The sequence below is a fragment of the Rhodanobacteraceae bacterium genome (genome assembly GCA_024234055.1).
Classification (GTDB): domain Bacteria; phylum Pseudomonadota; class Gammaproteobacteria; order Xanthomonadales; family SZUA-5; genus JADKFD01.
In genome coordinates this window covers 1-230,686 of record JACKOW010000004.1, presented here as the reverse complement: position 1 = coordinate 230,686, position 230,686 = coordinate 1, and the positions used below count along the sequence as shown (strand labels likewise).

Annotated in this window: 185 protein-coding genes, 1 tRNA gene and 1 pseudogene (1 of these 187 cut by a window edge); 98 read left to right on the top strand and 89 right to left on the bottom strand. The window is 63.4% G+C overall.

The features are described 5' to 3' along the window. The 13 genes from gspG to H7A19_10200 form a co-directional block, all read left to right on the top strand. Positions 1-133 carry the end of a type II secretion system major pseudopilin GspG gene (gene gspG, locus H7A19_10260; GenBank protein ID MCP5475206.1) on the top strand. Its footprint begins 311 nt before the window's first position, so only the last 133 of its 444 coding nucleotides appear in the window; its start codon lies beyond the left edge, outside the window; the stop codon is at positions 131-133. Further along, positions 134-625, top strand: coding sequence for a prepilin-type N-terminal cleavage/methylation domain-containing protein (locus H7A19_10255; protein MCP5475205.1), 492 nt, complete (start codon positions 134-136; stop codon positions 623-625). It begins immediately after the preceding gene. Next, on the top strand, positions 622-1,005 hold the full coding sequence (gene gspI, locus H7A19_10250; protein ID MCP5475204.1) for a type II secretion system minor pseudopilin GspI: 384 nt from the start codon (positions 622-624) through the stop codon (positions 1,003-1,005). Before H7A19_10255 ends, gspI begins: the two co-directional genes overlap by 4 nt. Continuing rightward, positions 1,002-1,610: a type II secretion system minor pseudopilin GspJ gene (gene gspJ, locus H7A19_10245; GenBank protein MCP5475203.1), complete on the top strand. Its 609-nt coding sequence runs from the start codon at positions 1,002-1,004 to the stop codon at positions 1,608-1,610. Before gspI ends, gspJ begins: the two co-directional genes overlap by 4 nt. Continuing rightward, a complete protein-coding gene (gspK, locus tag H7A19_10240; GenBank protein ID MCP5475202.1) occupies positions 1,607-2,539 on the top strand; it encodes a type II secretion system minor pseudopilin GspK in 933 nt (310 codons plus the stop codon). The genes gspJ and gspK overlap by 4 nt, the downstream gene beginning before the upstream one ends. A 60-nt stretch (positions 2,540-2,599) precedes the next feature. Continuing rightward, positions 2,600-3,763, top strand: a complete 1,164-nt coding sequence (locus H7A19_10235) for a hypothetical protein (protein ID MCP5475201.1) — start codon at positions 2,600-2,602, stop codon at positions 3,761-3,763. Then, the gene (locus tag H7A19_10230; protein ID MCP5475200.1) at positions 3,760-4,236 is read left to right on the top strand and encodes a type II secretion system protein M; all 477 of its coding nucleotides are present in this window, start codon (positions 3,760-3,762) and stop codon (positions 4,234-4,236) included. Before H7A19_10235 ends, H7A19_10230 begins: the two co-directional genes overlap by 4 nt. A gap of 28 nt (positions 4,237-4,264) precedes the next feature. Then, positions 4,265-5,041 carry a type II secretion system protein N gene (gene gspN / locus H7A19_10225; GenBank protein ID MCP5475199.1) on the top strand — a complete coding sequence of 259 codons (777 nt, stop codon included), beginning with the start codon at positions 4,265-4,267 and terminating at the stop codon, positions 5,039-5,041. Continuing rightward, positions 4,960-5,811: an inositol-phosphate phosphatase gene (locus H7A19_10220; GenBank protein MCP5475198.1), complete on the top strand. Its 852-nt coding sequence runs from the start codon at positions 4,960-4,962 to the stop codon at positions 5,809-5,811. The genes gspN and H7A19_10220 overlap by 82 nt, the downstream gene beginning before the upstream one ends. A 77-nt stretch (positions 5,812-5,888) precedes the next feature. After that, complete coding sequence (gene nudE, locus H7A19_10215) at positions 5,889-6,440, top strand: ADP compounds hydrolase NudE (GenBank protein ID MCP5475197.1); 552 nt, start codon at positions 5,889-5,891, stop codon at positions 6,438-6,440. Continuing rightward, positions 6,437-7,270 (top strand): 3'(2'),5'-bisphosphate nucleotidase CysQ, encoded by an 834-nt coding sequence (locus H7A19_10210; protein ID MCP5475196.1) that lies wholly within the window; start codon positions 6,437-6,439, stop codon positions 7,268-7,270. Before nudE ends, H7A19_10210 begins: the two co-directional genes overlap by 4 nt. After that, positions 7,248-8,048: a nucleoside triphosphate pyrophosphohydrolase gene (mazG, locus tag H7A19_10205; protein ID MCP5475195.1), complete on the top strand. Its 801-nt coding sequence runs from the start codon at positions 7,248-7,250 to the stop codon at positions 8,046-8,048. Before H7A19_10210 ends, mazG begins: the two co-directional genes overlap by 23 nt. 407 nt (positions 8,049-8,455) lie before the next feature. Next, positions 8,456-8,776: a DUF962 domain-containing protein gene (locus tag H7A19_10200; GenBank protein ID MCP5475194.1), complete on the top strand. Its 321-nt coding sequence runs from the start codon at positions 8,456-8,458 to the stop codon at positions 8,774-8,776. 151 nt (positions 8,777-8,927) lie between these two features. On the opposite strand, the gene H7A19_10195 is transcribed toward H7A19_10200, so the two are convergent. The 5 genes from H7A19_10195 to H7A19_10175 form a co-directional block, all read right to left on the bottom strand. Then, a complete protein-coding gene (locus H7A19_10195; GenBank protein ID MCP5475193.1) occupies positions 8,928-9,677 on the bottom strand; it encodes a hypothetical protein in 750 nt (249 codons plus the stop codon). Between the two features lie 23 nt (positions 9,678-9,700). Next, complete coding sequence (locus tag H7A19_10190) at positions 9,701-11,308, bottom strand: methylcrotonoyl-CoA carboxylase (GenBank protein ID MCP5475192.1); 1,608 nt, start codon at positions 11,306-11,308, stop codon at positions 9,701-9,703. A gap of 242 nt (positions 11,309-11,550) precedes the next feature. Then, positions 11,551-11,940, bottom strand: a complete 390-nt coding sequence (locus tag H7A19_10185; protein MCP5475191.1) for a hypothetical protein — start codon at positions 11,938-11,940, stop codon at positions 11,551-11,553. A gap of 92 nt (positions 11,941-12,032) precedes the next feature. Next, the gene (locus tag H7A19_10180) at positions 12,033-12,389 is read right to left on the bottom strand and encodes a hypothetical protein (GenBank protein ID MCP5475190.1); all 357 of its coding nucleotides are present in this window, start codon (positions 12,387-12,389) and stop codon (positions 12,033-12,035) included. Between the two features lie 201 nt (positions 12,390-12,590). After that, positions 12,591-13,772, bottom strand: a complete 1,182-nt coding sequence (locus tag H7A19_10175; protein MCP5475189.1) for a thiolase family protein — start codon at positions 13,770-13,772, stop codon at positions 12,591-12,593. A gap of 203 nt (positions 13,773-13,975) precedes the next feature. Here H7A19_10175 and H7A19_10170 point away from each other — a divergent pair, with 203 nt between their 5' ends. Continuing rightward, complete coding sequence (locus tag H7A19_10170) at positions 13,976-18,211, top strand: PAS domain-containing protein (protein MCP5475188.1); 4,236 nt, start codon at positions 13,976-13,978, stop codon at positions 18,209-18,211. Beyond that, positions 18,208-21,993: a PAS domain-containing protein gene (locus H7A19_10165; protein MCP5475187.1), complete on the top strand. Its 3,786-nt coding sequence runs from the start codon at positions 18,208-18,210 to the stop codon at positions 21,991-21,993. Before H7A19_10170 ends, H7A19_10165 begins: the two co-directional genes overlap by 4 nt. Here H7A19_10165 and H7A19_10160 read toward each other — a convergent pair. After that, positions 21,969-22,862 carry a DMT family transporter gene (locus tag H7A19_10160; GenBank protein ID MCP5475186.1) on the bottom strand — a complete coding sequence of 298 codons (894 nt, stop codon included), beginning with the start codon at positions 22,860-22,862 and terminating at the stop codon, positions 21,969-21,971. The genes H7A19_10165 and H7A19_10160 overlap by 25 nt on opposite strands. 193 nt (positions 22,863-23,055) lie before the next feature. Here H7A19_10160 and H7A19_10155 point away from each other — a divergent pair, with 193 nt between their 5' ends. From H7A19_10155 to H7A19_10115, 9 genes are all read left to right on the top strand, one after another. Next, complete coding sequence (locus H7A19_10155) at positions 23,056-25,218, top strand: glycoside hydrolase family 44 protein (protein MCP5475185.1); 2,163 nt, start codon at positions 23,056-23,058, stop codon at positions 25,216-25,218. Between the two features lie 321 nt (positions 25,219-25,539). Next, on the top strand, positions 25,540-27,111 hold the full coding sequence (locus H7A19_10150) for an inorganic phosphate transporter (GenBank protein MCP5475184.1): 1,572 nt from the start codon (positions 25,540-25,542) through the stop codon (positions 27,109-27,111). 210 nt (positions 27,112-27,321) lie between these two features. Continuing rightward, the gene (locus H7A19_10145) at positions 27,322-28,422 is read left to right on the top strand and encodes a phytase (GenBank protein MCP5475183.1); all 1,101 of its coding nucleotides are present in this window, start codon (positions 27,322-27,324) and stop codon (positions 28,420-28,422) included. Positions 28,423-28,629: 207 nt separating this feature from the next. Further along, positions 28,630-29,136 carry a DUF1566 domain-containing protein gene (locus H7A19_10140; GenBank protein ID MCP5475182.1) on the top strand — a complete coding sequence of 169 codons (507 nt, stop codon included), beginning with the start codon at positions 28,630-28,632 and terminating at the stop codon, positions 29,134-29,136. Positions 29,137-29,202: 66 nt separating this feature from the next. Further along, complete coding sequence (locus H7A19_10135; protein MCP5475181.1) at positions 29,203-30,321, top strand: hypothetical protein; 1,119 nt, start codon at positions 29,203-29,205, stop codon at positions 30,319-30,321. A 144-nt stretch (positions 30,322-30,465) separates the two neighbouring features. Beyond that, positions 30,466-31,863 (top strand): SLC13/DASS family transporter, encoded by a 1,398-nt coding sequence (locus H7A19_10130; GenBank protein ID MCP5475180.1) that lies wholly within the window; start codon positions 30,466-30,468, stop codon positions 31,861-31,863. Between the two features lie 145 nt (positions 31,864-32,008). After that, on the top strand, positions 32,009-34,594 hold the full coding sequence (locus H7A19_10125; protein MCP5475179.1) for a serine/threonine protein kinase: 2,586 nt from the start codon (positions 32,009-32,011) through the stop codon (positions 34,592-34,594). Positions 34,595-34,833: 239 nt separating this feature from the next. After that, complete coding sequence (locus tag H7A19_10120) at positions 34,834-36,858, top strand: AAA family ATPase (GenBank protein MCP5475178.1); 2,025 nt, start codon at positions 34,834-34,836, stop codon at positions 36,856-36,858. Positions 36,859-37,057: 199 nt separating this feature from the next. After that, the gene (locus H7A19_10115) at positions 37,058-38,620 is read left to right on the top strand and encodes a M20/M25/M40 family metallo-hydrolase (GenBank protein MCP5475177.1); all 1,563 of its coding nucleotides are present in this window, start codon (positions 37,058-37,060) and stop codon (positions 38,618-38,620) included. Between the two features lie 170 nt (positions 38,621-38,790). On the opposite strand, the gene H7A19_10110 is transcribed toward H7A19_10115, so the two are convergent. The 6 genes from H7A19_10110 to H7A19_10085 all read right to left on the bottom strand — a co-directional run bounded on the left by H7A19_10110 (position 38,791) and on the right by H7A19_10085 (position 46,310). Continuing rightward, positions 38,791-41,883, bottom strand: coding sequence for a hypothetical protein (locus H7A19_10110; protein MCP5475176.1), 3,093 nt, complete (start codon positions 41,881-41,883; stop codon positions 38,791-38,793). Positions 41,884-42,305: 422 nt separating this feature from the next. Then, positions 42,306-43,370 carry a uroporphyrinogen decarboxylase gene (locus tag H7A19_10105; protein MCP5475175.1) on the bottom strand — a complete coding sequence of 355 codons (1,065 nt, stop codon included), beginning with the start codon at positions 43,368-43,370 and terminating at the stop codon, positions 42,306-42,308. A 36-nt stretch (positions 43,371-43,406) separates the two neighbouring features. Further along, positions 43,407-44,309 (bottom strand): hypothetical protein, encoded by a 903-nt coding sequence (locus tag H7A19_10100; GenBank protein ID MCP5475174.1) that lies wholly within the window; start codon positions 44,307-44,309, stop codon positions 43,407-43,409. 22 nt (positions 44,310-44,331) lie between these two features. Further along, positions 44,332-44,607 carry a WGR domain-containing protein gene (locus tag H7A19_10095; protein ID MCP5475173.1) on the bottom strand — a complete coding sequence of 92 codons (276 nt, stop codon included), beginning with the start codon at positions 44,605-44,607 and terminating at the stop codon, positions 44,332-44,334. Positions 44,608-44,676: 69 nt separating this feature from the next. Further along, a complete protein-coding gene (gene aroB / locus H7A19_10090; protein MCP5475172.1) occupies positions 44,677-45,759 on the bottom strand; it encodes a 3-dehydroquinate synthase in 1,083 nt (360 codons plus the stop codon). After that, positions 45,756-46,310 carry a shikimate kinase gene (locus tag H7A19_10085; protein MCP5475171.1) on the bottom strand — a complete coding sequence of 185 codons (555 nt, stop codon included), beginning with the start codon at positions 46,308-46,310 and terminating at the stop codon, positions 45,756-45,758. The genes aroB and H7A19_10085 overlap by 4 nt, the downstream gene beginning before the upstream one ends. Before the next feature lie 182 nt (positions 46,311-46,492). On the opposite strand from H7A19_10085, the gene xrtH reads away from it, so the two are divergent. The 5 genes from xrtH (at position 46,493) to H7A19_10060 (ending at position 50,824) form a co-directional block, all read left to right on the top strand. Then, the gene (xrtH, locus tag H7A19_10080; protein MCP5475170.1) at positions 46,493-47,008 is read left to right on the top strand and encodes an exosortase H; all 516 of its coding nucleotides are present in this window, start codon (positions 46,493-46,495) and stop codon (positions 47,006-47,008) included. Positions 47,009-47,015: 7 nt separating this feature from the next. After that, on the top strand, positions 47,016-47,864 hold the full coding sequence (locus tag H7A19_10075; protein ID MCP5475169.1) for a sugar nucleotide-binding protein: 849 nt from the start codon (positions 47,016-47,018) through the stop codon (positions 47,862-47,864). Continuing rightward, a complete protein-coding gene (gene pdxH / locus H7A19_10070) occupies positions 47,861-48,451 on the top strand; it encodes a pyridoxamine 5'-phosphate oxidase (GenBank protein MCP5475168.1) in 591 nt (196 codons plus the stop codon). The genes H7A19_10075 and pdxH overlap by 4 nt, the downstream gene beginning before the upstream one ends. 472 nt (positions 48,452-48,923) lie before the next feature. Then, positions 48,924-49,727, top strand: a complete 804-nt coding sequence (locus H7A19_10065; protein ID MCP5475167.1) for a cobalamin-binding protein — start codon at positions 48,924-48,926, stop codon at positions 49,725-49,727. A 245-nt stretch (positions 49,728-49,972) separates the two neighbouring features. Continuing rightward, positions 49,973-50,824 carry a hypothetical protein gene (locus H7A19_10060; GenBank protein MCP5475166.1) on the top strand — a complete coding sequence of 284 codons (852 nt, stop codon included), beginning with the start codon at positions 49,973-49,975 and terminating at the stop codon, positions 50,822-50,824. Positions 50,825-51,628: 804 nt separating this feature from the next. Here H7A19_10060 and H7A19_10055 read toward each other — a convergent pair. The 3 genes from H7A19_10055 to H7A19_10045 form a co-directional block, all read right to left on the bottom strand. Then, complete coding sequence (locus tag H7A19_10055; GenBank protein MCP5475165.1) at positions 51,629-52,438, bottom strand: enoyl-CoA hydratase/isomerase family protein; 810 nt, start codon at positions 52,436-52,438, stop codon at positions 51,629-51,631. A gap of 257 nt (positions 52,439-52,695) precedes the next feature. Next, positions 52,696-53,007: a hypothetical protein gene (locus tag H7A19_10050; protein ID MCP5475164.1), complete on the bottom strand. Its 312-nt coding sequence runs from the start codon at positions 53,005-53,007 to the stop codon at positions 52,696-52,698. A 39-nt stretch (positions 53,008-53,046) separates the two neighbouring features. Next, complete coding sequence (locus H7A19_10045) at positions 53,047-54,375, bottom strand: ferric reductase-like transmembrane domain-containing protein (GenBank protein ID MCP5475163.1); 1,329 nt, start codon at positions 54,373-54,375, stop codon at positions 53,047-53,049. Positions 54,376-54,658: 283 nt separating this feature from the next. Between H7A19_10045 and H7A19_10040 the strand changes: the two genes are divergently transcribed. The 3 genes from H7A19_10040 (at position 54,659) to H7A19_10030 (ending at position 56,047) form a co-directional block, all read left to right on the top strand. Next, positions 54,659-54,868 carry a cold-shock protein gene (locus H7A19_10040; protein MCP5475162.1) on the top strand — a complete coding sequence of 70 codons (210 nt, stop codon included), beginning with the start codon at positions 54,659-54,661 and terminating at the stop codon, positions 54,866-54,868. A gap of 137 nt (positions 54,869-55,005) precedes the next feature. Then, entirely contained in the window at positions 55,006-55,263 is a 258-nt protein-coding gene (locus H7A19_10035; GenBank protein MCP5475161.1) for an RNA-binding protein, read from the top strand. A gap of 103 nt (positions 55,264-55,366) precedes the next feature. Beyond that, entirely contained in the window at positions 55,367-56,047 is a 681-nt protein-coding gene (locus tag H7A19_10030) for an META domain-containing protein (GenBank protein ID MCP5475160.1), read from the top strand. A gap of 14 nt (positions 56,048-56,061) precedes the next feature. Here H7A19_10030 and H7A19_10025 read toward each other — a convergent pair whose 3' ends face one another. The 3 genes from H7A19_10025 to H7A19_10015 all read right to left on the bottom strand — a co-directional run bounded on the left by H7A19_10025 (position 56,062) and on the right by H7A19_10015 (position 57,761). Continuing rightward, entirely contained in the window at positions 56,062-56,640 is a 579-nt protein-coding gene (locus H7A19_10025; protein ID MCP5475159.1) for a HutD family protein, read from the bottom strand. A 2-nt stretch (positions 56,641-56,642) separates the two neighbouring features. Further along, positions 56,643-57,188, bottom strand: a complete 546-nt coding sequence (locus H7A19_10020; GenBank protein MCP5475158.1) for a hypothetical protein — start codon at positions 57,186-57,188, stop codon at positions 56,643-56,645. A gap of 276 nt (positions 57,189-57,464) precedes the next feature. Beyond that, on the bottom strand, positions 57,465-57,761 hold the full coding sequence (locus tag H7A19_10015) for a helix-hairpin-helix domain-containing protein (protein ID MCP5475157.1): 297 nt from the start codon (positions 57,759-57,761) through the stop codon (positions 57,465-57,467). A 231-nt stretch (positions 57,762-57,992) separates the two neighbouring features. On the opposite strand from H7A19_10015, the gene H7A19_10010 reads away from it, so the two are divergent. Both H7A19_10010 and H7A19_10005 read left to right on the top strand, forming a co-directional pair. Then, positions 57,993-59,420, top strand: coding sequence for a M20 family metallopeptidase (locus H7A19_10010; GenBank protein ID MCP5475156.1), 1,428 nt, complete (start codon positions 57,993-57,995; stop codon positions 59,418-59,420). Between the two features lie 93 nt (positions 59,421-59,513). Continuing rightward, positions 59,514-60,572, top strand: coding sequence for a saccharopine dehydrogenase NADP-binding domain-containing protein (locus tag H7A19_10005; protein MCP5475155.1), 1,059 nt, complete (start codon positions 59,514-59,516; stop codon positions 60,570-60,572). A gap of 321 nt (positions 60,573-60,893) precedes the next feature. On the opposite strand, the gene H7A19_10000 is transcribed toward H7A19_10005, so the two are convergent. The 5 genes from H7A19_10000 to H7A19_09980 form a co-directional block, all read right to left on the bottom strand. Continuing rightward, entirely contained in the window at positions 60,894-61,337 is a 444-nt protein-coding gene (locus tag H7A19_10000; protein ID MCP5475154.1) for a hypothetical protein, read from the bottom strand. A gap of 34 nt (positions 61,338-61,371) precedes the next feature. Next, complete coding sequence (locus H7A19_09995; GenBank protein MCP5475153.1) at positions 61,372-62,745, bottom strand: DUF1501 domain-containing protein; 1,374 nt, start codon at positions 62,743-62,745, stop codon at positions 61,372-61,374. Between the two features lie 6 nt (positions 62,746-62,751). Beyond that, the gene (locus H7A19_09990; GenBank protein MCP5475152.1) at positions 62,752-64,458 is read right to left on the bottom strand and encodes a DUF1800 domain-containing protein; all 1,707 of its coding nucleotides are present in this window, start codon (positions 64,456-64,458) and stop codon (positions 62,752-62,754) included. 86 nt (positions 64,459-64,544) lie between these two features. Next, a complete protein-coding gene (locus H7A19_09985) occupies positions 64,545-65,105 on the bottom strand; it encodes a hypothetical protein (protein ID MCP5475151.1) in 561 nt (186 codons plus the stop codon). 80 nt (positions 65,106-65,185) lie between these two features. Further along, positions 65,186-65,536, bottom strand: coding sequence for a nuclear transport factor 2 family protein (locus H7A19_09980; protein ID MCP5475150.1), 351 nt, complete (start codon positions 65,534-65,536; stop codon positions 65,186-65,188). Between the two features lie 213 nt (positions 65,537-65,749). Here H7A19_09980 and H7A19_09975 point away from each other — a divergent pair, with 213 nt between their 5' ends. Next, complete coding sequence (locus tag H7A19_09975; GenBank protein MCP5475149.1) at positions 65,750-66,577, top strand: hypothetical protein; 828 nt, start codon at positions 65,750-65,752, stop codon at positions 66,575-66,577. Here H7A19_09975 and H7A19_09970 read toward each other — a convergent pair whose 3' ends face one another. Continuing rightward, positions 66,578-67,981 (bottom strand): M28 family peptidase, encoded by a 1,404-nt coding sequence (locus H7A19_09970; protein ID MCP5475148.1) that lies wholly within the window; start codon positions 67,979-67,981, stop codon positions 66,578-66,580. It lies immediately after the preceding gene. Positions 67,982-68,171: 190 nt separating this feature from the next. Between H7A19_09970 and H7A19_09965 the strand changes: the two genes are divergently transcribed. After that, positions 68,172-69,251, top strand: coding sequence for a DUF2157 domain-containing protein (locus H7A19_09965; protein ID MCP5475147.1), 1,080 nt, complete (start codon positions 68,172-68,174; stop codon positions 69,249-69,251). A gap of 205 nt (positions 69,252-69,456) precedes the next feature. On the opposite strand, the gene H7A19_09960 is transcribed toward H7A19_09965, so the two are convergent. After that, positions 69,457-71,475, bottom strand: a complete 2,019-nt coding sequence (locus H7A19_09960; protein MCP5475146.1) for an NADPH-dependent 2,4-dienoyl-CoA reductase — start codon at positions 71,473-71,475, stop codon at positions 69,457-69,459. A 514-nt stretch (positions 71,476-71,989) separates the two neighbouring features. Between H7A19_09960 and H7A19_09955 the strand changes: the two genes are divergently transcribed. Beyond that, a complete protein-coding gene (locus tag H7A19_09955; protein MCP5475145.1) occupies positions 71,990-72,373 on the top strand; it encodes a MotA/TolQ/ExbB proton channel family protein in 384 nt (127 codons plus the stop codon). Positions 72,374-72,720: 347 nt separating this feature from the next. On the opposite strand, the gene H7A19_09950 is transcribed toward H7A19_09955, so the two are convergent. Both H7A19_09950 and H7A19_09945 read right to left on the bottom strand, forming a co-directional pair. Further along, on the bottom strand, positions 72,721-73,917 hold the full coding sequence (locus tag H7A19_09950) for an acetyl-CoA C-acyltransferase (GenBank protein MCP5475144.1): 1,197 nt from the start codon (positions 73,915-73,917) through the stop codon (positions 72,721-72,723). A 162-nt stretch (positions 73,918-74,079) separates the two neighbouring features. After that, positions 74,080-76,455 (bottom strand): 3-hydroxyacyl-CoA dehydrogenase/enoyl-CoA hydratase family protein, encoded by a 2,376-nt coding sequence (locus tag H7A19_09945; GenBank protein MCP5475143.1) that lies wholly within the window; start codon positions 76,453-76,455, stop codon positions 74,080-74,082. A 342-nt stretch (positions 76,456-76,797) separates the two neighbouring features. Here H7A19_09945 and ndk point away from each other — a divergent pair, with 342 nt between their 5' ends. From ndk to moeB, 9 genes are all read left to right on the top strand, one after another. Further along, positions 76,798-77,223, top strand: coding sequence for a nucleoside-diphosphate kinase (ndk, locus tag H7A19_09940; protein MCP5475142.1), 426 nt, complete (start codon positions 76,798-76,800; stop codon positions 77,221-77,223). Positions 77,224-77,276: 53 nt separating this feature from the next. Further along, the gene (rlmN, locus tag H7A19_09935) at positions 77,277-78,368 is read left to right on the top strand and encodes a 23S rRNA (adenine(2503)-C(2))-methyltransferase RlmN (protein ID MCP5475141.1); all 1,092 of its coding nucleotides are present in this window, start codon (positions 77,277-77,279) and stop codon (positions 78,366-78,368) included. Then, the gene (gene pilW / locus H7A19_09930) at positions 78,365-79,132 is read left to right on the top strand and encodes a type IV pilus biogenesis/stability protein PilW (protein ID MCP5475140.1); all 768 of its coding nucleotides are present in this window, start codon (positions 78,365-78,367) and stop codon (positions 79,130-79,132) included. Before rlmN ends, pilW begins: the two co-directional genes overlap by 4 nt. A gap of 14 nt (positions 79,133-79,146) precedes the next feature. Further along, positions 79,147-80,082: a DUF4115 domain-containing protein gene (locus tag H7A19_09925; GenBank protein MCP5475139.1), complete on the top strand. Its 936-nt coding sequence runs from the start codon at positions 79,147-79,149 to the stop codon at positions 80,080-80,082. A 52-nt stretch (positions 80,083-80,134) separates the two neighbouring features. Further along, positions 80,135-80,803 (top strand): tetratricopeptide repeat protein, encoded by a 669-nt coding sequence (locus tag H7A19_09920; protein MCP5475138.1) that lies wholly within the window; start codon positions 80,135-80,137, stop codon positions 80,801-80,803. Beyond that, entirely contained in the window at positions 80,803-81,957 is a 1,155-nt protein-coding gene (gene bamB / locus H7A19_09915; GenBank protein MCP5475137.1) for an outer membrane protein assembly factor BamB, read from the top strand. The genes H7A19_09920 and bamB overlap by 1 nt, the downstream gene beginning before the upstream one ends. A 49-nt stretch (positions 81,958-82,006) precedes the next feature. Then, positions 82,007-83,395: a ribosome biogenesis GTPase Der gene (gene der / locus H7A19_09910; GenBank protein MCP5475136.1), complete on the top strand. Its 1,389-nt coding sequence runs from the start codon at positions 82,007-82,009 to the stop codon at positions 83,393-83,395. Positions 83,396-83,504: 109 nt separating this feature from the next. Continuing rightward, positions 83,505-84,782, top strand: a complete 1,278-nt coding sequence (locus H7A19_09905) for a molybdopterin molybdotransferase MoeA (GenBank protein MCP5475135.1) — start codon at positions 83,505-83,507, stop codon at positions 84,780-84,782. A gap of 17 nt (positions 84,783-84,799) precedes the next feature. Then, positions 84,800-85,945, top strand: a complete 1,146-nt coding sequence (gene moeB, locus H7A19_09900) for a molybdopterin-synthase adenylyltransferase MoeB (GenBank protein MCP5475134.1) — start codon at positions 84,800-84,802, stop codon at positions 85,943-85,945. A gap of 333 nt (positions 85,946-86,278) precedes the next feature. Here moeB and H7A19_09895 read toward each other — a convergent pair whose 3' ends face one another. The 3 genes from H7A19_09895 to H7A19_09885 form a co-directional block, all read right to left on the bottom strand. Further along, on the bottom strand, positions 86,279-86,941 hold the full coding sequence (locus tag H7A19_09895) for an SAM-dependent methyltransferase (GenBank protein MCP5475133.1): 663 nt from the start codon (positions 86,939-86,941) through the stop codon (positions 86,279-86,281). Positions 86,942-87,218: 277 nt separating this feature from the next. Further along, complete coding sequence (locus H7A19_09890; protein MCP5475132.1) at positions 87,219-87,752, bottom strand: DUF4124 domain-containing protein; 534 nt, start codon at positions 87,750-87,752, stop codon at positions 87,219-87,221. A 92-nt stretch (positions 87,753-87,844) separates the two neighbouring features. Next, positions 87,845-88,180 carry a DUF1244 domain-containing protein gene (locus H7A19_09885; GenBank protein ID MCP5475131.1) on the bottom strand — a complete coding sequence of 112 codons (336 nt, stop codon included), beginning with the start codon at positions 88,178-88,180 and terminating at the stop codon, positions 87,845-87,847. A gap of 196 nt (positions 88,181-88,376) precedes the next feature. Between H7A19_09885 and folD the strand changes: the two genes are divergently transcribed. The 5 genes from folD to H7A19_09860 are packed head-to-tail and all read left to right on the top strand — an operon-like array spanning position 88,377 to position 92,931. Continuing rightward, on the top strand, positions 88,377-89,228 hold the full coding sequence (folD, locus tag H7A19_09880; protein ID MCP5475130.1) for a bifunctional methylenetetrahydrofolate dehydrogenase/methenyltetrahydrofolate cyclohydrolase FolD: 852 nt from the start codon (positions 88,377-88,379) through the stop codon (positions 89,226-89,228). Positions 89,229-89,283: 55 nt separating this feature from the next. Next, complete coding sequence (locus tag H7A19_09875) at positions 89,284-90,162, top strand: hypothetical protein (protein MCP5475129.1); 879 nt, start codon at positions 89,284-89,286, stop codon at positions 90,160-90,162. Continuing rightward, entirely contained in the window at positions 90,159-91,160 is a 1,002-nt protein-coding gene (gene dctP, locus H7A19_09870) for a TRAP transporter substrate-binding protein DctP (protein MCP5475128.1), read from the top strand. The genes H7A19_09875 and dctP overlap by 4 nt, the downstream gene beginning before the upstream one ends. Next, complete coding sequence (locus tag H7A19_09865) at positions 91,160-91,648, top strand: TRAP transporter small permease (GenBank protein MCP5475127.1); 489 nt, start codon at positions 91,160-91,162, stop codon at positions 91,646-91,648. The genes dctP and H7A19_09865 overlap by 1 nt, the downstream gene beginning before the upstream one ends. After that, positions 91,645-92,931: a TRAP transporter large permease subunit gene (locus H7A19_09860; protein MCP5475126.1), complete on the top strand. Its 1,287-nt coding sequence runs from the start codon at positions 91,645-91,647 to the stop codon at positions 92,929-92,931. Before H7A19_09865 ends, H7A19_09860 begins: the two co-directional genes overlap by 4 nt. Positions 92,932-93,152: 221 nt before the next feature. Here H7A19_09860 and H7A19_09855 read toward each other — a convergent pair whose 3' ends face one another. Continuing rightward, complete coding sequence (locus H7A19_09855) at positions 93,153-94,856, bottom strand: long-chain-fatty-acid--CoA ligase (protein ID MCP5475125.1); 1,704 nt, start codon at positions 94,854-94,856, stop codon at positions 93,153-93,155. Between the two features lie 93 nt (positions 94,857-94,949). Between H7A19_09855 and H7A19_09850 the strand changes: the two genes are divergently transcribed. Continuing rightward, positions 94,950-95,411 (top strand): nuclear transport factor 2 family protein, encoded by a 462-nt coding sequence (locus H7A19_09850; protein ID MCP5475124.1) that lies wholly within the window; start codon positions 94,950-94,952, stop codon positions 95,409-95,411. A 217-nt stretch (positions 95,412-95,628) separates the two neighbouring features. Here the strand turns inward: H7A19_09850 and H7A19_09845 are convergent, their stop codons facing one another. Further along, the gene (locus tag H7A19_09845) at positions 95,629-96,261 is read right to left on the bottom strand and encodes a CDP-alcohol phosphatidyltransferase family protein (GenBank protein ID MCP5475123.1); all 633 of its coding nucleotides are present in this window, start codon (positions 96,259-96,261) and stop codon (positions 95,629-95,631) included. Positions 96,262-96,396: 135 nt separating this feature from the next. Here H7A19_09845 and H7A19_09840 point away from each other — a divergent pair, with 135 nt between their 5' ends. Together H7A19_09840 and H7A19_09835 are read left to right on the top strand one after the other, a co-directional pair. Beyond that, positions 96,397-97,029 carry a 1-acyl-sn-glycerol-3-phosphate acyltransferase gene (locus H7A19_09840; GenBank protein MCP5475122.1) on the top strand — a complete coding sequence of 211 codons (633 nt, stop codon included), beginning with the start codon at positions 96,397-96,399 and terminating at the stop codon, positions 97,027-97,029. After that, positions 97,026-97,961, top strand: coding sequence for a phosphatidate cytidylyltransferase (locus H7A19_09835; GenBank protein MCP5475121.1), 936 nt, complete (start codon positions 97,026-97,028; stop codon positions 97,959-97,961). The genes H7A19_09840 and H7A19_09835 overlap by 4 nt, the downstream gene beginning before the upstream one ends. A 194-nt stretch (positions 97,962-98,155) precedes the next feature. Here H7A19_09835 and H7A19_09830 read toward each other — a convergent pair whose 3' ends face one another. Both H7A19_09830 and H7A19_09825 read right to left on the bottom strand, forming a co-directional pair. Next, entirely contained in the window at positions 98,156-99,652 is a 1,497-nt protein-coding gene (locus tag H7A19_09830; protein MCP5475120.1) for a DUF4139 domain-containing protein, read from the bottom strand. Between the two features lie 188 nt (positions 99,653-99,840). Next, positions 99,841-100,701 (bottom strand): sterol desaturase family protein, encoded by an 861-nt coding sequence (locus H7A19_09825; GenBank protein MCP5475119.1) that lies wholly within the window; start codon positions 100,699-100,701, stop codon positions 99,841-99,843. A gap of 244 nt (positions 100,702-100,945) precedes the next feature. Here H7A19_09825 and alkA point away from each other — a divergent pair, with 244 nt between their 5' ends. The 6 genes from alkA to H7A19_09795 all read left to right on the top strand — a co-directional run bounded on the left by alkA (position 100,946) and on the right by H7A19_09795 (position 109,641). Further along, positions 100,946-102,370 carry a DNA-3-methyladenine glycosylase 2 gene (gene alkA, locus H7A19_09820; protein ID MCP5475118.1) on the top strand — a complete coding sequence of 475 codons (1,425 nt, stop codon included), beginning with the start codon at positions 100,946-100,948 and terminating at the stop codon, positions 102,368-102,370. Continuing rightward, complete coding sequence (locus H7A19_09815) at positions 102,367-103,194, top strand: methylated-DNA--[protein]-cysteine S-methyltransferase (protein ID MCP5475117.1); 828 nt, start codon at positions 102,367-102,369, stop codon at positions 103,192-103,194. Before alkA ends, H7A19_09815 begins: the two co-directional genes overlap by 4 nt. Beyond that, positions 103,191-105,092 carry a hypothetical protein gene (locus tag H7A19_09810; GenBank protein MCP5475116.1) on the top strand — a complete coding sequence of 634 codons (1,902 nt, stop codon included), beginning with the start codon at positions 103,191-103,193 and terminating at the stop codon, positions 105,090-105,092. Before H7A19_09815 ends, H7A19_09810 begins: the two co-directional genes overlap by 4 nt. Before the next feature lie 156 nt (positions 105,093-105,248). Beyond that, the gene (locus H7A19_09805; GenBank protein ID MCP5475115.1) at positions 105,249-105,596 is read left to right on the top strand and encodes a hypothetical protein; all 348 of its coding nucleotides are present in this window, start codon (positions 105,249-105,251) and stop codon (positions 105,594-105,596) included. A 134-nt stretch (positions 105,597-105,730) separates the two neighbouring features. Then, positions 105,731-107,530, top strand: a complete 1,800-nt coding sequence (locus H7A19_09800) for a CSLREA domain-containing protein (GenBank protein MCP5475114.1) — start codon at positions 105,731-105,733, stop codon at positions 107,528-107,530. Positions 107,531-108,591: 1,061 nt separating this feature from the next. Continuing rightward, on the top strand, positions 108,592-109,641 hold the full coding sequence (locus tag H7A19_09795; GenBank protein ID MCP5475113.1) for a transcription elongation factor GreAB: 1,050 nt from the start codon (positions 108,592-108,594) through the stop codon (positions 109,639-109,641). A 333-nt stretch (positions 109,642-109,974) separates the two neighbouring features. Here H7A19_09795 and H7A19_09790 read toward each other — a convergent pair whose 3' ends face one another. The 20 genes and pseudogenes from H7A19_09790 to H7A19_09695 form a co-directional block, all read right to left on the bottom strand. Then, the gene (locus H7A19_09790; GenBank protein ID MCP5475112.1) at positions 109,975-113,724 is read right to left on the bottom strand and encodes a CSLREA domain-containing protein; all 3,750 of its coding nucleotides are present in this window, start codon (positions 113,722-113,724) and stop codon (positions 109,975-109,977) included. Between the two features lie 198 nt (positions 113,725-113,922). Further along, complete coding sequence (locus tag H7A19_09785; protein MCP5475111.1) at positions 113,923-117,873, bottom strand: response regulator; 3,951 nt, start codon at positions 117,871-117,873, stop codon at positions 113,923-113,925. 162 nt (positions 117,874-118,035) lie between these two features. After that, on the bottom strand, positions 118,036-118,458 hold the full coding sequence (locus H7A19_09780) for a DUF4399 domain-containing protein (GenBank protein MCP5475110.1): 423 nt from the start codon (positions 118,456-118,458) through the stop codon (positions 118,036-118,038). A 407-nt stretch (positions 118,459-118,865) separates the two neighbouring features. Next, entirely contained in the window at positions 118,866-120,305 is a 1,440-nt protein-coding gene (gene nuoN, locus H7A19_09775; GenBank protein MCP5475109.1) for an NADH-quinone oxidoreductase subunit NuoN, read from the bottom strand. Between the two features lie 13 nt (positions 120,306-120,318). Then, a complete protein-coding gene (locus tag H7A19_09770) occupies positions 120,319-121,848 on the bottom strand; it encodes an NADH-quinone oxidoreductase subunit M (GenBank protein ID MCP5475108.1) in 1,530 nt (509 codons plus the stop codon). Positions 121,849-121,864: 16 nt separating this feature from the next. Beyond that, positions 121,865-123,880, bottom strand: a complete 2,016-nt coding sequence (gene nuoL / locus H7A19_09765; GenBank protein MCP5475107.1) for an NADH-quinone oxidoreductase subunit L — start codon at positions 123,878-123,880, stop codon at positions 121,865-121,867. Between the two features lies 1 nt (position 123,881). Further along, complete coding sequence (gene nuoK, locus H7A19_09760; protein MCP5475106.1) at positions 123,882-124,187, bottom strand: NADH-quinone oxidoreductase subunit NuoK; 306 nt, start codon at positions 124,185-124,187, stop codon at positions 123,882-123,884. Then, a complete protein-coding gene (locus H7A19_09755; protein ID MCP5475105.1) occupies positions 124,184-124,798 on the bottom strand; it encodes an NADH-quinone oxidoreductase subunit J in 615 nt (204 codons plus the stop codon). The genes nuoK and H7A19_09755 overlap by 4 nt, the downstream gene beginning before the upstream one ends. A 10-nt stretch (positions 124,799-124,808) precedes the next feature. Further along, a complete protein-coding gene (gene nuoI, locus H7A19_09750) occupies positions 124,809-125,297 on the bottom strand; it encodes an NADH-quinone oxidoreductase subunit NuoI (GenBank protein ID MCP5475104.1) in 489 nt (162 codons plus the stop codon). 14 nt (positions 125,298-125,311) lie between these two features. After that, positions 125,312-126,331 carry an NADH-quinone oxidoreductase subunit NuoH gene (nuoH, locus tag H7A19_09745; protein MCP5475103.1) on the bottom strand — a complete coding sequence of 340 codons (1,020 nt, stop codon included), beginning with the start codon at positions 126,329-126,331 and terminating at the stop codon, positions 125,312-125,314. Continuing rightward, entirely contained in the window at positions 126,324-128,720 is a 2,397-nt protein-coding gene (locus H7A19_09740) for an NADH-quinone oxidoreductase subunit G (protein MCP5475102.1), read from the bottom strand. The genes nuoH and H7A19_09740 overlap by 8 nt, the downstream gene beginning before the upstream one ends. Next, positions 128,717-130,042: an NADH-quinone oxidoreductase subunit NuoF gene (gene nuoF, locus H7A19_09735; protein ID MCP5475101.1), complete on the bottom strand. Its 1,326-nt coding sequence runs from the start codon at positions 130,040-130,042 to the stop codon at positions 128,717-128,719. The genes H7A19_09740 and nuoF overlap by 4 nt, the downstream gene beginning before the upstream one ends. A gap of 5 nt (positions 130,043-130,047) precedes the next feature. Next, positions 130,048-130,575, bottom strand: coding sequence for an NAD(P)H-dependent oxidoreductase subunit E (locus H7A19_09730; protein ID MCP5475100.1), 528 nt, complete (start codon positions 130,573-130,575; stop codon positions 130,048-130,050). Continuing rightward, positions 130,572-131,975: an NADH-quinone oxidoreductase subunit D gene (locus tag H7A19_09725; GenBank protein MCP5475099.1), complete on the bottom strand. Its 1,404-nt coding sequence runs from the start codon at positions 131,973-131,975 to the stop codon at positions 130,572-130,574. The genes H7A19_09730 and H7A19_09725 overlap by 4 nt, the downstream gene beginning before the upstream one ends. Beyond that, positions 131,869-132,552, bottom strand: a pseudogene (locus H7A19_09720) (NADH-quinone oxidoreductase subunit C). Before H7A19_09720 ends, H7A19_09725 begins: the two are co-directional and overlap by 107 nt. A 4-nt stretch (positions 132,553-132,556) precedes the next feature. Beyond that, positions 132,557-133,102: an NADH-quinone oxidoreductase subunit B gene (locus H7A19_09715; GenBank protein ID MCP5475098.1), complete on the bottom strand. Its 546-nt coding sequence runs from the start codon at positions 133,100-133,102 to the stop codon at positions 132,557-132,559. Beyond that, complete coding sequence (locus H7A19_09710) at positions 133,093-133,452, bottom strand: NADH-quinone oxidoreductase subunit A (GenBank protein MCP5475097.1); 360 nt, start codon at positions 133,450-133,452, stop codon at positions 133,093-133,095. Before H7A19_09710 ends, H7A19_09715 begins: the two co-directional genes overlap by 10 nt. 90 nt (positions 133,453-133,542) lie before the next feature. Further along, positions 133,543-133,627, bottom strand: a tRNA-Leu gene (locus H7A19_09705). 14 nt (positions 133,628-133,641) lie between these two features. Continuing rightward, positions 133,642-134,127, bottom strand: a complete 486-nt coding sequence (secG, locus tag H7A19_09700; GenBank protein ID MCP5475096.1) for a preprotein translocase subunit SecG — start codon at positions 134,125-134,127, stop codon at positions 133,642-133,644. A 9-nt stretch (positions 134,128-134,136) separates the two neighbouring features. Continuing rightward, on the bottom strand, positions 134,137-134,904 hold the full coding sequence (locus H7A19_09695) for a triose-phosphate isomerase (GenBank protein ID MCP5475095.1): 768 nt from the start codon (positions 134,902-134,904) through the stop codon (positions 134,137-134,139). Positions 134,905-135,239: 335 nt separating this feature from the next. Here H7A19_09695 and rpsO point away from each other — a divergent pair, with 335 nt between their 5' ends. The 15 genes from rpsO (at position 135,240) to H7A19_09620 (ending at position 153,486) form a co-directional block, all read left to right on the top strand. Further along, the gene (gene rpsO, locus H7A19_09690; protein ID MCP5475094.1) at positions 135,240-135,509 is read left to right on the top strand and encodes a 30S ribosomal protein S15; all 270 of its coding nucleotides are present in this window, start codon (positions 135,240-135,242) and stop codon (positions 135,507-135,509) included. 44 nt (positions 135,510-135,553) lie between these two features. Further along, entirely contained in the window at positions 135,554-137,674 is a 2,121-nt protein-coding gene (pnp, locus tag H7A19_09685; GenBank protein ID MCP5475093.1) for a polyribonucleotide nucleotidyltransferase, read from the top strand. A 402-nt stretch (positions 137,675-138,076) separates the two neighbouring features. Then, positions 138,077-139,228, top strand: a complete 1,152-nt coding sequence (phaE, locus tag H7A19_09680; GenBank protein ID MCP5475092.1) for a class III poly(R)-hydroxyalkanoic acid synthase subunit PhaE — start codon at positions 138,077-138,079, stop codon at positions 139,226-139,228. A 5-nt stretch (positions 139,229-139,233) separates the two neighbouring features. Then, positions 139,234-140,295 carry a class III poly(R)-hydroxyalkanoic acid synthase subunit PhaC gene (locus H7A19_09675; GenBank protein ID MCP5475091.1) on the top strand — a complete coding sequence of 354 codons (1,062 nt, stop codon included), beginning with the start codon at positions 139,234-139,236 and terminating at the stop codon, positions 140,293-140,295. Positions 140,296-140,521: 226 nt separating this feature from the next. Next, the gene (gene mtgA, locus H7A19_09670; protein MCP5475090.1) at positions 140,522-141,301 is read left to right on the top strand and encodes a monofunctional biosynthetic peptidoglycan transglycosylase; all 780 of its coding nucleotides are present in this window, start codon (positions 140,522-140,524) and stop codon (positions 141,299-141,301) included. 48 nt (positions 141,302-141,349) lie between these two features. Continuing rightward, positions 141,350-143,074 carry a glycosyltransferase gene (locus H7A19_09665; GenBank protein MCP5475089.1) on the top strand — a complete coding sequence of 575 codons (1,725 nt, stop codon included), beginning with the start codon at positions 141,350-141,352 and terminating at the stop codon, positions 143,072-143,074. Beyond that, positions 143,071-144,870: a glycosyltransferase family 2 protein gene (locus tag H7A19_09660; protein MCP5475088.1), complete on the top strand. Its 1,800-nt coding sequence runs from the start codon at positions 143,071-143,073 to the stop codon at positions 144,868-144,870. Before H7A19_09665 ends, H7A19_09660 begins: the two co-directional genes overlap by 4 nt. A gap of 67 nt (positions 144,871-144,937) precedes the next feature. Next, the gene (locus H7A19_09655) at positions 144,938-145,687 is read left to right on the top strand and encodes a 16S rRNA (uracil(1498)-N(3))-methyltransferase (GenBank protein ID MCP5475087.1); all 750 of its coding nucleotides are present in this window, start codon (positions 144,938-144,940) and stop codon (positions 145,685-145,687) included. 136 nt (positions 145,688-145,823) lie between these two features. Continuing rightward, on the top strand, positions 145,824-146,597 hold the full coding sequence (locus H7A19_09650) for a hypothetical protein (protein ID MCP5475086.1): 774 nt from the start codon (positions 145,824-145,826) through the stop codon (positions 146,595-146,597). An 83-nt stretch (positions 146,598-146,680) separates the two neighbouring features. After that, a complete protein-coding gene (locus H7A19_09645) occupies positions 146,681-147,136 on the top strand; it encodes an SUF system Fe-S cluster assembly regulator (protein MCP5475085.1) in 456 nt (151 codons plus the stop codon). A gap of 228 nt (positions 147,137-147,364) precedes the next feature. Then, on the top strand, positions 147,365-148,795 hold the full coding sequence (gene sufB, locus H7A19_09640) for a Fe-S cluster assembly protein SufB (protein ID MCP5475084.1): 1,431 nt from the start codon (positions 147,365-147,367) through the stop codon (positions 148,793-148,795). Positions 148,796-148,935: 140 nt separating this feature from the next. Continuing rightward, positions 148,936-149,697: a Fe-S cluster assembly ATPase SufC gene (gene sufC / locus H7A19_09635; GenBank protein MCP5475083.1), complete on the top strand. Its 762-nt coding sequence runs from the start codon at positions 148,936-148,938 to the stop codon at positions 149,695-149,697. Continuing rightward, positions 149,694-151,004 carry a Fe-S cluster assembly protein SufD gene (gene sufD, locus H7A19_09630; protein ID MCP5475082.1) on the top strand — a complete coding sequence of 437 codons (1,311 nt, stop codon included), beginning with the start codon at positions 149,694-149,696 and terminating at the stop codon, positions 151,002-151,004. Before sufC ends, sufD begins: the two co-directional genes overlap by 4 nt. Before the next feature lie 338 nt (positions 151,005-151,342). After that, positions 151,343-152,557 (top strand): cysteine desulfurase, encoded by a 1,215-nt coding sequence (locus H7A19_09625; protein ID MCP5475081.1) that lies wholly within the window; start codon positions 151,343-151,345, stop codon positions 152,555-152,557. Between the two features lie 95 nt (positions 152,558-152,652). Next, positions 152,653-153,486 carry an inositol monophosphatase gene (locus H7A19_09620; protein MCP5475080.1) on the top strand — a complete coding sequence of 278 codons (834 nt, stop codon included), beginning with the start codon at positions 152,653-152,655 and terminating at the stop codon, positions 153,484-153,486. A gap of 573 nt (positions 153,487-154,059) precedes the next feature. On the opposite strand, the gene H7A19_09615 is transcribed toward H7A19_09620, so the two are convergent. The 3 genes from H7A19_09615 to H7A19_09605 form a co-directional block, all read right to left on the bottom strand. After that, the gene (locus H7A19_09615) at positions 154,060-155,466 is read right to left on the bottom strand and encodes a hypothetical protein (GenBank protein ID MCP5475079.1); all 1,407 of its coding nucleotides are present in this window, start codon (positions 155,464-155,466) and stop codon (positions 154,060-154,062) included. A gap of 83 nt (positions 155,467-155,549) precedes the next feature. Then, the gene (locus H7A19_09610) at positions 155,550-156,530 is read right to left on the bottom strand and encodes a 5'-nucleotidase (GenBank protein ID MCP5475078.1); all 981 of its coding nucleotides are present in this window, start codon (positions 156,528-156,530) and stop codon (positions 155,550-155,552) included. A gap of 250 nt (positions 156,531-156,780) precedes the next feature. Beyond that, positions 156,781-157,557 carry an NAD kinase gene (locus H7A19_09605; GenBank protein MCP5475077.1) on the bottom strand — a complete coding sequence of 259 codons (777 nt, stop codon included), beginning with the start codon at positions 157,555-157,557 and terminating at the stop codon, positions 156,781-156,783. Between the two features lie 140 nt (positions 157,558-157,697). Here H7A19_09605 and H7A19_09600 point away from each other — a divergent pair, with 140 nt between their 5' ends. Beyond that, positions 157,698-158,381, top strand: coding sequence for a hypothetical protein (locus H7A19_09600; GenBank protein ID MCP5475076.1), 684 nt, complete (start codon positions 157,698-157,700; stop codon positions 158,379-158,381). 42 nt (positions 158,382-158,423) lie between these two features. On the opposite strand, the gene lpdA is transcribed toward H7A19_09600, so the two are convergent. The 7 genes from lpdA to H7A19_09565 form a co-directional block, all read right to left on the bottom strand. After that, entirely contained in the window at positions 158,424-159,851 is a 1,428-nt protein-coding gene (lpdA, locus tag H7A19_09595; GenBank protein ID MCP5475075.1) for a dihydrolipoyl dehydrogenase, read from the bottom strand. Between the two features lie 171 nt (positions 159,852-160,022). After that, positions 160,023-161,240: a 2-oxoglutarate dehydrogenase complex dihydrolipoyllysine-residue succinyltransferase gene (gene odhB / locus H7A19_09590; GenBank protein ID MCP5475074.1), complete on the bottom strand. Its 1,218-nt coding sequence runs from the start codon at positions 161,238-161,240 to the stop codon at positions 160,023-160,025. Positions 161,241-161,280: 40 nt separating this feature from the next. Next, the gene (locus tag H7A19_09585; GenBank protein ID MCP5475073.1) at positions 161,281-164,139 is read right to left on the bottom strand and encodes a 2-oxoglutarate dehydrogenase E1 component; all 2,859 of its coding nucleotides are present in this window, start codon (positions 164,137-164,139) and stop codon (positions 161,281-161,283) included. A 372-nt stretch (positions 164,140-164,511) separates the two neighbouring features. After that, positions 164,512-164,910, bottom strand: coding sequence for a DUF423 domain-containing protein (locus H7A19_09580; protein MCP5475072.1), 399 nt, complete (start codon positions 164,908-164,910; stop codon positions 164,512-164,514). A 120-nt stretch (positions 164,911-165,030) separates the two neighbouring features. Continuing rightward, positions 165,031-168,921 (bottom strand): hypothetical protein, encoded by a 3,891-nt coding sequence (locus tag H7A19_09575; protein MCP5475071.1) that lies wholly within the window; start codon positions 168,919-168,921, stop codon positions 165,031-165,033. A gap of 17 nt (positions 168,922-168,938) precedes the next feature. Beyond that, complete coding sequence (locus H7A19_09570; protein MCP5475070.1) at positions 168,939-170,729, bottom strand: hypothetical protein; 1,791 nt, start codon at positions 170,727-170,729, stop codon at positions 168,939-168,941. Position 170,730: 1 nt separating this feature from the next. Beyond that, positions 170,731-172,806 carry a heme-binding protein gene (locus H7A19_09565; protein ID MCP5475069.1) on the bottom strand — a complete coding sequence of 692 codons (2,076 nt, stop codon included), beginning with the start codon at positions 172,804-172,806 and terminating at the stop codon, positions 170,731-170,733. Positions 172,807-173,071: 265 nt separating this feature from the next. Between H7A19_09565 and H7A19_09560 the strand changes: the two genes are divergently transcribed. After that, entirely contained in the window at positions 173,072-174,052 is a 981-nt protein-coding gene (locus H7A19_09560; GenBank protein ID MCP5475068.1) for a DUF3011 domain-containing protein, read from the top strand. Positions 174,053-174,586: 534 nt separating this feature from the next. Here the strand turns inward: H7A19_09560 and H7A19_09555 are convergent. The 3 genes from H7A19_09555 to H7A19_09545 form a co-directional block, all read right to left on the bottom strand. After that, positions 174,587-176,302: a hypothetical protein gene (locus H7A19_09555; protein MCP5475067.1), complete on the bottom strand. Its 1,716-nt coding sequence runs from the start codon at positions 176,300-176,302 to the stop codon at positions 174,587-174,589. Positions 176,303-176,465: 163 nt separating this feature from the next. Further along, positions 176,466-177,362: a hypothetical protein gene (locus H7A19_09550; GenBank protein MCP5475066.1), complete on the bottom strand. Its 897-nt coding sequence runs from the start codon at positions 177,360-177,362 to the stop codon at positions 176,466-176,468. 3 nt (positions 177,363-177,365) lie between these two features. After that, a complete protein-coding gene (locus H7A19_09545) occupies positions 177,366-179,765 on the bottom strand; it encodes a cyclic nucleotide-binding domain-containing protein (protein ID MCP5475065.1) in 2,400 nt (799 codons plus the stop codon). Positions 179,766-179,903: 138 nt separating this feature from the next. Here H7A19_09545 and H7A19_09540 point away from each other — a divergent pair, with 138 nt between their 5' ends. The 5 genes from H7A19_09540 to murB all read left to right on the top strand — a co-directional run bounded on the left by H7A19_09540 (position 179,904) and on the right by murB (position 186,038). Continuing rightward, positions 179,904-181,643, top strand: coding sequence for a hypothetical protein (locus H7A19_09540; protein ID MCP5475064.1), 1,740 nt, complete (start codon positions 179,904-179,906; stop codon positions 181,641-181,643). A gap of 180 nt (positions 181,644-181,823) precedes the next feature. Continuing rightward, positions 181,824-183,086, top strand: coding sequence for a flavodoxin-dependent (E)-4-hydroxy-3-methylbut-2-enyl-diphosphate synthase (ispG, locus tag H7A19_09535; GenBank protein ID MCP5475063.1), 1,263 nt, complete (start codon positions 181,824-181,826; stop codon positions 183,084-183,086). A 301-nt stretch (positions 183,087-183,387) separates the two neighbouring features. After that, entirely contained in the window at positions 183,388-183,924 is a 537-nt protein-coding gene (locus tag H7A19_09530) for a GNAT family N-acetyltransferase (protein ID MCP5475062.1), read from the top strand. An 8-nt stretch (positions 183,925-183,932) separates the two neighbouring features. Beyond that, a complete protein-coding gene (locus tag H7A19_09525; GenBank protein MCP5475061.1) occupies positions 183,933-184,955 on the top strand; it encodes a quinone-dependent dihydroorotate dehydrogenase in 1,023 nt (340 codons plus the stop codon). Between the two features lie 51 nt (positions 184,956-185,006). Further along, a complete protein-coding gene (gene murB / locus H7A19_09520; GenBank protein ID MCP5475060.1) occupies positions 185,007-186,038 on the top strand; it encodes a UDP-N-acetylmuramate dehydrogenase in 1,032 nt (343 codons plus the stop codon). 187 nt (positions 186,039-186,225) lie between these two features. On the opposite strand, the gene H7A19_09515 is transcribed toward murB, so the two are convergent. Next, positions 186,226-187,431 (bottom strand): fatty acid desaturase, encoded by a 1,206-nt coding sequence (locus tag H7A19_09515; protein MCP5475059.1) that lies wholly within the window; start codon positions 187,429-187,431, stop codon positions 186,226-186,228. Between the two features lie 27 nt (positions 187,432-187,458). On the opposite strand from H7A19_09515, the gene H7A19_09510 reads away from it, so the two are divergent. Beyond that, on the top strand, positions 187,459-187,911 hold the full coding sequence (locus H7A19_09510) for a PIN domain-containing protein (GenBank protein MCP5475058.1): 453 nt from the start codon (positions 187,459-187,461) through the stop codon (positions 187,909-187,911). A gap of 37 nt (positions 187,912-187,948) precedes the next feature. Then, entirely contained in the window at positions 187,949-189,322 is a 1,374-nt protein-coding gene (gene dbpA / locus H7A19_09505; protein ID MCP5475057.1) for an ATP-dependent RNA helicase DbpA, read from the top strand. 110 nt (positions 189,323-189,432) lie between these two features. Here dbpA and H7A19_09500 read toward each other — a convergent pair whose 3' ends face one another. The 3 genes from H7A19_09500 to H7A19_09490 all read right to left on the bottom strand — a co-directional run bounded on the left by H7A19_09500 (position 189,433) and on the right by H7A19_09490 (position 191,476). Further along, entirely contained in the window at positions 189,433-190,110 is a 678-nt protein-coding gene (locus tag H7A19_09500; GenBank protein MCP5475056.1) for a hypothetical protein, read from the bottom strand. A gap of 76 nt (positions 190,111-190,186) precedes the next feature. Further along, a complete protein-coding gene (locus tag H7A19_09495) occupies positions 190,187-190,558 on the bottom strand; it encodes a VOC family protein (GenBank protein MCP5475055.1) in 372 nt (123 codons plus the stop codon). Positions 190,559-190,627: 69 nt separating this feature from the next. After that, entirely contained in the window at positions 190,628-191,476 is an 849-nt protein-coding gene (locus H7A19_09490) for a 23S rRNA (adenine(2030)-N(6))-methyltransferase RlmJ (GenBank protein ID MCP5475054.1), read from the bottom strand. Positions 191,477-191,675: 199 nt separating this feature from the next. Between H7A19_09490 and H7A19_09485 the strand changes: the two genes are divergently transcribed. The 4 genes from H7A19_09485 (at position 191,676) to ppsA (ending at position 195,771) form a co-directional block, all read left to right on the top strand. Continuing rightward, positions 191,676-192,500, top strand: coding sequence for a kinase/pyrophosphorylase (locus H7A19_09485; GenBank protein ID MCP5475053.1), 825 nt, complete (start codon positions 191,676-191,678; stop codon positions 192,498-192,500). 91 nt (positions 192,501-192,591) lie between these two features. After that, on the top strand, positions 192,592-192,858 hold the full coding sequence (locus H7A19_09480; protein MCP5475052.1) for a ribbon-helix-helix protein, CopG family: 267 nt from the start codon (positions 192,592-192,594) through the stop codon (positions 192,856-192,858). Then, positions 192,855-193,274: a type II toxin-antitoxin system VapC family toxin gene (locus H7A19_09475; GenBank protein MCP5475051.1), complete on the top strand. Its 420-nt coding sequence runs from the start codon at positions 192,855-192,857 to the stop codon at positions 193,272-193,274. The genes H7A19_09480 and H7A19_09475 overlap by 4 nt, the downstream gene beginning before the upstream one ends. Before the next feature lie 115 nt (positions 193,275-193,389). Beyond that, positions 193,390-195,771: a phosphoenolpyruvate synthase gene (gene ppsA, locus H7A19_09470; protein MCP5475050.1), complete on the top strand. Its 2,382-nt coding sequence runs from the start codon at positions 193,390-193,392 to the stop codon at positions 195,769-195,771. Between the two features lie 343 nt (positions 195,772-196,114). Here ppsA and H7A19_09465 read toward each other — a convergent pair whose 3' ends face one another. From H7A19_09465 to H7A19_09455, 3 genes are all read right to left on the bottom strand, one after another. After that, positions 196,115-197,248 (bottom strand): M23 family metallopeptidase, encoded by a 1,134-nt coding sequence (locus H7A19_09465; protein ID MCP5475049.1) that lies wholly within the window; start codon positions 197,246-197,248, stop codon positions 196,115-196,117. Positions 197,249-197,440: 192 nt separating this feature from the next. Beyond that, complete coding sequence (locus H7A19_09460) at positions 197,441-198,631, bottom strand: SGNH/GDSL hydrolase family protein (protein ID MCP5475048.1); 1,191 nt, start codon at positions 198,629-198,631, stop codon at positions 197,441-197,443. Next, a complete protein-coding gene (locus H7A19_09455; protein ID MCP5475047.1) occupies positions 198,625-200,004 on the bottom strand; it encodes an L-serine ammonia-lyase in 1,380 nt (459 codons plus the stop codon). Before H7A19_09455 ends, H7A19_09460 begins: the two co-directional genes overlap by 7 nt. 71 nt (positions 200,005-200,075) lie before the next feature. Between H7A19_09455 and H7A19_09450 the strand changes: the two genes are divergently transcribed. Beyond that, positions 200,076-200,300 (top strand): glutaredoxin family protein, encoded by a 225-nt coding sequence (locus H7A19_09450; GenBank protein ID MCP5475046.1) that lies wholly within the window; start codon positions 200,076-200,078, stop codon positions 200,298-200,300. A gap of 415 nt (positions 200,301-200,715) precedes the next feature. Here the strand turns inward: H7A19_09450 and H7A19_09445 are convergent, their stop codons facing one another. After that, positions 200,716-201,642 (bottom strand): NAD(P)-dependent oxidoreductase, encoded by a 927-nt coding sequence (locus H7A19_09445; protein MCP5475045.1) that lies wholly within the window; start codon positions 201,640-201,642, stop codon positions 200,716-200,718. A gap of 143 nt (positions 201,643-201,785) precedes the next feature. On the opposite strand from H7A19_09445, the gene H7A19_09440 reads away from it, so the two are divergent. Next, on the top strand, positions 201,786-204,032 hold the full coding sequence (locus tag H7A19_09440; protein MCP5475044.1) for a TonB-dependent receptor: 2,247 nt from the start codon (positions 201,786-201,788) through the stop codon (positions 204,030-204,032). Positions 204,033-204,750: 718 nt separating this feature from the next. On the opposite strand, the gene H7A19_09435 is transcribed toward H7A19_09440, so the two are convergent. Both H7A19_09435 and H7A19_09430 read right to left on the bottom strand, forming a co-directional pair. Continuing rightward, the gene (locus H7A19_09435; GenBank protein ID MCP5475043.1) at positions 204,751-205,872 is read right to left on the bottom strand and encodes an alanine--glyoxylate aminotransferase family protein; all 1,122 of its coding nucleotides are present in this window, start codon (positions 205,870-205,872) and stop codon (positions 204,751-204,753) included. Between the two features lie 309 nt (positions 205,873-206,181). Beyond that, positions 206,182-208,056, bottom strand: a complete 1,875-nt coding sequence (locus H7A19_09430; protein MCP5475042.1) for a choice-of-anchor I family protein — start codon at positions 208,054-208,056, stop codon at positions 206,182-206,184. A gap of 143 nt (positions 208,057-208,199) precedes the next feature. Between H7A19_09430 and H7A19_09425 the strand changes: the two genes are divergently transcribed. Further along, complete coding sequence (locus H7A19_09425; protein MCP5475041.1) at positions 208,200-210,674, top strand: EAL domain-containing protein; 2,475 nt, start codon at positions 208,200-208,202, stop codon at positions 210,672-210,674. A gap of 384 nt (positions 210,675-211,058) precedes the next feature. Here H7A19_09425 and H7A19_09420 read toward each other — a convergent pair whose 3' ends face one another. Both H7A19_09420 and H7A19_09415 read right to left on the bottom strand, forming a co-directional pair. After that, positions 211,059-211,544 (bottom strand): STAS domain-containing protein, encoded by a 486-nt coding sequence (locus H7A19_09420; GenBank protein MCP5475040.1) that lies wholly within the window; start codon positions 211,542-211,544, stop codon positions 211,059-211,061. Continuing rightward, complete coding sequence (locus tag H7A19_09415; GenBank protein ID MCP5475039.1) at positions 211,544-212,872, bottom strand: SpoIIE family protein phosphatase; 1,329 nt, start codon at positions 212,870-212,872, stop codon at positions 211,544-211,546. The genes H7A19_09420 and H7A19_09415 overlap by 1 nt, the downstream gene beginning before the upstream one ends. 128 nt (positions 212,873-213,000) lie before the next feature. On the opposite strand from H7A19_09415, the gene H7A19_09410 reads away from it, so the two are divergent. After that, positions 213,001-213,705, top strand: coding sequence for an NAD(P)H-binding protein (locus tag H7A19_09410; protein ID MCP5475038.1), 705 nt, complete (start codon positions 213,001-213,003; stop codon positions 213,703-213,705). Between the two features lie 8 nt (positions 213,706-213,713). Here the strand turns inward: H7A19_09410 and H7A19_09405 are convergent, their stop codons facing one another. After that, positions 213,714-213,989: a DUF1161 domain-containing protein gene (locus H7A19_09405; GenBank protein MCP5475037.1), complete on the bottom strand. Its 276-nt coding sequence runs from the start codon at positions 213,987-213,989 to the stop codon at positions 213,714-213,716. A gap of 169 nt (positions 213,990-214,158) precedes the next feature. On the opposite strand from H7A19_09405, the gene H7A19_09400 reads away from it, so the two are divergent. Continuing rightward, entirely contained in the window at positions 214,159-214,605 is a 447-nt protein-coding gene (locus tag H7A19_09400; protein ID MCP5475036.1) for a DUF3828 domain-containing protein, read from the top strand. 90 nt (positions 214,606-214,695) lie between these two features. Here H7A19_09400 and H7A19_09395 read toward each other — a convergent pair whose 3' ends face one another. Further along, positions 214,696-215,466 carry a hypothetical protein gene (locus H7A19_09395; GenBank protein ID MCP5475035.1) on the bottom strand — a complete coding sequence of 257 codons (771 nt, stop codon included), beginning with the start codon at positions 215,464-215,466 and terminating at the stop codon, positions 214,696-214,698. A gap of 176 nt (positions 215,467-215,642) precedes the next feature. Between H7A19_09395 and H7A19_09390 the strand changes: the two genes are divergently transcribed. From H7A19_09390 to H7A19_09375, 4 genes are read left to right on the top strand one after another with little or no spacing between them, the layout of a single operon-like run. Next, positions 215,643-216,113 (top strand): TlpA family protein disulfide reductase, encoded by a 471-nt coding sequence (locus tag H7A19_09390; protein MCP5475034.1) that lies wholly within the window; start codon positions 215,643-215,645, stop codon positions 216,111-216,113. Continuing rightward, entirely contained in the window at positions 216,103-216,336 is a 234-nt protein-coding gene (locus tag H7A19_09385; protein ID MCP5475033.1) for a DUF4266 domain-containing protein, read from the top strand. Before H7A19_09390 ends, H7A19_09385 begins: the two co-directional genes overlap by 11 nt. Before the next feature lies 1 nt (position 216,337). Then, positions 216,338-217,513, top strand: a complete 1,176-nt coding sequence (locus H7A19_09380) for a DUF3570 domain-containing protein (protein ID MCP5475032.1) — start codon at positions 216,338-216,340, stop codon at positions 217,511-217,513. A 6-nt stretch (positions 217,514-217,519) separates the two neighbouring features. Next, entirely contained in the window at positions 217,520-218,458 is a 939-nt protein-coding gene (locus H7A19_09375) for an FAD:protein FMN transferase (GenBank protein MCP5475031.1), read from the top strand. Between the two features lie 317 nt (positions 218,459-218,775). Here H7A19_09375 and H7A19_09370 read toward each other — a convergent pair whose 3' ends face one another. The 4 genes from H7A19_09370 to H7A19_09355 all read right to left on the bottom strand — a co-directional run bounded on the left by H7A19_09370 (position 218,776) and on the right by H7A19_09355 (position 223,348). Further along, on the bottom strand, positions 218,776-221,079 hold the full coding sequence (locus tag H7A19_09370) for an EAL domain-containing protein (protein MCP5475030.1): 2,304 nt from the start codon (positions 221,077-221,079) through the stop codon (positions 218,776-218,778). Between the two features lie 256 nt (positions 221,080-221,335). Beyond that, positions 221,336-221,881, bottom strand: coding sequence for a cytochrome b/b6 domain-containing protein (locus H7A19_09365; GenBank protein MCP5475029.1), 546 nt, complete (start codon positions 221,879-221,881; stop codon positions 221,336-221,338). Then, entirely contained in the window at positions 221,878-222,150 is a 273-nt protein-coding gene (locus H7A19_09360; protein ID MCP5475028.1) for a PepSY domain-containing protein, read from the bottom strand. The genes H7A19_09365 and H7A19_09360 overlap by 4 nt, the downstream gene beginning before the upstream one ends. Positions 222,151-222,673: 523 nt before the next feature. Continuing rightward, positions 222,674-223,348, bottom strand: a complete 675-nt coding sequence (locus H7A19_09355) for a GNAT family N-acetyltransferase (GenBank protein MCP5475027.1) — start codon at positions 223,346-223,348, stop codon at positions 222,674-222,676. A gap of 119 nt (positions 223,349-223,467) precedes the next feature. Between H7A19_09355 and H7A19_09350 the strand changes: the two genes are divergently transcribed. Continuing rightward, positions 223,468-225,294: a DUF885 domain-containing protein gene (locus H7A19_09350; GenBank protein MCP5475026.1), complete on the top strand. Its 1,827-nt coding sequence runs from the start codon at positions 223,468-223,470 to the stop codon at positions 225,292-225,294. A 45-nt stretch (positions 225,295-225,339) separates the two neighbouring features. On the opposite strand, the gene H7A19_09345 is transcribed toward H7A19_09350, so the two are convergent. The 4 genes from H7A19_09345 to H7A19_09330 form a co-directional block, all read right to left on the bottom strand. Continuing rightward, positions 225,340-225,843 carry a CIA30 family protein gene (locus tag H7A19_09345; GenBank protein ID MCP5475025.1) on the bottom strand — a complete coding sequence of 168 codons (504 nt, stop codon included), beginning with the start codon at positions 225,841-225,843 and terminating at the stop codon, positions 225,340-225,342. A 322-nt stretch (positions 225,844-226,165) separates the two neighbouring features. Next, on the bottom strand, positions 226,166-229,324 hold the full coding sequence (locus H7A19_09340; GenBank protein MCP5475024.1) for a DUF1444 family protein: 3,159 nt from the start codon (positions 229,322-229,324) through the stop codon (positions 226,166-226,168). Between the two features lie 335 nt (positions 229,325-229,659). Beyond that, on the bottom strand, positions 229,660-230,001 hold the full coding sequence (locus tag H7A19_09335; GenBank protein ID MCP5475023.1) for a type II toxin-antitoxin system RelE/ParE family toxin: 342 nt from the start codon (positions 229,999-230,001) through the stop codon (positions 229,660-229,662). After that, entirely contained in the window at positions 230,001-230,276 is a 276-nt protein-coding gene (locus H7A19_09330; protein ID MCP5475022.1) for a type II toxin-antitoxin system Phd/YefM family antitoxin, read from the bottom strand. The genes H7A19_09335 and H7A19_09330 overlap by 1 nt, the downstream gene beginning before the upstream one ends. Between the last annotated feature and the right edge of the window lie 410 nt (positions 230,277-230,686).

Genomic DNA, 230,686 nt, shown 5'->3' with positions numbered 1-230,686 from the left:
TCCGAACGACCCGTGGAACCGTCCATACCAGTATCTGAGTCCAGGTCAACACGGCGATTTTGATGTGTACTCGCTGGGTGCCGACGGAAAAGTGGGCGGCGAGGGCGAAGACGCCGACATCGGAAACTGGTGAATGCGGCAACGCGGCTTCACCCTCCTGGAAATTCTCGTGGTGGTGGCGATCATCGCCATCCTCTCGGCTGCCTTGATGCTCTCGGCCGGCGGCGCCGGCAGTGACCGGCAGATTGAAGACGAGGCCCAGCGCATGCAGCAGGTCTTGCGCTTGCTCTGCGATGAAGCCGTGATCGAGGGGCGCTACGCCGGTTTCGGTTACGCCGCGCAGATGTACGCCGGTTACGAATTCGGGCCACAAGGTTGGCAACCGGTGAAGCATCAGGGCCCTTTGCAGGCACACACTCTGGTACAGGGCCTGGGCTTGCGTGAATTGGGATCCGCCGAGGCCTTGCCGCGGGCGCTGCCCGAAGATCCCCAGGTGCTGTGTACGCCGGCCGGAGAGTTGGGGGATCACGATCTGCTGCTCAGCGTCGAGGGCGTGCGCGAGGGTTGGCGACTGACGCTGGACAAGAGCGGTGCCAGCCAGCTCAGTGCCTGGCAGCCGCCATGAAATCGCGCGGTTTCACGCTGCTGGAAGTGATGGTGGCGCTGGCGATCCTGGCCATTGCGCTGGCGGCCTCGGTGCGTTCGGTCGGCGAGCAGGCGCGCGCCCGCGATCTGCTCCGGGATGACAGCTATGCCCGCTGGGTGGCGGCCAATCTGATCGCCGAGACCCGGATCAGCGAGGGCTTCCCCTTGCCGGGAACCCGCGAAGGACAGAGTCGCATGGCCGATCGCATCTGGCGCTGGCGACTGATCGTCAGCGACACTCCCGAGGGTGATATGCGCAGGCTGGACGCCGAGGTCTACGATGGCGATGAACCGATCGACGCCCGCAGCCCCCGGGTGCGCTTGAGTGGATTCGCCAGCGGCCGTGACCGCCGCGAATGACCAGCCCGCGTTCACAATCGGGATTCACGCTGCTGGAGTTGCTGGTGGCTGTGGCGGTGTTTGCCGTGGTGGCAGCCATGGCTTATTCGGGTCTGGATCTGTTGCTGCGCAGTCGTGCCGGTCTGGAACAGGCCTCCGAGCGCCAGCGCGCCATCGATCTGGCGGTACTGAATCTGGAACGCGATCTGCGCCAGGCATTGCCGCGCCCCATTCGTGGTGCCTATGGCGAGCTGCAGTCGGCCATGGTCGGCAATGCCGTGGCTGCCGAATGGACGGTGCTCGACCTGGGCAGCGCCCGCGACGGCGTGCGCATGGAAGCCACCCGCGTGCGCTACGCGCTGGTTGATGGCGCGCTGTGGCGGGCTCGTGATGCCGTACTCGACCGCAGCCCGCGTGAGAGCGCGCGCTCCAGGCGGCTGCTCGAAGGCGTGCAGCGCCTGTCCTGGCGCTATGTGCAGAGCGCCCGTCAGCGCCTGGATCAATGGCCGCCGCGCACCGGGATCAGCGCACCCGAGCGCCTGCCGCGGGCAGTGGAAGTCACGCTGGTGCTGGAAGACCGCGGCGAGATCTCGCGGCTGATCGAACTCCCGGAGCAGCCGCGATGAAGCCCCGCAGAGAGCGCGGTGTGGCCCTGATCGTGGCGCTGCTGGTAGTGGCACTGGCTGCGATGATCGCGACCCGGCTGTTCACCACCACCGGCGCCGATATTGCCCGCAGCGAGTCGCAGGCCCGCCTGCTCGATGCCCAGCTGCTGTCCCAGGGCATGGAGGATTTCGCGCTGGTGCTGCTCAAGCGGGATCTGGATCTGGGCGATGGCATCGACACCCGCAACGACCAGTGGGCCAGCACGCTGCCGCCGCTGCCGGTGCCGGGTGGTCGCGTCGGAGGTGCCCTGGTGGATCTGGATGGGCGCTTCAACCTGAACACGCTGGTGCGGGTCAATGGCCCCGATCCGGTCGCCAGAGCCCGCTTCGAACGCATGCTGGCGGCACTCAAGCTCGATGTCGGGCTGGCCGACGCGGTGATCGACTGGATTGATGCCGACAGTCAGGTTTCGCCGCAGGGAGCCGAAGATCTCGATTATCTGCGCGCCGATCCGCCTTATCGCGCCGCCAACCGGCCCATCGTGCATGTATCCGAGCTACTGCGCATCAAGGGTATCGACCGCGAGGCCTACAAGCTGCTGGCGCCCGAGGTCTGCGCACTGCCGCCGGAAACAGGGATGAACATCAACACCCTGAGCGTGGTCGGGATCATGGGTCTGGCCGATGGCATCAGCCAGGATCTGGCCAAGCGACTCTGGCGTGGCGGCCGGGCCCAGTACCGGTCGGTCACCGAGGTGGTGGATGAACTCGGCAAGGCCGGAATCATCCTCGACCCTGCGGCAATGCAGGATTTCAAGGTCTCCAGCAACTATTTCCTGGCCCGCTCCGATGTCGAACTGGTTGGCCGGCAGTACCGCTTCTACAGCCTGCTGCAGCGCAACGCCGGCGGAGGTCGGGTATTGCAGCGTGCGCAAACGGCTTTCGAGTAGACTGCGGGCCATGATCCTGGAAACCTCAGTTGACCGCATGTTTGATCCTGGTTTGACGCTGTGAGTTTGACCCGATTGTGGTTGCGCGTGGCGCCGACCGGCGCCATCGAATGGTTGTGCCGAGATGGCCAGGGTCGCTTGATCCTCGGGCCGGGCGTGTGCGCCAGCGGCACCGTGCAGGCTTGGCCGAAAGTCGACGAAACCGTGGTGGTTTGGGCTGACCAGAGTCTGGTGCTGCGGCGCGTCACGCTGCCCAGTTCCGGGCGCAGCAAATGGCGCACGGGACTGCCTTATCTGGCCGAAGACTGGGTGGCTGGCGATGTCGCGGAACTCCAGGTCGTGGCACCGGCAAGTCTGAGCGGTCACGCCACCTGGGTGGCGGTGGTCGAGAACAAGCGGCTTGAGCAACTGCTGGAAGAACTGCGCGGCGTGGGTGTGACGCCGGACAGGGTCATACCCGAAGCCTCCTTTCTTGGCCCCGGACGCAGCGCCGACGCGCTGTTGGACGGGGGCAATGCCAGCTTTGCCAGCCCCTCGGGACTGGCCGGCGGTTGTGAAACCGATCTGCTGGAGATGATGGTCGGCGAGCCGCTCACGGGCTTGCGCCTGCTGTCCACCGCCGGCAGTGCCGATGGCGTCCACGCCGACCACATCGATTCAGTACTGCGCTGGCTGTCCCTGCAGCCGGTCGATGAGGGTCTGATCGATCTGCTGCAGGGTCGTTTCGCCCCGGCCGGCAGGCAGCAGGCCGCGGGTGGCTGGTGGCGTATCGCTGCGGTCGTGGCCCTGATCGCGCTGGGGGTGCACACGCTGGTGCTGGGCCTGGAGGTTTACAGCCTGAAGAGTCGCGAAAACGCGCTCTCGACCGAGCTCGAAGCCAAGTTCCGCGAAGTCTTCGGTCCCGACGAGCGCATGGTCGATCCGGCCTTCCAGATCCGCGTCGCCTACGATCGACTGGGCAACACCGGCGTCGCCCGCGCCGAGGCCCTGACGCTGCTCAAGGGCATCGCCCCCTTGCTGGTGGCCGACAGCCGTCTGGTCCTGGAGGGATTTGTCTACGATGCGGGCACGCTCGAGGTTGCCGTGCGCGCGCCCGATGCCACGCGCTTCGAGGGTCTGCGCGAACAGTTCCGGTTGAACCCGCAATTGCAGGTCGAGATCGGCAGCACCTCCTACGAGGGCAATGAGGTGATCGGCCGTCTGCGCATCCGGAGGCAGTCATGAAGGCCTGGTGGGCGGGATTGCAGCAACGCGAGCGCCGCCTGCTGCTTCTGGCGGCACTGCTGCTGCTGGCCTTGGGCTACTGGCTGTGGGTGCTGCGGCCGTTGGCGACGGCGCGTGTGGAGTTGCAGATCGCGGTGGAATCATTGGAAAAGGCGCGGGCGGAGGCCTTTGCGCAGGCCGATACCATTCTGGCGGCGCGTGTCGTTGCCGCGCCCAAACCGGTGCGCTCGCTGTTCGCGCTGGTCGACAGCTCGGCCCGTCAGGCCGGGTTGATGACTGCGCAAACCCGGGTGGAACCGCTGGCCGAAGACCGGGTTCGGGTGACCATGGATGGGGTCAATTTCGACCAGATGGCGGCCTGGATCGAGGGTCTGGATCGCGACGAAGGTGTGGACATCAGCGAATGGTCGGTGGATCGCGCGCTGGTGCCGGGCATGGTCAACGCGGCAGTCACGCTGCAGGCCTCGCGTTGAGTCATCAGTGATTGTGGATTGGAGATCAATGAAGCGTTTCTGGATCTTGTTGGTGATCGTGGCCGTGCTGCTCAGTGCGGCCGTTGCAGTGGCCCTGACCTTTCCGGCCGCCGTGGCCTGGGGCTGGATCTCCGAGCGCGCGCCGGATGTGCGGCTGCAAGGGGTGGATGGCACGGTCTGGAACGGCAAAGCCACCCGCATCAGCGTGCGTGGACAGGTGCTTGGGCGCCTGCAGTGGCGCTTGTCGCCGTGGCAGCTGTTGGGCGGCAATCCGCGCTTGTACCTGGAGGTCGATGGTCCGGGTCTGAAGCTGGCCGGCGAGCTGCTGCGCCATGACGCCGAGCACATCGCCATCGAACATCTGAATGTCGAAACCGAAGCCGGCTGGCTGGCGCCGGCCCTGGCCATCCCGGAGCTTGAGCCCACCGGCATGCTGGTCAGCCAGGACGCCAGTCTGATTCTGGCGCGCACCGGTTTGCCGCAGGCGCTGGATGCCCGCATCGAATGGCGCGAAGCGGGCGTGCGCGGACAGGTCATCGCCCGACTGGGCACCTTGTTGATCGAGGCCAGAGGCAAGGATGGTCGCATCGATGCCGAAGTCCGCGACAACGGCGATGGCGAAGTCCAGATCGAAGGCAAGGCCAGCATCGACCAGAACCGCTATCGCAGCGAGGTGGTCCTGGTGCCGCGAGTGAGCGAAGGACCGGTGGTTGAAGCACTGCAATGGGTAGGCCAGCCGCGCCCCGAGGGCGGGCGCCTGCTGATTGTCGAGGGCACGATCGTTCTGCCGGGAGCGAGCTTGTGAATCTGGATCTGGATCAGGCGCTGGCCGTGGCCCGCAATGCCGCATTGGCCGCAGGAGCATTGATCAACCGCCATTACGCCGAGGGTGTTGCGGTGCGGATCAAGGCCGACGCCACCCCGGTGACCCAGGCCGATGAGGACAGCGAGCAGATCATCCGCGAGATTCTGCTGCAGGCCTATCCCGACCACGCCATCTACGGCGAGGAGGGCGGCCATCAGGGCAGCAGTGACTATCTGTGGCTGGTCGATCCCATCGACGGCACCAAGAGCTTCGTGCGCGGCTATCCGATGTTCTCGACCCAGATCGGGCTGATGTACCGCGGCGAACTGCTGCTCGGTGTGTCCCATGCCAGCGCCTATGGCGAAACCGCCTGGGCCCGCCGCGGCGGCGGCGCCTTCCTCAATGGCAAGCCAATCCGGGTGGCGGCTACGGAGCAATGGTCCCAGGCCAGCCTGTCCACCGGCAATCTGAAGACGTTGGCGAGCGGAGCGCGTTGGTCGGTGCTGGCCGATCTGGTTCGCGGTGCCCATCGCACGCGCGGCTACGGCGATTTTCTGCATTACCATCTGCTGGCCGCAGGCTGCATTGATGTTGTGCTCGAGTCGGACGTCAACATCCTCGATATTGCGGCATTGGTGGCGATCATCCGTGAGGCGGGCGGGGTGTTCACCGATCTGGAAGGGCGCGAGATCGGCTTGAACACGAGCTCCGTACTGGCCGCAACCCCAGCGCTGCATGCGCAGGTGCTGGCACGGCTGCAGTCGGTCTGAGCGAATGCGGCGAAAATTCACTGACAGCTGCGACAGTTTCACCGTCTGCGCCGCGTCCAGACGTTAGACTCAGGCGCATGAAAGCTCTGCCTCTGATACACGAAACCCGGCTGGTCGAACCGCGCTACAAGATCGAGCAGATGGACCTGGAGTTCGCCAATGGCGAAAAGCGCACCTATGAGCGCATCCACGGTTCCGGACGCCCGGTGGTGGTGATGGTGCCCATGCTCGATGCGGAAACGGTGTTGTTGACGCGCGAATACGCCGCTGGCCTGCATCGCTACGAACTCGGTCTGCCGCGCGGTCGGGTGGATCCCGGCGAGTCGCTGCTGGAAGGCGCCCAGCGCGAACTCAAGGAAGAAACCGGCTATGGCGCGCACGAGTTGCTGATCCTGCGCACCCTGTCTCTGGCACCCACCTACATGAGCCATGTCGCCCATGTGGTGCTGGCGCGGGATCTCTACGAGGAGCGCCTGGAGGGCGATGAGCCCGAACAGATCGAAGTGGTGCCCTGGAACATCAACCACTTGCATGAACTGATCGGCATGGACGAGTTCAGCGAAGGCCGGGCCATGGCGGCGCTGTTCCTGGCGCGGGAATGGTTGCAGCAGGATCGCGAACAGCGATGAAATCGCGCTATTCGGTGGCAGATCTGGAACAACTGCTCGAAGGCGTGATCGCCGCTGCCCGCGGTGCCGCCGGCGACATCATGGCAGTCTATGGCGGTGCCTTCGACGTCGAGCACAAGTCCGATACCTCGCCGCTGACCGAAGCCGATATGGCTTCGCATCGGCGTCTGACCCGCGAGATAGCGCCTCTCGATGGCGCCGTGCTGGTGCTCAGCGAGGAATCCGGGCCGGAACAGTTTGCCGCACGTCTGCATACGCGCCATCTGTGGCTGATCGATCCGCTTGATGGTACCCGCGAGTTCGTCAAGCGCAACGGCGAGTTCTGCATCAACGTGGCCCTGGTCGAAGACGGTATTGTCCGTCTGGGCCTGCTGATGCATCCGCCGAGCGGCACCCTCTGGTACGGCGCGCAGGGAATGGGATCCTGGCGGGTGGACGTACAGGGCCGGCATCCGATCAGGGTGACCCAGCCCTGTCCCACGCCGATCCGCGTCGCTGCCAGTCGCTCGCATGGACACCCGGCGGTCGAGGCCTATTACGCCAGGCTGGGAGAGATCGAGCGCTGTCCGCAAGGCAGTGCCCTCAAGTTTGCACGCCTGGCCCAGGGCGAGATCGATGTCTACGCGCGGCTGGCGTCACGCTGCAGTGAGTGGGATGTGGCGGCGGGTCAGTGCATCGTAGAACAGGCCGGTGGCCAGGTCGTCGATGAGCGCGGTCAGCCCTGGCGCTACAACCAGCGCGACAGCCTGATCGTGCACAACTTCCTGGCTTTCGGCGATGTGACTCGACCTTGGCTGGAGGCCATTGATGGCAGCGCCGTCCACGATTGAGCGGCTGCTGGCGATCATGGCCCGGCTGCGCGATCCCGAGCGCGGCTGTCCCTGGGATATCGAGCAGGACTTCGCCAGCATTGCCCCGTACACCATCGAAGAGGCCTTTGAGGTGGCCGACGCCATCCAGCGCGGCGCGCTCGGTGACCTGCGCGATGAACTCGGCGATCTGTTGTTGCAAGTGGTGTTTCATGCGCAGATGGCCAGCGAGCAGCAGGCCTTCGATTTCAACGACGTGGTGGCGTCCATCTGCGACAAGATGGTGCGCAGGCATCCGCATGTCTTCGGCGATGCCGTCGTCAAGGATGCAGCAGCGCAGACGGTGGCCTGGGAAGAACTCAAGCGTGCCGAGCGCGATCAGGCCGATCCCAGCGTATTGGCCGACATCCCCCATGGTCTGCCCGAATGGATCCGCGCCCGCAAACTGCAGAAGCGCGCCGCCAGCGTGGGTTTCGATTGGCCCGATGCCGCCGAGGTACTGGCCAAGCTCGATGAAGAACTGGCGGAGCTGCGCCAGGAAATCGACACCGATGCACCCCGCGCGCGCCTGCAGGACGAATTCGGCGACGTGCTGTTCGTGATGTGCAATCTGGCCCGCAAGCTCGACATTGACCCGGGTGCCGCGCTGCGTGGCGCCAACGCCAAGTTCGAGCGCCGTTTCCGGCACATGGAAGCGATGGCGACGAGCGACGGCCAGGCCCTGCAGGGGATGTCCCTGGAGCAGCAGGACGGGTTATGGTCGAAGGCGCGACAGGCCGATCATCGGGGCGAGCTGTAGTACACCCTGCCGAGCAAGCTCGGCACTACAACAGCCTCGTACTCCGCAGCTCTGGTAGAGCGGAGCTTGCTCCGCTGCTCTGGCTGGGCTTTGGCTCTGCATCTGGCAGCAAAGCCGCAATCCCTGCCGAGCAAGCTCGGCACTACAACAGCCTCGTACTCCGCAGCTCTGGTAGAGCGGAGCTTGCTCCGCTGCTCTGGCTGGACTTTGGCTCTGCATCTGGCAGCAAAGCCGCAATCCCTGCCGAGCAAGCTCGGCCCTACAACAGCCTCGCATAACGCAGCTCTGGTAGAGGCGCCTGCTCCGCTGCTGTGGCCTCTTGCTTCGGCTTTTCGCCTGAGCCCTGGGCGGTTGCCTTCCTTCGCATGGCAACGCAAGATGTATCTCGTCGAACCGCGGTCACTCCCATGAGCACCGAAACCCAATCTGCACGCATCGCCAGCTTCGCCGAGTTCTACCCCTACTACCTTGGCGAGCACAGCAATCGCACCTGCAGGCGCCTGCATTTCATCGGCAGCACCGGGGTGCTGGCGCTGCTGGCCTGGGCGATATACAGCGGCAATCCCTGGTGGCTGCTGGGCATGCCGCTGATGGGCTACGGATTCGCCTGGGTGGGGCATTTCTTCTTCGAGAAGAACAAGCCGGCCACCTTCACCTATCCGCTGTGGAGCCTGATCGGCGACTGGGTGATGTACAAGGACATCCTGATCGGCAGGATCCGGTTCTAGCCCGCGTAGGTCGCGTTGGCCGCGTAGCGGGCTAAGTAACCTTGCTTGCAGTGCCGGCGAGTGACCTGCCTCAGGGGCACTGTCGTCACGTAGCCCCTGCGGGGCAACGTGACCTACGGACAACATTGACCTTCGTGCTCAGGTCGCCAGGCTACCGGCGCCAGCGGATCAGCAGCCAGGCACAGAGTGCAGCGAAGGCGATGGGGATCAGGATGCGCGCGCCGCCAGCCATGACCCGCGGCAGCAACAGCAAGGTCAATGCAACCGCTGCAATGCCACCGGCCATCAGGAAGCCGCGGCCCATGGAGCCGGTGTAGGCCGGATCCGGCGGCGCGACGACATGGTGAGCATGGCTGACGATCCGGCGCCAATCCATGTCGCGCACTTCCTCTTCCTGCAGCGGTTCGCTGTCGGGCGTCCAGTTGAAGGCGCGGGACAATCGCACGATCTGGATGGCACTCAACTGCCCGCCATCGACCAGCCAGTCGCGCAGGTAGGCGTCGGCGCCGCGCCGGGTCTGCTCGTCGCGCCAGGCATGCACCCGCGACAGGGCGGCGGCGAAAGCGTCGAAATCGGGCGACTGCCGCACCAGTCCCAGCACCGTGGTCGCCAGCATGTCGGCCGAGGGCAGGGGTGGATGTTCCGGCCTCAGCGCCGGCAGTTGTCCCGGACTTGCTGCATCACTGTCCTTCCACGGATCCGGAAATTCGGAGTGATGCAGATGCGAGGGGTCGCGTTGCTCGGCGATCTCCAGCGCCAGATGAAATGCGCGCTCGATGTGCTTGCGCTCGTCGGGATCGCTCTCAGCTCCTTGCTGCGCCAGCCACGATTCCCGCGCCGCGCGAATTTCCGCCGGCGTGGATTGTTCGGGCAGGCCAATGGTGCTCCAGGGCCAGGACATGGGTGAATTGAACTCCGGACAGGCTACATGCGGAACACGCCGAAGCGCTCGGCTTCGATGGGCGCGTTCAAGGCGGCGGAAATGGCCAGACCCAGTACCCGGCGGGTGTCGGCCGGATCGATGATGCCATCGTCCCAGAGGCGTGCGCTGGCGTAATAGGGGTGACCCTGGCGCTCGTACTGCTCACGGATCGGCTGCTTGAAGGTCTCTTCCTCGTCGGCTGACCAGGCCTTTCCGGCGGCTTCGAAGCCGTCGCGGCGAACCGTGGCCAGCACGCTGGCGGCCTGCTCGCCGCCCATCACGCTGATGCGCGAATTGGGCCACATCCACAGGAATCGCGGCTGGTAGCCACGACCGCACATGGCGTAATTGCCAGCGCCGAAACTGCCGCCGATGATCACCGTGAACTTGGGTACGTGCGAGCAGGCCACGGCCGTGACCATCTTGGCGCCGTCCTTGGCGATGCCGGCATTCTCGTATTTGCGGCCGACCATGAAGCCGGTGATGTTCTGCAGGAACACCAGCGGAATATTGCGCTGGTTGCACAGCTCGATGAAATGCGCGCCCTTGAGCGCGCTCTCGGCAAAGAGGATGCCGTTGTTGGCGACGATGCCCACCGGATAGCCGTGGATGTGGGCGAAACCGGTCACCAGGGTCTTGCCGTAGCGGGCCTTGAACTCCTGGAACTCGCTGGCGTCGACGATGCGGGCGATGATCTCGCGAATGTCGAAAGGGATGCGGCTGTCGCGGGGGACGATGCCGTAGAGCTCCTCGGCGGCATAGCGCGGCGGCTGCGGCGCGCGCAGCGCCAGTGGCATGTGCTTGCGACGATTCAGGTGGGCAACGACCTCGCGGGCAATGGCCAGCGCGTGGGCATCGTTCTCGGCAAAATGGTCGGCGACACCGGAGCGGCTGGTGTGCACCTCGGCGCCGCCCAGCGACTCGGCATCGACCACTTCGCCGGTCGCCGCCTTGACCAGTGGCGGACCGCCGAGAAAGATCGTGCCCTGTTCGCGCACGATGATGGTTTCGTCGCTCATCGCCGGCACATAGGCGCCGCCAGCCGTGCACGAGCCCATGACCACCGCAATCTGCGGGATGTTCCGGGCCGACAGCCGCGCCTGGTTGTAGAAGATGCGTCCGAAATGCTCGCGGTCGGGGAAGACCTCGTCCTGCAACGGCAGGAATGCGCCCCCGGAATCGACCAGATAGATGCAGGGGAGGGCGTTCTCCAGGGCTACTTCCTGGGCCCGCAGATGCTTCTTCACGGTCATCGGGAAATAGGTGCCGCCCTTGACCGTGGCATCGTTGGCGACGATCACGACCTCGGTGCCGGACACCCGGCCAATGCCGGTGATGACGCCAGCGCAAGGCGCCTGACCGTCGTACATGCCGTGGGCCGCCAGTGGCGACAGCTCCAGAAAGGCCGAACCCGGATCCAGCAGTGCGCGGATGCGTTCGCGCGGCAGCAACTTGCCGCGTTCAGTGTGCTTGTTGCGGGCCCTCTCGCCCCCGCCCAGCGCCACCTGATGCAACTGCTGGTGCAGATCCGCAACCAGCGAGCGCATCAGTTCGGCATTCGCGGCGTAGTCGGCGGCGCGGGTGTCGACCTGCGATTCGATGGCTGGCATGTAGGGAGTCCTTGCGTTGCGGTCGCTGTAGCGCCGGATTCTAGCCCGCCCGCTTGGTGAGAGTCCCGGTCGCCCCTGGCCGTGCGTTTGTTCGCGCATCAAACGGGGCAGGGGAACCCACGTCGCGGCACAGTCAGATCATGCGTCAAGGTTTGCCCCCTGCCCCTTGCCCCTTCTTTTCGATCAAGTAGATCAAAGGGGTGCGATAAGTCCGGTGAGAGTCCGGGGATGGTCCCGGGCGCCTAGCCGCGCATGATGCCGACATCGCGCCGGGCCACGGCCATGCCGACCGCAAATCCGGCGACCACATCCACCAGCGCCATCAGGGTGAGCAGTGCAAAGGTCGTGTTGCCCGCAGCCGGCCACAGCAGGAATTCGAGCAGCAGCACGATGAACAGCAGCAAGGACAGCATGTGATCGATCAGCGAACCTTGGCCCGTGAAAGTGGCCTTGAAGACCTCGACGAAGAGCGCCGCCAGGGCAATGGCCAGCACTGCAGTGCCGCTGGTCAGGCTGAACTCGGTTCCGGACGGCAGCGTCAGCGTCAGCCAGGCCGCGTCAACACCACTTCCACCCATCAACAGCACGTGCAGCAGGACGGCGGGAATCAACAACAGCGGAATGCTCTTCATGCCCACTCAATGCGGAGTTTCGGCCGACCAGCATAGATCAGAAAGGTCATGCCCGGCATTGCGCCGGGCATGGCCAAGTCAAGGCGAAAGACTCACTCGCCCGAGGGCTTGTCGCCTTCCTTCATCTCGTCCTTGATCTCGTCGATCTTTTCGCCGGCAGCATCCGCGGCAGCTGCGGCGGCGGCAGTGGCTTCGTCGGCGGCGGCCGTTGCGGCGTCAGTCGCGGCAGTGGCAGCATCGCTGGCAGCGGCAGCCATGTCATCGGCAGCTGCATCCGCAGCCTTGGCAGCATCGGTCATCGCAGCCGCAGCATCCTGTGCCGGCGTGGCCGGCGCTTCCTGCTGGGTCGCAGGCTTTGCTGGCGGTTCGTTGGTGTTGCTGCCCTGGTCGCCGCAGGCGGCCAGCAGTGCGAGCGACGCAGAAACGGCCGCGAGCTTGAAGAACTTCATACAGTCCATCCTTGAATCAGATTGAGGGAACCCATCGAAGATGGGTGACCGAAGTCGCTTCGGCGGACATCATTCTAACTGGGCTGATAACGATTGACACCTCAAGACCAGTGCCGATGGTCATGGCTGGTGGCAAAACGTGGTCCTGTGAGCGCGCAAACCCTGTTCCAGGGCTTGCGCGGTTCTGACCTGGCAGGGATATCAGAGAATCTCGATGGCCACCGCAGTGGCTTCGCCGCCGCCGATGCAGAGTGATGCCACGCCACGCTTGCCGCCTCGTCGCTTCAGGGCGTGCAGCAGCGTTACCAGCAGGCGGGCGCCGCTGGCGCCGATGGGATGGCCGAGCGCGCAGGCGCCGCCGTTGACATTGACCTTGGCTGGGTCCAGTCCGAGCTCCCGGATCGGTGCCATCGCGACTACCGCGAACGCCTCGTTGATCTCGAACAGATCGACCTGCTCATGGCTCCAGCCGGCCTTGGCCAGCACCTTGGCGATAGCCTGAACCGGTGCAGTAGTGAACCACTCGGGTTCCTGCGAGTGAGTGGCATGGGCCACCACCCGCGCCAATGGCGTGAGTCCGCGGGCGGCGGCCGCCTCGGTGCTGGTCAGCACCAGGGCTGCGGCGCCGTCAGAGATCTTCGACGAGCTGGCGGCGGTCACCGTGCCGTCCTTCTTGAACGCCGGGCGCAGACTCGGAATCTTGTCGATATTGCAGGCTGGCGGCTCTTCGTCGGCGCTGATTACGACGTCGCCCTTGCGCCCGGCCACCGTCACCGGGGCGATCTCGTCAGCAAAATCGCCATTGGCCTGGGCGGCGAGGGCACGCCGCACCGATTCGGCCGAATAGGCGTCCTGTTCTTCCCGTGTGAAGGTGTACTTGCCAGCGCACAATTCGGCGAATTCGCCCATGGCCCGACGGTCGGCTGCGTTCTGCAGGCCGTCCAGTGCCATGTGGTCAAGCACTTCCGAGTGTCCGAAGCGATAACCGAATCGGGCCTTCTGCAGCAGATATGGGGCGTTGGTCATCGATTCCATGCCGCCAGCGACGACGATCTCGGCCGATCCGGCCTTGATGGCATCGTGGCCAATCATCAGTGCCTTCATCCCGGAACCGCAGACCTTGTTCAGAGTCGTGCAGCCGGTGCTCACGGGAATGCCTGCCTGCAAGGCAGCCTGGCGAGCCGGCGCCTGACCGAGTCCGGCCGGCAGCACGCAACCCATCAGCACTTCGGACACGTCCGCGGGATCAACACCCGCAGATTCCAGTGCCGCCTTGATGGCGGTGGCACCCAGTGTGGGCGAAGGCACGCCGGCAAAGACACCGTTGAACGAGCCGATGGCGGTGCGCCTGGCGCCGACAATCACTACATTGGACGAACTCATGCTTGACCTCTGACTTCGACCCGCGCGCAGGCGGTGGGGGCCGCATTATGGCAGTGCAGCATGGATTTGACTCTCGGCCATTGGTCGCGTGCGCAGGGCGGGCAGGAGATCGTGACTCGCAACGCGGCCCAGAGGTTCCCTGGCACTGCGACAGTTTGCGAATCGCTATCGCGGCGGACCTCGCTCTGCGCTAGGCTGCAGTGATGGGGGAGTCGCAGCCATTCAGGCGACAAAGCTCACGCTGGGTGCACAACCGGGCGCAGCCTTTCCACGCGTTCATTTTCGCTCTGCTGCTGCTTGCAGCGCTGCAGACCGCCATTGCGGCTGACGGGGCCTCGGTACGCTTTCGCAACATTGGTGTGGAGCAGGGCCTGTCGCAGGTCTCGGCGACCGACATCCTCGAAGATCGACACGGCTTTCTCTGGGTGGGTACCCAGGATGGTCTGAACCGATACGACGGCTATCGATTTCAGATCTTTCGTCATCAGAGCGCCAATCCCGACTCCCTGAGCGACAACTACGTGTTGTCTCTGGCAAAGAGCGAGGATGGCAGTCTCTGGGTGGGAACGCTGAATGGACTGGATCGGCTCGACCCGATGACCGGGAAATTCGAGCATTTTCCGGTCGGCGATGCCCCGGGCGATCTGCATGATTCGCTGGTGACCGATGTGTCGGTGGCCACCGATGGCAGCGTACTGGTGTCTACCCGACGCGGCGGTATCCAGCGCCTCGATGTCGCCACTCGAAGATTTGTCGATGTGCCGGAGTTGCCGGCCTTCAAACAGCGACAGCGCGTGCTGCTGGTGCGCAGGGATGGCGTGGTGCTGGTCAGCAACGACCTCGCGGTGCTGGAGTGGAACCCCACCAGCGCCGATGTCCGGGAACTGCCGTTGGAAGGCGCGGGTGCCATCGGTGGTGTGCTCGCGGCCAGCCTATCGCCCAATGGCGGCTACGCGCTCGGCACCGTGGCCGAAGGTGTGCTTCTGACCGATCCTGAAGGTCGGGTATTGCGGCATCTGCGCGCCGACGATGAGATCAATCCACTGCCGGACAACGCCATTCGGGCACTGCATTACGATCCCCGGAATCGTCTGTGGATGGGCACGGCACAGGGGCTGGCCAGAATCAATCCGGATGATTCGGTCACGATCTGGCGTTCCGACTCGGCCGACCCCACGGCCTTGCCGGGGGATCGTGTGGTTGCCCTGCACGAGGATCGCAACGGTCTGCTCTGGGTCGGGACCTGGACCGGCGGTCTCGCGCGATTCGACCCCGCGACCGAGGAGTTCCGACTGTTGGCGCAGCGTACTGCGGACGGCGCAGGCTTGCCGGCGAACGCAGTCTCGGCCCTGTCAGCCGACCCCGATGGATCCATTTGGCTGGGCATGGTCGACCGCGGCGGTGTCGTTCAGCTCAGTGCCGACGGCAAGATACTTCGGCGGATGGATAGCCATTCCGAGGCAGCCTGGCGGCTGAGTTCTGACGATGTGTCGGGTTTGCTGGCGGTGCCCGATGGCCTGTGGGTTGGGTATATCCGCGGTGGCCTCGATTTCTTCGGAGCCCAGGGGCTGGCCCGGCGATTCCTGCCGGGTGATTCGCCCGACAGTCTCAACGGAACGTCGGTGCAAGCCCTGGCCGTAGACCACGACGGTTCGCTGTGGGTTGGTGCTCTGGGCGGTGGCGTGTACTCGCTCTGCGCCGATTGCACCGAACCTCGGCGTTGGCCGGTGGACGCTGGCGGACAGACCGGGCCGGTCGGCAGTTCCGTGAATCAGATCATGGTCTCGCGAAATGGTTTTGTCTGGTTTGCGATTCGCCGTGGCGGCCTTTCCTGGTATGAGCCGGCGAGTGGCCGTTGGGGTGCACTGAAGGAATCCACAGATGGCGAACTCGGACTGCCCGGGGAAACCGCCACCAGTCTGTTCGAAGATGACAAGGGCATGCTGTGGGTAGGTACCCAGGGTGCCGGTATCAGCCGCATCGCGCGCGACGCCGAGGGTCGTCCGCAGTCGCTGCAGAATTACTCCGAGTCCGAGGGCCTGGTCTCTGCCATGGTCGGTGCCTTCCTCGGTGCTGGCGATGGCAGCGTGTGGGTCAGTACCACGCGAGGTTTGTGCCGGATCATCACGACGCAAGAAGTGGTCTTCGAGTGTTTCGGCGATCGCGATCCTATCCTCGGTATCGACTTCTTCGTGGCGTCCGCGGCCACCGACATCCGAGGTGGCTTGCACTTCGGCAGTTCCCGTGGGCTGGTGAGTATTGCCAACCCCGCACAGGCGCATTTTCCGACCGGCCAGGCAGCCGTGGTGTTGACCGAATTGCGGGTGGGCAATCGGCCGATGTTTCCGGGCGAGCCCAACTCCCCGCTGGAGGGCCCGATCGAGAACGCCGAGAAGGTGCGCCTGCGCTACGACCAGGACTTGCTGTCAATTGAATTTGCGGCGCTCGATTTCCGGCGATCCATGTCCGTGCAATATCGCTATCGGCTTCGGGGTCGTGGCAAGGACTGGATCGAGACCGAGGCCACGCGACGCACGGCCACCTTCATGGGTTTGCCATTCGGCAACTATCAGTTTGAAGTCGAAGCCCTGGATGGAGGCTCGGTGGTGGGTCGCCGCGAGTTGGCGATCGAGGTGCTTCCGCCGCCCTGGCTGACCCCGGCGGCCCGTCTGGGCTATGCGCTGTTGCTGGGTCTGCTGATCGCGCTGGCGGCCTGGCGGTTCCGGGTGCGCCTGCGCGAGCGCGAGAAGGTCCAGGACACGCTGGCGCAGAGCGAGGCCATGCTCAAGTACTCGCTGTGGGGCAGTCGCGGCGAACTCTGGGACGCCGATCTGGTGTCCGGTCGGATGATCCGGCGCAATCGGCTTGAGCATCTGGCCGTGACCCGCGAGGCCAGCAACGACAGCCTGGAGGCCTACGCACCCTTTGTGCACGAGGACGACCGGCCCCGATTCAATGCGGCCATGGTGGCCAGCATGAAGGGTTCGGCCGATCTGTTCGAATGCAGCTACCGCAGTCGCGACATCGATGGTCAGTGGCGTTGGCTGCTGTCGCGGGGCCGGGTGTTCTCGCGGGACGCCATGGGCAGAGCCACGCGCATGGTCGGCACCACCTTCGACATTACCGAATTGCGGGCCAACGAGGACGCCCTGCGCAAGTCGGAAGACCGGCTCAATCTGGCGCTGTGGAGCAGCGGCGACGAGATGTGGGACATCGATCTGGCCGGTGGCGTGGTCCGCCGGGAGAATCCGCTGGCGGTCGTCGCGCTGTCACCAGAAACGCAGTTTGCGTCCCTGCAGGACTACATGAAGCATGTCCATCCTTCCGATCAGGAGCGGCTGCGCAATGCCCTGATCACGCACCTGAAGGGAGATGTCGACCATTTCGAGTGCGGTTACCGGGTGGTGGCTGCGAACGGTGGCTGGCTGTGGGTGCTCGGCAGGGGGCGTGTGCGGGCCCGCGACGAGCAGGGCCGGGCCACACGTCTGGTCGGCACCAATCGTGACATCACCCAACTCAAGCAGGTCGAGGAAGATCTGCGCCGGCTCAACGAGGAACTGGAAGTACGTGTTTCCAAGCGCACCGAGGCGCTGGAGCAGAGCAACACCGATCTCAAGCGCACCCTGGACCAACTGACCCGGGCACAAAGACAGCTGGTGGAATCGGAAAAGCTGGCGGCGCTGGGCGGCCTGGTGGCGGGTGTGGCGCACGAGATCAATACGCCGCTGGGCGTAGGGGTCACGGCGGCATCGCATCTGCAACAGGAAACCGAGAGTCTGGCCCGCCTGATGGCGGACTCGCGCATGACCCGAGCCGACCTGGATCGCTTCATCGAACAGGCTCGGCTGAGCAGCGATCTGGTGTTGCGCAATCTGGATCGTGCCAGCCATCTGGTGAAGAGCTTCAAGCAGGTGGCAGTCGATCAATCCAGCGAGCAGCGCCGGGTCATCAATGCCCGCGACTATCTCGGTGAGATCCTGTTGTCCCTGCATCCGCGAATCAAGAAGACCCGGGCCAAGGTTGTGATCGAGTGTCCCGAGGATCTGACCATGGATACCTATCCAGGGGCGCTGTATCAGATTGTCGTCAACCTGGTGATGAATTCCCTGGTGCACGCCTTTGACGACGACACCGAGGGACAGATCCGGATCGAAGTTCAGCGGCAAGACGACCTGGTCTCGCTCGAGTATCGGGACAATGGCAAGGGCATGCCCGAAGACATCCGTCGGCGCGTGTTCGAACCCTTCTTCACCACGCGCAGGGGCAGCGGTGGCAGTGGTCTGGGCCTGCATATCGTCTACAACCTGGCGACCCAGATCTTGCGCGGCACGGTCAGTTGCGACAGCGAACTCGGTCAGGGCACCAGCTTCCGCTTCCTGATACCCAGAATTGCGCCGGCCGGCGCTGAGACCGCCGAAGCCAAGAGGAACGGCGGATGATGCGGGCGATCGCGGCAGCCTGCTTGGCATGCGTCTGGCTGCTGGCATTCCCGGCGCTGGCCCAAGGGGGCGAGGCCACCATTGATTCGGTGCGTTTCCGCAATTTCGGGATTTCCAGTGGCCTGTCCCAGGTCACCGCACGGGCCTTGCTGCAGGACGAGCGCGGATTTCTCTGGATCGGTACGCAGGACGGGCTCAATCGCTTTGACGGTTACAACTTCAAGGTCTATTCCCGCGATCGGCGCGACGCTTCGAGTCTGGGTGACAACCACATCACAACCCTGGTTCGTGGCGACCAGGGTTTGATCTGGATCGGAACCATGTCCGGTGGGCTCAATCGGCTGGATCCGTCGAACGATCAGATCATGGTCTATCGCAACCGGCCCGATGCAGCCGACAGCCTGGCCGCCGATGGCGTGGTCTCGCTGCTGAAGATGGCGAGCGGCAGCCTCTGGGTCGCCACCACGGCCGGCGGCCTGCAGAGCTTCGATCCGGAGTCGGCGCTGTTTACCGGGATTGGGCCTGCTGCCTCCAGACTGGGAGTGATCCGCAGCATGATCGCCCTGCCTGATGGCGGCGTCTGGCTGGGTGGCACCCGCGGCTTGTGGCGCTACCAGCCCGAGCAGGATCAATGGGCGCCAGTGGCTTCGGATCTGGCCGGATTGAGTGATATCCAGGCGCTGGCAGCCGACCGCGATGGCAGTCTCTGGGTCGGCACCACCCGGAGCGGGCTCTGGCATCTGGACGCCGAGGGCCGGGAACTGATGCAGTACCGCAATGAACCCGGTCGCAGTGACGCCTTGCCCGATGATCAGGTGCGGGCCTTGCTGTACACCCGCAGCGGCCAGCTCTGGGTGGGTACCATGAATGGTCTGGCCATTCACCAGCCGGCCTCAGATCACTTTCTCACCTGGCGCTACGACGCCGGCGATGCCGGCAGTCCGGCCGGAAACCGCATTGCATCCCTGTACGAAGACCGCGACGGACTGATCTGGATCGGCTCGTGGACTGGCGGATTCAGCATCCACAACCCGGCGACCCAGGTGGTCCGGTTGATCCGCAATCATGGTCGAGACCGGACCAGTCTGCCGGCGAGTCCGGTACGGGCGCTTTGGATGGACCATGACGGCACGCTCTGGATGGGCATCCTCGAAGGCGGTGGCCTGATTCACTACGATCTCGAGCGCGGCGTGCTGCAGCGTTGGGTTCACGACCCTGGCGATCCTGACTCGCTCGCGGGTGATGTCGTGCAGTCGATTGCGCGCACGCCTGACGGTCGCTTGTGGGTCGGCACCCAGGGTGCCGGCATCTCGCGCATGCGTATCGATGGCAGCGGCTTCGACCACTTCAAGCGCGGCGATCAACCCGGAAGCCTGGGCGACAACGTTATCCAGGTGCTCTACATCGATCGCGTCGGGGAGCTGTGGGTGGGCTCGGAAACGGGCGGTCTGGCGCATTGGCTGGGCGAGGAACGGGGCTTCGAGGTCTATCGGAACGACCCCGCCGACCCTCGGAGCCTGCAGACCAACAGCATCTACAGCATCGCCGAAACGCGCGATGGCAGCTTCTGGGTGGGCACCTTCGGCGCTGGTCTGGCCCGATTCGATCGCAGCAAGGGCCAGTTCGAGCACTTCCGGGAAGAGCCTGGAAATCTCACTTCCATCAGCCACAACTCGGTGTCCATCGTCACTGAAACCCACGATGGTGTGATGTGGGTGGGGACTCAGGGCGGTGGGATCAATCGGGTGGATCGCTTTGCTGATGGCACGCTGAAGTTCACGGCCATCGGCAAGCGCGAGGGCCTTGGAGCCGAAGCCATCGGCACCCTGATCGAGGATCGCAATGGCATCCTCTGGATCGGCACCACCGTCGGGGTCAATTCCTATGATCCTGCCACCCGTGAGGTGCGCAGTTTCAGCGCCAGCGATGGCATGGACAAATCCGGCTATTTCATCGGCAGCGTGGCCCGGGGCGAAGACGGCATGATCTATTTCGGTGGCCTGCGCGGGGTGCTGGCTTTTGATCCCGAGCATCTGCCGCAACGTGGACGGGCGCCGCGCGTGGTGCTCACCGAATTGCGCCTCAACAATGCGCCGGTGCGGTTGCGGCACATGGATCCTGACTCGCCCTTGCCGCGAGCCATTCATGCCGTCGATGAGCTGAATCTGCCGCCGGGCTTGTCGAGCGTTGCTCTGGACTATTCGGCGATGGATTTCGCCAATCCGGATGGTCTGCGCTATGCCTACCGGCTGGATGGTCTGGACACGGACTGGATCCAGAGCGCCGGACTGTCGCGAACGGCGGCCTACACCAATCTCAGCCCCGGCGACTATCTGCTGCGTGTGCGCGCCAAGGACGGCGAGGGTGGCGACTATGGTCCGGAGACACGGCTGCGCCTGAGCGTGTCTCCGCCGGCCTGGCGCAGCAATGGCGCCATTGCTGGCTATGTGGCCGTGTTCAGCCTGTTGGTGGCAGGCCTGGCGCTGATCACCCGTCGGCGCTGGGAGCGTGACCGTCGCGCCGCCGAGGCCGTCCGCCGCAGCGAAGAGCGGCTGAAGCTGGCGCTGTGGGGGAGTCGCGACGAGCTCTGGGATCTGGATCTGCGCACCGGCAGGATGGACCGCGAGAACATCCTGCCGATCATCAGTCACGCCGCCCAGGTCCAGTTCAAGAGCCGCGAGCAGTTCCTGAAGCAGGTCCATCCTGACGATCAGCCCGATGTGCTGAATGCGCTGAATCAGCATGTGCTTGGCGAATCCGAGTTCTACGAAAACACCTTCCGCATGCGCACGCTGGATGGCACCTGGTGCTGGGTGCTTTCGCGTGGTTTTGCGGTGGAGCGCGATGCCCAGGGACGGGCGCTGCGCATGGTCGGCACCAGTCGCGATGTCAGCGCCAGCGCCGAATCCGCTGAAGCCCTTCGGCGCCTGAATGACGAGTTGGAACAGCGCGTGGAGGAGCGCACGCGGGCGCTGAGGCTGTCCAACCGCGAGCTGCAGTTCACGCTCGGCGAACTGAAGAACATGCAGAAGCAGCTGGTGGAATCCGAGAAGATGGCGGCGCTGGGTGGACTGGTGGCCGGCATCGCCCACGAGATCAACACGCCACTGGGCATCGGCGTGACCGCCGCGTCGCACCTGGAAGACGCCACCCGCGAACTGATGAAGGTCATCGCCGATGGCCGGATCACGCGCTCGACGCTGGCGGCCTATCAGAACGACGCTCTCAGCAGTGCCCAGCTGATTCTGTCCAACCTGCGCCGAGCTGGCCAGCTGATCAAGAGCTTCAAGCAGGTGGCGGTCGATCAATCCAGCGAGCAGGCGCGTGAGATCGATCTCAAGAGCTATCTCGAGGAAGTACTGGTTTCATTGGGGCCGGCGCTGAAGAAGACCGCGCACAAGATCACCATCAGCTGTCCTGAAGATCTGCATGTGCGCACCTTCCCGGGTGCCATTTCGCAGATCGTGGTCAATCTGGTGATGAATTCGGTGATCCATGGTTTCGAGGGGATCGCCGAGGGCGCGATTCGCATCGAGTGCCAGAGCTATGACGAGGAGTGGTTGCTGCTGTATCGCGACAATGGCGTGGGCATGAGCGAAGAGGTGCGCCAGCGCGTGTTCGATCCCTTCTTCACCACCAAGCGCGGCCAGGGCGGCAGCGGCCTGGGCCTGCACGTGGTCTACAACCTGGTGACTCAACTGCTGCATGGTTCGCTGGACTGCATCAGTTCGCCCGGGCAGGGCGTGGAATTCCAGATTCAGATGCCCAAACGTGCGGATTGAGCGGGCGGCTTGCGCATGGCGCCACGGATAGCCACCAGCAGCACACCCGAGAGCACCAGAGCGCCGCCGATCAGCAGGCGCGGGCCGGGGCGGTCACCCCAGACCAGCACGCCCAGGGCCACGGCAAACACCGGCGTCAGCAACAGCATCGGCGTCACCTGGGCCACCGGATGGCGCTGCAGCAGCACGAACAGCAGGCCGTGCCCGACCAGCGAAGCTGCCACCGCTGAATACAGCACGCCCGACCAATCCAGCCAGCTGGCGTCCGTAAACAGCGACCAGCTCATCGGCGTGCTGAACCAGGCGGCCAGCAACAGCGGCGGAATGCTGATGGCGGCCGTCCAGGCTTGCAGCTGGAAGGTGTGCATGCCCTTCAGTGTGCGCAGCAGGGTGGTGCCGAGGGCCAGCCACGCGGCCGCCATCAGCGACAGCCCCAGCGCCTTGGGCGCATCCAGCACCAGCGGATCGAAGCCCAGCAACACCACGCCGGAAAAGGCGATGGCAATCCCCAGTGCGGCACTGCGTGTGGGGCGCTCGCCGAGCAGCCACCAGGCCAGCAGTGCGGTCATCGGGATGTAACTCTGCAGGCTGATCGCCACCGAGCTGATGTCCCCGGCAGCCGCAATCGCCCAGAAATTGAAGCCGAAATGCAGCGCGCCATTGCACAATGCCACCAGCAGCAATCGAGCACGCATGTCCACTGGCACCGGTTTCAGCCAGCGCAGCAGAAACAGCAGAACCACCAGCAGGCGCAGCGCCGTGAACACCACCGGCGGAAAGTGCTTCAAGGCCGAGGCCGAGGCCAGGAAATTGCCGGCCCAGGCCAGGCAGATCAGCGTCACCAGCAGCAGGTCGCGGGGAGGTAACATGAGAGGCGCGCGATCAGAGAGGCGCGAAGCATCGCGCAGTGGCCGCGAGTGAACCATCAAGAGGCGCTGATCGGGGTCGGCCGGAGCGCTCCCGTTGAACTCGCAAGTCGTGATCTGGTTCCGGCAGCGACGCATGGTTGGGGCTAAGCTATTGCGCAGCCTGCGGAGGTGGCCGGTGAAGCCGATGGTCAAGGTGCTCATTTGGATAGTTTTGGCCTTGCCGACACTGGCCAGCGCCCAGAATGCCGTCGTCTATGACGATGCCCTCGGTCCGGGATTCCAGAACTGGAGCTGGGCCACTGTAAACCTCAGCGTGAACAACCCGGTGCACGCCGGGCAGTTCGCGATTTCGATGGAGCCGGACAATTTCGAGGGCCTGTATTTCGCATCGCCGGGTGTGGTGCGCAGCTTTGCCGACTACGATGGGCTGCGGCTGTGGGTGCATGGCGGCAGCGCCGGCGGACAGAACCTGCGTCTGGTCTTTCAGTTGGGACAGACCATCGTCTTCGAACGGCCGCTGGCGCAGATCGTCAGCGGCGGCGCGCTGGTGGCCGGGCAGTGGCGTCAGGGCTTCCAGTCCTTTGCCGGGGCGGGCGCGCCGGTCGGCAGTTTCGACGGCATCATCCTGCAGGACGGCAGCGGCGCCAACCAGTCGCCGATCTTCGTCGATGACGTGACTCTGGAGCGCAGCGGGCCGCCGCCGGGGCCGGTGACGGTCAGCATCGATCTGCAGGGCGCCCGTAGAACCATCGACCCGATGATCTACGGCGTCAACTTCGGTAGCGAAGCCCAGCATGCCGATCTGCGCTATCCGACGCGGCGCTGGGGCGGCAACAGCACCAGCCGCTACAACTGGCAGTTCGATGTCCACAACACCGCCAACGATTACTTCTTCCAGAACATTGCCGACGGCAATGGCGTCAATCTGCCGGACAATTCCAGCGCCAACCAGTTCGTGGTAGCGACCAAGGCCCAGGGCGGCGAAGCGCTGCTGACAGTGCCGACGCTGGGTTGGGTACCCAAGGACTCGCGAGTGAAGCTCTGGGGTTTCTCGCAGATGCTCTATGGCGCCCAGACCCTGGACGAATGTCGCTTCTATCTGCCGAATCCGCCGCCCTGGTGCAGCGCCGATGCCGGCAACGGATTGTGCGCGAACGGGCCCTTCTGCCAGGGCGGCAAGATTGTCGGCAACGATCCCCTGGATACCTCCAAGCCGGCGCCGCCCAGCTATGCCGGCGACTGGGTCACGCATCTGCGTGCTCGTCATGGCGTCGCCGGGCAGGGTGGAGTCAAGTATTTCGCGCTGGACAACGAGGCCATGCTCTGGGATTCCACCCATCGCGATGTGCACCCGCAGCCGGCTACCTATGACGAAGTCTGGACTCGTGGGCGCGATCGTGCCTTTGCCATCAAGGCGATCGAGCCCGGTGCCTTGATCTTCGGGCCTGTGACCTGGGGCTGGTGCGATTTCTGGACCAGCGCCGCCGACGCCGCGCTCGGCAACTGTTTCGAGGGCCCGGACCGTACCGCGCACGCCGGCACGCCCTTCGTCGAATGGTATCTGCAACGGGTCTGTGCCGAGACGGGGCCCGGCGGCATACGCGCCGTGGACTATCTGGATCTGCATTATTACCCGCAGGGTGACGGCATTGCCGGGCTGGACAATGACGTCAATGCCGGCGAGCAGCCCGATGTGCAGGCGCGGCGCATGCGCTCGCTGCGCGAGCTCTACGACGCCACCTATGTCAGTGAATCCTGGATCGGCCAGACCGGCTATCCGGTGCCCAATTTGCTGCCGCGCGCCCGCGCCGCCATTGCCGCCCGCTGCCCAGGCGTCAAGCTGGCGCTGACCGAATACAAATGGGGACCGGACAATGGCATCAGCAGCGCCGTTGCCCAGGCCGAACTGCTGGCCATCTTCGGGCGTGAGGGCGTGTCCTACGCCACCCGCTGGGTGGCACCCGAGGTGGGTACGCTGGCCGAACAGGCCTTCCGCCTTTACCTGAACTACGATGGCAGCCACACCCGTGTGACGGGTGACTCCATACCGGCCAGTTCGACCCTGCCCGACAGCGTGGGTGCCTACGCGGTGGAGCGGGCTGATGGCGCCTTGCAATTGTTGTTGTTCAATCGCGACTTCACGGCACGGGACGTCAGCGTGGATCTGAGCGGCACTTCCGCCCTGAGCTATAGCGGCTGGCGTTTGCAGTCCTCCGGTTATTCCGGCATTGCAGCGGGAGTGCCGATCGCCGGCAATAGCATCAACCTGACACAGGTGCCGGCGCTCAGCGCGACCCTGCTGGTCATCCAGCGCGCCAGTGCGGGCGATTCGATCTTCTCGAACGGGTTCGAGTGAGGCTGCTGCCCGCGTTCAATGGCAGGGGATGCCTGGCTTGTTGCGCGCAAGCCTTGTGAGCCTGGCCGTGAATCAAGGGCCCGTGGGAGGCTCGTGGCGCAGTGCGGTTCCGCTGTAGCATGCACCGCGCCGGCAACTTCTCGATTGTGACAGTCATGCGGTAGCGAGCACTATCCGCGCCAGCTATGGTGCGCGTCGCCGAAATGGCTTGTCAGCATCGATTTTGACCATATTGCCGCCCGTGATCGGTACTTGCCCAGCTTGTGCCCTGGTCCTCCGGCAGCAGTCCAGTAAATCTGCATTAACGGAACTCACGATCCCATGGAACCCAAGCCTGCGCCGGGACCCGAACTGACCGCCAAGTCCAGCAGTCGCTGGATCCTCAACCTCGCTGCGGCTTTGCTGTTTCTAGTCGCGATCGGCTTCTATATCGACTTGCGCGGCGGGGAAGTCAGTCTGTATCTGCTGGTGGCCGCCGTGATCGGCGGATACATGGCACTCAACATCGGCGCCAACGATGTCGCCAACAACGTCGGACCTGCGGTCGGCTCCAAAGCGCTCAAGCTGGGCGGTGCCATCCTCATTGCGGCCATCTTCGAGGCGGCTGGCGCCCTGATTGCTGGGGGCGATGTTGTCGGTACCATCAAGAGCGGCATCATCAATCCCGGAGCCATCGCCGACAAGGACGTGTTCATCTGGCTGATGACCGCGGCGCTGCTGGCCGGTGCGCTCTGGCTCAATATCGCGACCGCGTCTGGGGCGCCAGTTTCCACCACCCATTCCATCGTCGGCGGCGTGCTCGGTGCCGGAATTGCCGCGGGTGGATGGGATATCGCCAACTGGGGACAGATGGGGCAGATTGCCGCCAGTTGGGTCATTTCACCGGTGCTGGGCGGCGTGATCTCGGCCGCGTTTCTGTATCTGATCAAACGTACCATCACCTACCAGCCCGACATGCTGGTCGCCGCCAGAAAGGTGGTTCCGATGCTGCTGGCGCTGATGGCCTGGGCATTCACCACCTATCTGGTGATGAAGGGGTTGACGCAGATCTGGAAGGTAGGGTTCGGCGCCGCCTCCCTGATCGGATTGGGATGCGCTATCGCCACCTATTTCTTCACCGGACCCCGGGTGGCGGCTGCCTCTGCGAGCCTGGAGAGCAGCAAGCAGTCGGTCAATGGGCTGTTCACGATGCCGCTGATCTTCTCGGCGGCGCTGCTCAGCTTTGCCCATGGTGCCAACGACGTGGCCAACGCTGTTGGGCCCTTGGCGGCGATCAACGAGGCCGTGACGCACGGGGCAGTGGCGGCCAAGGCTGCCATTCCCATTTGGGTGATGATGGTAGGCGCCCTGGGTATTGCCTTGGGACTGGCGCTATACGGCCCCAAGTTGATCAAGACCGTGGGCACGGGCATCACCGACCTCGACCAGATGCGCGCCTTTTGTGTGGCCATGGCAGCCTCGATCACGGTTATCGTTGCCTCCCAGCTGGGACTGCCGGTCAGCTCTACCCATATCGCAGTGGGCGCGGTGTTCGGGGTGGGGTTCCTGCGCGAGTACATCAAGGCCAGCTATGGCCGCATGATTGATGTGATCATGGAGCACCACGCCGGCAGAGATCAGTCGGTGGTAGAGGCCTATCTGGAGAAGTTCCGCGCTGCCAGCATCGAGCAGAAGGGCGCCATGCTGGCAGAATTGAAAGCCAGCAAGCAGGCGTTTGCGGACAGCCATTTGTCAAAGAAGGAACGCAAGGGCCTGAAGGTTATCTACCGCCAGGAGCTGGTGAAGCGTTCGGTTCTGATGCGCATCGTTGGTGCTTGGCTGATCACGGTTCCAGCTTCCGCCTTTCTGGGCGCGCTCTTGTTCTTTGCCATCCGCGGCATGATGTTGCCCTGAGCCGTTGCCGCTATGGTCGAGTCCGATGGAGGCTATCCATGAACTACGAGCTAGAAGGCGGCCCGCAAGAGCCAGGCGAACGTTCATGCAGAGCAGATCACAGTGCCGTGGCTGAAGCGAAAGTTTCCAATGGATTCGATCCTGAGCATCGCCACTTTGCAACCGGGGGGATAGCATCGGCGATTCCTTTCTCAGCGACGGCTGCCCGCCATGTTCAGCACCCGATCTGTGGTTCGCCTGGTGACGCTGGCTTGCGGTGTCTTGTTGCTGCTGGCTTGTGCCAGCCCGCCACCGAAACCGGCCGCTGCAGCGGCTGAGGCGCCGACCCGGCCGATCGCGCAGCTGAGTGAGCGCTACACCACCACGCCATCGCCGGTGGACAACATCGACTCGGTGGTGGTCTGGCGCGGCCCGGCTGGTGAGAACTGGCTGATTGCCTCGGCCAAGGATGTCCACAACCTGGCGGTGTTCGACGCTGACAGCGGTGCCAATCTGCGGCGCGTAGGCGCACCGGGCACAGGGCTCGGTCAGTTCGGTCGCCCCAACGGGCTGGCTGTGATCGACGATCTGCTGTTCGTGGTCGAGCGCAACAATCATCGGGTTCAGGTGCTGGCTCTGCCGGATTTCCAGCCTCTGGTCGTGTTTGGTGGTGATGAGCTCAAGGTGCCCTACGGCCTTTGGATGGAACGCACCGGGATCGGCCAGTACGATGTCTATGTGACCGACAGCTATCAGCTGGCGGATGGTCGGCCACCTCCGCTGGCGCAATTGTCCGAACGGGTCAAGCGCTACCGAGTCGTACGCGATGGCACTGGCGCCAGAAGCAGTTTTCTCGGCAGCTTCGGCGACACCAGCGACAACGGTGCGCTGCGCTGGGTGGAGTCGATCTACGGTGATCCCAGACATGGTCGTTTGCTGATCGCCGAGGAGTTCGAGGAGATCGGCAGCACCTTGCGGGTCTATGACATGGCTGGCCGCTACCTCGGCATCGATCTGGACCGGAGTCAGTTCGATGGCCAGGCCGAGGGCATCGCTTTGTGGGCCTGCCCGGACGGTTCCGGCTACTGGCTGGCCACCGATCAGCGTCAGGACGGCAACCGCTTCCAGGTCTTCGATCGGGTGACGCTCGAGCACATCGGTGGGTTCGCTGGTGCTCACACCAGCAACACCGATGGGATCTATCTGCAACCAGCCGCGACGCCCGCGTTCCCGCGCGGCGTATTCTTCGCCGTGCATGACGATCAGGCCGTATCCGCCTTTGACTGGCGTGATATTGCCAAGGCCGTGGGATTGCGTGAAAGCTGCGAGTAAGCCGGCAGGGCGGGGCAGGTGAACGTAACCCTTTCAGAACTCAGGCTGCAATCGCCGGTGGTCGCCGTATGATCAAGAGTGCGGGTCTGCCGACGAGGGTTCCGGGTGGATTTCGGGCCCCTCGGACGGGGGGCTGCCCGGCACCAGAGTGAATGCTCATGATTCGGGGCGATCGAATCAACCTCCTTCACTACAGGAAGCACAACGATGAATGCTTTGTGGACGGCCATGGCGGTCATGGTGCTCTCGACCGGCGCGGCACAAGCCGCCCAGAATTGCTCTTCGGGTGCGCCCTTTGTTGCGCCAGCCAGTCGCTACACCGACAACGGCAATGGCACGGTCACGGATACTCAGACTGGCCTGATGTGGAAACAGTGCAGCGAAGGACAAACTGCGCCCACCTGCAGCGGTACCCAGAGCCTGTTGCGCTGGGACGAGGGCCAGGCGGCTGCCGCGGACAGCGAGTTCGCCGACTTCGATGATTGGCGAGTGCCCACGGTCGACGAACTGGAAAGCCTGGTCGAAACCGCCTGCCAGGAACCGGCCATCAACGAATCGGTCTTCGCCAACACCTATTCTGGCGGCTATTGGACCTCGTCCAGTCATCCGATGGGGAACAAGTACTTCTGGTATGTTGATTTCCGTCTGGGCAAGCGCGATTTCAACGGCAAATCCAGCAACTACGGCCTGCGGCTGGTACGTCGCGCGCAGTAGTCACCGCTGCATGTCGGTCCCCGCTCCTGGGTGAGGCCGGGTAATCCGCTGGGAGTGGGCACGCAGATGAACGAGGCGATCAGGGCGTTGCTGGAAGCCCATGTCCAGCACGAGCTGGCACGGTTCAGCGCCCGCAGGGTGCGCCAGACGCTGCGCAGCGAAGTGTCCATGCTGTTCGTCTGGCTCGGGACCGCCCGCTTGCGTGATCTGATGACGCCCGATCAGTTGTCAGGCCTGATTGCCCGCCAGGTGGTGCACCGTCCCTTGCCTGGCGCCATCGCCGAGACGGCCATGGCGTTGAGTCGGCGCGCGCTCGAATCGACCGCCAACCGCAACACGGCGGTCGCTGATATCTGCTCGCGTCCGGTTTTTGATGCTGCGCTGGCCAAGATGGCAGGCCTTGAGGACGCCCGGCGCGATCTCATCCACCGGCTGGTCAGCAGCACGGTCTATAGCCAACAGATCTCCGAAGCGCTGTTCACCGGCATCAAGGATTATCTGCTGACCGAAAACATTCTGGCCCAGAAGGTTCCCGGGCTGGCCTCGCTGATCAAGCTTGGCAAGTTTGCAGTCAACAAGACCCTGCAGCCCCTGGAGGCCGCCGTCGAAAAGACGGTCAAGGCCTATATTGAGCACAATCTGGGCAGCACGATCCGTCGCAGCGAGCAGTCGATCAACGCCTACTTTGATCAGAACCGGATCAGCGCCTTGGGAAACAAGGTCTGGGAGGGCGTCGCCAGCCGGCCCATCTCCGACTACAGTGGCCTGCTCGACGGCAATGACATGGACGATCTGGTCGCGATTGGCCTCGACTTCTGGCTGCAGTTTCGGAAGACGCCGTATTTCGAGGCGATCTACACCGATCTGGTGCGGGCCTTCTTCGAGCAACATGGGGACAAGCCACTGGCGGCACTGCTGGCCGACTTTGGTGTGACTGAGAAGCATGCGGTCTCCGAACTCGCCCAGCTGCTGGTTCCGGCCGTGGCGGCGGCACTGGCCGATGGCTATCTGGAGCGGCGCATCCGCAACCAGCTGGAGAGTTTTTACGAGGCGCCAGCGACGGCGACGCTGATCGCCGGACTGGCGCCGGCCGGATTGGGCGAAAGTGTGGTCGGGCAACGCCGCCCGGGTTCAAAGCAGACTGCATCTGCCAACAAGCCCAGAGCGAAGCGCAAGCCTGTCTGACGCTACGCGCAATCTGAAACCGATGCTCGGCCGCATTCTGCCGTGAGTGCGGTCGGCTGATGCGGCAAGCGCGAGCGCCGAGGAGCGCCATGATTCGCGCATCATGCTAGGTTTCCGGGTCTCCTGACTACGCGATGGGTGCGCATGCCCAGCGATCTGTCCCCCGCACGCCGCCTGGCGCTGATTGCAGGTCCCGCCCTGGGTCTGACCCTGGGTCTGCTGCTGCTCTCGGTCGGCAAGACCCCGGCGATGGCCTTCGTGGCCGGTCTGACGGTCTGGGTGGCCAGCTGGTGGATCTTCGAACCGATTCCGATTCCGCTGACTTCACTGTTGCCGCTGGCGCTGCTGCCGATGGCGGGCGTGCTGACCCCGGCTCAGGTCGGGCAATCCTACGGTGATCCGCTGATCCTGCTGCTGATGGGCGGCTTCATGCTCAGCCAGGCATTGGAGAAATCAGGCGTGCATCGGCGTCTGGCACTGGGCATGCTGGGTCTGACCGGCGGCCGTGGCGGGCGACCGCTGGTGTTCGGATTCCTGATTGCGTCGGCCAGCCTCAGCATGTGGATCTCGAATACCGCGACCTGCCTGATGCTGCTGCCGATTGCCCTGGCCGTGTTGAGCGACAGCGAGGATCAGCGACTGGTGCTGGCGGTCTTGCTGGCGATCGCCTACGGCGCCAGCGTTGGCGGACTGGCGACCCCGATCGGCACGCCGCCGAATCTGATCTTCATGAAGGTCTACGAGCAGAGCACCGGGCTGGATGTCAGTTTTACCGACTACATGCGCTGGGGGCTGCCGGTAGTGCTGTGTTTCATTCCACTGATCGGGCTGTATCTGACCCGTGGCATGCAGCGAGGACAAAGCCTGCAGTTGCCGAATCCCGGTGTCTGGCGTCCGGCCGAGCGTCGGGTGCTGACGGTGTTCGCGCTGACCGCGTTGGCCTGGATCACGCGCTCGGAGCCCTTCGGCGGCTGGAGCAGCTGGCTCGATCTGCCGGGTGCCAACGACGCCTCGGTGGCGATGCTGGCCTGCGTCGTGCTGGCGCTGATTCCGGACGGAGAGAGCGCGCGGCCCGGGCGATTGCTGGATTGGGAGCACGCGCAGCGTACGCCCTGGGGCATCCTGCTGCTGTTCGGCAGCGGTGTGGCCCTGGCAGCGGGCTTTGGCGCCTCCGGTCTGAGCGGCTATCTGGGTGAGCTGATTGGCAGCGGGCTCGGTGCCTTGCCGGTGATTGCCGTCATCGTGCTGATTGCCTTCAGCGTGACCTTCCTGACCGAGGTGACGTCCAACACCGCCACCGCTACGCTGCTGATGCCTATCCTGGCCGCTGCTGCCATCGGCGCCGACATGGATCCGAAACTGCTGATGATTCCCGCCGCCATGAGTGCCAGCTGTGCCTTCATGCTGCCGGTGGCTACCGGTCCCAACGCCGTGGTCTTCGGCTCCGGTCGCATCACCATCGCCGAGATGGCGCGCGAAGGACTGGCAGTGAATCTGATCGGCGTCGTTGTGATCTCCAGCTTGTGCTGGCTGATGTTGTGAGCGCGGCAGCCGTTGTCCGCGCGACAGACGAAAGGCAGCATCGGCGGGTTGATGACGCTGCCAGACAGCCAGGCATGCGATCGAGCCGAGACAATCGCCTCCCGGCGGCGCCGGGCGAAACCGATTCAGGAACCGATGCACATCCATGACAGCCCGTGAACTCGCTTCCCGCTGGTCCAGCCTGGATGCCGCCAGCCGAGAGAATCAGCTGCATGAGCTGCGTGGTCGCGACCCGCAACTGGCGCGCGAGGTGGAAGCCCTGCTGGCTGCCGTGACCATGGAAACCGCTGCGCCGGAGGCCGGATCCGATGCAGTTGCGCCTGCCGATCTGGAGCGCATCGGGCCCTATCGCATCCTCGAACGTATCGGCAGCGGCGGCATGGGCAGTGTCTATCTGGCTCTGCAGCCAAACCCCGAGCGCCGGGTGGCCTTGAAGACCATCCGCCAGGAGCTCGCGAGCCCGCGCCTGCGCGAGCGTTTCGCGCACGAAGCGCGCTTTCTGGCAGCGCTGGAGCACCCGGGTATTGCCCGTGTCTACGAGAGCGGCAGCGCCATGACTGCAGACGGCGAACTGCCCTATCTGGCCATGGAATACGTGGCCGGGCAGCCACTGCTGGAGGCTGCCCGCCGGGGTGCATGGTCCCTGGAAAAGCGTGTGGGTGTGCTGATCGCGCTGGCAGAAGCGGTACAGCATGCGCACGTGCGCGGCATCGTTCATCGTGATCTCAAGCCCGCCAACATTCTGGTCGATGAGCACGATCAACCCAAGATTCTGGATTTCGGCGTTGCCCGGGCCATCGATGTCGAGCCCACTGCGAGTGCGCGACTGACTTTTGTCGGCGAGGTCGTCGGCACTCTGTACTACATGAGCCCGGAGCAGTTGAGCGGCGATCCGACTCGGGTCGACGCGCGCTCGGATGTGTATGCCCTGGGGGTGATCGCCTACGAACTGCTGAGCGGCGAGCTGCCCTATGCCGAGACCGAGAATTCACTGATCGAAGTCATCCGCAGCCGGGAGTCCACACCGCCGAGGCCGCTGGCGGAACGCCATCCGGAGTTCCGCGGCGAACTCGACATCATCGTCATGAAGGCGCTCGCGGGCGATATCCAGGCGCGCTATCAGAGTGCCCAGGCGCTGGCGGAGGATCTCACGCGCTTTCTGGAGCACCGGCCGATCCTGGCGCGCGCGCCCAGTGCCTGGTATCTGCTGGCGAAGTTCACGCGCCGCAATCGGGTCGCGGTTGCGGCGGCGGCGGTGGTCCTGCTGGCGTTGATCGCGGCGACTGTATTCAGCCTCCGCGCTGCAGACGAGGCTACCCGGGCGCTGGCCGAGGCCACTGCACGCGGGGCCGAGCTGACCGCCGTCAACGGTTTTGTCGAACAGATGCTGGTCAGTGCCGATCCGGAATCCGGCGGCAGTCAGGACCGACCGCTGAGCGAGGTGCTCGACGGCGCCGAACGGGCGCTCGACAGCGAGCGTTCGCCGCGCACTGCCGGCCAGGTGGCGATGTTGCTGGCGCGCACCTGGAGTGGATTGGGTGATAGCGAGCGCGTCGACCGCCTGCTGGCCCGGGCCCAGCCCTGGGTGGAACAAGGCTTCGGCGCGCGCAGTCCCGAGCGTTTCGAACTGGAATCAATGCGGGCCATCGAGCTGGGCAAGCGCGGTGATCCGGATGCCGCGTTGGCGGCCTTCGATGGCTTGCTGCGAGACATGCAGCAGGCCGGACTGGATCCCGGTCTGGCGGCGGATCAGATACGCCTGGCCCAGGCCCAGGTGATGCAGGCCAAGGGCGAAGCCCAGGCCGCCGTCGATCTGATCAATGAGGTGTTGGCCCGCAACGGCCCGACGCTGGCGCGCGAATCGCCTGAAGAATACGACGGTGCGCGCTACAACCTGGCATTCGCACAGCTCTTCCTGGGTGATTTCCCGGCCGCCGAGGCGCTGTTGCGTGAGGTCATGGCGGGTGAGACCGAGCGCCTGGGCGCTGATCATCCGCAGACGCTGTACACCGTCAAGGCGCTGGGGCAGGCGCTGCATCGCCAGGGCCGGCTGGCCGAGGCCGAGCCGCTGTATCGCATGGTTTACGAGAAGCGCAAGGCCGCCTACGGCCCGGAACATCGGACCACCCTCAATGCGGCCACCCAGCTCGCCGCCGGACTGGTGTCACTCAAGCGTCCGGCCGAAGCCGAGCCGATTCTGCGCGAGGTCATTCAGGCCATGGAAGCGCGTGACGAGCAGCGCAGTCCGCAATTCGTCGCCAATCTGAATATTCTTGCCGGGGCGCTGGCACAGCTGGATCAGCTCGACGAAGCGCTGGCACTGACCGCGCGCGGCATGGCCATCGAGAAGGACATCGGCGCCCCGAATCAGGACACTCTGGCGGCGCGCAATCAGCACGCGACCCTGCTGCTGCGCCTGGGCCGCGTCAGTGCCGCCAGCGCTGAATTTGCCGAGCTGCTGCCGCTGGTCGAGAGCACTCTGGGTCGCGAGCACATCCATTACGCCACCTTCAGTAGTCAGGCCGCAGCCTGCGACCTGGCCGAGCAGCAATACGAGCGTGCCCGCCAGCGCCTGGAAGCGGTGCTGCCGGCCCTGGAGGCACGTTTTGGCCCCGGGCATCCGCGCACGCGGGAAGCCTATCAGCGCCTGGCGCAGGCTCATGCGGGACTTGGTGATGAAGCGCGGGCGGCCGAGTTCAGCAGCAAGGCGGACGCCGGTCTCGCGGACTGAGGCGGCACCGGGCCATTGCCCCGCTTGTCAGCGCATCCCAACTTGTCGCTTGCTTCCTGTTGCCCACGGGCGTACATTTCGCGCCCTGATTCCTGACCGCCTGCCAGACAGGCCGCCGCCATGCGTGTACTTGCCTCCCTCGTGAAGAGCTGACCACTGCCAATTTGATGGCTTAGCGGGTCTGTGTTTCTGTCTTCCTTCGGCAAGTGGCATCGCGTCTGACGACGCATCAGGACATCATGAATACGACTACAAGTAGCAACGAGCAGACGCTCGCGGCGCTGATGCGCTGGCGACTGTTGTACTGGCTGCACCAGCATCGGCAAGGCCGCGCGCTGGATCAGGCAATGCTCGATCTGGCCCCGCGCCTGGGGTTGGCCGAGATGAGTTTCGACGAGCGTTGCGCCTGGTTTGCGGCGCGCGCCATTGAACCCACTGCGGACCAAGGGCGACAAGCGATCGAACAGCTCGGTGTGGATGCCGTCGCGACGGTGTTCGCACTCGAACACGACGAAAGCGTGTTGCTTTGCGCCCTGATCCAGTTGCAGCTCGATGCCGACCTGAGTGAGACCATCAGCAGTCTGGAGCCTGCGATCGGCAACGGCGTGCGCCCTCATCTGCGCGCCATCGCCTGCATGCTCGGCGAGCGCGAACGCAACGTGGCGCGCATGTTGTCGCGACGGTCGCCATTGGCTCGACTGGGCCTGGTCTCGCCCTACTATCGCGCCAATACCTCGCTCGACTACCGCTTCGAGGTCCGCGATGCGCTGTTGGAGTATTGCTCGGATCCGGCACGCGATCTCGAAGCACTGACGCGCAGCTATTTCAATCGCTGCGCCTTGCCCTCGTTGGCGCTGGACGACTACGCGCACGTGAGCGGAATCGATAGGGCGCTGACCTTGCTGCGCCTCGGTCAGCCGGGGACGCATCTGTTGCTGTACGGCCCCCCGGGAACGGGCAAGACCCAGCTTGCACATGTGCTGGCGCGCGAACTCGGGCGCGAACTGTACTCCGTGCCTTGCCAGGATCAGGACGATGAACCGATCGAGCACCATGCTCGCCTGACCGCCTTTGCGCAGGCGCAACTGGTGCTGGGAGCGCGCAAGGACGCGCTGCTGCTGTTCGATGAAGTGGAGGATGTGATCCGGTCGTCGAATGTGGCACGCGACGGCAAGCACCGTGCAGTCTCGTTCAAGGGTTGGCTGCACGAGCAACTGGAGCATGCGCCGCTGCCGAGCATCTGGATCAGCAATACGCTGGCGGGTTTCGACGATGCCCAGCTGCGCCGATTCGCCTGCATCATTGAAGTGCCTATTCCGGGCCTGCTGCAACGGCGCGCACTGGTCGAACGGTGCACGGCCGGCCTGAACCTGGGGGCAGATGCACTGGAAGGTCTGAGTCGGCGCACGGATATTGCGCCGGCCGAGCTCCGGGCGCTGGCGCGTGAGGCCAGTGCTGCGGTCGACAGCCACCGTGGATTCGAGGAGGCGCTCGGTGCGCGTTTGCGCGCCACCGGTCGCGCACGCTGGCAGCCGCGTCCGGCAACGACCTACGATCTGCGTTTTGTCCGCACCGAGCCGGCCTTGCCAGAATTGCTGGAAGGCATGCTGCGCCTCGACGGTGCGCGGCTGCTCATGAGCGGCCCGCCTGGCAGTGGCAAGACGGCACTGGCCGCACATCTGGCCGAGTGCCTGCAGCGGCCGCTGATCGTCAAACGGGCTTCCGATCTGCTGTCGCCCTGGCTTGGCGAAACCGAACAGCTGCTGGCGCTGGCCTTCGATGAGGCCGAGCGTGATCGAGGCCTGCTGCTGCTGGACGAGGCGGACAGTTTTCTGAGCACGCGTCACGAGGGTCAGGCGCGCTGGGAGCGATCGCAGGTCAACGAATTGCTGAAGCAGCTCGAGGACTATCAGGGCTGGTTCTGCGCCGCCAGCAATTTGCCCGATGCGCTCGATCCAGCGGTGATGCGGCGCTTTGATTTCAAGTTCCGCTTCGGCTGGCTGGAGCTGCCGGCGCGCGTGGCCATGTTGGAGGACTATCTGCAGCGCCATGGCGTAGTCCGTGAACTGGATACATCAGCATTGACCCGCGCCATGACGGAATTGCCGTATCTGCTGCCGGGAGATCTGGCAGCGATACGCCGTCGGATCGCGATCTCGGCAACGCCTCCGAGTGATCGCGAAGTGCTGGTCTGGCTGGCCAACGACCACGCGCTCAAACCGGAAGCGCGGGTGCGACCGATCGGCTTTGCGCGGGTGGCCTAGGCAAGCGGGGATCCAGTGCTCTCAGGCGCTTGCCCATGCGTGGATTCCCGCTCGCGCTCGCTCGCGCTGGAATGACGACTTGTTTGGAGGATCCCTGGTGCTTGCCTGCCGGATCCGGGTCGGCTCCGGCACAGGTTTGGCGGTCAGGGCCGTGCGGCTTCGGGTGTAGTCTCGGGTTTTGGTCTCAAGGGGTGCCGCCATGTTCCGCGCCAGAAGCCTGATCTTCCTGCTGATGTTCATGTCGGGACTGCTGGCGGGCGGCGGTGCGTCGGCGGCCGCGAGCGATGTCGACATGATCGCACAATGGACCCGCACCCATGAGCATGCGCTGCTGGATGAATACGAGGCTTTCCTGCGCCTGCCGAATGTAGCCACCGATAGCGCGGCCATCCGCCGCAATGCCAACGCCCTCGTTGCCATGATGCAAGGTCGTGGCCTGTCGCCGCGTCTGCTCGAGAGTGCCGATGGCAAGGCCCCGCCCGCGGTCTATGGTGAGTGGCTGGTGCCGAATGCCAGCCGCACCCTGGTGATCTATGCCCATTACGATGGTCAGGCGGTGGATGCGTCGGAGTGGGCCAGCGATCCTTGGACGCCGGTCTGGCGTCGCGGGCGGCTGGATGTGGCGCCCGAGGTCGTGGAGCGCGATTCCTCCCAGCCCATCGATCCGGACTGGCGCTTGTACGCGCGCTCTGCCTCGGACGACAAGGCCGGCGTCTTTGCCATTCTGGCGGCTACCGATGCGCTCAGAGCCAACGCTCTGCTACCCACAGCCAGCATCAAGTTCTTTTTCGACGGCGAGGAAGAACAGGGCTCACCGAATATCGGCGAAATCATGCGCTTGAACAGGGATCTGCTGGCGGCCGATGCCTGGCTGATCTGCGATGGCCCGGTACACCTGAGCGGACGTCGTCAACTGGTGTTCGGCGTGCGTGGCGATGCCAACGTCGACCTCAGTGTGTACGGTCCGAATCGGCCGCTGCACAGCGGGCACTATGGCAACTTTGTCGTCAATCCGGGTTTGCGGCTGGCGCAGTTGCTGGCCTCGATGAAGGACGAGGACGGTCGCGTGCGCATTGCCGGCTGGTATGAGGGGGTCGAGCCACTGGGCGCCGCCGAGCAAGCGGCGCTGGCGGCAGCGCCGGATGACGATGCCGCCTTGCTGCGCGATCTGGGCGTGGTTGGTAGCGAGATCCAGGGGCTGAGTCTGTCCCAGGCCATCAATCTGCCCTCGCTCAACATCAACGGCATCCGCGTGGCCGACGTCGGCGAGCAGGCCCGAAACGTGATTCCCACCGAGGCCCGGGCCACGCTCGATCTGCGGCTGGTCAAGGGCAACAGCGTGCAGGGTCAGTTCGAGCGCCTGGCGGCCCACATCCGGGCGCAGGGCTATCTGGTTCTCGACCGCGCGCCGACCGAGGCCGAGCGCCTCGCACACGACAGGATCGCGAGTCTGCGCTTGCTTTCCGGCGGCTATCCGGCTTCACGCACGGCCATGGATCTGCCGATTGCCCGCGATGTCGCCGCCGCCATGCGCACGCTGGCCGGCGACAGCCTGCTGCTGACGCCGAGCGCTGGCGGCAGCCTGCCGCTGTACCTGATTACCGAAGAAACCGGCGCGCCGACCCTGGTGATCCCGCTGGCCAATCCCGACAACAACCAGCACGCCGAGAACGAGAATCTGCGCGTCGGCCATCTGTGGGACGGCATCGCCACGCTGGCGGCGGTGATGCGCCCGCCCGAGGGTGACTCCGCCACGCAGTGATCGCTCATGCGGATTTCAGTCGCACCACACGAGGTGCACGGCAAAGCCCAAAAGACGCCGGCAAAATTTTGATCAGAGCTTTGGCTGTTCGATGGCAAACACAGCCTTGAGCGCTATCGTATGCCATGAAACACAAGACGCATGTTTTCCCGGCGATGTACCACCCCCCATCACTCAAAACCGTCGGCAAACATGGCCGCCTCGCGCGGCAATGTGGCGAGGTACAGATCCTCGTTTTGGTTGCCATCGGCGATGCTCGCATCCAGGTCCGCGGCATAGCTCATGAACAAGGCGGTGTTGCCGTCGGCACTGAACCAGCCCACGTTGGACTCAAGACTGCCGGTGGTGGTCGCGGAAGTGGCGGTTCGCGAAATCAGCATCAGGTTGCCGCTGTCGAGCTCACGCACGTACACATCGTTGGCCCCGTTGTTATCGCTGATCCCCGGCAGCAAATCTGTGGCCCGAGTGTAGAAGAGCACATGATTGCCGTCGGCACTGATGTCGGAGGGTCGTGAGTAACCGTTGGCGGGTGCGGTGGGTGATCCCGGCGCATGCGAGATCGGCAGCGTCTGGCCGCTGGCGTGATCGTAGACGTAGACGCCGCCGCTGACACTGATTCCGCTGATCAGATCCGTGGCATAGCTCTCGTAAAGTACTCGCTTGCCGTCGGCACTTATCGCTTTTGGTTCAGACTGGTTGTTTGCCGTCGAGTTCGGGACTACGGCTGAACGGGAAACGATGGTCACCGTTCCAGTGCGGGCGTCGAAGCGGAAAACATCATTATCGCCATTGGTGTCGCTGATGCCGCTGCTGGCATCGACGCTGCGGCTGGAATACACCACTGTTTGTCCGTCAGCGCTGAGCAGCACGACTCCCAGGTCGCCCATTCCGGTCAATAGCGATCCGGCAATTCGCGATGCCAGTACCGTCAGCCCTGTGTCGCGGTCGTAAAGAAACGCGCCCGAGCCCACTTGCCCGGGAATGATGTGGGTCGCATCGCTGCGATACAGCACAAAGCGCCCGTCGGCACTCATGTCGATAGCGACCGAATCGCCATCGGCAGTCGTCAATGGGGAGCCGGCCAAATGCGACACCAAGGTTCGGGCGCCGCTCACTCGATCGACGAGGAAAACATCTGAGCTGTTGAGGGTGTCGCTCATGCCGGGGATCACATCGGTGGCTTCGCTGTCGTACAGCAGCCAGCGGCCATCTGCGCTCATTGCCCGGCCAGTAGCGCCGCGATTGGCCGCAGCGAGCGGGGAATCGGCCGCGTGAGAGATCAGCGTACTCTGGGCGCTTGAGCGATCGTAGAGATACAGATCAGCAGCGCCGTTATTGTTGTCAATCACGCCGGAGACAATATCTGTGGCAACCGTCGCAAACAGGGCCCAGCGCCCGTCAGCGCTGAGTGCAATCGCATCGGATTGTCCGTTTGCCGTGATGCTCGCCCCAGCGGTCGATCGGGAAATCAGCAAATTCTGATCGTTCACGGTGTCATGCAGGAAAACGTCATTGCTGATGTAAGGGCTGTCAATCTGCCCAGCAACGACATTGGTCGCCCAACTGTTGATCAGCACGAAGCGCCCATCAGCGCTGAGATCCTTGGCTTCGGGCCGGTCATTCGCCGTCGTCCGGCGAGAATCAGCGACGCGCGAAACCAACTGGGTGCTTCCGCTCACGCGATCACGAAGAAATACGTCTTTGCTGCCATTGCTGTCGGCGATGCCGGAAACCAGATCGCGGGCATCACTGAAAAACAGGATGGCACCGCCGTCCGCGCTGATGCCGATGGGTAGTGACTCGGCGCTGCCGGTGCTCATCGGGATTGATGCTGAACTCGATATCAGCGCGTTGCTGTCGCTCTGGCGGTCAAACAGGTAGACATTGTCACCGGAACTCTGGTGAGTGATGCCGCCGACCACGCTGCCGTTCGTGTTCCACAAAACGAAGCGCCCATCGGAACTCAATGACAACCGTTTGTCTAGCCCGATTCCCACCGTATGCGTCGGCGCACCGGAGAAAGACACCAGCGTTGCCAGACCGGTGTTGCGATCGAACAGATAGGCGTTTTCGAATCCAGTGCCCGTTGCGCCTGCCATAACGTTGTTGGCCTGGGTGTAATAAAGGCTCCAGCGACCGTCGCTGCTGATCGAGATGGCGTCGCTGCGTTTGTTGCCGGTAAGCGTGCTCGATCCGGCAGATCGCGACACCAGCGTGCTTTCGCCGCGGTCGCGATCGTAGATGAACACATCATTGGAGGTATTGCCCTCTGCCTGGCCCGCGACGAGGTTTGTCGAGGAGCTCCCGTAGAGCACCCAGCGTCCGTCCGGGCTGAGGTCGACTGCACGACCGCCGACGTTTCCCGTGGTGGTAGGCGAGTTCGCAGAGTGCGTTACCAGGCGGTTAGTGCCGGTATCGCGGTCAAACAAGAAGCTGTCGCTGGCATTGTTGCTGTCGATGACGTTCGGCACGATGCTCGCCGATGTTGTGGTGAATGCCACCCAGCGCCCGTCGGCGCTGAGATCGGCATTCTGGTGCGAGCAGCCTGCGGCCACCAAGGCCGAATTTGCGGTATGCGATACCAGCGTGGAGTTGCCTGACATCCGATCGTACAAAAACATGTCGATGTCGGAATTGGTGTCGGTCACCCCGGGCACGAGGTTGCTGGCCTGGCTGTAGTACAACAACCAGCGACCGTCGGCACTGAGCGCTATCGGATAAGAAAAATCGTTGGCGCTCGTCGTCGCTGACGCGGCTGCATGCGATACCAGCACCGTCGCGCCGTCGATGCGGTCATAGAGGAATGCATCGGCCTTGTCGTTGTCATCACTTACGCCTGACACCAGATCGGTGGCGAAGCTGGAATACGCCACCCAACGGCCGTCCCCGCTGATGGCGCCAGGCCGAGACTCGCGCGTGGCCGCCGTGAGCAGCGAATCGGCACTATGGGAAACCAGCTGTGTAGAACCCAGGACACGATCGAACAGAAACACGTCGCTGGCGCCGTTGTGGTCAACGACGCCATCGACCAGATTTGTGGCCAGACTCACATAAATCGCGTAGCGCCCATCGTCGCTGATCGATCGCTTGGGCCCGATCTGCAAAGTAGGGCTTTCTCCGTTGCCCGAATCACCGGGATCGCCACTGCTGACCATATCCACAGACACCTGGGCCAAGGCCAGCGCTGGCAGCATCACTGCCAGCAATACCAGTGCACGCCAAGTCGCCAGCCGTTGCCGACAGGTGGCGGTACGTGGTGTCATCAGGTCGGCACAGCAAAACTCCTTCGGGCGCATGGAGGTCTCGAATTCGCGGATAACGGGGCTGAATCAGTCGCAGCGGCGAGGCGCAAGGTGATTGCAGCGATTGCCGCACTCTAATAATCGACGCGAAATCCGCAGGGTCGATCGATCAGCTCGGATGACCCACGTCAAATTGTCACAATTTGCAATCGAGCTTGTCAATATTGACATTGCCCGGACGGACTTCCCTTTTCCGGAGGCCATCAGTCTGCTGTTGGGGTAGTCTCGCGACAGGCAAGCAGCCGGGGTGCCACCGAACAGTCCGGTCGCGGCCTGGTTCAGCGCCCACAGCAATCCGGTCGGTGCTGCCGCACCCACTTTCGATTCCCGAGCCCGGGTGAGCGCCTGAAAGGCCTTGGATTCAGATCGCGGCTGCTTCCAGCTCAGGCGAGCAGCTCGCGATTGCGCCCGAACTCGTGCACGGCATCGACCAGTACGCTCATCTGCTCGGGAGCTACGCCAGGGGTGATGCCGTGGCCGAGGTTGAAGATGTGGCCGGGGCCCAGGCCGTAATCGCGGATCACCATGTCCACTTGCCGGCGCAGGCTGGCGGGTGAGGCGTAAAGCGCGGTGGGGTCGAGATTGCCCTGCAGCGCGACGCGACCGCCAGTGCGCACGCGGGCCTCGCTCAAGTCCACGGTCCAGTCCAGGCCGAGCGCGTCTGCGCCGATCTGCGACAGCGCTTCCAGATGGCCGTTGGCACCACGGCTGAAGACGATGATCGGCACATTGTCCGGGCCACGATCGATGCCCTGGCTCAGGCGCGTCAGATTGGCCAGCGAGAACTCGCGGTAGTCGCCCGGTGCGAGAATGCCGCCCCAGGAATCGAAGATCATGACCGCCTGGGCGCCAGCGCGAATCTGGGCTTCCAGATAGCTCTGGACCGAGCGCGTCAGCACGTCCAGCAGCTGATGCAGCGCATGCGGCTGATCCCACATCAAGCCCTTGATGTGCTCGAAGCGCTCGCTGGGGCCACCCTCGACCATGTAACAGGCCAGCGTCCACGGACTGCCGGCGAAGCCGATCAGGGGTACGCGGCCGTTCAATGTCTTGCGGATCACGCGCACGGCGTCGGGCACGTAGCGCAGCTCGACTTCCGGGTCGGGCACCCCCAGTTTCTGGATGTCGGCCAGCGAACGCAGCGGGCGGGCGAACTGCGGGCCTTCGCCCTCGACGAATTCCAGCCCCAGGCCCATCGCATCGGGAATGGTGAGGATGTCGGAGAACAGAATGGCAGCGTCGAGTTCATAGCGGTCGATGGGCTGCATCGTGACTTCGCAGGCCAGCTCCGGCGAGCGACACAGATTCATGAAGCTGCCGGCGCGCTGACGTGTTGCGCGGTACTCGGGCAGGTAGCGCCCGGCCTGGCGCATCACCCAGATCGGGGTGGTGTCGACCGGTTCGCGCCGCAGGGCGCGCAGAAAACGGTTGTGACGTCCGCTGTCGATGGGACTCATGCTGTGCTCCGGAGATCTCGAATGGGGTCAGCGCGCTGAACGCACTTCCTGCTGCAGCGGCTCCAGCCGCCGCGGAAAATAGTTGCCGCCCAACGTCGCGGCGGCGCTGCGTGCGCTTTGCAGGTCGGGGAAATCGCGCCACAGCAGCAGCGACCAGTCCTCGCCCTCCCGCTGCAGCGACACGATGTAGGTGTCAGTCGCAGATAGCCCGAGTTGGGCGCGCAGCGTCTCGAAACCGGCGCTGCTACGCGCCGCAGTGAGCTGAACGGTGTAGTGCGTACCCGGCAAAGCCAGCAATTGCGCCGCACCCAGCGCCGCGGCCTGACGCGGTGCCGGCGCTGGCGCGGGTGGCGGCGCTGGGGCCGGTGTCTGTGCTGAAGCAGGCGCGGGTGTAGGCGGCGGGGCCGGTGTCGGTGCTGAAGCAGGTGTGGGGGTGGGCGGTGTGGTCGAGGCTGTTCCTGAAGCGACAGCGGGTGGCGGCACCGGATCAACCGCCGATGCCGAAACCGCAGCCGGGGGCGAGGCTGGTGTAGAAGCAGGGGGCGCTACCGGAGCGGAGACGGGATCAGGCGTCGGTTTGGCGGCGTTGCCCGTCGCCCTTGGTGCTGGTGCCGCCACTGGCGCCGGTCGTGGCGCGGCTGGCGCTTCGGCGGCCACCGGTCTGACCGGCACTGGTGCCGGCGCGGGGGTGCTGAAGCTCGATGCGCCACTGACGGCGGGAACGCGAGAGGGATCCACCAGAAACGGCGGGGGCTCCGGAGGCTTGGCGCGCTGGTGGGTGCTTGGCAGCGCGCGCGGGGCCGGTGCGTCGGCGCCCTTGCCGCAATCCCAGCTGCGGCCATCGGCGGCGGGCACGCAGACGATCTTTTCGGCGTCTGCGGCGCTGAGGCTGGTCGATACCAGCCACAAGGTCAGCGTCCCGACGGCCATGCTCAGCGTCCTGGTGTGGCACTCAGTCATACATCGCGCGCCCGCTGCCAGGTTCTTCGGCACCCTGGCTGAACATCACTTTCAGCCCCTTCTTCAGTTGCTGGTCGCGGGCCTTGATCATCGCCTCCTGGGCGGATTCCAGATCGAGAAACTGTTCCCGACGCAGGGAGCCCCGGGCACCTTGCTGCCCGGTCTCCTTGATCAGTGTCCAGCCGCCCAGCAGATCCTGCTGCAGGACCAACTGGAAATATCGCTGTGGCTCGGCCGTGCCGGGCAGGGATTGCATGAAGATTCGCATGCGACGGAGTCTAGCCGAAGCCCGCAACGCCGCGCATGGATCGCGTCAAGGCTTTGCGCTCGGCCCTGTTCAGGGGTGTTCCGCCAGACAGGCTTCGATCTCGGTGGCGTCCACGCCATCAGCGATCTCGGCACGGCCGACCCCGCGCCACAGAATCAGGCGCAGACGATCACTCAGGGATTTCTTGTCCAGACGCATCAGTTCGACCATGCATTGCGGTGAGGCTTCGGCCGGGCGCGCAGTAGGAAGGCCCAGACTTTCCAGCAGCTGGCGCAAGCGCTCGGCGTCGGCCGCGTCGGCCCAGCCCAGGCGGGCGCTCAGGCGTGCCGCCATGACCATGCCAATGGCGATCGCCTCGCCGTGCAGCAGTGTCTGGTACTGGCCGATGGTCTCCAGCGCGTGGCCGTAGGTGTGTCCGAAATTCAGCAGCGCCCGTTCGCCGGACTCGCGTTCGTCGCGGGCGACGATGGCGGCCTTGTGCTGACAGGAGCGAAATACTGCTTCTGCCACCAGATCTTCATCTCGTTGGCGCAGGCCTGCGGTGTGGGCTTCCAACCATGCCAGGAATTCGGCATCGCCAAGCGCGCCATATTTCACCACCTCGGCCATGCCGGCCCGGAACTCGCGTTCCGGCAAGGTGCGCAGCGTGGCGATGTCGGCCAGCACCAGACGCGGCTGCCAGAAGGCGCCCACCAGATTCTTGCCCTGGGCCAGATTGACCCCGGTCTTGCCACCGACCGAAGAATCGACCATGGCCAGCAGCGTCGTCGGTATCTGCACGAAATCGATGCCGCGCATCCAGCAGGCCGCGGCAAAGCCGCCCATGTCACCGATGACGCCGCCACCGAGCGCAATCAGCGTGGCATTGCGCTGGGCGCCCAGCTCCGCCAGCGCCTGCCAGATCAAGGACGCCGACTCGATGCTCTTGTGGCGCTCGCCGTCAGGCAGCAGCAGCGTCGAGCAGCGCAAGCCTGCCAGCGCCGCTTCGACCTTGGCCGCATACAGCGGCGCCACCGTGGTGTTGCTGAGCAGCAGCACCTGGCGTCCGCCAATGGCGCGCCGCAAGGGGTCGGGATCAGACAGCAGACCAGCGCCGATACGGATGGGATAGCTGCGGTCAGCGAGTGCGACCGTCAATTCCTGCACTTTCATCCTGCGGGTTCCCGATTGGTGTCCTTGTCCTTCAGATGCTGATGCAAGGCGGCCAGCGTGCGGCGTGCGGTAGATCCAGGTCCGGAGCGGTCGGCGGTGATGGTCAGATCAGCCAGGTCCTGGTAGATCGGATTTCGCGCGCTCGCCAGATTGATCAAGCGCTGGGTCCGATCCGGCGCCCGCAGCAGGGGCCGTGTGCGATCACGGGCCAGGCGTTCCAGCTGCAGATCCACCGGCGCCTCCAGATAGATCACCAGGCCCCTCTCGCGCAGCAGTTGTCGGCTGCCAGGGTCGAGTACGCTGCCACCGCCAGTAGCCAGCACGATGCCGTCGAGTTCAGTCGCGCGCGCCAGCGTGGCCGCTTCGCGTTGCCGGAAAGCCCCTTCGCCTTCGACGTCGAACAGCAAGGCGATGCTGCTGCCGGTTTCCGATTCGATCATCTGGTCCAGATCAACAAAACGCATGTCCAGATGGCGCGCAAGGCGTCGTCCGACGGTGCTTTTGCCAGCACCCATCGGGCCGATCAGAAACAGGTTCCTGCGCGTGCTCATGTCCACCATGCTAACCCGATTGAACCTACAGGAATCAGGTTGTCAGCTCTAAGGCGTTGAAAAAAGCAGCTTTTGCTGATCCGGTGTGCTGGGATCGGCCTGTTGTGGGTGGTCGTCCTGCGCTTCTTCACAATTGATCCGCTAGACTGCCGCGCTTTGTTCGCCTGTGATTGCCCTCGCGCATGGTCCGTTTCTTTCTGGTGTTTGTCGGAGTGCTTGCCGCACTCTTCGCCTTTGAAGTCTCGAAGTTTGGTGAAACCCACTTCGTGGTGCCCTTTACCGATGCCCTGGCTCAGATCAGCGCCTGGTTGATCAAGCTCTTCGACAGCGAGGTCCACAGCTACGGCAAGATCATTCAGAGCACCGCCAATGGTTTTGCCGTATCCATCGAGCGTGGCTGCAATGGCATCGAGGCCATCATCATTCTGGTGGCAGCGCTGGCGGCCTTTCCGTCGACCTGGAAGCAGAAGCTGGCCGGCTTCCTTGTCGGCTTCTTCGCGATCCAGCTGCTGAATCTGGTGCGCATCATCAGCCTGTTCTACATGGGCCAGTGGAGCATGACCTGGTTCGAGTGGTTCCACCTGTACCTGTGGCAGGCCTTGATCATCATCGATGCCCTGGTGGTGTGGCTGCTGTGGCTGCGCTGGATTTCCCGTGATCGTCGGAAACCCGCCGCGGCTGATCCGGTCGCGGCCTGAAGCGCGCATGCGCGCTCGCCGCGTGCTGATTGCCGGCTGCGGTGATCTGGGAACGCGCGCCGGATTGTTGCTGGGCGATGCCGAGGTCTACGGCTTGCGGCGTCGGCCGGCGTTGCTGCCGGCGGGCTTGCGACCGGTCGCTGCTGACCTGATCACGGGCGCCGGCCTTGAAGCTTTGCCGGAGGCGATCGACACCTTGATCTACGCGCCGACGCCCGGTGGTCGTGACGAGGCGAGCTACCGATCGATTTATGTGGAAGCGCTGCGGCGCCTGCTGCAGGCCTTGCCCAATCCAGCACCAGACTTGAGATTGATCTATGTCTCCAGCACCGCGGTGTACGGGCAGGATGCCGGCGAGTGGGTGGACGAGCAATCACCCGCCGAGCCGCTCGCCTTCAACGGGCGGATTCTTCTGGAAGGCGAACGGGTGGCGTCTACGCTGTTGCCAGATTGCGTTTGCGTGCGCCTGGCCGGATTGTATGGGCCGGATCGGTTGTGGCTGATCAATCGGGTCAGGAGCGGCTCGTCGATTGCCGAAGGGCGCCATTACAGCAATCGCATTCACATCGAGGATGCGGCAGCCTTGGTGGCATTGCTTGCGAGCAGCGATCGCGTGCCCGCGCAAGTCATCGGGGTCGACGATCAGCCGGTGCCGCTGTCCGAGGTGCTGGATTGGCTGGCGGCAGCGCTGGGAATGCCGGCGCCCGAGCGCATCGGCAAGGCCGGCGACGTCAGTGGCAAGCGTTTGCGCAATGATCTGGCTCACACCATCGGCTGGCGTCCCCGTTATGCTTCCTACCGGGACGGCTATACAGACGTCCTTACGACCAATTTTCAGGGCGGTTTGCCATCATGAGTCTGCTGTTCGAAGCCTTCACCCATTTTCGCGACCTGCAGGAGCGCGCCCGCGCCGCAGGTGATCCGGAGCCCACGGCCATGACGCTGTCGACAGCGAACGGGCAGGGGCGGGTGTCGTCGCGCACCGTGTTGCTGAAAGAGCTGGATGGACGCGGCTTCGTGTTCTACACCAACTACGAGAGCAACAAGGGTCAGCAGATTCTGGCGCATCCGCAATGCGCGCTGCTTTTCCTGTGGAAGACCCTGGACAAACAGGTGCAGGTCAAGATCGAAGGCCTGGCCGAGCCGGTGTCGCATTGCGAAGCCGACGCCTATTTTGCCTCGCGGCCGCGGCTGTCTCAGATCGGCGCCTGGGCATCGCGGCAGTCACGCGAACTCGGCAGCCGCGAGGAGCTGATGGCCCGTGTGCGCGAGTTCGAACAGCGATTTGAAGGCCAGGATGTGCCAAGACCGCCGCATTGGTCCGGCTTTCGTGTGGTCCCGGATATGGTCGAGTTCTGGTATGGCCAGGACTTCCGCCTGCATGACCGCCTGCGCTACGAGTTGAAAGACGGCGTGTGGGGCAAACGGGCCTTGTATCCCTGAGAGTCGCGAGTGATTGATGGGTCATTGCGAGCCATCTTTTGCCCCGGGAAATGCCCGCAAGTCATGAACGCGTGGTGGGCTCGGGGCGGCTTTGAGGAGGGACGCTCGCTTGCGCGGCTGTTGAACGTCTGGCACCCACAATGCGCCGCCGCAGCGCGACGCCCTCCACAAGCGCCACTCGCATTTCCGGATTTGCCGCAATGACCGTCAATGCCAAGAGATCAAGAACGTACGGATGAGCTCATGGGAAGCGTAGCGAAGCAATCCGGAGGCGGGGCCTCAATAGCGCTGGATTGCTTCGTCGCTTCGCTCCTCGCAATGACGCCTTCGTGAGAGTGTTGCCAGATTCCGGACGACCGACAACCGACAACCGACAACCAACAACCAACAACCAACAACCAGCAACCAACAACCAGCAACCAACAACCAGCAACCAACAACCAGCAACCAACAACCAGCAACCAACAACCCCGTGACCGATCGCTACCCGCAACGCATTGTCTGCCTGACCGAAGAACCCACCGAGGTGCTTTACCGCATCGGTGAGCAGGATCGTATCGTGGGCATCTCCGGGTTCACGGTGCGGCCGCCGCAGGCCCGACGCGAGAAGCCGAAGGTCTCGGCATTCACCAGCGCCAGAATCGACAAGATCATGGCGCTGAAGCCGGATCTGGTGATCGGCTTTTCCGATATCCAGGCCGATATCGCCCGCGATCTGATCCGCGCCGGCGTCGAGGTCTGGATCAGCAATCATCGATCTGTCGAAGGCATCTTGAACTACACCCTGCGCCTGGGGGCGCTGGTCGGCGCGGTCGGTCGTGCTCAGGCGCTGGTCGACGAGATGCAGGTGGCCATCGATGCAGCCCGTCGCCAGGCTGCGACGCTGGCCAGACGACCGTTGGTGTATTTCGAGGAATGGGACGAGCCGCCGATGACCGCGATTCAATGGGTCTGCGAGCTGATCCGCATCGCCGGTGGCGATGACCTGTTCCCCGAACGCGCCGAGTGCAGTCTGGGGCGAGACCGGATACTGGCCGACGCCGACGAGGTGATCCGCCGCGCGCCAGACGTGATCATAGGCTCCTGGTGTGGCAAGAAATTCCGTCCCGACAAGGTCGCTGCGCGCCCCGGTTGGGACAACATTCCCGCCATCCGCAACGGCCGGGTGGCCGAGATCAAGAGCGCCGTGATCCTGCAGCCCGGGCCTGCCGCGATCCTCGAAGGATTGCCGCAGTTGGCGCGGTTGGTGGCGGGAGCGGTGAAAGGTGAAAGGTGAAAGGTGAAAGGTGAAAGAACCGCCTAGGCGTCATGGCAAGCCAACTGTTCCGGCCCGACACTGAACACACGTCATGAACCACGAGCTTGCCCGTAGGAGCGACCTCGCGTCGCGACCGGCGAGCTGTACGCCCTTCGCTAGAATTGACCTTTTACCTTTGACGTTTTACTGCTCTCCTGCAGTCTTGCTGCTTACCAGACGTTTCTACGCCGCTCCTCAACCCGCCCACTGCCCTCCGGAAACCCATGAACCTCTGGCTGCTGCCATCGCCCTCACAGATCAGGGCGCTTGATCTGCCGGGTCTTGACACGCTGTGTCAGCGGGCAGACTTGCTTGCAGCGATCGAACCTGGACTGGATGCGGCCTTGCGCGATGCCTTTGGCTGGTCTGCCAACCCGCCGTGGGCGGTACTGCTGGCGTCGGACGTGGCAGACACGGACAGCGCCTGGTTGTTGGCCGACCTGATCCACCTGCAGCCGGAAGTCAGCAGCGTCCGGGTGATGGCCTTGGCCGTGGACAGTGACCCGGACCATCCGGATCTGCCGCTACTGATCGAGGCCCTGCGCCCCTGGTTGGCGGATGAATCCATCGAGATTGCTGCGGTGCAGGGCGGTCGATTGTTGCTGCGCTGTCCGCTGGCCTTGGGAGATCCTGATGCTGCGGCTCCCGATGCGCTGCTGGGTAGCGATCTGCGTGGGCTGCTGCCGGCAGATCTGCGCTGGCAGCGACGTATCAACGAGCTACAGATCGTCCTCACGCAGCAGAGTTGCAACGAGGCTCGTGTGGCCCGACAGTTGCCGCCGTGGAACTGCCTGTGGTTCTGGGGGCATGGGGTGAACGCGGCCGTGCCGCCGCCGGCTACAACCCGATTGGCATCGCGCGATCCACTGCTGCTGGCGCTTGCTCGGCATGCCGGGATGCAGCTGATCGATATCGAAGCGGAGAGCGCCGAGCCCACGCTCCGCGACGTGCGCGATCCACGGCAATTGCAGCAGCTGTGGCAGGCCGGCATCCGTCCCGGCCAGGCACTGTTGCGCTGTGCAGACGGCAGCGGCTGGCGGGTGCGGCCGTCGCCGTGGTGGAAGTTCTGGCGCTAGGCTTGCTGCTTGCTGCTTGCTGCTTGCTGGTTGCCAGTTGCCAAACCCCATTCATGGTTTTCCGGCTTTGGCTGGGAGGAAACGGGTAGCTGCGCAGGAAACCGAGTACCAGATCAGCAATGCGTCATTGCGAGCCACCCGTGTCGGCCCAACACTGCGCACGGGCCATGAACCACCAGCTTGCCGGTAGGAGCGACCTCGCGTCGCGACCGGCCAGCCGCACGCCCGAGGCAGCGGTCGCGCCGCAAGGGCGCTCCTACAAATGAACTAATCAAATCAACAATTTGCGATATGGGTTCATGGAGAGCCACCTGTTTCGGCCTGAAACTGCCCACAGGCCATGAACCCCCAGCGACATTGCGAGCGTAGCGAAGCAATCCAGGGATGTGCGGCGCTACCCTGGATTGCTTCGCTGCGCTCTCCATGAACCCATATCGTAAGTCATTGAATTGACGAAGTTGGCGCGAAACCGCCTGTCGTAGCCCGAAGTGCGCGCAGCGCTCTGCGGGCGGTCACGCGAAAGCGCCCCGCTGAGCCGCTGCGCGGCACAACGGGCTACGCACGACCGTTCTCCGGTCAGCTCGAAGATATTCACGCTTTTCTTCGTGTTCTCTGCGTCCGGCTTCTTGCCGCGACCTGCCTCAGGACGGGGTCGTCGTGGTGCCGGTCGCGACGCGAGGTCGCTCCTACGGGCGAACTTGCGGTTCATTGCCCGTGCGCAGTGTCTGGCCCTCACCCGAAACAGGTGGCTCGCAATGAAGCGTCGAAATCGCGATGCTTTTCCCGCGCCCCGTGCCCCGCGCCTCAGCGCCCCACGAACTTCGGCTCGCGTTTCTCCATGAAGGCGCGCATGGCTTCGGCGAAGTCTTCGGATTGCAGCAGCAAAGCATTGCGGGTGGCAGCGGCGCGGTTGCCGGCGGCGACCTCGGCCTCGATGCGCTCGTTCATCGTGCGCTTGACGCCGGCCACGACCAGCGGCGGATTGGCGGCGATGCGGCTGGCCAGGCTGTAGGCGGCTTCGAGCATGTGTTTGGCGTTGGGGTCGATGCGCGTGATCAAACCGATGCGCTGCGCCTGTTCGGCGTCGAAATCCTCCCCGGTGAGGGCTATCTGTCGGGCCCAGCCCTCGCCAACAAGGTGGGGCAGGCGCTGGATTCCGCCGAGATCGGAAACGATGCCGACCTTGATCTCACGCAGCGCAAAACGGGCGCGTGCCGTGGCCACACGGATATCGCAGGCAGCGATCAGCTCAATGCCGGCGCCGATGCACCAGCCGTCGATGGCGGCGATCATGGGTAGATGACTGGCGGCAATCGCGGCAAATCCCTGATGCATGCGCACCGCCTTGTCGATGATCTGGCAGCGGCCGGGCGCGCCATCTCCCAGCATCGCGCCCATCTCGCTGGCCATGGCGGGCAGGTCCAGCCCGTAGCTGAAGTGCTCGCCCGAGCCGCGAATGATCACCGCGCGAAGGGACTCATCCGATTCCAGTTCGGCGATGGCGCCGGGCAGTTCATTCCAGAAGTCAGGGCCCATCGCATTGCCGCGGCCGGGGCCGATGAGTTCCAGTTCGGCGACGGCATCGGTGTTCTTGTGTATCTGCAGGGATTTCATCGGAATTGCGCTGGCCAGATGGGGGCTTAACGATACTGCGGGATGGAGTCCCGCGGCGCATGAATTGGCGGCTTTGCTGAAGGTGGGGCAGGCCAAACTGCGGCGCATCACGTCTCCAAGCGGATACTCCCCGGGAAAATCGAGTCGATCCTGAGCACGGTGAACGGGAAGGACGGGCTCGACGACGATCGGTCGCCCACCGATTTCCCGATGCGGCGCAAGAAGGACAGCTTGCGCTGTCTGGCGAACGATCGCTCCTACGTGCCCTCGCGCCCTCCCGTCTTCGTGCCCTCGCGCAACCGCAGATGATCCAGAATCAGACCGTTCTCTGCCGTCTCTGCCTTGTGGTGTCTATCCAGTCGTAGCCATTGCGCGGCTCTGTCGCTGTCCGGCTGCAACAGCTCCCATGCCTCATCGCGGTCATGGCAACGCTGGCAGCGAACGGCGAACAACTCCGCTCCCGGATCAGGTGGCTGGCCCAGCGGTGCTGCCGGTACGGGTGCTGCTGGTGGTGGATGGTCGACCACCCAGGCAAAGCCCACGCAGGCCAGTACGAATGCTGCGGCCATGATCATCACAGAGCGATTTGCCCACTTCTGTCGCATGGTCTACACCTGATTGAATCGCTCGGAATGGACTCGGTCGTCCGGGATGCCGAGTTCGAACAGCAGATGTTCCATGATGTCCATCATCGGGTTGGGGCCGCAGATCAGAAACTGGAAGTGTTGCCCTTGTGCCGGCAGGTAGCGTTCCAGCATCGCCCTGGTGATTCGGCCACGTTCACAGATATCGCCCGGATCCGGGTGCTCGAGCACGAACACCAGCGTCAGGTTCATCTGCGAGCGCAGTTGCTGCAGTTCCTCGCGAAACACCATGCGCGAGAAATCGTTGACGGCGTAGAACAGCACACAGGGTCGGGCATCCCCACGATCGCGCAGGGTCAGGAGTATCGAGCGCATGGGGGTGATGCCGATGCCGCCGGCGATCAGCACGAATCCCTGGGCGGGCATCCGGTCCACCGTCAGGGCCCCGTAGGGGCCCTCCACCCAGACACGCGCACCTACCGCCAATGTCGGCACGAACTGGCCCGACCAGTCGCCAAGATTCTTGATGGCGTAGGACTGCCTGCACTTGGCGCCAGCGCTTTCGGCGCTGTTGGCGATAGTGATCGGGTGCTGTTCGCGCGAGTACGGACTGCGGCCGGTGATGAGCCAGGCGAATTGCCCGGGTTCAAAGCGAAACCCGGGATGGCCGTCAGTTTCTACGCTGATCATCCGCGTGTCGGCGCCGAGATCGGCGTTGGCGATAACCCGCCAAGGCTTGCGCCACAGTCTGAGCGGCCGGATCAGCAGGTAGTTGAGCAAGAGACCGCCAAAGGCCAGTGTCAACAGCAGCACCAGATTTCGCAGTGCTGGGGAGGCGCTGTAGCCACTGACGAGCAGGACATGGGCGGCGGCAGCCAGCAGTAGCGCCACCGAGCTGCCGCGATGGATCACACGCCAGCCGTGATAGGGCAGCCGCAGCTGACGCCGACCGACCGAGGAGAGGATCAGCAGGGCGAGGGCCCAGAAAGCCACGGCACCGGCGCTCTGCGCGCCGGTGGCCGACAGTGGATTCAATGCCTCCCAGCCGCCCCAAGTCGGTGCCAGCAACAGGGTGTGGCACAACACCAAGGCGGCTGCAACCAAGGCAAAGCCGCGATGCAGTTGCAGCAGCGTGTCGCTGCCGAAACTGTCGGACAAGGTGCGAATGCGCGTGACCAGCGCCAGTTCAAGCAGGATCAGGGAAAAACCGACCAGGCCGAAAGCGGTGCCCAGCTCAATCAGAAAACCCCGCGGCTGGGAATGCGGGTCGCTGACCAGGGCCACCTGCAGGGGCAGCAGGGCGACCACGCAAAACAAGGCGAAGTACACGAAAGCCGCCATGGTGCGGGTCATGGGCGCAGGAATTCCGCCAGACGATGGATGTGCGCACCATAGTCCGCCGTTGACTCTGAGTGGTTGATTCTGAACAACCACTGTCGTCGGACTATCTTTTTCCGTCGAACTGTCCTAAGGTGCGCGGGCTTTCAGCTCGGCACGGTTCAACGTGACGAGGCCGCACGGTGAGTCTTGCGATCTGCCGCTGTTGCTTCTCAGTGTTCTAGTCCCCCCGCAGATGAACGCAGAGGCGTCCCAACTTTCAGGACGCTGAAACTCACTATGTTTTGGAGATACACAAATGTCAGATCGTCAAGTCGGTACCGTGAAGTGGTTCAATGACGCCAAGGGCTTCGGCTTCCTGAGCCGCGCTGATGGGGACGACGTGTTCGTTCACTTCCGCGCCATTCAGGGTTCGGGCTTCAAGTCGCTGCAGGAAGGCCAGAAGGTCAGCTTCCTGGTCACGAAGGGCCCGAAGGGCCTGCAGGCTGACCAGGTGCAGCCGCTTTAAGGTAACCGCGGTCGGCGTATCGTCGACCAGTTTGCCAGTTTGAGACGATCGGGCAGGCTCAGGCCTGCCCGATTCGTTTCTGTTTTTGCCCGGGCAACGCCGTGGATTGCGCGTTGCCCCCAGCTGGAGTGCTCCTGATGCTGACATTGAGCGTGCGTGGTTTGCCCAAGAAGATGACCGAACAGGTCCTGACCGAAATGTTCACGGCACACGGTCGAGTGCGTAATCTGAAGATGTCCCGTGACCTGTTTTCCGGCGAGTGCCGCGGTTTTGCCGAACTGGAAATGGAAGGTCACGAAGCGCGCAAGGCGATTGCCGCGCTGAACGGTTCCACCGTCGAGGGCGAGGCCCTGCGCGTGGGTCTGAAGAGCGAGTTGCGCTCCCGTCGTCGCTGAAAAAGCCAGTCTGTTTCTCCACTGGCCTGCCTGTGCCGGTGTGCGTCACCCGCTGAACTTGTCACAATGCGCTCCGCCCAGCGATTTTCCGGAGCAGCTCATCATGATTCGCAGCACATCCTTGTGCCTCACCCTGATCCTGGTCGCCGCGTGCAGCAATGCACCGGCGCCCGTTGCTGCGCCTGAGCCACCGCTGCCGATGTCCGAGGAAGCGCCATCGACGGTCATTGGCAGCTGGCATTGGCTCGGAACCGTGGGTTCTGCACCGGTTTCTGCGCTTGAACCCGCCCGCTACGCTGTCGAGTTTCAGGACAGTGGCAGCGCGCTGATACAGGCAGATTGCAATCGTGGGCGCAGTGACTATGGCGTCGACCCCGCTGGAGCGGCGCTCTTCGGTCCGATCGGGTTGACCAAGATGGGATGCGCTGCTGACAGCCAGGACCGCCAGTTCCTCGCCCAACTGCGTGCCGCGCGCACGGCCATCTCCGCCAAGCACTGGCTGCGGATGTCCCTGGCTGATGGCGAATCACACGCGGTCTTTGCCCGCGATCCGCAGGCGCGACTCCGACATTACCGATGCACGGCAGGGCAGGGTTATGCGCTGGCCATGGCTCCCGCGGGCGCGCTGTTGTGGATCGATGGCGAATTCCACGCACTGGCGCTCAGCAAGGGCGAGCCGGTGGGCAACTATCGAGGCGGTCGATTCGAAGTCCGTGTTGGCGAAGCCGCGACAACTCTGCTGATTGACGGAAAGGCGCTGACGGGATGTCAGCAGCTCGACTGATCGAGGCGCAAGGCTCAGCGCCGCTCCAGCTTGGCCAGCACCACCTCGCCACCGCCGTCCAGTACGGCGCGTCCGCTGGCGCCGTCCGCATCGATCAATGCAGCATCGCCCGAGCCCAGGTGCCGGTGTTGCTCGCCGGCGCGCAGTTCGGCGCTGCCACTGACCAGATAGACCAGCCAGCAGGTTCCGGGCGGGCAGAACAGCACCATGCTTCCCACCAGCGGGCGCGGCAACAACTGGGCGTCTACCGCATCGGGCCTGATGATCAGATTGAACAATTCGGCGTGAGTCCCGAGCAACAGGGCTGACCTGGCTTCGTCGCCGCGGTAACTGAAGGCGCGCATGCGCGGGTCGAAGGTAATCGGCGGCGATTCTTCGGCGATCAGGGTCAGCGGACCGCCGTCGAGCAGAGCACTTGATCGCAGGCAGCCCGGAAAGCTGGAAAAGGGGCCGCTGGCATCGATGCGGGCAACGCTGGCACGCCAGTCGAAGTCCTCGCCGGCACCAACGCGCACAATCTCCCGGGTGCTGCCGCCGTCGTTGCGCCAGCGCTGTTCGATCTGTTGTTCGCGGGGGATGTGCAGCACCCGCATCGTCAGTCCTCAGCGACGGACATTGCGCCACCCGGCTCCGACTGCGGCGATCCGAGCGGAAGTATTCGAGGCTGCTTTCTGGCGATCAGTAACTCGGCAAAGGCCACGAAATCGGCGTCGAACTGGGACCTAATGCATGGCCAAAGTTCGGCCAGATGGACGTTCGAAAGCCATTGGTCGAGGTATTCCTCCCATCCTGCCCACTGCCGCTTGCGCACTGCACTGCGTGTGCCCCGGTAAAGCAGGAACGCTTGCTCATGCATGCTGATCAAAAGACAGAAAACAATCTGCATACGCTTGTTCTGTTCTGTGGTTAGTTGCGTACCGCCTGAGTCGGCAGCATCAAAAACCGGCAAATCCGAATGTGCGAGGCAGGTTTGCAAATAGGCTTCGTACTTGTCGGATAGCGCTGCATAGGTGGCCGCCTCGCGGTCCCTGATCTCGCGGAACTTGCCGTACACGAAAACCGAGACGGCGATCGGGGCGCCCAGAATCTGCAACCATACGACGATGAGATTCAGCAGGTCCTGGGAAATCAGGAAGTCCATAACCCACCCCATTTTTCCTGGTGTAACGAGGCTTCTTCAACGGTGGCTTTCGGGGCACAAAGACTGGCGGCAGGAGCGAAGCGAGAAGCTGAAAAGCCGAGCCTCGCGTCAGTCTGATTTCCCCAGCCGCAGAATCTCACAGTGGGAAAGGACCATCAAGAAAAGGCCGGGGGAGGGCCCGGCCGTGTCTTCCTTGACGCCGCTGTCGGAGCGGTCTCCAGGTCCTGATCGACGCACGCGGCTGGGGAATCCGGCGTGCGTCGACCAGGGGGAACCTCAGGCCGGCTTGGCCGGCTTGGCGGCCGGGGCGCCGCTGGTGCGGATCAGTTCGCGGTTCTTGTCGACGGTCTTCAGGCCCACACCCTTGACCTTGACCAGTTCGTCGGCGCTCTTGAAGGGGCCGTTCTTGTCGCGGAATTCCACGATGGCCCGGGCCTTGGCATCGCCGATGCCGTTGAGATTGGCGGCGATGGTGGAGGCGTCGGCGGTGTTGATGTTGACCGGCTCGGCGGCGGCAGCAAACAGCGGCAGCGACAGAGCGAGGGTGAGCAGCAGGGCCTTGAGGATGCGCATGGTGATTCTCCTTGAGTGATTCCGGGCCAGCCCTTTGCCGTCCCGGTGATGCACAAGCTACGCATCACGCCGAATACGATCGTCGGCAGAACAGCGCCATTGACGGTCAGACTTCTGCGCTTTCGCATGTAGGAAAAATCTGACAGCGAGTAAACTCGGGGACTCGGGTTGCGGGCATTGCTTGCGCCGCACCGCCAACAGGAGCCGCTTGTGTCACAGACTCAGAAGGTGATGGACTTCGTGTCCGAGAAGTGGGACCGCGAGATCGTTCCCCAGCTCACTACCTACATCAAGATTCCGAACAAGTCGCCGATGTTCGATGCCGACTGGGCCGAGCACGGTTACATGGATGAGGCCATGAGCCTCATCGAGACCTGGGTGCGCGAGCAGCCGATTGCCGGCATGACCGTGGAACGCATCCAGCTGCCCGGGCGCACGCCGCTGCTGTTCATCGACATTCCCGGCAAGGGCGATGATGTGGTCCTGCTCTACGGGCACATGGACAAGCAGCCGGAGATGGTCGGCTGGAATGTGGATCTGGCGCCCTGGAAGCCAGTGCTTTCGGGCGACAAGCTCTATGGCCGCGGTGGTGCCGACGATGGTTACGCCACCTATGCCTCGCTGACCGCGATCATGGCGCTCAAGGATCGTGGGCTGGATCACTCGCGCTGCGTGGTGCTGATCGAGGGCTGCGAGGAGTCCGGAAGCTACGATCTGCCCTTCTACATCAACCACCTGGCCGATCGCATCGGCAAGCCCAGTCTGGTCATCTGTCTGGATTCGGGCTGCGGCAACTACGATCAGTTGTGGCTGACCACCAGCCTGCGCGGCATGGCGGGCGGCAATCTGAAGGTCAGCGTGCTGCAGGAAGGTGTGCATTCGGGGGATGCCAGCGGCATCGTGCCGAGTTCCTTCCGGGTGCTCAGGCAATTGCTCGATCGCATCGAGGATCCGGTGACCGGACGTTTTCTCATCGACACTCTGTACGTTGATATTCCCAGCGAGCGCATCGAACAGGCACGCGAATCGGCGCGTGTACTGGGCCCAGCGGTCTATGACAAGTTTCCGTGGCTGCCCGGCATGAAGCCGATGGCCGACGATCTGGCGGAACTGGTGCTCAACCGGACCTGGCGGCCGACCCTGTCGGTGACCGGCGCGGATGGTCTGCCGGGCCTGATGGATTCGGGCAATGTACTGCGGCCGCATACGGCGGTGAAACTGTCGGTCCGGCTGCCGCCCACGCTGGACGCCGATCGCGCTTCGCAGTCGCTCAAGGAGGCGCTGGAGAAGAACCCGCCCTATGGCTCAAGGGTGGAATTCCAGGTCGAGAAATCCGCCACCGGATGGGCCGCACCCGCGACCGCGCCCTGGCTGCGCGCCAGCATCAACGAGGCCTCTCAGCAGTATTTCGGCCCGCAGGCGGCGGCGATGGGCGAGGGCGGTACCATTCCCTTCATGAACATGCTGCAGGAGCGCTTTCCGGATGCGCAATTCGTGGTCACCGGGCTGCTCGGACCGAAATCGAATGCGCATGGCCCCAATGAATTTCTGCACATACCGACCGGCAAGAAACTCACGGCCGCCATGGCCCGGGTCATCAGCGAACATTACGTGAATCGCGGCAGCCCCAATGTTCATGGAGGCGCGCCGCAAGCCTGAATATGGGGTAAAGTTCTGCGACTGGATGTTAGGCAAACGGCGCGGGTTCTCCCGCGCCGTTTGCGTCACTGGCAATGAAGGGAGCGGAAATTGATGGCCGTGTTCAAGCCGAGCTGGCTGCTCTATGGCGCTACCGGCTACACCGGCGCACTGGTAGCCGCCGAAGCGCGCAAGCGGGGCCAGAATGTGATTCTCGCGGGTCGCAGCCACGAGGCGCTGACTGCATTGGGCAAGCAGCTGGACCTGCCGATCCGGGTCTTCGACATGGCGGCGCGCGACCAGATCGACCGGGGTCTGACGGGCGTGCGCCTGGTGCTCAATTGCGCTGGACCGTTCTCATTGACGGCGTCGACACTGGCGCAGGCCTGCATGCGCACAGGTGCCCACTATCTGGACATCGCCGGTGAAGTGGCCGATCACCGTGGCCTGCACCGTCTGCACGAGCGCGCCTGCGAATCCGGCGTGATGCTGATGCCGGGCGTGGGCTTTGGCATCCTGCCCAGCGATTGTCTGGCTTTCCATCTCAAGCAGCGCCAGCCAGCTGCGGTCAAGCTGACGCTGGCCTTCAGCGCCGGCGAAAGCGCGTCGCATGGCACGCTGGCCACGCTGATGGAAAGTTTGCAGAGCAGTGGTCTGGTGCGCAGAGCCGGTCGATTGGTGGCGGCTGAACCGGCCAGCGAATCGTGCACGATCGATTTCGGGCCGGGCAAGGAACAGCGGGCCATCCTCTTTCCCTGGCGCGCCGATGTGCTCAGCGCCGGTCTGTCGACGGAGATCCCCCATATCCAGAGCTTTGCCGCGGTGCCGGCGGTGGTGCGTTTCATCCTCAAGCACCGTGGCTGGTTCGAGAAGGGGTTCTTGCGAAATCTGCTCGAAAAGTGGGTGGCTCGCGCACCGGCAGGTCCTACCGCGGCCGAGCGCGCCAAACGCAAGAGCTGGCTCTATGGCGAGGTCGTCAATGAAGTCGGCTCCCGCGCCTGCGCCGTGGTCGAAGGCCCAGATCCCTATGATTTCACCGTGATCGCTGCGCTGATGGCCGTGGAACGCTGCCTTTCCGGGCAGGTCCCGGACGGCTTCGCCACGCCGGCGCAGATTCTCGGTGATGCCCCGCTGCGCGAGTTGCCGGGGGTCAAGTTGCATACCTTGAGGTAGCGGATTCGAGGCAGCGCTGTTTGGCGGCGAGCCGATCAGGTGAGCATGAGGTGCTTCCTTGCGAGCCACCTGTTTCGGCCCGACACTGCGCACTGGCCATGAACCACAAACCCGCCCGTAGGAGCGACCTCGCGTCGCGACCGGCAAGCCGCAGGTCCGAAGCAGCGGTCGCGCCGCAAGGGCGATCCTACAGGTGGACAAAGAAAATCAACGACTTGCGATATGGGTTCATGGAGAGGCACCTGCTTCGGACCTACACTGCGCTCTCGCCATGAAGCCACTTGGTGCGTGTAATCCGAGATGACCCGCGCGCCGGGCGGCTTACTCAAAGCCATCGGCAAACCACTCAGGCTTGACCAGCACCGAGCCGAGCATCCCCTGGCTGAAATGGAAGTCGCAGTAGTAGGGAAACTCGCCGGCGTTTGGAAAGACCACGGTTGCCTCGCTGCCGCTGGTGATGGATCCGATCGGGCTGGTCGGGTCGGGCGTGGCCACACCCCCGGACACGGTGCCGGCAAACAGCGGGTGGTTGCCGAAACTCGGCACTGCGCGGAAAAGGACCCGGGCGCCGGCGCTCACGGTCAGACAGCGTGGTCGATAGAGAAATGGATTGCCGGGCTGGTCGTTGACGATGACCACATCATCCAGACCGCGGCGGTCGATGAAGTTTTCCGGCAGGCAGTTGTTGAGTGCATGCACGGGCATCGCGGCAGCGAGGAGTACGCCCAGTAGCGCCGGCACCCGCCAGCGATCATGAGCTTTCATGTTCCGCTTCCGATCCGTCGCAACCGTCACCTGCTTACACCATGAAGCCCAGATTTGGACTGCTGAAGCGGCTGAGGTTGGGAAACACCAGGGCGCGATCGGTGTCGCTCATGCCGTACCAGCTGGACAGCGTGGCGGCGTACTGGTCGACTGCAATTCGCGGGATGATCTGGCCCCAGTCGGCATCATCCGGACCACCCACGGTCAGGTCCGGCATGGTGCCGACGATGCGACCGCCCTGGACGGCATCACCAACCACAAAGTGGTGCGATCCCCAGCCGTGGTCGGTGCCATCGCCATTGCTGGTCAGGGTGCGTCCGAAATCCGAGGCGGTGAAGCTGGTGACCCGGTCACCCAGGCCCATCGCGCTCATAGCGTCGTAGAAGGCGGTCAGCGACGCGGACAGGTCCGAGAGCATGTCGGGGTGATTGGCCAACTGGCTGTCGTGGGTGTCATAGCCGCCCTGGCCCACGAAGAAGATCTGCCGATCCATCTGCAGTGCGCCGCGGGCGCTGATCAGACGCGCCACCATGCGCAGCTGTCGACCGAGGTCGGTGTCCGGAAAGGGGGTGCCGAGCGCTGGCGCGCTGTTCAGCGCCGAGGTGACCATGGTCTCGTTGTCCATGGCCCGACGCACGCGTGAGGCGTATTCGCGTTGCAGAGCGTGGCCGTGACTGGCGTCGCGCAGGGCCAGGAATGCATTGCGGCGTGGCGCATTCCAGGGCTCGTCGTTGACGAAGTAGATGCCTTCGGCGCCGTTCTGGCCGACGAAATAGGGCACGATGGTATTGCCGCTCTGGAACACGTTCTCGCCGTCGATGGAGATGTTCATCGACAGCTGCTGGTTGATGTTGCTGCTGTAGAACAGATCGGCCAGCCGGCCACCCCAGCCGCGACGGTCGCTGGCGTCGGCGGTGGGCGTCTGCCACAGCACCTGCTGATCGCTGTGCGAAAACAGTTGCGCCGGCACCGGCACCGATCCGGCCTGGTATTCCGCCTTGGTGATCGGATAAAGCAGTGGGCCGACGTTCGAGATGATCGCCGCGCGGCCGTTGTTGAACAGGTTCTGCAAGCCGCCCATACCCGGGTGCAGGCCGTAACTGCCGCCGCCGGACGGCGGCACCGAGGGCGTCAGTTGCAACAGTTCGTTCTGCGGTATGGCCAGCGCAGAGCGTGAATTCGAATACACCCCATAGCCGGCGGTATCTCGCGGAATCACCATGTTGATGGCGTCGTTGCCGCCGTACTGGAACACGCACACCAGGGCCTTATAGCCGGTGCCGAGCAGGGTGCGCGGGCTGCTGACGGTGGCGGCCTGGGCCAGCGAGAATTTGCCGGCCAGCGAGGTGAACATTGCGCTCGACGCGGTGGCGCAGAGCAGGTGCTTGAGGGCGTCTCGACGATCCATGTCTGCTTACCTCTCGACCGCATATTCGGGGGATGTGTGGATCAGCCAGATCGTGTCCTGCACCCGCTCTCGCCCCTGATCCCAATCGGGATCCAGTGCGCTGATGTGAGCCACCAGCACCTGATACATCTGGTCGGACATGGTGCGGTTCATGAGCATCAGGTCGAAATAGTCGATCAGGGCCCGCGGATTGCTCATGGCCAGGGCCTGGTACGGTGCCAGATCCACGACGATGTCCTCCGGGCCCTGGTAGTCGTTGCCGCGCCAGTACCAGTAGACGCTGGCGCCAAACCGATTCAGGGTGCTGGCGATCAGCGGATCGGTGGCGATCTGGAATTCCGGTGCGTCCAGGCTCAGCGTCGACAGCTCGCCTGCCGGTCTGAAGTCCGGCAGGAAGAAGTTGAAGACGGTGGCAGAGCGCAATGCCGCCTGTCCGAGGGAATACTCGGCATTCCACTCGCGATAGCGGTTGTCATCGGCACGCGCATTGAGCAATCGCCAGAGCTGGGTCTGACGCAGCAAGGGCTCGCGCAGCTTGCCGCGATTGCTGGCCAGCGAGGGCAGCGTGCGGGCCTCGTTATCCATCAGGATGGCTCGTACCGTGGCCCGCAGGTCGCCGCGCACGCCACTGCCATTGTTATTGAAGGCGGCGGCAACGCGGCCGACATAGGCGGGCGAGGGATTGCTGGAGACCAGTCGCTGGATCAGTCGGCGGGCGATGAAAGGACCCACATTCGGGTGATTGAAGACGTTGTCCAGTGCTGCGTTGAGATTGGACATGGCCGTGCCGCCGGCTGGCAGGATCCCGCCGGCCAGCGCCACGCCGGGGTAATTGAGCAGTACCTTGTCGTCTTCAAAGGCGTGGTAGGACTCCCACTCCTGCATGGGCAGCAGCCAGCCCACACCCTCGTTGCCCTGCGGTCCGGAGGGACACCAGGTCCATTCCCACCATTGGCCGCCGTTCGTGCGTGGGCAGTTGGCCCAGTTCCAGCCGGTGAACACGTGCGCAAGGCCGCGGATGGTGTACTGATCGTAGGTAGGGACCGGGTTGCCGCCCTGCAGCACCGGGGTGCCATCGCTGTTCAGCTGCACGAGGCCGATCGAGAACAGCTGCATGATCTCGCGCGCGTAGTTCTCGTCGGGGCGGATGTTGTTGGCCAGATCCGGTTTCTGGTTCTTGAACATCGACAGGTAATGGCCCATCACCGGGTGCAGCGTGATCTCACCGAGCAGCCCCCGATAGTTGCCGAAAGCACGCTGCAGCAGTACATCGTAGTAGTGGGTCATGCCAAAGGGCGTGCCCTCGATGGCACCGCTCTGGTCGGAGACGACCAGGATCTCGCTGAGCGCGAACGCCACCCGCTGCCGCAACTGATCGGGTGAGCGCATGGCCCGGTCCCACCAGACCTCCTGACGGGCGTTCTGGTAGATCTCCAGGCCCTGTGCCGCCTGGGCATCCAGATAGGGCCTGTGGAGATTGGCTGGCAACGTGAACTGCTCATCCAGCCAGGCGTTGTAACCCATGCCGCGCAAGCGCCGGATTTCGGCTGGCGTTGCCCCGAAAGTGGCTTGGGTCAGAAAGCGCGAAGCCTCGGCATCGCTGCGCGGGCCTTCGGCCGACTCGTTGAAGCCGGAGTCAAACAGGTGATCAGCGCCATACGCAGGCGTAGTGGCTGCCAGTGCCAGACAGAAGGACCAGATCGCTTTGTGCACGGCTACATCCCCGTTCAGTTGGCGACACCCTAGTCGGGATGGCTGGACCGCGGTGTGATCATTTTCTCAAACTGTACACTCGGATCTCAGCCTTCGTGCGCCTGACTGAAGTACTCGATGGAACGATCACCGATTCGGTAATGAGCGCCCGGACATTTTCTTTGGCCAACAACTCGGGCCATGTCTTCCAGGAACTGAGCGCGAGGCAGTTCGGCCAGCGCGGAAATCCGTGACCATTGACTCGGATCGGGAACATCGACGAAAGCGATGCAATCGCCACCGCCGAATTCCCACCAGAATGAATGGGTCTTGCCATCGGCCAGCGTGGCGGTGATGTTGCCGCCGCGTCCGTCCTGGCTGATCGAGAACTGCGCTTCGATATTCATGGGTGTGGCCGGCTTGGAATTCTGGACGGTGACTGGGGCTCGACTGCCGGGTCGGGGACTGGCAAGCAGCAGGACAAGCAGATAGAAACATGCGCCTGCGAGCAGCAGATAGAAGCCGATCAGGGCGTGGAAAGCCAGTGGATTGCTGGCCCTCGCCAATAACGCATGGAAGCCGCGCGTAGGTAGCCAGAGCTCCCCCTGAAGCGAGCCGGCGACAGCCACGCCCAGCAGACAGAGGCCGAGCGTAGCGAATCCTGCCATCGCAATTCGCGGTGACTCTTTCAAAGTGGTCCCTCGCCCGGGCACGAAGAAGCCCGGGCTGCGCGGGATATCAGGGGAGATCAGTAGAAGAAGCGTTCCTCGACGATCTTGCCGTCCTTGACGGTGTAGAGACCGATTTCCTCCATCTGCATGCGCTGACCGGATTCCCGGTTGGTGACGTCCATGTAGAAGCGCAGGGCGAAACGGTCGCCATTGATGAAGGGGCCGAAGGTCTCGACCGAATGTACCTCGTGGGCGCCGTACCACCAGTCCGATTTGGCCTTGACCGCATCGGTGCCCCGGACCTCGGCCATCGGGCCTTCCATGGCTTCGATGCTGACGATATCCGGCGAGTTGAACTGCACGGCATCCTCATGGTTGCCGGCCTTGAGCATGTCGGTGAAGGCGGTGGCGAGTTCGCGGGTGTTCATGGCTGTATTCCTCTTGTCGGTAGGTTGGGCGACGCCCGTGTGGCTTGCTGCCAGGCACACTAGACTATTACCGACGTCCGCCTGGATCACAGTGTCTGCGGTGGTGTCGGTGACCATGACGCTGGCGGGAGCAGACGCACGGTGTCTGATCAGGGTGACAGTCTTGTTTGACGGTTATTCGTGTTCTGCTGCTTGATTCCAGAGAAAGTGCTCATGCCGGCCCAGCGACGTCCAGCCCAGTCCAGCAGTGTCAAGATCTCCGCCGCCGACATCGACAAGCTGCGCAGGCACGGCGCCGAGGCGGTGGCCTATTACCGCGACTACGGACTGGCCGAAGTCAGGTCACGCGCCACCCGCATTGCCCTCAGCGGGCTGACGCCGGTCTTCGGGTGGCTGGTCTTTGGCTGGGCCCCGGTGGCGATGTTGCTGTTCATGCTCACCGATGCGCTGATTACCGTGATCGTGGATCTGGTGCGTCTGCCCTTGATCGGAGCCTGGATGCGAGAGAGCCACGCCCGTGATCACGCCGCCGGGGAGTTGCTCGGGATCGCCGATGGCCTGGAAGATGGAACGGGCATGCGCAACCCGCGCGGAAACGCGCCCGGCCCCGGTGTGATCGTGTTTTTCGGCAGCGTATCCAGCCTGTTCATGTGTGTGCTGACGGTCGCGGCACTGGAGCCACTGGGCCAGGCTTCGGTGCGCGCGGTTATTGAAGAGCCCTGGTTTGCCTGGCTGGTGCTGGCGGATCTGGTGCTACGTCTGATCGGCGGTTTGCACGGCGCCCTTCGCGCCAGACGCGAGCCGCCTGGCTCAGTCATGGTCTTCGCCGAATCCGGCGGTGTGGCCGTGCTTTACGCAGGCTTGCTGGTGCTGGTCTGGCTGCCGCTGAACTGGGGACAGACCGGTCTGGCGCTGATGTTTGCGGCCTTGTTCCTGACCCGCCTGGCCTTTGGCGTGTTCGCGCTGTGGTGGACGCCACGCGCCGTTGCCACGCTGGAACGGCGCGTCGCCACCGGGGATTTCGCGGTCAGCCAGCGTTGATCATTGCGCTGGCGGATCCACGGGAACCGGCCCAAAGACCGGGCCTGCCTGCGCTGCCAGCCAGGCCAGTGCCGCATAGGCGGCCACGTTGAAATCCAGGTTCGCGGCGTCAACCTTGTCCAGGGTGTCGGCGGCGGTGTGGTGATAGTCGAAGTAGTCGGTGCCGTCCTGTTTCAGATCCATGATCGGCATGCCCAGATCGCGCATGGCCGAGAAATCGGCGCCACCGCTGCCATTGTTGTCGCCACGCTCGATGCCCATCGGCGCCAGCACGCTGTACATCTGATCGACCACCGGCAGCGCAGAGTCGATGACGCGGCTGGAAAACTTCCAGATCTTGCCGGCGCCAAAATCGGATTCACCGCCGATGATGTGCTGCTGCAGCTGATCGGCGTGCACCCGCGCGTATTCCTTGCCGCCGAACACGCCTTGTTCCTCATTGGCGAAGGCGATCACGCGGATGGTGCGCTTCGGTGGCATGGGCTGTTTGCCGATCAGCGCACCGGCTGCCATGGTGATGGCCACGCCAGTTCCATCGTCGATGGCGCCGGTGCCCAGATCCCAGGAATCCAGATGGCCGCCAATGGCGACGACTTCGTCAGGGTATTCCGAGCCAGGGATCTCGCCGATGACATTGGCCGAGGTGTACTCGCCGGTGCGATTGCGACTGCCCAGCACCAGTCTCACCGTCACCGGCTCGCCGTCGGCCATGGCTTGTTCGAGGGCATCGGCATCGGCATTGGCCAGTGCCGCTGCGGGGATGCGGGTGAGCATGTTGTCATAGCGCATCACGCCCGTATGCGGGGTGATCGAGGCCTGATCGGTGCCGACCGAGCGGATCAGCACGGCGACTGCGCCGGCCCGAGCGGCAAACACCGCCCCGGATACGCGGGCTATCACGGCTGCGCCGTAGCCACTGCCGTCCTTGGCACGCTGCATGCGGTAGGCGATGTAGGCGATCTTTCCGGCCAACGATCCGGCGGGCGCGCTCTGCAGCGCTGCCGCGTCGTCAAAGCGCACGATCTCGCCGCTGACGCCCTCGGGCGGTGTGCCGATGCTGCCGCCCAGCGCCGCGATGTTCAGCGGTTGTGGCGTAGGACTGAGGATGCCGGCGCTCTCGAATCCACGTTCCCACACCGGAAAGCTGACCGGCTGCGTGTACACCCGCGAGTAGCCCAGTTCCTTGAACTTGGCGACGGCCCAGGCCACTCCCTTGGCGTCGTTCTCGCTACCGGCCATGCGATGCCCGACCTCGGTCGTCAGCGCTTCCACAATGGCATAGGCACCGCTGCCCCGGAGCGCGGTGTCCCGCAGTTCCTGCGCAGTCTTGAGGTCGGCATCGGTCAGGGGACTGGCAACGGCGGATCCGCAACACAACATCAACAGCAACAGTCGGGACAGCATGGCCGGGGCTCCGCAGGCGTGAACGAGCGCCCGAGGCTAGCGGCTTGCGACGCATGCGGCATGTGTATTTGGTACTGGAGTCGCCTGGAAAAAGAATCCTGTCTTCTTTGTGCAAGTTCGACGGTCAACGTGCTCGGGAAGCCACTTTGGGTGATGATGGGCTATCCATCGAAGAGGACTTGCCATGCGCGTGTCATTGGATCAGCAACGCCTGGAGGAGGCCGTTGTCGCCGGGGTCATCGATGCGCCTGCGGCGGCGGCGTTGTGGTCGTTCCTCACCCAGAGCGGCGTCACCCACGAAGTGCCGCGCTTCAAGTTTGCACATCTGCTGTACTACTTCGGCGGACTGATCGCGCTGGGCTCGATCTCGGTTTTCGTGACCCTGGCCTGGGATGCCTTTGGCGCCTGGCCGCTGCTGATCTTCGGCATTGGCGTGATGCTGCTGTCCTATGCGCTGACCCGGCGTTTCATCGAGATCGAACGGCAGCCGATTCCGGCGGGGACGATGGCGGCGCTGCTGATCGCGGCGGTGCCCATCGTCGTGTTCGCGCTGCAACATGTCAGTGGCGCCTGGACAGGCGATCAGAGCTATCGCGACTATCACTACTGGATCGACTGGCGCTGGCTGATGATGGAGTTCGCCACGCTGGCGGCCGGCGCGGCCGTACTGTGGCGTTTCCGCTTGCCCTTCGCGATGCTGCCGATCGCAGTGACGCTGTGGTACATGAGCATGGATTTCGCTGCCTTTCTGGCGCAGGACAGCGAGGGTTGGTTCAGCGAAGCCGGCTGGAAGCTGCGGGCGACCATCTCCATGCTTTTTGGCGCGATCATGCTCGGGATTGCGCTCTGGATCGAACTGCGCCAATACGCGCTGGCCTCGGCCCGGGGGGATCGCCGTGATTTCGCCTTCTGGCTGTACGTGGTCGGTGTGCTCACCTTCTGGGGCGGCCTCAGTTCCCAGGATTCGGGGTCCGAGTTCGGAAAACTGATCTATTTTGCGATCAACATCGGCCTGATCTTGGTCGGTGCAGCCCTGGCCCGGCGGGTCTTCGTGGTCTTCGGTGCCTTCGGCGTGATCGGCTACCTCGGCCACCTGAGCTATTCGGTGTTCCAGAACAGCCTGGCCTTCACCGTGGTGCTGGGCGGTTTCGGCATCGGCATTGTCTACGCCGGCTTGTGGTGGAACCGCCGCGAAGCTGCCCTGCACGCGGCCTTGTCCCGGTGGCTGCCAGCGCCATTGCGGCGGGCGATCGAGGCCAGGGAAGGGTAGGGGCTGGTTGTTGGTTGTCGGTCAAAGCTGGCGCAGGCGAGGACCTGCGCGGGCGCTTGCTGTTGTAGGTCCAGACTTGTCTGGACGTTTCTCCATCAACCGGAGCAGAAGCGTCCAGGCAAGTCTGGACCTACACAAGCCGGGCTCCACCGACACTATCACCAACACCCGCTCTCGCCGACAACCAACCACCAACAACCAGCTCTCAGAGCGTCACCGCCAGCCGTGTTCCCTGATCAATGGCGCGCTTGGCGTCGAGTTCGCCGGCGGTGTGGGCGCCGCCGATGACATGGGCCTTGGCGCCTGCCGCCAGCAGGTCGTCGTAAAGCTTGCGATTGGATTCCTGGCCGGCGCAGATGATGACGTTGTCGACTTCCAGCGTGCGCACATCCTCGCCAGTGCGAATCTTCAGGCCGCGCTCGTCGATACCTTCGTAGCTGACGCCGCCGATCATCTCGACCTTGGCCATTTTAAGGGTGCTGCGATGCACCCAGCCCGAGGTCTTGTTGAGGCGATCCCCGAACTTGCCGGCCGTGCGTTGCAGCAGATAGACCTGTCGGGCGGGTTTGCCCGGGGCCGGTTTGGCCAGGCCACCACGGTTCTCCAAGGTGGCGTCGATGCCCCACTGGCGGTACCAGGCCGGCGGATCCAGCGTCGGTGAGTGGCCCTGGTGGGTGAGGAATTCGGCCACGTCGAAACCGATGCCGCCCGCTCCGATGATGGCAACACGCTCACCCACCGGCGCGTTGCCCGCCAGCACGTCCACATAGCTCAGCGCCTTGGCGCTGTCGATGCCGGGGATTGGCGGCATTCGCGGGGTGACGCCGGTCGCCACGATCACCTCGTCGAAGTGCTTCAGGGCGCCTGCATCCGCGCGCGTATTCAGGCGCAGATCGATGCCGAGCTTGTCGATGCGCACACGGAAATAGCGCAGCGTCTCGTAGAACTCTTCCTTGCCGGGAATCTTCTTGGCCATGTTGAATTGGCCACCGATCTCCGCTGCGGCATCGAAGACAGTGACCTTGTGTCCGCGCTCGGCCAAAGTGGTGGCTGCCGCCAATCCCGCCGGGCCGGCGCCGACGACGGCAAAGTTCCTGGGCGCCGTCGTTGGCCGCACCACGATTTCAGTCTCGTGGCAGGCGCGCGGATTGACCAGGCATGAGGCGCGGCGGTTCTCGAAGACATGGTCCAGGCAGGCCTGGTTGCAGGCGATGCAGGTATTGATCTCCTCGGCCTTGTTGGCGGCGGCCTTGTTGACCCATGCAGCATCGGCCAGCAGCGGACGCGCCATCGAGACCATGTCAGCCTGACCGCTGGCGATGATTTTCTCGGCCACATCCGGCATGTTGATGCGGTTGGTGGTAACCAGCGGAATCCGGACTTCACGCTTCATCTTTTCGGTGACGAAGGCGAAGGCCGCGCGCGGCACGCTGGTGACGATGGTCGGTACGCGAGCTTCATGCCAGCCGATGCCGGTGTTGATCAGCGTGGCGCCAGCGGCTTCGATGGCTTTGGCCAGCTGCACGATTTCTTCCCAGGTCTGGCCGTCCTCCACCAGGTCCAGCATCGACAATCGATAGACGATGATGAAGTTCGGGCCTACCTTGGCACGGATGCGGCGGACGATCTCGGTGGGAAAACGCATCCGGTTCTCGAAGCTGCCGCCCCATTCGTCGCTGCGCTGGTTGGTGCGTTTCACCAGGAACTGGTTGATCAGATAGCCTTCAGATCCCATCACTTCGACGCCATCGTAGCCGGCCTCCTGGGCATAGGCCGCGGTGCGCACGAAGTCCTCGATGGTGTGTTCGACGCCGCTCCTGCTGAGTTCGCGCGGGCGGAACGGGGTGATCGGTGATTTGATCGGCGAGGCCGACACCGACAGCGGGTGATAGCCATAGCGACCGGCATGCAGGATCTGCATGCAGATCTTGCCTTGTTCGGCGTGCACGGCCGCGGTCACCTTGCGATGGCGCTTGACTTCCCAGGGCCAGGACAGCTTCGAGGCGAAGGGTGCCAGCCAGCCCTGGATCGACGGTGCAATGCCGCCGGTGACGATCAGGGCCACGCCGCCGGCGGCGCGCTCGCCAAAATAGGCCGCGAGCTTGTCATAGTCCTTGGCGCGATCCTCCAGCCCCGTGTGCATCGAGCCCATCAGCACGCGATTGCGCAGTGTGGTGAAGCCCAGATCCAGCGGTGACAGCAGGTGCGGGTAGGGGGTGGTCATGGGTGCAAGTTCCGTACGCGTCAGTATGGTGTGGAGCCTGCCCGGAAGGCGGCGAGTAGGCAAGAGCTGGTGTCGGTTGTTGGTTGTTGGTGCCGGCAGAGCGGGTGCCGCTTGTTGGTGCCAGTGTCGGTAAAGCTGGCGCAGGTGAGGGCGAGTGCCGGCTTTGTAGGTCCAGACTTGTCTGGACGCTTTTCCATCAGACAAGATCGAAAGCGATCAACCAAGTCCGGACTGACAGGTAGCTGTGAAACTCCAGCAGAATCAAGCTTCTTGACGAGCAGCAGCGTCCCGACAAATCTGGACCGACAGGTGGCCGTGCTCCAACCGACACCAAGACCAACAACTGGCACCCGCTCTACCGGAACCAACACCAACCACCTACACCCGCTTTACCGGCACCGACACCTACAACCGACACCCGCTTTGTGCGTGTCCTGATTCTCCGGCGTTTTGCGTATCCATCATGCAGTCATCACACCGTGGGGAGAAGCAGATGAGAATCGTCGGATTGGTCATGTTGATCGCGTTGGGCTTGCTGGGTATCGCCTCGTGGTTGCGTCAGCGCAAACCGGAGGCCTCAGGTCCTCTGGCGCAGTTGGAGAGTGTGGGTGGCTGGATCGGCCTGGTGGGTCTGGTCTGGGGTGTGCTGATGCTGGTCCAGTGGATCAGCGCCATCGGCGCACTGTCTGCGGCGCCGGTGATGATGATCATCGCGCTGGCTTCGGCGCTGTCGATCACCGCACTGTCATTGATTCTGGCCATGCCTACCGTCAAGACCCTGGCTGGCAGCAACGGGTTCACACGCAAGCTCGAACAATCAGCAGCGAAGCTCGGTCCGTTCAAGGTCGTTCTGGGTGCCGTGTGCCTGGGGCTGGCGGTGGTCAGCGTGGTGCTCTGAGAGCGGGAAAAGAAAAGGGAAAAAGGTAGAGCCTGCGAGTACACGTCACGCAGGACCCAACGGTTTTATTCGCGGGAGCCAGATGGTTGGGCTCCCGCGCTTTTTGATCGGTAGGAGCGCCCTTGCGGCGCGATCTGCAAAACCATTGCGCCACGAAATGTAGGCGCTGCGAGGCGCTCATTCGTGGGTCGCGTTGGTCCGCCGGGCCTATATGACGCTCTCCGCGACGACCGCGAGCTTGGTCGCGTAGCTCGCCTGCAGCGAGCAACGTGACCTGCACAGAGCCGAAACGCGCGAGCCTTTCCCGTGCCCCGTGCCCCTTGCCCCGTGCCCCGTGCCCCCGAGCCCTACACCCGCTCCAGGATCCCGGCGAAGCCCATGCCGGTGCCGATGCACATGGTGACCATGCCGTACTTCTGCTGGGTGCGGCGCAGGCCATGGACCACGGTGGCGGTGCGGATGGCGCCGGTGGCGCCCAGCGGATGACCCAGCGCGATGGCGCCGCCGAGCGGGTTGACCTTGTTCGGATCCAGCCCGGAATCGCGCATCACCGCCAGCGCCTGGGCGGCGAAGGCCTCGTTCAACTCGATCCAGTCGATGTTGTTGAGGTTGATGCCGGTCTGGCGGCAGACCTTGGGAATCGCTTCCTTGGGGCCGATACCCATGATTTCCGGCGGGACGCCGGCCACCGAATAGCCCACCCAACGGGCCAGCGGAGTCAGGTCGAATTCCTTGATCGCACGCTCGCTGGCCAGCAACACCGCGCCGGCGCCGTCGCTCATCTGCGAGGAGTTGCCGGCGGTGACACTGCCGCCCTGCTTGAACACCGCGCGCAGCTTTGCCAGCGCGGCCACGTTGGTGTCCTGACGCGGACCTTCATCGGTGTCGACCTTGCGGGTGTCGTTCTTGAAACCACGCGAAGCCAGATCCGGATAGTGATCATCGAGCACGAAGGGCAGGATCTCGTCGTTGAAATGACCGGCCTGGATGGCGGCGATGGCCTTCTGGTGCGAGCCGTAGGCAAACTGGTCCTGGTCCTCGCGCGAGACCTTCCACTGGTCAGCCACGTTCTCGGCGGTGATGCCCATGCCGTAGGCGATGGCGATGTGGTCATCCTTGAAAAAGGCCGGATTGAAGGCCGGACGGTTGCCCATCATCGGCACCATCGACATGCTCTCGGTGCCGCCGGCCAGCATCAGATCAGATTCGCCCAGACGGATGCGGTCCGCGGCCAGGGCCACGGCCTGCGAGCCCGAGGAGCAGAAGCGGTTGATGGTCATGGCTGCCACCGTGTTGGGCAGACCGGCCATCAGCACGCCGATGCGGGCCACGTTCATGCCTTGCTCGCCTTCGGGCATGGCGCAGCCGATGATGGCGTCATCGATGCGGTTGACGTCGATTCCGGGCGCCGCAGCGACCGCGCCGCGCAGCACATGCGCGAGCAGATCATCCGGGCGGGTGTTGCGGAACATTCCCTTCGGTGCCTTGCCTACCGGCGAACGCACGGCAGACACGATGTAGGCGTCTTGGATTTGGCGGGACATGGTTGGGTCTCCGTTGCGCCGGTTCGGGTCTGCCAAACCGAGCGCTTGTTTGTTGGGGCTGAAGTTAAACGTAAAACGTCAAACGTCAACGGCTCGCTGCGCTCGCTGAGGCGCCGGACCGTTTTTCGCTGTTCTGTTTTACGTTTTACGTTTCACGTTTTACTAGTTTCTAAGGGGCTTGCCGTTCTGCATCGTGTAGGCAATGCGCGCCTGGGTCTTCGGCATCTGCGCCAGAGCGACAAAATGCTTGCGTTCCAGGTTGAGCAGCCATTCCTCGTCGACTTCGGAGCCGCGTTCGATCTCGCCGCCGCACATCACGGTGGCGATGCGCGTGGCGACTTCGACGTCGTGCTCGGAAACGAATCCGCCGGCCAGCATGTTGGTCAGCAGGGCGCGGATGGTGGCGATGCCGACATCGCCGGCGACCTTGATGGCGCGGGGCGGCAACGGTGGACGGTAGCCGGTCTCGGCGAGCGCGCGGGCCTCGTTCTTGGCCACGTAGAGCAACTCGTCCTTGTTGGTGATGACCACATCATTGGGCCGTGCCAACTTGAGTTCCTTGGCTTCCAGCGCACTGGTGGCCACCTTGGCCATGGCGATGGTCTCGAAGTAGGTCTGAATCTGTCCGAAGACATCGCCACCCACGGCGTTCTGCCAGGAGCGCAGCGCGATTTCCTTGAGGCCGCCGCCGGCCGGCAACAGGCCCACGCCGGCCTCGACCAGACCCACATAGCTTTCCAGTGCGAACACGGTCCTGGCGGAATGCATCTGGAACTCGCAACCGCCGCCGAAGGCCATCCCGCGCACTGCGGAGACCACCGGCACCAGCGAGTACTTGATGCGCTGGCTGGCCGCCTGGAAGCTGGCGACGATCTGCTCGAACTCGTCCCATTTGCCGGCAGCGACCACGGGCAAGGCGTCTTTCAGATCGGCGCCGGCCGAGAACGGCTCTCTGGTCTGCCAGATCACCAGCGCCTTGTAGTTGCGCTCGGCCTCGTCTACAGCGCGGTTGACGCCCTCGAGCACGGCCGCGCCGATGGTGTTCATCTTGCTCTTGAAGCTCAGGATGGCGATGTCGTCACCCTGATGCCACAGGCGCACGCCATCGGTCTCGAAGATGGTCGTGCCCTGATCAAACTCTTCGGTGTAGATCGCATCCGGGAAATATTGGCGCTGATACACCGGCAGCGCCGAGCGCGGACGGTAGGACTTGTCGCTGGGCGCGTAGGAGCCGGTCTTGGCGTGCACGCCGGCATCGCCCACTTCGAACACCCAGGCCGGCAGAGCCGCATCGCTCATGGTCTTGCCGGCGGCGATGTCTTCCTGGATCCAGTTGGCGACCTGCAGCCAGCCAGCCTGCTGCCAGATCTCGAACGGACCCTGATCCCAGCCGTAACCCCAGCGGATGGCGAAATCGACATCGCGGGCGTTGTCGGCGATGCTTTCCAGCTGGTAGGCGCAGTAGTGGAAGACATCGCGGAAGCAGGCCCACATGAACTGCGCCTGCGGATCGTCAGAGGCGCGCAGCGCCGCCAGTCTGGCCGACCAGCCCTTCTGGCGCAGCGCGCCTTCGGCGGCAGCGCTGGCCTCGGAATTGGCTGGCTTGTAATCCATCGTGGCCAGATCCAGCGCTTCGATGACCTTGCCGTTCTTGCGGAAGAAGCCGGCGCCGGTCTTCTGCCCGAGCGCGCCCTTCTCGATCAGGCCCTTGAGCCAGTCCGGCGCCTTGAAGTAGCGGTGCCAGGGATCTTCCGGCAGGGTGTCATCCATGGTCTTGATGACGTGGGCCATGGTGTCGAGGCCGACCACGTCACTGGTGCGATAGGTGGCGCTCTTCGGCCGACCGATCAACGGGCCGGTCAGTGCATCCACGGTATCGAAGCCCAGACCGAAGGCCTGGGTGTGATGCATGGTGGCCGCAATCGAGAAAACGCCGATGCGGTTGCCGATGAAGTTGGGCGTGTCCTTGGCGCGGACCACGCGCTTGCCCAGCGTGGTGGTGACGTAGGACTCCAGGCGGTCCATGGTCGCCGCATCGGTGGTCGCCGTCGGAATCAGCTCGACCAGGAACATGTAACGCGGCGGATTGAAGAAATGGATGCCGCAGAAGCGAGGCTTCAGATTCTCCGGCAGCCCCTCGGAGAGCTTGGTGATCGACAGGCCCGAGGTGTTGCTGGCGAGAATGGCGTTGTCGCTGATGTAGGGCGCGATCTTCGCGTACAGCGAGTGCTTGATGTCCATGCGTTCGGCGACGGCTTCGATGATCAGGTCGCAGTCGCGCAGCAATTCCAGGTGATCGTCATAGTTGGCGCCGACGATCTCTCCGGCGACGCTCTTGGTGCCCAGTGGCGAGGGGCTGAGCTTGGTGAGGCCGGCGATGGCCTTGTCGACCAGTGCGTTGCGCGGTCCCTCCTTGGCAGGCAGTTCGAACAACACGGCGGGAACGCCGGAGTTGACCAGATGAGCGGCGATCTGCGCGCCCATCACGCCGGCGCCGAGTACGGCGGCCTTGCGGACGAGAAGCTTGTTCTCAGGCATGTGCACCTCGAAAGCTTGAAGAAAGCGGGGGATGAGTTGCGACGATAGCGCCAATACTGACCTCAGTGCCGTCGAGGTCCAGTCAGCGCCAGCGAAGACCGCAAGACTATACGCCCGCGTATGGTGGCGGGCAACGCGTGCCATGCTCGCTGCCTTTATGGCTGTGGAGTGAATGCTCCACTTTGCTGCGTTGCCGCGTAAGCCGGCAATTCGGTAGACTCCACCGCAGTTTCGCCCCACAAGTCCGCGATTCTGCGCGGCTTTCCGTGGTAATCTTCCGATGTTTCCCAACCGGATGTGCGGCGGAGATCCCCCTCGTCCACCTGACATGGAGTCGTCACCATGGCGCTTGAGCGCACCCTATCGATCATCAAACCCGATGCCGTTGCCAAGAACGTGATCGGAGAAATCTATTCCCGCTTTGAAAAAGCCGGTCTGAAGATCATTGCTGCAAAGATGAAGCAGCTCTCGCAGCGTGAGGCCGAGGGCTTCTACGCGGTGCATCGCGAGCGCGGTTTCTTCAACGATCTGGTCAAGTTCATGATCTCCGGCCCGGTGATGATCACCGCGCTGGAAGGCGAGAACGCCATCGCCGCCCATCGCGACCTGATGGGCGCGACCGATCCGAAGAAGGCAGCACCGGGCACCATCCGTGCCGATTTCGCCGATTCCATCGATGCCAATGCGGTGCACGGTTCCGATGCGCCGGAGACGGCCGCCGTCGAGATCGCCTATTTCTTTGCTTCAACCGACATCAGCTCACGCTGATCGTTGGCACAACCGAGGTCAAGGTGGAACAAGCAGCGCCACTGATTAATCTGATGAACCTCGATCGCCATGGACTCGAAGACTACTTCGAGTCCATCGGCGAAAAGCGCTATCGCGCCCATCAGCTGCTGAAATGGATTTACCACCACGGCGTGACCGACTTCCTCGGCATGACCGATGTCGGCAAGAAATTGCGTGCCAAACTCGAGGCCACGGCGGTGATTCGCCCGCCCAAGGTGCTGTTCCAAAAGGTCAGCAGCGATGGCACCACCAAGTGGCTGATCGAGCTGGATGGCGGCAATGCGGTCGAAACCGTCTACATTCCCGAGCCCACCCGCGGCACGCTGTGTGTGTCCTCGCAGGTGGGCTGCTCGTTGAACTGCACCTTCTGTTCCACCGCCACGCAGGGCTTCAACCGCAATCTGTCCACGGCCGAGATCATTGGTCAGGTCTGGGTCGCGGCGCAGGCACTGGGGCACGATGCCAAGGACAACCGTCGACTGACCAATGTGGTCATGATGGGCATGGGCGAGCCGCTGCTGAATTTCGACAATGTGGTCCCGGCGATGAATCTGATGCGCGATGATTTCGCCTTCGGATTGGCCAACAAGCGGGTCACGTTGAGCACCGCAGGCCTGGTGCCGGGCATCGACAAGCTCTCCGAGGTTTGCGATGTCAGTCTGGCGGTCAGCCTGCACGCGCCCACCGATGAACTCCGTGAGCAGCTGGTGCCGCTGAACAAGAAGTATCCGATCGCGGAACTGATGGCCGCTTGCCAGCGCTATCTGGAAACGCGGCCGCGCGCCAACGTGACCTTCGAATACACGCTGATGAAGGGCATCAACGATCGTCCCGAGCATGCGCGCGCGCTGGTCAAGCTGCTTCGGCGCCTGCCCAGCAAGCTCAATCTGATTCCCTTCAATCCCTTCCCCGGAACCCGCTATGAGCGCTCCGATGAAGAGACCATCCGCCAGTTCCAGACCATCGTCATGGAAGCAGGTTTGATTGCGACGGTGCGGCGTACCCGCGGGGATGACATCGATGCAGCCTGCGGGCAACTGGTAGGCAATGTGCTTGATCGCACTCGCCGCAGTGGCCAACACCGTGCCGCCGTCGCGCTGGCTGATGCCGGGGCAACCGCATGAGGTCGCTCGGTCGCAAGCTCGTGATTCTGGTCGTATTGGTTGCGCTGGGCGCCTGTGCCGGAGCCGGCGGCAATGGCTATGCGGGCTCAAGGTCGGACAAGAACAAGCGTGCCGCCGAGTTGCAGGTGCAGCTGGCCCAGGAGTACCTCAAGCGCGGCAGCCTGGAAGTGGCGCGCGACAAGCTGGCGCGAGCGCTGGAGCTGGATCCCTATTCGGCCCAGGCACACACGGTCTCGGGCTTTCTCAACGAGACCATCAGTGATTTCGTGCAGGCCGAACTGCACTATCGCCGGGCCGTGGAGATCAAGCCCAAGGATGGCGACATGAGCAACAACTTCGCCAGTTTCCTGTGCCGCCGCGGGCGCTATTCGGAAGCCGAGAGCATGTTCCGGCAGGCCCTGTCGGATCCTTACTACAAGACTCCCGAAGTGGCCCTGGCCAACGCCGGCATCTGCGCCAAGGATTCGGGCAACCTGGAACTGGCCGAGACCTATCTGCGCGATGCCCTGGCCCGCAAGGCCGACTATCCGGGGGCGCTGTTGCCGATGGCTTCGGTACTGCACGCCCGCGGTGATTTCCTCCGCGCAAGGGCCTTCATGCAACGCTACGAGGCGGCTCAACCGGGGAGTCCTGAGGCGCTGTATCTCGGCTATCAAATTGAAACAGCGCTGGGCGACAAGCGCAGCGCCGAAGACTATCGCAGACGCCTGACCAGCAGTTTTCCGCGCTCCCAGGAAGCGCAGTTGCTGGAGCAGGGTCAATGACGCAGGAGCAGAGCATGAATGGAAGCAGCGCACATTCCGGCGCCCTGCTGGATCTGGTGGAACTTGGACAGCGCCTGCAGCAGGCGAGGACCGAGTCGGCGCTGTCGCTGGACGATGTAGCACAGAAGCTGCATCTGCCCCTCGCTACCGTCGCTGACCTGGAAGCGGGTCGCAGTGAACGCATTGGAACTGCGGTCTACCTCAAGGGTTTTCTTCGCAGCTATCTGAAGCTGGTGCAACTGCCGGAAGACTGGGCCGAGCAGGCCATTGCCGCGTCCAGTGCTGCCAGCGTACCGGCCATCATGCCGGCCGCCGGTGCCGTGGCCCGACGCGTGTCCTGGCTGGAGCGTTACAAATGGGCGGCGAGCTACGTCGTGGGAACGGCGCTGGCGCTGACCGCCGTCCACTGGCTGGTCAGCAACACCCCGCAGCTGGGCTTTCCCGAGCCGACCAAATCAGGACCGATTGCACTGGAGACGCCGGATCAGACGGCGCCCGCAGAAGCTGCAGCCAGTGCGGCGAAACCCGCCGCGAGCCAGGCAGAGCCGGCAGGCGAGCCGTTGGGGCCGCTGGCCCAAACAGACTCCGAAGCGGCCACTGATGAGTTGCCGGTGATGGCTTCGCTGAATCCATTTCGCGTGGGCAGCTCGAGCCCGACCGAGGCCAGTGTCAGCGCCGCATCGGTGCTGTCATTGAATTTCACGCAGGACAGCTGGGTCGAAATTCGCGATCAGTCCGGCAAGAAACTGGCCTATGAGGTCATTCGTGCGGGCGAAAAGCGTTCATTCAGCGACGGCGCGCCATTCTCGGTGCTGATCGGCAACGCCCGCGGTGTGCGCGCTGACGTGGGTGGCAAGGACGTGGAACTGGAGCAATACACCCGTGGCAATGTTGCACGATTCGCGGTTGCCGAGAGCGACGGCGAGTGGTCGCCGGCGACGGCTGAGTAATTAGTATCTGGCCGGAAACGGCTGACCCAATCAACGAATCGGAATCAGATAAATGGCTGACGACATCATTGATGCGCACGAACAAAGCGAGCGCGCCCGGCAATGGTTGCAACAGAACGGCAGTTCCATCGTCATCGGCGTACTGCTGGGTATCGCCGTGTTGCTCGGCTGGCAGCGTTATCAGCTGTCTGGCGTCAGCCACCGTGCCGAAGCCTTCGTCAAGTACGAGGATCTGCGGTCGGCGGTAGACAAGGAAGACACCGAGCTGGCCGCCAGCCTTGCCGAGGACCTGCGCAAGAACTTCAGTGATACGCCTCACGCCGCCTTGGCGGCCATGGAAATGGCCGAGCAAGAGGTCAAGGCTGGCAAGCTGCCGGAGGCTGAGTCCTCCCTGCGTTTTGTCAGCGCCGAAGCGGGTTCAGAGCCTTTGCGCGCGATTGCCGCGATGCGCCTGGCGCGTGTCCTGCTGACCCGTGGTGAGGCACAGAAGGCGCTGGATGCCCTGAAGCCGGTGAGCGCAGAGGCCTATACCGCTGAGCGCGAGTTGATCCGTGGTGACGCGCTGGTGGCGCTGGGCAAGAGCGAGGAAGCGCGCAAGGCCTACGATGCGTCCCTGGCTGCCATGGATGTCGCGGCTCAGCAGCGCAAGATGGTGGAAGCCAAGCGCGATGATCTGGCTGCCGGTGGAGCGCCGGCACCCGTGGCTGCGGAGCAAGGTTGATGCCTAACTCTGCCCGACAGTGGTTGCTGGTGGCAGCGGTGGGCTTGCTTGGAGCCTGCGGCGGTGACAGTGCCAAGAAGGAGAACATCGAGCCACCCACGCCCCTGACCGAATTCGCGCCCTCCGCGGTGGTTCAGAAACTCTGGTCATCCTCGGTGGGTGGTGGTGCTGCAGAACTTGGCGCCGGACTGGTACCGGCGGTTGGCGGTGGCAGGGTTTTCTTTGCTGGCCCGGATGGCGACATCGTGGCCCATGATGCCTCCAGCGGCCGTCGGTTGTGGTCGAAAAAGTACGAGTCCTTCAGTGGCGGTCCGGGTACCAATGGGTCCCTGGTAGTCGCTGGCACCATCGAAGGCGCGCTGATTGCCGTCGACGCTGAAACCGGTCTGGAAAACTGGCGCGCGCGGATGTCGTCCGAGGTGATCTCGGCGCCGGTGGTGTCTACCGATACGGTTGTCGCCATGGCCAATGACGGCCGCACTCATGCCCTCAAGGCCAGCGACGGCAGCCAGATCTGGGCAGTCGATCGCGGGGTGCCCCTGCTCAGTCTGCGCGGCAATGCAGCGCCCATCCTGACCTCGAACTCGGTGATCGTCGCTGGAGCTAACGGCACCGTGACTGCGTTGGCCCTGTCGGACGGGCGCCCTATCTGGGAGCAGCGTATCGGTGTCGGCGAAGGCCGTACCGATCTCGAGCGCATGATCGATATCGACGGCCGCATGGTGCTGTTGAACGGCGATCTGTTCGTGGTCGGCTACGAGTCCGGCGCCCAGGCGCTGACCGCCGATGCCGGACGCACCCTGTGGCAGCGCGACATGTCTTCGGTGTCCGGACTGGCAGCGGGTAGCGACGGGGTGTTCATTGCCGCCTCCGACGGCGCCGTCTGGGCGCTGGATCGCCGCAGCGGCGGCGCCCTGTGGAAGAACGAGGTCTTGCTGCATCGCATGCTGTCGGCTCCCGTGCTGATGGGCGACTATGTGGTCGTCGGCGATCTCGAAGGCTATCTGCACTGGTTCAAGCGGGCAGATGGCGAACTGGCCGTGCGCACGCGTCTGGGTGATGGCGGTTTTGGCGACGGTCTGGTGGTGGTTGACGACACGCTCTATGCGCAGAACCGCGACGGATCGGTCGGCGCTTTCCGACTTCGCAACTGATTGACCGCGGTCGCCGCTCCGGCGACCGTGCACTCCGAGGCGTCCGAACATGCTTCCCGTTGTTGCTTTGGTTGGTCGCCCGAACGTCGGCAAGTCCACGATCTACAATTCGCTGACCAAGACCCGAGACGCCATCGTCTCGAACATGCCCGGGGTCACTCGCGATCGCCTGTTTGGCGTGTGTCGCCGCGCCGAGCGCCCGTTTCTGGTGGTCGATACCGCTGGCCTGACGGAAAACGAGGATCTGCTTGCGAAGGGCATGTCGGCGCAATCGTGGCAGGCGATTGAAGAGTCGGATCTGGTCTGTCTGGTGGTCGATGCCCGAGACGGCCTGCATCCCGACGATATCGAAATCGCGAAGCGCATCCGTGCCACCGGGCGACCGATGATGCTGGTCGTCAACAAGATCGACGGTATCCAGGAATACACCGCGCAAGCCGAGTTTTCGCGGCTCGGCATCGCCTCGATGCTGCTGATTTCGGCGGCGCACAATCAGGGCATCACCGATCTGGTGGAGCATCTGCTAGCCCAGTTGCCGGCCACCGAGGAAGCCGAGTCCCTCGACGACGGCGCCATCCGCATCGCCATCCTCGGTCGCCCGAATGTCGGCAAGTCGACCCTCGTCAACCGCCTGCTGGGTGAGGATCGGGTGTTGGCCATGGATCTGCCCGGCACCACCCGTGATGCGGTGCGGATACCGCTGGAACGCGATGGCAAGCGCTATGTGCTGATCGATACTGCCGGAATCCGACGCAAGGCCCGTGTCGGGGACGGTGTAGAAAAATTCAGTGTCATCAAGGCCTTGCAGGCCGCCGAAGAAGCTCATGTGGTGATCCTGATGCTGGATGCACAGCAGGGTTTCGCTGATCAGGATGCCCACATCCTCGGTGAAGTCGTCAACGGCGGACGCGGGCTGGTGCTGGCGGTCAACAAGTGGGATGGATTGAGCGTGCGCGAACGCACCCAGGTGAATTCACGCCTGGACTGGGGGCTGGGCTTCGTCAACTTCGCCAAACGCATACCGATCTCGGCCTTGCACGGATCCGGACTCGGCGAATTGTTGAAGGCTGTGCATCAGGCCCATCGGTCCGCCACCCGCGAGTTCACCGCCGCCGAGTTGACCAAGGCGCTCAGTCAGGCCTTCGAGAAGCATCATCCGCCGATGGTTCGCGGTCGGGTTTCGAAGATGCGCTACGCCCATCAGGGCGGGCGCAATCCGCCACGGGTGATCATTCACGGCAACCGCTTGAGCAGTCTCACCGATGACTACAAACGCTACCTCGAGAACACCCTGCGGCAAAAATTCAAGCTGGTCGGTACGCCGCTGGCGCTAGAATTTCGGGAAGGGTCGAATCCTTTCGCCGGCAAGGTCAATCCCTTGACCGAACGCCAGGTCAAGAAGCGCAAGCGCCTCGTCAGCCACGCCAAGCGCGGCTGAGGACGCCACTGGCGCGATTGCAGCAACCAGACCGCTGCAGCCTGGACTGGCGGTGACCGCACGGCAACCCTATGCTCGTTCGAGGAGCAGTCGCGCATTGGCATCCAGCATGAGTGTTGAGGAACTGTTGAGCAGTCGTGGCGTGCCGATGCGCGTCAGCGTGGGTGATGCCCGGGTGGCCGTGTCGGCGGCCTTGATGAACGCCTCGCCATCGATAGAGCGGGTAGCTCTGGACAATGCCCTGGGGCGGATACTGGCTGAAGATCTCTGCAGTCCGCACTCGCTGCCACCCTTTGCCAATTCGGCCATGGATGGCTTTGCCTTTCGTCATGCCGATCTGTCGGCGAGTTCCGACGCCGTGCTGCAGTGTGTCGGCGAAAGTCGGGCGGGATTGCGTTTCACTGGTCGATTGGCACCGGGGCAATGCGTGCGCATTTCCACCGGCGCTGCCATGCCGGCGGATGCCGACACGGTGGTCATCCAGGAAGACGCGCAGCGCAGCGGAGAACAGGTGCGCCTGCGGCCGCTGCCAACGGTGGGCGCCAATGTGCGCAAGGCGGGTGAGGAATGCGCCGCGGGCGCCTTGCTGCTGAGTCGCGGACGGGTGCTCGGCGCTCGAGCCCTGGCACTGGCGGCCACGGCTGGTCGGCAGGAACTGCGCGTGCTGGCTCGACCGCGGGTAGCCATCCTCACCACCGGTGATGAACTGGCGCTACCTGGCCAGGCCTTGGGGCCGGGGCAGATCTACGACAGCAACTCGGCGCTGTTGCATGCGTTGATACTCGATGCCGGTGGCTATCCGCTGCCGGCGACGCAGGCAACGGCGGACGATCCGCAGCGTCTGCTGCACGCATTGCGCCGCGCCGCAGCGGCGGCTGATCTGGTTTTGACCACCGGTGGTGCCTCGGTGGGAGATCACGATCATCTGCCCAGCCTGCTGGCCGAGCATGGCAGCGTGCATTTCTGGAAGGTCCGGATGAAACCGGGCATGCCGGCGCTGTTTGGTGAACTGGCCGGCAAACCGGTGTTGGCACTGCCTGGAAATCCGGTGTCGGTATTTGCCACCTTCCGCGTGCTGGTGCGCGCCGCGTTGTCTGCCCTGCAGGGACTGGCGCCGGTCGAACCCTTGCGCTGGAAGGCGCGGCTGTTGGTGCCCTTGCGCAAGACCCACCAGCGGGCCGAGTTTCTCCGCGGTATCCACAACATCGATTCCCAAGGGCAACTCTGGGTGCGGCCCCTCAGCGGACAGGAATCCCATCGCAGCGTGGCCCTGTTGCAGGCCAGCGTGCTCTTGTGTCTGCCTGAAGCCGAGGTCGAACTCGCGGCCGGTGCGCTGGTGGACGTCGAACCCTTGTTTGCTCGCCCGGAGACCGAGGTGCGCCTGTGAGCGCCCGCGAGCGCTGGATGCGCGAGTTGCGGGCAGCAACGCCGCACGTGGATGTGCGCGAGGCGCGGCAGCGGCAGCAGTCCGGGGCGATTCTGCTCGATGTGCGCGAGGCGCCGGAATGGGCAGAGGGCAGTCCCGTGGATGCCCTCAAACTGTCCCGCAGCCAGCTCGAATTTCAGGTCGAAGCGGCGCTGCCGCGGACCGAGGACGAAGTGCTCCTGCTGTGCGCTGCAGGTGCGAGAGCCTTGCTCTGTGCCGAGACACTGAATCGTCTGGGTTATCGCCATGTGACCGTGGTCGAGGGCGGATTTCGTGCCTGGCAAGCCGCCGGATTGCCGGTCGCCGTGCCGGAAACCTTGGACCCGGTGTGGCAGCGCCGTTACGCCCGGCAGATGGTGTTGCCGGAGATCGGCCAGGCGGGGCAGTTGCGCTTGCGCCAATCGCAGGTGCTGATGGTGGGAGCCGGAGGTCTGGGCTCGCCCGCGGCCCTGTATCTCGCTGCCGCTGGCGTCGGCAGTCTGCGGGTGGTCGACGACGATCAGGTGGACCTGAGCAATCTGCAGCGACAGGTGCTGCACACCACCGCACGGGTGGGCCGGTCCAAGGTCCAGTCGGCAGTGGAGACGCTGTCGGCATTGAATCCGGACATCCGGATCGAGGCGGTCCACGAGCGTGTTCACAGCGGCAATGTCGATGGGTTGCTGGCAGGCTGTGGGCTGATCGTCGATGGCAGCGACAATCTGCCCACCCGCTATCTGCTCAGCGATGCCGCGATCAAGCATTCGCTGCCGCTGGTCTATGGCGCGGTCGAACGCTTCAGCGGTCAGGTCAGCGTCTTTCATCCAGGATCAGCGCGCGGCACCGCTCCCTGCTATCGCTGCCTGTTTCCCGAGCCGCCAGCACCGGACCAGGCGCCCAACTGCGCAGAGGTCGGCGTGCTTGGGGTGGTTCCCGGGATCATCGGCCTGCTGCAGGCCAATGAGGCCTTGAAACTGCTGCTGGGCATCGGCCAGCCCTTGATCGGTCGATTGCTGTTGTTCGATGCGCTGGCGATGGACTTCCGCGAACTCAAGCTGCCGGCTGATCGCGAATGCGCCATTTGTGCCCCCGGCCGGCCGTTTCCCGGCTACGTCGACTACGCCCAGTTCTGCGCCGGCGGCTGAAGCCCGTGCAACCGTAGGAGCGCCCTTGCGGCGCGACCGCCAATGCCGCTGACTGCAGCTAGACTGTTGCCGGAAGCGGAACGCGGAGAACGCTGAGGAAACACGGAGAAATGCCGGTCGCCTGTGTAGGAGCGCCCTTGCATCGCGATCACTACCCTCAGATCCACGGTGCCACGCACAGTCTGGCCTGGGAAGGATTGCGATTCAGGGCGATACACATCGAGCGGCGATCAACGTTCGAGGGTTCGCTCTGGTCTTTCTCCGCGTTCCGCTTCTGGCCGCGATCCTTCTCCAGCCAGCGATTTCATGCCATGCCGTCGTTGAGACACGACCTCAGCAGACCGCCGGACGCCGGAAATGCAGCAAGCGACCCTTGAATGGTGCGCTGTCATCGGCGCTGAAGGCCATCCGGGTTTCAATGACGCCGAAGCCCACGGCGGCGAGGGCGGTGATCAGTCGGCCACCGTTGCCGCGGCCGGGGTCGCTGATGATGATCTCGGCCGTTGCCGTGCTCATCCGCTGCAACAGGGCCGCGAGGATGGCGGCGTGCTCGCGCTCGTAGAGGATGTCGCTGCCGAGGATCAAGTCGAACTGACCGAGTTCGGCGCCGCTGTCCAGCCAGGGCAGGTCGCGATAGACCGGCATCGGTAGCTGGTTGAGGCCGGCGTTGTAGGCCAGAAACTGCTCGGCCAGCGGGTGGTTGTCGCTGGCGGTGATGTCGGCGCCGCGCCGGGCCAGCATCAGGCTGGACAGGGCCAACCCGCAGCCCAGTTCGAGGATGCGCCGGCCTGACAGGTCCATGCTGCACAAGGATTCGGCCAGCACCCGGCCGGCGGGCCAGATCTGCCCGAACAAGCCCCATTGGGCCGAGGAAATGCCGGCTCGGTCTGCGTGTCCCTGGGGATCCGCGTACTGCGATCGATCGCTGAGGCCACGAATCTGGTACACGTGCCCGCACAGGGCAACTTGGGAGATCTGGGTTCGATAACCGGGCACGGCAGAGCTTCCGGGTAGGGCGTCGCCTCCGACCAGAGGCGAGCGCAGTGAGGAAGCGATTCGGACCGAGATCAGGGTCCGGGCAGGCGAGACGTTGCCACTGTAGCGCCTTTCAGTCTGAAGTGCGCGAACATGCCGGTCTTTCAGCCGACGCCCGATGGTTGCTGTCGGAGCGCTGATTCGCGAATCAAGCAGGGGGCAGGGGACTCACGTCGCGGCACGGTCAGCCGTCGTGGGTCATGTTGACCGCCGCGCTCAATGGCACGGATGTCCGGGCTCAATGCTTGCAGTCGCTCTGGTACTTGTCACTGAGGCGAATGTAGCGCTTGATTTCGTCCGGCGCCTCCATGGTCGTTTGCAGAGTGATCAGTTCTCCATAGCGCGCCTGGCATTCCGGGCTCATGCGTGCAATTTCCTGTCGCCGCTCCTCGGCTTCCGCTTTGGCCGCGAGCTCGGCTTCGCGCTGGCCATCAAGGATTTCCAGCTGCAGGCAGACCCTGACCTTTTCCCGCAGATGCTCGAGTTCGCTCAAGGGCACTGTTTGCTCGCGCAGGGCCTGCCTGGCGGCTGCACATTCCTTCTTCCAAGGCTCCATCACTGTTGGTGTGGGCCACCGCAGATCGCTTTGTGGATCTCGCCGGATACTGACGGTTTCGGACTCTTCTGTGGTCAGGCAGGGCTTGTCGGAGTAGCTCACCTGGCCATCTGCATTCACGCATTTCTGGATGTTGCCCGCCCATGCGGTTGAAGCGCCGAGTAGCAGAAGGGTGCACAGCGCTGATGCTTGAGCTCCACAGGTCACACTGGTCATGGTCCGCAGTCGACGAATCTGGTTCCGGCGCATGTCAATTCCTGGGCGTCCGCGGGATAGACCAGCGTGCCGGGAGGGTTCGGATACAGCATTCAGGTTTTCGGATGGGCGCGCATGGCGGCGTCGAAACGCGCCATCTGCTCTGGCGTTGCTGGCAACTGATGGCGAGTTTTCCATTCAGCCATCGGCATGCCGTAGACATGCTCGCGTGCCTGCTCCTTGTCGATGGCAAGGCCGCTCTGCGCTGCCGCCTCCTGGTACCAGTCGGCCAGACAGTTGCGGCAGAAGCCCGCCAGGATCATCAGATCAATGTTCTGAACGTCGGTGCGTTGGCGCAGATGCGCCAGGAGCTTGCGAAAAGCCGCCGCCTCCAGGGCATCGTTCTCGGTGCTTCGGGCGGGCGGTGCTTCTGGTTCATTGCAGGCCATGCTGGCTTCCTCCATGGTCAGACCTCAGTCGACAAGCTAACAGCCTGCGGGACCTCATGGGAACCGGATTCCATGGACGCGAATCCTGCGGGCAGACGTCATCAGGTTTTCAGGCTCAGTCGCGGCTGCTCAGGGCATAATCCGCGGTCTTTCGTCATTGCCCGACCGTCATTGGTCGGAGTTCGAGCAGGTGGGCATGGTCGCCGAGTTGTTGGATGGCAAGCGAATCGCCGATGAGCTGATCGAGGGCATACGCCTGCGAGTGCGCGATCGACTGCGCGCGGGACAGGGCGCACCCGGCCTCGCCGTCGTGCTGGTGGGTGAGAATCCCGCGTCCCAGGTATATGTACGCAACAAGCGACGGGCCTGCGAGCGGGCGGGCTTCATCACCCGTGATTTCGATCTGCCGGCGAGCACCAGCGAGACCGAGTTGCTGGCCTTGATCGATCAGCTGAACACGGCAGCGGACATCCACGGGATTCTGGTACAGCTGCCGTTGCCGCCTCAGATCGACTCGCGCAGGGTGATCCAGCGGATTTCTCCGCGCAAGGATGTCGATGGTTTCCATCCCGAGAACGTTGGTCGATTGGCACAACGCGAGCCCGGGTTGCGGCCGTGCACGCCCAAAGGCGTCATGACCTTGCTGGCGCATACCGACAAGCCGGTCCGCGGTCGGGATGCGCTGGTGGTGGGGGTCTCCAATCATGTCGGGCGACCCATGGTGCTGGAACTGCTGCTGGCCGGGGCCACGGTCACGGCGGCGCATCGCTTCACGGCCGATCTGCGACAGCATGTCGAGCGCGCGGATCTGCTGGTGGTGGCGGTAGGGCGGCCCGGGATCGTCGATGGCCACTGGATCAAACCCGGGGCTGTGGTCATCGATGTCGGCATCAATCGCCAGCCGGACGGAAGCCTGGTGGGAGATGTGGGCCAGGTCGCGGCCGCCGAGCGCGCGTCCTGGATCACGCCCGTGCCGGGTGGCGTAGGCCCGATGACGGTGGCCACCCTGTTGCAGAACACCCTGGAAGCATGCGAGTTGTTCGCCTGATCGTAATCTGCAGTCCGCTAGACTTCGCGCCCGAACCTGATTTGGTCGTTCATCGATGCTCCCAGCCCTTCTTCTCCCTGCCATACGCAGAAGCGCAGCCCTGCTGTTGATGGCCTTGCTGCTCGGCGGCTGCGCCTCGCTGATGGATCGCGCCGCCAGCAGTCTGGGGCAGCAACTCTCGTCGGGAATCATGGACCACGATGATCCCGCCACCGTTGAGGCGGGTCTGCCGGCTTATCTGCTCTTGCTCGATGGCCTCAACCACGACGGCGAGCCCAACCCGGGGCGGCTGTGCCTGGCGGCAGATCTGTATGGCGCCTACGCCGGTTCCTTCGTGGCCGACGCCGAGCGCGCCAAGCGTCTGTCGCGTCGAGCACTGGGCTATGCCGAACGCGCCGCCTGCGCCACCAATGCCCAATGGTGCCAGCTGGATCAGCGCACCTTCGAAGAAGTCGAAGCGGCGGTGGCCGATGCCCCGATGAATCGCGCCGATGCGCTCTTTTGTCTGGGCGGTGCCTGGGCCGGCTACATCCAGGCCCATGCCGACGACTGGAATGCCATCGCCGATATTCCCAAGGCGCGCCGGGTGATCGAACGAGCCGTGGAGTTGCAGCCGGACTACCGCGCCGGTCAGGGTCAGTTGTACCTGGGTGTGATGAACTCCCTGCTGCCGCCGGCCTACGGCGGCAAGCCCGAGCTGGCCCAGCAGTATTTTGAAGAAGCGCTGAAACGCTCGGGTGGCAGGAATCAAATGGTGCGGGTGCTGTATGCCCGGCACTATGCGCGACTGGTTTTTGACCAGGAACTGCATGATCGCTTGCTGGCCGAAGCACTGTCAGCCGATCCCGAGGTTCCCGGTCTGACATTGATCAACACGCTCGCACAACGCCAGGCGCTGGCCTTGCAGGCGAGTTCCAAGGACTATTTCGAATGAGCAATACCATCAAGCAGCTGGCACTGGCATGGGCAGCGGCTCTTGCGCTGAGTACGGGCGCCGATGCCGCCAGCCTGAAAATCGCCACGCTGGCACCGGAAGGCAGTTCCTGGATGCGGGAAATGCGCGCCGCGGGCGATGCGGTCAAGACCGCGACCGAGGGCCGGGTAGAGCTGAAGTTCTTCCCCGGCGGCGTCATGGGCAATGGTGAGACCGTGCTGCGCAAGATCAAGCTGGGACAGCTCAACGGCGGTGCCTTTGCGGCCAGCGAGCTGACGCCGGTGAACCCGGACGTGGCCGTCTACGGATTGCCTTTCCAGTTCTCGGATCTGAATCAGGTGCGCAGCGCACGCGCCAAACTTGATCCACAGATCAAGTCTGGCTTCGAGAAGAACGGCATGGTGGCCGCTGGTATCACCGGTGGCGGTTTCATCTATCTCATGAGCACCCAGCCGATCGCGACCCAGGCGCAGATGCGCAGCACCAAGGTCTGGGTGCCGGAAGGTGACGCCATCGGCCGAATCGCCTTCGAAGAGGCCGGCATCACCCCAGTCCAGCTGGCGCTGGGCGATGTCTACACCAGCCTGCAGACGGGTTTGATCGAGACCGTGGGCAACACCACGACCGGCGCGATTGCCTTCCAGTGGGCCACCAAGCTCAAGGTCATGGTGGATCTGCCAGTGTCGTACACCGTGGGCATTCTGGCCTTGGACAAGAAGGCGCTGGACCGGCTGACACCGGACGATCGCGCTGCTGTGCTGGACGGCATCGAAAAGGCCTTTGCGCGCCTGGAAGTCAGCAATGCTGCCGATGATGTGGCCACGCGCGAGACGCTGCGCAAGGAAGGCATTCAGATCATCACGCCGGATGCTGCCGAGGCCGAAGCCTGGCGCGCTGTGGGTCGCCGCACCCTTGAGCGCATGCGCAAGGACGGATTGTTGTCGGCTTCGATCCTGGATTCTCTGGCGCAGGTCCACTCGGCAGCCGGCAGCCAGTGATGCGGGCGTTGGGCATCCTGGCGCGCTGGATCACGCGTATCGAAGATGCCCTCCTGGCCAGTCTGGGCTTGGCCCTGCTGGCCGCCGCGGCTGCCCAATTGGTGTTCCGTCTGATTGGCACTGGACCGGTGTGGTTGGATCCGGCCATGCGCCTGGCGACCCTTTGGCTGGCCTTGATCGGGGCGCTGGTGGCCACCCGCGAGTCGCGCCAGCTGCGCATCGACGTCTTTGCCGAACGCCTGCGCGGTGCGCTGGGCTGGGCTGCCCGCGGATCGGTGGCGGTATTCACGGCAGTCATCTGCGCAAGCTTGGCGCTGGCCAGCTGGACCCTGGTTGAACTCGAGCGGGACAGCGGCACCGAGTTCTTCACCGGTATTCCGACCTGGTGGACGCTGGCGATTCTGCCGCCGGTGTTCGCGATGATGGCGGTGCACGCCCTGGGTGAGCTGGCTGCCCGTCCGCCGTCACGGCCGGAGTCCGACTCGTGATCTGGCTGCTGGCACTCGGCCTGCTGTTGCTGGCGTTTCTGGGCGCGCCATTCTTCGCGCTGATCGCAGCGATCGCGCTGCTGGGATTTCACGCCCAGGGCTACGATCTGGCCATCGTCGCCGTGGAAATCAATCGCCTTGGCGAAATGCCAGTGCTGGTGGCCATCCCGCTGTTCACGCTGGCCGGTTATCTGCTCAGCGAAAGCGCCGCCCCCAAGCGACTGGTGCGTTTGACGCAAGCGCTGGTGGGATGGCTGCCGGGAGGGCTGGCGATCGTGGCGCTGGTGGCGAGCGCGCTGTTCACGGCGCTGACCGGGGCATCAGGTGTGACCATTGTCGCGCTCGGTGCCGTGTTGTTTCCGGCGCTGGTGCATGGTCGTTACAGCGAGCGTTTCGGCCTCGGACTGGTCACGGCATCGGGCAGTCTGGGCCTGCTGTTTGCGCCATCCTTGCCCTTGATCATCTACGGCGTGGTCGCGCAACAGCTGAACACCTCGCCGCCAGTGTCTGTGGAGGATCTGTTTCTGGCGGGCATCATCCCCGGCGTGCTGATGCTGGTCGTGTTGTCGGTGTATGCCATCACCCAGGCGCCGTCGATCCCACGGGCGGAGCGGCGCTTCGACGCCCGCGACGCCTGGGCTGCCGTGCTCGATGCCAAGTGGGAGCTGCCCCTGCCGGTGCTGGTGCTGGGCGGTATCTACACCGGCAAGATCGCGCCTTCGGAAGCCGCGGCGCTGACTGCCATCTACGTGTTCATGGTCACGGTCGTCATCCGCCGTGAGATTTCGGTGCGGAAACTGCCGATCATCGTCAAGGAGGCGATGATGTTGGTCGGCGGCATCCTGCTGATTCTGGGCACTGCCTTCGCGCTGACCAACTATCTGATCGATGCCGAGATTCCGACCCGCCTGTTCGACTGGGTGCAGACCCATGTCAGTCAGAAGTGGGTGTTCCTGCTGGTATTGAATGTGTTCCTGCTGTTCTTCGGCATGCTGCTGGAAGGATATCCGGCCATCGTGGTGCTGACGCCGCTGGTGCTCCCCATCGCCAGTGGTTACGGCATGGATCCGGTGCATTTCGGCATCCTGTTCCTGGCCAATCTGCAGATCGGCCTGTTCCTGGCGCCATTGGGCATGAACCTGTTCATCTCCGCCTACCGCTTCCAGCGTCCGGTCACCGAAGTCATCCGCGCCAGCTGGCCCTTCTTCCTGCTACTGTGGGCCTGCGCGCTGGCGATCACCTACATCCCCTGGCTGTCACTGGTGCTGATTGGCCGCGGCTGAGTGCGGGCAGGGATCCCGGCAGCAGGAAAGGGGCGTTCTGGGCTAGATCGCAGCAAGAGCATCAACGCGGAGAACGCAGAGAGACTCGGAGAGCGCAGAGAAGAGCCTGTACAGATTTGCTTCTGATTTTCTCTGCGTTCTTTCTGCTCTTCCTTCGCGTTCTCTGCGTCCCGCTTCTTGCATCAACTCGCGGTAGTTTCCGATTCTTGCTGCGGGCGCCCTCAGACTTTCGGCAATTTGTGCGCGGTGGTGACCGGATCGCGCAGTTCGCGACGCAGGATCTTGCCGACATTGGTCTTGGGCAATTCCTGGCGGAATTCGATGAACTTGGGCTGCTTGTAGCCGGTGAGCTGGGCCCGGCAATGGGCTTTCACGTCCTCGGTGGTCAGGTTCGGGTCTTTCTTGACGATGACCAATTTGACCGCCTCACCTGATTTCTCGTCGGGTACGCCAACGGCAGCCACCTCGAGCACGCCGGGATGGGTGGCCACCACATCCTCGATCTCGTTCGGGTAGACGTTGAAGCCGGACACGAGAATCATGTCCTTCTTGCGATCGACGATGTAGAAATAGCCGCGTTCATCCATGCGCCCGATATCGCCGGTACGCAGCCAGCCATCGGCGGTGATGGTCTTGGCGGTTTCTTCGGGGCGCTGCCAATAGCCGGCCATGACCTGCGGCCCACGGATGCAGATTTCGCCCACCTCGCCCTGAGGCAGCAGATTGCCGTCATCGTCCTGGATTGACAGCTCCGTGCTCGGTGCCGGTACGCCGATGGAGCCGGTGTACTCCTTGGTATCCGGACGATTGACCGTCGCCACCGGCGAACTCTCGGTCATGCCGTAGCCCTCGAACAGGGCGCAGCGCGTGACCTGCTGCCACTTCTCGGCGACAGCACGCTGCACGGCCATGCCTCCGCCCATGGACAGCTTGAGCGTGGAGAAGTCCAGATCTGCAAATCCCGGCGTGTTCAGCAGGCCGTTGAACAAGGTGTTGACGCCGGTGATGATGGTGAAACGGTACTTGCCGATTTCCTTGACGAATCCCGGCATGTCACGGGGATTGGTGATGAGCACGTTGAGCCCGCCGACATTCATGAACACCAGACAGTTACAGGTCAGCGCGAAGATGTGATACAGCGGAAGGGCGGTGATGATGATCTCCTCGCCCTCCTTCACATTGGGACCAAACCAATGTTTCACCTGCAGCATGTTGGCAATCATGTTGCGGTGCGTGAGCATGGCGCCTTTGGAAACGCCGGTCGTGCCGCCGGTGTACTGCAGAAAGGCCAGATCTTCAGGGCCGATATCGGTGGCTGGCAGCGATTGGCCGGCACCCAGTTTCAGCGTTTCGTTGAACTTGATGGCACCCGGCAGGCTGAACGGCGGCACAGCCTTGTGCCGATACTTGACCACGAAATTGACGATCAGCGATTTCGGGAAGCCCAGCATGTCACCGACGGCCGTGGTGATGACCTGCTTGACCTGGGTCTCGCCAATCACTTCCTCCAGCGTCTTGGCGAAGTTCTCGAGGACCACGATGGCTGAAGCCCCGGCATCGTTGAGCTGATGCTTGAGTTCGCGCGCGGTGTACATGGGGTTGGTGTTCACCACCGTCAGCCCGGCGCGCAGAATGCCCATCAGAGCAATGGGATACTGCAGCACGTTGGGCAGCATGATCGCTACCCGGTCGCCTTTCTTGAGGCCCAGCTTGTTGCGCAGATAACAGGCAAACTGCAGGCTCAGCTGGTCGAGTTCACCGTAGCTGACCACCTTGTCCATGTTGACGAAAGCGGGGCGATGCCGGAATCGGTCAAAAGCGACCTTCATCACGTCGGCCACTGATCGGTATTCGTTGGTGTCTATCGTTGCCGGGGTGCCGTCGGGATATTGTTCCAGCCAAGGTTGTGCCTGTGCGGTGCTCATCGTATCCCCTCCTCGGATGACCCATGACAGTGAGCGGGAAGCGGGTGCTCCGCGCCTATTTGGTTGAAAATAACCGCAATGCAGGGGGAAGTCATGCAAGGACCGTCAATTTTGGATTTTTCCCGGTTCAGCCGGCTGCTCTCGCTGCTGGTGCTGCTGGCCGTTGCCAGCGCGTGCAGCAGAAGCCCGACCGAACAGGCCTTGCGCAATCAGCTGGATGCCATGCAGGAAGCGGCGGAACAGCGCGAAATGGGCGAATTCATGGACGGTGTCGCCGATGACTTCGTCGGCAACAGCAGCGAGTTCGACCGCGAGGGCCTGCAGCGCTTGCTGCGGGTGATTGCCTTGCGGCATCAATCCATCGGTGTCACCCGGATGGCGTTGGATGTGGAGATGCATGGCGACCGCGCTGTGGTGCGCATGCAGATTCTGGTTACCGGTGGCTCAGGCGGACTCATTCCAGATCAGGGTCAGTTGTTCGACACCGAAAGCGCCTGGCGTTTTGTCGACGGAGAGTGGCAGCTGGGAAGCGCCCAGTGGAAACCGGTGCGGTAGCTGGCGGGAAATCGGTTGCCAGCTCTGTGGGATCGGCTTCAGTCGCGAACGGCGACCGCACTCCGCGCCTGGCCATCGCGGACAGAGTCCGCTCCCACAGGGCCAGCAGTGCCCGCTGTCGGAGCGACCTTGTGTCGCGACGGCGGAATCAGGCCCCCGACCATCACGCTCGCCTCGGGGCACTCCTGAGCTGAACCCAGCAGCCATCAACGCGGATTCAGCCCCGATCCTCCAGTTCAGCCGCGATCGCCCGCGTGCGCCGCACGATGGTCCATGCAGTGCCGATCACGATCAGCAGCAGCGCCAGGGTCAGCGCGTGGTGCGTGCCGTTGCCGTATCCCTCGATCGCCGCTGCCAGGCAACCCACGGTCAGCAGGGCCATGCGATGGGGTTTGGCCTGCGGCCCGCGGAAATCCTGCTCCAGGCCCAGACTGCCACCGAGGGCGCGCACATAGGCAGTCAGAGCGGCCAGCAGGGCGGCCATCCATCCCAGCGCCGGCAGTCCCAATCCGTAGCCAGCGCCGATCAACAACAGACTGTCGGCCACCCGATCCGGGATCTCGTTGTAGAGCGCGCCCACCGGTGTCCCCTTGCCGCCTTCCACCGCCACCATGCCGTCGAGCAGATTGCACAGCAGGCGCAGCTGAGTGCAGATCGCCGCAAAGACCAGCGCGACCGGCCAATCCGGGCGCAGCAACAGCAAGCCGCCGATCAGCGCGAAGCCGATGCTGGCCAGCGAAATCTGGTTCGGCGTGATGTGGGTCTGCGCCAAACGCCGCGCTAGCCAACGCGCCCAGGCTGTACTGCGGCTCTTGAGCGGGCGGCGAGCTTCGATGCTGGGTTCGCTCATGATGGGATGCCTCCGAGGGACGGCGCAGTCTATCGCTGATGGGGCGCATGGTTGCGCCTGCCGATCGAGTGGCATGTCCTGCCTGCATGGCTGATATCGTTCCCTGTTGGCAAGTTCGCAGGGAGTTGTGTGCTCATGCTCGAATCACTGGCCCGCCTCGGCATGTTGGCTGCCTCACGCCTGCTGACCGGTGTGCGCGGCCTCAGCGCCGAGCCATTGCCGCAGCCTCCCTGCATCTACTACGGAAATCATGTCAGCCATGGCGATTTCGCCCTGATCTGGGCCGTGTTGCCGCCGGCGCTGCGGGCGCGGGCGCGTCCGGTGGCCGGTGCCGACTACTGGGAGCGCGGCATGCTCCGTCGGTACATCGGGCGCCGTGTGGTGCGAGCCGTGCTGATCGAACGCGAACGCGAGAAGCGAACGACCGATCCGATTGAACAGATGGCGGCGGTGATCCGCGGCGGCGAGAGTCTGATCCTGTTTCCGGAAGGCACGCGCAATCAGGGCGACGAGGCCCTGCTGCCGTTCAAAAGCGGCCTTTACCACGTCGGAAAAGCCTGTCCGGGACTGAATCTGGTGCCGGCATGGATCGACAACTTGCATCGGGTCTTGCCCAAGGGCGAGTTGTTGCCCATTCCGATGTTGTGCACAGTGCATTTCGGGCCGGCCTTGACCGTCGGCGAGGGTGAGGACAAGGACAGTTTTCTGACTCGCGCGCGCGCGGCCTTGCTGGCGCAGCGTCCGGCCCATGCAGGAGATGAGCCATGAGCACTACGGTGCGTCTGTTCCTAGGCATTTTCGCGGTGCTGGGAGTCGCCAGCATCGTCGCCCTGATCCTGCGCTATGCCATTGCCAAGGGCCGCCCGCACGCCGTCATCGACAACCTGGTCGACCGCATCAACGCCTGGTGGGTGATGGTGGGGCTGGTGGCGCTGGCCTTCGCCTTTGGCAAGGGTGGTGTGATCGTGCTGTTCGGGTTGCTGTCCTTGCTGGCGCTGCGCGAATTCGTGACCTTGACCTACACGCGGCGCAGCGACTACGTGGCCCTGGCCATGGTCTTCTACGTGGCCCTGCCGATGCAGTACGCGCTGATCTGGATCGAATGGTACGGGATGTACTCGATCTTCATCCCGGTCTACGGCTTTCTGTTCCTGCCGATCATCAGCGCGTTGCGCGCAGACACCACGAAGTTTCTGAGCCGCATTGCCGAAGTCCAGTGGGCACTGATGCTGGCGGTGTTCTGCCTGTCACACGTACCGGCGCTGGTGACCCTGAGCATTCCCGGCTTCGAGGGTCGGGAGATCCTGCTGATCGCCTTTCTGGTCATCGTCGTGCAATCCAGCGATGTGCTGCAGTACATCTGGGGCAAACTCTTCGGCCGCCACAAGGTGGCACCGGCGCTGTCGCCGTCCAAGACCTGGGAAGGACTGGTAGGCGGTGTGCTGTCGTCCACCGCCATCGGTGCTGGCCTCTGGTGGATTACACCGTTCACGCCGCTGCAGGCTGCTGGCATCGCCTTTTCGATCAATCTGATGGGCTTCTTCGGCGGTCTGGTCATGAGCGCGATCAAGCGGGATCTGGGCGTCAAGGACTGGGGGCACCTGATCGCGGGTCACGGCGGTGTGCTCGATCGGCTGGACTCGGTGCTGTTCTCGGCCCCGGTGTTCTTCCATATCGTGCGCTACGGGTTTACGCCTTGAGAAGCGGGAAAATGGGAAGGGGAAAATGGGAAATGGAAAAAGGAAAAGGGTAGGTGCGGCCTCAGTGGCGAGAGGGTAGCGGCTTCGGTGCGGGTAGGTCAGGTTGACCCGAAGCGTCTACGTGACGGCCGCGCCTTCCATACTCCGACAACCGACAACCGACAACCGACAACCGACAACCGACAACCGACAAGCTACCAGCGATAACGCACCGTGTAGCGCACCTTGGCGGTGCCATCGGCCGGAATCTGCACCGGGAAGTCCATGGTCTGCTGATCGCGCTTGTTGCCCTTGTGGGTGCTCTGCAGCAGCTCCCAGGTGCTCCAGCGATAGAAGTAGTCGCGCACAATGACATTGGCCGTCATGGTCTTGCGGTTGCGCACCTCGATCTCGAAGGTCTCGTCCAGGGTCTTGCCCGTGGTGTCCAGCTTGAAATCCACCTGCTTGCGCTCGCCGACGATATCGAAGGAATTGCCCAGCTTGATCCGCAGCGTCTCGTTGCGTGGCGTGTGGGCAATGACATCCTCGCCGATGAATTCCAGTGAACCGTCGACCGACGCCTGGTTCACCCGCACGCGCCCGGCCGGCAGCGGCATGCCCATCTGGTTCTCGGCCTTGTTGGCAAATTCCAGATAGGCCCCGACCTGGCCCTTGTGGGTGGCGCCGAGGTTCTGATCCATGTTCGGTGCGCCGCCCCACATCGGATAGGCATAGGGACTGGCCGTGAACACCAGTTGCTTGGTGCAACTCACGCCTGACGAGGACGGAAACAATTCCAGTTGCTTGGTGGAGTTGTCCGGCAGATCGCTGCGACGCCCCAGCGTGTACAGGTGGTACTCGAACAGTTGCGATTCCTGGAAGCCGCCCTCATCCAAGATCGCCGTCGACATCACTTCCATCTTGCGCAGGCTCTGTGCCGGCGCTGCAGGTGCGCGATTGACCTCGCCGGCGACCAGTTTCAGCTTGGCCTGCGGGTAGCTGCCACCGGACTGGTTGACGATGGTCACCCATGCCGCCAGATCCATGCTGCAGCCAGTGGCGTCTTCCTTGAGGATGACGTTGTAATCGGCCCACCAGGTCAATCCGCGCGATTGATAGGCCACTTGTGCGTCCTGATCGCCGCCGTGGGCGCTGTCGGTGAGCCAGACCAGGGTCGGGCGCGTGATCAAGCCGCCGGGCAACGAAGGAAAACGCACGCTGTCGTAACTCTGCAAGGAGCTCACCTCGCCCGAATCGAGTTGCATCAGCAGCGCACCCTGGGTACCCAGGAGCGTGCCAGCGACGAGCTCGGACTGGTTGCCAACCGTGCGCTCCACGACAATGCGCTGGCCGATGTAGCGATCCATCAGTTTCTCGGCGCTGACCAGATCGAACTGGAAGTTCTGCTCCAGCACGCGGGTGCCGTCGGGGTCCGACAGCGAGATGAAGCTGACCGTGGTCGGGTCGATCAGTTTGGCGACATCGGTGAAGCGCACTTCACCGCGGCCCTTGGGGACGGCCATTGTGCGCCGGTCGCGCACCAGCGCGTAGCCGGGCAAGCCCTGAGCGCCGTAATTGGCCAGCGCATTGACGTTGATCTGGCCTGGCTGCGCCGAGCTGTAGATGGTCAGGGCGTAGTCGGCTTCATTGGCGGCAGATGCGGCGTTGAGGCTCATGGCGATGGCCGTGACGAGAAGGGCGGAACGAAGCATGGCTCGAATCCTCTGTCTGGTGGAGAAGGTATCGAGATGAACAACGGGATGAAATGCGCTTTGGGGTTTGGGTAAACCGGAACGAGCATCCTGTCATTCTCGCGAACGCGCGAATCCAGTCCAGCTTCACCCCTCATGAAGTCACTGGATTCCCGCCTTCGTGCGCCTTCGCGGGAATGACGATGGCTTCAGGCGTTTTCGCTCGCCACCGGCACCGCCGCTGGCGCGCTCGCGGGCCGACCTGCCTTGCGGTTCTTCCACAGGCCGTACCAGTCCTTGAATACCCCGAAATGCGCCTGCCAGACTGAATCGGTGGTTTCGCCGTCGGTCATGCCGCACGGCGGAAACTCATTCTGTTTGGGCATGTGGAAACTGCCGAAGAGCTGATCCCAGATCGGGAAGAACGCCGCGAAGTTGCGGTTCTGGTGCTCCGGCAACGAAGAATGGTGGATGCGATGCACTTGCGGGCCGGCGATGAAGCGGGTCAGCGGCCCCATCGACAGGCGCAGGTTGACGTGGGTGAAGATCGCCCACAACAGCGCCGCATCCCAGACCAGCACGGTGTAGCTGCCCTCGATGTTGAACAGGCCCATCGGGATGAAGATGAAGGGGATGCGATAGACATTCTCCATCCAGTGATGGCGGAAGCTGGTCGTCGCATTCATGTGCACCTCGGTGTGGTGCAGTTTGTGATGCGCCCAGAACCAGGCCCAGGTGTGCTGGCAGCGGTGGAACCAGTAGTAGCAGAAGTCGTGGATCAGCAGCAGCAGAAAGAACTGGCCGAGACCGCCGATCCAGCCTTCGGCGAACTGGATGTGAAATAGCGGGCCACCCAGCGCCGCCACGCCCATGGGCACCAGGCGCCCAACCAGCATCATCGCCAGATTGGTCATCACCACGAAATTGACGATCCAGATCAGGTTGAACAGGATCGCTGACGCCGGTTGATTCTTCTCTGCCGGGCGAAAGTACTCCACGGTCAGACCGATGGCGCACAGCATCATGATCTTGTCGGTCCCGGTGAGCAGACTTTGCAGAAACTCCAGCATCGTGAGGTACTCCAGTCGGCAGCCGCCTGGACGACGCCGGATCAATCGGAACTTGCGGGGTGAGGGCTGGGCCGACGGGTAGGCGCCGGCTCGGTCGATATCGTCATTCTACATCCTTGGTGTTCGATCCACGTCGAGGCGGTCAGTTCCCGGTGGCCTGCGCCGCGCCACCGGCGGCGCTCGGCTGAAACCACAGGTCCGAAAACGGCGAGCGTGTGTACTCTTGCGCGGGTACGATGTGCCCATGACACTCGATCCCGCCAGCGCCTATCAAGCCTTGTTGAGCCGCGACCGGCGCTTTGACGGACGGTTTTTCGTCGGCGTCAGCACCACTGGCATCTATTGCCGGCCGATCTGCCGCGTACGCACGCCCAAGCCCAGCTCCTGCCAGTTCTATGGGTCGGCGGCCGCCGCCGAGGCCGCTGGTTTCAGACCCTGCCTGCGCTGCCGGCCGGAGCTGGCGCCGGGTGTGTCGCTGATCGACAGCCCGGATGCGCTCGCCAGCGCCGCCGCGCGCATGCTGGATGCCGGCATCGGACACGAGCGACTGGCCGAACTGGCTGAGCGCACGGGGGTGGGCGAGCGCCATCTGCGCCGCGTGTTCCAGGCTCATCTGGGGGTCACCCCGATCGCCTATGCGCAGACGCAACGCCTGCTGCTGGCCAAGCGCCTGCTCAGCGAGACCCGATTGCCGATTGCACAAGTGGCGGAAATGGCGGGTTTTCGCAGCCTGCGCCGCTGCAACGCCCTGATCCGCGAGCGCTACCGCATGAGCCCTGGGGATCTGCGGCGGCAGGTGTCGAATCGCGTGAGCCATGACGGCGTGGTGCTCAGCCTGGACTATCGGCCACCCTACGATTGGCCAGCGATCCTGGAGTTCTTTGCGATGCGTGCCGTGCCTGGGGTCGAGCAGGTCGCGGACGGCGTCTATCGCCGCTGCGTCCGCGATCCGGCTGGCAAGGGTCGGGCCGGATGGATCGAGGTCAGCCATGATCCCGAGCGTTCCCGGTTGCAGCTCTCGATATCGGACACATTGCGCACGGATCTGCTGGGGTTGATCGCGGCGGTGCGCCGCCAATTCGATCTCGATTGTGATCCGCAGCATGTCGCAGAGTCCCTGGGCGCGGTCGCAGCGGCACGCCCCGGTCTGCGCCTGCCCGGTGCCATCGATGGCTTCGAGCAATCGGTACGCGCCATTCTGGGGCAGCAGGTCAGCGTGGCCGCCGCCACCACGCTGGCCGGGCGGCTTGCGAGCACTCATGGCACGCCGATCGACACTGCGCATGCGGGTCTGAATCGCCTCTTCCCGACAGCGGCCGACGTTGCCGCACTGCAGGCCTCGGACCTGGTGAGTCTGGGCATCCTGGCCACGCGCGCCCGCAGCATTCTGGCACTCGCGCAGGCCGTCGCCAGCGGGGCACTTCGGCTGCACGCCGACGCCCCGGTGGAATCGACGCTGACCCAATTGCGGGCGCTGCCCGGGATAGGCGAATGGACGGCGCAGTACATTGCGCTGCGCTGCCTGTCCTGGCCCGACGCCTTTCCGCACACCGACCTCATCATTCTGCGCGCCTTTCCCGGGCTCAAGCCGCGAGAGGTGCTCGCGGCAGCAGAAGCCTGGCGCCCCTGGCGTGGCTACGCCACCTTGCATCTGTGGAAACAAGCATGAAGACGACGAACATCGAAACCCCTCTCGGGACGGTCCGCCTCGCGGCCGACCATGGGGCCCTGCTCGGACTGTGGTTCCGGGGTCAGCAACACGAGCCGGCGTTGCCGGGGGATTCGCTGGTGGACGATGTGGATGCCGATCCGGCACTGCGTCTGGCCGCCGACTGGCTGATCGAGCACCTGCGCGGTGGCGCTGCAGCGATGCCCAGGCTGGCCCCGCAGGGCACGCCGTTCCAGCAGCAGGTGTGGAAGGCGCTGCTGGAGATACCCAGCGGCCAGACCATCACGTATGGCGCGCTCGCCGAGAGCATCGGCAAGCCGAACGCCACGCGTGCTGTCGCCGCAGCGGTGGGCCGCAATCCGATCTCGGTGCTGGTTCCCTGCCATCGGGTCATCGGCAGTAACGGCAGCCTGACCGGTTATGCGGGCGGACTCGGGCGCAAACAGGCCCTGTTGACGCTGGAAAGCGGTGCTGCCTTGCCCTGGACGCGCGTTGCCCGGGCCTATCAGGCGCAGTATGCCGATCCGATCGAGGTCGACATTGGAGATTCCGTGCGCTGGGTGGACAGGGCCGACGAGGGCGAATTTCCGGGCTGGAAGTGGGCGGTTGCGCCGGACCAGCGTGGCGGCTGGGTGCCGCGGGGCTATTTTGGCCCGGGCGAGACTCAGTCGATTGCCCGTCGTCACTACCACGCCGGTGAGCTCAGTGTCGCTGCCGGCGATCAGGTGCTGGAACTGGATGAGTTTTCCGGTTGGGTTTCAGTGATCGATCGCAGTGGTCGCGGTGGCTGGATCCCGCGCAGCGTACTGGCGCGCGGCACATGACGGCGTCAGCAGGGCGCGCCTGGCTCTGCGCAGCGCTGCTCGCTCTGGTCGCATCCACGCCCTGCGCGGCTCAGGATGCGCTGAGCGCCATGCGTTTGAGTACCACCACCGGCGCCGCTGCCGACTTCGTGCCCGATGCCGCCTGCGGCCGCTGCCATCAGCAGATTGCCGCCAGCTTCGCCGAGGTGGGCATGGCGCGTTCCTTGAGCCGCGGCGCCGATGGACCTGCTTCCCGACCCTTCGAAGGCAGTCGTCATCGACATCAGGCGAGCGCGCAGGACTTCGCGCTGGAGCGGCGTGACGGTGGCCTCTGGTACGTCCAGTCCGGAAAGAGCGCAGACGGCGATACGCACAAGCTTGAGCTGCGGGTGGACTGGATCATCGGCTCGGGCAACCGGGTGCAAAGTTTCTTGCACCAGACCAAATCCGGCGAGCTCTATCAATTGCCGGTGAGCTGGTACACCCAGTCCAATTCACTGCGCATGTCGCCGGGCTACGAGGCGGCAAATCACCCGGGCGTGGAGCGCCGCGTGCGCCGGGAATGCCTGTTCTGCCACAACGCCTATCCCGAAGTGGCCGTGGGCTCCGACCTGCCGGGTCAGCCGGATCTGTTCCCTCTCGCGCTGCCCGAGGGCATCGGCTGCCAGCGCTGCCATGGGCCGGGCGCATCGCACCTGCGCGCCATCCTCGATGGCAAGGAACTGGCCCAGATCCGCGCCGCCATCACCAATCCTGCGCGCCTGCCATGGCCGGCGCGCAATGACGTCTGCTTTCAGTGCCACCTGCTGCCTGCTGTCGAGGTGATCGGCTCGCGCCGGATCGGCCGGGGCGACTACAGTTTCCGACCGGGTCAGCGACTTTCCGACTACCTGGTCCATGTCGATATCGACGACAGTCGCCAGCCGCGCGATGAGCGCTTCCAGATCAACCATCACGGCTGGCGCTTGCTGCAGAGCCGTTGCTATCAGGAGAGCGACGGCGGGATGGGTTGTGTCAGTTGCCACGACCCGCATGTGCGGCGGGTAGGTCCGAGTGCCGTGGGCTGGTATCGGGACAAGTGCCTGAGCTGTCACCAGACACTCGATATCCGGCACGGCCTGGCTGATGGCGAGAACGGTGCGGGCAGCGATACCCGCAATTGCGTGCAATGCCATATGCCCACCCGCCGCACCCAGGACGTGATCGAAGTCACGATGACCGATCATCGGATTACCCGCGGGCCCTTCGATGCTGCCGCACTGGTCGCGCCCTTGGCGCCGCGTCAGCCGCAGATACGCGATCTGCAACTGTTCGGGGTCGATCCGAACATGGAGCTCGCCGAAGCGGGCGCCTATCGCGCACTGATTGCGCTGAACAATGGCATTGGTGGTCGCTCCGCGGCGGCTGCATTGGCCCGCCGCCTCGCTGAGTTCAGGCCTGAAGCGTCATCGTGGTGGCTGCAGCTCGCACGTCATCAGGTCGGCCAGCGCCAGTACGCCGAGGCCGAGCAGGCGCTGGCAGAGCTTGCCGTCAAGGATCGAAAGCTGCCTGAGCTGGCGCATCTGGAGGCCATGATCAGCGCAGGCAAGGGCGATTCCGACGCGGCCCTTGAACAGTTGCGGCAGCTGGCGAAGTGCGAGGATTTCCATCCCGAAGTGGACTTCAATCTGGCGATCATCGAACGAGGCCAGGGACATCACAGCCGCGAAATTGCTGCGCTCAAGCGCTTCCTCGCGGCCCGCCCGCTCAGCGCCATGGGCTGGTGGCAGCTGGCGCGCTCCTACCGTCTGTCCGATCGGCCCGAGCTGGCGGCCCAGGCGCTGTTGCAGGCCCAGGCGATCAAGCCCGATATCGGAGATTCGCGTCGCGATTCCAAACGCACGGAGGAAGAGCGGGCGGGCCCGTCAGCAGGGCAATGAGTGCATCGCCAACCGGGGCACTTTGCAACCCACGGATCAGCATCCGCACCGTCAGGCACAGTGAGCCGAAATGCCTCGGACTATCGTCAGCTCGCAATTAGCTCGCGAGGCCCGAAGGTCACATGCGCGTCATTCGATGGTTTGAGTGAGGGGGCCATGCGCTCGTCGACGTCTGGCCTGATACTGCGCCGCATCGGTTACTGGCGCGTTGATGCGGGTCTGGATCACTACCTCAGTCCCCTGCTGGCTCAGCGCTGGCCGAAACTGCGCATCGAGCGTCACCGCGACCCCGGCATGCTGGCGCGACTGGTGCTGGATGTCTGGGTCTGCGGAGAAGAACCGCCGATCCTGCCCGGATCGCCGGCATTGATACTCGGCGCGGTTGCGGCACAACCTTCAGCAGATCAGATCGCCGAAGGTGTGTGGCGACTGGCAACGCCGATCACTGGCCGGCGACTGCTGTCGGATATCCAGCGACTGCTGCTGGACGCGAGACTCCGCTGAGCCGCGGCGCTCATGCACCTTTGAGCAGTGGCGGGGCCTGGAAGATTGCACCCTGCGGACCAGACCTTGCACGTTGCGGCAAAGCCGGTCATCGACAGCGCACATAGGCTGACTCCACCCAAGGGAGGAAGACCATGTCGATTCGAACTGTGCTGATCCTTATGCTGCTGTGGGCCAATCCGGCGATTGCCGCAACCATCAACGTCAATACCTTTGCCGATGAATTCGGTAGCGGCAGCGCCTGCAGCCTGCGCGAGGCCGTGCAATCGGCCAATACCAATGCGGATTTTGGCGGTTGCACCCACACCGGCGGTTTTGGCAGCGATACGATCACTCTGGGGCAGGGCTTCTACACGCTGAGCCGCGGTAATTTCGCCAGCAACACCGACATCGATGAAGACGACAATGCCGTCATCGACATCGATATCCGCAGCAACATCACCATCACCGGCACATCATCAGCCGTCGTATCCATTGGCAACACAACTGGCAACTACCGTGGCCGCATCCTGCATGTGATCAGCGGTGCGGCGACCATCAACGGCGTGACTCTGCGCGATGGCAATCTGCCCAATGGCCGCGCTGGAGCAGGTTTGCGCAGCGAGCCGGGCACCACAGTGACCTTGAACAATGCACGTGTGGTCGGCAACGAAGCCGACGGCAATGCCGGTGGCATTCTCAATCGCGCCACCATGACTTTGAACAACACGCGGGTCGATGCCAACCAGACCAATGCGGCCACGCAGGGCGGCGGCGGCATATTCAACGATGACAATGCCATTCTGCGCCTGAATGACAGTCTGGTGCTGGATAACCTGACGGCCGGCAATGGTGCCAGTGGCAACGGTGCGGGTATCTACAACGATGTGGGTGCCAGCCTCACGTTGGACAACACGCTTGTGGATGGCAATATCGTCGACGTGCGCGGCTCAACCGGTGATGGCGGTGGGATCTTCACAGCCGGCAATCTGACACTGTTGCAGAGTACGATTCGTAACAACATTGCCGCGGGAACAAACGCCAGAGGCGGCGGTATCCGTTGCGCCGGGACTGACGACTTGATCATCGAGCGCTCACTGATCCAGGGCAATCAGGCCGTCGAAAACCCCGACGTGTTCGTCGATAGCCCGCGCGGTGGCGGTATTTCCAGTTGCAATCTTACGGTGCGCGACACCCTGATAACCGGCAATTTGAGCAAGGGCAGCGGCGGCGGTCTGGAGGATTGTCTGGGTCGTATCGAACGCGTAACGATCAGCAGCAATATTGCCGATGGCGGCCCTGGGGGAGGGATTTCCAACTCCACGCTGGAACTGGTGAATACCACCCTGGCAGCCAACGAGGCGCACGGCACTCTGTCGAACCCGGGACATGGCGGTGGCGTCGATATCGTGTCGGGCGACTCGGTAAGGTTTGACAATGTCACTGTCGTTTCCAACACAGCGAGTGCCAGCGGCGGTGGAATCTCCGTGGTCGGTGGTACCGCCAAGTTGTCCCACACGGTCATCGCCGGCAATATGCAGACCGGGATAGGCGGCAACGATGATTGCGCCGGCAGCGTTCAGACGCTGGGCCGGAATCTGCTCCAGAACAGCACAGGCTGCACGTTGTCGGGGGCCGGATCGGGCACCGATCTGCTCAATGTGAATGCACAGCTGGACGTTCTGACGTCCAACGGCGGTGCCATTGTAGGCACGGTCGCCACAGCTACGCAGATGCCCACCCGATTGCCCTTGTCCAGCAGTCCATTGATTGATGCCGGCAACCCCGCCGGCTGCGTTGACAATCTGAGCCAGATTCTCAGCGTAGACCAACGTGGATTGCCGCGCATCGTCGACGGTCCGGACCCTGACAGCACCGCTGTCTGCGATATCGGTGCCGTGGAAGTGCAAACCGTGGCCTTGCCGGATTCGATCTTCCGCAACGGCTTCGAATAGGTGCGCCGACCAGGTGAACCCCTAGCCCGCATTTCTCACACCTGTTGCGGAAGATCGCGCAGGGCTTTGCGACTAGCGCAAGGCGCGACGACGAGGAATGGTGGTTCCATTGCGAGGAGGAGCAACGCAGCGATAGTCGCAAAGAACCAGCGAGGTCCGCAAAGCGGGCAGATGCAGCCAAACGGTCTGTGACTGGTGCGTGCCTCGGAATCGCCTTGAACCACTGGGAAATTGGGGGCATCTGCTCGCGCAGGTGTGAGGAATGCGGGCGTGCGCTCTGCAAGCTGCACGCGATCCGAGTTGGCATGAAGCCGACCCACGAAGCCAATGGCATGGCAGTGGTAACCGAGTCTTGCGTGCGCGACCGGTAACGGCGGGTACGAAGCGTAGACAGGAATACACAGAGGTATGAGGTTGAACCCCGAAAATTTCATCGTCGAAGGTGCCGAGGGCTACGCCCGAGTTCCGCAGGCCACACGATCTGGCGAAATGCCTGACCCAGATCGACCTTCCGGGGGCATGGGCTCGTATCGAGGTGTACAGGATTGGTGTGGAACAGAGGAGATCCCGGTGTCACCACAGGGAAGTGGGCACCCGGCACAAGGCAAGAACCGAGTGCAGGGCGGTCAATGGCATGGGGAAGTCGGATGTCGTCGTAGTAGTGATGAAGCCTGCGAAGTCGCAGTTTGGCGAGTGGGTGGAGCGAAGGGCGGCACCGAGCAGGGATCCTGCGGGAGGGAACGATGGGCCGCACGCTGAGGTGGGGAACCCATCTGCCCAAGACTTCGGCGGGTGCAGGAGAGGGCGCGAGCCCATCCGGAGGAACAGTTCACGTCGCTGGCCCACTTGCTCGATGAGGGCTCGTTGTTGCGTGCTTACCGCGGTTTGCGGGCGGACGCGGCAAAGGGCATCGATGGCGAGAGCAAGGCCAGCTATGGAAAAGGATTGGCGGCACGGCTGCAGCACGATGAGCGACTGCGCACGGGTCAGTACCGAGCGCAGCCGGCGAAGCGCGCGACGATCAAGAAAGCGGATGGCAGCGACCGGCCGTTATCGATCTGGTGCGTGGAGGACAAGGTCGTACAAGGCGCGGTGACCGAGGTGCTGAACAGCATTTTCGAAGCCGACTTCCGAGGGCTGAGCTATGGCTTCAGGCCGCAGCGCAGTGCGCATATGGCCTTGCAGGCGGTGCAGACGGTGCTGCAGAAAGGACGCGTGAACTGGGTATTGACCTGGATCTGAAGCAGTGTTCTGATCGCATCGAGCACGAGGCATTGCGACAGGCAATCAGGCGCAGGGTGACCGATCGCAGTCTGTTGCGACTGATCGACAAATGGCTGACGGTCGGGGTGGTGGAGCAGGATGGCAAGCGGACACGGCAAACGTGCGGCACGCCGCAAGGGGCGCTGATTTCCCGCTACTGGCGAACATCGTGCTGCATGAGGCGATGGACGAGGTGGTGGTGGAATGGCGTCGGACAGGCGCGCGGCGAGGTGTACATGGTGCGCTATGCCGATGACGCAGTCCTGATGTTCGAGCATGAGGAGGATGCGGTAGCGCTGCGAGCGGTACTGGAGACGAGTCTGGCGCGCTACGGGCTGGAGATGAATGTGGCCAAGACCCGCTTGCTGGGTTTCGGCCGCACACCGCCGGGCGGGGGCAAATCCGGGAGTTTCGACTTTCTCGGGTTCACGCACATCGCCGGCCAGGATCGCCAGGGCCGCTATCTGGTGCGACGTCAAACGATGGCGCAGCGCTTCCGGCGCAGCCTGACGCTCGCCCGTGAGTGGTGCCGCGCGCACCTGCACGATCCCTTGCGCACACAGTGGGCTGAACTGAGTGCCAAATTGAAAGGCCACTACGCGTACTACGGCGTGCGCGGCAACATGGATGCGCTCAAGCGTTTCCGAGCCGCGGTGCGAGCGATCTGGATCAGTGTGCTGATGAAGCGCAGTCAGACGTCTCGTCTCCCCGTCGTGGTGGCGCTGGTCGACACTCACTTCGCGCTGCCGACTCCCCGCATCACCCACCCGGATGATTGGCTCCCGGTCTCGCCGGGTTACCTGCTTGGAAGAGCCGGATGCGGGAAATCCGCCCGTCCGGATCTGTGAGGGCGAAAGCCTGTAAAGGTTTAGCTACTCGACTAGCAACGGGTTCACCTGGAAATCGCTCTGCCCGTTTTGGCGTCGACGTTCGTGATCCTGCAAGCGCTCCGGCCTCTCGATCCACGTGCTAGCTGTGCCAGGCACCCTTGATGTAGACCGCCGTGCAGGCTGAAGTCGGCCTGGCCCCGCTGGCCGCAGGTGCGGGCTTGAGGTCGGCTTGGCCCAGCGTGCCGGGTAGTGTCCCGTTGGCGCTGGCGGCGGGGTGTCCGCCACGGGCAATGCTCTGGCGGGCGAGGGTGCAGGGGTCAGTGGTCTGCGTTTCCGTTGGCGCAGCTCAGGTCACTCGAATCCGTCATTGAACAGTGCGTCCGGGCGTGGCGCTGGTGTGCACGCCGAGAACTCCGAGGTGTTGCCAGCAGCGTCGGTCGCGGTCGCGCTGATCACAGTTGGTTGAGGATTGGGCGCCACGTTCAATGTGACGGAGAAGCTTTCGGCGTTTCCGCTGAGGCTGATGGTGCGACTGGCCAGCGGCACGGCGCCTTCGCCGTGCCCGTTGGCGTCACAGGCCGTGTTTTCGTAGAAATCCAGAACGTAACTGGCATTGCTGGCCGTGGCAGGAACATCCAGGGTGCCATTCAGCGTGATGCTCTGGGTACTGGCACTGCCAGCGGTCAAAACCGGGAAATTCTGCAAGTCGTTGGGCCCGGAATCGGTGTCGTTGGGATCGTTGTTGCTGACCCCGTCAGGCGTTGTCGTCAGGCTGAGATCAATGCCCAACGCGTGGTTGTCGGCAATCTGATTGCCGCTGATGCGATTTCCCGCCGAGGCTCCGGTGACCAGGACACCGGTACTGTTGAAGCGGATCACGTTGGCGGCCAGGCCAGCGCCCCCGATCGTGATCTGCGAGGCGCCGTTGATCAGGATGCCGTGGCCGATGTTGCCGAGATCGGTGAGCCCGTCGGCGCCGACACCGATGAGATTGTTGATGATTTCGGTGCCGGCCGAGCCCGCGCCACTCACGCTGATGTCGGCCAGCAGCATGCCGCCGAAGACATTGCGTCCGCCTGGGGTGGCGCTCCCGATCCTGGCAGCGGCGTCATTGATCCGGACGCCAGCCGCCATTCCCCCGGAATTCAGGCCACTCTCATCGACGCCCATGAAATTGCCGGCGACCTCGATATTGCCGATGGCGCCATTGCAGACGGTGCCGGCCGAGGTCGCGGTTTGTACCGCGGTGGCCAGCTCGTCAAAGATCAGTCCTTTGATGCTGACGTCGCTGCTGCACACTGAAAATGCGTTGATGGACGGAAACAAGGTGAAATCGCTGCGCAGCTTGATCATGAGCTGGGCGTCGCTGCCGATCAGGCTGTTGTTGGCTTGCGAGCCCGGCTGACTATAGCCATCGACGATCAAGGCCTCGGTCACGGTGGGCAATGACGAGGTCAGTGTGATCGTGTGGAGTCCGGCGCCCTGGATCGCGAACGTGATTTCATCTGGTCCGGGATTGGCATTGGCGGCATTGATCGCCTGGCGCAAGGTGCACGTGGCGCCGCAACTGCTGCCGTCGGTGTCGAATACCGAGGTCACCACCAGGCCCACAGGAGGATCGGTGACCGGCATGCAGGCGGAAAATTCCGACGAACTACCATCAGGAGCCGTGGCTGTGGTGGTGATTTGAGTGCCTGGATCCAGCGGATCGGTGGTGACCAGATCAAAGCCGAAGTTCTCGGCGCTGGTCTGGGTCAGATTGATCACGTTGGCGCCGATCAGCCGCTCCGCTTCGCCATGACCTGAGGGATCACAGCTGGCGCTGGCGTAGACGCCAATGGTGTAGGGCTGATTGGTGGTGCCAACCGGCACGTCCAGCGTGCCATACAGGCGCACGCTGCCTGCCAGACGCTCGGCACTGCTCAGTACCGGGAAATTCTGCAAGCCATTGGCCCCCACGTCGGCATCGTCGACATCGTTGAGGGTCAGTCCATCGTTGCCCAGATCCATACCCAGACCGGCATTGTCAAAGATGCGATTGTGGATCCAGCGATTGCCGCTGCTCGCGCCTGAAGTCGTGGCAATGCCGGCGATCAACGAATTGCGGATGCTGTTGGGCGCAGTGGCATTGCCGATGACACTATTTGCCGTGCCGCTCTGCAGGAAGATCCCGGTCGTGTTGCCTCGCGCAGCACTGCCGTTGGCATTGGTGCCGATGACATTGCCGACGACCTGCGAGTTGCTGCCCTGCAGGCGGATACCGGTGATATTGGCGCCGATGACGTTGGCGTCGCCATCCAGTTCGCCGCCGATGGTGGCAGTGCCGGAAACGCTGATACCCGCGTTGTTCCCGGCGATGCTGCCATCCGGACGCAGACCAACGAAATTGCCCGCGATCCGCACATTGGAGACGGCGGCAGCGCAAACGCGCAGGCCGTCGATGTTGGTGCGGTTGCTGGTCAGCGACAGTCCGCGCACGGTCGTGCCGTTGGCACATACATCGATCAGAGCGGCGTTGGCTGGCAGATTCAGGCCATCGACACGAATGCGCAGGATTGAAAGGCCGGGAAAGCTGCCAGGTTGCAGTCCACCATCGATCAGCACTGGTTGTGTGATCTGCGGCAATGGCGTGAGCAGTTGGATCAACAGTTCGCCACTGGCCGGTGTGCTGATGTTGAAGCTGATGAGGTCCGTGTCGGCGTCGCTGTTGGCAGCGATGATGGCGTCGCGCAAGCTGCAATGCGCGGCATTGCATTGACCATCAGCGACGTCATTCAGTGAATTGACCACCAATGGCGCGGGATCCAGTGCAGCACAGGTGGAGAACTCCGAAGTGCTGCCGTTTGGGGCTGTCGCCGTGAGCGTGATCTGGCCGCCGAAGGGAATGGTTGCCGGGCTCAACTGATCAAAGCTGAAGGTCTCGCTGCTGCCGGAAAGGGACACCGCCTGGACGCCGAGCAGCACCTCGCCTTCGCCGTGGTTGGTGAAGGCGTCGCACTCGACGCTGGCATAGACGCCGATCTGGTAGATGGCAGGCGCACTCGGTGGCACGTCGAGACTGCCATTGACGTGCACGCCACCGGCAATGCGGGAAACACTGCTGATGACCGGGAAGTTCTGCAGATTGTTGGGGCCGTTGTCGGCGTCGTTGAGATCGTTGTTGGTCACCCCATCGGCGTTGAGATCGATGCCGAGCTGGTCGTTGCTGCTGAAGTGGTTGAAATTGAAGCGATTACCGTTGCCGGTGGCCGGCGTCACTCCGGCAGCGGTCGTGGCAATGCCGCGGACGTTGAACACGATCAGATTGGGTGCATCGGCAGTGCCGATGATCGAATTGGCGGCGCCAGCGCCCAGCAGGATGCCTTGTGCGGCAGATGATGCGTCGCGGCCGATCTTGTCGGCACCGATGACATTGTTGACGACGGTCGTTGCACCTTGTTCGATGATGACCAGGCTGCCGCTGCCGGCGATGATGTTGCGGTCGGCCAGCGCTACGTCGCCAACGGTGCCCTCAGCGGCGACGAACTTGACCGCGAACTGATTGTTGCTGCCGCCGCTGGTGCCGTTGGCCTGAAGTCCGAGAAAATTGCCGACGATCCGCGCGCCGGTGACCGCCGACGGGCACGCGGCACCGGTATGGTCGCGGCCGACGACGATGCCGCCGCCAAAGGTCGATGCAATGGCGAGTCCCTTGATGGTGACGTTGTTGGCGCAAACCGCCAGTGCCGGCGTGTTGGCGCCGAAGTTGCCGCCGTTGAGCCTGAGTCGCAGCACCGCGTTGCTGAGATCTGTGGCGGTGTTGACGGACGTGCCGGGCTCACTGTAACCATTGATGGTCACGCGACCGGTGATGGTCGGCAGCGGACCCAGGAGGACGTCGATGGGAATCTGAGGCCCCGACAGCGGTGCGATATTGAAATTGATGGTGTCGCCTAGCGGGCGGAGGCCCGCATTGGCCGCGTTGATGGCTTCCCGCAAGCTGCAATGTCCGGCGGTGCAGTTTCCGTCATCGCTGTCGATTTGGGTGTTGACGACAAAAACCGCGGCTTGAGTGGCTGCACAAAGGAGCATCAGAAGGGTCAGAATGGCGGCTCTGAGCATGGCGCTGTTCTCGCTGTCTAGGTGCCAGAGAGCCTGCAACAGCGCCACATTTCGGGTTTGGCGCGGTGGTGCAGACGCTAGGCTGCAGCGTGCAATTGAGCGGTTGGGCCGGTTGTGCGCGCTGCGCGGGCATCGTCAGGACGTAGGTCACTCACGGTGCCTGGCGACCCACGCAAGCTGCAATGGAATCCAGGCCGATCAACTCGCTTTCTGTTGCGCAGTGATTGCCGATGGCGAAACCTGAAAACGCTGGCGAAAAGCGCGCGAGAAACTGGACAAGCTTTCAAAACCGCTGGCGTAAGCGACCTCCGTGACATTGCCGGCCTGACTGGCCAACATCTGATGGGCATATTTGAGCCTGGCCTCACGCAGATAATCACGGGCACTCTGGCCGTAGTACTCCTTGATGTGGCGAAACAGCGTGCTGCGATCGCTGTGCATGGCATGAGCCAGTTCTTCGACACCGAAACTGCTGTCACCCAGGTGCGCCGCAATGGCGGTGTCGAGGCGCTGCCTATAGCGTTGCTCGTCACTGTTTCCAGCAGAGACGTCCGCCATGGGGGGGCTTGCCGGCAATCGTTGCAGGCGGCGCCGAATCGATAGCAGGGCGTCGATGCGTGCCAGCAGTTCGCTCGCATCGAAGGGTTTGGACAGATAGTCGTCGGCACCCGCGCGCAGGCCAGTAACAGCGTGCTCGGCACCTGATTTTGCGGTCAGCAGCAGTAGCGGCACGGCAGCAATATCGGCATCGGCCCGCACGCGCTTGGCCAGTTCAACGCCATCGAAACCCGGCATCATCACGTCGCAGACGATGATGTCGGGCAGTTCATGGCGTGCTGCAGCCAGCCCGGAGGGCCCGTCCTCGGCTTCGACCACGCGGAAACGTGCTTCCAGCAGACGCCTGACTCGCAGGCGCATGTCGACGTGATCGTCGATGACCAGTGCCACGGGCGTTTCCGCGAACGGCGTGCTGCCCGCTTCAACGGGTCCGGTCGGGACGGGCACAGGTTCGGCAGCACGCTGTTCGATGGTGACTCGCGGCAAGCGCAGAGTGAAACGACTGCCGAGTCCGGGCCTGCTGTCGACAGCGACACTGCCTCCATGGCCCTCGACAATCTCACGCACCAGTGCCAGACCGATGCCGGTACCTTGAGGCACATGTTCGGACTCGGCCTGGAAGAATCGATCGAAGACATGCGGCAGCGCATGCGCAGCAATGCCTTGGCCATTGTCGCAAACGCTGATGGAAATTTGCTCTGGATCCACCGCCAGCGACACCGAAATCGCGCCGCCGCGGGGTGTGTACTTGGTGGCATTGCTCACCAGGTTGCCCAGCGCACGTTCCAGTTGCAGCGGATCACAAGCCAGATCCAGCGTCGCAAGATCCGGCAGGTTCAATTCAAGTTGGTGGCCGAATCGGTCGGCCAGCGGCTGCCAATCGAGCCGCTGGCGCTGAATGAAGCTGATCAGATCGATGTTCTCGCGATTCATTGGCAGCTGACCCTGCTCAAGTCGATTGACGTCGAGCAACTCCACGATCAGATCAAGTACTCGTCGGGCATTGCGATCGGCCAGTTCCAGCAACTCGCGGGCGCGATCACTGAGGCGCAAGCGCGTATCGCGCATCAGGTCATCCAGTGGCCCCAGCACCAGCGTGAGGGGTGTGCGGAATTCGTGGCCGACATTGGTGAAGAAGCGTGTCTTCAGGCGATCCACCTCGGCCAGACGTTCGGCCTGCTCGGCAAGTTGCACGTTGGAAAGCTTCAACTCCAGCGTGCGGCTTTCCACCACCGCTTCCAACTCGCGCTGACGCACCAGCATCTGGCGCTGCCGACGGCGTGCGCCGAGCCTGGAGGCAGACCACAAGGCCGATAGTGCCAGCAGCACGTAGGTCGCGTGGGCCGCGTTGCTGCGCCACCACGACGGCAATACTCGAATGGTGCGAGCAGGCATGCTGGCGACTCGCCAGAAGCTGTCCTTGGCTTCGACTTCAAAGGCGAAATCACCGTCCGGCAAATTGGTATAGACCCTGCGACTAGCTTCTCTGCCTGCCCAGTCCGACCAGTTGTCGTCATAGCCGATCAGCCGCGATCGATATTCGATCGCCTCAGAGCGATGCATGGCCGGCAGGGAAAAATCTAATCGTAGATCGCGCAACTCAGGACCGAGTGCGGCGAGGCTGTTCAGTGCAATGAAGGATTTTGCACGCTGATCAAAAACCTGGTTCAACAGCGGTGTCGGTGGCGGCGGCAGGGGCGTTCGGTTGGACAGATCCATACGCAACAACCCGGTCGCTCGGATGGCCCAGGCGATGTCGCCCTCACGCATGAAGTCGACAATGGTGGGATGCACGTCTACTGCATTGAGCAGAGCGCCGTCTGGCCGCCAGCCGTCGTCGGTTTTCCAGAAGACATCATTCATGATCGCGCCGCCACGCACCCAAAGTGCGCCTTCGGCATCTTCGTGCACGCTGAAGAGACGATCCTGGTAAAGGCTGGCCGGCAGTCCAGCAGGTACCACGAAGCGGTCACTCGCCGGGTCATAGGTGCGCAGTCCCATTGTGGTCGTAAACCAGACCTGATGGGCGCCTGCGAAGATTCTGACCTGGCCAGGTGGCAATCCCTGGTCCACGCCGTAGTGTCTGGGTTTCCAACTCCCATCGGTGCTGACCAGGGTCACGCCATCGAGCCGATCGGCGACCCACACACTGCGGCGATCCTGTTCCGCCAGGCGGAAAATGGCGATATCGAGATCAGCGACCGGCGTGGCCTCGAACTGGCCATCCGCCTGCTTGTCGAGCCGCAGGACGCCGCCCGCATGTCCTACCCACACCCGGCCTGGCACGAAACTGGAGGCTTGCAACACGGTGGCGGGAGAGGTTGCCGCCACGATGTGCGAAACGGGTTCTCCGTTGATGTCGAGGCTGATCGCATGGACCTGGGTGGAAGCAGCCAGCAGCGTGCCGCTGTCCACCACAGCCAAGGCGCGTACGTCATGCAGATCGGGCAGTACCTGGACGAATTGTCCACCGCCAGGGCCGGCTTCAGCCTTTAGCTGAAACAGTCCCACGGGGGAGCCCACGTACAAACTGCCGTGCCAGCGCTTGGCGTCAAGTGCTGACGCCAAACCGCGACCCTCGTCGTAGACAGTGACTCCGCGAGACAGGGCGATACGGGAGATGTTGCGATCACCGGTGAACCAGACATCGCCTTCTCGGTCCTGCAGCATGCCGAGGATGCGAAGATGGGTAGGTACGCCATCGCTGTCGTCGTATCGGTCGAGCAGATGGCCTGTGCCGTCCAGTACGATCAGTCCCTTGGTGGTGGTGCCGATCAGAAAGCGCCCATCGCGCAGATGCAACAGAGAGCGCAGATCGCTTTGAAGCAGCAGTGGAACGGCCGTTTCGTTCCAAAGGGTCAGCCGTTGCTCGCCATAGCTGTACAGATGGCCTGTGGTGGTTGCGATCTTCCAATCGCCATCCCCGGGGACAGCGGCCCATAACTGCTGCTCGATGGACTCCCCGCCGGCTACCGGCTCCAAGCCCAGGGTTGTTCCGACGGTCACCCGACTCAAGGCGCGGCTGGGCAGGCGCTGCAGCAAGAACTCCTGTCCGACCAGTGTCGAGAACACGATCTGTTCGTCGGAATCGAGGATTTTCGCCGCCGCGCCGTCATCTGGCACAAACAGCACCTGCGCCTGCAGAGCCACCCAGAGGCCATGCCGATCCCAATCGTAATTGACGCTCCGCACATCACGGATGGTCGTGAGCTCGCCTGGTACCTGTGCCAGCACGCTATGCCAGCCAACCACGCCGGTGTCGTCATCCTGCCAATAGCCGATGTCTCCGTCGAAGCTGGAATAGACCCGATCTCCGGGACCCAGCGACAGGAACTGCATGCCACCCAGTGCCTTCGGATGCCCGGTCAGCTCCCAGCGCGCTCCATCGAAGCGAAACAGACCGCGCATGTTGGCGACGCAAACTCGTCCGTCGGGCAACTGCAGAAGATCAGTACTGATGTTCGCGCCCAGCATTTGCTGGGCGTCGTAGACCTCTACCAAGGGACTGCCGCGTTCGCCACTCCAGACTGGAGAGGCCACCAGAAGCCAGCCCAGAAGCAGGGCTGGAATCAACCGAACGAACGCAGGCATGGGCGACCTCGCTGTCCCCGGGGTGGGGAAGATCCGATCGGGCCATGATTGCCCGTCTGCGGTCCTGGAACTATGCCAAATCGTGCAGCATCTGGTCTGCAGCGTGCGGTCGGCGGACCAAAAAGAATCTGATCCGAGTTGCCCCCTTTCGGACCCTTCGGATCACTGAACCTCGATCGTGATCTTCTCGCTCATGATCGGCGGATCGTGGGGAATGTGATTGGCGTCCCCGAGCACCAGTTGCAGGGTGTGCTTGCCGGCTGGCAGTTCCAGCGTGATCTCGGTCTGACCGCCGCCGAAGTGTCGATGCTTGTCGTCATTGGGCAACGGAAAATCCATCGGCGGCAACTCGTTGACGTCGATCAGCAAATGATGATGGCCGGTGTTTTCCTTGACCGTACCGGCCGGTGCCACGCCCATGCCGGACAGGCCGAAGCGCACGGTGACCGGATTCTGGACGGTCTCTCCGTCGGCTGGCGTGATGAAATAGACCTTGGCGCCGGCCGGGGCGGGCGTCAGCGGGAGCGGTCCGGCAAAAGCCAGGGCAGGGGCCAGAAGCAGGGCGAAGCAGATCGGCGCGCGCATGGGATCGGTCTCCAGCAAAGGTTCGAATACCCAATGATGCGCCAGTTCGCGTGCAGGCGCTGCGCATGCGCGGGCAGGGTGGTGTGGGATCTCTCCGTGGCTGCGACTGTAGGCGCGACCTTGCGTCGCGAGGTGTGTGCCGTGCCGCTGCGGCGAAGACCGGTTATCGCCGTGAGCTGTAGCCCGAATCGGAACGCAAAGGACACCGAGTGGCGCAGAGAACGCAGAGATCAGCCGATTTGGAAACGGATTTCTCTGCGTTCTCCGTGGCCCTCTGCGTTCTCCGCGTTCAAGCTTCTGCCCGCGGTTTCCAGAGAATGTCTGCGGGCGTCGTCGCGCGGTGTCCGAGGTCGCGACGCGAGGTCGCTCCTACCAGCTGCGGGGGCGGTCGCGACGCGAGGTCGCTCCTACTGCCAGGCGGCGTAGCAGATCGCCGTCAGGGATCCGACGAAGAAGGTCAGGCCCAGCTGCAGCAAGCCGTTCGCCGCCAGGATCAGGCGTACATCGCCGGGTGCGGTGATGGCGTGCTCGTGCTCGGGCTCGTCGAAGTACATGACCTTGATGACGCGCAGATAGTAGAAGGCGCCAATGACGGCCATCACCACGGCGATCACGGCCAGCCACAGCCATCCGGCGTTGATGGCGGCCTGCAGCACATAGAGTTTGGAGAAGAATCCGACCAGCGGCGGAAAGCCCGCCAGCGATGCCATGATCAGCAGCATCAGGAAGGCAAACCAGGGATTGCGCTGGTTCAGGCCCTTGAAGTCCTCGATACGCTCCGCTTCAAAGCCGGCGTGGGACAGAGCGATGATCATGCCGAAGGCGCCGGTGGTCATCAGCGCATAGGTGATGGCATAGAACATCGCTGCTGCCATGCCGTCGTCGGTGCCGCTCATGATGCCGAGCAGCACGAAACCCACATGCGATATGGTCGAATAGGCCAGCATGCGCTTCAGGTTGGTCTGCGCGATGGCCGCCAGATTGCCGACCACCAGCGACATCAGCGCCAGGAAACCAAGCATCTGCGACCAGTCGTGCGCCAGCGGTGCCAGTCCCTCGGTGAGCAGGCGGAAGGCCATGCCCACGCCCGCCAGCTTCGGCGCAGCCGCCAGGAACAGGGTGACGCCGGTCGGTGCGCCCTGATAGACATCGGGTATCCACATGTGGAAGGGCACGGCACCCAGTTTGAAACCGACGCCGACGACGATGAAGACCACGGCGAAGGACAGCACCACGCGCGGATGATCTCCCGAAGCCAATCGAGTGGCGATCTCGGTGAGATCGAGGCTGCCAGTCAGGCCGTAGATCATGGACATGCCATACAGCAACAGGCCCGATGCCAGCGCGCCCAGCACGAAGTACTTCATGGCCGATTCCGCTGCGGTTGGCGAGTCACGGTCCAGCGCCACCATGGCATAGGAAGACAGCGCCATCAGTTCGAGGCCGAGATAGATCGTCAGCAGGTTGCCGCCGGATATCAGGATGCACATGCCGAGCACCGCGAACAGCGCCAGCGTGTAGAACTCGGAGACAAACAACTTGTTGGTGCGCAGGAAGAACTTGGCGTAGACGAAGACTATGGCAGTGCTGAGATAGACAAAGAGCTTCAGCACATCGCCCATGCCATCGCGGATGAACATGCCGCCGGCCACCAGGACGCGTTCGCCCATGTTGAAGTCGCGCAGGGTCAGGATGGCGGTGAACACCAGTGCCAGCGTGGCCAGAAAATGCACCAGACCGCGACGCTTCTCGTCGATGTACAGACCGGCAATCAGGATCAGCGAGGTGAAGCCGAGCAGGAATATCTCGGGCAGCATCGGCAGCAGATCGTTCCAGGAGTGAATCATGGTGTCTAGTTCCTCAACCCGGAATGCCGATCAGTTTGCTGGCGGTGACATGCTGGATCAGTGCCTCGACACTGCTCTGCATGACCTTGATTAACGGATCCGGCCACAAGCCGATCAGCAGTACAAAGAAGGCGAGGGTGCCCATGACCACCCACTCGCGTGAATTCAGATCCTTCAGCTCGGCCACGTGGGTATTGGCGACATCACCAAAGATCACCCGCTTGACCAGCCACAGGGTGTAGGCCGCGCCCAGGATCAGGGTCAGGCCGGCCAGTGCCGCAACGCCCAGACTCATCTTGACGGTGGCCAGGATGACCATGAATTCGCCGACGAAGCCGCTGGTGCCGGGCAGCCCGCAATTGGCCATCGCAAACAGCACGACGAAGGCCGAGAACCACGGCATGGTGTTGACCACGCCGCCGTAGTCGGCGATCTGGCGCGAATGCACGCGGTCATAGAGCACACCGACGGCGCCGAACATGGCGGCTGACACGAAACCGTGAGAAATCATCTGCACCATGGCGCCCTGCATGCCCAGCGCAGCGGTATCGGCAGCGTTCTTGTCCAGCACCAGGGCAATGGCGATGAACAGGCCGATGGTGACAAAGCCCATGTGGCTGATCGAGGAATAGGCGATCAGCTTCTTCATGTCCTGCTGGGCCAGCGCGACAAAACCGATGTAGACCACCGCCACCAGCGACAGCGCAATGATCAGCCAGGCGTATTCGGCGCTGGCGTCGGGTGCGATTGGCAGCGAGAAGCGCAGGAAGCCGTAGCCGCCGACCTTCAGCATGACCGCCGCCAGCACCATGGAGCCACCGGTCGGCGCCTCGACATGGGCGTCCGGCAACCAGGTGTGCACCGGCCACATCGGAATCTTGACGGCAAAGGCCAGCAGGAATGCGAAGAACACCCAGGTCTGCTCGGTCATGGTCAGCGACATGGCCTGCAGATCGGCCAACTGGAAGCTCTGGCCCTTCAGGTAGAGGTAGATCAGGCCCAGCAGCATGAACACCGATCCGAGGAAGGTGTACAGGAAGAACTTCAGTGAGGCGTAGACCCGTCGTGGGCCGCCCCAGATGCCGATGATGATGAACATCGGAATCAGCATGCCCTCGAAGAAGACATAGAACAGCAGCGCATCCTGGGCGGCAAACACGCCGTTCATCAGTCCCGCCAGTGCCAGGAAGGCGGCCACGTACTGGCTGGGCTTGTAATCGATGACTTCCCAGCCAGCGATCAGCACCAGCACGGTGACGATGGAGGTCAGCACGATCAGCGGCAAGCTGAAGCCGTCGATGCCCAGGTGATATTCCACGGCGAAGGCCGGAATCCACGAGCTGCGCTCGACAAACTGCATGGCGCTGGTTGACGCGTCGAAATTCGACCACAGCGGTATGCACAGCGCCAGCGTTGCCAGCGACACCAGCAAGGCCAGCCACTTTGCGGCGCCGGCGTTGCGGTCGCCGGTGACCAGCACCGCGACAGCACCGGCGATCGGTAGCCAGATGAACAGGGAGAGTAGTGGCCAATCGGCGAACATGGGTCGCTCGTTCTTGTTATTGAAGCAGGGCGAAAGCGCCGACGATGACGATCAGACCGAGGATCATCATGAAGGCGTAGTGATACAGAAAGCCGGACTGCAGCTTGCGTACCGAGTAGGCGATCCTGGAGATCATCCCGGCAGAACCGTCCACAACCACGCCATCAATGATGGCCTGATCGCCGACGCGCCAGAAGAAGCGTCCCAGCAGCACGCTACCGCGCGCAAACAGCGCCTGATACAACTCGTCGAAACCGTATTTGCGCTCCAGCAAGCGATGGATCGGAGCCAGCGCACGTTGCGCCTTGTCGGCGAGGCTCGGGTTGAAGAGGTAGATATAAGTGGCGAAGCCGGCGCCCAGAAGAGCCAGAAAGACCGGCCACGTGATAAAGCCATGCACCGCGAACATGAACGGTCCGTGCTCGAAGTGTTCCGCCATCACGGCCAAGGGCTCGCGGCCCTCGGCGACAAAGATCGAGCCATCAAAGAAATGGCCGAACAGCATCGGTCCCGCGATTTTCCAGCCCAGTGCTATGGATGGAATAGCCAGCAGCAACAAGGGAATGGTGATCACCCAACCCGGATCACGCGGATTGTGGTCGCCGTGTCCGTGATGATCATCATGGGCATGGTCATCATGGCCGTGATCGTCATGGCTGGCGCCGAAGCGCTCCTGACCATGGAAAGCCAGGTAGAGCATGCGGAAGGAGTAGAAGGCGGTGACGGCGACGCCGATCAGCAAGCTGTAGTACGCAAAGGTTGCGCCGGGACGATGGGCGTGCTCCACCGCCATCAGGATGGCGTCTTTGGAGAAGAAGCCGCTGGTGCCCGGAAAGCCCATCAGCGCCAGCGTGCCGGCCCAGGCCGTGATGAAGGTCAGCGGCATGTACTTGCGCAATCCGCCCATGCGCCGCAGATCCTGTTCGTGGTGCAGGGCGATGATCACTGAACCCGCGCCCAGGAACAGCAGCGCCTTGAAGAAGGCGTGGGTGACCAGGTGGAAGATCGCGGCCGAATAGGCGGAAGCACCGAGGGCGACGGTCATGTAGCCCAGCTGCGACAGGGTCGAGTAGGCGACCACGCGCTTGATGTCGTTCTGGACAATGCCGATGAAACCCATGAACAGCGCGGTGATCGAGCCGATGACCAGAATCGTCGACAGCGCGGTTTCGGACAGCTCGAACAGCGGCGACATGCGCGCCACCATGAAGATGCCGGCCGTGACCATGGTCGCGGCGTGGATCAGTGCTGAAATCGGGGTCGGGCCTTCCATGGAATCGGGCAGCCACACATGCAGCGGAACTTGCGCGCTCTTGCCCATCGCGCCCACAAAGAGCAGCAGGCAGATCAGCGTCGGAACCGCCCATTCCACCGCGCCATAGGGATTGAAGCTCTGTCCTACCAGTTCCGGAGCCTTCTGGAAGACCGTGGCGTAGTCCAGACTGCCGAGGTAGGCCAGCACCAGACCGATACCGAGCAGAAAGCCGAAATCGCCCACCCGGTTGACCAGAAAGGCCTTGAGGTTGGCGAAGATGGCGGTCGGCCGCTTGTACCAGAAGCCGATCAAGAGGTAAGACACCAAGCCAACCGCTTCCCAGCCGAAGAACAGCTGCATGAAGTTGTTGCTCATCACCAGCATCAACATCGCGAAGGTGAACAGCGAGATGTAGGAGAAGAAGCGCTGGTAGCCCGGATCATCGTGCATGTAGCCGATGGTGTAGATGTGCACCATCAGCGATACCGAGGTCACCACCACCATCATGGTCGCGGTGAGCGCGTCAACCAGAAAGCCGACCTCGGCCTTGATCGATCCGACCTCGAACCAGGTGTAGATCGAAAGATTCACCGGCAGGTGCGCATCCAGCGCAATCAGCTTGAGCACGTACAGGCTGAGCACCGCGCTGACGGTGACGCCGAGGATGGTGATCCAGTGCGCGCCGGCGCGGCCGATCTGACGACCGAACAGGCCGGCCAGGATGGCGCCGAGCAGCGGCGCCAGGGCGATGGTGAGGAGCAGGGTCTTGGTAATCATCTCAGCCCCGCATCTGATCAAGTTCGCCGACGTTGATCGTGCGCCGGTTACGGAACACCACCACCAGAATCGCCAGGCCGATGGCAGCCTCGGCTGCAGCCACGGTCAGGATGAAGAACACGAAGACCTGTCCTGCCATGTCGTCCAGATAGCGCGAGAAAGCAATGAAGTTCATGTTGACGCTGAGCAGCATCAACTCGATGGCCATCAGCAGCACGATGATGTTCTTGCGGTTGATGAAGATGCCGGCGACGCTGATGCAGAACAGGATCGCCGCCAGGATCAGCCAGTAAGATAATGGAATCATCCGCCGTGTCCCTCCCTGGACTCACTGGCCATCTTGACGATGCGCAGACGGTCGGCCTTGGTGACCATACCTTGCTGGCCCGGATCCTGCGTTTTCAGACCTTCGCGACGGCGATGCGTCAGCGCGATCGCGGCAACGATGGCCACCAGCAAAATGATCGCAGCGATCTCAAATGGATAGACGTAGTCGGTGTACAGCAAGCGTCCCAGGGCCTCGGTATTGCTGCCTTCGACGATGGCCGCCGGCGCCGCGAACTGGTCGAGGCCGAAGTGGCGCGTGCCCAGTACTGCGATCATCTGCGCGGCCATGATGGCGGCCACCAGCAGGCCCACCGGCAGATAGCGGGTGAAGCCTTCGCGCAGCGGGGTGATGTTGATGTCCAGCATCATCACCACGAACAGGAACAGCACCATCACGGCGCCGACATAGACCAGTATCAGGGTGATGCCCAGGAATTCCGCGCGCAGCAGTATCCACAGCATGGCGCTGGTAAAGAAGGTCAACACCAGGCACATCACCGCGTGCACCGGGTTGCGCACGGTGATCACCGCGCCGGCAGCCAGCACCAGCAGGGTGGAGAGCGCAAAAAACAGGATCAGCTCGATGCTCATGAGGGCGTCTTCAGCGATAGGGAGCATCCAGCGCCCGCGCCTCGGCAATCTCTTTCTCGAAGCGATCACCGATGGCGAGCAGCTGCTGCTTGGTCACGACGTTCTCGCCGCGGGTTTCAAAGTGGTATTCGAGGATATGGGTCTCGACGATCGAGTCGACCGGGCAGGACTCCTCACAGAATCCGCAAAAGATGCACTTGAACAGATCGATGTCGTAACGCGTGGTGCGGCGGCTGCCGTCGGCGCGCTGCTCGGAATCAATGGTGATCGCCAGTGCCGGGCACACCGCCTCACACAGCTTGCAGGCAATGCAGCGCTCTTCACCGTTGGGATAACGGCGCAAAGCATGCAGCCCACGAAAACGATTGGATTTCGGGAACTTCTCTTCCGGGTACCGCAGCGTGTACTTGGAGCGGAAGAAGTAGCGACCGGTCAGTGACAGACCGACCAGCAGCTCCTTCAGCATCAGACTTTTGAAATAGTGCGTAATTGCGCCCATCGTGCTTACTCCGGTCAGACGCCGCGTTCGACCATCTTGGTCACGATCAGGATGGCGATCACCACGATCCAGACGATGGTGATCGGAATGAACACCTTCCAGCCCAGACGCATGATCTGGTCATAGCGATAGCGCGGGAAGGTGGCGCGGAACCACAGATAGCAGAACATGAAGAAGAAGGCTTTGCCGAACAGCCAGACGAAGCTCGGAGCACCCAGCGGACCACCGACCCAACCCTGGAACGGCGACAACCAGCCGCCCAGGAACATGATCGCCGCCAGGAAGCTGATCAGGATCATGTTGGCGTATTCGGCCAGGAAGAACACGGCAAAGGCCGCGCCCGAGTATTCGACGTGGAATCCGGCCACGATTTCCGACTCACCCTCGGCGACGTCGAAGGGCGCGCGATTGGTTTCGGCGACACCGGAAATGACGTAGATGATGAACAGCGGCAGCAATGGCAGCCAGAACCATTCGAACAGTCCGGCGTTGCCCTGCTGGGCGAGCACGATCTTCTCGATGTTGAGGCTGCCCGAGGCCACGATCACGCCGACCAGGGCAAAGCCCATCGCGATCTCATAGGACACGATCTGGGCCGCCGAACGCATGGCACCGAGGAAGGCGTACTTGGAATTGGAAGCCCAGCCGGCCAGGATCACGCCGTAAACGCCGAGCGAGGTCATTGCCAGCAGATACAGCAGACCGGCGTCAATCTGCGACAGTGCCACGCCTTCGTCAAAGGAAACCACGGCCCAGGCGGCAAAGGCGGGTGCCAGTGTCAGCAGTGGCGCCAGGATGTAGAGCGTGCGATCGGCATTGCTGGGGACCACCAGTTCCTTGAACAGCATCTTGGTGGTGTCGGCAAAGGGTTGCAGCAGCGCGAAGGGTCCGATCTCGGTCGGACCGAGACGCACCTGCATGAAACCAATGACCTTGCGTTCGGCCAGCGTATAGAAGGCAACCGCGATGATCAGCGGAACGCTGATCAGCAGGATCTTGAACAGAACCCAAAGTACCAGCAGCAGATCATCCATGACTCACCTGCTCGATCTGAATGCGCTGCCCGGTGGCGGGCAGCGCGGCGGTGGAGGCGTAGCCAGACGGCACACGACAGACGCCTCGCGGCACCTCGGCACTGGCGTGACAGGCGTAGCGCTGACCGCCAATCGCGACCTGGCTGGACTGGCCCACGCCCAGCGCCAGTGCATCCTCCGGGTGCAGTGCCAGACTGTCGTCGCCCGCCAGCACCGTGGCCTGCAAGGCTGCGGCGCGACGAACCACGCCATCAACCCGGTAGATCGGTGTGTAGCGCTGCACAATCAGGCCTTCGCCCATGGCCACCGGGGACGGCGACAGCTGGGCGATGCCGGCCTCGAACGGAGCCTCATTCAGCAGCGGTCGCACCTGGGCTTGCACGGCGGCAAAGTCGATGGCGTCGAATCCGGAGACTTTCATGGCCTCGCCGAGCGCGCGCAGCACTCGCCAGCCGGCGCGTGCCTGGCCTGGCGCCTTGGCCGCAGCCGAGATGCTTTGAATGCTGCCATCGACGTTGACATAGCTGCCCTCGGTTTCCGGTGGCAGGGCGATGGGCAGCAGCACGTTTGCGCTCGCTTCCAGCGCAGCGCTGTTGAACGGACTGAAGGCCAGAACGAACTCGGCCGACTTCAGCGCGTCCACCGTGGATGCCGGTTGTGCGAAGTCTTCAGCCGGTTCGGCACCGTAGACCAGATAGATCCGGCGTGGCGCACGCACCACGTCCAGAGCCGAGCGGCCGATGGCCGAGGCGCTTCCGCCCGGACCACGATGAGGCACGCAACCCACCCGCCAGGCGGCCATGGCGTTGGCACCTGAGGGCATTTCGTCGTAGCTGCTGGAGCTGTGCTCGGCGATGTATCGGGCAAAGCGGCGCAACAACGAGGCAGCTGGATGACGCACGGCCTGATCACCCAGCAGCACGCGGCTGTCAGTCCTGTCGCTGAGGCTGCGGGCAATGGCAGTCGCGGCGTCCTTGTGGCTGGAACGCGAGGCCCAGTCGCGAAGTTCTTCGCCGGTGGCGAGGCCGCGCAGTTCGGCCAGAGCCTGTGCCACGGCGGCGAGATCGGCGACTTGCTGTGCCGGATCTCCAACCAGATGTTGGTCGATGCCGAAATGGTGATCAAAAGCGAGTGGGTTGATGGCGTGAATCTGCGCACCGCGCTGCCAGGCGTGGCGGATGCGGTGACCGAGCAGGGGCGCTTCGTGGCGCGGATGGGCACCGACCAGCAGCAGCGCTCCAAGCTGACTGTAGCCTGACATCGGTGCACCGAATCCGGGCGCTGCCGGTCTGGCGGCATCGTCGCTGAAGTCCAGTTGCTGCAGGCGATGGTCGATATTGGCCGAACCCAGACCGCGGACCAGAGCCTGCGCCAGGTACAATTCTTCGGCGCTGTAGCCGGGGCTGACCAGTGCTGCCAACTGCTCGGCGCCGTTGCGCGAGATCGCGCCGGCCAGGCCTTCGGCGGCGGCCTTGATGCCTTCCTCCCAGGACACATCCACCCAGACACCGTCGCGCTTGACCCGTGGGGTGCTCAAGCGGTCGGCGTGCTGCAGGCCCTGGTGGCTGTAGCGGTCACGATCCGACAGCCAGTTCTCGTTGATGGCGTCATTGTCGCGCGGCACCGCGCGCATGACTTCGCCACGACGCAGATGCAGGTAGAGATTCGATCCCAGGGCATCGTGATAACCGATGCCCTCGCGCGCGATCAGCTCCCACGGTCGGGCGCGGAAGCGGAAGACCTTGTTGGTCAGCGCGCCCACCGGACACAGATCGATGATGTTGCCGGACAGCTCCGAGCGCAGCGAACGGCCGATGTAAGTGCCGATCTCGGTGTGTTCGCCGCGGAACATGCCGCCGAGTTCGGTGGTGCCGGCGATGTCATCCATGAAGCGCACGCAGCGTGTGCAATGGATGCAACGGGTCATGTCAGTGGCCACCAGCGGGCCGAGATTTTCGTCCGGGACCACACGCTTGCGCTCACTGAATCTCGACACCGAGCGGCCGTAGCCCATGGCCACGTCCTGCAGCTCGCATTCGCCTCCTTGATCGCAGATCGGACAGTCCAGCGGATGGTTGACCAGCAGGAATTCCATGACGTTGCGCTGCGAGTCCAGCGCCCGCTTGCTGCGGGTATAGACCTTCATGCCCTCCATGACCGGTGTGGCGCAGGCCGGCATCGGTTTGGGGGCTTTCTCGACATCGACCAGGCACATGCGGCAATTGGCCGCGATCGCCAGCTTCTCGTGGTAGCAGAAGCGGGGAATCTGGATGCCGGCCTTGTCGGCGGCCTGGATGATCATGGCCCCCTTGGGTGCCTGCATCGGCTTGCCGTCAATTTCGATGTTGACGAGATCAGGGGCCTGTTGCCCGGTAGGCACCGCGCTCATGCCGCATTCCTCATGCCGTCGTCAACGATCGATCGCTTGTGCGTCACGTAATACTCGAATTCAGGCCAGAACTGTTTGAGCATGCCCTGCACCGGCCAGGCGGCGGCTTCGCCGAAGGCACAGATGGTGTGGCCCTCGATCTGGCCGGCAGCACTCTTGAGCAAGTGCAGATCCTCGATGGTGCCGTGTCCTTCGCTGATGCGCTTGAGTACACGGTACATCCAGCCGGTGCCTTCGCGACAAGGCGTGCACTGGCCGCAGGACTCGTGATAGTAGAAGCGCGCAATCCGCGTGAGCGCCTTCACCATGCAGGTGCTGTCGTCCATGACGATCACCGCGCCCGATCCGAGGCCGGAGCCCGCTTTCTGCAGGCTGTCGAAGTCCATGGTGATGTCCATCATCACCGAGGCGGGCAGCACCGGCATAGACGAGCCGCCGGGAATCACGCCCTTCAGCGTGCGGCCCGGTCGCAATCCGCCGGCCATTTCCAGCAAGTCGCGGAAGGGCGTACCCAGCGGCACTTCATAGTTGCCGGGCTTCTGTACATGGCCTGATACCGAAAAGATCTTGGGGCCGCCATTGTTCGGCTTGCCGATGCCCAGGAACCAGTCGGCGCCGTTGCGGATGATCGCCGGCACCGAGGCAAAGGTCTCGGTGTTGTTGATCGTGGTCGGCTTGCCATACAGACCGAAGTTGGCGGGGAAGGGCGGCTTGAATCGAGGCTGACCCTTCTTGCCTTCCAGCGATTCCATCAGCGCCGTTTCTTCTCCACAGATGTAGGCACCAGCGCCCAGCGAGGCGTACAGATCGTAATCGAAGCCGCTGCCCAGGATGTTCTTGCCCAGCCAGCCATGTTCGTAGGCTTCGCGAACGGCGGCGTCGAAGCGCTCGAAGGGCTCGTTCTGGAACTCGCCGCGCATGTAGTTGTAGCCAGCCGTGGCACCCATGGCCCAGCCCCCGATGATCATGCCTTCGATCACCGCATGCGGGTTGTAGCGCAGGATGTCGCGGTCATGGCAGGTGCCGGGTTCGGATTCGTCCGAGTTGCACAGGATGTATTTGGTGCCGGGCGCATTGCGCGGCATGAAGCTCCATTTCAGACCGGTCGGGAAGCCGGCGCCGCCGCGGCCGCGCAGGGCCGAAGCCTTGACCGTGTCGATGACCTGTTCGCGGGTCCAGCCTTCGGTCAGGATCTTGCGCAGCGCTTGATAGCCACCGGATTTCAGATAGGCGTCGTAGCTCCAGGGCTGATCGAAATGCAGCGTCGTGAAACAGACGTTGTGGGCCTGCGGCACGAGGCCTAGTGGATTCATCGGCTCCATCGGCGTCACTTCAAGGCATCCAGAATGAGATCGACTTTCTCGGGGGTCAGGTGTTCATGAAACTCGCCGTCCACCCACATCATCGGTGCGCGCACGCAGGCGGCCAGACATTCTTCTTCTTCGATGAGGTGGATCCGGCCATCGGGCGTGCTTTCGCCGGTGCTGATTCCGAGCTTCTTCTCGACGTGGCTTACCAGTTCGTCAGCGCCGTTCAGCCAGCACGAGATATTGGTGCAGATCGAGACCTTGTGGCGTCCGCACGGGCCGACGTGGAACAGCGAATAGAAGGTCGCGACTTCATAGGCCTGGGTGGTCGGAATGCCGAGGTACGCGGCCACGGCGGCAATCAGATCGTCGTTGAGGTGGCCCTGGTTCTGTTTCTGGGCGATGCGCAATCCGGCCAGCACCGCGCTGCGACGGCGGTCAGCCGGGTACTTGGCCAGCCACAGATCAAGCTGGGAGCGGCTGTCCTCGCTGAGCACTTCGGTCGGGTCTACCGCCCGCGGTACCGCTTGCAGATGGCGGGCCTTCATCGGTCGATCTCTCCAAAAACGATATCCATGGTGCCGATCACGGCAACCACGTCGGGCAACATGTGTCCACGCACGATTTCGTCCATGGACGAAAGATGCACGAAACCGGGCGCACGCAACTTGACCCTGAAGGGTTTGTTGGCGCCATCGGCAATGATGTAGGCGCCGAATTCGCCTTTCGGGGCTTCAACGGCGCAATAGACTTCGCCGGCGGGCACCGAATAACCTTCCGTGAACAGCTTGAAGTGGTGGATCAGCGCTTCCATGTCGTCTTTCATCTCGACGCGCGAAGGCGGGGCCACCTTGTAATTGCGCACCATGACATCGCCGGGATTCTCCCGCAGCCATTTCACGCACTGCTGCATGATCCGGGTGGACTGGCGCATCTCTTCCACGCGGATGACGTAACGGTCATAGCAGTCACCGTTGACGCCGACCGGCACGTCGAAATCGACTCGATCATAGGCGGCGTAGGGCTGCTTCTTGCGCAGATCCCAGGCGATGCCCGAGCCGCGCAGCATCGGCCCGCTCATGCCCATGCGCAGCGCCATTTCCGGCGGGATCACGCCGATGTTGACGGTGCGCTGCTTCCAGATGCGGTTGTCGGTGAGCAGGGTTTCGTACTCGTCGATGCGCTTGAGGAAGTCGACACAGAAGGCATCGAAGTAATCGAGCATGGTGCCCTGGCGCCATTCATTGCGACGCTTGAGGTCGGCACCCTTGGTCCAGGCGCTTTCCTTGTACTGGGGCATGCGCTCGGGGAGATCGCGGTAAACGCCACCCGGGCGGTAGTAACCCGCATGCATGCGGGCACCAGAGACCGCCTCGTAGCAATCCATCAGTTCCTCACGCTCGCGGAAGGCGTACAGGAACACCGTCATGGCACCAAGATCGAGAGCGTTCGAGCCCAGCCACAGCAGGTGGTTGAGCAGACGCGTGACCTCGTCGAACAGGGTGCGGATGTACTCGGCGCGCAAGGGAGGCTCGATGCCGAGCAGGCGCTCGATGGCACGCACATAGGCATGCTCGTTGCACATCATCGACATGTAATCGAGCCGATCCATGTAGCCGATCGACTGGTTGTAGGGTTTGGACTCGGCCAGCTTCTCGGTGCCGCGATGGAGCAGTCCCACATGCGGATCGGCGCGGACAACGCTCTCGCCGTCGAGTTCCAGCACCAGGCGCAGCACGCCGTGCGCGGCCGGATGCTGCGGCCCGAAGTTCATGGTGTAGTTGCGAATCTCGGCCATGGCTTCAGTTTGCCTTCTGTGCAGCTTCGTTCTGTGCCTGCAGATAGCGTGAATCCTCGCGCACCACACGAGGCACACCGACTCTGGGCTCGATCGATACCGGCTCGTACACCACACGGCCCTTGTCCGGGTCGTAGCGGACCTCGACATTGCCGATCAGCGGGAAGTCCTTGCGGAAGGGATGGCCGATGAATCCGTAGTCGGTGAGGATGCGGCGCAGGTCCGGATGGCCCTCAAAGACGATGCCGAAGAGATCAAAGGCTTCGCGCTCGAACCAATTCGCCGAGCCCCAGAGCTCGGTCACCGAAGGCACCACCGGCAAGCCGTCGTCTGGCGCGAAGTAGCGCACCCGCAATCGCAGGTTGTTTTCGATCGAGAGCAGGTGCACGACCGCCGCGAAGCGATTGGGAATGCCCTCCGGCCGGGGACGATTGTCCCAGGCGAATCGCCCCGGGCCTTCACCCAGCACGCCGCGACTGAAGCCCTGGTCGGTGACCGACTCGGTTTCCCATTCATCCTGCCCGTAGGACAGGTAGTCGACACCGCAGAGATCGATCAGTTGCTGGAACTTGAAGGCCTTCTCGTCGCGTAGCGCCTTGCAGACCTCAAGCACCCGATCGAGGGCGACCTCGATCGTGTACTGGCCCAGCGCCTCGCGGGCACTGAGGATGGCATCGCCAAATCGGGCCTGGATCTGTTCCAGCAGGGAGGTGGGAGCGTCAGTCATGCGCTTAGCGTGCGATGGTGTTGGTGCGACGAATCTTGGCCTGAAGCTGCAAGATTGCGTAGACCAGTGCTTCCGCCGTGGGCGGGCAGCCTGGGACGTAGATATCGACCGGTACCACGCGATCGCAACCGCGCACCACCGAATAGGAGTAATGGTAGTAGCCGCCGCCGTTGGCGCAGGAACCCATGGAGATGACCCATTTGGGATCGGGCATCTGGTCGTAGACCTTGCGCAGCGCCGGCGCCATCTTGTTGACCAGCGTGCCGGCCACGATCATGACGTCGGACTGCCGCGGGCTCGGGCGGAACACCACGCCGAAGCGATCCAGGTCGAGGCGCGCCGCGCCGGCGTGCATCATTTCCACGGCGCAGCAGGCCAGGCCGAAGGTCATCGGCCACATCGATCCGGTGCGCGCCCAATTGATCAGCAGGTCTGCTGAAGTCACCGCAAACCCGCGCTGAATCAGCGGGTTGTCAGCTTCCGGGCGAAGGATGTCATCCACCGTCCCGACCGGCGTTGGGTTGTGGAAAATGTCGCTGACTACTCCCATTCGAGAGCTCCCTTCTTCCATTCGTAGATGAAACCGACGACCAGCAGACCGAGGAATATGCTCATCGAGGCAATGGCCGGCCAGCCCAGTTCCTCAAGCACCGTGGCCCAGGGAAACAGGAAGGCGATTTCCAGGTCGAAGATGATGAAGAGGATCGCCACCAGGTAGTAGCGCACGTCGAACTTCATGCGCGCGTCTTCGAATGCCTCGAAGCCGCACTCATAAGGCGAGAGCTTTTCACTATCGGGACGACGCGGACCGAGTATCGATCCCAGAGTCAGCAGCGCGATGCCGATGACAGAAGCCACGCCCAGAAACAGGGCAATGGGGAGGTACTGCTGCAGATCCATGCCTGAATCGCTCCCAACTGAAATCGAAGCCCTTGAAGCCGCAACCCGGCTTTGGGCCGGGCTGCAGTTGCGCTGGCACAGCGCAGAAGTTGGTGCCGGCGGACGGACTCGAACCGTCACGGGTTGCCCCACTACCACCTCAAAGTAGCGTGTCTACCAATTCCACCACGTCGGCAATCAAGCTCTGCATTATTGCGGTTTTTCGTCTTCCTTGCTTGCGTTTTCTACCGCGGTTTCGCTTGTTTGCGAGCTGTTCTCTGCCGCGGCCGGCACTTCGCCAGGCGCTTCCGTCGCGGCTGCGGGTGCGGTCGGGACTTCCGTTGCCGCGGCCGGGGCTGCGCCATCGTTGCCGATCGCCGGCACTTCGCTCACTGGAGGCGGCGTGGTCGCATCCGGCAGCTGACCCATGACGCCGAGGTCAGCCTGCGGGTCCTTGGTGATGCCGACCCGGGCTTCGTAGACGCCCATGCCGAGTGCGAGAAGGAAGAAGGCCACGGCCAGCCACTTGGTGGCCTTGGACAGGAAGTTGGCTGAGCCGCGTGCGCCGAAGACGGTGCCTGATGCGCCCGAACCGAAGCCGGAACCGGCCGCTGCACCGGAACCACGCTGGAGCATGATGAAGGCGATCATCGCGATCGTGACCACCAGATACAACACAATAAAGGCGATTTTCATAGATGTGACTCAACCGTCCTGGCTGGCTGCACGGCAGATGGCGGCAAATTCCGAAGGGACCAAGGATGCTCCACCAATCAACCCGCCATCGACATCGGCTTGGGCAAACAGCTCGGCAGCATTGGACCCTTTGACGCTACCGCCGTACAGGATCCGAATAAGACTGGCGAGGATAGCATCGCGTTGCGCGATCGCGCTACGGATCACTGCGTGTACTGCCTGCGCCTGCGCCGGTGAGGCCGTCAAGCCCGTGCCTATGGCCCAAACGGGCTCGTAGGCGATCACGATGCGCTGCAATTCGTTGTTCTCAAGCTGGCTGAGTGCTGAATCCAGTTGTCCGAGCACCACCGATTCGGTAGCGCCGCGCTCGCGCTGCTCCAGGGTTTCTCCCACGCACAGCACCGGGATCAGCCCGGCCGCAAGCGCCCGCTGCAGCTTGGCCTTGACCACCGAATCGTCGTCGCCGAGCAACTGTCGTCGCTCCGAATGGCCGCACAGCACGGCTCGGACGCCGAATTCGAGCAGCATCTGCGCCGAGACTTCGCCGGTGTAGGCGCCATTGTCGTACGCAGCGAGATTCTGAGCGCCCAGCCACAAGGGCGACTCGCCCATGGCTTGCTGGACTTCCTGCAGGTGCACCGCGGCCGGCATGATGCCGACATCGATCGCCGGGTTGTCCGAAGCGATCCGGGTGGCAGCATCCGCCCAGTCACGACTGTCCTGGCGCGACCCGTTCATCTTCCAGTTACCCAAGACCAGTCGTTTGCGCGTGTTCATCGGACCTCCAGCGTGGCTGCCGGACCATAGCGGCCGGGTTTACCCGGATCAAGCTGCAAGCCGAGGCGTGCTGGACACCAGCAGGCTTTTTCCTTGTTTCTTGTGTGCTTGCGCGCCTACAATGACGGGCTAGCTGAAACCCCGACTGTCGCCGTGCATCTTCATCTCTGCGCAGGTCCGTGCGATCTGATCGCCGGTTTCTGGTAGTCCTGCCCGCCCGCTCTGGTCCTGGACCATCCCGGGCGGGTACGCGCGCCTTGCTCGGTCAGTCGGTCTGAGGCAGTCCGTCCGACTGGGCTTGGCGTTTGTCATCTCTCTCAATCAAGGAGTTTCCCATGCCTCTCAATTCCAGCCAGACCGGCGAAATCATCAAGACCCATCAGCGTGGCGCTGCCGACACCGGTTCCCCGGAAGTCCAGGTCGCGCTGCTGACGGCACGCATCGAGCAGCTGATGCACCATTTTGCGGACCACAAGAAAGACCACCACTCTCGTCGCGGCCTGCTCAAGCTGGTCAACCAGCGCCGTCAGCTGCTGGCCTATCTGAAGCGCAAGGATGATGCACGCTACCGCTCCCTGATCGAGAAGCTGGGCCTGCGCCGCTAAGGGCTGCTCCGCATCATTCATATCCACTCAGAGGACACCCCCCAGTGGCGAAGGTCATCAAGCAATTCAAGTACGGCGATCAAACGGTCACCCTGGAAACCGGCGAAATCGCACGACAGGCATCGGCAGCGGTCATGGTCAGCATGGGCGACACCGTGGTCCTGGTCACAGCAGTCGGCGACAAGCGCGCCAAGGAAGGCCGGGATTTCTTCCCGCTGACCATCAACTATCAGGAGAAGTTCTACGCCGGCGGCCGTATCCCGGGTGGCTTCTTCAAGCGCGAAGGTCGCCCGACCGAGCGTGAAACGCTGACGTCGCGACTGATCGATCGCCCGATCCGCCCGCTGTTCCCGGAAGGTTTCCATCACGACGTGCAGGTCATGGCCACCGTGATGTCGATGAATCCGGAAATTGAAGGCGACATCCCGGCCCTGATCGGTGCCTCGGCGGCGCTGGCGCTGTCCGGTCTGCCCTTCGCAGGCCCGATTGCGGCCGCCAAGGTGGGTTACATCGACGGCAAGTACGTGCTCAACCCGACCGCCACCCAGCTCAAGACCTCGCAGCTGGAGCTGGTCGTTGCCGGCACCGAGAAGGCCGTGCAGATGGTGGAATCGGAAGCACAGCTGCTGAGCGAAGAAGTGATGCTCGGCGCCGTGGTCTTCGGTCATCAGCAGATGCAGGTGGTCATCCAGGCCATTCGCGAGCTGGTCGCCGAAGTGGGCGTGCCTGCCTTCGAATGGGTTGCCCCGACCGAAAACACCGCGCTCAACGCAGCCGTGGCCGACATTGCCAATGGCCCGCTGAATGCAGCCTACGACATCCGCGAAAAGCCGGAACGGCGTGCCGCCATTTCCGCTGCCAAGTCGGCAACGCTGGCGGCGCTGGGTGGTGACAAGGCCGTCGAGTCCGGTTGGACCGATGCTCAGGTCGCGCGCAGCTTCGAGAATCTGGAGTACGCACTGGTCCGCAACCGCATCATCGAGGGCCGTCCGCGCATCGATGGCCGCGACTCCTCGACGATCCGCCCGATCAGCGTGCGTTGTGGCCTGTTGCCGCGCACCCACGGTTCGGCGCTGTTCACCCGCGGCGAGACCCAGGCCATCGTGACCGTGACCCTGGGCACCAGTCGCGATTCGCAGGTGATCGATGCAGTCGAAGGTGAGTCCAAGGAAACCTTCATGCTGCACTACAACTTCCCGCCGTATTCGGTGGGCGAGATCAGCTTCATGCTCGCTCCGAAGCGTCGTGAAATCGGCCACGGCCGTCTGGCCAAGCGCGGCGTCGCCGCGGTGATGCCGAAGATGGAAGACTTCCCGTACGTCGTCCGCGTGGTGTCGGAAATCACCGAATCCAACGGCTCCAGCTCGATGGCATCGGTGTGCGGCTCCTCGCTGGCCCTGATGGACGCGGGTGTGCCGATGAAGGCGCCGGTGGCCGGTATCGCCATGGGCCTGATCAAGGAAGGCGACAAGTTTGCCGTGATCAGCGACATTCTCGGCGACGAAGATCACCTCGGTGACATGGACTTCAAGGTGGCCGGTTCCTGGGAAGGCATCACTGCCTTGCAGATGGACATCAAGATCGACGGCATTACCGAAGAGATCATGAAGGCGGCGCTGACCCAGGCTCGCGATGGTCGTCGCCACATCCTCGGCGAAATGGCCAAGGTGCTGGATACGCCGCGTTCGGAGATGAGCACCTACGCTCCGCGCCTGTTCACGATGAAGATTCATCCGGACAAGATTCGCGACGTCATCGGCAAGGGTGGTGTCACCATCCGCGCGATCACCGAAGAGACCGGCGCCATCATCGATATCGCCGATGACGGCACGATCACCATTGCTTCCAACAACCAGATCGCCGCCGATGCCGCCCGCAAGCGCATCGAGCAGATCACGGCCGATGTCGAACCGGGTCGGATCTACGAAGGCAAGGTCGTCAAGCTGATGGATTTCGGCGCTTTCGTGACCATCCTGCCGGGCCGCGATGGTCTGGTGCACGTGTCGCAGATCTCCAACGAGCGCGTCGAGAAAGTCGGCGACAAGCTCAAGGAAGGCGATGTGGTGCGCGTCAAGGTGCTGGAAGTCGACAAGCAGGGCCGTATCCGCCTGTCGATCAAGGCCGTGTTCGAGGATGAGCAGGCAGCGCAGCAGCAGCCCGCCTGAGCTTCACTCGGCATGTAGTCCACAGCGGGCCCTTCGGGGCCCGTTGTCGTTTCTGGAGCGCGCTTGCGCGTGTGCCTTGGTAGGAGCGCCCTTGCGGCGCGACCGCAGGCTGAGTCTGTCCGCCAGACTGAGAAAGAGCACTGGTCCGCAAAGGCCGCAAAGGACGCAAAGAACGGCGGTGGCAAAGGCGTCCAGGCAAGTCTGGATCCATATGGAGCCGAGCTCTTGTGGGTTCGGACTCGTCCGGACGCTTTTCCCTCATGTTGCCCTGGCGCGCCAACTTGAGTCAGTGCCCCGGACTGCTGTAGTCCTGAGCTGCAGGTGAAGACGAGGCCACCATACGAGCGCGTCTTCAAGGCTGCGCCTGCTAGCATCCGGCCATCTTCACGCTGGAGCACAACCGTGACCGACCCCAAAGCCGCATGGATGCCAGATTGGCAAGCCATGCAACAGCAGTTCTTTTCAGCATGGACCGACGCCGCGCGCGCCAGCGCAGCGCCATCGAACCCCGTGCAGGAGGGCTTCGAAGCCTGGAGCAGACTCTTCAGCGCCGGCAACTCCGGTAATGATGTGCTCGACAAGATGGTTGGTGGCGCTAAACAGTTCGCCGAGTTCATGCAGGGGGCGATCGGTCAGATGGCTACTTCCCGTCCGGACATGACCACGCCTGGCGCTATCCGCGAGGCGCTGGAAAAGGCCATGGGCGGCATGGGTCTGGACAAGAATCCGGTATTGGATGCGCTGCGTGGGCTGAACAGCGAAGGGGCCAAGGGTTTCGAGGATCTGTTCCGCGATTATCTGAAGGCCGTGAAGCCGATCGAAGACAATGCCCGCGGCATGCTGTCGCTGCCGGCTTTCGGCATGAATCGCGAGTCGCAGGAGCGCCGGCAGGCGCTGGCGCGTGCATTGGCCGACTACCAGGACCAGAACACCCGTTACAACACGCTGATGTTCAAGGCCAGTCGCTTGGGTCTGGACAAGTTCGAGTCGAAGCTGGAAGAGCGCAGCGAGCCGGGTCGCGAGATCACCAGCATGCGCGGTCTCTACGACGTCTTTGTCGATGCCGCTGAAGAAGGCTACGCCGAGGTCGCGTTGTCGGATGAATTCCGCGAGGTCTATGGCGAACTGGTCAATTCGCAGATGCGGGTGCGCCAACTGATTCAGGGTGAGGTCGAGCGCAGCACCGCCAGTCTGGGTATGCCGGGCCGCAGCGAACTTGATACGGTACACCAACGCTTGCATGAGCTGCGCCGGCGCGTTGCCGAACTGGAGGAAAGACTGGCGCAGTCGAACGCCGATGCGGCTGCCGTTGCAACGCCGATTCCGGTCGAGGCCGAGCCGGTCGACGCCGCCACGAGCAAGGTGGCGCCGAAGTCCAAAGCCGCTGCAGCTACTCGTACACCCAAGGTGGAGAAGCCCAAGGCGGCCAGAATCCAGGCGGGAACCAAGCCAAAGCCGGAAGCAAAGCCCGAAGCGAAGCCCAAGGCAGCGTCCAAGCCCAAGACCGCTCAGGCCAAAACGGCCAAGTCTTCCACCCGTCGTAGCCGGAGCTGATCACCATGGGACCCTTGCGTATTGATCCTAAAGCCGCGCTTGATGAAGTTGCCCGCTACAGCCAGAAGCTGACCGCCGCCACCCAGGTGCTGCGCGAGGTCGATGATGTCGAGTACGGTGCCACCGAAAAAGAAGTCATCTACCGCGAAGACAAGCTGGTGCTGTACCGCTTCAAGGGCGACAAGAAGCCCACCGCGAAGACTCCGACGCTGATCGTCTATGCGCTGGTCAACCGGCCCTTCATGACCGACCTGCAGGAAGATCGCTCGCTGGTGCGCAACCTGCTTGCGCTCGGGGAGGATGTCTATCTGATCGACTGGGGCTATCCCGACGCGGCCGATCGCTACATCGGTCTGGACGACTACATCAATGGCTACATCCGCCGCTGCGTGGATGTCGTAGCTCGCCGTCACGCGCTGAAGGCGATCAACATCCTCGGCGTGTGCCAGGGCGGTGCCTTCTCGCTGTGTTTTGCCGCGATCTACCCGGAGAAGGTCAAGAACCTGATCACCATGGTCACACCGGTGGATTTTCACACGCCCGACAACATGCTCTCGCACTGGACCCAGGGCATGGATATCGACCTGTTCGTCGACACCCTGGGTAATGTTCCCGGCGATCTGATGAACTGGTGTTACCTCACGCTCAAGCCCTTCCGGCTGAACCATCAGAAGTACATCGGCCTGGTGGACATACTCGATGACCGGCACGAAGTCGAGAACTTCCTGCGCATGGAGAAGTGGATCTTCGATTCGCCGGATCAGGCCGGTCAGGCCTTCCGTGAGTTCATCCGCGATTTCTACCAAGGCAACAAGCTGATGGAGGGCGGGCTCAAGATCGGCGACAAGGACGTCGATCTGAAGAACATCACCATGCCGGTGCTGAACATCTACGCCGAGCAGGACCATCTGGTGCCGCCCAGCGCGTCCATACCGATGAAAGACAAGGTCGGCACCAAGGACTACACCGTGCTGGCCTTCAAGGGTGGGCATATCGGCATCTATGTGTCCGGTCGCGCTCAGCGGGAAGTGGCGCCGACCATTCACGGCTGGCTGGCCAAGCGCTGATCGGCCGGGACTCGGGACTCGGGACTCGGGACTCGGGACTCGGGACTCGGGACTCGCGTGGCTCCGGTAGGGTCTGTTCAATGCTCATGTAGGTGACGTAGCGCGCGAACGCGCGCTACGTGACACAGCGGGACCGTTTTCGGCCTCGGCGCCGGTACCCAGCGGGGCTGGGCTGACTGCAGGGCCGGCGCAAACTACCTCCGGTTCCTTGGATGCGCGAACGCTGATGGCCAATCGCAAGAAAAGAACAACATCCGCAGTGGCGCCGGTGAAGCCGGCGCCGAACTCCCGACGCTGGCGCCGCTGGCTGTGGTTTGTGCTGTTGTCACCCATCCTGTTGAGTCTGCTTCTGGTGCTGGTCTTCCGCTTCGTCGCGCCGCCGATCACCGGTGTCATGGCGCAGCGCATCCTCGAAGCGCGCAGCGCCGGGAATGCCGATTTCCGTATCGACTACCAGTGGTGCCCGCTGGAGTCATTCGGGCCGTACCTGCCGGTGGCCGCCATCGCGTCGGAGGACCAGCGCTTCCTCGATCACCACGGATTCGACACGGTCGAGATCAGGAAAGCGCTCGATGCCGCCGAAGACGGTGAGCGCATGCGCGGTGCCAGCACGATTTCCCAGCAGGTCGCCAAGAATCTGTTTCTCTGGACCGGACGCAGCTGGGTGCGCAAGGGCTTGGAGGTCTATTTCACCGCTTTGCTGGAACTTGTCTGGCCCAAGCGTCGTCTGTTGGAGACCTATCTCAATATTGCCGAGACCGGCGATGGCATGTTCGGATTCTGCGTGGCCTGCGAGCGTCGTTTCGGACGGCCGTGTTCTTCCCTGGCGCCTTACCAACTGGCACTCATGGTGGCCACATTGCCAGATCCACGTCGGCGTCGCGCCGATCAGCCCACGCCCTATCTGCACCAGCGCGCGAGTTGGATCGTGCGACAGATGGATCAGCTCGGCGGGCCCTATCTGCTTCAGCAACTGGAAGGGAAGGCCGAGCCGGCGGGTCCCTGAACGCTGGCGCCTGTCGCCTCTGAGGGCATCTGCTGGCAGGGTTCGCAGATGACGGAGTTGACTCCCAGTCTGGCAGCCATGCACCTGATTTCCGCGCGCGGCGGCGGTAGTGCCCGTTTCGCCCGCGACCTGGCGCAAGGCCGTGAGCATGGCTTACTGCACCTGGGCGATGAGCTGGCGGTGGTCGAAGCTGCGGGCACGCCGGCGCAATTCTTCCCCTATCAATTGCCAGACTCTGCGGATGCGGCGAACTGGCTGCAATCGATATTGCTGGCCCACGGCAGCGATCTCCTGCATGTGCATTTCATGCAGCGCCTCACCTTGGAATTGCTGGAACAATGGCACCCGCTGGGTCGACCCTGGTTGCTCAGTGTGCACGATCTTGGCTTTCTCGCAGAGCACGCGTTCGCGCAGGATCAGGTCGAACCCGAGGCCGATGCCGATTGGCTGCGACGCTGGCGCGCGGTCATGGTCAGCGCCGCCGCCATCACCGTGCCTTCCGCCTATCTGGCCGGGGTATTCCATCGGCATTTTCCCGATCTGCCGGTGCGTATTGTTCCGCCGGGCATCGCCGTCGAAGAGCTTCCGCTGCCAGCGGATCGAGGCCTTCGCACCATCGCGGTGGTCGGCGCGTTGGGCCCGCACAAGGGCAAGCAGAGGCTGCTGCGCTGGTTGCAGCAGGCCGATGCCCAGCGCTATCGCTGGGTACTGATCGGCTACACCGACGAGCAACTGCATCCTGGCCACATCGCCGATGGCCGGCTCTGGGTGCATGGTCCATTTCTGCCACAGCAGACCACACATTGGCTGCAGCACTACGAGGTCGATCTGGTGCTGTTCCCCAATCGTCTGGCCGAGAGTTTCAGCTACGCCCTGTCTGACGTGTGGGCGGCCGCGGTGCCGGTTCTGGTGCCCGATGCCGGCGCTCTCGGCGAGCGTGTCCGCGCCCACGGCGGTGGTGCCGTGCTGAGCCACCCGGACCGGCCCGAGTCGGTGCTGGCCGCCCTGCACGATCTGGCCGACGGAAAGCAGCTCAGCCTGTGGCGAGAGCAGATTGTCGCGAATCGGGCAGAGATGGTGCCCACCCAGTCAGCCATGGAGATGGCCATGAACCAGATCTACGAGCAGCAGACGCAAGCCCAGTCATCGTCGATGGCCCGGGCTGCGGCCATCGCCCACCTGCAGCCCTATTTGCGCACGCAACTGGACGATGTCGTGTTTCGCGCCGAGAACATACGCCTGGCTCGCGACTACGCTCAGGTGCGCGACTGGGCCGAGAAGCTCGAAGCCGACGTTATTCGCTTGCAGCATGATCTGGTCGCGCTGGGTGGGGTGCGGGCCGAACTGGATCAGGCTCTGCAGCTGCGCGACGCAGATATTGCCGCCCTGCAGGCTCGCAATCTCGCGGTGGAGCGCGATGCGGCCGAGCTGCAACAGCGTAATGGCGAGGTCGAAGCCCGCTCTGCGATGCAGATTCGCATCGCCCAGGCCGAAGCCGCGGAACTTCAGGCCCGTGCCGACCATCTCAGCCGGCAACTCGATACGCAACAGGTGCAGACGCAGTTGCTGATCGGATTGTCCACCGCCCAAGCAGGGGAATTGACCGTAATGCATCAACGCATTAGCGCATTATCGAGCGAGCTGGAGGGTCTGCGGATCAAGGCTGCACGCTACGACCGAGTGCTGGCCTGGCTGCCGAACTGGAGCAAGATGCTGGCGCGACAGGCGCGCGCCTGGCTGAAGCCGGCAGGGTTTCGCCGGAGGTCCGCATGAATACGATCAAGGCCATCGATGTCTGTATCGTTTGTTATCGCAGCGATGTCACTCAGCTGCAGCGCCTGCTGCAGAGCATTCGTGAGGCCGCACCCGGTGTGGCTCGGCACGTGTCAATCTGGGACAACAGTGTCGATGAGGAGGCCAGCGCGGCCATCCGCACGACGCTACAGGCCTTTGCCGAGGACTTCAGTTCGCTGCGCTGCGAAGTCAGTGAGGGCAATCTTGGATTCGGGCAGGGCAACAACGCGCTGGCTCGGCAGGCGCGCAGCCCCTGGCTGTTGCTGCTGAATCCGGATACTGCACTCTTGCCCGGATCGCTCGAACGCATCCTGGCCCAGGCTGCCAGCGACGAGAACGCTGCCGCGTGGGAATTTCGCCAGCGACCGTATGAACACCCGAAGAACTATCACCCGGTGACGCTGGAAACCGAGTGGGTCAGTGGCGCCGCGGTACTGCTGAGGCGTCGGGCTTTCGAACAGGTCGGCGGCTTCGATCCGAATCTTTTTCTCTATGGCGAAGACGTGGATCTGTCCTGGCGCCTGCGCGCGGCGGGCTGGAAGCTGCGTTACCTGGCGCAGGCTTGCGTGATTCATGACAGCTATCGCTACGCCGGCGAGGTCAAGCCTCAGCAACTGGCGGGCAGCACGCTGGCGAATCTGCTGCTGCGGGCGCGCTACGGCAGTTGGCGCGATCTCCTTATGGGCTACCGCCTGTTGTGGCGCGAGATTGGCGTACCCCAGGCCTTTGCAGGGCGTCGCCGCGCATTGCTGCGCAATCTATGGCGCAGCTTGCGGCTGTTGCCGCATTTTCGAGGCAGCCGGGTCCAGCCCAACGCGCATTTCCAGCCGCGCTTTGCCGCCTGGGATTTCGAACTGCGTCGCAAGGGTGCCTTTTTCACCGCGCCCGAGCACGATCAGCAGCCGCTGGTGTCTATCCTCATACGCACCCACCGCCGTCCTGAATGGCTGCGCGAGGCCTTGCTCTCGGTGGAGCGGCAGACCTGGCCTCATATCGAAATCATCGTCGTCGAAGATGGCCCTGACCTCGCTCGGCGCATGATCGACATCGAATTCGCGCACCTGGCGCCGCGGCTGAAGTACCACGCCACCGGCACCTCGGTGGGTCGCGCCCGGGCCGGCAATCTGGCGCTGGCGATGGCCAGCGGCGAGTGGTTCAACTTCCTCGATGACGATGATCTGCTGTACGCCGATCACGTCGAGAATCTGCTGTCGGTGGCGCTGGCCGAGCAGGTGCCAGGCGTCTACGGAATCGCCTGGGAAGTGCCGACCGAAGTCGAGTCCGGAGCGCCGCTGCGATATCGCGAAACCGACTGGTTGCTGCGCTTCCAGATGCCGTTCAACCACGCCACGCTGTGGCTGGAGAACTTCATGCCGATCCAGACGGTGCTCTTCCATCGCCGTCTGTACGAGCGACATGGCGGCTTCGATGTGGAGATGGACCAGCTCGAAGACTGGAACTTGTGGACGCGCTACACGCTGGAGGATCGCTTCGTGCTGGTCGACAAGACCACGTCACTGTACCGGGTGCCGGCCCGCAGCGAGGTGGCGATCCAGCGCCAGGAGGCCCTGGATCAGGCCTACCGAGCAGCTCGGGAGCGCCAGCAGGCGATGCGAGCAGCGCTGTCGCCCGCGCTGATCATCGAAGAAGTGCGCAGCTCGCACACCTTGAACCAGACACCGACCACCGCGCATCTGGCGCGGCGGCTGGCGGAGCGCTTCATACCCGGTCGATTGCTGGTCAACTGGCTGTTGCGGCGCCGCCGGGCCGTCTGATCAGCCTGCCTCGACGGCAGGCTTGCACTGAGGCAGGATCAACAAGGGACTGGATTGGACTCTGTGCATGCGCACCATTCGTGGCTATATCGATGCAGAACTCGCGGCGGATCAGGAGCTTGCGCTGGGCGAGGATCTGTCCAACCACATCACGCGCGTGCTGCGCCTGCGGGTGGGCGATCGGCTGCAGCTCTTCGACGGGAGAGGACGGGAATTTGCGGCCGAACTGATCGCGGCCGAGCGCAAGCGCGCGCAAGTGCGGGTGGGCACGGAACTGGCTGCGTTGGCGGATTCGCCCTTGCAGCTGACCCTGGCACAGGGCCTGTGTCGCGGCGAGAAGATGGATCTGGTCCTGCAGAAGGCGACCGAACTCGGCGTGCAGCGGGTGCAGCCTCTGCAGACCGAGCGCACCGAGGTCAAGCTCGATGCCGAACGCGAAGCCCGGAGGATGGCGCACTGGCGGCAGGTGCTGATTTCCGCCTGCGAACAATCGGGCAGGGCGCGAGTGCCGGAGTTGGCCGCGCCCATGGCCTTGCCATCATGGCTGGCCGAGCTGCTGGCCGATGCGCCGGCTGCAGACGCCGGTTCGGTGCGCCTGATGCTCGATCCGGAGGGCGATGTGGTCCTGCGGGATCTGCCGCAAGCGACTCGGGCGCTGCTGGCGGTTGGGCCGGAAGGCGGCTTCAGCGAGCACGAGGGCGATATGCTGCAGCGCGCCGGCTTTACCCGACTGCGCCTGGGACCGCGTGTGCTGCGCACGGAAACCGCCGGCCTGGCGGCCATCGCCGCCTTGCAGTCGCACTGGGGCGATTTCTGATTAGGGGCTCTGTCGCAGAACCCTGCATCGGCTAGAGTTCGGGGCTTCCCGCCGCTTGCCTCTGGGCTCGATGCCTCTTTCCATACCACACGAGATTGCGGCAGCTGGTTACCGCTTCCGGCATGACCCGACGTTGTTGAGTCGCACGCTTGCCACCGCGCCGACGTACAGTACCGCGCTGGCCGCGGAGCTGTGCGAGACGCCGGTGCGGGTCGCCGTGGCCGAGGCCGCTCCGATCTACGATCTGGAACTGGCTCAGTTCGGGGCCTACCGGTATGACGCGGAGATGTCGCGTTTTGCGGTGCTTCGCGAGGCCGATTCGCCCTCGCTGATGCACGAGGCCCTGGAAGGACCGGTGCTGCTGCATGCGCTGGCCCATCAAGGGATCTACGTCATGCACGCCAGTGCCCTGAGGTGCGAGGACGGCAGGGCATTGCTGTTCTGTGCGCCCAGTGGCGTGGGCAAGTCCACCTTTGCCCGCAGCGCGCAAACGCTGGGTTGGCGACGGCTGTCCGATGATCTGCTGCCCATCCGGCGCTTGCCGGAGGGTGAAGTGCAGGCGCTGCCGCATCTACACCAGCCCAAGCTCTCGCTCGCCGAGCAATATCCAGCCGAGGCACCGCTGGCCCTGCCGCTGGCAGCCTTCGTTGAGCTGCGACGGGGTGCCGCGGCCGGGATTCGGCCTCTGCGCGGCGCCGAAGTGCTGGCGCGCGTATTGCGGCACACTGTCGCCACCCGGATCTATGCCAGCGCTGGCCTGGCGGCGCATCTGGACTTCTGTGCCCAGTTGGCTGCGGCGGCAGACCGGGGGCAACTGCTGGTCGCCGAACTCACGGTCGCCGAGCGACCGCAGGACATCGCGGGCGCGGTACGCGAGGCTCTGGAGCTGCTGCAATCGACTCTTGGCTGAACAGATCTGTGCAACCCTTGATGCGCCTTCCACACAATTGGTACTATTTTAGTCCTGTATGAATCACCGCAGGCTGAAGCTCCTTGTTCCGACTCTCCAAACTGGCCGACTACGCCACCGTGCTGATGGCCTGTCTGGCCGATGAAGAAGGCCGCTTGCTCAGTGCCCAGGCCTTGGCCGAGCGCACCCGGCTGGAGTCGCCGACGGTCTCCAAGTTGTTGAAACAATTGGCCCAGGTGGGGCTGGTGCAATCCACCCGAGGCGCCGCCGGCGGCTACCGCCTGGCACGGCCCGCGAATGAGATCAGCATTGCGGACATCATTACGGCCATCGAGGGTCCGCTTGGGATGACCGAGTGCAGTATTCACCACGGCATGTGCGGTCGTGAGAACTTTTGCACCGTATCGAGCAATCTGCGCAAGATCAGCGCTGCAGTCGAAAGTGCGCTCCGCGAGGTCACGCTGGTCGACATGGCAGCACCCAGTCGGCAATGGCAGCCCAAGGTCAGCGTCGAGCGGCTGACGAGCGTCACCGTATGACTTCGCCGCGCGGACGGGGAAAAACAGCGGGAGGCGAAGGACGCGAAGGAACAGCAGAAAGGACGCCAACAAGGCTGTCATGAAAATTCGGAAGAACATCGAAGTCGAGTGCATGCCGTCGAGTGCAGTCACGGCCGGTCAGAACGTTGAAGCGCCTGCGTTGCACGAGATATCAGGGAGTGGGTTATGAGCAGTACCGAAGTGATGGACAAGCCGGTTTCCGCAGGGATGGCGGCCGTCGATGAGGCGGTGCGTAAATCCTACGAGCATGGCTTCATCACCGATATCGAGAGTGACATCTTCGCGCCGGGTCTCAATGAAGACGTGGTGCGCAGGATCTCGGCCAAGAAGGAAGAGCCGGAGTGGATGACCGAGTGGCGTCTGGCTGCCTACCGCCATTGGCTGACGATGACCCCGCCATCCTGGGCGCGACTGAAGATCGAGCCCATCGATTTTCAGGCGGTCAGCTATTTCGCCTCGCCGAAGAAGAATCAGCCCAAATCGCTGGACGAGGTCGATCCCAAGCTGCTTGAGACCTTCGACAAGCTGGGCGTGCCGCTGCACGAGCGCGCGCGGCTGGCCGGTGTGGCCGTGGATGCGGTGTTTGATTCCGTCTCGGTAGGCACCACTTTCAAGAAGGAACTGAATGCTGCAGGCGTGATCTTCTGCTCCTTTTCCGAGGCCGTGCGTGAGCATCCCGAACTGGTTCGCCAGTATCTGGGGACGGTGGTGCCGACTTCCGACAACTACTTCGCGGCGCTGAACTCGGCCGTGTTTTCCGATGGCAGCTTCGTGTTCGTGCCCAAGGGCGTGCGCTGTCCGATGGAGCTCAGCACCTATTTCCGCATCAACGCCCGTGATACCGGGCAGTTCGAGCGCACCCTGATCGTGGTCGAGGAGGGTGCCGAAGTCAGTTATCTGGAAGGTTGCACCGCGCCCATGCGCGATGAAAACCAGTTGCATGCGGCCGTCGTCGAACTGGTCGCGCTGGCCGACGGCAAGATCAAGTATTCGACCGTGCAGAACTGGTATCCGGGCGACGAGAACGGCAAGGGCGGCATTTACAATTTCGTGACCAAGCGCGGTGATTGCCGTGGCGATCGCAGCAAGATCAGCTGGACCCAGGTCGAGACCGGTTCGGCCATCACCTGGAAGTACCCGAGTTGCGTGCTGCGTGGAGACGATTCGGTCGGCGAATTCTATTCAGTGGCGCTGACCAATCATCGCCAGCAGGCCGATACCGGCACCAAGATGATCCACATCGGCGCCCGCACCAAGAGCAAGATCATCAGCAAGGGCATCTCTGCCGGGCGCGGTCAGAACACCTATCGCGGACTGGTCAAGGTCGAGAAGAATGCCGACGGCGCGCGCAATTTCACCCAGTGCGACAGTTTGCTGATCGGCAAGCAATGCGGCGCACACACCTTTCCGTACATCGAGGTCAAACATCCGGGCGCCATCGTCGAGCACGAGGCCACCACTTCGAAGATCTCCGACGACCAGCTGTTCTACTGCCTGTCGCGCGGCATCAGCCAGGAGGATGCGGTGTCGCTGATCGTCGATGGCTTCTGCAAGCAGGTGTTCAAGGAACTGCCGATGGAATTTGCGGTGGAAGCCAAGAAGCTGCTGGAAGTGAGTCTGGAAGGGGCGGTGGGCTAGACCCTGGTGTCACGTAGCTCGCGTTTCGAGCAGCACGACCTTCCGAGTGGCGAGTTTTGTAGGTCACGTTGGCCGCAGGGCTACGTGACGATTGCGGATGCAGCTGCATCCAGGACACAAGAATGATGGGTACAACAGCAATGCTCGAAATCAACAACCTGCACGCCAAAGTCGCGGGCAAGACCATCCTCAAGGGACTCTCGCTCAGCGTCAAACCGGGCGAAGTGCACGCCATCATGGGGCCGAACGGCGCCGGTAAATCGACGCTGGGCAATGTGCTGGCCGGCCGCGAAGGCTATGAGGTGACCGAGGGCAGCGTCAGCTATCTGGGCGAGGATCTGCTGGGCTTGCCGGCCGAGGAACGCGCCGCCAAGGGCGTGTTCCTGGCATTCCAGTACCCCGTGGAGATTCCCGGCGTCAACAACACCTATTTCCTGCGCACCGCCTTGAACGCGCAGCGGCGCTATCGCGGCGAGCCGGAGCTGGATTCCATGCAGTTCCTCAAGCTCACGCGCGAGAAGCTCAAGGTGCTGTCGATCTCCGATGAACTGCTGACGCGGGCAGTCAACGAGGGCTTCTCCGGCGGCGAAAAGAAGCGCAACGAGATCTTCCAGATGGCCATGCTGGAGCCGCGTCTGGCCATCCTCGACGAGACCGATTCGGGCCTGGATATCGATGCTCTGAAAACCGTGGCCGAAGGCGTCAATCGTCTGCGTTCGCCCGATCGTGGTTTCATCGTGATCACCCATTACCAGCGCCTGCTCGATTACATCGTGCCGGATTTCGTGCATGTACTGGCCGATGGTCAGATCGTCGAGAGCGGCGACAAGTCGCTGGCCCTGCAGCTGGAAGAGCATGGCTACAACTGGATCAAGGAGCGCGAGCTCGGAGCGGCTGCATGAGCGACGCCCTGGCCGAACGCCTGCTTGCGGCGCTGCCGGAGTCTTCCGAGCCCGCTGCCGTTGAAGCACGACGCCGATTCGTGGCCGCAGGTCTGCCCACGCCCAAGACGGAGTCCTGGCGCTACAGCTCGCTGCGCGCCCTGCAGACGCTGAATCCGGTCGCTGGCCATGCTGCAGCCATGGCTGCGCCCGAACTGGCGGGCCTCGGCGGAACCCTGGCAACGCTGACGGCGGGCGACTGGGTGTTGATTTCTGACGTGCCACAAGGCGTTTCGCTTTCCGCGGGAGCGAGCTCGCGTCGCAAGCCAGCCCCTGTAGGAGCGACCTTGCGTCGCGACCTCGCGGCTGCGGTCACCGCGGACGCCCGGTCCGAAGATGGCGGTCGCGATACGAGGTCGCTCCTACCAGGAAGCACGGCGGCAGATGCCTTCCGCCTGCTCAACGAAGCGGGTTTGCCGGCAAGTCTGCAGATCGAGGTTGATGGACCTGTCGCTGGCATCTGGCGGCTGGCTCTGCAACACGACGCGCTGGGACTGTCGCAAACGCGCATCCGGCTCAAGCTGCACAAGAACGCGGCGATCACCCTGGTCGAACACTGGTTTGGCGGCGACGAGGCGGTTGGGCTCAGCAATGTGGTGTTCGACATCGAGTTGGAAGCGGGGGCTCAACTGACGCTGATTCGCCTTCAGGACATGGGTGCCAAGGCCCAAGCCGTGCAGCAGACCCAGATCCGCTGTGCAGATGGAGCGCAGGTATCGCTGGTGGTGCTGGAACTGGGCGGCCTGTGGTCGCGACATGATCTCAAGCTGCAGCTGGCGGCTGCCGGCGCCACCGTCCATGTCCACGGATTGGTCGCGCTGCAGGGACGACAGCACCATGACACCCAGCTGGCGCTGACCCATGCGGCAGGCGCTGCGCGGTCGGAGACTGTGTGGAAGGCGATCGCCAATGCGCGTTCGCGCTCGGTCTTCGATGGTCTGATCACGGTTGCGCCGGGCGCCGACCAGACTGAAGCGCATCTGAAGACGGCGAATCTGCTGTTGTCCGCGCATGCCGAGATCGACACCAAGCCGGAACTGGTGATCGAGGCCGACGAAGTGGTGTGCTCGCACGGTGCCACCGTGGGCCAGCTCGACGATCGCGCGTTGTTCTATCTGCGTTCGCGCGGCATACCGATGGCGCTGGCGCGCCAGATGCTGACGCTGGCTTTTGGCGGAGAGGTGCTGTCCGCCGTGGCTGATGAGACGCTGCGCGCGGCCTTGGCCGAGCGCGTGGCGGTGCATTTGCCGCAGGGGCTGGTGGATTGATCGATGAGGGTGCGTGCAAGTCGCGGCTGAAGCTGCTCTCACCAAGCATGCCGCAAGTGCTTGAATCAAAAACATTTTCCGCAAAGGACGCAAAGGACGCAAAGTAGAGCGAATCAATGATGTCAGCTGGCGATATCGCCATAGATCGCGCTCAGCCGGCCGACCTCTGAAATCTTCGCGTCCTTTGCGTCCTTTGCGGACAAAAAATGCAGTCCCGAGGACCGCCCCCGGTTTGACGCGCGAACAAGCGCACCGCCAGGGCCGACTGGGGCTCTCAGAAGTGCTCGGCGCCCAAGGCGCGGCCACGACTGCCACTCAAGCTGGAAGCAGATAATCCGATGACCATTGAAGCACTGCGTGACGACTTTCCCATCCTGCGCCGGGAAATCCACGGCAAGCCGTTGATCTATTTCGATAACGCCAACACGGCACAGAAGCCGTCGGTGGTCATCGAGGCGGTAGCCAGCTTCTACAGGCAACACAATGCCAATGTGGCGCGCGCCGTGCATACGCTGAGCGAGGAAGCAACCACGTTGTACGAGCAGTCGCGCGAGCGTATCGCCGGCTTCATCGGTGCTTCTTCCGCGCAGGATGTGGTGCTGACCAGTGGCACCACGATGGCGATCAATCTGGTTGCGCACTCCTGGCTGGCGCCGCGCCTGAAGGCCGGCGACGAGGTGGTCGTCAGTCAGATGGAACATCACGCCAATATCGTGCCCTGGCAGCTGCTGTGCGAGCGCAGCGGTGCCGTGCTGCGGGTGGCGCCCATCCACGACGATGGCTCGCTCGATCTGGAGGCCCTCTACGGCTTGCTCAACGAGCGCACGCAGCTGGTTGCGTTGGTGCATGTGTCGAATGTGCTGGGTACGGTCAACCCGATTGCAGCCATCGCCGAGCACACCCGCACCCGTGGCATCGCGCTGCTGGTGGATGGTTCGCAGGCGCTGCCGCACATGCAGGTCAACGTGTCCGAACTGGGCTGCGATTTCTATGTCTTCACCGGCCACAAGCTGTTCGGGCCCACCGGTACCGGCGCGCTGTGGGCCCGTCGGGAGCTGCTGGAAGCGATGCCGCCGTGGATCGGTGGTGGGGAAATGATCGAGTCGGTCAGTTTTGATGGCACCGTCTACGCGCCACCACCGCGCCGTTTCGAGGCGGGCACGCCGAATATTGCCGGATTTGTCGGCCTGGCTGCGGCCATCGAATATCTGCAGGCTCAGGATCTGGCAGCCCTGGCCGCACACGAACAGGCGCTGGGTGAGCGTCTGCGCGACGGTCTTGCGGCGGTCCCCGGGCTACGTTTCATCGGCAGCGCGCCGGATCGGGTGGCGGTGGCTAGTTTTGTGATCGACGGCGCGCACGCCACGGATCTGGCAGTGCTGCTGGATCTGGAGGGTGTGGCCGTGCGTTCGGGCCAGCATTGCGCGCATCCGCTGATGCAGCGTTTTGGCGTCAATGCCACCTTGCGGGCTTCGCTGGCTTTCTATAACACCGCTGACGAGGTCGACCGCTTTCTGGTGGCGCTGGACAAGGCTTGCGGCATGCTCGGCTGAATCGGGACCTGCCGGATCGGCCCAAGTTCCTTGGGTGCGGTCGGTCGGGTCTGTTAACCTACGCGGCTCTGTCGATCGAACCCGGAATAGCGCTCATGGCCAAGCCTGCTGTCAACATCGCGATCGCGGCAGCGCGCCGGGCGGGCACGGTCATCCAGCGCAGCATCCATCGCGCCGATGCCATCGCCGTGACCGAGAAGAGCCAGTACGACTTCGTCACCGAAGCCGACAAGCTGGCCGAAATCGAGATCATCAAGGAAATCCGCAAGTCCTATCCCGATCATGCGATCTGGGGAGAGGAGTCGGGTCGCCTGGGGAATTCGCGCTACGTCTGGGTCATTGATCCCATCGATGGCACCAGCAACTTCATGCGCGGATTTCCGCACTGCTCGGTCTCCATTGCCCTGATGGAAGACGGCGTGATCCAGCATGGTGTGATCTACGATCCGGTCCGCGACGAGATTTTCCACGCCAGCAAGGGCAGCGGCGCCTATCTCAACGACCGGCGCATCCGCGTCAGTCCGCGCCAGGGTATGCCCGGTGCCCTGATTGCGACCGGCTTCCCTTTTCGGCAACGTGCCCGCTTTGCCACCCAGATGCGCATGGTCAAGGCCTTGCTGGAAGACGCCGAAGACCTCCGCCGCACCGGTTCGGCCGCGCTCGATCTGGCCTATGTGGCCTGCGGACGGCTCGACGGCTACTTCGAGTACGGTTTGATGCCCTGGGACATGGCGGCTGGCGCCTTGCTGGTGCGTGAGGCCGGTGGTGTGGTGCTGGATTTCGAAGGCGAAGAGAACTGGTTCGACAGTGGCAATCTGATTGCCGGCAGTCTCAAGGTGGCAGCGGCTATGGTTGCGCGCATCAAACCGATCGCAGCCCGCCACAAGCGGACGCTGTCCGAGATTCCGGCGGGTCAGAGCGCGGACTGAGCGCTGGCAGCTGCGGGCGGCTTTGGGCCGCACGATCGTTTTGCGCCGGGAATACAGCGGGCCGCAAAGGACGCGAAGGAAAGGCAGAAAGGTCGCGAAGAAGAGCCGATTTGGGGTTGGGCCCTTTTGGGCTGATCGTGCTCCTCAGGAAACCCTGGCGTCATCGCGGCCACCTGTGACCATGAACTACAAGCTTCGCTCGTAGGAGCGCCCTTGCGGCGCGACCGCTGCTGCGGACGTGCTGTCGGCCGGTCGCGACGCGAGGTCGCTCCACGCAGCAATGAACCCATATCGTAGGTTATTGGTGCGTCATTGCGAGGAGCGCAGCGACGAAGCAATCCAGGGTAGCGCCGCACATCCCTGGATTGCTTCGCTACGCCGTCCATGAACCCATATCGTACCTTGTTGATTTGCTGTTGTAGGTCACGTTGCTCGCGTGGCGAGCTACGTGACGCAACTTGATGTCACGTAGTCCGCTGACGCGGACAACATGACCTACGACGGCGGGTTCATGGCCCGTGGGAAGTTTCAGGCCGGAACAGGTGGCTCGCAATGACGCACCAATGATTTGGCCTACATTCCACGTAATGGTGCCGTCTGCGCGGCTTCGGCTTCCTTTTCCTTGCGATAGGGATCGATGCGTTCGCGGACGATCCAGCCGGCCTGCGAGAACGCATCCAGCGCCTGCGGCGATACGCTGCCGGTCACCAGGACACGATTGCGCTTGCCGATCAAGTCGTCGCGCCACACGAATTGTGCGATTTCCGGCGACCAGTACAGGTAGTCCACCGGCACGGCCATGACGTAACTGCCATCCCGCAAGCGCAGGGCGGGCGAAGCACCGATGACCGTGGCCTGCGCCTGGGTACGGTGCTCGTCTTCGGCCACGGTCTTGAGCATGCGCATGGCATCGATCAGGAAGCGGGCATGTATTTCCCGCTCTGCCGCCAGTGCCAGATCGAAAAGCTCACCGCGTGCCGGCGCAAACAGCGGCAATCGCAGCAATTCCACGAATTCGGTCTGCTGGGTCAGGGTGAAGGCCTTGCTGCGACGGACCAGATCGCGCGCCGACTTTCCGGCGATGCCCAACTCCGCCAGCACCTTGAGATTGCGGCGCTTCAAGTCTTCCGGTGGCAGTTCCCAAACCAGCTTGTAGGCATCTCGCGCATATCCGAGGGCCTGGCCGGCGACACCGCCAATCAGGCCGATGGTCAGGCCGCTGAGCTTGGCACCGGACCAGGAGGCCCAGGCCAAACGGTCCAGGCGCTCGTCCAGCAAGGGATTGGTGCTGTAGGGATCTGCACCGACATTCCGTGCGATCTCGCGACGCGCCTTGTTGTAGCCGATGTAATTCAGCGTGGCCGAAGTCGCCACTTTCTGGGCACGGGCGTTTCGGCGCTCCTGGGCCGCAGCAGCTTCCTCTTCTTCTTCGGCGTCACTTTTTTCGCGCGCGTTGACCGCGGCATCGTTGATGTCGAGGGCCAGATCCTTGATGTTGAGGGCCGATCGGACCAGAAACCGGCCGATTCCTTGGGGCAATCCGGCCAGTGTGTCCTTGGGTTGGGTAGCCACCTGCTGGACCGCTTCGGCGGGTTTTTCCACGCCGCGAGACACCGCGTCAGTGAAAACCTCGGTAGTCGTGACCTGATCAAGCGTGCGTACCGCGGGCAGTTCGCGCACGCGCAGACGCAGTTCCTGGGCGCCGTCGGCCGTCAACGTGCCCATATCGCTGCGCATCTCGAACTGACCGTAGTAGTCGACGATGGCTGCATCGGAACTGATGCGATAACCGGGCCCGGAAAGGTCCAGGCCGGGCACGAGTTCCCGCGAGGGCATGCGCGGTACGGTTTCGAAGGGGCCGTTGAGATCGGCGCTGCGCTGTTCCGGGGCAGGTGCCAGGCCCGGTGGTGCGTCGGCCGGCTTGACGGCGATGGACCCACTTGTGGCGCAGGCGCCAAGCATGGCGGTCAGAAGCAGCATGGAAACGATGCGGTAATTCATTCTTCCAGCATATCTGCAGCTCCGCTCTGCCACCTGAACGAAGCAGCAAGCGAGTCTGAGGGTCACTGACCCTTGTTGGCCACGCCATGCGGCACATGCCCGGTGGGGACAAAGCGGCTGGCGTTCTCGGCATTCTTGCGCTGGTCATCAAAAAATATGTCGGCACCGAAGGCGGCCAGGAAAGGACCCTTGTCGCGCCCGCCCAGGAACAGCGCTTCGTCGATGCGCACACCCCATTCGCGCAGCGTCAGAATCACTCGCTTGTGAGCCGGTGCCGATCGGGCCGTGACCAGAGCGGTGCGTATGGGCGAGCGTTCAGCCGGGAAGGCCGCCTGGATGCGATGCAGCGCGTACAGCACACTGCGGAAGGGGCCGCCGGACAGCGCCTGATGCGCCAGCGCCTTTTCCGATTCGTGAAAGCGATCGAGGCCTTCGCTGTGGCTGACCTGCTCGGCCTCGTCGGAAAACAGCACCGCATCGCCATCGAAGGCAATGCGCAACTCCGGGTGGGCATTGGCGCTGGCCTGTGAGGGCAGGATGCTGGCTGCGGCATACCCGGCCACCAGCGCCTGGCGCACGTCCTCGGCGTTCGCCGACAGAAACAGGTTGGCGCCGAAAGGCTTGATGTACTGATGCGGCGGTGCGCCATTGGTGAATGCGGCCCGAACGATTTCCAGCCCGTAGTGCTCGATCGAATTGAAGATCCGCAATCCAGAATTGCCACTGTTGCGGCTGAGCAGCAGCACTTCCACCTGCGGCGTATCCGGGCGCAGCTGATTCAGTCGCAACAACTTCTGCACCAGCGGAAAGGCGATCCCCGGGCGCAGCACCGCATCCTCGTTAGCCAGCTGATAGGCCTGATAGGCATCCAGCCCGTCGCGTTCGAAGAGCTCGTGCTCGGTCGAGAGATCGAACAAGGCCCGCGAGGAGATGGCCACGACGAGGCGGTCCAGTACCGCAGCCGGGACTCGGGACTCGGGACTCGGGACCCGGGAAGAGTCAGGGTCTGGGGCGGGCAGCGATGGCTTGGCGGGGTGGGACATCAGCAGACTTTGTCACGCAGGATTGGAAGGGAAGGGTTGGATGTTGATTCGGATTGCATGACCATTCTGCGCCGCGCGTCCTTCGGGTGCCAGATCGTTGCGATGATCAAGAGCGCCGGGAAGTCGCTGCGCGACACCCTCGGCCTACGCACGGAGAATCACTACATGGTTCGGTCCCTGCTGTTCGCTTTCCCTTTTCCCTTTTCCCTTTCCCCTTTTCCCTTTCCCCTTTTCCCTTTTCCCGCTCCTCTCACATCGCAAACTGCTCCGACAGGATGCGCTCTTCCAGACTGTGCTCAGGGTCGAACAGCACCACCATGGCCTCATCGGGCGCTTCGGCCACTTCGACTTCGACCACATCCCGCACTTCGGTGGCGTCGGCGGTGGCGCTGACGGGGCGCTTGTAGTGGTCCAGCACTTCGAATTTGACCACCGACGTGCGTTTGACGATGGCGCCGCGCCAGCGCCGCGGGCGGAAGGGACTGATCGGCGTCAGGGCGAGCACGTCGGAGCCCAGCGGCAGGATCGGGCCGTAGGCCGAAAGGTTGTAGGCGGTGCTGCCGGCGGCCGTAGCCAGCATGGCTCCGTCGCAGATCAGTTCCTCCACCCGAACGATGCCATCGACCGAAATGCGCAGTTTGGCGGCCTGCTTGGTCTGTCGCAGCAGCGAGACTTCGTTGATGGCCAGCGCCGTGTGCAAGCCCCCGGATTCGCCGAGCACACGCATGCGCAGCGGGTGCAGCACGGCCTGCTGGGCCACGCACAGGCGCTCGATCAGCCCATCCTCGCGATACAGATTCATCAGGAAGCCGACACTGCCGAGCTTCATGCCGAACACCGGGATACGGCGTTCGGCGGCATGACGATGCAAAGTCTGCAGCATGAAGCCATCACCGCCCAGGGAGACGATGATGTCTGCCTCGGAAACTGGCACGTGGGCATAGCGACGGGTCAGCGTTGCCAGCGCGGCCTGTGCCGGCTCGGTACGGCTGGCGACAAAGGCAACGCGCGGATTGGCGGTGGGCAACGATTCGGTCACAGGCGATCGGTCCACAGACGCAGGGAACCCAAGCCTAGCGTGGAATGAGGTCCGAGGCCACGCACGGCCATCAGTCGCAGGCCAGGTCTGGTAGATTTGCCGAAATTCTTGACCAGACGGCAGCGTTGATGAGCTTTGATATCGGCATCCTGTTCAACGCTGTACCCGAGGATCTGGTCGCGCGCGTGCAGCGCCGATGGGCGGCACTGGGTTTTCCTGCCAGGCTGGTGCTCCCGGACGCCGGGGAGGATTCGCCCTGGTTGGCCGAAACACCCATTGCCGACGAGGATTCTTCCGCCCCGGGTCTGTGGCGCGGTGAGGATGCGATGCGGATCGACATCTGTGCCGCCGGCAAGGAACACGATGACGCCGATCTGGTCGAACTCTACGGGCAGTTTTCCAGAGCGGCGCGCATTGGCGTTCCGGGTGCTGCCGGCATGGAGGCCTTCATCGTCGCCGCGACTGTGGCAGAGGCACTGGATGGCGTGGTTTGGGATCCGCAGCTGGTGATGGCAGATCTCATTGAGCTGAAACGATTCCGCGACGATCCCCTGCAGATGTCCTTCGAGGAACGGGGCTACTTCATGGCCGATGTGGTTTGTAGCGCCGCCGAGGGTTTCTGGAAGAATGAGCGTACACGGTACCAGAAGACCTTGGCCCAATATCCGCCCAAGACCGAGTCGCCGGGCTGGTTGGGCAAGCTCAAGGCGCAGCTGGGATTGGCGCCCAAGCCCGCCCCGGCCGGCAAACTCACCATCAAACTCACCCCGCTGCGCAAGCGTCGCGGAATTCAGGCGTCCGGGCCGCAGTAGCGTTTCGCCCCCGAATGCGCTTTCGCGTATCGGGGGAGCACGCTAGTTGGCGCGGTGAATGGCGCGCTTGTCCACACCCAGAGCCGCTTCGTGCACGGCTTCAGAGAGCGTCGGATGGGCGTGGCAGATGCGCGCCAGGTCTTCACTGGAAGCCTGGAATTCCATCGCCACGACGCATTCTGCGATCAGTTCCGAGACCATCGGTCCGACCATGTGCACGCCGAGCACTCGATCGGTTTCGGCATGGGCAATAACCTTGACCTGGCCGTAGGCTTCGTTCATGGCCATGGCTCGACCGATGGCCGCAAAGGGGAAGCTGCCGGTCTTGACCGGAATGCCGGCGTCCTTCAGTTCCTTTTCAGTCTTGCCCACCCAGGCGATTTCCGGCTCGGTGTAGATCACCCACGGCACGGTATCCAGGTTGACATGACCGGCCTTGCCGGCGATCAGTTCAGCGACGGCAATGCCTTCTTCAGAGCCCTTATGCGCGAGCATCGGTCCGCGCACGCAGTCGCCGATAGCCCAGACACCGTCCAGACTGGTGCGGCAATGCTCGTCGACTTGGATCTGGCCGCGCGCATTCAGGGCAACGCCGCTGTCATCAGCCAGCAGGCCCTGGGTGTAAGCGCGACGACCCACCGACACCAACAGCTTGTCGACGATGAGCTGCTGTTCGGCGCCAGAAGCATCGGTGTAGCTGATCTGCACTTCATCACCGGTGACCTTGGCCGCCGTGACCTTGCAGCCGAGTTTGATGTCCAGACCCTGCTTCTTGTATTCGCGTGCGGCAACACGGGAAATGTCGGCGTCGCAGGCCGCCAGAAAATCGGGCAGGGCCTCAAGAATGGTGACCTCGCTGCCGAGTCGCTTCCAGACGCTGCCCATCTCCAGACCGATCACGCCGGCCCCGATCACGCCAAAGCGCTTGGGAACTGCCGTGAAATCCAGAGCTCCGACATTGTCGACGATGTGGGTGCCATCAAAGGGGATGCCCGGAATCTGGATTGGCACACTGCCGGCGGCAAGAATGACGTGGTTGGCGCTGACGACTTCGGTCGCACCATCGTGAAATCGAATCTCGACGCGCTTGCCCGACAGCAGTTTGCCGCGCCCTGCAAAGCTCTTGACCTTGTTGGCCTTGAACAGGGTGGCAATGCCGCCGGTGAGCTGCCTGACGATCTTGTCCTTGCGTCCGATCATCGTCGGCACATCCATCTGCGGCTCGCCGGCACTGATGCCGTGGTCCTTGAAGGAATGCGTCAGCGCATGAAACTGCTTGGTCGACTCCAGCAGCGCCTTCGACGGAATGCAGCCCACATTGAGACAGGTGCCACCCAACGCCGGCTTGCCATCCTTGCCCAGAAACTCATCAATGCAGGCGACATTCAAGCCGAGTTGAGCGGCGCGTATCGCCGCGACATAGCCAGCCGGGCCAGCACCGATAACGAGGACGTCGAATTGGGAGGACATGGTGGGTTTACCTTGTGGCTGGTCGGCGAGGGCACGACGCGAGGTGTCTATGGGGCACGTCAAACGTAAAAGGTTAAACGTCAATCAGACTGCGTGCCCGACAGGGAATCGGCACTGCCGACTCCCATTGACGTTTTACGTTTCACTTTTTACTCATCCGTGATCCACAGATCACAGATGCAACATCAACCGCACCGGATCTTCGAGGAAGTTCTTGACGGCGACCAGGAACAGCACGGCGTCCTTGCCGTCGATGATGCGGTGGTCGTAGCTGATGGCCACGTACATCATCGGGCGGGCGACAACCTGGCCGTCTTCGACCACGGCGCGTTCCTTGATGGCGTGCATGCCCAGGATCGCACTCTGCGGCGGGTTGACGATGGGGGTCGAGAACAGTGAACCGAAGGTGCCGCCATTGGTGATCGTGAAGGTGCCGCCCTGCAGATCTTCCAGCTGCATGCCGCCTTCGCGGGCCTGCTTGGCGAAGTTGCCGATGGCCTTCTCGATATCGGCCAGGCCGAGAGAGTCGGTATTGCGCAACACCGGCACGACCAGACCCTTGGGCGTCGCCACGGCGACACCGATGTCCTGATAGGCGTGATAGACCACATCGTTGCCATCAACGCTGGCGTTGATGATCGGGTGCAGCTTCAGGGCCTCGGTGCAGGCCTTGACGAAGAAGCTCATGAACCCGAGCTTGATGCCGTGGACCTGCTGGAAGGTATCCGCGTACTTCTTGCGGATGTCCATGACCGGCTTCATGTTGATCTCGTTGAACGAGGTCAGCATGGCGATCGAATTCTTGCTCTGCATCATGCGTTCGGCGATGCGCTGGCGCAGCCGGGTCATCGGTACGCGTTGCTCGGCACGGCCTTCGCCGGACAGGCTGATGGCGGTGCCGGCGGCGGCAGTGGTGGCCACGGCTTTGCCGGTGGGTGCTGCTGCCGGGGCGCTTTGAGCCTTGAGCATGTCCTCCTTGGTCACGCGGTCGCCACGACCTGTGCCGCTGACGGTGGCCGGATCAATGCCGGTTTCGGCGGCAATGCGGCGCACCGAAGGGGCCTGATCACTCGATGCGGGACTCGGGACTCGGGCCTCGGAACTCGCGGCGTCCGGAGCCGCCGGCTTGGCCGGCCCTGCCGCTGCGGCGGCGCCCTCCTTGATGGTGGCGATCAGTTCCTGGCTGGTGACGGTGTCACCGGTCTGCTTGACGATCGAGACCAGCACGCCATCCACCGGCGAGGGTACTTCGAGCACCACCTTGTCGGTTTCGAGATCCACCAGGTTCTCTTCACGAGTAACCGAGTCACCGGGTTTCTTGTGCCAGGTCGCGATGATCGCGTCGGCAACCGATTCCGGCAGGATGGGGACTTTGACTTCGACGGTCATGGATGATCCTTAGCGCTTGTTGGTTTTCGTGGTCGAGCTTTCAGTCCGACTTCGGCGTATTGCCTGGGTCGGCAACGGACAGCGCCTCATGGACCAGCGCCGCCTGTTCACGGTTGTGAGTGTTGGTGTTGCCAGCTGCCGGTGCCGGCGAGCGGTCGCGGCCGGCGTAATGCAACTTCTGTTCGGCCGAGATCGAGGCCTTGAGCTGGTGCCGGATCTGGTACCAGGCACCCTGGTTCATCGGTTCTTCCTGGCACCACACGATGGTGCGGGCATTTGCAAATCGCGCCAATTCCGCCTTCAGTTCCTCGCGCGGGAAGGGATAGAGCTGCTCGATCCGAACGATGGCAACGTCCTTGATATGGCTCTTTTCGTGCTCTTCCACCAGATCGTAGTAGACCTTGCCGCTGCAGATCACAACACGCGAAACTTGTCCTGGGTCTGACATCATCGAATCGGGGATGACCCGCTGGAACTCGCCGTTGGTCAGTTCGTCGAGGGTCGACGTCGACAGACGATGGCGCAGCATGCTCTTGGGCGTCATCACGATCAGCGGCTTGCGGGTGCCACGCAGCATCTGCCGACGCAGCATGTGGAACATCTGCGCCGGTGTGGTCGGCACGCAGACCTGCATGTTGTCGAGCGCACTCAGTTGCAGGAAACGCTCCAGACGGGCCGAGGAGTGCTCCGGGCCCTGACCTTCGTAGCCGTGCGGCAGGAACAGCACCAGCCCACAAAGACGTCCCCATTTGGCTTCGCCAGAACTGATGAACTGATCGATGACCACCTGGGCACCGTTGCAGAAGTCGCCGAACTGGCCTTCCCAGATCGTCAGCGTGCGCGGATCCGCAGTGGCATAGCCGTATTCGAAGCCCATCACGGCTTCTTCGGACAGCAGCGAATCGATGATGGTGACGCGTTCGGGTACATCCACGAGCTTGCGCAGCGGCGTATGGGTGGCACCCGTGTTCTGGTCGTGAAGTACGGCGTGGCGGTGGAAAAAGGTGCCGCGCCCGCAATCCTGACCGGACAGACGCAGGTTGTAGCCCTCGTCGATCAGCGTCGCATAGGCCATGGTCTCCGCGAAACCCCAATCCATGCGGACTTCGCCCGTAGCCATCTTCAGCCGATCCTGATAGACCTTGGCCACCCGCGAATGCAGTTTGAGGTCAGCCGGGAGAGAGTTGATGGAGTGCGCCAGCGCCTGCAGGCGTTCGGCCGGCACTGCGGTGGCCACGCGATCACTCAACTTGCCGTGCAGATAGGGCGTCCAGTCAACCGCAACGCCGGCCTGGCTGGGATCGACCGTGGTCAGTTCAGCTACCACCGCATCACCGCGCTCAAGCGCATCGCGATAGCGGTCGCTGATGGCCTTGGCTTCGCCTGGCTGGATCACTCCCTCGGCTTCCAGCCGGCGAGCATAGAGTTCGCGCGTCGTTGGCCGGGAGCGGATGTTCTGATACATCAGGGGTTGGGTTGCTGCCGGTTCGTCGGCCTCATTGTGACCATGACGGCGATAACAGACCAGATCGATGACGACATCGCGCTTGAAGGTCTGGCGGTAGTCCAGCGCCACCTGAGCGCAGAACAGCACCGCCTCCGGATCGTCGGCATTGACGTGCAGCACCGGCGCCGAAACGATCTTGGCGACATCAGTGCAGTAGTGAGTGGACCGGGTATCCAGCGGATTGCTGGTGGTGAAACCCACCTGATTGTTGACCACGATGTGGATGGTGCCGCCGACGGTGTAGCCGCGTGCCTGCGACATCTGGAACAGCTCCATGACCACGCCCTGGCCCGAGAACGCGGCATCGCCATGAACCAGGATCGGCACCACCTGGGTGCGATCCTCGTTCTGACGACGGGTCTGGCGGGCACGAACAGAGCCGGCGACCACCGGATCGATGATCTCAAGATGCGAAGGGTTGAAGCCCAGCGCCAGATGTACGGTGCCGCCCGGGGTCATGACATCCGAGGAAAAGCCCAGGTGATACTTCACGTCGCCCGAGTGCGCCGGGTCCGGATTCTCCTCGGCCTTGCCTTCGAAGGCATCAAACAGCGTGCGCGGCGGCTTGCCCAGCGTGTTGATCAGCACGTTGATGCGGCCGCGATGGGCCATGCCAATGATCACGTCCTTGGATCCACCGGCTCCAGCACGCTGGATGATCTCGTCGATCATGGGAATCAGGCTGTCGCCGCCCTCCAGTGAGAAGCGTTTCTGGCCCACGTACTTGGTGTGCAGATAGCGTTCCAGGCCTTCAGCGGCCGTGAGGCGATCCAGCACGCGCTTCTTCTGTTCCGACGTGTAGCCGAACTGGCCGGCCGTACCCTCGAAGCGTTCCTGCATCCAGCGCCGCTGCGGATAATCGCTGATGTGCATGTACTCGGCGCCGATTGAGCTGCAATAGGCGCCTTCCAACTGGGCGACGGCATCTCGCAGCTTGCGGCGGCGCGCGCCGATGAGCGAGCCGGCATCGAATTCGGTATCGAGGTCGGCTTCGCCGACGTCGTGGAAAGCCAGCGATAGATCGGGCACCGAGGCCGGTGGCACCATGCCCAGCGGATCGAGCTTGGCCGCCAGATGGCCGCGCACGCGATAGGCATTGATCAGACGCAACATGGCGCCTTGCTTGTGCTGATCAACCGAATGCGCCGTGCTGGTGGCCATAGAGGCCGACCACCCGCCATGACTGCGCGAGAGTTCGCCTATGCGCTGCAATACCGGGCTGTGCGGCACATCGCGCCGTCCGGCAGTTTGCAGCGAGTCGAAATAGGCTCGCCAGCGCGTATCCACCGCATTCGGATCGGCGAGATAGGCTTCGTACAGCTCTTCAACGAAAGCGGCATTGGAACCGGAGAGCTGCGAGGTCAGATAAGACTGGTTCAGGTCGGCAGACACGGCTTTGGCAATTCAGGGACGATGATGATGCGGCGCAACAAGCGCCGAAAAGAAAGCGAGTATAGCCAGCGCAAGTGAACAGACGGCGAGTTGCGACGTCAGAAATCGGGCAAATTGGACCAAAGACGAAGTTGGCTGCTGGTCAAGTGGGTTGCGTAATCCCGGGTTGCGGGGGCGGAGCGCTTGTCTGCACACTCAGCGGGGGCTGGGGAAACTGGGGCAAGGGGGCAGGGGACCCGCGTCGCGACACAGTCGGGTCATGCGTCGAGGTGGGACACCTGCCCCACGCTCCTTCTTCGCAAAATCAGTAAATCAATGGGTGGGCGTATTGTTGGTGAGAGCCATCCGCCGGGCGTACGCTCGTGCTGTGGCTCAGCTTGCCGGACCGCGGACATATCCCACCAAGGCTGTGACCCAGCCGAGCATCATCAGGCTGCCGCCTGCCGGCACAACGGCCAATACCACGGCACTCACGTCCAGAGCGGCCAGATACAGACCGCCGCAGAAGACGATGCATCCCAGGGCGATCGCGATGGTGGCCGCTTGCCACCAGCGGGTACGGGCAAGGCCGCGCGTGGCACCCAGCGCCAGCAGGGCAGGGGCGTGCATCAGATGCAGGCGCAAGGCGCTGTCGAAGCGCAAGGCCGCCTTTCCGACCAGGATGTCGGCAAAGGCATGTGAGCCCAGTGCGGCCATGGCAACGCCAGTGGCTGCCAGCAGGGCCCCGAAACCCAACACGAGGCGAGCCTCGCGATCCGGCGCAGCGTGCATTCCGGGTGACCTTTCGACTGTGTGATCCGGGTTCGCCGTTACGCGAAAGAACCAGAAAAGTTGGTGGACTGCGCAAAGAAAAGGCGCAGCGCCCTGGGGACGCTGCGCCCGGTCTGGAGCTCAGTGCTCGAAGGAGTGCTGGACTGCTTCGGCCGTGTCCTTCTGCTGATCGTAGATACGGTTGTTCTTCCAAGGAAGCGGCGGTGAGGTGATGCCGCGCGGGCCGTCCACTTCGTCATGGACGAACCAGGGTCGGCCATCCTTGTCGAGGAAGAAGGCGCGTTGCTCGGCCTCGTTCAGGGGTCGCGAGCCCACCCGTCCGAGCACCGCAATCTGACCGCCGGTTTCATCGACGGCGCGATCACGCTCCAGCGCTCGCGACAGTGACAGCGCTGGCTTGCCGGTGGGGTACCAGGCGATCAGCGTGGGCTTGGGTTCCGGGCTGTAGCCGTAGAACTTGGGCTGTATGTCCGGACCCGTCAGCTGGATCACCTTGAGGCCATTGACGCCATCGGCCACGTACGCATAGAGCGAGGCGTTGGTGGAAGCGACCGTCACGTCCCGGGCATCGGACATGGCGCCATCCGCATTGAATCGCTGATAGAGCTTGGGCTCGGTCGGCTTGGTCACATCGATGATGGTCAACCCTTCCGCACCCGAGGCCACGTAGGCATAGGTGCGGGCCACGTGCAGCTTGTGCGCATCGGCAATGGGCACCACGGCCCCCGGCACCAGTTCGGCTTGCTCCGGATTGGTGATGTCGATGACTTCCAGGCCGCGGGCGCTGGTCACGAACAGATAGCGGAACTGCTGCTGGCTGGCCCGGGCATCGCTGATGGCGACGGTACGCACGTACTTGGGCTGCATCGGGTCATTCATGTTCAGCACCACGATGCCCTTGGGGGTGGCGACATAGAACCAGTAGCCGGCGATGGCCAGATGGCGGGCGCCATCAAGCACGCCATTCTCGTTCCAGGTCAGGCTGCGCTTGAGGAAGTTGTTGCGCGGCTCGCCGTCATACAGGCTGTCGATGTCGATCAGGATCAGGCCTTCTTCGGCATCGGTGGCGAAGGCATAACGGTAGATTGGATGCGTAGGTTGCTCCAGATTGACCTTGCGCATCAGATCGCCCTCATTGCGAGAGGGCTGCACCGGCTGGGTGGTCGGCAGCACAACGCAGGTGGCGTTGGCGCTGTCGATATGGGTGTCGTGACCCAGCGGCGAGAACGGTGCGGTGATGATCCGCTGGCTGACGCCCTTGTTGGCGATGCCGGCGGCGTCGTAGACACGAATGCCCTTGCTGCCTTCGGCCACGTAGACGTACTCGCCGCGAATCTGCAGGCAGTTGGCATAGCCGGCGGAATGGTCGTAGCCCTCGGTCAGCTGCTTGCCATTGTCCTCGTGCTGCTTGAACCAGTCCGGGTAGGCATAGCGATGCAGATAACTGCCGACCACCGCCTGCGGCTCTTCCCATTCGGTGACGCGGATGGCGCTGATTTCACCATCGCCACCCACCCAGGCGTTGAAGCCGAGGAAGTCCATGAAACGTGTGCCCTGACCGAGCAGCTGCGCCATGATGGCGTTGTTGTCGTTCTGTTCGGACAGATGACAGTCGGTGCAGGTCTTGGTCTCCGTACGGCGCTCGGTATGCGGGTAATGCGGCGCGAAAGCCTGCGAGCTGTAGCCAGATGCGGCAATTGGCGGTTGCTGGATGTAGATGCGCTCGCGATTGGAATTGGTCGACGACAGGATCAGCGCGCTGGAGGAGCGCATCGGCGCGTACTTGTAGTCCTTGACCTCGCCGTGCTTGGCCAGCATGAACACGTCGTCACGCGCCACCTGCGGATTGTAGGTCGCGTAATTGCGCGTGGCGCCACCTTCGAAGTGATGGCGATCGGTCTTCCAGTTGGCCTGGATGGGCAGATGGCAGCCACCGCAGCTGGTGGTCCAGCTGGTGTGGCAGCTGTAACACAGCATCTTGTCTTCACCATGGGCGTAATCAGCCGGCGCTACGTCCTTGCCGTAGGTCTGCTTTGCGGTGTCGCGACTCATGGTGTGGGCGCGGTCGGCCTTGGCGTTGTAGGCCGGGTTGGCTGGATCCGAGGTGTCCTTGACCAGCGACATTTCCCACTGCAGACCACTCTGCATGATCGAGCGCTGGATCAGCTTGCCATCGATCCACTCGAAGCGCTTTTCACCATCCGGGTTGCGCAGATTGGACAGGTCCCGACCGGCCTTGCTGGCCATCGGCCCGGACGTGATCAGCGTCGGGTACTTGTCGGGCGTGCCATGGCAGTCCTTGCACTGGATTTCCACGCCGGCGGCCACTTCACCGACGATGTGGCCGTTGCCGTGCATGTCCTGGGCGAAGTGGCAATCCACGCAATGCATGCCGAGGTCGACATGGATGCTCGACATGTGGACGGCCTTCTCGAACTTCTTCGGATCGGCGTCGTCAACCTTGGCGCCTTCGGCATCCAGCAGATTGCCCTTGCGATCGCGCTTGAAGATGGCGCGGAAGTTCCAGCCGTGACCGTGATAGTCGGCGAACTGGGTGTCCTTCAGTTTCGGATTGAGCAGCGACACGTCCTTGACGAAGTCCAGGTCCGACCACTTGCCGCGGATCACGGCTTCTTCCGGGTTGCGGTCCAGCGCCTTGCGCATCTCGTCGTGAGTGGGATAGCGCTGCTGTTCCGGCCACATGAAGGGCGCGTCGGACTCGTAGTCCCACATGGTGTAGCCCAGGAAGGTGTTGATGAACATGTTCGGCTGATGCATGTGGCAGTTCATGCACTGGCTGGTCGGAATCGAGCGCGTGAATGCGTGCTTCAGCGGATGTCCGGGCTGATCCTTGGGAATGGTCGGATCGGCCTGCTGGCTCTGCCCCATGTGGCCAAAAGCCGCATAGGGGCCGGAATGGCGGGGGTCGCGATCATTGGCATAGGGCACATGGCAGGCCGAACAGCCCGAATTGCGGAAGTCGCCGGGTTGGTCGTTGGTTCCCATGAACCACATGTTGGGATCGTTCAATCGGGTCTTGTGGATGTTGATCACCGGAACGGCAATGCGCTGCCCGGTGCCGGGGCCGCGATTGGATTGCTTGATGTCCGGACGACCAGGCTCTTCCAGACGCTGAATCTGGCCCAGTGAATTGGGCAACCCGGTTTCCGGGAAGGTGGTGTTGATATTGCGGCCACCGCGTTCGAAGACGCGGAAGATGTCGCCGGGAGGAATGACTTCCCAGGCCGGCAGCGGCACCAGCTGCGACAGGGCGCCGCGCATCTGCATGGCCGGCGTCACCGGCTCCAGTGCATTGATGATGGCCGAGGTGCCGTCACGCTCATAGCCCTCGCCGAGGATGTAGCGCTTGAACGGCAGAATGCCGTTGTTGTACGAGGCGCCACCCCAGAGCATGGCGCCGGTGGCCATGATCGAGCGCTTGGCGGCTTCGATGATCGGCTGATGACAGGCGCCACAGGCCTCATGGGCAATACGCAGGTCACTGGGGTTCATGAAGCGCACAAACTCAGGCGCCTCGCGGTTCAACAGCGTGTAAGTGCGTTCCGGATTGCTCGACCGTGGGTAGTGCCAGGTTTGCGGGTAGCGCGGCAACACGTGCGCCTTTTCCATGGCCGCCATGTAGTCGGGGGCGTAGGCGGTGGTGCTGTGGCCATGTTCCGAGTCGCTGTCGTGGCCGTGACCCGGGGCAGGTTGTGCGTGTCCAGCGCTGGCCGGGCCCATCACCGTGGCGTCGCCGCCATGGCAATCGGTGCAGCCCAGCACCACGGCGGGGGAGGCGTGCATCGATTTCTGATCGATGGGATTGTGGCAACTCATGCAGCCCGCGCTCTTGGCGTCGGCCGCAGCCTGGGTCTGATTGCGCGGCGCGTCCGGGGCCGTGACATAGACCCGATCCACCGGGGTCTCGCCGCCGGCAGCCATGGCAGGAATGGAAAACTGGCAGAGCGCAATCGATGAAAGCGTCAGCAGGGCAGCGGTGATGGGCTTCATGCAGGCCTCTCGCGCGTTCAATACGTCAGGATCACATTACCCAGAACGGTGTAATACGTGTGGTCGTCGCCGTAGAGATCGGCCAGACCAGCGCCGGGCTCCAGCAAGGCGCCCGACAGGCGTACCACGACGTTCTGGGACATGAAGGGGCGCCAGATCCAGGCCACCGAGAAATCGGTGCCGATGGATCGATCAATCGGCGCTTGATTGCGGGCGACTTCGAGCACCGCGGTATCGTCGAACCAGAGCTGGTTGAGATTGACCGATACCCGGGATTCCGGGGTCAGATCAAAGTCGGCGCCGACGCCGATCAGGCGCAAGCCGGGATTCTCGAAGTTCGACTGTCCCTGCTCCTTGGAGGAACGCAGCGAAGGCAGGATGCCGTTGCGCGTCGCCAGCGTGACGCCGCCACCGCCGACCAGCGGCATGTTTTGCCGAATCCAATAGCTGGTATCGGCGCCGGCGAAGATCGGGTTCTCGAAGATCGCATCGTAGCCAGTGCTGCGATCATCGAAGGGATCATCGTCACCGCTGGCCCAGGCAATCGACACCCGCGGCCGGATCCAGTCGAAATCGCGTGAGAACTCGGCCGCAAAGAAGCCCGCACGGATGTCGCTGTCTTCACCGGTGAAGGTGTTGTCGTTCTTGCCGAAAGCGAAATAGGCGGAGGTGGACAGATTCAGCCAGCCCAGACGACCATCGCCGTTGTATCCCAGATAGAAGACATCGTATTCGCGCGGTTGTTCGACGCCCAGTGATGAGGGGCGTTGGATGAAACCGTTGGAATCGAAAAAGAACTCGGTGTCGCGATTGCGGTTGTAGGCAAAGGTCGCCTGCGAGGTGAAGCCCAGACGACCCAGATCCTGCCAATAGTAGTTGGCAATGAAGACGTCGTCATTGCGCAGGCCTTCGGCTACATCGTTCAGGCCCGAGTTCAGATCCTTCTCGACGCGCCGGAACCAGGCCAGGTTGTACTGCTTCTTGTTGTTGTCGCGGTTGCCGAACAGGCGCACGCCGAACTGCAGATCCTGGAACAGGAATCCGCGGAAATCACTGGAAAAGGGCTGTATGCCGACGCGGATGGCGTCAAAGTCGTAGCGCGGCGAGACATCGCGCAGATGCACGTCGGCAAAGATCTCCTGCACGGCAATGAAGCCGTCATCACGGACCTTGCCCTTGCGCGGATCGATGGTCAGTGCGCGCACATCATCGACCTCGACCCGGTTGTAATTGAAGGCCAGGGTCAGGCGGTATTCGTATTCCGGCGGTTTGAAGGTGGTGTTGCCCTTGTAATAGACCAGGCCGGCCAGCACCGACTGCGAAAAGATGGTCTGGTCGAAGCCGGAGAAGATGTCGATCGATCCCGGATTGGCGCTCGACTGCGGGCCGACCGGCGTCGGCACCGAGCGCGGCTCCATCACCGTGTCGGAGATTGCCAGCAGGCTCAGGAACCAGTCCTCTTCATGGATCGGCTTGTCGCCCTTCCAGATGTTCTGGTTGTAGGGGTCGTACCAGGGATGTTTGAAACCCAGCGTTTCCATGAGCCGCCAGCGATCGGGGACCGGGATGAACTCGCCAACGGCATCAACCGGTGCGGGGTCGATGTTGTTCGGGTTCTGATCCGCGCGAACCGTGGACTCGGGTATCGGGTGCCCTGGTCGCCGACGCACCAGCGCGGACTTCTTGGGGTCGTAGAGATAGGCGGGCAGTGAGCCGCCGATGAACGGGGTCATGGTGTTCAGGGAGCTGGCCGGCAGGTCCAGCGGACACAGCAGAGTGGCCAGAGCAGCGGAGAGACAGAGGCTCATATCACTTGCCCTCGCACACATTCTGTTCGGTGGAATCGAGGAAGGGCGCCTGCGGGCATTGCACATAGCGCAGTCGGGCCCCGCGTGGCACCAGCTGGTCGGCACGACGTTCGCGCGGCGCATTGCCGATGGCGCCACCCAGCGCCACCCCGGCGTTGTGCAGGCCGAGGAAGGACACCATGTCGTCCTGATCCACGCCGTCGCCCGAGACACCAATGCCACCGATCAGTTGCTCGCCGCGGTAGATGGGTACGCTGCCGGGGAAGGTCTGAGTGCCATTGCGCAGTCGCTGCAGACCGCTGCAGCTGAAGCCGATGTCCGGCAGTGGGATCGGGTTGGCGGCAGTCGGGGCTGGCGCCAGCAACTGGCCGTCGAGGAAGAGTGCCAGGCCGGTGGGCGGCGGTGACACGCCATCGGAAGGCCGTTGATTCAGATAGTGAGCCACGTGCAAGGCAATCTGGTTGTAGGCCAGATCCAGTTGCAGGCCGACGGTGAATGGGCTCCAGGACTCGAAGGGCTTTGAAAACGGTCCAGGCGGCGTGCCGATGATGCCGTCTGGATAGAAGGGGCGCGAGAGATTGCCACCGGCTCGGTCGGAGAAGGCAAAGGCACCGTCGGACAGCGCGCCTGGCAGACCGAGGAAGTCACGCACCGCCGTCACATAGGCGCCGATGGAGCTGTTGGCGACGGTGCGGAACTGCACGCCGGCGCTGTCCAGACTGGCGTTCAGGTAGACGGCGTCGGGCAGGCTTTGCAGATCCGCCGCGGCGGCCGGGTTGGAATAGAAGGCAGCGGTGCGCGCCTTCTGCAGACTGACATCAAGGCCGAAGATCGGGGCGTCACGGGTGCGCGCAATGGCGAGGATTTCGCCATGGGTGTCAACGATGGAAACGCTCACCCGAGCCTGACTGCCCAGCGGTTGGCGAATCTGCGCGCGGGCCCGATTGGCGACTTTCAGCGCTTCGCGCAACAGCGTGCGGACTTCTTCGGCGCTGAGTGCACTGCTGTTGCCCTCGGTGCCGGCACGGATGGCGAAACGATTGTTGTTGTTGTTGTCGACGATCACGAAGGCGTCGAGGTCGGACAGATCCGAATCGGCCGGTCGTACGCCGGAGGCTGGCGTTCCAAAGGCCGTGCCGGCTCGAATCTGGGCGTCGGCGTAGGCGGGCACGCGGATCACCTGGCCCACACTGGGGGCCAGCGTCGACAGTGCTGGTGCATTGCCGGCGGCACGCGCCAGGTCGCTGTACTCGACATCACTGTAGCGGAAGGTCTTGCCGTCCGCCGTGATCGTGTCAGCGCGACGATTGGCCGGGGCGCCGAAGCCAAAGGTACCGGCCAGCGCAATCAGCTCATCAACATCGCGATCGCGATCCGAGATGCGCACATCCAGCGTGTAGTCCGGATCCGCGGCGACGCCAATGCCACCGACCGGCACACCATCCTTGTACAACGGAAAGCCGCCCGGATCAGCCGACAGGCCAAGCGGGGAGCGGTGCGGACCGGCGCCGATCGCCTGTTCGCTGGAAAAGCGCGTCATGAAATCCGAGCAGGGCAGTTGGGAGAACTGCACGCCAAACAGCGGTCCGGAGGGCGCATTGCTTTCGCCCGGATTGAAATTCTGCTGCACGATCTGGCTGGCCGTGCGGGTGGTGAAGGCGTTGCCCTCACTGGACAGATAGGCACCCGTGAGCGCCTTGGCGATCGCTGCCAATTCGGACGGTACGATCAGATTCTCCAGACCGCCGCTGATCGTGCGTTCGGAATGAATGGTGACCGTCACCGGGCTGCCGGTCATGCGATAGACACCGAGCACATTGCCGACCCGATCGACCACGGCAATGGTCGCGGGTACGTTGTTGGCCTGCGCCTCGGCGATCGCTTGCGCCAGGATGGTGCTGACGTCCGATGCGCTGAGGAAGGAGGCAGCACTGGCGCAACTGCCACTGCAACCCTGCGAAGGACCAGACACGGGTGGTGCCGTTCCGGTTGTACTGGGGCCTGATCCGCCGCCACATCCGGCGAGCAGCGCCAGGGCCATTCCCAAACCAACGCCGTGCAAGCGTCCCCAAGCCATCGAGCATCCTCCCGAAGTTCCCATTGCCGTACGGCCCCCAGTGCCCTGCAGCGCCCCGATCATAACCCCGCTTTCACGACGAATGGTCGTTTCCTTGACGCAAAAGGCCGTTTCCGTGGGGGAATTGCGGCTCCTTGTCTGGTCCTGAACCGGGGCATGGTCCAGTTGCAACAGATCTGATCCTGACCGACACAAGTTCCACCGCGGCACGGTACCATGGCCTTGCCGCGCCTTCGACCGGGCGCCTTTCTGCGGGAGTTGGACGATGAAGAGACTTTATCTGCTGTTCGTACTAGTGGCCTTTGCCAGCGCCCAGCTGGCGGCCCAGAACACGACCGGAGGCGAGAAGGCGTACGCGCCGGAGAACCTGAGCAAGCTCGATCAGCCCGAGCAGATCCGGGTACTTGAAAAGCAGTATGGCGAGCTGTCCGGAGGACGACCCTTGCCGGAGGACCAGCTGGAGTTCTACCTCGAACAGATTCCGCGCGGTTGGAGCTATGCCCAGATCACCCAGGACATGGTGCAGTCACTGCGCGATCGGGTTGATGGCAATACCTACCCGAACAATGTGCCGCCTGGTCAGATCACGACTCCCGGCTGGGTCACGCCGCTGCCGGCGCGTGGTCGGACCGTGCTGTGCGAGTCCAACGATCGTGACTATCGCGAGTGTGGAACAGGATTCCTGAATCCGCCGATTCTCGATCGTCAGCTGTCCAGCACCCGCTGTGTTGAAGGCCGCACCTGGGGTCATCGCCCGGGCGTTGTCTGGGTATCGAACGGCTGCCGCGGTCAGTTCACCGAGGCTGCGCCGTCGGTCGGTCAGCTCCCGGAAATGACTTGCCAGAGCGTCAAGGGCTATCGCGAGTGCAATGTGGCTTTCCGCGGACCGGCAACGCTGCTGCGCCAGCTGCGTGGCAGCAGTCTGTGCATTGAAGGTCGTACCTGGGGTCAGCGTCCTGGCCTGATCTGGGTGGATCGCGGCTGCGCTGGCGTGTTCGCTGAAGCCTACCGGCCGAGCGGCGGCTTCTACGATCCCACCCAGTACAACGCCTACTGGATGGATTGCTCCAGCCTCGACAACCAGTACGCCATCTGCTCCTGGGATCGCCGCAAGGGCCCGCCGGTGCTGATCGAGCAGTATTCCAGCAGCCCCTGCATCGAGGGCTTGTCCTGGGGCTACACGCCGCGCCGCGGATTGTGGGTGGATCGCGGTTGTCGCGCTCGCTTTGCCAGCAGGAACCGCTGACCCGTCTTGAGCCCAGCGGCAACTTAGGTTGCCGCTGGGATTTGCGGCATGGTTTCCCGACCATGCCGGCGCTTGGCCCAACGGTCTTGGCTGCGAGTCACTCGCAATCCGGAAAGTCGCTGGTACCATGACCGTTGCATGGGATTTCTCGCCTAACCGCTCCCCAGTCGTCCCCGAAGGTCGGGGAGGGTTCATGCCCCGTGCGCAGTGTCGGGCCGACACAGGTGGCTCCCCATGAACCCATATCGTAAGTTGTTGATTTGCTGTTGTAGGTCATGTTGCTCGCGTAGCGAGCTACGTGACGCAACTCTATGTCACGTAGTCCGCTGACGCGGACAACATGACCTACGACGGCGGGTTCATGGCCAGTGCGCAATGTCGGGCCGACACAGGCGGCTCGCAATGACGCCGGGAATCCTCGTCTGCTCGAATCCTGCATGTTCCAGAAAGCACGGTCGACGAGCCTGGGCGCAATTCTGAGAATGCCGAGCCCGGCAATTCTGCCGGGCCCATGAAGGCTGTCCCGGAAGAGGTCTATTTCTTCTCCGCGTGCAAGGGCATCTCTGCCTGATGGAAGCCATGGCAATCGATGCACGTGCTCTGCAGCAGCTTCTTGTCTCGTTCGCCGCCATGGCAATCGCGACAGGCAAACGGTGCCTGTGTCGACGGGGCACCTGCAACGCCGATGTCCGGGATCAGCACATCCGAGCTGAACTGGGACAGCTCCGCAGCGTGGCAGTCGCCGCAGGCCATGGTGCTGTGCTTGGCATGGGTGAAGCTGGCTTTTTCGTACCAGCTGCCGGCCACGCGCACGGGTGCGACCACCCATCCGGCCTGAGTCGCGGCTGGATCCTTGGAGACGGTATGGCAAACCGTGCAGGTGCGGCTCTGGAACAGCGTGTCGGTGGTCTGCAGGGCCTTGTCGCGGGCCCAGGTCAGGGCTTCACGCTGTTCCTGCGCGGTGGCCGGGGGCTGGCCGGGGCGGCGGCGCTGACGCACGGAAACCGGCGCCTGGACGTCGTCGTAGCCGCCCTCCAGGGCCACCTTGGAGTAGTACTCTGAAATCATGTACTGGATTTCGGCGACATCGCCGTGGGGTGCCTGGCGATCGGGCATGCGCAGGTCAAAGTCTAGGCGGTGGCAGGACTGGCAGTGCTTTTCGAAGTTGATCGGTGCGATCAGGGCGCCGCCGGGCTCGGATTGGTGGCAGCTGGCGCAGTTCAGCACCTGAACGCCGTCGGCGGTCTTCAGCCCTTCCTTGGCCAGATGCTTGGCATGCGGAAACTTCAGACCGGATTGTTCGGTGAGCGGCTTCTTGTCCATGCTCACGCGCTCTGGCGTGAATCGTCCCTGGGCATCCCAGGCTGGCAGCAGCACTTTGAATTGCGGATGGTTGCTGCCGAAATCACCGACATCCACCAGCTGGGTGTCGCCCTTGACGCGTTCGCTCAGATTCCTGTGGCAATCGCTGCAGAGCTCCTGATCGGCGCGGATCAGTCCGGTGTCGCCGTTGTGATCGCGATGACAGTGGGCGCAGCGTGATTCGGCGATCTCCGGCAGCGGATAGCGCACTGGATCGGCATGGGCCTTGGTGCCGGCATGACAGACGATGCATTTGTCGTCCTGGATCACCTGGAAGGGCGCGCCATGACAACTCTGACAGTCATTGGCCATGGTGTGGTGAGCGGAGGCCAGGGGGCCGGATTCCCAGGCATTCAGGCCCAATGCTGGAACGTCCTTGATCTGCGAGCGGAAAGTGGGCACGTAATGCGCCATCAGTGGCAGCAACAGGCCCAGCGTCAACGTGATGGCGAGCAGCGCCCAGGACCACTTGCGCTTGCTCATGCCGGCTTCGGCCAGGCTTTGTGGCAGGGCCTCGGACTGTTCGCGCGCAGCTACCTCGGACTTGTCCACCAGCCCGACTTCAACGGCGGCTTCGAAGTCCTTGGGTGGATCCACCAGGGTGATGCGCAGATTGCCGATTTCGATCTGGGTGCCGGCGCCGGCGGTGGCCGTGTGTTCGAATTGTCCGTTGATGCGCACCCCGGCGGCGACCAGCGATTCGATGCGATAGCGACCGTTGCCCAACGCCACCACGCGCGCATGCTCCAGAGCGGCGCGCAGATCGTTGATGAAAATGGCTTGGTTGGCGGCGCGACCGATGGTCAGGGTTTCACCGAAGTGAATTTCCTCTTCGACCTGGATACTGCCCTTGCCCTTCTTGATGACGCGTCGGATGAACCATTTCATGGCGTGAGGTCCCCTCTCGCGGATGGCTCACGTGCGGCGCAGCGTGACCCGTAAAGATTCAGGATGGATGGATCACGGCCCGCGATCCCGATGTCTCTTCCCATAATTTCGCTCACGAATCGCCCTCAGATCTGGAGCGTGGCGCGCCCGGCGCCGCACACGATCACCAATAGAAGAACACGGACAGGACGTGCGCTGTCAAAGCGCCGAGCAGTCCGAGCGACAGTGGCACGTGGACGTAGAGCCAGATTTCCATCATCGCCTGCAGCTGAATGTCACGCGCCACCCGAGACGCCAGTGAGCGCTTGCGCGAGATCAGGTCGATCAGGCGCCGCAACTGCTCGCTCTGTCCATCGTTGGCCTGGTTGGCCAGGAAGTCGACCATCATTACCATGGTCTGGCCAGTCTTGGTGGACGACGCCTTGCCAGAGTCGGCGTTCATGACTGCGTCCTTGAGCTTGGCCAGCGCCGCGGCGGAATCATCCCGCGCGGTCAGCTGTGCCCAGACGCCTCCGCCCAGTTGCCCATGCTGAATCGACCCGAGCACCGTGTCGTGGATGCTCTTGTCGACCTTGTCGGCAATCTGCAGCGCCTGCTGATCCAACTCGCGGATCTCCTCCAGCATGGCCTTGCGCGTGGAGTCGGCGCGGTTGCGCGTCATCAACGAGGGAAAACGCAGGTAGGCGTAGACACCGAAAAAGCCGCTGAAGATCACCAGCAGCATCAGCACCAGAGCCAGCGTGTGGATATTCCAGCCCACCTGGAAACCTGAATGCAGGAAGGCAATCAGGATCAGGGTGGTGCCGAGGTACACGTGGGCCGACAACCAGCCACGGGCGCTGCTGCTGGCCCGTGCATAGCGGCGCTTGCGGATGCCGAACCACAGCAGCCACAGGATCAGCAGGGCGCCGATGGTGCCGAGGGTATAGCCCAGCCAGGAGCCGCCGTTGGGGACGCCGATGGGGTCATGCCACAGATAGGCAGCGATGGAACCGATCGACAGGATCAACGAGACCCAGAGGTAGCGGTAGCCGCGGTAGTCGAGGATCGAATCATGCATGGCTTACGGTCCTCGTGCGTAGGCATATTCGGGCAGCTGTTCCGGACTGATGCGTATGGCAGCTCCGGTCGGGCAGGCGCGCACGCAGGCGGCGCCGCCCTTCAGGTCCTTGCACATATCGCATTTGACCGCCTTCTTCTCGTGGCTATCCGGGTCGTAGGGCGAATTGCCGGGCCCCGGTCCGGCGCCCAGCAGCAGCCACTGCAGCAGACCCGGTTTCTTCTTGGGTTTGGCCGACATATGGATGACGCCGTAGGGGCAATTGCGCTCGCAATTGCCGCAGCCAATGCAGTTGTCGGCGATGAACACCTCGCCATTGGGCGCGCGGTGGATGGCGTCGGCCGGACAGTCCTTCATGCAGTGCGGATGCTCGCAGTGCCGACAGGAAGTCGGCACGTGGACATTGGCAAAGGTGGGGCCAGCCTCGCGATCCAGCCTGGAGGTGCCGCCGTGGGTTTCGGCGCAGGCCTTCTCGCAGTTATCGCAGCGCACGCACAGCGATTCGTCGATCAGCAGCACATCGGTGGCTTCACCCAGACCCTGGCCTACCAGGAAGGAGATCAGGTCTCCGCCGGAGGCTGCAGCCTGCATGGTGATGTTCTCTGCGGTGCGCTGCTTGACTTCCATGGCCAGCTTGCCGCGCAGTGTCGGATTCTGCATCAGCAGCTTGTTGAAGGAATCGCGATCGACCTTGATGGTCTCGGTGGCCACCGCCGCCTTGGCCGTGGCCGAGCGCTTGCCACCGCCGATGATGGCCATCTCGCCCACGTAGTTGCCCGCAGGGACATAGGAAAGCACCACGTCGCGACCGCCGATGCTGCGGGAAATGGTCAGCGAACCGACCCGCACCAGGTGCAGGCTGTCGCCTTCGTCGCCTTCGCGGAACAGCGTCTCGCCAGCCTTGTAGCGGGCCAGCGATGCGCCGGAAACCACCTCGTTGATCTGGGCCTGGGTCACGTCGGCGCCGAACCGGGCAGCCAGCGCGCGGGCGATGAAGGTGCGGTCGACCAGCTTCTTCACCGCGTCCACCGAATTGATCAGTTTCTGCATCGAGCGCCGCGGCGTTTCGATCAGCACGCAGTTCGGTCCGGCATAGACGGTGGCACTGCGCCGGCGTCCGGAGATCAGACTCATTTCACCAAAGAACTCTCCGGCGCCCAGCGTGATCCGGTTCTTGCCGGCATCGTCGATGGCCACCTGAACCTGACCCTCGATGATGCAGAAGAAGCTGTTGGTGTAATCGTTGCGCTTGAAGATCACTTCGCCCGACTTGGGCGAACGGATCTGCGAATCGATCATGAACTCGCGCAGCTGCAGCGGCGTGATCGTGGCCAGCAGCGGCACCGCCGCCTGAATCTTGGCCAGGGCCGCCGACACGCTGGTGAACCCGGGCATCTTCTCGAACTTGGCGCGCAGCAGCGGTTCGTCGGCAGGTTCGACGCTGTTGCCGAGGATGTACTCGATCACCTCGTAGCCCTGGTTCATGGCCTGCTTGATCAGCGGATAGCCGCCGAGTGCGCCGACAATGTAGAGGCCGGGCACGTTGCTCTCGTAACGCTCGCTGATGGCCGGTACCGCCGAGGGATCCTTGTTCGGGAACACCACGCCGCAGGCTTCGACAAAGGCCCGGGGCGGATTGGCGCCGAGGCGGCCGATGATGCGATCACACAGGATCTGCGCTCGGCCCTTGGGTGTGTTCAGGATCAGTCGGCCGGGCTTGCGGCCCACCGAGAGCTTGTCCACCCGCTCGGGAGCAGCGCCGTAGTAACACTCGATGGTGCCATCCTCGATGGCCTTGAGGATGTTTCGCAGATTGCCTTCCTTGGCGCGGGCAAACTCATCGCGGCGATTGACGATGATCACCTGATTCTGCTTCGCCAGCGCCACGGCATTCTCGATGGCGGCATCGCCGGCGCCGACCACTATGATGGTCTCGGCTTCGTATTCGTCCGGATCGTCCAGCTGATACTGGACAAAGGGCGCGTCATCGCCGGGCACGCCGAGCTTGCGGATGTTGCCCTGCAGGCCGATGCCGAGCACCACATTGCGTGCCCGCACCTTGTCGGTGCGGCCGATACTGATCTCGAAATGATCGTCGACCTTCTTGATCGCCGAGACCTCGGCGCCGTGTCGGACGTTGACCCCGATCTTGGCGACTCCTTGGTCCCAGGCCTCGAGAATCGACTCGCGACTACCCTGAGAGAATTCAAGCGGCGAGCGCAGCGGCAGGGCCTCGGGTTCGGCCATGACGTGTTTGCCTTTCTGGTACCGGAAGATCGTGTTGGACAGGTGCGGAGCCGCTTCCAGCAACACATGCGGTACTTTCAGCTCTGCCGCGCGCGCCGCGGCACTGATGCCACCTGGCCCCGATCCAACGATAGCGATCTCTAGGATTTCGCTCATCAGACGCCCTCGCCATGTCAGTCCCCAAGGCGTGGAGTGTAGGTACCGTGATGGGCCGCTGCAATCCTGAATGTGAAATGATCGTCTCCGGGCCCGGCGCGCTATGATCCGAAGACTGAGTCGGGGGAGTTCCAGCACATGGCAGAAAGCGCGTTCGAATTGCTCGGGGGGGCGCTTCCAAAACGCGAACGGCCCGGTCGCGACGCCTTCCCGAGTACCGGCAAGGCCGTGCGCCAGTGGATCGAGGCGCTGCCGCTGGCCAACAGCGGCGCTACCGCCCGATTGCTCTACAACGGCCTGAAGGAGCTCAATCAGCTCGAAGTCGATCCCAATCAGCGCATCGACATCCTGGAACAGATGCGCCATCCGGTGTCCGTGGTCATTTCCAGCATGGAGCGACATGTGCTGGGGCAAGCATTGCCCTTGCCGCTGCAGAAGCGCCAGATCGGCGCGGTGATGCGAGATTTCCATCGAGAGCTGGCGGTGGGCTTTGCCACCTGCGTGTTCGACTATTGCGCACCCAAGGGCCACGTTCCCTTCCTGCGTGGCCGCAGTGCAGCACTGGCCCTGGTTCGCGCGCTGGTGCATTGCTCGCAGACCTTGACGAAATGTTATATCGCCTACAGCGAAATCCCCTCGGGCGTGTGGACCTTGTTGCATCGACTGGCGGCTTTCGCCTTCGAGGCGCAGTTGTCGGAGAAGGCCGTCACCGATCCCCAGGTACCTGGCGTCACCCTGACGCCGGAATGTGTCTATCTGCAGACCTTGCTCAGCTTCATCGGCAATCCCTACCGATTGACACAAAAGGAGATCGTTGACGTCGGGACCGCGGCGACGATCTGGTCGGCCGCATGCCGGCTCGACCTCGACGGCACCACTGGATCCTTCGTCATCGATCCGCGTTCGGATTCGCCGCCCTTGTCACCCACTGCCGAAGTGGCGGGGCGCTATTGGCGTCTCGATGCCACCGGGCTGGTGTCAGCGCTGGAAAATCAGGTGCGGGTGCTGCATCACCAGGACGGTCCGATTGCCGTGCGCGGTCGTCTGGGCCATGGGCCCGAAATTTCGGCGGATGTGGTCGAAAAGCTCATGCTCGCCTGGAGTTTCAGCGGCGAGCGCAACCACCCGCGTCTGCCGGCGGAGCACCAGATGGATACCTGCATGGGCTTGCACGCCGTGCATTACCTGGCTGCCGGTGTTCGTGATTTCAAGGATTTCGTTGGCGAACTGGGCGGCGGCATCAATCTCAGTGACCGTGAGCGCTCGGCGGCGTGGGCACAGGCGAGTCTGGAGTCGGCCGTGCCGACCATGCACAAGGTCCGCGTGATTGACCAGAGTCTGGGTGGCTATCGCCTGTTCTGGGAAAACGCCGAGGGCATGAAGGCCAAGGTCGGCGAACTGATCGCACTGGCGGCTCCGGTGGACGAGGACGATGAGGATGACGATCCGCGTGACTGGATGGTGGGCGTTCTGCGCTGGCTCAAGGGCGGCAACAACGACGGTCTGGAGGCTGGCGTGCAGTTGCTGAGCCGCCGGGTTGAAGCGGTGGCGGTGCGCGCCACCAGCGAGGCGCAGACCAGCCGGGTCATCCTCCGCGGACTGTTGCTGGCGCCGCTGGCCATCGATGGCAGTCAGCATCCCACCTTGTTGGCGCCTTCCATTCTTGATTCCACCGGCGGGCTCGAGTTGTTGCGGCTGCCCGATCCCCACGGCATGGAGGAGCGCGACTTCGTCGAGCCCTTGCACACTCTCGACCTGATCGAGAACACCGGCGCCTACAAGCAATTTCGCTATGGAGATCAGCGCTCAGAGGCGACGCTGGCCGCGCCGGAAGCGCCGCCCGCCGCGGAACTGGACGAGATCTGGTCCACGGTTTGAGAGCCGCGGTACGGGAGACGGGGCAGGGGGCACGGGAAAGGCGGCTCTACGGGAGGCTCGCACGCATCGGCACTTGCCACCCGTTCACTCAGGTTTGAGTATCTTCCGGAGTCCCGAGTCCCGAGTCCCGAGTCCCGAGTCCCGAGTCCCGAGTCCCGTCCCTAGCGTGTCGGATATCCAATGACTGATCAGATTCCCGGCTTTGGCGCACTCCCGCGTCGGCAGACCCTTGCGGTGCGCGTCGGCGCCAGTACCGTCGGTGGTGGCGCTCCGGTCGTGGTGCAATCCATGACCAACACCGATACCGCCGATATCGAGGCCACCACCCGGCAAGTGGCGCAGCTGTGGCGTGCCGGCTCCGAGTTGGTGCGGATCACTGTCAACACCGAAGAGGCGGCGGCGGCGGTGGCCCGCATCCGCGACAAGCTCGACCGGATGTCGGTGCCGGTGCCCCTGATCGGAGATTTCCACTACAACGGCCACCTGCTGCTGTCGCGTTACCCTGAATGCGCCGAGGCCTTGGCCAAGTACCGCATCAACCCCGGCAATGTTGGCTTTGGTGCCAAGCGCGACACCCAGTTTGCGACCATCATCGAGCATGCCATTCGCCACCAGAAACCGGTTCGGATCGGTGCCAATTGGGGCAGTCTGGATCAGGGCTTGCTGACCCGGCTGATGGATGAGAATGCACAATCGGCGGCGCCCCTGGACGCCCCCGCGGTTGCCCGCGAGGCGCTGATCCAGTCGGCCCTGATCAGTGCGGCACGGGCCGAAGAGATCGGTCTGCCTGCTGATCGCATCATCGTTTCCTGCAAGGTCAGCGGTGTGCAGGAGCTGATTGCGGTCTATCGCGAGCTGGCGCGACGCAGCCATTATCCGCTGCATCTGGGTCTGACCGAGGCCGGTATGGGCAGCAAAGGCATCGTGGCCTCGACCGCAGCGTTGGCGGTACTGATGCAGGAAGGCATTGGCGACACGATCCGCATCTCGCTGACCCCCGAACCCGGGGAAAGCCGCAGCCGTGAGGTCATTGTGGCCCAGGAGTTGCTGCAGACCATGGGCTTGCGGGCCTTTACGCCGATGGTCACCGCCTGCCCGGGCTGCGGACGCACCACCAGCACCTTCTTTCAGGAGCTGGCCAAGACCGTGCAGGAACACGTGCGCGAGCGCATGCCCGAATGGCGATTGCAGTACCGCGGCGTCGAGAATCTGACGCTGGCGGTGATGGGGTGCATTGTCAACGGACCCGGCGAAAGCAAGCATGCCAACATCGGCATCAGCCTGCCCGGCACCGGCGAAAGCCCGGCCGCGCCGGTGTTCATCGATGGTGCCAAGGTGGCCACGTTGCGCGGCGATCGCATCAGCGAGGAATTTGTCGGCATGATCGAGGACTATGTACAGCGCTCGTACCCACCGGTGGGAGGCAGTGCCGAGGAGCAGTGAAGGGTCAAGGGTATCGTTCCGAGTTGTTTCGAGCGGCTGTGTCGGCTCAACTTTGCCTACGGGCCATGACCTTGCGCGGATGGTGCTGTTGTAGGTCCAGACTTGTCTGGACGCTCTTCGCTCGGTGATGAAAATGCGTCCAGACAAGTCTGGACCTACGAACACGAGACCCCGCCGGATGCCGGCGCTGACTCCCGTTGAATGGCTGCAGCAGGCAGGGTCGAAGCCTTGTCATTCTTGACCGATTACTGTTGACGACTTAACTGTGACCCTTTTCGCCCAAACCCAGCACCCAGCCGTCATGACCGCACCACTCCAGTTCCGCTCTGCCACGCTCGACGACGTTGATGCCTTGCTGGCACTGGTCGAATCCGCCTATCGCGGCGATGCCAGTCGTCAGGGCTGGACCACCGAGGCCGATCTGCTGGATGGGCAGCGTACCGATCGCGAGGGTTTGCGGGACACGATCTCTCGCCAGGGTTCGATCATCCTGATGGCCGAGCGCGACGCCGAGCTGCTCGGTTGCGCGCATCTGGAACAACAGGGGAACGCCGCCTATTTCGGCATGTTTGCGGTGCGGCCAGGTTTGCAGGGCGGCGGCATTGGTGATGCGATCCTGCGCGAATGTGAGCGGCGGGCTCGGTCGATGGGGCTCAGTCAGGTGCGCATGACCGTGATCTGGACGCGGGCCGAGCTGATTGCCTTCTATCTGCGCCGCGGCTACGTGGCGACCGGCGAAACAGCGCCCTTTCCCTACGGCGACGAACGCTTTGGCAAGCCGAGGCGCGAGGATCTCTATTTCGAGGTCTATGCCAAGTCTCTGAAAGGCGAGCTCTGACCATGTCGATCTACTCACTGGCTCGGCCCCTGTTGTTCGCGCTGGACGCGGAGCGTGCCCATGAGCTGGGCTTGAAGGCGATCGAAGCTGCCTACCGCATGGGCCTGAACCCGCTGATGGCCACGCGCCCCACGGCGCTGCCGACTCGCGTGTTCGGCATCGATTTTCCCAACCCGGTGGGTCTGGCGGCGGGTCTGGACAAGAATGCAGCACATATCGACGCCCTGGCGGCGCTGGGTTTCGGTTTCATCGAGGTGGGAACCATCACGCCGCGACCGCAGGCTGGCAATCCCAAGCCGAGGATGTTCCGCTTGCCGGAGCAACTGGCCGTGATCAACCGGCTGGGTTTCAACAACCTGGGCGTCGATGCACTGGTTCGCAACATCGAATGCAGCCGTTTTCAGGGTGTGCTGGGCATCAACATCGGCAAGAACAAGGACACTCCCAACGAGCGCGCGGTCGATGATTACCTGCTCTGCCTGGAGCGGGTCTATGCGCTGGCCAGCTACATTACTGTCAACATTTCCTCACCCAACACCCAGGGCTTGCGGGATCTGCAGGAAGAAAACGCCCTGGCGCGCTTCATCGGCACCCTGCGCGAAGCGCAGCAGCGACTGGCCGGCATTCACGGCAAGCACAAACCGATGCTGCTCAAGATCGCGCCAGACCTCAGCCCGACCGAGATGGACGGCATCGCCGAGGTCTTGCTGAAGTCCGGCATCGATGGGCTGATCTGCACCAATACCACCGTCGATCGAGCGGTGATCGCCGGGCATCGGCTCGCTGCGGAGGCCGGTGGCCTGTCCGGCAAGCCGCTTCTGGAACGCTCGACGTCGGTGCTGCGCGGCATGTCGGAGCGGCTGGGCGGACGGCTGCCGATCATCGGCGTTGGCGGTATCGTCGATGGCGCGGGTGCGGTCGCCAAGGTGGCTGCTGGCGCCAGTCTGGTGCAGTTCTACAGTGGCATGATCTATCGCGGACCGCAGCTGATCGGCGAGTGCGTGGAGGCCCTGCGTGCACAGCGCAGCTAAACCGCAATTGAGCGCAAAGCCTTGCGCGATCTTTCGCATCAGGTGCGAGACATGCGGGCTGAGCTGACTGCCGATGCCGATCTGTCTGAATTGAACAGTTTCGGCGTTCAGGCGCGGGCGGCCTGGCTGGCACGGGCCCAGAACGAGGCCCAGGTGCTCGACGCACTCGCTCGTGCAGACCAATGGCAGCTGCCGGTGCAGGTGCTGGGCGGCGGCAGCAATGTGCTGATCGTCGATGATCTGGATGCGCTGGTGCTGTTGCCGCAGCTGCGAGGTATCGAGTGGCTGGGAGTCGCTGGCGGTCGTACGCATGTGCGCGCGGCAGCTGGCGAGAATTGGCACGGCTTCGTCGCCGCGACCCTGGCGGCCGGCGCCTTTGGTCTGGAGAACCTGGCGCTGATCCCGGGTCATGTGGGTGCGGCGCCGATCCAGAACATCGGTGCCTACGGTGTGGAGCTGGAGCGCTTTGTAGTCGCGGTCGAGGCCCTCGATCAGCGCACCGGACGGGCGTGTCGGATCGAGGCCAGGGACTGCGGGTTTGCTTACCGGGACAGCCTTTTCAAACGAGCGGAAGGCGCGCACCTGCTGATCACCGCCGTTGAATTTGCGCTGCTTCCGAGGCCTGAACTGGTGCTCGGCTATGCCGGTGTGACCGAGGAACTCGCTGCGCGTGGCGTCAGCGAGCCTACGCCGCAGGCGGTGTTTGACGCGGTGGTTGCGATCCGCCGCCACAAACTGCCCGACCCGGCAGTGCTCGGCAATGCCGGCAGTTTCTTCAAGAACCCGCTGGTGCCGATCGCAATCGCCGAGGACCTGCAGCAGCGTCACCCGGTGCTTCCGGTCTATCCCGCGGGTGAGGGCTCACGCAAACTGGCGGCAGGTTGGCTCATCGATGCCTGCGGCTGGCGTGGTCACCGCGAAGGTGATGCCGGTGTCCATCAGCAACACGCGCTGGTATTGGTCAACTACGGCCGCGCCCGCGGTGCCGACATCCTCAGGCTGGCGCGCCGTATCCAGGCCGACGTTGAGGCGCGTTTCGGCGTTGAGCTGGAGATCGAGCCGCGTTTGCTGGGATTGCGCTAAGTCCAGCCGCGAGGGCCCGAGGGCATGCGAAAGCGGCTACGCAGCGAGGTTGCAGCTTTTTCGTGCCCGCGTGCCCTCAAATCAATAGCTTGCGGAATGTCTGGCCAGCGGGCTCTGCCCGCGATCAGGGTCGGCATATCGCGCAAAGCTCGCGGGCAGAGCCCGCTCCCACAGCAGGTGCCTTGACTCAGCCGCGCGCGCGCCGCGGGAAGCCGACCATGCGCTGCAGATCTTCGTCCCACAGTTTCAATCGGGCGCTCTTGAGGCTGGTCCACAGCGTCAGGCGCGGGGCTTTCTGCAGCAGCGGGTGTGACTTGAAAGCCTCGCGCAGACGGTAGTTCGGTATGCGGCTGGCCAGATGATGGATGTGGTGGTAGCCGATGTTCCCAGTGAACCAATGAAGCACCCGCGGCAAGTCATAGTAAGAGCTACCGGCCACTGCAGCCTGCTCGGAACTCCATTCCTTGCCACGCACCCAGTAGGCATTTTCGAAGGTGTGCTGCACGTAGAAAAGCCACACGCCGAGCGCGCCGGCAATGAGCAGGATCGGCAGGTGCACCATCACCAGCGCTTTCCAGCCCACCGCGTAGATCACCACGCCGAAAACCAGAGCGAGCACCAGATTGTTGAGCCAGACGCTGGCCCATTCCTTCTTCCACGAACGCGGCAAATCGAAGGGAAAACGGTGCTTGATGATGAACTGGTAGACCGGACCGATGATGAGCAGCACGGGCGTGGCGCGATAGAAGCGATAGCAGAAGCGCCCGAAGCGGGAGCGTGACAGATACTCGCGCACTGTCAGCGTGTCGACGTCGCCGAATTCGCGTCGATCCAGATTGCCAGAGGTGCCGTGGTGCACGGCGTGGGTCTTGCGCCAGTAACTGTAGGGGAACAGCGTGATGATTCCCAGAAAGGCGCCCAGTGAGTTGTTGGCCTTGGCACTGGCAAAGAAGGAGCCATGCCCGCAATCGTGCTGGATGATGAACAGGCGTACGTACAAGCCCGCGGTAGGCAGCGCCAGCAGCAGGATCCAGAGATAGTTCCAACCCGAGACCGCGCCGTAGACCATCAATGACCACAGACCCAGAAAGGGGATCAGGGTGTCGGCAATCTGCCACAGAGCCTTGCCCAGATGCGGCTTGGCGAAGGGCGCACACAGCTGGCGTAGATTGGCCACGGAACCAGGTTCTGCATTACTCACGGTGGGCGTCGCTTCTGTCAGGGTGCATGGATTCTCCAGTGCCACCGCGCCAAGGGCAATCACCCAGAGGTCAGCGATCCGGATACACGAGGCCGGCAAAAGTGAAACAGTGCACGGTTGGGTGGGATATGCGGCCGCGCCCCGGGAATGCAAGCCATGGCGGCGATTGCTCGCTTGCACGCCTCGGCCCATCATGCACTCATGATGGCAACCACGCTCGTGATCGATACCAATGTCTGCCTCGATCTGTTCGTGTTCGAGGATCCTCGATGCCTGTGGCTGATGCAGGCGCTCGAAGAAGGATCGATCCGAGCCCTGGCCTCCGATCCCATGCGGGTGGAATGGCAGCAGGTGCTGGCGCGGCCCAAGCTCGGCCTGTCCGCGTCGCGGCAGAACAGGGCACAAGCGCGTTACGACCGCCTGATAGGCTGGCATAGCCACTGCGGCAAGAGCCCTGGAGTTCGGCTTCCCCGCTGTGCCGATGCCGACGACCAGATGTTCCTGGAACTGGCGGCCGATGTCGGCGCAAGCGCGCTGCTGAGTCGGGACCGCGCGCTGCTGGTACTCTCCAGGCGCAGCCAGAGGATGGCTGGATTCATGGTCATGACGCCGGAGCAGTTCGAACCGCACTGGCGCGCGCTGACCGCCTGCCGCTTGCCGGTTTCCGGATAGTTACGCCCAAGCCGGTCCATTCCTGCGATCATGGGTGATGAGCGAATTCTCGAAACTGGGTTTGATCCCCACCCTGATGCAGGGGCTGGATGCGTCCGGCTACACCGCGCTGACACCGATACAGGCGCAGAGTCTGCCGCCGATCCTGGACGGAAAGGATCTGATTGCACAGGCGCCGACGGGCAGCGGCAAGACCGTGGCTTTCGGTCTGGGATTGTTGCAAGGACTGGATCCGGGCTTGACCAAGGTCCAGGGCCTGGTGCTGTGTCCGACCCGCGAACTGGCGGATCAGGTGGGCAAGCAGTTGCGGCGCCTGGCCACCGGCATTCCCAACCTCAAGCTGTCGATCCTCTGCGGCGGTGTTGCGCTGCGCCCGCAGCTGGCGTCACTGGTGCATGACCCGCATGTGGTCGTCGGCACACCCGGGCGGGTCCAGGAACTGATCCGCAAGGGCGCGCTGCATCTGGATGGTGTGCGAACCCTGGTGCTGGACGAGGCCGATCGCATGCTCGACATGGGCTTTGCCGAGGCCATCGCCGAGATTGCCGGCAAGACTCCGAAGACTCGCCAGAGTCTGCTGTTCTCGGCCACGTTCCCGGAAGAGATCCGGGCGATCTGCCAGAACACCTTGCGTGATCCGATCGAAGTCACGGTGGATGGCGCCTCCGAACAGCCGGTGATCGAGCAGCTGTTCTTCCAGGTCGATCTGGCCGGAAAGCCGATGTTGCTTGCCAATCTGCTGGCCGAGCGTCGCCCCGAATCCTGCGTGATCTTCTGCAATACCCGGCGCGACACCGACGAGGTGGCGGCAATGCTGGCGAGCATGGGCTTTGCCGCTCTGGCGCTGCATGGTGACAAGGATCAACGCGACCGCGACGAAGTGCTGGTGCGATTTGCCAACCGCAGCTGCAGCGTGCTGGTCGGCACCGATGTTGCCGCGCGCGGACTGGATATCTCCGAGCTGGCCTGCGTCGTCAACTACGAACTGCCGCCGGATCCCAATGATTATCTGCATCGTATCGGTCGCACCGGGCGGGCAGGGCGCAGCGGTCTGGCCTTGAGCCTGGTAACGCCACGTGAGTTGCCACGGGCACTGGCGCTGGAAGCCAGCCAGGGTGCGCCGCTGGCCTGGAGCAAGTCCGGGGCCACCAGCACCCGCGCACCCAGTCCATTGCCGGCCAAGATGGTGACGCTGCGAATTGACGGTGGTCGCGGTGACAAGCTGCGTCCTGGCGACATTCTCGGCGCGCTGACCGGAGAAGCTGGCCTGACCGCCGATGCCATCGGCAAGATCGATGTCTACGCCACGCGTTCCTATGTGGCCATCGATCGCCGCCACGCGGCGCGCGCTCTCGATCGGCTGACCGCCGGCAAGATCAAGGGGCGGAATTTCCGGGTGCGACGGATCTGAGGGTGTGACGGCGATGGCACAGCCTTCGCGAGCGTAGCCCGCTCCCACAGGGGCGCAGGTACCAGTGGCCAGCCTGTGGGAGCGGATTCATCCGCCATCCTGTCGCCGCATCAATCAATAGAAGCAGATAGCAACTTCTGCAGCGCGCTCGGTTCCTTTTCGGGCTCGGGCGGCTGCTCGGTCAGGCTCAGCGCGGACACATCGATGGCTGCAGCGGCAGCCTTGGGGCTTCGGTCTATCGGGCCGTCGTCGTTGGCCAGGCTGATGCCTGAGAGATCGAAGGTGGGCTCCGGAACCGGGGTCCTGTCGATCAGGGTGACGCCGGGCTGGGCCAGGCTGAGCGCGGAGGTGTCGATCTCGGCGGTCTTGCGTACAGGCGGCGGCAGGATCGTGGCACCGGGCGGCGCCAGACTCAGCGCGTCGGCAGATTCGGTCACAGCCGTCACCGTGTCGGTCCGGACCGGTTCTGCACCTGCCGCCGCGGTTGATGGCTGAGGCGGCGACTCACGGGTCGGCGCTGGGGTGGCTGCCACCGGAATCACGGGGGCGATGGGCGCATCGCTGACCACCGCCACCATGATGCCAGCCTGGCGCAACACCTCCTGATAGCGACCCGCTGCATCCCGGCTGAGCCCGGTCTTGAGCACCGTCTTGGGTGCGTCGAGCAGTGCATCCATGCGCTCCGGAGCAGACTTGAACAACTGCGCCAGATTGCTGCGGACCTGTTCGCGGGTAAAGCCGCTCAGGATCTTGCCGCGGAAGACGATCTGAAAGCTCGGTTCGCTCATGGCTCAGCGTGATCGGCCGGAAACGCGCACAGTTTAACTCGGATCGGCAGCGCCGACCCAGTCGCGCCAGCCATGCTCAGCGGTGCTGATCGATCAGCACCGGGTTGCCGTCTGGATCGAGCATGGCAATGTGGGCCGGGCCGCTGCCGTTCTCGTCAGCCTCGGTGGTCAGGGCCACGCCCTGCGCCTTGAGTAGGCGTTGCAGTTCGCGTACGTCGGTGAATTCGTCCAGGGGCTGGGCATTCTGGTCCCAGCCGGGATTGAAGGTCAGCGCATTGCGTTCGAACATGCCCTGAAACAATCCGATCAGGTGATCGCCGTTCTTCAGGATCAGCCAGTGATGTTCCTGATTGCCGCCGAAGACCGTGAAGCCCAGCTTCTCGTAGAAAGCGCGGGATGCGGCGATGTCCTTGACCGCCAGGCTGATCGAGAATGCACCGAGTTTCATTGTGTTTGCTCCCGTGGTGGATTGAGCCTTGCGCTCGAGGTTTCAGCGACCAGGCGCCGCTGACAGGCGTCAGCTCTTCTTGAGCCAGCGTAGCTCGTGACTGCCGTAGCGACTCTGCTCCAGCGCTCGGGCCAGTGCCGGCAATACCTCGGCCAGGGTGTGATCGAATCGGTACGGCGGATTGATCAGTGCCATCCCGCAGCCGTTCAGGCGCAGGGCGCTGTTGGGCTGATGCAGGCAGAACTCGGCCAGCAGGATGTTCTCGAAGGGCAGCGTGGCCAGGCGCCGATAGAAGATCTCGATGTCCTGGCGAAGCTTGATCGGGTACCAGATCGCGTAGGTTCCACCAGGCCAGCGCCGATGCGCGTCCTTCAGCCCTTCGATGATGAAATCGAACTCGCCCAATTGGGCCTCGTAAGGCGGATCGACGAGTACCAGCCCGCGCTTTTCCTTCGGCGGCAGCAGGGCCCGAAGCGCCTCATAGCCATCGCGATGATGGCAGGCCACTCGCGCATCCCGGGCGAATTCCTGCTTCAGGTGGCGGGCTTCGTCCGGCTGCAACTCGCAGGCGATCAGGCGGTCGTGCTCGCGCATCAATGAGGCTGCGATCAAGGGCGATCCCGGGTAGGTGTGCAGGGCGGTGGCATGTCCTGCATTGAAGGATCGCACCAGATTCAGATACACATGCAGCAAGCTCGGCAACTGGCTCAAGCCCAGCAGCGGCGTGATGCCACTGGCGAATTCCCGGGTCTTCTCCGCCTCTTCGGAGCTCAGTGAGTAGCGGGCCCGACCGGCGTGGGTGTCGATCACGCAAAAGGGGGTGTTCTTGTGCTTGAGCGCCTCGATCAAGCCCACCAGTACCGCGTGCTTGAGGACATCGGCAAAGTTTCCGGCATGAAAGGCATGGCGATAGTTCACGGGCTTGCCTGTGGATCGAAGGGCTCGATGCTGCAATAGAACGCGTTTGCGGCAGTCTCGTCAATCGAAGCGACGGTCTCCCCGGGCGGGTTGGGCCCGCAAGGCTCCGGCTGAATGGCGGTTCGGAACGACTGGTGACACTTCGATGCCGGTGCGAGCCGTAGTATCAAGCACATCAAGGAACTGCTGCAGGACGAGGATGATTACCAAGGCACGCGCCATCTTCTATGTCTCCGACGGTACCGGGGTGACCGCCGAAACCATTGGACACAGCGTGCTGACGCAGTTTGACGGCATCCCCTTCCAGACGCGGCGACTGCCCTTCGTGGACAACGAGGCTCGGGCCCGGGCCGCAGCCGCCGAGATCCGCCGTTTCGGCGACGATACCGGCTATCGTCCGGTCGTCATCAATACCGTGGTCGACGGGCATCTGTCCTCGCTCATTGCTGAAAGTGGAGCGCTGATGCTGGACGTGTTTGCCCCCTTCATTCCGCCGATGGAGCAGGAACTGGGTGTGCCGCGCACGCCCAAGGTAGGCAAGGCCCATGGCGGCGCCGACTCGGCCGAGTACGAGGCGCGCATGAATGCCACCAATTACGCGCTGACTCATGATGACGGCGTGCAATCCAATTTCAGCGACGCCGAAGTCATCTTGATGGGGGTGTCGCGCTCGGGCAAGACGCCCACCTGCCTCTACATGGCGCTGCATTACGGGGTGCGGGCTGCCAACTACCCCTTGCTTCCGGAAGATCTGGAGAACGGCGAGTTGCCGCCCAAGCTCAGGCCGCATCGTGAACGCATCTATGGGCTGACCATCGATCCGCATCGTCTGGCCCAGATCCGCGAACAGCGCCGCGCTGGCAGTCGCTATGCATCGATCGACCAGTGTCGCTGGGAAGTGGAAGAGTCCGAGCGCTTCTTCAAGCGCGAATCGATCCCGGTGATGCACTCCACGCACATGAGCATCGAGGAAATTGCCAGCAAGATCATGCAGTCGCTGGGGATGAATCGGCAGTTGTATTGAGAATCCTCCTCGGCCTCCGGCGGCAACCGGGAGACGAAGCATTTGCCAGCGCGAGCTGCCTGGTCAGATAATGACGTCATTGACAGCATTGATGTCATTGGAGGCAGCGATGGGTGTGTTGACGGTGCGTAACATCGATGAAGACCTCAAGCGACGATTGCGCGTCGCTGCGGCTGAACGCGGGATCTCCATGGAGGAGCATGTTCGCCGACTGCTGGCAGCTGCGACTGACAGTTCTGCAGCCACCGGTGAGGAACTGCTGAGGTCGATCCGCGCCCGCGTCAAAGGTATGGGAGATATTCGACTGGAAGTGCCGGAGCGCACCGATGCCGTCAAACCGGCTGATTTCGAAGCGTGATCGTTCTCGACACCAATGTGCTGTCGGAGCTGATGCGGCAGAAACCGGATGTCACCGTTCAACAATGGTTTGCCTCACTGGTGATCAACGAGTGCATGATCACGGTGGTGACTGCTGCGGAACTGCGCTATGGCGCGGAGCGTCTGCCGTCAGGTCGGCGCCAGGAGCAGCTGAAAAGAGCCATCAACGGCATCATCGAGGAGGACTTTTCCGGCCGGGTATTGCCCTACACCGTCGCAGCCACCGTGCTGCTCGCGGATCTGACCCTGGTCAGGGAGCGCCTCGGGCGGCCAATCAGTCTCGCAGACGCCCAGATTGCGGCAATCTGCAAGCTACATGGCGCCGCCTTGGCAACGCGCAACACGCGAGACTTCGAAAACTGCGGTATCGAACTGATCAATCCCTGGTCGGGATGAGCTTTTTCGCTGGCGCACTCTAGCCTGGCCAAGCATTATCCGCGGCCTCTGTTCAGCGCCTGATTCGCGCCGGGGATCGATTCTCGGCACTTCGGCATCTTGCAAGGAGACACCAGTGAATCCCCAAATCCTCTGGCTCGATCACGTGGGCATGGCCGATCTGCACCAGGTTGGCGGCAAGAACGCATCCCTGGGCGAGATGATCAGCCAGCTGGCGCATCTCGGGGTCAGCGTGCCCGGCGGATTTGCGACCACGGCGGATGCCTTCCGCGAGTTCATCCAGGCCAACCGCTTGTCCGAGCGCATTTTTGATCGCCTGCAGACGCTGGATATCGAGGATGTGAGCGAGCTGGCCAAGGTCGGCAAGGAGATTCGCGGCTGGGTGGCCGACGGCGTGTTCCCAGAGGCACTGGAACAGGCGGTGCGCACCGGTTATGCCGAGATGTGCCAGAAGATCGGCACCGAGAACGCAGCGGTGGCGGTGCGGTCCTCGGCCACCGCCGAAGATCTTCCCGACGCCTCCTTTGCCGGCCAGCAGGAAACCTATCTGAATGTCTGTGGCATCGAGGACGTGCTGGCCACCATCAAACTGGTGTTTGCCTCGCTCTACAACGATCGCGCCATTGCCTATCGCGTCCATCATGGTTTCAAGCACGAGGACGTCTACCTCTCGGCCGGCATCCAGCAGATGGTGCGTTCGGACGCCGGTGCCTCGGGCGTGCTGTTCACGCTGGACACCGAATCAGGCTTCCCGGATGTGGTCTTCATCACCGGCAGCTGGGGCCTGGGTGAGATGGTGGTGCAGGGCGCGGTGAATCCGGACGAGTTCTACGTCTACAAGCCGACGCTGGTCAGTGGTCACCACGCCGTGCTGCGCCGCGGGCTCGGCTCCAAGGAACAGAAGATGATCTACAGCGACGCGCCGGGCGAGCGTGTGCGCATCGTCGAAACCACCGCCGCCGAGCGCACGCGATTCAGTCTCGACGACGCCGATTTGCATGAATTGGCGCGGCAGGCCATGACCATCGAGAAGCACTACCAGCGCCCGATGGACGTGGAATGGGCCAAGGATGGCCTGACCGGCAAGCTCTACATTGTGCAGGCGCGGCCAGAGACAGTGAAGAGCCGCGGTCATCTGCAGGTGCAGGAGAAGTTCAAGCTGATGGAGCGTGGCACCGTGCTGGCGGAAGGCCGCGCCATCGGTCAGCGCATCGGCGCCGGCCCGGCGCGGGTGGTCAAGTCGCTGGACGACATGGATCACGTCAAGCCCGGCGATGTGCTGATCGCCGACATGACCGATCCCGATTGGGAGCCGGTGATGAAGCGCGCCAGCGCGATCGTCACCAATCGCGGCGGCCGCACCTGCCACGCCGCCATCATCGCCCGCGAACTCGGTGTGCCAGCTGTCGTCGGCTGCGGTGATGCCACCCGGCAGGTGCCTGATGGTCAGAACGTAACTGTGTCCTGCGCCGAGGGCGATACCGGATTCATCTACGAGGGACTGCTGCGCTTTGACCGTCACGAGGCGCGCCTGGGTGACATGCCGCCGGCGCCGCTGAAGGTGATGATGAATGTGGCCAACCCCGAGCGCGCCTTTGATTTCGCCATGCTGCCCAATGCCGGAGTTGGCCTCGCCCGCCTGGAAATGGTCATCGCTTCGCATATCGGCGTGCACCCGCGGGCGCTGCTCGAATACGACCAGCAGACGCCGGAACTGCGCGCACGCATCGACCAGCGCATAGCCGGCTACGCCGATCCGGTCAGCTACTACGTCGATCGCCTCGCCGAAGGCATTGCCACCATTGCCGCAGCCTTTTCACCCAATCCGGTGATCGTGCGGCTGTCGGATTTCAAATCCAATGAATACGCCAATCTGCTGGGCGGTGAGGCCTTCGAGCCGCACGAGGAAAACCCGATGCTGGGTTTTCGCGGCGCCTCGCGCTACATCGATCCCAGCTTCAAACCCTGTTTTGAACTGGAATGCCGGGCACTGAAGAAAGTCCGCGAGCAGATGGGTTTGAGCAATGCCTGGGCCATGATTCCCTTCGTACGCACCGTCGACGAAGGCCGCAAGGTCATCGAAACGCTGGCCGAATTCGGCCTCAAGCGAGGTGAGAACGGCCTCAAGGTGATCATGATGTGCGAACTGCCGTCGAATGCGCTGCTGGCCGATCAGTTCCTGGATCTGTTCGACGGCTTCTCGATCGGCTCGAACGATCTCACCCAGTTGACGCTGGGCCTGGACCGCGATTCGGCGGTCATTGCCCATCTGTTCGACGAGCGCAACGATGCGGTCAAGGCGCTGCTGTCGATGGCGATCAAGGCGGCCCGGGCCCGTGGCAAGTACATCGGCATCTGCGGCCAGGGCCCGTCGGACCACCCGGACCTGGCCGAGTGGCTGCTCGATCAGGGCATCGAAAGCGTGTCGCTGAATCCCGATACCGTCATCGAAACCTGGATGATGCTGGCCAAGCATGCGGCTGAGAAGGCGGGCTGAGAGCGGGGCAGATTGTATTGGCGTCAAGAGTGCGTCGAGCGCTTCGGAGCGGCGCTGAGAGAGGCCGCTTGCGGCCGCGGCTGCGGTGCCTCCCGCAGTAGCGCGGCTCCGGCGCGCGGCGGATCGGGTCATGCGTCGTCGGTGGTTCGCGCCGGCGGCCGCGGCCTGGTTCGCCGGGCGCCGCGCGCTTGCCGTCTTTGCACAAGGCCCAAGCGCCAGGGCGCGCGGACCCGGCCTACTTCGGCACATGGGTGATGGACTGGTGTCTTTGCGACCCCGGACTTGATCCGGGGGAAGTAATCCAGGGGTTCCATGCGTGCGGCTATTGCGAGCGAGTTTCGCCCTACTGACCGCCGAGCATCTTGCCTTGGGTGGGTTCGACGCGCTGGCCGTTCACGGTGAAGGCAAAGGGCACTGATACCAGCGTGCCTCCGCTGTTGCGCTGGATCACGAAATGCAGATGCGGGCCGGAGGAGAAACCGGTGTTGCCGCTCTTGGCGATGAGTTCGCCAGCGCGGACTCGATCGCCGATGCCGACGATCACGCTTTCCAGTGCCAGATGCGCGTACACCGCCATGGTGCCGTCGCTGTGCAGGATGCGGATATGGTTCGCCCGGTCGCCAAACTTGGCCAGATCGGTGCCGGCACCGTAGAAGTCGTTTTCCACCGCCATGACCACCCCGGCGCGGGCCGCGCGTATGGGCGTGCCTTCATCCATCGCGATATCGACGGCATGAAAGCTGTGGGCGTCCTTGTGGCTGTATTCGCCGCCGAAGCCCTGATCCACATGCAGCGGAGTGGATTGCGATTCCGCGACCAGCGGTGCCACTGCCAGGTGCAGGGCGCGCAGGGCCCAGAACAGCTCAAACACCTCGCCAATTGGGCGATCACTGCGCAACATGGCCAGCGGTCTGCGAAACAGCAGGCGCAATGCGTTGGACTCAGGCCGTGCGCCGAAGGGCAGTCGGTAAACCGCACTCGGGTCCGGCTGTGCCGCTGGATCTCCGGGGACGTAGTGATAGCTCAAGCTGTAGTTCCACGGACGCCTTTCATCGATCGGCTGAACCTGCAGGATGAGCGAATGCTGCTGCGCTGCAATGACGCGAGATCCGGGCAGGGCTGGCTCGCTGACGACGTTGGTGGCCGCCGCGAATCGCATCAAGACTTCGATCGGGCCGCCATAGCCGTTCCACAACGAGAAACGCTTGTCGGTGTCGGGCCCGTCCTCACGGAGGAATACCATTTTTTTTGGGTCGACCTTGATCAGTTGCTCACTGACTTCGCCGGTCGCGTCGGTCGGTGGACGATCGCTGAAATGCGAGACGCCCTGTTCATCCTTGTAGGAATAGATGCGTTTGGACCAGGCGCTGCCGGCGGTCAGCAGCAGCGCCAGGGCGAGCAGCAGCGTCAGGCCAAAGGCTGGTGACGAGGAGGGCCGCGCGCCTGCGCGGCCGCTGTTGATCTCCTGGCACCGCAAAGCGGCGCCGCAGCTCTTCGCCCTCCAGGGCAGCGTAGAGCGCCGGGGAGCCGCTGCGCAGCACCCTCGGCCGACTTCTGACAGGCGTCTCACACCCATGCCGCAACACTCTCCAGACGAAACGCCAGCGCTTGCTGCTGACGACTGGCGCCTGCCACCAACAACCAGCAACCAACAACCAACAACCCGATCCTAGCCTAGCGGACGATCATGGCACTGAGCCAGAGGCAATTGCCGCGGCGGGCGTTGGCGCAATCTCTCGACACTGAGTTGGTACAGCTGCTCCGCCAGAATGCGCTGACCGGCCTCGGACAGGTGCACGAAATCGAAGAACACCGGGTCGTTACTGCCGTCGAAAATCGCGGGCAGATCTGCCAGCGGCAGGATCGGCGACAGCTGCGCTCTCTGGTGCAGGGTCGATACCTGCCGCGTGCTCAGTCGCTGCAGCTGCACATGCAGGGCTGACGATGCGCCAACGATGGCAGCCTCGTCGCCCCGAGGCGGGCTTCGGTCAAAGGCGGTGGGTTGCCACAGGTAGATCAGCTCCACGTTGTAGCGAATGGCCAGCGCCTGCGCCTGTTTCATCTGGCTGAAATAGTGCTTGGTGATAGCCTGCGCCAGCGTCGGCAATTCCGATTCGTTGACCGTGGCGGTCGACACGCCCGCCAGTCGCAGGATGCCTTCCAGCCGCAACAGCCAGGCCCGCAGCAGTTGCCCGGCCTGCCTGGAGCTGTTGAATTCGCGGCGGCGATTGTCCTCGTTCTGGGGCAAGCCGGCGGTGCCTGATTGCAGCGCCGCATAGACGTCGTTGGCGCCGTCGAGGAAGATCGCCAGATCGGCAGGTTCTTCCGGGCAATTCAGCGCCGACTGGAAGGCCGTCAGACTCTGGCGGCTGACATAGCCGGACTCGCCGAAATTGTCGACCCGCACGCCGAGTTCCGGTGCGCGTTCCAGGTAGATCTGCTCCAGTTGCGCCGCCAGCGTGCCCGAGTCGCGGTTGCCGGTGCCCCACACGGTCGAACCGCCAAACAGCCAGATGCGGCGCTCGGACCTGGGTTGCACGTGCGGGGTCCGACGGAAGCCATTCGCGTCGACCGTGATCAGCTCACCGGCGTAGGCGCGACGGCGCCAGTACACATAGCTGTGCCATTCGGTGTAACGGGAAGCGGCGTGCTCGCGCCAGTACTGACTGATCCAGTCGTCAGCCGCGACCGCGTCGGCCTGTTCGCGCGGTGGCGCCTGCAGGGCCGCATCCACGGGCGCGTCGCCGGCTGGCGCCGGCAACACCTGGCGCAACAGCTGATCGCTGACGAACAGCAGCAGTACCGTGATGCCGAGGATGATCCAGCCCTGGGCCAGCAGCGAGAGCAGACGTCTCAGCATTCGATGACGTTCACAGCCAGGCCGCCGCGACTGGTTTCCTTGTACTTGTCCTGCATGTCGCGGCCGGTGTCGCGCATGGTCTTGATCACCTTGTCGAGCGACACATGGTGCTTGCCGTCACCGCGCAGGGCCATGCGCGAGGCATTGATGGCCTTGACCGCGCCCATGGCATTGCGTTCGATACAGGGAATCTGCACCAGGCCGCCGATGGGATCGCAAGTCAGCCCCAGATTGTGTTCCATGCCGATCTCGGCGGCGTTCTCGACCTGCAGCACGCTGCCGCCCAGTGCTGCGGTCAAGCCGCCAGCGGCCATCGAACAGGCCACGCCAACCTCGCCCTGACAGCCCACCTCGGCACCGGAGATCGAGGCGTTTTCCTTGTAGAGGATGCCGATGGCGCCGGCCGTCAGCAGGAAGTTCAATACGCCCTCATCGTTGGCGCCGGGAGAGAAGCGGGCGTAGTAATGCAGCACGGCCGGCACGATGCCGGCAGCACCGTTGGTCGGCGCGGTGACCACACGACCACCGGCGGCGTTTTCCTCGTTGACGGCCAGCGCATACAGATTGACCCAGTCGAGGATGGTCAGCGGGTCACGCAGATTGGCCTCGGGGCGAGCCGTCAGCTCGCGCTGCATGGCCGGCGCACGGCGCACAACCTTGAGCCCGCCCGGCAGCACGCCGCCTTCGCGCAGCCCACGCGTAACGCAGTCTTGCATGGCTTGCCAGATGGTCAGCAGGCCACTGCGGATGTCGGCCTCGCTGCGCCAGGCCAGTTCGTTCTGGAACATCAGCTGCGCAATCGACTGGCCGGATTCCGCGCAGCGCGCCAGCAACTCATCGCCGCTGGCAAAAGGGTAGGGCATGGGCGTGGCATCGGGGACGATCCGATCCGCTGCCGCTTCGTCGTGGTTGACCACAAAGCCACCGCCCACCGAATAGTAGTCTCGGGTGAAAAGCACGTCGTCGTGCTGGTCATAGGCGGTGAAGCGCATGCCGTTCGAGTGATAGGGCAACTTCTGGCGCTTGTTGAACACCAGATCCGTCTTCTCGTCGAAGCGGATCTCGTGCTTGCCCAGCAGATTCAGGCGTTTGCTGGCGCGGATGCGCTCCAGCGACTGCGGAATCAGATCCGGATCACACTGGTCGGGCTCGGAGCCCTCGAAGCCCAGCAGCACGGCCTTGTCGGTGCCGTGGCCACGGCCGGTGTGGGCCAGGGAGCCAAAGAGCTCACCGCGCAGGCGCACGCAACGATCCAGCACTTCACGCTCTTCCAGCCGCCCGGCAAAGCGGCAGGCGGCGCGCATCGGGCCCACCGTGTGCGAGGAAGACGGGCCGATGCCGATCTTGAACAAGTCGAAAACGCTGACAGCCATGGCGGTGTTCAGTGTGTGTCCGGGGCCGAGGATTATGCTTGGCGAATCCACGCTGCGAACACGGAGTGACGATGCGCCTTCAGTTTTATCACCGTGAACACTGCGAGCTGTGCGATCAGGCGCTGGCGATGCTGCATGAGGCCGGGCTCGATCGGATCATCACCATGATCGATATCGACGCTGATCCCGAGTTGGGGGCGGCCTACGGACTGCGCATCCCGGTCGTGGAATCCAGCGACGGCCGAGCGCTCGATTGGCCCTTCGACATCGAGGCCGTGCAGGCGCTGCTGTCGTAGGAGCACCTTCGTGGCGCGACTGGCGGCGCGAATATCCAGCACTGACGCGGGCTGAGTGAAAGAGCCTGGCGCAGAGAACACGGAGAACTAGCAGAGAGCACACGGAGTAGAGCCTGTCTGATGACTGGCTGACTTCGACGCTCTGCTCTTCTCTGCGTTCTCTCTGCTGATTCTCTGCGCTCTCTGCGATCTGCTTTTAGACCTAAATTTGCCCCATGGCACGATCTTGGCCACGCGGTCGCGACGCAAGGTCGCTCCTACCGTGGGAGCGGATTCATCCGCGATTGGCATCGCGACGGACGCCGCGGTCGCGACGCAAGGTCGCTCCTACTGTGGGAGCGGATTCATCCGCGATCGAGATCGCGATCCGGTCTGTCGGTCGCGACGCAAGGTCGCTCCTACTGTGGGAGCGGATTCATCCGCGATCGAGATCGTGATCCGGTCTGTCGGTCGCCACGCAAGGTCGCTCCTGCTCTGGAGCCAGTACCTCGGGCGATCCGGCGTCGTACTGACGCAGCACTTCCTCGGGGCCAAAGCGCGGGCGCCAATCGAGATCGCGCATCGCTCTGGCAGGTGAATAGACACGGTCTATCGTCGTCGGCAGCGGCCAGCCGCGTCGCGCAAACGCCTCGACCAGTTGTGGCGCCCGCCGGTGCAGTACAGCCGCCGCGTTGTGCTTCAGGTCGACCCGATCGTGGGATTCAAAAGGGGTGTCCCCGGAAATCACATAGCGAGCGTACAGGTCACCACGCCTCGCCAGTGCGCAGGCATGGGCGCTGGCGACGTCGCGGGCATCGATGCCCCGGTGCAAGCGATAGCAGGCCATGAGATTGGCCGCTTCCGGAAAGCAACGGGACATGCGCAATACGGTCACCCGCAGCCCGTATTGCCCGGACAAACGAGCCAGCTCGGCCTCGGCGTCGAGCTTGCTGCGATGGTAGATGGTTCGTGCTTGCGGCACGGTGTCTTCGTCGATCCACGCAGCGGCATCGTCGGGTGTCGACGCGTGGCCGTAGAGCGCGGTCGTGCTGGTATGGATCAGATGTGTCACGCCAGCATCGAGGGCCAGTTCGCCCAGCTGCCGCGTGGCCAGTACATTGATCCGATGGAATTCGGCATCGTCGATCAGACCGACGTGAGGTGCGTGCAGGGCAGCGCAGTGGATGATCGCGTCGACATCGACGAGGGCCCTGCGTACAGCGGCGCGGTCGGAGATGTCCGCGACGCAATCGGTATGCAGGCCGACAAGCCTGTCCAAGCCAATCAGCGAATGACTGGGCTCAAGTGCGGCGCGAATGGCCTGACCGATGCGACCGGCAGACCCGGTGAGCAGCAATTTCATCCCGGCATTAGCCCCTCATCGGCGTCGAGTTTGCAACCAGCGAGTTGCGGTGGCAGCGCGTGGAATTTTCTGTTGTTATCAAAACCCGAACGGGCATCCATGGTCCGCTCCACCCACTCGCCACTGTCATATCGGGGAAACTCATGATCAACCGGTCCAATGCGCCCAGCCTGCGCCCGCTGAGTCTGGCAATCCTGTTTGCTCTGGGGTCTGCGCCGGCGCTGGCGCAAGAGCAGGCTGAAGATGATGTGGCCACCCTGGAAGCGGTCACGGTGACCGCCCAGCGCAAGGTCGAAGACGTGAAGGATGTCCCGATTTCGATCACGACGGTGGCTGACCAGAAACTCGACGTGATCCGCTCCGGTGGCGAGGACGTGCGCTTTCTGTCCGGCCGCTTGCCCAGCCTGATCATCGAATCGTCTTTCGGCCGCACCTTCCCGCGCTTTTACATCCGTGGCTTTGGCAATACCGATTTTGATCTCAATGCCTCGCAGCCGGTGTCGGTGGTGTATGACGAAATCGTGCAGGAGAACCCGATTCTGAAGGGTTTCCCGGTGTTTGATCTGGATCGCGTGGAAATGCTGCGCGGCCCGCAGGGTACGCTCTTTGGCCGAAATACGCCTGCCGGCGTGGTCAAGTTCGAATCGCGTCAGCCCAGCCAGACCAGCGAAGGCTATATCCAGATCGGTGCCGGACGCTTCGGTTCGGGCAATATCGAGGGTGCGATCGGCGGGGCGCTCAGCCCCACGGTGTCGATGCGTGTCTCCGGGCTTTTTCAGACCCGCGATGACTACGTCGACAACACCTACGCGCCGGGGCCGACCAGCAGCTTCGAGGGCTATGAGGATGGCGCTGTCCGGATTCAGGCGCTGTACGAGGGTGAATCGAGCCGGGCCTTGTTCAATGTCCATGGCCGCAGCCTGAGCGGTTCTGCACGACTCTTCCGCGCCAACATCATCCGCCCCGGTGCAAACAGCCTGGTGCCGGGCTTCGACCGCTATGAGGTTTCCCAGGATGGTATCAACCGGCAGGACATCGATACCCATGGTGGCAGCGCCCGCCTGAGCTTCGATCTCGGCTCGGTGACGCTGCACTCGGTGACCGGCTTTGAAGACGCGCAGGCCTACAGTCGCGGCGACATTGATGGCGGCTTCAGCGCCGTCTTTGCGCCGCCGAGCGGCCCTGGCGTCATTCCCTTCAGCTCGGAATCCGCCGATGGTCTGCCGGATCACTCGCAGATCACCCAGGAATTCCGGCTGGTGTCGAACGACTGGGGCGCATTTGACTGGCAGACCGGCGTCTTCTGGTTCGACGAAGACATCACCATCGACAGCTTCAGCTACGACTCGCTGGCCGGCAATGTCGAGAACGGATCAGCCCGGCAGCGCCAGAAGAATGAAGCCTGGGCCTTGTTTGGATCCGGCGAATACGAGGTCAGCGATCAGCTGGTGCTGCGCGCCGGTGTGCGCTACACCAAGGACAAGAAGAACTTCGTTGCCGAACGCTTCGAATCGCCGCTGGCTTTCCTGGGTGTGGGTCCCTTGCCGCCGGTGCGCGTTCGGACCAGTGACAGCGACGTCAGCTGGGATCTGTCTGCGGTTTACCGCATGAATGAACAGTCCAATCTGTACGCACGGGTTGCCCGTGGATTCCGGGCGCCGTCCATTCAGGGTCGGGTGTTGTTCGGTGATGTGGTGTCGGTCGCCGACTCCGAAGACGTGCTGTCCTTCGAGGCCGGCATCAAGACCGATCTGATGGACAACCGGGCTCGCATCGGCTTTTCGGTCTTCCACTACCAGGTCGACAACCAGCAGCTGACGGCGGTCGGTGGCCAGCAGAACTTCAACACGCTGGTCAACGCCGACAAGTCGGTCGGCCAGGGTTTCGAGCTGGATCTGGAAGCCTATCTGACCGACTCGCTGCTGGTGACCGTGGGTGCCAGCTACAACGACACCGAAATTCAGGACCGCAACCTGGCGATTGCGCCCTGTGGCGGCGGCTGTGAGGTGCTGGATCCGGCCGGTCCGGTCGAAGGCACCGTGCTGATCGATGGCAACCCGCTTCCCAATGCGCCGAAGTGGATCAGCAATTTCACGGCCCGGTACGGCGTGCCGATGGGCGCCGGCGAGTTCTACGTTTACACCGACTGGGCCTATCGCAGCGAGGTCAACTTCTTCCTGTACGAGGCCAGCGAGTTTCGCGGCAAGTCCCTGCTGGAAGGCGGCTTGCGGGTGGGCTACACCTGGAACTACGACAAGTACGAGGTCGCCGCGTTCGGCCGCAACATCCTGGGCGAGGAGATCATCGTTGGCGGCATCGACTTCAACAACCTGACCGGCTTCCTCAACGAGCCGCGCATCTGGGGCGTCGAGTTCAAGGCCGCGTTCTAGCCAGTTTCAATCCGGGCCAAAACGAGCGCCCTCGTGGCGCGCCGGCTCTCGCAGGAGCGCCCCTGTGGCGCGACCGGCCGTAGGAAGCGCCCTGGTGGCGCGACCGGCTCTCGCAGGAGCGCCCTCGTGGCGCGACCGGCTCTCGTAGGAGCGCCCTCGTGGCGCGACCGGCTTTCGTAGGAGCGCCCTGGTGGCGCGACCGGCGACGTGAAAATCCAGCACTGAGGCGGCTTGAGTGAAAGAGCCGGACGCAGAGAACACGGAGAACGAGCAGAGAGCACACGGAGTAGAGCCTGTCTGATGACTGGCCGACTTCGACGCTCTGCGCTTCTCTGCGTTCTCTCTGCTGATTCTCTGCGCTCTCTGCGATCTGCTTTTTGACCTCAATTTGCCTCATGGCACGATCTTGGCCACGCGGTCGCGACGCAAGGTCGCTCCTACCGTGGGAGCGGATTCATCCGCGATTGGCATCGCGACGGACGCCGCGGTCGCGACGCAAGGTCGCTCCTACCGTGGGAGCGGATTCATCCACGATTGGCATCGCGACGGACGACGCGGTCGCGACGCGAGGTCGCTCCTACCGTGGGAGCGGATTCATCCACGATTGGCATCGCGACGGACGCCGCGGTCGCGACGCGAGGTCGCTCCTACCGTGGGAGCGGATTCATCCGCGATCGAGATCGCGATCCGATTTGCCGGTCGCGACGCGAGGTCGCTCCTACAGCGGTCGGTTCAACACTTCGGACAAGGCCGCCAGCACGCGGTCGACGCTGTCGGGATGGCTGCTGGCGCCCATCAGGCCGATGCGCCAGATCTTGCCGGCCAACGATCCCAAACCCGCGCCGATCTCGATGTTGTACTGGTTCAGCAATTGCCGCCGCACCGCCAGATCCTCGACCCCGTCCGGGATGCAGACGGTGTTGAGCTGCGGCAGGCGATGGCGTTCGTCGACCAGCAGTTCCAGTCCCATGCGCTGCAGACCATCGCGCAGGCGTTCGTGATTGGTCCGATGCCGGGCCCAGGCCGCTTCCAGGCCTTCTTCCTGCAGTATCACCAGCGATTCGTGCAGGCCGTAGAGCATGTTGATCGGGGCTGTGTGGTGATAGCTGCGCGCGCCTTCGCCCTGCCAGTAGGCCATGACCAGGCTGAGATCCAGAAACCAGCTCTGCACCGGGGTCTTGCGGGCCTTCAGCGCGGCGACCGCGCGTTCGCCAAAGCTCACCGGCGACAATCCCGGTGGTGCCGACAGGCATTTCTGCGATCCGGAGTAGATGGCATCCACGCCCCAGGCATCCACTCGCAGGGGTATGCCGCCGAGGCTGGTCACGGCATCGACGATGGCCAGCGCGTTGTGCTCATGCGCCAGTTTGCACAGGGCCTCGGCATCGGATTCGACGCCGGTGGAGGTTTCCGCGTGCACGAAGGCCAGGGCCTTCGCCCCGGGATTGGCCTTGAGTGCGTCGGCGACCTTGTCGAGGTCGATGGCCTTGCCGAAATCGTCCTGCACCATCACCGGCGTGGCACCGATGCGCAGCACGTTTTCCTTCATGCGTCCGCCGAACACGCCGTTCTGGCAGACGATCACGGTGTCACCCGGCTCGATCAGGTTGACGAAGCAGGTCTCCATGCCGGCCGAACCCGGCGCCGATACTGGCACCGTCAGTGGGTTGTCGGTCATGAAGGCGTAGCGCAGCAAGGCTTTGAGCTCGTCCATCATGCCCACGAACTGCGGGTCCAGATGGCCGATGGTCGGGCGCGCCAGCGCCTGCAGGATGCGGGATGACACATTCGACGGGCCCGGGCCCAACAGCAAACGCTCAGGGGGCATGAAACTCGGCATGGCGTGATCCGTTCAAGCGGCAATCCCTGAGCCTATCGCGCCCGAGCAAAGCAGCAAAGCGTGCGATTGGAGTCTGGACTCCAGTGCGAGCGTCAAAGGAGGCTTTCGGGACCTGCAAGAGTGCTTGGTGTGTGGGGGTGGCAGCTGTGGAGCGCGCCGCGCTGCGGCGCCGCTTTGCGGGTGCCAGAAGATCAAGAGCGGCCGCGCAGGCGCGCGGCCCTCCTCAAAGCCGCTTTGCGCCCGCTACCAGGTACATGGCCCGTGCGCAGTGTCGAGCCACGAGCCTGGCGATGGCGCCTGCTCTGCTGATCAGCGCAGCTGCCGCCGCAGCGTCAGCGCGCCCAGCAGCATCGAAGCCAGCGCCAGCAGCAGGCTGCCCAGCGGATGGGTGGCCGGAATCGGCACTCGATCGAGTGTCGCCTCGATACCATTGATCGCCACATTCTGTCCCGGCTGCGAGGCATAGCAGTGGTCGCCAAACTGCAGCGGCACGGTCACCGTCGCCTGGGTGTTGACGCTGATGCCGGTGGCGACCTGCAGCGGCGTACCTTGGCGGACGCAATAGAGATCGAGGCCGGTCGGGCAGTAGCCGCTGATCTGGATCTGGTCGGGGGCGAACAGGTTGATGCTGGAGACAGTGCAGGTATCGACCTGATAGACCCCCAGCGTACCGCTGACCTCGTGCGACATCAGCAGCAGGGCACGCTGGTTGGGGCTTTGTGCCGGGCTGATATAGGCCACGCCTTCGGGTGAGACATCGTCGCCCTGGGCGCTGCTGTAGCCCAGTTGCACGGGCGCTCGCGGGTTGGTGACATCGTAGACAAAGGCGCCACCAATGCGTTCCAGGCCGACGAAGGCGTATTTGCGACCACCGACATCACCGATGACGATGCCCTCGGGCTCCGGACCCTTGTTGTCGCTGCGGCCATCGAAGCTGGCCGTTGTCCCTTCGGAATTGAACAGCGTTGGCACCTGTGCGGCAATGGTCTGCTCGAAGCTGTCACCGCTGTCGAACAGCAGAGCGCCGCTGATGCCGTCGAAAGCCGACATCGAGCGGCCGCCGAAGGCATAGATAGCGTCGAAATCGCCGTCATTGTCGAGGTCGCCCAGTGTTCTGGTGACGGTCAATCGGCCGAGATTGGCGTTCTGCTTGAGCGTTGCGGCATCCGGGAAAATGCTCGGATCCAGCACATAACTGCCCGATCCCGCTCGAACTTCTTCGGAAAACGCATCGTAGTCGCGGGAATCGCCCTCATTGGCCGTGAGTACCACCGGTTGGCCATTGCTGTCGGTGGTCACGGCGATACCGTCTGGTTGGTACATGCCGTACACCGGCATGTTGCGGATCGAGATGGCCGGCTGGTTCCCCGGCAAGTCACGATCGGTCGGATCAAGGCCGTGACCGGGCAGGCTGTGATTCTTGAATCCCAGGGCCAGAATGCGGCTGACGGTGCCGGTCGGAATGTCGATGACCGCCAGGGCGTTGTTTTCCTGCAATCCGACAAAGGCCGTGCGACTGTCCGGGGTGACGCTGATGTACTCCGGCTCCAGATCCTGCGCCACGGTGGCACCCGGGCTGAAGATTCGAACTGCGGCCGGGAGTTCCGCGTTGCGCGGACCGCCTGCGTTGAAATCATTGAAGCGCACCTGGCGTACGGTTGCCGCAGCGATGCCGGCGCTGATGTCGATGATCGAGACGCTGCCTTCCGGGTCGACGTTGTAGTCGGTGTCCGGCTCGCCCTCGTTGGCCGCCAGCACGTACCGGCCATCCGGCGTGAAGGTCACCATGTCGGGCAGCGCGCCGACCGCCACGCTGCCGAGCAGGGTCCCGCTGGTCGAATAGAACGCCACGCGGCCGTTGTTCTGAGGGTTGGCGTCCTGAAGGGCGACGGCCAGCACACCGTTGCTGATGGCGACACTGTTGGGGCTGCCCAGCGCTGCCGTGCTGACGCGCTGGAGCAGTGCCGGCGCGCTCGGATTGGACAGATCGATCAGATCGAAGCTGGAATCGGCGCCGTTGACGCTGGCGACGCGGCGGCTGGCTGGATCGTAGGCGGAGATTTCGATGGATCCCTCCCCCAGGCCTGAGTTGTAGCCACCGATCCGGTTGAGGGTGGTGGACTGAGCCAGGGCGATGCCGGGCAAAGTCAGGCTGGCGGCAATGGCGAAACAGAGGCTGCGCATGGAAGATTCCAGTCTTGACGAAGACCGCGGAGCATTCCCGAGCGGTGTGACAAAGTCGTTTCAGCGCCGTTGGTCGGCCTGTTCATTCCGTTCGTACTGTTGCAACATTGCGCCTTCCTGAATGCGCTTCTTGTTGCCTCCTCATGCCTGAGATCCTGGTCGTCGAACGCTCGGCGACGTTATGCAATTTGCTCGAGCGCACGCTGGAATCGGCGGGCGTGGGTATCGCCTGCCATTTCGAGCGCTTCGGGGATGCCGTCGACGAGATGCGCCAGCGCGTGGTGGCTTCAAGGCTGCCGGCCTTGCTGGTCATCGGCATACCCGAGCGCGAACCGGCCGAATGTCAGGCGCTGCTGAAGATCGTGCGTGAGTTGCCGGGCAGCGTATTGCCCTTGCTGATCCTCAGTCATGCGCCCCTGCCCAGGCTCGATTCCTGGCTGGAGCGCCGCGGCGGTTCCATGCGCCTGCTGTGGTCGCAGTTCTGGCAGGTGCCGGGTGCGATCAGCGAACTGTCGCCGAATCTGCTGTTCAGCACGCCTCCCGAACGGGTGACGCCGCAAAGTCCGATGCGTCTGCTGCTGGTCGATGACTCGGTCAGCGTGCGCCGGACCTACCACCAGTTGCTGACCCAGCAGGGCATGCAGGTAGATCTGGCCGAGAGCATTGCCGAGGGTTTCGCGCGAGCCCGCGCCGGACGCTACGATCTGATTGTGGTCGACTATTACCTGCCCGATGGCACCGGCGACGAGCTGGTGCGCAAATTGCGCGCAGATCCGGCCACCGAGGGCGCGCTGGTGGCCATGATCACCGCCACCTATGGCGATGAACTGATCCAGAAATGCCTGGATGCCGGCGCCGTCGAGTGCATGTTCAAGAACGAAGTGGTGTCGCTGACGCTGGCGCGCATCAAGGCACTGGCGCGCTCGGTCTACGATCGCCGCAATACCGACAGCGAGCGGCGGCGCCTGGACGGCATCCTGCGTTCGGTGGGCGACGGTGTCTACGGCCTGGACGAGGCTGGTGTGGTGACCTTTGCCAACCCCACTGCCTGCCGCTTGCTGGGTTGCAATGACGAGTCCGAACTGGTCGGCAAGGATGGCGGTCAGTTGCGGTTGGCGGTGGAGCGCGCCGATGTCTCGGTGCGTGTGGAGACGGTATTTGCCACGGCCGATGGTCGCATGCTGCCAGTGGAATGCAGTCTGGTGCCGATGCTGGTGGCCGGCGAGACCGAAGGTTCAGTGGTGGTGTTTCGCGATATTTCCGAACGCAAGAGCGTGGAGCGGGTGCGTTGGGAAATCGATCATGATGTACTGACCGGCTTGGCCAACCGGCGCCAGTTTCTGACCGAGCTGGCGCAGTCGGTGGAGCGACGCAAGTCCGGTGGTTACGGCGCGGTGCTCTTCATTGACGTCGATCGCTACACTCAGGTGCTTGAAAATGCGGGTGAAATTGCCGGTCAGCAACTGCTGGTCGACATTGGTCAGCGCTTGCAGGCGCGCCTGCGCGATCACGATGGCCTGGCGCGACTCGAACACGATCAGTTCGCCCTGCGATTGGAAGATGTGCAGCTGGAACACATCTACACGCTGGCGGACAGCCTGCGCGAAATGCTGCGGGAAGCCCGTTACACCGACCATGCCGGACGCGCGTTGGGAATCACGGTGTCGGTCGGCGTTGCCATCGTCAGCAAGGATTCGCCCTCCGCCGAGTATGTGCTGGAAAATGCCCGGCAAGCCTGCGCCCAGGCCAAGCGACGTGGCCAGAACCAGACCCAGATCTTCGTGGTGGAGAGCGATTCGCGCGCCGCGCGCGAGCTCGAAGCGGGATGGGCGCAGCGCATCCGCGAAGCCATGGGCGAGGACCGGATCATCCTGCTCGGGCACCCGATCATTCCCATCGAATGCCTGCCTGCTGGCGGCAAGGCCGGCACGCCGAGGGTCAACACCGGTGAGCAGATCTACGAGATCCTGATTCGCATGGTCAATCGCGATGGCCAGTGGGTCAGCCCCAGCGTGTTCGTGCCCCTGGCCGAGCGTGCCAACCTGATGCCCAAGATCGATCTCTGGGTGGTGGCGCGCGCGGTGCGCATGGCCACACGTCTGAGTGACGATTCCCGGGTCGGATTCTCGATCAATCTCTCCAATCAGACCCTGCAGGACGCAGAGGCGCTGGTGCACATCGAGAACACCTTCGCCAGCCACCGGGTGCGGCCGGACCGTTTCATCTTCGAGATCTCCGAAACCGGCGAGATCTTCCAGTTGCACGCGGCGCGACGTTTCATCACCCAGCTGAAGAAGCTGGGTTGCCGCTTTGCACTGGACGACTTCGGTGCCGGCAACAACTCCTTGTCACACCTCAAGTGGCTGCCGGTGGATCTGGTCAAGGTCAGTGGCGAGTTCGTCGCCGAAAAGCAGGGTAGCGAGGTGGATCGCGCCATGGCGCTGTCACTGACGCAGATGGCGCATACCCTCAAGCTCAAGGTCATCGCCGAGCGCGTCGATTCACCGAAGGCATTGACCTGGCTGCGCGCCGCCAAAGTCGATTACGTGCAGGGTCATCTGTTCGGAGAGCCGACGCGGCTGGACGAGATCGATTTCGAGGCCGTGGAGGAGGCGTAGGAGTCCCGGTCGCCCCTGGCGGTGCGCTTGTTCGCGCAACAAACTGGGGCGAGAGGCAGGGGGCAGGGGCCCAAGCTCGCTGCATGGTCAGATCGTGCGGCGGGGCGGGTCTCCTGCCCCTCGCCCCTCGCCCCGATTATGTGAACCTAAAATCAATGTGTTACGGTCTGTTTGGCGAGAGCGGCTACCGCCAGGTCCCGCCTCATCATGAGACGGTTCGCACGCGCGTTCTTGGGGCAGGGGGCAAGTGCCCAGCCTCGACGCAGGTGCTGAACGCGACGCGAGGCAGATCCCTTGGCCCCGGCCCCGGGTGCCTCGATGAAGTCCTTCAGTTTCCGCACGACGACATGATCCGATAGCGTCATACGGTGTCGCACCTACGCCTCACCCCTGCCGCAACAGATCCACGACTGGCTGAAAGGCGGCGCGATTGGCCTCGTTCAACTCGATCAGCTGCTCATGGGCGCGCAGGATGCTGGCGGCCGAGACCTGTCCCGCTTGATCACCGACCGCCGCCAGAGACAGTGCGCTTCCCGGTGCACTGCCGGCTTCGACCAGGGTGACGGCGTCGTCCAGGCACAGGCTGTGCAGCAACTGGTTGATTTCAGGCTGGGTCGAGAACACCGTGGCTGGGGGCAAGGCGCGTTCGGCCAGTTCGCGGACGATGCAGGCCAGAAGGCCGATCACGGTACTGTCCATGAACCGAAGCTCGTTAAGGTCGATGACAACCGATGCGACGGCAACAGCGTCAGCTGAGAACCAGCCTTCGATCAACTGCTCCAGCGGCGCGGCGTTGTCATGGCGCAACTCGCCACCGAGCTTGAGAAAATGGACTCCAGCGCTGTGCGCTTCGGCGATGATGACGTCCATCAGTCGGAAGATTCGCCGCTGCGGGCGTCCCAGCGGATCAGCAGCAGGGCGACATCGTCCGGGTGCGGATCTTCGGGCTTGAGTCCCAGCTGCGCCCGGATCTGCTCAAGATTTTCAATCTGCGGATTCAGCACCCCGCGCAGACGCTCGCAACGCTGCTCGGTGGAATGCTCGGGGAGGATCTCGAGCACGCCATCGGAACAGAGCAGCAGGCGCATCGGACAGCTGAGTGTCAGCGTCTGGTTGGAATAGGCAGATCCCGCCAGCATGCCAGCCGGCGTACTGCGTGCTTGCAGATAGCGACAGCCGCTGCCGTCAGCGAGCAGTGGAAAGGGCGTCGCCCCGGCATTGGCGTAGTGCAGGGTAGAAAGTCGGGTATCGATCACGCCGTAGAAGATGGCGATGTGCTTGCCGATCCGGTCTCGCAACAACTCGTGGTTGAGCTGACCCAGCAGCAGCGCCGGATCGGCGATGGCGCTGCTTTGCGCGTGGCGCTGGTTGTCGAGCGCCGTGGCGATAAAGCGCTTCAGGTAAACGGTGACGAAGGCCGAGGCCACGCCGTGTCCGGAGACATCGGCGATGTAGAAGCCGACCCGGTCATCGTCAATGGCGAAATAGTCGACGAAATCGCCACTCATGAACTCCGAGGGCATCAGCAGGTGCGAAAAGTGGAATCCAGCATGCGTCCACTCAGGCTGGGGCAGCAGCTTGAACTGAACCTGGCGACCGGCGCGCTCGCCCTGTTCGAGCGCATTCAGCGATTGCTGCAGCCTTGCGTTGGCCTGCACCAGTTCCTGGGTACGCTGGGCCACCTTGTCTTCGAGCGCCCGATTGAGATCGGCCAGTTCGGTCAATGCCAGATAGCCGCGCAGGGCGGCAACCACCGCGGTCGACAGCTTCTGCGCGGTGAGGTCGGTCTTTTCCTTGTAGTCATTGATGTCGTAATCGAGGATGACCAGACGCTCGGGCGCCAATCCAGCCTGGCCGGTACGCAGGATGATCCTGACCAGATCGTTTCCCAGCTCCTCGCGGATATGCCGGACCAGCTGCAGCCCGGCATCGTCGGTCTCCATGACCACATCGAGCAGAATGACGGCGATATCCGGATAGTCGGCCAGCAGGCGCCGCGCCTGGGCGCCATCGTAGGCATTGAGGAAGCTGAGGCGGCGTTCCCGGAAACGCAGGCTGTTCAGCACCAGCGAGCTGACCTCGTGCACCGCCGGCTCATCGTCGACAATCAGGACACGCCAGAACTGCTCCGGCGCGCCGATTTCGTCATCGGCCCATAGCAGCGGCGTTTCTTCCTCGTCCAGTGGCGTAGCGCTCATCGCCGGCAATCGTCGATTCACTCATGGGCCTGAGGGTCATCATACGTCTTGGAACCGGCGACGGTGGCAATCCTTTGTGCCGATCATGAGCGTCCTTTGCTGATGTGCACCCAGGTAAACTGCGGTCCATGGACGATAGACAAGCAGGAGATGTGCTGTTCGCCGGTGCCACCGGATTGGTAGGCGGACTGGCACTGCCGGCACTGCTGGAACGCGCGGCAGCCGAGGGTTTTCGCGTATTCGCGCTGGTGCGGCGGCCGCTGGCGCTGACGCATCCGAATCTGCACCCGATCCAGGCCGGTCTAGACGACGCCGCCGGTCTGGCAGACGTGGCTCAGCAGTTGCGAAGAGCCGATGCGCATCCGCAGGTCTTTGTCTGTGCGCTGGGTACTACGCTGCGGCAGGCCGGGTCGGCTGCAGCCTTTGCCGCCATTGATCGGGATCTGGTGGTGGCGCTGGCGCAGCTGGCGCGTGCTCAGGGCGCAACGCAGGCGCTGGTAGTGTCTTCGGTGGGCGCGCGGGCCGGTTCCGGCAATCTTTATCTGCGAGTGAAGGGCGAGATGGAGGCAGCGGTGGAAGCGCTCGGCTTCAACCGCGTCGATTTCCTGCATCCGGGCCTGCTGCTGGGCCAGCGCAGCGGACCAACGCGCCCGGGCGAGGGCATCGCCCAGGCCCTGGCGCCCTGGTTCAACCCGCTGCTGATTGGTCCCTTGCGTCAGTACGGGGCCATCAGCGCGGGCGCCGTGGCCACGGCCGTCGTCGCCCTCTGCGGCAAAGCCGGGTCGGGCGTCAATCGAATCAGCAATCGGCAGATTCAGGCGCTGGCAGACTGAGTGCCCGCTCAGTTCGCCGGCTTGGTGATCTCGCTGACAGCCACGACCGGTGCGGCCGCGCCGCGCTGGTAGACGATCTTCTGGGTGCCGCCGTTGCAGCTGCCGACGGTCCTGGCAGTGCTTTCGTCGGCGCTGGCCACAATGTCCAGCGTATAGGCCTTGACGCCCTTGGCGTCGATATTGGCCGCGATCTCGCGCTTGAGTTCCTCGCAATCCTTACGCGCGTGGGCGGGGGCGCTGGCGAGTGCAGTGGTCATCAACATGGAGACGATCAGCAGTTTCATGAACGAACTTCCAGGGGCTATGCCGCCGGATGGCGGTATCAACAGCATCAGCCCCGATCACGGTCGTCGTCGGGCAAGGTCTGTCACGCTGCGGGCGCGGTGTGGCTGAATCGGGGCTAGCATCCACGCTCAGCTCCTGCATCGAGAAACGCTGGTGATCCGGATATGGATGGGACTCTTGATGATGGTCAGTCTGCCGATGCTCGCAGCGACGCCCAATGATTCGCCGCAGGATCTGCTGAGGACCTTGTACCGCGTGCATGACAACGGGGCGGGGCCATTGCTGGATCCAGCCGCCAGCGCCGAGCGCGCGCGCTTCTTTACGCCTGAGTTGGCGCAGGCCCTGGATCAGGAGCTCAATCGGCCTGATTCCGATGAGATCGGTGCGCTGGACTTCGATCCCTTCTACTACGCCCAGGACTTCGAGATCAGCCAGTTCGACATTGCCGTGCCCAAGGTCAGTGGTACCGAAGTCACCGCACTGGTGCGTTTTGACAACTTCGGCCGGACCGTGGAGATCGGCTATCGGTTGAAGCAGGACAAGCACGGCTGGCGCATTGCCGATATCGACTACGGCGATGGCCATACCCTGCTCAGGACGCTTGCCGGCAGCTGAAGCTGCTCCGATCGGCCTGATCTGGTGTTCCGCCGCAGCTCGGACAGTTCGCCGCAGCGCACCGTCCGAACTGCTGGTTCTGGCGCCTGCCTATTCCGGTACTGTCGCCGCTGCACAGCCGCTGCCGAAGGCCGGTAGTGCTTTCTGCAGCGGAATCGTGCCGCTGATCGGTGGTTGGGTCAGCGCAAAGCTCAGACTGCCTTCGGTGCAGGAGGTGAATCGGAGTGTGGCCGTGCCGATCTGGGTGGTGGTGGTCGTGGTTGGCTGATTGAACACGCCGCCGCTGGTCTCGAATACATCCAGCGTGACCGTGTCGCCCTGGTAGTTGCCCTGCATGGTCAACCAGCGGGAAGTGGCTACTCCCAGCTTCTGCTGCGCGCTGGCCGCGGTGTCGTAGGTGAACCAGGCGCCGAACATGAAACTGTTGGCAGTGCTGAAATCAAACAGGAATCCCTGGCCCAGATTCGACGGGTTGACCCAGGTGCCGTTGAGTCCCTGGCTGATGGCAAAGGTGGGCGCAGCGATCACCGTGATTCGCGCATTCATGCTGGTGTTGATGTTGGCACCGGGGCTGGAGTGCACCGTGCAATAGACCCGGAATTCGCCGGCGCTGTTGTAGGTGTGGTCGAACTGCCATCCGGCTACCGCCGGCGTGTTGCCGTAGCTGCCATCGTCGGCGCGCACATCGTGGAAGCCCGCATCGTTGATGAAGCGCACGGTATCGCCGACATTGATGGTCAGGTCATTGGGCGTGAACACATTGTTGCTGAGGCGCACGGTGACTATCGCTGCCTGTGCCTGGAATGCGCCCAGGCCCAGTATCAGGCTCAAGCAGCGGATGAAGACTTGGATTGCGTTCATGGCGTGGATCCCGTGCGGCAAGGCGATGTTTGACGCGGCTTTTGAAGCGGTTCAGTCAGCGGCGACTGCGAGGCACTTGATCATCATTCTAGACGAGCCGGTGTATAAAGCGTTGACGGGGGCGAGTCCTGGGGAGATAGGCCGTGGTATGCAAGGCCGCGCAGCTTGGATGGATCTTGCTTGCACTCGGTGGGCCGGTGCTGGCGGTAGCCGTCGGCCAGCCCGCGCCAGCCATCTCCGGACCGGATCTGCAGACGGGAGAGCCGATCAGCTTGGAACAGCTGCGTGGCAGGGTGGTTCTGGTTGATTTCTGGGCGTCCTGGTGCGCACCTTGCCTGCATTCGCTGCCGATGTATGAGGCGCTTCGCGCGGAAATCGGCGCCGAGAATCTTGAAATCCTTGCCGTCAACGTCGACGAAGACCTGGATTCGGCCCGGCGGTTTCTCGAGCGCCGGCGGATCAGACTGTTCATCATTCACGATGACGGCACGATCGCGACCGCCTACGCCCCACCGACCATGCCGACGTCGTATCTGCTCGACCGCAATGGCGTGATTGACACGCGCAATGTGGGCTTCAGGCCGGAAGAACTGGACGCTCTGCGTGAGCGGATTCACGCCCTGCTGGAGACGACTGATGATCAATGACGCACCGATCTGGCGTTGGACCTTGGTCTTGTGCGCAGCCTGCCTGCTCGGTGCCTGCGCTACCACGCCGGTGCAACCTTGGGAGCGGGGTCGACTGGCGCGTTGGGACATGCAGCTGGATCCAGACCCGATGCGAACGGCATTGAAAGAGCACACGCGCTTCAGCAAGGAAGCCAGTTCAGGCCGTATCGGCGCCGCTGGCGGCGGCTGCGGTTGCAACTGAGATGGCCCTGCGACCCAATCCCCTGTTGGCGCAACTGCTGGCGGCCTCGGCCGGTCTGGTCAGCTCCTCAGCAGTACCGGCCGAACCGGTTGCGGCGGACCGGTCCATCAGCTATCGCCACGGAGACTATGACGAGGATGCGCTCGCGCTGACGCCGGTGGACGGCAGCGATCGTCGATATCGGGTACGCAGCGAGCAGTTCCGGCTGCTGACGCCGGCGGGCGAGGGCGCCAGTCTCAGTGTGGATCTGACCCACGAGGTGATGTCCGGCTCGTCGCCCTGGTTCAGCGTGCCGGACGCCAACGGCCAGCCCTTGCAGGTGATGAGCGGCGCCAGCATCCATGATCGCCGCAGCGAGCTCGGCGTGGGCTATCGCCGCGCTCTGGCCGACGATCGGGAATACACGGTCTCGGCCAGCTATTCGGCCGAGGATGACTATCACGCCACTGCTGTCGGACTGGAATGGTCCAGGCCCCTGTCTGCCGCGATCGAGCTCGGACTCGGCGCCAGTTTTTCACATGATCGGATCGATCCCACCGATGCCGCCGAATTTGGACGCATCGCGCAGGCCACCAAGAACACCTGGTCTGCGTCGGCCGGCCTGAGTTTCATTCTGGATCGGTCGAGCCTGCTGCAGGCCGGGCTTCAGCTCACGCGGTCGAGCGGATTCCTGTCTGATCCCTACAAGCGCTTCTTCGCCGGCGACCGCGTGCTCAACGAGGCCCGACCGGATCAGCGTCTGCAGGGAGCGTTGCTGCTGCGCTATCGGCACGCGCTGGTCGAACGCGACGCGGCCCTGCATCTGGACGGGCGCTATTCCCTCGACAACTGGGGCGTGCATTCCCATACCGTGGAGGCGCACTGGTATCAGACCCTGGCCCAGGACTGGCGCGTGATTCCGGGGTTCCGCTATTACACGCAGAGCGAAAGCAGCTTCTACGCGCCCTTTGCCAGCGTGGGCGAACTCGGGCGCTATTATTCCAGCGATTATCGACTGGCCACCGGGGGTGGAGTCTCCGCAAGCCTGGATCTGCGGCGCCAGATTGGCGCCTGGGACTGGGTGATCGGCATTGAGCGCCACCGCGCCACCGATGCCCTGGGTTTCGGTTCCGGCAATGACCCTGGACGCGTCAGCTACACCCAGATCCAGGCTGGATTCGACTTTCGGTTCGATTGAGTGCAGATGTCGGCAAGTCAGCCGGTGGAAGGGATCTGGCGGCGTGATTTCGTCAGCATGGGCTGCCCCTGTTCGATCCAGATCGAGGTGCAGGCGCGCGAGCGCGCCGAGGTTGCCTTTGCTGCTGCCATCGCCGAACTGGATCGTCTGGAACGGAAGTACTCGCATTATCGTGACGACAGTCTGCTGGCGCAGTGGTGCGCTGCAGCTGGCAGCGGCGAAGCGGTCGAACTCGATGCCGAAAGTGCCGATCTGCTGGATCTGGCGAGCCTGTTGCACGAGCAGAGCGGCGGTGCCTTCGACATCTCGGCCGGAGCGCTGGCGCGCTTGTGGGCGGGACCGGGCGATGCGCTGCCGAATCCGGCCGAGATTGCGCAAGCCATGGCCAGAGGCGGCTGGCGGCATCTGGTCTGGCAAAGGCCGTGGTTGCGGCTGGAGCAGCCCGGCATGCGCCTCGACCTTGGCTCCCTGGTCAAGGAATATGCGGCCGACCGCGCCGCCGCGCTGTGTCGGGAACAGGGGCTGATGCACGGCATCGTCGAGTTGGGCGGAGACCTCAGCGTGGTCGGGCCTCACGTCGACGGTACGCCGTGGCGCGCCGGTGTGCGTCATCCACGACTGCCCGCTGCCCTGGCCGGCATCGAATTGCTCGATGGCGGCCTTGCCACCAGCGGAGACTACGAACGCGGACTGCTGCTGGACGGCAAACGCTACGGTCATATCGTCGATCCGCGCACAGGCTGGCCAGTCACGGCTTTTGCCAGCGTCAGCGTGCTGGCGCCGAATTGTCTGGTGGCGGGTGCGGCAGCGACGCTGGCCATGCTGCTCGGCGTTGACGCGGGAGCGCGTTACTTGTCAGAGCTGGGGTTGCCGCATCTGACGGTGTCCGCCGCCGGCCGGATCGGCGGCACGGTGGCCTGGATCGAGCCGGATTCGCGGGTCTAGCCCGCATTTCTCACACCTGCGCGAGCAGATGCCCCCAATCTTCCAGTGGTACAAGGCGATTCCGAGGCACGCAGCAGTGACAGACTGTTTGGCTGCATCTGCCCGCTTTGCGGCCCTCGCTGGTTCTTTGCGCCGATGGCTGCGTTGCTCGTCGTCGCAATGGAACAACCATTGCTTCGCCCGGTGTGGCGGCATAGCCGCCACCCGTTCGAGAGGGCGCATGGCATGCGATGCAAGCTTGCCCTCTCTCACCCTCGCGCCTTGCCCTCAGCGCAAAGCCCTGCGCGATCTTCCGCAACAGGTGTGAGAAATGCGGTCTAGCTGCCCTTCAGGAACTGGGCCTCCACTTCCGCCGCAGGCATCGGCCGGGCGTACAGGAAGCCCTGATATTCGTCGCAACCCAGGCCACGCAGGATGCCCAGCTGTGCCTGGCGCTCCACACCCTCGGCAATCACCCGCGCACCAATGCTGCGGGCCATGCCGATCACCGCACGCACGATCGCCAGATCCTGCTGATTGCGTTCGATGTCGACGATGAAGGCACGGTCGATCTTCAGCGTATCGATGGCAAAACGACGCAGGGCGGTCAGCGACGAGAATCCGGTGCCGAAGTCATCCAGAGCCACGCGAACACCCAGGGCAGAGATCGCCCCGAGGATGCCACCGACCGCGATCGGGTCCTGCATGAACAGGCTCTCGGTGATCTCCACCTCGACCAGCTTGGGATCGATACCGCTGGCGGCGAGGGTGTCGCGGATGTCGCGATATAGTTCTGTGGTGAACTGCCGAACCGACAGATTGATGGCGATGCTGGCGCGCAGTCCCTGTGAATGCCATTGCGCCATCTGCCGGCAGACGTCGTCAAAGACCCATCGGCCGATGGGCACGATCTGACCGGTTTCTTCGGCCACTTCGATGAACTGACTGGGCGGAATCTCGCCCAGACTGGGATGGTGCCAGCGCAGCAGCGCCTCGAATCCGGTGACTTGCCCGGAGCCGATCTCGACCTTGGGCTGGTAATGCATTTCAAACTGACCGAGTTCCAGCGCCGAGCGCAGTCCTTCCTCCATCCACAGCCGACGCTGGGCGCGCTCGTTCATGTCGGTGGTGAAGAAGCGATAGCCGCCGCCGCCCGCCGCCTTGGCGTGATACATCGCGGTGTCGGCATTTCGCAGCAGCATGCTGGGTTCGGTGGCATCGCCGGGAAAAATGCTGATGCCCACACTGGCGTCGCGACTGAGTTCGTGTTCTTCCACCGGCAGTGGCCTTCGCAGCGCATCCAGCATCCTTTGCGCCAGTTGCGCCGCTTGCTCGTGCGAGCCCAAGGGGCTGATCACCGCCACGAATTCATCGCCGCCCAGCCTGGACAGGCTTTCGCCCTCGCCGAGCAGCGGGCTGAGGCGCTGCGCCACCGCCCGCAGGAAGGCGTCACCCAGCAGATGGCCCAGTGAGTCGTTGATCGACTTGAAGCGGTCCAGGTCCAGAAACAGCAGCGCCAAGCTGGCGCCCGTGCCTTTGGCTTCCGCCATGGCTTCGCCCAGATGTTGCATCAGCGCCATGCGATTGGGCAGGCCAGTGAGAGCATCCCGTGTTGCCAGAAAGCGAATCCGGCTTTCAGCCTGTTTGCGCTCGGTGACGTCGATGACTGGAATGATCAGATGTTCGACACCGTCGAGGTCGATGACCTCGGCGGACATCGACACCGCAGCAACTTCGCCACTCTTCTTGCGCAAGCGCGTCTCGAAGCTGCGCAGCGGTTTGCCGGCCTTGAGCGAGGCTAGCAGCAGGACGCGATCAGCCGGCTCGACCCAGAGTCCGAGGTCGGCGCCAGTCACGCCCAGGCACTCGCTGCGCTGGTAGCCAAAGACGGTCACCCAGGCTTCATTGACCTCGACGATCTGGCCGTCCGATTTCCGACTGATCAGCATGGGATCGGGCGAGGTCTGGAAGATCTTGGCGAATCGCTCCTCCAGGCTGGAGATGGCGTCACGCTGGGCCTGCAGCTCGGCGTTGCTCTCGGCCAGCCGTTGATTGCGCTCGGTGACGGCGATCAGTGAGCGTTCCAGCACTTCCATCAGCGCCCTGACCGGGATCGCCGTCAGCGCCAGCGTAATGCAGACAAAGGCCACGCGATCCCAGGTGAGCAAGGGCTGGTAGGCGGTCACCATCCAACTGTTCATTTCTGCCAGGCCGATCGCGCCACAGAGGGCGACGGCAGCCGTTGCCAGAACGATGTAGGACCATCGATCCAGAAGCAGGCTGCCGATCAGCATCGAGGCGCCAAGCAGCGCAACGGTCATGTCGTGGAGGCCGTCTCCCAGCAACATGCCGGTGGCCAGCAGCGAGGTGTGCAGCACGGCCAGCATGGCGCGAGCGGCGTCCAGATGCCCGCTGCGTGCGAGGCGGAGGGCAGCAAGGACGATGAGGATAGCCAGCAGCGGCACCAGACCGGCGGTGTTGTGTCCGGCAATCAGTAGTCGGTGGCTTTGAAACAGGATGATGGCAACGAAGGGCAGGCCCAGTAGCATGACCAGCGCGATGACGTGGAACACCCGCCAGCGCACGGCCAGAACCGGGTTGCCGGCGGCTTCAGGGGGGACTCTCAACCAGCGCGGGATCACGGGCTCACTCCCGCGCTTGCGGCCGACGTTCTTGACTCAGCCTGTTTTGGCGGGATCGGTCTGGTCCACAGCGGCGGTGCGGCGATGATGGTCCACCGCCCGGCAATGCATGGTCTGAGTGAGGATATGCCGTTGGCGAGCACTGACGATCCCCGAGAACGGTGGCACTGGCCCTGTCGTCTTGCCAGCGCGCACATCATCGGTCATTGCCGGCGCCGCGGCGCAGCCAAGTTGTAAAGAAGTACCGGCGGCCGCCTCAGACGTCCTGATCAGTGCCCTTGGCTGCGCGTTTTCGACCATGGATCATGGCCGCAATCAGGTTTTCCCGATGCTTCCAGGTGGCATGCAGTGCTCCTGCGACATGCAGCGGAATCAGCGCCAGCAAGGCCCAGGAACTGTACAGATGCAGATCCATGACCCAGGCGATGCCCCAGTAGCGATCCGTCGTCGACAACCAGCCGCTCAAGCAGATGAGCAGCAGCAGCGACAGCAGCGCAAGGATCATCCACGCGCCGAGTGGATTGTGACCGCGATAGCGTCGCGCCTGCCCGGCCCTGAGGGCGCGCACATAGGCGAGGGTCGTGTGCGGTCCGCGGATGAAGGATCCAAAGCGGGCGCTGGCCGGGCCCACGAAGCCCCAGATCAGACGCAGCAGCACCGCCGCCAGCAGCCCGTAGCCCAGCCACTCATGCCAGTTCCCTGGAGTGTGGCGGGTCAGCCAGGCGGCGCTGACTCCGATGATGAAACAGAGATGCAGGACGCGCACGGGCGCGTCCCAAACCTTGGTGGGCCTTGCGGTCAATGATCGTTCCCGGTCGGAACCGGATCGAGCGTTACCGGGTGAAAATAGGCCTCGACACGCTGGCCCGATTCATTCAATGCATAGACCTCGTAGCAGCCGCCGTCTTCCTTGATCCTGCGCACTGTCCAGCCTTTCTCGGTGAGCTGCTTCTCCAGCACCTCGGTGGGCTGCCAGCCCGACTTCGGGCCCGATTCACAAGTGGCCAGACCAGTGGCGTAGGCCGGTGCCTCAATGCAGAGCGTCAGGCCAAGGCCCAGGATTCGCGTGATCGACATGCAGTTTCCTCGTTTTCATGAAGTCACGAAGAAGAGCACGCCAAATGCGAATTTATCGTATTTGTGGTGTTCCCGGACCGAGGGACGCTTGTGGGACTGCTGGCGATCTATCCAACGGGTGCGGGTATCGTTCCGGCGTCATTGCGAGCCACCTGTATCGGCCCGACACTGCGCACGGGCCATGAACCACAAACCCGCCTGTAGGAGCGACCTCGCGTCGCGACCGGCAAGCCGCACGTCCGAAGCAGCGGTCGCGCCGCAAGGGCGCTCCTACAGGCGGAGGAAGAAATCAACAACTTGCGAGATGGGTTCATGGAGAGCGTAGCGAAGCAATCCAGGGATGTGCGGCGCTACCCTGGATTGCTTCGTCGCTGCGCTCCTCGCAATGACGCATCAACAACTTGCAATATGGGTTCACGGAGAGCCACTTGGTTCGGCCCGATACCGCTCACGGGCAATGAGCCACAAGCTCGACAAGGAGCGACCATTCAGCGGCACGCGCGCAACAGCGATCGGGCTACCCCACTCGCGTCGGATAAGCGAAATAGGTCAGGAACTCATCATCCCGCACCCAGCCGCTGCTTTCGTAGAGGCGCTGTGCCGATTGATTGTCACGATGGGTCTGCAGCATCAGCCAACCAGCGTTCCCGGACGCTGCAAATGCGACGGCCGCATCCAGTAGTTGCCGCGCGACGCCGCCGCGCCGCGCGCTGGCGACCACATACAGATCGTTGAGTAGCCAGCTGGATTGCATGGAGATTGACGAAAAGATCGGATACAGCTGGCAGAAGCCCAATGCATCGGGGCCGCGCCTGGCCAGAAGGATGGTTGATTCCCGGCGGGCCATTCGTGCCTGCAGGAATTGCCGCGCGCCGGCGAGGTCGCTGGCCTGTTCGTAGAACATCCGGTACTGATCGAACAGGGGTGCCAGATCGTCCAGGTCGTCGGGCTCTGCGAGCGCGATTCCGAGGTCGCTGCTGGCGACGGCGAGATCAGTTGAAGGCGATGGTGCTGCTTCCGCTCGTCTGGGACGAGCGAGCAGTTCACCGCCACAGTTGGGACATTGCCCGTGCAAATGATCCTCGCTGCAGCTGGCGCAGAACGTGCACTCGTAGCTGCAGATTCGGGCGTCCGCCGAATCGGCCGGCAGCAGGCGGCCGCAGGATTCACACAGGGGGCGCAGGCTCAGCATGGAAAGCTCCGGGCGGCGGATCAGGATACGCGCTGGTGCGCCCACCATGACCATTGGCGGTCTCGAACGACGGCGTCTGCTGGCAAACTCGACGGTTGGCTCTCAGAGAACTGCCTTCCATGATCAAGCGCTTGCTCAAGTGGATCTCCCTGCTGGTGTTGGTCGTGGTGCTGCTGGGCGGCGCATTGGCAGCGCACACCTGGTATGGCAAGCCGCTCAGCATCAACTGGTTCTATGGTCGGGTGTTCCTGCAGTTCGCGCTCGACAATCCGGAAATGCTCACGCAGATGCGCCTGTTGGAGCCGATGGGCATCAAGAGCCACAACGCCAAGCTTGGGGATGATTCGCTGGCGCATGATGAGGCTCAGTTGATCAAGCTGGAGCAGGACTACGCCACCTTCAAACGCTATGAGCGCGCTGACTACAGCGGTCAGGCGCTGATTTCCTACGACATCTTCGATGCTTTCCTCGGTGATCTGGTCAAGGATGGCAAGCGCTTCCGCTACCACAACTTTCCGATCAATCAGATGTTCGGGGCGCAGAGCGGCGTGCCGAATTTCATGGTCAACAGCCATTTCGTCGAGAGCGAGCGCGACGCCCGTGACTACATCAGCCGGCTGCGCCTGATCGGCAACAAGTTCGATCAGGTGCTGGAAGGCCTGCGACATCGAGAATCGCTGGGCATCCTGCCGCCGCGGTTCACCGTGGAGAAGGTGCTCGAGCAGATGCGCGGATTCATCGAATCCCCGGCGCGCGAACACATGCTGTACACCAGCTTCGAGGAAAAACTGGCGAAGATTCCCCCTGAGCAACTGTCGGAATCCGTCCGCGAGGCATTGCGCACGGAGGTGGCGGGCGCCATCGACGAAGTGGTGTATCCGGCCTATCGGTGTCTGATTGCCCATCACGAGGCGCTGCTGTCGAGGGCCACCAGCAATGACGGCGCCTGGCGCCTGCCCGACGGCGAGGCCTACTACGCCTGGCGCATCCGCAACCAGACCACCACCGACATGAGCGCCGACCAGATTCACCAGATCGGCCTGGCCGAGGTCGAACGCATCGGCACCGAGATGGACCGAATCCTGCAGGCCGAGGGTCTCACCGAAGGCAGCATCGGTGCGCGTGTGCAGTTGATCAGCAAGCGTGAGGATCAGCTGTATCCAGACACCGAGGCCGGTCGCGAGCAGATCCTGGCCGACTATCAGGCGATCATCGATGAGGTCAACGCCAATCTGGGCGACTGGTTCAATCATCGACCCGAGGCTTCGGTGGAAGTCCGGCGGGTTCCGGAATTCTCGGAGAAGACCGCGCCCGGTGCCTACTATCAGCGTGGTTCACTGGATGGCAAGCGACCGGGCGTGTTCTACGCCAATCTGCGCAGCGTGGCCGATATCCCGCGTTTCGGCATGCGCACGCTGGCCTATCACGAGGCCATTCCCGGACACCATTTCCAGGGCTCACTGGCGCAGGAACTCGAAGGCTTGCCGATGTTCCGCAACTTCCTCGGATTCACCGTCTATTCGGAAGGCTGGGCCCTGTACGCCGAGCAGCTCGCCTGGGAGGCGGGTTTCCAGAGCAAGCCGCTGGACAATCTCGGCCGACTGCAGGCCGAGATGTTCCGCGCTGTGCGGCTGGTTGTGGATACCGGCATGCACGCCAAGCGCTGGAGCCGCGAACAGGCCATAGCCTACATGGAAGACCACACCGGCATGGGCCACGGTGAAGTCGTCGCCGAGATCGAACGCTATCTGGTCAACCCAGGTCAGGCTCTGGCCTACAAGGTGGGCATGCTGAAGATTCTGGAACTGCGCGAGAAAGCCCGCAGCGAACTCGGCGAGAGCTTCGATATCCGGGGCTTCCACGATGTCGTGCTTGGCTCCGGTGCCTTGCCGATCTTCATCCTCGAGCGCCAGATCGACGAGTGGATTGCCACGCAGAAGGTCTGATGCCGGTAGGCACGCCGGCGCGGCCTGCGGCGTGCGCCGACCGAGCTACTCCGCGGCAATCCAGTCAACCCACAAGGTGAACGGCCCTTCGCGTTTGTCACCGATCAGCAGGCCGATCTCGCGCACGCGCGATCGATCAAGGGTTGGACCATCAAGCGGATAGCCACGGTAGCTCGGCGTCAGCTCATCGAGCGGAACACGCACCTCGATCCAGCGATCGGTTTGGGTGGGGAAGGTGGCACCATAGGACACCGGCGAGCCGCGGAAGCGCGCGTCGGTGGCCAAGCGCAACTGGTAGCTGCGGCCGTCGCCCTTGACCCGCAACTTCAGTGCCTCGACCCCGCTCAGGTCAAAGGTCTGGTCGGTGGTCCGCACCGAGGAAAATCCGCCGTTGTTCGCCAGCGAGAGCACGCCGCTGAAGCGCAGTTGGTCATTCTGCCGTTTCGGTGTGCCCCACGAGAGTCCGTCCATGACGCCGTCATTGGCCGCGTACCCGCGAATCTGGTTGCTCTCGCGGAAATCCATCAGCGTCCGTGCGGGCGTGATCATGGGAGGCTTCGGTTCTGAAGCGACTGCGCCGGTCAGCATTGACATTGCCGACAGCAGCGCAGCGAAGACGGTAGAGGGGATGGTGATTGCATTGAACATCAGATCAGCCTGGGCCCTGCCGTTTGTGGGCTAGACCTGCATCCAGCAGCGGCGCCGCTGGAGCCCCACCGTAGGAGCGACCTAGCGTCGCGACCGCAGAATTCGAAACCCCCGATCGCGGCTGAAGCAGCTCCCACCGTAGGAGCGACCTCGCGTCGCGACCGCTGGATCCGAGGCTCGCGGCAAACCCTTTCGCGGCTGAAGCCGCTCCCACGGTGCCCCGCTACGGCCGCCAGCCCATGAACAGGAACTCGTCGTTGCGCATCGGGCCATTGGCGAAACGCGGGAAGTTCAGCTGCAAGCGGTTCTTGTCGATGGTTCCGGAGAGCACCACGGACGTGTGGCCGACAGCGATTTCGATGCGGATGCTGTCACCCTTGACGCTGTAGTAACCGGTGGGCACATGCCGCGACTGGATGTTGAACCACTTTGACAGTTGTGAGGGCTGCTCGTCGGAATCGATGTAGATGGCGGTCTTGTCCGGGTACAGCCGCAGATAGCAGTGGGCGGAATTGGTGTCGTCTTCGGGCTGCTGCTTGACCCGGTAGACGCCGTCGTAGCGCAGCAAGTCTGCGGCCTTGCTGCCGCCAAAAAGCCGGCCGATGGCAGCCAGACCGCCGGCCTTGACGGGCTTGAGCGGCTCACTGTCGGGTGCAATCAGCGTGCCCCGCAATTCGATCTCGGCTTCGCCGCGGTAGAGCTTGCCGGCGTCGTCCTTGCCGATGACATACCAGAGCTGGCGGGATGAGCGCAGTTGCGAGTTGCGGTGCGAGTTCTGCGGATTGCTGAAAGCCCGGCCGGGTGACAGTCGGCCGTCAGTGCAGCCGAACTCATCAGCGAATTGCTGCGGGCCGAAGGGCAATTCGCCGCCGTTGGCAGGGCTCCATTTGCCGCGAACCAGACTGAAGGCGCCGTACTCGACGATGCGAAGTTCGGTGTGCATTGCCTCCACGCTGGTCTGGAAGGTCCAGATGAATTCGCGCCCGTTGTGGGTGGCGGCCGCCACGCTCGGTGCATGGCCGATACGCAGACCCTCGGGGAGCGCCCGGACTTCATCCAGGCTGCGCTGACTGGCCCCGGGTTTCCAGGCCTTCACCAGTTCGGCCGGCCAGCCTTCGAAGGGCAGGATCATCACGGCTTCGGTCGAGGGATGCACCAGAATCGGAAAACGTTCACCGCACATCTGGCCCTGGGGAATGTGCTGGCGGAAAACCATGAAGATGGCACCGCGCACGTCTCTGTCGGTGAGTGCCTCGGGCACGCGCCAGCCCATGCCGCGATCGCTCTCTTCGGTGACCAGCTTGGCCAGGGCACGCAGGCCCGGTTCGGTCGGCTGGGTGTTCTTCAGCTCGAAGATTCGACGAGCAATCGCATGCAATTCATCCGGCCGTGATTCGAACCATGGATCCAGGCTGTAGACCAGCAGTGCCGGGCAGTCCTCTTTGCCGGGCTTGAACAGCAGGTTGTTGGCCATCACCAGCGCCGCCCAGACGATTCGGCCTTCCCGAAGCAGCAGGGCCTGGTTGTGACTGACCTCGATCAGCGGATCGCGGTGGGTCAGCCACTTCGGACTGTCCGCATGCATGGCATCCAGCGTGCCGGCCGCAGCGGCTGTACGCAAACGGGCAAACTTGTCGCGGGCCTGCACCAGCATCTGTTGCATTCGCGAATCCGAGCGCTGCGCCGGAATGCGATAGGGATAATCAGTCGCCTCTGGCAGCGGTGACGAACGTCCCTGGTCGGCCGATGGGCGCTCCGACGCGCCAGTCGTCACGCCCGCTGGCTGCGCGGATCTCAGGCGTTGGACCGAGTCGTAGGTGCCCAGCACCGAATCGCCGCCGGCTCGGCCATTGGCCCATTGCCGAGCCACCTTGTCGAGCGGGAAAACACCGTTCTTGTCGTCCAGGAGCACGCAGAAGCGCTCCTTGTGCACGATCCATTCGCCACCGAACTGGCGCAGCAACACCTCACCGAAAAAGGCGCCGATGCCTTCGACAAAGGCGTCGGTGGCTGGCACGCCCTGGCTACGCTGGTCTTCGATCAGCTGGTCGAGCAGTTGGATACCGCCGGCGTCGTAGCTCAGGTCGCGCTGGAACTGGCCCTGGTAGGCCCGACGAAAATCCTCGGCTGCGGCTGCCATGCGCTGCTTCGGGTCGGGCGCGGCCTGGCGGATCGAGGCCTTGCTGCGCAAGAGCTCCAGTTGCGCGGCATCGGGGAAGCCCTGATGACGATATCGAACGGGATGGATGGCCAGGCGCTTGAGTGCTGCTCCCAACACCGCTTCGGCTTCCGTCCACGGCACCAGCAGGAATTCCTGCGTGCGAGTCAGAAAAGCCAGTTCGTCCGCCTTGGGCAAGAGTGTCAGGCCCACGCCTTCGGTCACCTGGGTGATGTTTCGGTAGGGCTTGTCGTCACTGCTCTCGGCCAGCTTGTAGCTGGCGACAAAGAGATCCTTGCCCTGGGCCTGATTCAGCTGGTTCAGCAATTCCGCCTGCTGGTTGTAGTCGCGCTGCAGCAGCAGTTGCCGGGCCCTGAGCAGGCGTGGCTGCTGTGACACCGATGCTGCTGCTTCGCGCCAACCCTGGGCGTGGAAGTGCAGTACGTCGGCAGACAGCGGTCGCGTTTCCTCCCCCAGCACCTTTGCGGCCAGCTGAGCCAGCGCCGCCAGCGCCGGCGGATCGTCAGACCCGGCCACCACCAGCAGATTGCGCGAAGGCACCGCTACCACCGGTTCGCCTCGCAGAGTCAGCTGCTTGAGCAGTTCCGGCAGCAGCAAGCGCGAGGCATCGTAGCCATCGCCCCAGCGTGATACGTAAAGACCCGGACGCACCTCGTGCATGCTGCCCTGAGTGCGCGCGCGCAGATTGGCCAACGCGACGGTGTAGGCGGCATCGAAACTGGTGCCCCAGGCGTCGAGTTCGCTCGCGGTGACCACGCTGGTTGCGGTGGGCGTGTCCAGCCCCAGGGTCACGACCAACTCGCCTGCCAGTGCCCGAAACGGGAAGTTCGGTATGTCCACCTTGGCCTTCGCCGCCGAAACCTTGGCCATCAGGATGGCCATGTCCAGATAACGGCGGTCACGCACCACCGGCAGCAGACTCGGCGCAGCCTGCTCCAGCGATTGCGGACGCGGCGCCTGCATCGACAGCAGACCGGCGCAGCAGGCCTGCAGGAAGGCTTCAAGGTCGACATCGCCCTTGGCGAAATCGAGGTAATAGTTGTTCGGGTTGACGCTGTAGTCCTGGCCGCCGTGCCGATAGCGAAGGGTGCGCGTGGCGGCGTCAAAGACCGCGTCGCTGTGCCCTGGCAGCCCTTCGATGTGGCGCTTGAAGGCCTCGACGAATTCGCCAAAGCCGATTCGGTTGAGTGATGAGTGCTCCAACGTCCATGTCCTCTCTGATACAAAGGCGGACACCTTCCCAGGTCCGCCCGACTACCACCACAACGGCGATATACACTGTTACTCCAAACTTTGTATCCAATGATGTACGGATCGGGTGGTGTGATCCAGATGCCCCCCGACAGACGGACATTGCCCGCAAGCACGCCTTCCTGCCGACACCCGCAAGCGTACGGGGATTCGACTTCGACCTCATGAATAGACAAAGGCCGCCATCACTGGGGGTCCTTGTTGGTTTGGTGGCGGATGGTTGACGGTTCGATTCCGCCATTGTCGATTGAACGGCAACGCGGCGGGTTGGGGCGGAATGCTGCGGGTCAGCCGCCCAGCAGTCGCCGCGCGAGCACCGATTGCAGGTCCCGGCGGCCATCGACGATCAGGTAGATGACGACGCGCTTGCCAAAGATTCGATAGATCATCCGGTACGGCTTGAATGCCGTCTGGCGGTAGTCCTTGATGCCCAGCGCGGCGAGTTCCTTCGGGTGACTGCCGCGTTCCGGGAATTCGGCCAGCCGCTGCACGGCCTTCATTAGCTCGTCGAGCACATGCTCCGCGTTCGCCGGGCTGTCAAACTCGGCGATGTGGTCATGGATCGATTCGAGATCCTGCTCCGCACCCGGCGTCAGCAGAACCTCGTAGCGCGGCGGTCCCGCAGGCATCAGGCCGAAGCGCGCTTGGCGCGCAGACGCGCCACCACATCGGCAACCGGCTTGACCCGGTCAGCGTCAACATCCTGCTGCCCGAGCGCCAGGATCTTGAGCAGCGCCAGCGTTTCCTGCGTCTCCTCAAACGACGCGACGTCCTGCAGCACCGCCTTGGCCTCGCCGTTCTGCGTGATGACCAGGGGCTCGCGCTGCTCGGTCAGGTGCGCCAGCACTTCCGCGGCATTGGCCTTGAGATAGCTGATCGGCTTTACCTGGGTTGAGTAGCGCATGACCGTGCTCCTGACGTCGCATAGGACTGAATATAGTCCGTTAACGGTCCTGCGGCAATCTGCCGCGCAACGGCACGGAAATCGTGCGGGGATCAGGTAGAGCTGCCAGGAGAATGCGCCTTGAACCACTGCCGCCCGAGTGCCGTCAGGCGATAGCGCTGGTTGCTGCTGCGCGGTTTCTCGGGCAAGGTCATATCCAGTGTTGCCGCTCGCCGACGTCCCTTGGGAACTGCTTTTCTTGTTCCAAGTTCAGCTTTGCTGCCCAGAAGATGACGAATGCGTGGAGGTACGCAAGTTGATATGGGTTCTCTGATGCGCACAAAAAAGCCCCAAGGTTCAACACCTTGGGGCCGTCTGTTGGTGGAGGCGGGGGGAGTCGAACCCCCGTCCGCAAGCCCTACGTCTTGTGC

What these genes read in the sequence shown, in the direction of transcription:
- H7A19_10255 (MCP5475205.1), top strand. Translation starts at nt 134, where the DNA reads ATGCGGCAACGCGGCTTCACCCTCCTGGAAATTCTCGTGGTGGTGGCG.
- gspI (MCP5475204.1), top strand. Translation starts at nt 622, where the DNA reads ATGAAATCGCGCGGTTTCACGCTGCTGGAAGTGATGGTGGCGCTGGCG.
- gspJ (MCP5475203.1), top strand. Translation starts at nt 1,002, where the DNA reads ATGACCAGCCCGCGTTCACAATCGGGATTCACGCTGCTGGAGTTGCTG.
- gspK (MCP5475202.1), top strand. Translation starts at nt 1,607, where the DNA reads ATGAAGCCCCGCAGAGAGCGCGGTGTGGCCCTGATCGTGGCGCTGCTG.
- H7A19_10230 (MCP5475200.1), top strand. Translation starts at nt 3,760, where the DNA reads ATGAAGGCCTGGTGGGCGGGATTGCAGCAACGCGAGCGCCGCCTGCTG.
- gspN (MCP5475199.1), top strand. Translation starts at nt 4,265, where the DNA reads ATGAAGCGTTTCTGGATCTTGTTGGTGATCGTGGCCGTGCTGCTCAGT.
- H7A19_10220 (MCP5475198.1), top strand. Translation starts at nt 4,960, where the DNA reads ATGGGTAGGCCAGCCGCGCCCCGAGGGCGGGCGCCTGCTGATTGTCGA.
- nudE (MCP5475197.1), top strand. Translation starts at nt 5,889, where the DNA reads ATGAAAGCTCTGCCTCTGATACACGAAACCCGGCTGGTCGAACCGCGC.
- H7A19_10210 (MCP5475196.1), top strand. Translation starts at nt 6,437, where the DNA reads ATGAAATCGCGCTATTCGGTGGCAGATCTGGAACAACTGCTCGAAGGC.
- mazG (MCP5475195.1), top strand. Translation starts at nt 7,248, where the DNA reads ATGGCAGCGCCGTCCACGATTGAGCGGCTGCTGGCGATCATGGCCCGG.
- H7A19_10200 (MCP5475194.1), top strand. Translation starts at nt 8,456, where the DNA reads ATGAGCACCGAAACCCAATCTGCACGCATCGCCAGCTTCGCCGAGTTC.
- H7A19_10195 (MCP5475193.1), bottom strand. Translation starts at nt 9,677, where the DNA reads ATGTCCTGGCCCTGGAGCACCATTGGCCTGCCCGAACAATCCACGCCG.
- H7A19_10190 (MCP5475192.1), bottom strand. Translation starts at nt 11,308, where the DNA reads ATGCCAGCCATCGAATCGCAGGTCGACACCCGCGCCGCCGACTACGCC.
- H7A19_10185 (MCP5475191.1), bottom strand. Translation starts at nt 11,940, where the DNA reads ATGAAGAGCATTCCGCTGTTGTTGATTCCCGCCGTCCTGCTGCACGTG.
- H7A19_10180 (MCP5475190.1), bottom strand. Translation starts at nt 12,389, where the DNA reads ATGAAGTTCTTCAAGCTCGCGGCCGTTTCTGCGTCGCTCGCACTGCTG.
- H7A19_10175 (MCP5475189.1), bottom strand. Translation starts at nt 13,772, where the DNA reads ATGAGTTCGTCCAATGTAGTGATTGTCGGCGCCAGGCGCACCGCCATC.
- H7A19_10170 (MCP5475188.1), top strand. Translation starts at nt 13,976, where the DNA reads ATGGGGGAGTCGCAGCCATTCAGGCGACAAAGCTCACGCTGGGTGCAC.
- H7A19_10165 (MCP5475187.1), top strand. Translation starts at nt 18,208, where the DNA reads ATGATGCGGGCGATCGCGGCAGCCTGCTTGGCATGCGTCTGGCTGCTG.
- H7A19_10160 (MCP5475186.1), bottom strand. Translation starts at nt 22,862, where the DNA reads ATGTTACCTCCCCGCGACCTGCTGCTGGTGACGCTGATCTGCCTGGCC.
- H7A19_10150 (MCP5475184.1), top strand. Translation starts at nt 25,540, where the DNA reads ATGGAACCCAAGCCTGCGCCGGGACCCGAACTGACCGCCAAGTCCAGC.
- H7A19_10145 (MCP5475183.1), top strand. Translation starts at nt 27,322, where the DNA reads ATGTTCAGCACCCGATCTGTGGTTCGCCTGGTGACGCTGGCTTGCGGT.
- H7A19_10140 (MCP5475182.1), top strand. Translation starts at nt 28,630, where the DNA reads ATGAATGCTTTGTGGACGGCCATGGCGGTCATGGTGCTCTCGACCGGC.
- H7A19_10135 (MCP5475181.1), top strand. Translation starts at nt 29,203, where the DNA reads ATGAACGAGGCGATCAGGGCGTTGCTGGAAGCCCATGTCCAGCACGAG.
- H7A19_10130 (MCP5475180.1), top strand. Translation starts at nt 30,466, where the DNA reads ATGCCCAGCGATCTGTCCCCCGCACGCCGCCTGGCGCTGATTGCAGGT.
- H7A19_10125 (MCP5475179.1), top strand. Translation starts at nt 32,009, where the DNA reads ATGACAGCCCGTGAACTCGCTTCCCGCTGGTCCAGCCTGGATGCCGCC.
- H7A19_10120 (MCP5475178.1), top strand. Translation starts at nt 34,834, where the DNA reads ATGAATACGACTACAAGTAGCAACGAGCAGACGCTCGCGGCGCTGATG.
- H7A19_10115 (MCP5475177.1), top strand. Translation starts at nt 37,058, where the DNA reads ATGTTCCGCGCCAGAAGCCTGATCTTCCTGCTGATGTTCATGTCGGGA.
- H7A19_10110 (MCP5475176.1), bottom strand. Translation starts at nt 41,883, where the DNA reads ATGACACCACGTACCGCCACCTGTCGGCAACGGCTGGCGACTTGGCGT.
- H7A19_10100 (MCP5475174.1), bottom strand. Translation starts at nt 44,309, where the DNA reads ATGGCCGTCGGGACGCTGACCTTGTGGCTGGTATCGACCAGCCTCAGC.
- H7A19_10095 (MCP5475173.1), bottom strand. Translation starts at nt 44,607, where the DNA reads ATGCGAATCTTCATGCAATCCCTGCCCGGCACGGCCGAGCCACAGCGA.
- aroB (MCP5475172.1), bottom strand. Translation starts at nt 45,759, where the DNA reads ATGAAAGTGCAGGAATTGACGGTCGCACTCGCTGACCGCAGCTATCCC.
- H7A19_10085 (MCP5475171.1), bottom strand. Translation starts at nt 46,310, where the DNA reads ATGAGCACGCGCAGGAACCTGTTTCTGATCGGCCCGATGGGTGCTGGC.
- xrtH (MCP5475170.1), top strand. Translation starts at nt 46,493, where the DNA reads ATGGTCCGTTTCTTTCTGGTGTTTGTCGGAGTGCTTGCCGCACTCTTC.
- H7A19_10075 (MCP5475169.1), top strand. Translation starts at nt 47,016, where the DNA reads ATGCGCGCTCGCCGCGTGCTGATTGCCGGCTGCGGTGATCTGGGAACG.
- pdxH (MCP5475168.1), top strand. Translation starts at nt 47,861, where the DNA reads ATGAGTCTGCTGTTCGAAGCCTTCACCCATTTTCGCGACCTGCAGGAG.
- H7A19_10060 (MCP5475166.1), top strand. Translation starts at nt 49,973, where the DNA reads ATGAACCTCTGGCTGCTGCCATCGCCCTCACAGATCAGGGCGCTTGAT.
- H7A19_10055 (MCP5475165.1), bottom strand. Translation starts at nt 52,438, where the DNA reads ATGAAATCCCTGCAGATACACAAGAACACCGATGCCGTCGCCGAACTG.
- H7A19_10050 (MCP5475164.1), bottom strand. Translation starts at nt 53,007, where the DNA reads ATGGCCGCAGCATTCGTACTGGCCTGCGTGGGCTTTGCCTGGGTGGTC.
- H7A19_10045 (MCP5475163.1), bottom strand. Translation starts at nt 54,375, where the DNA reads ATGACCCGCACCATGGCGGCTTTCGTGTACTTCGCCTTGTTTTGCGTG.
- H7A19_10040 (MCP5475162.1), top strand. Translation starts at nt 54,659, where the DNA reads ATGTCAGATCGTCAAGTCGGTACCGTGAAGTGGTTCAATGACGCCAAG.
- H7A19_10035 (MCP5475161.1), top strand. Translation starts at nt 55,006, where the DNA reads ATGCTGACATTGAGCGTGCGTGGTTTGCCCAAGAAGATGACCGAACAG.
- H7A19_10030 (MCP5475160.1), top strand. Translation starts at nt 55,367, where the DNA reads ATGATTCGCAGCACATCCTTGTGCCTCACCCTGATCCTGGTCGCCGCG.
- H7A19_10025 (MCP5475159.1), bottom strand. Translation starts at nt 56,640, where the DNA reads ATGCGGGTGCTGCACATCCCCCGCGAACAACAGATCGAACAGCGCTGG.
- H7A19_10020 (MCP5475158.1), bottom strand. Translation starts at nt 57,188, where the DNA reads ATGGACTTCCTGATTTCCCAGGACCTGCTGAATCTCATCGTCGTATGG.
- H7A19_10015 (MCP5475157.1), bottom strand. Translation starts at nt 57,761, where the DNA reads ATGCGCATCCTCAAGGCCCTGCTGCTCACCCTCGCTCTGTCGCTGCCG.
- H7A19_10010 (MCP5475156.1), top strand. Translation starts at nt 57,993, where the DNA reads ATGGACTTCGTGTCCGAGAAGTGGGACCGCGAGATCGTTCCCCAGCTC.
- H7A19_10005 (MCP5475155.1), top strand. Translation starts at nt 59,514, where the DNA reads ATGGCCGTGTTCAAGCCGAGCTGGCTGCTCTATGGCGCTACCGGCTAC.
- H7A19_10000 (MCP5475154.1), bottom strand. Translation starts at nt 61,337, where the DNA reads ATGAAAGCTCATGATCGCTGGCGGGTGCCGGCGCTACTGGGCGTACTC.
- H7A19_09995 (MCP5475153.1), bottom strand. Translation starts at nt 62,745, where the DNA reads ATGGATCGTCGAGACGCCCTCAAGCACCTGCTCTGCGCCACCGCGTCG.
- H7A19_09985 (MCP5475151.1), bottom strand. Translation starts at nt 65,105, where the DNA reads ATGGCAGGATTCGCTACGCTCGGCCTCTGTCTGCTGGGCGTGGCTGTC.
- H7A19_09980 (MCP5475150.1), bottom strand. Translation starts at nt 65,536, where the DNA reads ATGAACACCCGCGAACTCGCCACCGCCTTCACCGACATGCTCAAGGCC.
- H7A19_09975 (MCP5475149.1), top strand. Translation starts at nt 65,750, where the DNA reads ATGCCGGCCCAGCGACGTCCAGCCCAGTCCAGCAGTGTCAAGATCTCC.
- H7A19_09970 (MCP5475148.1), bottom strand. Translation starts at nt 67,981, where the DNA reads ATGCTGTCCCGACTGTTGCTGTTGATGTTGTGTTGCGGATCCGCCGTT.
- H7A19_09960 (MCP5475146.1), bottom strand. Translation starts at nt 71,475, where the DNA reads ATGACCACCCCCTACCCGCACCTGCTGTCACCGCTGGATCTGGGCTTC.
- H7A19_09955 (MCP5475145.1), top strand. Translation starts at nt 71,990, where the DNA reads ATGTTGATCGCGTTGGGCTTGCTGGGTATCGCCTCGTGGTTGCGTCAG.
- H7A19_09950 (MCP5475144.1), bottom strand. Translation starts at nt 73,917, where the DNA reads ATGTCCCGCCAAATCCAAGACGCCTACATCGTGTCTGCCGTGCGTTCG.
- H7A19_09945 (MCP5475143.1), bottom strand. Translation starts at nt 76,455, where the DNA reads ATGCCTGAGAACAAGCTTCTCGTCCGCAAGGCCGCCGTACTCGGCGCC.
- ndk (MCP5475142.1), top strand. Translation starts at nt 76,798, where the DNA reads ATGGCGCTTGAGCGCACCCTATCGATCATCAAACCCGATGCCGTTGCC.
- rlmN (MCP5475141.1), top strand. Translation starts at nt 77,277, where the DNA reads ATGAACCTCGATCGCCATGGACTCGAAGACTACTTCGAGTCCATCGGC.
- pilW (MCP5475140.1), top strand. Translation starts at nt 78,365, where the DNA reads ATGAGGTCGCTCGGTCGCAAGCTCGTGATTCTGGTCGTATTGGTTGCG.
- H7A19_09925 (MCP5475139.1), top strand. Translation starts at nt 79,147, where the DNA reads ATGAATGGAAGCAGCGCACATTCCGGCGCCCTGCTGGATCTGGTGGAA.
- H7A19_09920 (MCP5475138.1), top strand. Translation starts at nt 80,135, where the DNA reads ATGGCTGACGACATCATTGATGCGCACGAACAAAGCGAGCGCGCCCGG.
- bamB (MCP5475137.1), top strand. Translation starts at nt 80,803, where the DNA reads ATGCCTAACTCTGCCCGACAGTGGTTGCTGGTGGCAGCGGTGGGCTTG.
- der (MCP5475136.1), top strand. Translation starts at nt 82,007, where the DNA reads ATGCTTCCCGTTGTTGCTTTGGTTGGTCGCCCGAACGTCGGCAAGTCC.
- H7A19_09905 (MCP5475135.1), top strand. Translation starts at nt 83,505, where the DNA reads ATGAGTGTTGAGGAACTGTTGAGCAGTCGTGGCGTGCCGATGCGCGTC.
- moeB (MCP5475134.1), top strand. Translation starts at nt 84,800, where the DNA reads ATGCGCGAGTTGCGGGCAGCAACGCCGCACGTGGATGTGCGCGAGGCG.
- H7A19_09890 (MCP5475132.1), bottom strand. Translation starts at nt 87,752, where the DNA reads ATGACCAGTGTGACCTGTGGAGCTCAAGCATCAGCGCTGTGCACCCTT.
- H7A19_09885 (MCP5475131.1), bottom strand. Translation starts at nt 88,180, where the DNA reads ATGGCCTGCAATGAACCAGAAGCACCGCCCGCCCGAAGCACCGAGAAC.
- folD (MCP5475130.1), top strand. Translation starts at nt 88,377, where the DNA reads ATGGTCGCCGAGTTGTTGGATGGCAAGCGAATCGCCGATGAGCTGATC.
- H7A19_09875 (MCP5475129.1), top strand. Translation starts at nt 89,284, where the DNA reads ATGCTCCCAGCCCTTCTTCTCCCTGCCATACGCAGAAGCGCAGCCCTG.
- dctP (MCP5475128.1), top strand. Translation starts at nt 90,159, where the DNA reads ATGAGCAATACCATCAAGCAGCTGGCACTGGCATGGGCAGCGGCTCTT.
- H7A19_09865 (MCP5475127.1), top strand. Translation starts at nt 91,160, where the DNA reads ATGCGGGCGTTGGGCATCCTGGCGCGCTGGATCACGCGTATCGAAGAT.
- H7A19_09855 (MCP5475125.1), bottom strand. Translation starts at nt 94,856, where the DNA reads ATGAGCACCGCACAGGCACAACCTTGGCTGGAACAATATCCCGACGGC.
- H7A19_09850 (MCP5475124.1), top strand. Translation starts at nt 94,950, where the DNA reads ATGCAAGGACCGTCAATTTTGGATTTTTCCCGGTTCAGCCGGCTGCTC.
- H7A19_09845 (MCP5475123.1), bottom strand. Translation starts at nt 96,261, where the DNA reads ATGAGCGAACCCAGCATCGAAGCTCGCCGCCCGCTCAAGAGCCGCAGT.
- H7A19_09840 (MCP5475122.1), top strand. Translation starts at nt 96,397, where the DNA reads ATGCTCGAATCACTGGCCCGCCTCGGCATGTTGGCTGCCTCACGCCTG.
- H7A19_09835 (MCP5475121.1), top strand. Translation starts at nt 97,026, where the DNA reads ATGAGCACTACGGTGCGTCTGTTCCTAGGCATTTTCGCGGTGCTGGGA.
- H7A19_09830 (MCP5475120.1), bottom strand. Translation starts at nt 99,652, where the DNA reads ATGCTTCGTTCCGCCCTTCTCGTCACGGCCATCGCCATGAGCCTCAAC.
- H7A19_09825 (MCP5475119.1), bottom strand. Translation starts at nt 100,701, where the DNA reads ATGCTGGAGTTTCTGCAAAGTCTGCTCACCGGGACCGACAAGATCATG.
- alkA (MCP5475118.1), top strand. Translation starts at nt 100,946, where the DNA reads ATGACACTCGATCCCGCCAGCGCCTATCAAGCCTTGTTGAGCCGCGAC.
- H7A19_09815 (MCP5475117.1), top strand. Translation starts at nt 102,367, where the DNA reads ATGAAGACGACGAACATCGAAACCCCTCTCGGGACGGTCCGCCTCGCG.
- H7A19_09810 (MCP5475116.1), top strand. Translation starts at nt 103,191, where the DNA reads ATGACGGCGTCAGCAGGGCGCGCCTGGCTCTGCGCAGCGCTGCTCGCT.
- H7A19_09805 (MCP5475115.1), top strand. Translation starts at nt 105,249, where the DNA reads ATGCGCTCGTCGACGTCTGGCCTGATACTGCGCCGCATCGGTTACTGG.
- H7A19_09800 (MCP5475114.1), top strand. Translation starts at nt 105,731, where the DNA reads ATGTCGATTCGAACTGTGCTGATCCTTATGCTGCTGTGGGCCAATCCG.
- H7A19_09790 (MCP5475112.1), bottom strand. Translation starts at nt 113,724, where the DNA reads ATGCTCAGAGCCGCCATTCTGACCCTTCTGATGCTCCTTTGTGCAGCC.
- H7A19_09785 (MCP5475111.1), bottom strand. Translation starts at nt 117,873, where the DNA reads ATGCCTGCGTTCGTTCGGTTGATTCCAGCCCTGCTTCTGGGCTGGCTT.
- H7A19_09780 (MCP5475110.1), bottom strand. Translation starts at nt 118,458, where the DNA reads ATGCGCGCGCCGATCTGCTTCGCCCTGCTTCTGGCCCCTGCCCTGGCT.
- nuoN (MCP5475109.1), bottom strand. Translation starts at nt 120,305, where the DNA reads ATGATTCACTCCTGGAACGATCTGCTGCCGATGCTGCCCGAGATATTC.
- H7A19_09770 (MCP5475108.1), bottom strand. Translation starts at nt 121,848, where the DNA reads ATGTTCGCCGATTGGCCACTACTCTCCCTGTTCATCTGGCTACCGATC.
- nuoL (MCP5475107.1), bottom strand. Translation starts at nt 123,880, where the DNA reads ATGATTACCAAGACCCTGCTCCTCACCATCGCCCTGGCGCCGCTGCTC.
- nuoK (MCP5475106.1), bottom strand. Translation starts at nt 124,187, where the DNA reads ATGATTCCATTATCTTACTGGCTGATCCTGGCGGCGATCCTGTTCTGC.
- H7A19_09755 (MCP5475105.1), bottom strand. Translation starts at nt 124,798, where the DNA reads ATGAGCATCGAGCTGATCCTGTTTTTTGCGCTCTCCACCCTGCTGGTG.
- nuoI (MCP5475104.1), bottom strand. Translation starts at nt 125,297, where the DNA reads ATGGGCGCAATTACGCACTATTTCAAAAGTCTGATGCTGAAGGAGCTG.
- nuoH (MCP5475103.1), bottom strand. Translation starts at nt 126,331, where the DNA reads ATGGATGATCTGCTGCTGGTACTTTGGGTTCTGTTCAAGATCCTGCTG.
- H7A19_09740 (MCP5475102.1), bottom strand. Translation starts at nt 128,720, where the DNA reads ATGAGCGCGGTGCCTACCGGGCAACAGGCCCCTGATCTCGTCAACATC.
- nuoF (MCP5475101.1), bottom strand. Translation starts at nt 130,042, where the DNA reads ATGGAGCCGATGAATCCACTAGGCCTCGTGCCGCAGGCCCACAACGTC.
- H7A19_09730 (MCP5475100.1), bottom strand. Translation starts at nt 130,575, where the DNA reads ATGAAGGCCCGCCATCTGCAAGCGGTACCGCGGGCGGTAGACCCGACC.
- H7A19_09725 (MCP5475099.1), bottom strand. Translation starts at nt 131,975, where the DNA reads ATGTCGAGGTCCGCTACGACCCGGACAAGGGCCGTGTGGTGTACGAGC.
- H7A19_09715 (MCP5475098.1), bottom strand. Translation starts at nt 133,102, where the DNA reads ATGGGAGTAGTCAGCGACATTTTCCACAACCCAACGCCGGTCGGGACG.
- H7A19_09710 (MCP5475097.1), bottom strand. Translation starts at nt 133,452, where the DNA reads ATGGATCTGCAGCAGTACCTCCCCATTGCCCTGTTTCTGGGCGTGGCT.
- secG (MCP5475096.1), bottom strand. Translation starts at nt 134,127, where the DNA reads ATGAAAATCGCCTTTATTGTGTTGTATCTGGTGGTCACGATCGCGATG.
- H7A19_09695 (MCP5475095.1), bottom strand. Translation starts at nt 134,904, where the DNA reads ATGAACACGCGCAAACGACTGGTCTTGGGTAACTGGAAGATGAACGGG.
- rpsO (MCP5475094.1), top strand. Translation starts at nt 135,240, where the DNA reads ATGCCTCTCAATTCCAGCCAGACCGGCGAAATCATCAAGACCCATCAG.
- H7A19_09675 (MCP5475091.1), top strand. Translation starts at nt 139,234, where the DNA reads ATGGGACCCTTGCGTATTGATCCTAAAGCCGCGCTTGATGAAGTTGCC.
- mtgA (MCP5475090.1), top strand. Translation starts at nt 140,522, where the DNA reads ATGGCCAATCGCAAGAAAAGAACAACATCCGCAGTGGCGCCGGTGAAG.
- H7A19_09665 (MCP5475089.1), top strand. Translation starts at nt 141,350, where the DNA reads ATGACGGAGTTGACTCCCAGTCTGGCAGCCATGCACCTGATTTCCGCG.
- H7A19_09660 (MCP5475088.1), top strand. Translation starts at nt 143,071, where the DNA reads ATGAATACGATCAAGGCCATCGATGTCTGTATCGTTTGTTATCGCAGC.
- H7A19_09655 (MCP5475087.1), top strand. Translation starts at nt 144,938, where the DNA reads ATGCGCACCATTCGTGGCTATATCGATGCAGAACTCGCGGCGGATCAG.
- sufB (MCP5475084.1), top strand. Translation starts at nt 147,365, where the DNA reads ATGGCGGCCGTCGATGAGGCGGTGCGTAAATCCTACGAGCATGGCTTC.
- sufC (MCP5475083.1), top strand. Translation starts at nt 148,936, where the DNA reads ATGCTCGAAATCAACAACCTGCACGCCAAAGTCGCGGGCAAGACCATC.
- sufD (MCP5475082.1), top strand. Translation starts at nt 149,694, where the DNA reads ATGAGCGACGCCCTGGCCGAACGCCTGCTTGCGGCGCTGCCGGAGTCT.
- H7A19_09625 (MCP5475081.1), top strand. Translation starts at nt 151,343, where the DNA reads ATGACCATTGAAGCACTGCGTGACGACTTTCCCATCCTGCGCCGGGAA.
- H7A19_09620 (MCP5475080.1), top strand. Translation starts at nt 152,653, where the DNA reads ATGGCCAAGCCTGCTGTCAACATCGCGATCGCGGCAGCGCGCCGGGCG.
- H7A19_09615 (MCP5475079.1), bottom strand. Translation starts at nt 155,466, where the DNA reads ATGCTGCTTCTGACCGCCATGCTTGGCGCCTGCGCCACAAGTGGGTCC.
- H7A19_09610 (MCP5475078.1), bottom strand. Translation starts at nt 156,530, where the DNA reads ATGTCCCACCCCGCCAAGCCATCGCTGCCCGCCCCAGACCCTGACTCT.
- H7A19_09600 (MCP5475076.1), top strand. Translation starts at nt 157,698, where the DNA reads ATGAGCTTTGATATCGGCATCCTGTTCAACGCTGTACCCGAGGATCTG.
- lpdA (MCP5475075.1), bottom strand. Translation starts at nt 159,851, where the DNA reads ATGTCCTCCCAATTCGACGTCCTCGTTATCGGTGCTGGCCCGGCTGGC.
- odhB (MCP5475074.1), bottom strand. Translation starts at nt 161,240, where the DNA reads ATGACCGTCGAAGTCAAAGTCCCCATCCTGCCGGAATCGGTTGCCGAC.
- H7A19_09580 (MCP5475072.1), bottom strand. Translation starts at nt 164,910, where the DNA reads ATGCACGCTGCGCCGGATCGCGAGGCTCGCCTCGTGTTGGGTTTCGGG.
- H7A19_09575 (MCP5475071.1), bottom strand. Translation starts at nt 168,921, where the DNA reads ATGAAGCCCATCACCGCTGCCCTGCTGACGCTTTCATCGATTGCGCTC.
- H7A19_09570 (MCP5475070.1), bottom strand. Translation starts at nt 170,729, where the DNA reads ATGAGCCTCTGTCTCTCCGCTGCTCTGGCCACTCTGCTGTGTCCGCTG.
- H7A19_09565 (MCP5475069.1), bottom strand. Translation starts at nt 172,806, where the DNA reads ATGGCTTGGGGACGCTTGCACGGCGTTGGTTTGGGAATGGCCCTGGCG.
- H7A19_09560 (MCP5475068.1), top strand. Translation starts at nt 173,072, where the DNA reads ATGAAGAGACTTTATCTGCTGTTCGTACTAGTGGCCTTTGCCAGCGCC.
- H7A19_09555 (MCP5475067.1), bottom strand. Translation starts at nt 176,302, where the DNA reads ATGAAATGGTTCATCCGACGCGTCATCAAGAAGGGCAAGGGCAGTATC.
- H7A19_09550 (MCP5475066.1), bottom strand. Translation starts at nt 177,362, where the DNA reads ATGCATGATTCGATCCTCGACTACCGCGGCTACCGCTACCTCTGGGTC.
- H7A19_09545 (MCP5475065.1), bottom strand. Translation starts at nt 179,765, where the DNA reads ATGAGCGAAATCCTAGAGATCGCTATCGTTGGATCGGGGCCAGGTGGC.
- H7A19_09540 (MCP5475064.1), top strand. Translation starts at nt 179,904, where the DNA reads ATGGCAGAAAGCGCGTTCGAATTGCTCGGGGGGGCGCTTCCAAAACGC.
- ispG (MCP5475063.1), top strand. Translation starts at nt 181,824, where the DNA reads ATGACTGATCAGATTCCCGGCTTTGGCGCACTCCCGCGTCGGCAGACC.
- H7A19_09530 (MCP5475062.1), top strand. Translation starts at nt 183,388, where the DNA reads ATGACCGCACCACTCCAGTTCCGCTCTGCCACGCTCGACGACGTTGAT.
- murB (MCP5475060.1), top strand. Translation starts at nt 185,007, where the DNA reads ATGCGGGCTGAGCTGACTGCCGATGCCGATCTGTCTGAATTGAACAGT.
- H7A19_09515 (MCP5475059.1), bottom strand. Translation starts at nt 187,431, where the DNA reads ATGGGCCGAGGCGTGCAAGCGAGCAATCGCCGCCATGGCTTGCATTCC.
- dbpA (MCP5475057.1), top strand. Translation starts at nt 187,949, where the DNA reads ATGAGCGAATTCTCGAAACTGGGTTTGATCCCCACCCTGATGCAGGGG.
- H7A19_09500 (MCP5475056.1), bottom strand. Translation starts at nt 190,110, where the DNA reads ATGAGCGAACCGAGCTTTCAGATCGTCTTCCGCGGCAAGATCCTGAGC.
- H7A19_09495 (MCP5475055.1), bottom strand. Translation starts at nt 190,558, where the DNA reads ATGAAACTCGGTGCATTCTCGATCAGCCTGGCGGTCAAGGACATCGCC.
- H7A19_09485 (MCP5475053.1), top strand. Translation starts at nt 191,676, where the DNA reads ATGATTACCAAGGCACGCGCCATCTTCTATGTCTCCGACGGTACCGGG.
- H7A19_09480 (MCP5475052.1), top strand. Translation starts at nt 192,592, where the DNA reads ATGTCATTGGAGGCAGCGATGGGTGTGTTGACGGTGCGTAACATCGAT.
- H7A19_09460 (MCP5475048.1), bottom strand. Translation starts at nt 198,631, where the DNA reads ATGCTGAGACGTCTGCTCTCGCTGCTGGCCCAGGGCTGGATCATCCTC.
- H7A19_09455 (MCP5475047.1), bottom strand. Translation starts at nt 200,004, where the DNA reads ATGGCTGTCAGCGTTTTCGACTTGTTCAAGATCGGCATCGGCCCGTCT.
- H7A19_09450 (MCP5475046.1), top strand. Translation starts at nt 200,076, where the DNA reads ATGCGCCTTCAGTTTTATCACCGTGAACACTGCGAGCTGTGCGATCAG.
- H7A19_09445 (MCP5475045.1), bottom strand. Translation starts at nt 201,642, where the DNA reads ATGAAATTGCTGCTCACCGGGTCTGCCGGTCGCATCGGTCAGGCCATT.
- H7A19_09440 (MCP5475044.1), top strand. Translation starts at nt 201,786, where the DNA reads ATGATCAACCGGTCCAATGCGCCCAGCCTGCGCCCGCTGAGTCTGGCA.
- H7A19_09435 (MCP5475043.1), bottom strand. Translation starts at nt 205,872, where the DNA reads ATGCCGAGTTTCATGCCCCCTGAGCGTTTGCTGTTGGGCCCGGGCCCG.
- H7A19_09430 (MCP5475042.1), bottom strand. Translation starts at nt 208,056, where the DNA reads ATGCGCAGCCTCTGTTTCGCCATTGCCGCCAGCCTGACTTTGCCCGGC.
- H7A19_09425 (MCP5475041.1), top strand. Translation starts at nt 208,200, where the DNA reads ATGCCTGAGATCCTGGTCGTCGAACGCTCGGCGACGTTATGCAATTTG.
- H7A19_09420 (MCP5475040.1), bottom strand. Translation starts at nt 211,544, where the DNA reads ATGGACGTCATCATCGCCGAAGCGCACAGCGCTGGAGTCCATTTTCTC.
- H7A19_09415 (MCP5475039.1), bottom strand. Translation starts at nt 212,872, where the DNA reads ATGAGCGCTACGCCACTGGACGAGGAAGAAACGCCGCTGCTATGGGCC.
- H7A19_09410 (MCP5475038.1), top strand. Translation starts at nt 213,001, where the DNA reads ATGGACGATAGACAAGCAGGAGATGTGCTGTTCGCCGGTGCCACCGGA.
- H7A19_09405 (MCP5475037.1), bottom strand. Translation starts at nt 213,989, where the DNA reads ATGAAACTGCTGATCGTCTCCATGTTGATGACCACTGCACTCGCCAGC.
- H7A19_09400 (MCP5475036.1), top strand. Translation starts at nt 214,159, where the DNA reads ATGGGACTCTTGATGATGGTCAGTCTGCCGATGCTCGCAGCGACGCCC.
- H7A19_09395 (MCP5475035.1), bottom strand. Translation starts at nt 215,466, where the DNA reads ATGAACGCAATCCAAGTCTTCATCCGCTGCTTGAGCCTGATACTGGGC.
- H7A19_09385 (MCP5475033.1), top strand. Translation starts at nt 216,103, where the DNA reads ATGATCAATGACGCACCGATCTGGCGTTGGACCTTGGTCTTGTGCGCA.
- H7A19_09380 (MCP5475032.1), top strand. Translation starts at nt 216,338, where the DNA reads ATGGCCCTGCGACCCAATCCCCTGTTGGCGCAACTGCTGGCGGCCTCG.
- H7A19_09375 (MCP5475031.1), top strand. Translation starts at nt 217,520, where the DNA reads ATGTCGGCAAGTCAGCCGGTGGAAGGGATCTGGCGGCGTGATTTCGTC.
- H7A19_09355 (MCP5475027.1), bottom strand. Translation starts at nt 223,348, where the DNA reads ATGCTGAGCCTGCGCCCCCTGTGTGAATCCTGCGGCCGCCTGCTGCCG.
- H7A19_09350 (MCP5475026.1), top strand. Translation starts at nt 223,468, where the DNA reads ATGATCAAGCGCTTGCTCAAGTGGATCTCCCTGCTGGTGTTGGTCGTG.
- H7A19_09345 (MCP5475025.1), bottom strand. Translation starts at nt 225,843, where the DNA reads ATGATCACGCCCGCACGGACGCTGATGGATTTCCGCGAGAGCAACCAG.
- H7A19_09335 (MCP5475023.1), bottom strand. Translation starts at nt 230,001, where the DNA reads ATGCCTGCGGGACCGCCGCGCTACGAGGTTCTGCTGACGCCGGGTGCG.
- H7A19_09330 (MCP5475022.1), bottom strand. Translation starts at nt 230,276, where the DNA reads ATGCGCTACTCAACCCAGGTAAAGCCGATCAGCTATCTCAAGGCCAAT.